Genomic DNA, 230,686 nt, shown 5'->3' with positions numbered 1-230,686 from the left:
ACCTGATATGGCGTTTTAGCAATAGCGATTACAAGTTTCTCTATTTCTTCCGGAACCCAGTCTGCATAAAACCCGAGATGCCCGGTGTGAATACCTACAAATGCTGTTTTATCTAATCGGCTGCGGTACCGATGAAAGGCATATAGCAGTGTACCATCTCCTCCGACAGTAACGACAATGTCCGGTTGATCTTCGTCATATGTGAGCCCGAAGTCCATTAAGTATGTTCTTATTTTTTGCATTAATGTATTCGAGTTCGAGTCACCTCTCGAAGTCACAGCAAATTTCATATTGTACACCCTATCTATTAAGTTTTATCCGATTCCTTACTTTCCGTTTTTCGTGAAAAAATAGCTTGTGCTTCTTGGATTTCGCCTCGTATTATGGACATTTCCTCATCAAGAAGAAAGGCAGCCTCGGCAGCACGTTGGAGGCGATTCTCGATTTCTTCAGGAAAACTACCCTTATATTTGTAGTTTAAAGAATGTTCAATCGTTGCCCAAAAATTCATTGCAAGCGTACGAACCTGAACTTCTACTAAAATTTTCTTCTCACCATTAATGGTTTGGACTGGATACTTGATCACGATATGATAAGAACGATATCCGCTCTCTTTTTTTTGAGTAATATAGTTTCGTTCTTCAATGATTTCTAAATCATTTCGCATCCTTAATAATTCGACAACCCGCTTAATATCATCTACAAATTGACACATCATCCGCAAGCCGGCAATGTCTTGCATTTCTTCCTCAATTTTATCAAGCGGAATGTTTTTCTTCTTTGCTTTATCCAAAATACTTGGGATTGGCTTAACTCTCCCTGTAACAAATTCGATTGGGGAATGGGTACCCTGCATTTCGAATTGTGCTCTCATTCCTTTAAACTTTATTTTTAGCTCATCAACCGCTTGCTTATATGGAGCCAAAAAAAGATCCCAGTCCTTACTCATAATAGACCCCCATTGTTCTTTGACTTAGGATAAAAATGTATTCTCAACTAATGCAACCATTTCATCGCCGTAGTTCGTGTTACCTTCAATGTTTTGTAAAAGGTATTCCAATTCAGGAATGATATCAGTTAGTTCTAATTCATTGTCTTTAAGCAGTAAAATAACTTGTTGTTTTTCTGAAATAACATTTTTCAGTGATGGCCAGATATCTGATGTCAAACTCACATATATAAACTCCTGATCATTTTCAAGCTTGTAAATAAATGCCAATGAGTCAGAATCAACCAACATTTGACCACTAGCCTGCAATCCAGCCGTGTCAAAATCTGTATGATCCGCTTTCAGCTCTAATCTGTTGTTAGAATTATTAATATGACTAATTTCAATCCGTTTCTGCATTAGTAATCTCCTTTTTCTCTTTTCCAAATCCACACCTATTTTATCATATCTACAACGATTCTTTAAAGAAACTGCTAACCAATTCCTAAAAAAGACACATCACATGATATAATATAACAAACTGAAATAAAGGACGTTGAAATTGATGTCACAAGAACTTGAAATTGAATTTAAAAATATTCTAGAGGAAGATGAATATCATCAATTACTTTCTGCTTTCTCAATCAACGATGACAAAAAAATCATCCAAGAGAATTTTTATTTTGATACAGCCGCGTTTTCTTTAAAAAACCAGGGTGCTGCCCTCCGTATTCGCAAGAAGAAAGGCACCTACACACTCACATTAAAACAGCCCGCAGAACGTGGTTTATTAGAAACACACCAAGTTTTAACTGTGGAAGAAGCCAAGCAAATGCTTGAGGGTGGCCCTGTCATTGATGGTGAAGTTTCTTTCATATTAAAAACCCTTTCTATCAATCCAATCGATGTTACCTTCTTTGGGTCTCTTAAAACAAAACGAGCTGAAGTCGGATATAAAAATGGATTACTTGTACTGGATAAGAGTTACTATTTAAACCACGAAGACTTCGAGGTAGAATATGAAGTAATGGATGAAGTAATCGGAAAAGTGATATTTAAAGAACTTCTCGATCACTATAAAATACCCGTTCGTAAAACAGACAATAAAATTCGCAGGTTTTATGACCGAAAAAAACAACTTCTACTAGGAGAGGAACACAGTTGAAAATAGATTTTAAAGTATTAATGGAGCTGCAGGCATTACGAAAAGTTACAACCAATGATTCACCGATGACCAGTGATGATGGCTCCGTATTTAAGGACATGCTGTTACAGCTGATGTCTAATCCATCTAGTATGCCAAGTGAAAGTATCCGTTCGAAGGTTAATCCTTCATCGTTATATACCAATAAGCATTATTTGCCTTTATCGATTTCGAATCATCAATCCTTGTCTGTGCCCTCAAGCTTTGATGACTTAATTCAAAATGCTGCACAAAAGTACAATGTCGATGCACGTTTAATTAGCTCAGTCATTAAGAATGAATCCAATTTTAATCCGAATGCGAAAAGTCATGCCGGAGCAACTGGCTTAATGCAGTTAATGCCTGCAACGGCACGAGGATTGGGCGTGACGAATATAACAGATCCAGCTCAAAATATTGAAGCTGGCACAAAATACCTGCGGAATATGCTAGACCGCTATGATGGAAATGTTTCACTTGCTTTAGCAGCTTATAATGCTGGACCAGGAAACGTTGACAAATATGGCGGCATTCCCCCCTTTAAAGAAACACAAAACTATGTTAGAAAAGTAACAGAAACCTATATTGGATAACTCATTCTCTCCTTGGCAAACTGGGAGAGTTTTTCATTTCAACCCTCACAATAATGAGATTCCATAAATTTCATTTCCTTAAAAGTGCGCTTTATTTGAGTTAAATCTCGTCCATTGATAAAATGTTAGTACAATAAGATCTTTAATAAAGGAAAAAGAGAATTTAGTAGGCGGCTAATACAAAATGCCCAAACTTATGAAATCACTCCTTACGAGTAGAAAGGGGTAAGGTCTTGAAACAAACCGAAAATATGGGATTCAATCATTCATCTAGTAATCGTCCGTTGGAAATCTATATGTTTATTGACCCATTATGTCCCGATTGTTGGGCATTGGAACCCATTTTAAAAAAGCTAACAATTGAATATGGAAAGTATTTTACGATTCGCCATATTTTAAGCGGCCGCCTTGCTTCCTTGAACATTCAAAAGAAGAAAAAGCCTGCTGACATGGCCCAAGTATGGGAACGCACTGCTAGTAGATCGGGAATGTCTTGCGATGGCAGCCTGTGGCTTGAAAATCCAATTTCCGCTCCACATTCAGTATCAATCGCGATTAAAGCTGCAGAGCTACAAGGAAAAAAAGCAGGAATCCGTTTTTTACGAAATCTTCAGGAAAATCTTTTTCTTGAAAAACGTGATATTTCAGATACAGATGTATTGCTTTCGTGTGCAGAAGAGGTTGGTCTTGATGTAAATGAATTTTTAAATGATCTTCATTCAGCAAGCGCTGCTAAAGCATTCCAGTGTGATTTAAAGATCACATCTGAAATGGAAGTAGATGAAATTCCAACACTTGTCTTTTTCAATGAGAATATTGAGGAGGAAGGGCTAAAAATTACAGGCTGCTATCCATATGAAATGTATGTTCAAATTATTTACGATATGCTTGGGGAAAAAATTGAGCCAACTACCCCTCCACCATTAGAGGATTTCTTAAAATACTTTAAATTTGTTGCCTCAAAAGAAATTTCGGTTTTGTACGATTTGCCTATACCGGAAGTCGATCGTGAAATGAAGAAGCTTTTATTAAAGCAAAAAGTGCAACAAGTTCCCGTTAAATACGGTACCTTTTGGAGATATCTAGACTAACAAAAACGACTTGGATCCTATTTGATCCAAGTCGTTTTTCTATTTCAATAAAGGGGATGGGAGAAATTTCACTTCAAACAAAGGGGTGTTGTTTGTGTGATTACTTCTTGATTAAATAATAGCAAAGGTTGATAACCATTTTCAACTATATGTACATTATTTCACAAAGTTGTCAAAATCCTATTCTTAAATCACATGCTTGGACATAGATATAAAGTATAGTGTAATAATGAATGCAAATCGATGGATACTGCCGCCTGTTATTTCGAGACATTTTGTATGGAGGTCGTAAGGATGAGGAGAATCGGGCTGATAATCGGGACTTTCATGATCATCATCACCTTTGGACTAAATATATTGGGATTAATGAAATTAATTCCTCTATACATCACAACCCCCCTTTTATTTCTTTCGTTACTTGTGACACTTGTTATTTATAATCACCGAAATCGATTCAGGGGTTTTCGTCCATAGAATTACTAAAAGGGGCATCCAACTTGGACTGCCCCCTTTTTTATTTTTTCTCTAATAACTTTTCCATTTCAGTTAATGTAGCTTCAAATACTTTGCACGCCTCTTTAATTGGTTCCGCAGAATTCATGTCTACACCTGCATTTTTTAGGACCTCAATTGGATAATTAGAGCTTCCTGCTTTTAGGAAATTGTTGATGTACCGATCAACAGCTGGCTTACCTTCATCTAAAATCTGCTTACTCAAAGCTGTTGCCGCACTAAATCCAGTTGCATATTGATATACATAGTAATTGTAATAGAAATGTGGAATTCGAGACCATTCCAAGCCAATTTCCTCATCCACAACAATATTGGTACCAAAATATTTTTTATTAAGATCATAATACATTTCAGTAAACAAATCAGGAGTTAGTGCTACACCTTCTTGAGCTTTCATATGAATCATATGTTCAAATTCTGCAAACATCGTTTGACGGAATACAGTTCCTCTAAAGCCTTCAAGCTGATGATTTAGGAGATAGAGTCTCTTTTGGTCATCATCAATTGTTTTTAATAAATAATCGCCTAAAAGTGCTTCATTACAAGTAGATGCTACTTCTGCAACAAAGATGGAATAGTTTCCATACGTGTACGGCTGGTTATTTCTTGTATAGTAACTATGAACGGAGTGACCGAATTCATGCGCTAATGTAAATAGATTGTTTACATTGTCCTGCCAGTTCATCAGGATATATGGATTTGTACCGTAGGTTCCTGATGAATAAGCTCCACTTCGTTTTCCTTTATTCTCATGAATATCCACCCAACGATTTTCAAAGCCTTCTTTTAACACATTTAAATAATCCTCGCCTAATGGAGCAAGCCCTTTAAGGATATAATCCTTTGCTTCTTCGTAAGGAACCTCCATTTTTACATTCTTCACAAGTGGTGTATAAAGATCATACATATGGAGCTCATCCACACCTAATGCTTTTTTGCGAAGATCGATATAACGATGTAAAAGTGGAAGATTATCATTGATTGTATTTACAAGATTATCATAAACGGTCTCTGGAATATTGTTGCTACTTAAGGCAGCTTCACGTGCTGACGAATAATTGCGAACACGAGCATTAAAATTATCCTTTTTAACTGTTCCACTCAACGTACTTCCAAAAGTGTTTTTAAAATCACCATATGTGTCATACACCGCTTTGAAGGCTTCTTCTCTAACTCGTCGGTCCGAGCTTTCGAGGAAGCGAATATAACGGCCATGCGTAATTTCAACCTCTTCCCCATTCTCATCTTTGATGGTTGGGAATGTTAAATCTGCGTTATTTAGCATGCCAAATGTGTTGCATGAAGAATCCATTACCTCATATGCTTGTGCAAGTAATGCTTCTTCCTTAGCAGATAAAACATGCGGACGTTCACGATTAATGTCGTGTAAAGCATGTTCGTAAACCTTCAAATCCTCTTTTTCTGCCAAGAACGATTGGATTTTATCCTCATCGACAGATAGAATTTCTGGTACGATAAAAGAAAGGGCACTGCCTACTTGTGTATATAAGTTTGTTGCCCGATCATGTAAACCTTGATAAAACGAATTTGATGTATCTTGGTCATTACGCATATGCGCATATGTATAAAGTTTTCCCATTCGTAAAGAAATTGCATCTTGATAAGCTAATGCCTCATAAAGCTTATCCGCAGATTCACCTAGTTTGCCTTGGAATGCTTCAATCCCGGGAATCAACTCCTTTACTTCATTAAATTCATTTTCCCACTCTGCGTCTGAAGCAAAAATGTCTTCTAATCTCCACGTATCTTGCTCAGCAATTTCATTCCGATTAGGGAGCTTTTTTACAGTTGATTGTTCAGCCATTTTATACAACCTCCTATTTCCTATTCTCTAAAAGTATTCGATACTCTATTGATTATCTCCTTTTTTATTAAAAAAGTTCAAGTTTTTTGAATTCAGTCAGTCCGTTCCACTATTATATTTTGCCAATCCTTCCTCTTCATGCTTCCCAACACTTGCCAACTGTTTTTCATCCATTTTACTAGCTTCCTCTAAATTAGTTGGTATTTCAAATTCCTTCGTTTTTTCATATTTGGTCTTTGATATTTTTCTAAGTATACCTGCTTTAACAAGTATTTGCAGGTATTCCTCAACGGCCAGTGAATACTGAGTATGAAACACTAACGGAAGCTGTCTTATCATAATATCTTTAGTCGCAATTCGCTTAGAAATGACCTCCATTACTTTTGAGAAAAAGAAAGTACCCCCACTCCGTAGCGGAAACAACAGATCGAGTAAAATCCACATTTGCCAGATCATAGGCGGTGTATGGAACCAGTAGGCAGATAGGACAGGCAATCCCGCTTCAGCAGGTAAATGGGCAGGTGGTATCCGATTATGATAAAGGTTTGTCAAAAATGAGGTCAAATGGCGGGTTGAATAGACGGAGTAGCTTCCTCTCCACTTCTGTTTTTTTCTTCCCCATAATTCACGTAAAGGAAATGTAGGGTTGTTCGGAGCCAAAAGTCTTGGAAAGGAAATCACTTTTTCTTTTACAAAATGAATGGAACAAAAGGCTTCCCCTGTTGTAAATGGCTGAAGATTAGAAAGTTTGATGAATGTGGTAGAATCAGGACAGTAATAAAGGATACTAGGATCAATCGGTTGATGATAGGAAGTGGCAAACAGCCATTGGAATGGTGAGAGACGAACCGAGTGGGTAGATATGCGTTTAAACCATTTAGCACCTAGAATCCAAATAGGTATGATACCTTCGTTCTTATAGGAGTCAGATCTTTTTTTAAATAAGGAGTAATCGATTTGGGAGCATTGATACTCAATTGCGAAGCGTTTGTTTTCTGTGGTTACTAAGAGGTCTGGTCGTTGCGAGATATCGGATAAAAATGGTTCGAGCTTGACATTATAGCCTTGGTCTTGGAACCATTGATAAAGCTGGCGCTTACCTTCGAGATGATACTCAGATTCAGGTTCTGTTTTTACCGTGCATTCTGCTCCTTGCAGATGTGCGAAATGTTGAGTTTTTTTCACTCCTGCCTTGAGTTGAACATTGCTTAGGCAAGCTGGACATCGAAATACTTCATGGGTGCGAAGTTTAAGCAAATCGGAACGCTCCCATTTTTCTACGAGCGATATGTATTCTCCATTTTCACGTATTGCTACAAACACTCACATCTCTCCTTCAATAAATTTGTTTACCCCTTTAAAATAGCATAGATAATGGGTTTGTACAATTTAAAAATTATGAACATTTATAATGGAAAAGTGCAAGGCGCCCGCCCATCGGTGACAAGCATAAGACGAGCGCTGACAGAAGGCGCTTTTTGCCTTCAGAAGCGATTAGCTTATGACCTCGAGCCGATGGCGCCTGGAACTAGACATTAAAAAAAAGCCGATTCCACAAAATGAAATCGACTTTTGGTTATAGTGAAAAATATTTAACCATTTCTTCTAATGCATTCTCATTCATAATCTTCTTACCGTATTCTTCAATTCTATGAATTGACATTGCTGATTCTTGCCCATACTCTAGAACAATGCTGAGCATATCTTCAAGTTCATCCTCAGTGTAAATTTCCTCGTTAAATTCAATAAATAAGTAGTACTTATTCTCAAAGGAGTACAAGGAGTTGCTTAATCCATCAAGCTGAATTCGATGTGCAAGTGAAATCACATCCTCAAAATCTTGAAATCGGATTAGAAATTGGAAGTTTTCTTCCTCAAATTCTTCAACAAAATCTTTGTCCTCATATTTTGAATGAAATTGTTGATCGAGTAAAGATTCAATCTTTTCATCCACTGGAAGTTTATCTTCACCAACGGGAAGCTCATATTTATTCCCGTCTTTTGAAAGCTGTGCTCGTGTTACAAGAACCTCTAACCCTTTTTCTAAGGCCTGGACTTGGATCCATAGTGGACCATCAATAGTGAATTCTTCTTCCTGATGAATTTCATCCATCATTTCCCAGAAGAGCTCTTCACTTCGCTCACGGTTATACCAAATTTCTTCACGTTCAAACCCGCGTTGTTCTATGTCATTATATGAAATATAAAATTTTACTGTATGTTCGTTGATACGTTCGATTTCCATTACAGAACCTCTCCCTTCTTGCTCAGATTTTGAAGGGACGTTATACCCCCGAGCCAGATGCTCTTTTATTCACTTTTCCCATAAATGTTGTAGAATAACCTAACACAAAGAAAAATGTCTATATCTTGTACTTTATTTTATGTTAAAAGTTTTGAGAATGGAAATAAAAAAGCTTAATTTTATAAAAACAGTTATAATGCCCGGTTTTCATTCGAATGAATTACGAATGAGGTTAAGTTTATTCGGGATGATTCTGTTTTATGTATCATTATAATACGAAACGGGATAGAAGACGAGTAAAATGTCCTAACAACTAAAAAAACTTCTACGTTTTTCACAGTAGAAGTTTCTTGATGTTAGTTAACTAAGCGTTGAGCTTCTTTTAGTTGGAAGGTACGAACTTTTCTAGGTAGAAATCTACGTATTTCGTCCTCATTATATCCTACCTGTAATCTCTTTTCATCGATAATAATTGGTCGACGAAGAAGACCAGGATTTTCTTGGATTAATTTGTATAAATCTTGAAGAGGCATTGTCTCAAGATTTACATTTAATTTTTGGAATACCTTAGAACGAGTTGAAATGATTTCATCTGTTCCATCTTCCGTCATACGTAAAATTTCTTTGATCTCTTCGATTGAAAGAGAATCAGAAATAATGTTTCTTTCTTGATATGGAATTTGATTCTCCTCTAACCATGACTTCGCTTTACGGCAAGAAGTACAGCTTGGAGAAGTATAAAGAGTAACCATTAACCTTATCACTCCCTTAAAAGTAGATTATTACTTAACAATCTGCACAATTGGTCATGGATGAAAATAAATCTAAATTAAAATGACTTTAATTAAGTAATTTCTTTAATTATTATACCTCAAATTTTCAAAGAAAGATAGACAATTTTAAAGAAAACTTTTGTATCATCAAGTCCTTGATACATCTATGATTCTAAATAGAATAGTAATGGAAATTCCCAGTTCCTATTGCTTCTCAGATTATACATTTTTTAAGATGTCACGATTATCATTATTATCGTTAAATGATAATACTTCATCAACATCTTGATAGGAGTTTCCATAAAACTCCTTATCCTTATAGATGTGAATCTCTTCATATGTTTTTCTCATCGCCTCATAAATCAGTTCTTCAGATTGATTTGATGGAGACCAATATAAAATTTCCATTTGGTTAGGTTCATTTGTTGCCAAAGATTTACGTTCATATCCAATTGAGGTCGCATGCTCAAATCCTTCCCGTTTATAGAACCGTAACCTTTTTTCAGTGTCTGAGTCTTCATAGTTAACAGGTTCAACCTCAAGGATAATCGGTTTGCCCCTTTTCTTCAGTTTATCGATAAGTTTATGACCTAAGCCTTGTCCACGGGATTCCGTTGAAACAAAAAGGTAGTCAATAAAGATAAAGCGGCCCAACTCTGCATACATGAGAACATGATAGGGTCCCTCATCTTTATAATAGATATCCCCTTTTTCCTTCAAAAGTGTTTCCATATGTTGCTTTGATTTCATTTCTTCAATTGGAAAATACTGATTTAATTTTTCATACCAATTCATTCATCTGCTCCTTGTATTTTTAATAGGACATCCATAGTGTATGCAAATTCGCTTAAGTTTGTTCTAATTTTATATATTCCCTCTTTTATTAAGACTAAACTTGGAATAGAATAGTATTAACGAATACGTTTTCATTAAGGGGGATATTCATGGCAAGCTACATAATAGATTTAGGTATAATTGCTGTTTTGGTCATTGGTATTACTGCTTTGATGGGTGTTATGGCAAATGGAGTTGGGGAACGAGTTTTTGGAGGGAAGTCCGGTTCTGATATTGTTAACCGTGATTTAAATGTAAAAGCCGGTTGGAAAAACGTTGGCGGACGGAAAAAATAACATAATGCAGGCTGGCCCAAACATTGGGACAGCCATTTTTAACCCTTTTGTTTTTTTGCTATGGTGTGTAATCTACACCTTTAGTGTAGGTGTTTGCAGCGTTCCAAAGTAGAAATTCACTAATTCCTTGGTCTTGCAATCCTTTTATTTGAGCTTCTATTTCCGCTTTACCGTAAACTGTGTAGTTTCCTTTTCCAAGCCAACTCGCTGTAAAATCCTGCAGCCATGGTCTTGAAATTGGTCTACTATCGATTTGGCTTAGTTTATGATTTTCAACCTTTGCATATTCAGTAACTAAGCGATAAGGTTCTAAATCAGGACGAGGTATACCAAAATAAGATGTCCAGTGACTAGGATAAATCATCGATGAAATGACATCGACATGTTCAGATATCTTTGAGAAATTTTGACCAATACCAGGGGCTTCGGGCAATGTTGCGCTATATCCAAAGATATCCACCGAAACGTTTACATTATAGGGCTCTAGTTGTTCTTTTGCATATGCCACAAAATCCGTTACGGCTGCTACACGTTTTTGAACGTTATCAAGATTTGCCTTTTCATATGCCCCAAATCCAAAGGATAATGAACGATCAAGCTTCTCAAATCCTTCAGGAAAGCGGACATAATCAAATTGAATCTCTTGGAATCCAAGCTTTGCGGCTTCAATTGCAATCCCTACATTGTAATCCCAAACTTCTTTTAAAAATGGATTGACGAAAGCATCTCCTCTTCTGTTCGTCCAAACCTTGTCACCTTTTTTAAATGATAGATCTGGTCTACTTTTTGCTAATACCGAATCCTTAAACACGACAACCCTTGCAATTGGATAAATTTGCTTTTCCTCAAGCTTTTTTAGCATGGCAGTTGGGTCTTTAATATAATCCTTACCAATCCCTTTATACCTCGAACTCTGTGGAGGCACGTAAGTTAAATATCCAAAATCGTCTTTTACATCAATAACCATTGCATTAAGATCCGTGTCATCAATTAATTGTACAAGTTGTGGGAAACGATCACCACCTGCTGAATGGGCCGATACGTAAATACCGCGAATCGCATCAGGGTATTCAAATTGATAACCGGAATCCAATTCAAACCTGGTTACCATTTCAGGGATTCCTTTTTTAGACATCACCAATTTACTTGTAGGATGGGATTCCATCGGGATCTTTTTATTTTCTGCTGATCCTGTTTGATTTGCATATAAAAAACTGACTCCAGCTATGATGAAAACCACGAGAATTGCGATCATTTTTTTCATAAACATTCCTCCTTCCTTCATTTCTTTGATATTGCATATAAATTTTCCTGGAAAATTATAGACAAACCTTCCAAGAACTCAGTATTTATTAAATTGTATGAGCAGATTTGTCTGTATAATTATAGTTTTCTTATAATCGTTTTTACTATGAGTGGTAAATGTGGTCAAAAAAAATGGCCCTTTTATATAGGCCATTAAATTAACTGTATTGTGCTTTATATTCTTTGTATTCTTTTTCCGAACAGGCAACAAGATGTCCTGGTCTGATTTCTCGCAGCTTTACCTCTTCATTTTCTGAATATCCATGTTCTTTCGGATCATACATGAGTCTTTTTCGATTTCGTTCATAATCAGGGTCTGGTAATGGAATTGCTGATAATAATGATTTTGTATATGGATGAATGGGGTTTGAATATAGGTCGTCCGCATCTGCAAGTTCAACGATTTTCCCAAAATACATGACTCCAATTCGGTCACTAATGTATTTTACCATTGACAAATCATGTGCAATAAATAAATATGTCAATCCTTTTTCTTTTTGAAGCTTTTTCAATAGATTGACGACTTGTGCCTGGATTGATACATCTAAGGCAGAAATTGGTTCATCGGCGATGATAAAGTCTGGTTTTACCGCAAGTGCACGTGCTATTCCGATCCGCTGTCGCTGCCCCCCTGAGAATTCATGCGGGTACCGATTTGCATGTTCACGATTTAACCCAACTGTCTCCAAAAGTGAGTAAACTTGTTCCATTCGTTCACTGTTGTTTTTGGCAAGACCATGAATATCAATACCCTCAGCTATAATATCAGCTACTGTCATTCTTGGATTTAAAGAAGCATATGGATCTTGGAAAATCATTTGCATTTTCCGATTAAACTGTTTCAACTTTTTTTTGGACTTTTTCCCGTGGACATCCTCCCCGTTAAAGATAACCTCGCCACCGGTTGCATTATATAAGCGTATAATTGTCCGTCCAGTTGTCGATTTTCCACAACCGGACTCACCTACAAGACCCAGTGTTTCTCCTTTGTAGATATCAAAAGTGATTCCATCCACAGCTTTGACCAGATTTGATTTTCCAACATTAAAGTATTGCTTTAAATTTTTGATTTCGACTAATTTTTGTTTTTCTGCCATTTTAAGTTCATCATCCTTTCCCATTGCTTTCGGATGAGAAATTTTTCATTCGACGTTTTACGGCTTCAGGAGGCTCCACATTTGGTGCATCAGGATGAAGTAACCATGTTGCAGCATAATGTGTATCCGAAACTTTAAACATGGGTGGATCCATTCCATAATCAATTTTCATTGCAAACCGATTTCTCGGTGCAAACGCATCGCCTTTTGGTGGATTTGTTAAGTCAGGCGGCGACCCCGGTATTGCCATAAGCTCTGTTTTATTATCATTGTCAAGACTAGGCATTGACGACAATAATCCCCATGTATACGGATGCTTAGGATTATAAAAGATTTCATCAACCGTTCCATATTCAACTATTTTACCAGCATACATGACAGCTACACGATCTGCGACATTGGCCACGACACCTAAATCATGAGTGATAAAAATAATCGATGTATCTAATTTCTTTTGGAGATCCTTCATTAAATCCAAAATTTGTGCTTGAATTGTAACATCCAACGCCGTGGTTGGTTCGTCTGCTATCAATAATTTCGGGCTTGACGCTAATGCAATGGCAATCATTGCACGCTGCCTCATCCCGCCACTAAATTCATGAGGATACTGATTAACACGTTTCTCTGGGCTAGGAATTCCAACAAGTCTTAGAAGCTCGATTGCCCGATCCTTTGCATTTCCTTTAGACATATTTTGATGTTTTATCAAAACCTCCATAATTTGCATGCCAACCTTCATTGTTGGGTTAAGGGAGGTCATCGGGTCCTGAAAGATCATACCGATATCTTTACCGCGAACCTTCTCCATTTCCTTATTGGTTTTTGGAACAAGGTCTTCTCCATCAAAAAGAATTTGTCCCTTCACAATTTTTCCTGGTGGCATAGGAATAAGCTTCATGATTGTTTGAGAGGTTACACTTTTCCCAGAACCTGATTCACCAACTATGGCAAGTGTTTCACCCTTATATAAATCAAAATTCACACCGCGGACCGCTTTTACTTCACCCGCATAGGTTTGAAAAGAGACTTCAAGGTCTTTTACTTCTAATAGCTTTTCCATTTACTCACTCCCTTACTTGCGCATCCTTGGATCTAATGCGTCCCGCATTCCATCCCCTATTACGTTAAAAGCAAAGATTGTGATACAGATTAAGGTGGCAGGGAAGAACAAACGCCATGGATAATATTCAAAGGCAGGTAATCCTTCCGAAGCCATTGTTCCCCAGCTTGCCAGTGGAACCTGTACACCTAAACCAAGATAACTAAGAAAGGATTCAGTAAAGATTGCATTTGGAATTGTTAACGTCATTGTAACTAAAATTGGGCCCATGGAATTTGGAATTAAGTGCTTAAACATAATTCGTTTGACATCGGCGCCCAGCGTTTGCGCCGCAAGTACATATTCCTGATATTTTAACTGTAAGACTTGTCCTCTAACAATCCGCGCCATATTAATCCAGCCAGTAATCGTCATCGCAAGAATCATGGTTCCTAACCCTTGCTCTAAAATAACCATAAGTAAAATAACTAACAGCAAATAAGGTACCCCATATAAAATATCAGCCAATCTCATCATAATTTCATCGACCTTACCGCCCATATAGCCGGATATACCGCCCCATAAAACCCCAATAACAAGGTCAATAACCGCAGCTGCTAGTCCAATAAACAGGGAGATTCGCGCACCTTCCCACGACCTTGTAAAAACATCTCGTCCCAATTCATCAGTCCCGAACCAATGAACACTAGACGGTGCCTCATTGGCATGAGCAAGATCAGTTGTCCGATAATCAAATTCATTCATCATTGGACCAAAAATTGCCATAATTAATAACAGTATTAATACAACAATACCTGCTACTGCAAGTTTGTTTTTCTTAAATCGAGAGATAACATCTTTCCAAAACGAGAGACTTGGTTTTGAAATTTTTTCAGCTTCATTCTCATTAATCGTTGCTGGTGTAAACAATTCCTTTGGAATATTCTGCATAAGTTACTCTCCTTTCTTCGCCCCAGATAGTTTGATGCGAGGATCAATAAATCCGTACAAAATATCAACAAGGAGAACAGAAATCAAGAGTAAAATACTATAAAAGACAGTGACTCCCATAATCACTGTGTAATCACGGTTTGTGATACTTGTAACAAATTCGTCCCCTAATCCAGGTATTCCAAAGATTTTTTCAATCACAAAGCTACCGGTTAAGATCCCAGCTGTTAATGGGCCCATATATGAGACAACAGGTAGCATTGCATTTCGGATTGTATGCTTAATGGTGATTGTCCCTTGTGCTAACCCCTTAGCACGAGCTGTTTTTATGTAATCATTACTCAATACTTCAAGCATACTTGAACGAGTTAATCGTGCGATAAAGGCCATTGGTGAGGCTGCTAAGGCAACTGCAGGTAAAATTGTATGCATAAAGGATTCCCATCTCGCAACTGGAAAAAGGTCGAGCTTAATGGCGAAAATATATTGTAAAACTGTAGCTAATATAAAACTTGGAACTGAAATGCCGAATACAGCGACTATCATGGCTGAATAATCTTGCCATTTATTATGATATAAAGCAGCAATTACCCCTAAAACAACACCAATTGCAATTGCTATCAGAATGGACTCAATCCCTAAGAAAAAAGAAATCGGAAATCCATTATTAATAATTTCATTAACAGTCATTGCTTTATATTTAAAGGATGGACCAAAATCCCATCTCGCCACATCATATAAATAGTTAAAATACTGTTTATATAAGGGTTGATCCAAACCATAATGGGCATTTAGGGCTGCTTCAATTTCAGGTGGAACTTCTTTTTCCTTTGTAAAAGGACCTCCTGGTGCCGCTTGCATTAAGAAAAATGTAGCGGTCACAATCAAAATAAGAGAAACAATCATGTAGATTAATCTCTTAATAATATATTTTGCCACTTTATACACCTCCCGTTGCCATTTCAAAAAGTAAGGTATATAGGCAACTATATACCTTACTTTTTTGTCCTTTAAGTTGACTCGTTATTTTGAATTACTCAAAATATGCCCACTTAAACTGTGCATCCCCCAGTGGAGAAATAACGACTCCCTTTAGGTTCTCATTTTGAACCCAGTTGTTTGTATAAAAATAGATGGGTGATATCGGCATTTCACTGATTACTAGTTGTTCAGCATCTTTAAGTAGTCTTAAACGCTTTTCCTTATCTGTTTCTTTTGCTGCTTGTGCAAGCAAATTATTAAATGTCTCATTTGTCCAACCTGTATCATTATTTCCGGCTGGCACAGTAAAAATTTCAAGGAAGTTTACCGGATCATTAAAATCAGCCAACCACCCCGCACGACCAATTTGGAAGTTCCCCTGATCAATATTATCAAGATAGACAGTCCATTCAGCATTATTAAGGGTTACATTTACACCAAGATTCTTTCTCCACATATCTTGGATTGCTTGTGCAATCTTTTGATGACCTTCTGATGTATTATAAGATAGTGCAATCTCTGGAAGCTCGGAAACGTCTGATAAACCTAGCTCATCTAATGCCTTTTGCAAATGTTCCTTAGCAGCATCAACATCATTATCTTTGAAATAACCTTTCTCATTTTCCTTAAGAATGGCTGAAGGAACTAACGCCATTGCTGGTATTTGCCCACCCAGTGCAACATTTTCGACAATCGCTTTTCGATTTATTGCAAGGGCAAGTGCTTTTCGAAGATTTTCATTTTGGAACGGCTCTTTATTAATATTAAACTTATACCAATACGTACCAGCAATTGTGCTTTTTTGGAGTGTTCCTTCCTTTTCTAAAGTGGGAATAACATCAGTCGGCAATGCTGACATAGGAGCACCAGCCCAATCTAACTCCCCTTTTTTAAAGCTCTGGTATTCTGTACTAGGATCATTAATCATATCCATTGTGATTTTCTCGAGCTTTACAGAATCTGCATCCCAGTAGTCCTTATTCTTTGTAAGAGTAATGGATGCTGATTTATCAGAAATTACAAATGGGCCGTTTGAAACATAGGATTCGTCCACACGGTTTGCCCAATTCGGATTGTCCTTTGCTATTTTACTGTTTACCGGGAAATACGTATAAAAGGCTGTTAATTCTAAGAAATAAGCAGTTGGGTTCGTTAATTTAACCTCAAGCGTCTTATCATCAATCGCCTTGATTCCTACATTATCCATTTTATCGATTGATATATCTGGTGTGTCGTATGCGGTTTTTGCACCTTCAACATAGTTGTAAATTTGTGATGCATAGTCGGATTGGTTTCCTGGGACCAAAACCCATTTCCATGCATATTCAAAGTCGTGGGCTGTAACTGGATCACCATTTGACCATTTGGCATCGCGAATTGTGAATGTATATGTTTTTCCATCCTCAGATACATCAATTTTTTCCGCCATTGCTTCTTCTGGTTCCCCATTTTTATTGGTTCGTGTTAAACCTTCGAATGCATGTCTCAGTACTACCCCAGAGGTTGCATCAGTTGCTAAGCCTGGGTGCAGTGTTGGAGGTTCAGAGCTAATATTTATTCTTAGTTCTTGCTTTGCCCCTTCCCCTTCTCCTCCACCTTCTTCCTTATCTTTTTTAAATGTTCCACAAGCCGAAAGAACGAGGATACTTGCTAAAAGCAGGCTAAATAGCCACAATATTTTTTTCAAATCGATTACCTCCTAAATATGTAATTTCTTTAGTTGTTCCGAAAAGATATACGCTACTTATGTTGTTTCAAATCGTACTTTCTTATGCGTGTTGACTCCCTATGTTTTCCATTAATTTTTAACTTCAATACTTGCAATTCGAAATGAAAAGATTATAATAAAAATAATATGAATAACGTGCTATGATGAAGAGTAGTACATATGAAGACCATTGGAGGTATTCCTCCAGCAGAGAGTCTGTGGTTGGTGTGAACAGATGATGGATCATATGGAATGGACTTTTGAGCATCTTTGCTGAAAAATGGAGTAGGCTTTAGACGTGTTCCTTACGTTACAAGGATACGAGAGATTTTACTCATTCATCTGGGTAAAATAACTAGGGTGGCAACGCGGTAACCATTCGTCCCTAACATTTATTTGTTAGGGACGGATGGTTTTTTATTTTGTCTTAGCAATTACAGTTTATATTTAAAGGAGAGAAACAAAATGCAAACAATTTTTTCAGGTATTCAACCAAGTGGATCCGTAACATTAGGTAACTATATTGGAGCAATGAAACAATTTGTTGAATTGCAAAACGAATATAATTGCTTCTATTGTATTGTGGACCAACACGCGATCACGGTCCCACAAGATGCAAAAAAATTACGTGAAAATATCAAAAGCTTAGCTGCTTTATATCTGGCAATTGGTCTCGATCCAGAAAAAGCAACTCTTTTCATTCAGTCAGAGGTTCCTGCACATGCTCAAGCAGGTTGGATGTTACAATGTGTATCTTATATCGGTGAACTCGAGAGAATGACTCAATTTAAAGATAAATCACAAGGAAAAGAAGCGGTTGTCGCTGGATTACTAACATATCCTCCTCTTATGGCTGGAGATATTCTCCTGTATAATGCAGACCTTGTACCTGTCGGCGAGGACCAAAAGCAACATATCGAATTAACACGCGATCTTGCAGAAAGATTCAACAAAAAATACCGTGAAATCTTCACAGTCCCAGATGCAAGAATTCCTAAAGAAGGTGCAAGAATTATGTCTTTACAGGATCCAACTAAAAAAATGAGTAAATCGGATCCAAACCCAAAAGCTTATATCGCTTTACTGGACGATCCAAAACAGATTGAGAAAAAAATCAAAAGTGCTGTAACTGATTCAGAGGGTATTGTGAAATATGATAAAGAAAATAAACCAGGTATTTCAAACCTGCTTACTATCTATTCAAATTTCAGCAACAACTCCATTGAGGAAATTGAAGCGATGTACGAAGGAAAAGGTTATGGTGATTTTAAGGCAGACCTTGCAGAGGTTGTATTGAATGAAATTCGCCCTATTCAAGAAAGATATTATGACTTCCTTAACTCATCAAAATTGGATGAAATTCTGGATACTGGTGCTGAGAAAGCAAATAGAGTAGCAAGTAGAACTATCAAAAAAATGGAAAACGCTATGGGACTCGGAAGAAAAAGGAAATAAGGTCAATAAAAAAAGGATTTGTTCAAAACAAATCCTAACTTTAATCAGTTGGGCTTAGACCCAACTGATTAAAGTTGAGCCTCCGGCGGATGCCCCAGATTTTTTGGAGGAAGTTTTTCGAGCTTGCTCGAAAAAAATCTGGGAGCAAATACGCCAAGGCGTATTTGATTAAACCTTTTTAAACCTTCGATTCATGTTCAATTTCCCAAAGCTTTTCAAAAAATGGTTGGCCTTTAATTAGGTTTTCACATAGTAGAACATGTTTGCCTGTCCAACCGCTTCTGGTCTCTTCATAGAGGTTTTCCCATACTTCCTCAAACTGCATTTCCTGAATTTCTTGGTATCGGAGCGGATTCCATTCCGTGTACCAATACCTGATTTCAGCCACATTTTTTGTGGATGCTAACTGATCTAACGCCATAAATAAAAGCTGCTTTAGCTGCCTCTCCTTACGGGTTAGGCCTGCCATTTCAACAGGTGATGGAGATAAAATATGATATTCCTTTTCGTTTGTGCTATCCTTACATTCAAAAGTATAAGGAATTGCTTCATGTCCGCTCACCATTTCATAAACGAGCTGTTCCTGTCGTGGAATTAATCGACTTTTTCGGATCGGAATGTTGTAGCCTATTGTGTCAATCGCCATAATTCCATTACCGTCAGTGACCACAAAACAGTAATCTAACTGAATCCGTTCATGATTTTTACGAACATACGCTTTTTGGTGAACATCCATTAGAAGTTGCTGTGGCAGTTCCATTAAATCATTCTCAATGTAGTTAAACAATGGAGACTCAATTTTTAGCAAAGGTACCTGGTCTAACAGTTCAACACTATCATCCTTGCGCCATTCATGGAAGTGGCAAACGTTGTAACCATTTTCTTCACCTTCAAACCAATTTACCCAAATATCATGAAGAAACAACATTTATTACCCCTCACTTCAAAGCTGTTTGTCAACAGTATAGGCAGAAGGTGGAACTTTTATTCCAAAATATTCTTGTATTGTTATAAATTCCTTACAAATGATTAATGCTTTCTATATGATACAATCTTATAAAACATGACGAAAAACAATTGAATAACATTTGCCAGAAGAAAAAGCCAAGATGGCATCTTGGCTTTTTACTCATTTATTTTTGGATCGAGGGCGTCACGAAGACCATCACCCACGAAGTTAAAGCAAAGTACAGTAATCAATATCATTAAACCTGGAGCGGTTGGAACCCACCATTGGTTAAGCATGATTGTAATACTCTGTGCCCCTTGTAGCATATTCCCCCAGCTTGGTGTCGGGGGCATAATACCTAATCCAAGATAACTAAGGGCTGACTCTGCTAAAATAACTCCTCCAACATTTAATGTTGCTGCAACAATGATTGGACCCATTGCGTTAGGTAGAATTTCCCTGAATATAATTGTAAAGCTTCTAGTTCCGATTGTCTTTGATGCCAAAACAAACTCACGACCACGTAATGATAAAAACTCACCTCTAACCAATCTGGCAGTGGTTGTCCACCCTGTAAGTGCAAATATAAGAATTAACTTATCAACACCTGGATTAAAAATTGTAACTAGTGTGATCAGCAAGAAGATTTGTGGAATTGAAAGCATAATGTCTACAAATCTCATTATTATTGCATCAACAATACCACCAAAATATCCTGCAATTGCACCGAGTGCTGATCCAATCGTAATTGCCCCAGCAACTGAAGCAAACCCAACTAATAATGAAATTCTTGCACCAAACAATAATCGAGTTAAGAGATCTCGTCCAAATGTATCTGTTCCTAATAGATGTTCCTTACTTGGGTTTACTAATCGTTTCAACAAATCCTGTTTGTCCGGATCATGTGGTGTTAAGAATGGTGCAAATATCGCTGCTAAGATAATAAGAATCAAAAGCACTGCACCGATAACTGCAAGTTTATTTTTAAAGAACTTGCGGATCATTATTTTTGTCAAAGTATCGGCATTTGAACTTAAACCTTGGAGTTCTATTTCATTTCCTGATGCTAAATTAGGCTGTGTCATCCTTATTCCCCCCTTCTAGTATTCAATTCTCGGATCAAAGATAGCGTAAAGAATATCGGCTATAAGATTTCCTACTACTACTAATACGGAGGAAATAACTGTTATTGCCATAACAATCGGGTAGTCACGTTGGAAAGCCGAATCAACAAATAATTTTCCAAGTCCTGGCCAACCGAATACAGATTCTACAATAACGGAACCACCGATGAAACTTGGTATCATAATTCCAAATATCGTTATAACCGGAATTAGACCATTTCGTAATCCATGTTTTGCGATTACCTTTCCTTCTTTAAAGCCTTTTGCTCTAGCTGTTCTCATATAGTCTTGGCTAACAACCTCAATCATACTTGAACGAGTATATCTTGTTAATCCAGCCATATCTGCTGTCGCCAAAACGAAAGCAGGTAAAATTAAATGGTGAATACGATCCCAAATACTAAATGGCGCATTCAAAGTTTGAGTACCCGCAGCTGGGAACCACCCGAGATGAACAGAAAAAATCATAATTAATACTAAACCAAACCAGAAATTGGGGACAGCAAGTCCTAAAAATGAAGATACAGTAACCGTGTAGTCTATTTTAGAATAAGGACGTACTGCAGAAATTACACCAAATGGAACTGCAATTACAATCGCTAATATCGTTGATACTCCCATCAACAAGAGAGTGTTTGGTAATCGATTCCATATCAATTCAGAAACATCTCTTCCCTTATTTATAACAGAATCTCCAAAGTCACCTTGAAGCATATTTCCTAACCACTTGAAATACTGTACATGGATCGGGTCATTAAATCCATATTTCTCCATAACCAATTCTCTATCTGCTGCACTAATATTAGGATCCATCATGAGTGCAGTTGGGTCACCAGGAGCCATATGCATAATTGCAAATGAGATGATGGTAATTCCTAATAATAGGGGAATAGCCATTAATGTTCGACGGATGATATAAGATACCATAGCTATTTCTCCTTCACAATTTAATAAATTCGTCTATGTTTGATCTAGATACATGTATCCAGTAATTTTCAGTATCCATAAAGAAAGAGGGAAGGGAAAATTCACCCTTCCCTCTGCACTACCATCATGCTTGATATTTATTATTCGGCAGGTTGTAACCACCATTTATTTGCATTAAATAATTGACTTTTTGGATGGAATTCATAACCTTGTAATTCTTCCGGCATTGCACGGTATTCAATTGGGTAATACAAGAATGTATAAGCTTGGTCTTCTACAAGAATTTGATATAGGTCTTTATGAATTTGAGTATACTTATCTCTATCAGTTGTTTGTCTAGCCTCTTCCATTAACTTATCAGCTTCAGGATTGCTGTACCAGTTCATGTTTAAGCCTTCCTTAGCTTGACTTGAATGGAAAATATCATATTGGTCAGGGAATGTTGATAATGACCAACCAAGAATCATTGCTTCGTAATCCCAGTTTGGTGCAGATACTGCGTCAATAAATGCGGACCATTCAACGATTTCTGGTTTTGCTTCAACGCCAATTTCTTTAAATTGTTGTTGTAATACTACAGCGATATCTTCACGGACTTTGTTACCTTGGTTTGTTTTGATAGAGAATGACATTTCTTTGCCATCTTTATCAACGATGCCGTTACCATTTGTATCTTCCCATCCAGCTTCTTTCAGTAATGTTTTAGCTTTTTCTAAATCATATTCAAATTTTGGTACATCATCATTATATGTCCACATTAATGGGCTGTCAGGAGCGTCAGCTGGTTGACCTGCACCATTCATAATGCTATCAACAATTGCTTGTTTGTTAACAGCATGTGTAAATGCTTGACGAACTTTCTTGTCTTTAAATCTTTCATCCTGTTGGTTAAATCCAAGGAATGTATAAGATAAAGCTAAATCTTCCTCAATCTTAGTTCCTTCGATTGCTTTTACAGTGTCAAGTTCAGTTCCAGGGAATGCATTATACATATCAATTTCGCCAGCTTGTAAAGCTGCGATTAAAGCATTTGCATCTGCAACATATCTTGTAGTGATTGTATCCAAATACGGACGACCTTCAAAGTAGTCTTCGTTAGCCTCTACTTTTACATACTCTCCGTCTTTCCATTCTACAAATTTGAATGGACCTGTACCGATTGGCTTATAATTGAACTCATTCTCATGAATTGTAGCAGGGTCAACATCTCCTAAGATATGCTCAGGTAGTGGACCATAAGAACCTAATGTAGTAGGATAGAAAGTTACATCTACTTTATTCAAAGTAAACTTTACAGTAAATTGATCGATTTTTTCAATTTTTTCTAAGCTGTCAAAGTTTGATTTACGTTCAGATACAACTTCTGGTTTTTTCATCAACTCGTAAGCGAATACTAAATCATCAGCATCCATTTGTTCACCATCGTGCCACTTAACATCTTCTCTAAGTTTTACAGTAAACTCTAATCCATCTTCTGATTGTTGAATATCTTCTGCTAAGTCATACTCATCTTCAAGATTTTTGTTTGTTTTAATTAATGCATTATAGACTAATCCTTCAATATCACTTGAAGCAGTATCCGTTGAGAAATACGGATTAAATAATGTAGGGCTACCAGCAGACCCGATTACCAAATCCCCACCAGTAACTGGCTCAGTATTTTTTGGTTCTTCTTTAGCTGGTGTTTCTTCTTTTGGTTCTTCTTTTTCAGTGTCTCCGGAAGCTTTTTCGCCTCCGCCAGAGCAAGCTGCTAAGAAAAGTGACATTGCAAGTGTTAGGACTAAAAATAGCCATAAGCTTTTTCTTAACTTCATGTTTGTTTCCCCCTATCATTTTTGTTAGAATTTTTAGTTTTTACTACTTAAATTGATCCCTCTTGGGTGCATCTCCTCCCTTCAAAGAATCTATATATTTTCTGTGCAGCCACCTTTATTGGTAAAGGTGACATGCAACAAAATGCCCTTGTTTGACTTCTTTAAATTCCGGCACCAGTTGGCGACAAATATCAGTTGCAGCCGGACATCTTGTGTGGAACACACATCCACTTGGTGGATTTGAAGGGCTCGGAAGCTCTCCTTTAAGAACAATTCGTTCTCTTTTAATCACCCCTGTTTTCTTAGGAACAGGTACCGCTGATAATAATGCTTGTGTGTATGGATGAAGTGGTTCAGCATATAAATCTTCTTTATTTGCTAATTCCATCATTCTACCTAAATACATAACTCCCACTCTATCACTTATATGTCTTACAACACTTAAGTCATGTGAGATAAAGATGTACGTTAGTCCAAATTCTTCTTGTAGATCTTCCATCAGGTTTATAACCTGTGCTTGGATCGACACGTCAAGAGCTGATACAGGTTCATCCGCGATAATCAATTCTGGATTTAAAGCGAGTGCTCTTGCAATCCCAATTCTTTGACGCTGGCCACCTGAGAATTCATGTGGATATCTGTTGATAAAGGAAGAGTTTAATCCAACAGTTTCCATTAATTCTTTAACTTTCTCTTCTCGTTCTTTAGCGGTGTGTAATTTATGAGTAATTAATGGTTCTTTGATTATAGAGCGTAAAGTCTTTCTTGGATTTAGAGTTGCGAAAGGATCCTGAAATACCATTTGAATGTCTTTTCGAACAGATTTTCTAAGTTCACTTTCAGACATATGTGTGATGTCTTTGCCCTTAAAAATGATTTTTCCATCAGTCGGTTCGTACAATCGAATAATGGTTCTTCCGGTTGTTGATTTTCCACATCCAGATTCTCCAACTAGTCCAATTGTTTCCCCTTTTTTAATTTGTAGGCTGATACCATCTACCGCTTTAACATTTCCTACATTTCGCTGTAAGAGACCAGCCTTGATTGGAAAATATTTTTTAACATCCTGAAGTTCAAGGATGACATCACTATTTTCTTGTGATGTTTTGACTTTCTTTTCTTCATTTGTTGAAATCATGCTTTTGCCCCCTCGTCATCATATAGGAAACAGCGAACTGCTCTGTCTTTCCCCATCTGTTTTAGCTGAGGTGCTTCAGCAAAACAGCGGTCAAAAGCTTTGGAACAGCGTGGAGCAAATCTGCATCCTGTTGGCATATTTTCTGGTGATGGTACGTTTCCTTCAATTGATTGAAGGCGTTCAATTTCACCTTCTATCGCAGGTATCGAGTTCATCAGACCCACCGTGTATGGGTGTAATGGTTCATCAAACAGATCATCTACTGGTGATTGCTCAACAACTTGGCCACCGTACATTACTACGATATTATCCGCTACCTCTGATACGACACCCAAATCATGTGTGATTAATAGTATTGAAGTATCAAATTTTCGACTTAGGTCTTTCATTAAGTCAAGTATTTGGGCTTGGATTGTAACGTCAAGTGCCGTTGTAGGCTCATCCGCAATTAGAAGCTTTGGATTACAGCTCATTGCAATCGCTATCATGACCCTTTGTCTCATACCGCCGGAGAGACGATGCGGGTAATCATTGATTAAGTCAGCAGCCCTAGAGAATCCAACCAATTCCAACATTTCAATTGCTTTTTTGGTTGCTTCTGCTTTGGACAATTTTTGGTGATACATCAGCACTTCAATTATTTGTTCACCAACAGTAAGAACTGGGTTAAGAGATGTCATTGGTTCCTGGAAAATCATTGATACATCATTACCACGTACCTTACACATTTCTGCTTCTGATAATTCAACAAGATTTCTGCCGTCTAGAATGATCTCACCATCAACGATTTTTCCTGGTGGACTTGGTACAAGCTTCATAATAGAAAGCGAAGTAATACTTTTACCTGATCCAGACTCACCAACTATTGCTAAGGTTTCACCTTTATTTATTTTCAAATCAACGCCATCTACGGCAGGTATTACTGTTTTCTTTTTGTAGAAGTATGTTTTTAGATTTTTTACCTCAAGTAATGTAGCCATAAATTAGGTTCACCTTCCTTATCGGAACTAAACAAGTTCACTCATTATTCAAAATATAATATATTTAGAGAAATATCAACCAAAAATTTCTAGCAATCTCTTATTTTACCAGATTAAAGCTTTAAAGTAACAAACACACTAAATTATCTGAAAAAAGAATCACCTAAATTTTATTACAGAAAGATTACAAACACAAGTCAATTTTTTAAATTGTATTAATTTACTTTTAAGAGTGAAAACTTTCTTTTCTCTTAATCTATTTAAAATTCTATTAAAACTATGTCGAAATTGCAAGATAATTTTTATTATTTTCATTATTATTTCACCAAATAATTGATATTAAAGGGTTTTTAAAAGAATTATTTGATATGTATCTTTGTAACAAATAGGTTTTTTTGTTTTATTGATATAATACTTTACTACAAAAAAGCGTTGAATCAGTAAAATATTCGACAAAAAAAAGATCCATCACTCTTTGTGATAGATCTACTAACGGTTTGATTTAGGATTTAACGCATCCTTCAACCCTTCACCGATAAAATTAATGGATAAAATCGTTAATGTAATTGCAGTTGCAGGTGGTACCCACATCCAAGTAATATTACGTAAGACATCTGCATCCCTTGCTTCAGCTAACATATTCCCCCAACTTGGAGTGTTTGTTGGAACACCAAAACCTAAAAAGCTCAGGCCAGATTCCGCAACAATCATAACCGCCAATATTAATGTCGCTTGTACAATAATCGTAGAAGATACGTTTGGTATTAGGTGTTTAACTATAATTTTTGATGGCCTTGTTCCAATCGACTTTGCAGCAAGAATATACTCATTCTCTTTTTCTGCTAATACTTTACTACGAACAATACGGGCAACACCACCCCAGCTTAATAAACTCATTACGATAATTAGAGTCCACGCACCCGACACCTTACCAACAAGAATCGAATTTAATACAATTACAAATATCATAAAAGGGAATACTAAAACGAAATCTGTAAAACGCATTAACATTTGGTCAATTTTCCCACCATTGTAACCTGCTACAGAACCTACAATTGTTCCAATTAGGGTTATAAATATCATACACGAAAAACCTATTAACAATGAAGTTCTTCCACCATGTAGCATTCTTGCAAACATGTCCCGTCCATTTGTATCTGTACCGAGCCAATTTTCCGCAGAAGGCTCTTTACTCATGTTCATATAATCAATACGAACAATATCCTGCTTATTTAGCATTGGTCCAAAAATCGCAGTCAAAATGACAAGAACGAGAAAAACTAAACTTATCATCGCTAGTTTATTTTTCATGAATTTCCTTCTAGCTATTGCCCAGGGAGAAAGGCTTTTTATTTCTTCATTCGGTGAACCTACATTTGTATTTGTAACTACTTCCATTTATTCTCCTCCTTAATCCAATCGAATCCGCGGATCTACGATACCATAAAGTAAATCTGCGATAAGATTTCCGAAAAGTGTTAAAAATGAAAGTAACATTGTGATCGTCATCATTACAGCATAATCCCTTGTGTTAACGGAATCTAAGAAAAGTTGTCCGATTCCCGGGTATGTGAATATAGTTTCAGTGATAACCGCTCCACCTATTAAGGTTGCAATATCGAATCCCAAAAATGTTACTAACGGAATAATAGAATTTCGCAAAATGTGCTTATTATAAATCGTTGATTCTTTCGTACCTTTTGCTCTTGCTGTTCTTACGAAGTCTTTTCGACTATTTTCAATAATATCATTACGTAAAAATTGAGTGTATGATGCAGTACCCATTAAACCTAAAACGAGTGCTGGTAATAAAACATGATGAAATTTACTAACATAATATGCAAACGTTCCTTCATCAAGCCCTACTTCAATTGATCCACTGAATGGAAACCAATTAAGCTGGAATGCAAAGAAATATATTGCCACTATCCCCGCAACAAACGATGGAACTGCTAATCCCACATAGTTATAACCAGCAATTAAATTATCTCCAAGTTTATACGGTTTCCGTCCAGCATACATTCCCATTAAGAATGAAAAAATGTACGTAAAAAATAGTGAAACGGTTGCTAAAAACAATGTATTTGGAATTTTTTCGGCAATAAGCTTTGAAACATCCATTTTATGTGTTGTCGATTTACCAAAATCCCCTTGAACAAAATCAGTCACCCATCTCCAATACTGTACGTAGATTGGATCATTGTATCCCAATTTTTCTCGCATTTCTTCAATGTATTTAGGATCAGTATTAGATGGGTCAATTTCTCCCGCAAATGGGTCTCCTGGCATCACTTTCGCCAAGGAAAAAACCACAATTGAGGCAAGGAGTAATAATGGAATCATGCCTAGTATTCTTCGAATTGAGTATTGGAGCATGTTATTTTCTCCTTATTCTAAAAAATTCTTTGCTAAAATAAGTTCAAAAAGTCACAGACCGCGACTTTTTGAACATTACTGACCTATAATCAGTCAGTTACATACCATTTATGAACATCTGTTTGGAATCCAACAGCATTTACATGCACACCTTGAAGGCGTTCGTTAATTCCATAAAGGTCCATATTTTCCCATAATGGTAATGCTGGTAATTCTTCGTTGAACAGTTTTTGCCACTCAGTATAAACTTGTCCGCGGTATTCTTGATCAAATGATTTTTCACTTAAGCCTTCATTAAGAAGTCTTTGGTTATCTTCATTTACCCAACGTCCATAGTTCCACTCAGCATCATTAGCCCATAGACCAGATGGATCTGGGTCAGAACCTGTTGCCCAAGAACCGAAGAATGCTTCTAATTCTTTATCATCATTATCTTTCATTTCATTGTAAAGGTTGAACTCAATTAGACTGCCAGTAGCTAATTCAGTTTTCACACCGATGTCATTCCAGCTTTGAATAATTGCTTGTGAACGACCTTCAAATGTTGCATTACCTGCATAGTGACCAAATTTGATCGAGAATGGCTTGCCTTCTGGATCTTCGACAAATCCGTCACCATCTACATCTTTATAACCAGCAGAAGCTAGTAATTCTTTTGCTTTTTCTTGACTGTATTCGTATTGGTTAAGATCAGCATCATCAGCCGCCATCCAGAATGCAGAAGGAATAACAGTGTTGAATACTTTACCTTTTCCAGCTAAGAATCCATCAATCATTGCTTGACGATCAATTGCAGTTAATAAAGCTTGACGTAATTCTTTAGAGTTAAACTTATCAAAATCCGCTACGTTCGTACGTGTAGCTTGATCACGGTGACCAAAACGTAAGCCGATATAAGAATATGCAGTACCAGTAGTTTCTTCTAGACGAACATGGTCCATCTTATCAATTTCTTTTACAGTTGCTGGAGCAACTTCCATAATGTCTACTTCTCCATTTTGAAGTGCACCGTTTGCTAATGAAGGATCAATAACTTTGATAACTACTCCATCAAGAAGTGGTTTACCTTGCCAGTAATCTTCAAAACGTTCTAATTCTACATATTCACCAGGTACAACTTTTTTCACTTTGAATGGTCCAAGACCAACTGGATTTGTACGAACTTGTTCAGATTCTCCAAGCTCTGCAACAGGTACACCTTCGTAGTGTTTCTTAGGCATTGGATCTGACCATAGATTTTCTAAGTTATTGATTTTTACTTCTTTAAAAGTAACAGCAACAGTGTATTTATCAAGTACTTCTACACCTTCGATATGGTCGGCTTTACCATCTTTTTTCTCAGTAGCACCTTTGATTCCCTCAACATAATTGAAACGAGAACCATCATAATCTGGGTCTGCAATTGTTTCTAGAGCAAACGCATAGTCTTCAGCTGTTAGTTCTTCACCATTATGCCATTTAACGCCTTCTTTAAATTTGAAAGTATACGTTAATTTGTCATCACTGATTTCCCATGTAGCTAGGTTTGGTTCATATTCTAAATCGTCATTTACCTTGTAGATGCTGTCTACAGTGAATCCTAAGATTTGAGCATCAATTGCGCTTCTATAATAAGCAGTTTCAAAAACACCTTCTGGAGCAGTAGTCACTGCTAGTGTAATTTTACCGCCTTCTTTTGGTTCAGATGTTTCTGAGCCAGTGTTTTCTTTTTCTTTTTCAGATGATTTTTCGTTACCACCGCAAGCTGCTAGAAATAATGACATTAATAGCACAAGTGCGATCGTCCACAATGCTGACTTTTTCATGCAGGTTTTCCCCCTCTAAGTTTGATGTATGTTTTGTTAAATTTGCTGCCAATTATTTGTGTAAATGACAAGCCACCTTATGTCCTGGCTTCACCTCCTTTAATTGCGGTTTGACCTTCGAACATTCTTCCATAGCCATCGGACATCTTGGATGGAATGGGCAGCCACTTGGTGGATTTGCAGGACTTGGCACATCGCCTTGAAGAACAATTCTTTCCTTCTTTTTTCTTGGGTCCGGCTCAGGAATAGCAGATATCAATGCTTGTGTATAAGGATGAAGTGGTTCAGCATACAAGTCATCCTTATCTGAAATTTCAACAATGCCACCAAGATACATAACCCCAATCCTGTCACTCATATGTTTGACAACACTTAGGTCATGGGCAATGAACAGAAATGTTAAACCGAATTCATCTTGTAATTCCTTTAATAAGTTTAATACTTGGGATTGAACAGAAACATCAAGTGCGGATACTGGTTCATCCGCGATAATCAGTTTTGGCTTAAGTGCTAAAGCACGCGCAATTCCAATTCTTTGACGTTGACCCCCAGAGAACTCATGAGCATATTTATAAAAAGCATCCTCAGGAAGTCCAACCCTTTTTAACAAGTCGATTACTTCATCTTTTAATGTTTTTAATGATTTTCCTGTGTAGTTAATGATTGGTTCAGCTACGATATCACCAACCATTTGCATTGGATTTAATGAAGCATATGGATCTTGAAAAACCATCTGGAAATCTTTTCTGATTTCTCTTAATCGCTTCCCTTTTAGCGTCGTGATGTCTTTACCATCTAAAAGGATCTGACCATCTGTTGGTTCAAGCAAGCGAAGAATCGTTCTGCCAGTAGTAGATTTCCCACAGCCGGATTCACCAACAAGCCCTAATGTTTCGCCTTCTTTAATTTCAAACGAAACACCATCAACAGCTTTAACATGACCAACTGTTTTCCTCATAAACCCACCTTTAATAGGATAGTAGGTTTTAAGATCCTTAACTTCCAATATAAAATTTTCATTTTTCTCTAAAGTTGAATTAGCCAATTTTATTTCACCTCTTCTACTGGTCGACTACTCTTATACAATAGACAGGAAACATCATGTCCATCCTCTACTTCAGCTAAAACCGGTGTTAGAGTTTTACATTCTGGCATTGCTGCTGGGCAACGGTCAGCAAAACGGCAACCCATTTTAGGCATATTTTTTAAGGATGGTACAATTCCTTCAATCGACCCCAATGTTTCAACTTCCTCATGAAGCTTTGGAATAGAGTCCATTAAAAGTTTTGTATATGGATGCTTTGGGTTGTAGAATAGTGTATCAACATCTGTTTTTTCAACAATTTTACCCGCGTACATCACAATTACTTCATCACACATCTCAGCAACAACACCAAGATCGTGTGTAATTAAAATGACTGACATATCATTCTTTTCTTGAATGGTTTTAAGAAGTTCTAATATTTGCGCTTGAACTGTTACATCTAGAGCAGTTGTAGGTTCATCAGCAATTAATAGCTTGGGCTGACACGCAATCGCCATTGCTATCATTACACGCTGTCTCATACCACCGGATAATTGGTGAGGATATTCATCTACAATACTGGCAGGTCGGGAAATCCCCACTTGAGTTAAAAGTTCAATACTAATTTCTCTTGCTCTTTGCTTTGTGATATTTTGATGGTTTAATAGAACCTCATCTAATTGAAACCCAATTGTAAATACTGGATTAAGTGCTGTCATTGGTTCTTGGAATATCATTGAAATATCTTTTCCACGAACTTTATTCATTTGCGTTTCTGATAGATGTTCAATATTATTTCCTTGGAAAATAACTTCTCCGTCCGTAATTTCTCCAATCCCTACTGGTAATAGTTTCATAACAGACATTGACATTACACTTTTTCCACAGCCGGATTCACCAACAATTCCGACAATTTGTCGCGGATTAACTGTGAAAGAAACGTCATCCACTGCATGATAGATTTCTCCATCTATACTAAAGCCTGTTTTTAATCCCTTTACCTCTAGCAAAGGGGCTCCATTATTTGGCTGTTGCATACAAACACCCCAAATTCTTCTATATTAGCCACAATTATTATGTAAATAAAATTTTATTACTATAATATTATAATTGCAAGACAATTTTTTATATTTAAATTCAGAATGATTAAAAACGTTGAAAAATAAGGAGTCTCCATAAATTTTCTATTAAATCAAATTATTTCAATATATTATAAAAGTATATTATATTAGAATTTTCATACAGTTGCATATACAACTGTATGAAATATCAATTGAAAATAGGATTGGAAGGATTTACAATATTCTTGAATAAAAGAAAGGAAGTGTTGTGTTGATTATTAAAGAACGCAGTGAACCATCGGAATTAGTCCTCCTTAAGATATTGCAAGCACGAATGAAAGTTTTAGAGAAAACGGTGAATCAAATCGTTTCACTCGAAAAAGGATTTATTGGAGAAAAAATGTTTGACCAACGCATGATCAAACTTACCCTCGATAGCCTCACCATCAATGACCTGCTTCTAGAAACAAACAATACCCATTATCAAATCGATTCACTTCTTATTACCAAACCAAAAATTCATCTTTTTGAAGTAAAGAACTTTGAAGGCGATTACCTGCTAGATGGGGATTGTATAAGATTTCTATCTGGGAAAGAGATTAAAAATCCGCTCCTCCAATTATATCGGAGTGTCTCCCTCTTTCGGCAATTACTCCAACAACTACGAATTAACTATACTGTCGAAGGCCACCTTGTCTACATAAATCCCGAATTTTACCTCTATAATGCCACTCCCGATCTACCGATTATTTTTCCATCACAACTTGACCGTTTTGTTAAACAATTAAATACTCAGTCTTCGAGATTAATTGAGAACCATCACGGACTAGCAAATAAGCTTTTGGGGTTGCATATTAAAGACTCGCCTTATTCAAGGTTGCCAGGGTATAGTTTCGAAAACTTGGAAAAAGGGGTTATTTGTGGACGGTGTGGAAAAGGGTTCATGGTAAGTGGTGACCATCATTACTTAACATGTAAAAAATGCAATTTCGTTGAGAACAAAGATGCGGCAGTTTTACGAAGTGTAATAGAATTTTCTCTATTGTTTCCGGATAAAAGAATTACAACCAATGGCATTTATGAATGGTGTAAGGTTATTAAATCAAAAGCAACAATCAGAAAGTTACTTCAAGAAAATTATAAGCATGTATATTACGGAAACTCATCATATTTTGAGTGACTTTATGTTGAAATTGTAATATTTTAGGGAATACTCGATTTTCTATTTTAGGAGCTTGAGGAAGATGTTTTGAGTGCCACTATTTTCATAGTTTTAGGAAGTATGCGGTATTCTGGATCTATCGGAGGTATACTAGTTTCCTGTTTTTAGGTGGTTGGTGGGGCTCTAGGTCAATTGGAGCTACACCTGTTTCCTGTTTTTAGGTGGTTGATAGTGCTCTAGGCCGATTGGAGCTACACCTTTTTCCTGTTTTTAGCTGGTTGGTGGTAATCCAGGTCGATTAGAGTTACACCTGTTTCCTGTTTTTAGGTGGTTGGTGGGGCTCCAGGTCGATTGGAGCTATACCAGTTTCCTGTTTCTAGCTGGTTGGTGGGGCTCCAGGTCAATTGGAGCTACACCTGTTTCCTGTTTTTAGGTGGTTGGTGGTAATCCAGGTCGATTGGAGCTACACCTGTTTCCTGTTTTTAGGTGGTTGGTGGTAATCCAGGTCAATTGGTGCTACACCAGTTTCCTGTTTTTAGGTGGTTGGTGGGGCTCTAGGTCAATTGGAGCTACACCTGTTTCCTGTTTTTAGGTGGTTGGTGGGGCTCTAGGTCAATTGGAGCTACACCTGTTTCCTGTTTTTAGGGGGTTGATGGTGGTCTAGGTCGATTGGAGCTACACCAGTTTCCTGTTTTTAGGGGGTTGATGGGGCTCTAGGTCAATTGGAGCTACACCTGTTTCCTGTTTTTAGGGGGTTGATGGGGCTCTAAGCTAGATTGTGCTTCACCGATTTTCTTTTTTCAGGGATTTTATGAGTATTCAAAACAAAATAACCACAGGATTCATCCCCCTGCGGTCAAAAATCAAAGATACTCCTTTACAAACTCGACGGAATCTACGCCTAAGATTGCTTTCGTTTGTTGTTTGTTGGATTCCAGGTAGTTTTGAACGAGATAATAGCCCGCACAGTAGCCTGCCATTTTCGGGTAGAATCCCTTTCCATATAATAGATCGGTATACTTTCGTTCAGCTCTTTTTATATTTCGGTTGGGGATGATAAATTGTTCAACTATTTTTTTGAGCTCTTCATTAGAGTAGTATTTCGTCCAGCCTGCCAAACTTGCACTCCCACAATGTTCTCGGACCGCATTTTCCGCAAGACCCTCTAATATCACTGTATCCAATAACGTAAAGGCAGCTTCCTTTTTATTATATTTTTTCAATCGACATACATGGTTGTATTCATGAGTTAAAACCGCTTTAATTTCTGCATGTGTATTATGTGGGGAGAAAAATAGAAATAATTTGTCATTAAACGCAAGGCCCGATTTTCCATTAAATTCACGTTTGATTTTTGAGTTTGTTGCATCAGCTGGAAAAATAAAAATTGGAACCTGCGGGCCACTCCATTGTTTCAGCAAGTCAGTATACTCTTTTTCTACTTTCTCCCATACGTTATTCGGAAGGTTCTTAATCGTATTTTCGGAGGTGGACCTATACATTCCGTGCATTTTTAAGTATTGGTAAATATCGCGTGCAACAGCTCCCTTTGGAAAATAACCTGTTAGTTTTTTACAAAGTTCAACTGGATCAGCGTAAAATTCTTTTAACCATTGGTCCGTTCGTATTACCCCATTACTTCACTTCCTTTCACAGCACTATATCGTATTCAACATATCGAAAAAAAGAGCCAGACCATTTGGCCTGACTCCTATACTAAAAAATATTATTGATATTTCTTAAATAGAATGGTTGCGTTGTGTCCGCCGAAACCAAGAGAGTTACTTAATGCTACATTTACTTCCTGCTCTCTTGCTTTATTAGGGACATAGTCTAAATCACATTCTGGATCTGGTGTTTCATAATTAATGGTTGGCGGGATAATTCCTTCTTGAATAGCAAGTATAGAGAAAATTGCTTCCACACCGCCTGCCGCTCCAAGTAAATGTCCCGTCATTGATTTTGTTGAACTAATTGCTACATTATAAGCATGTTCACCAAAAACTTCTTTAATTGCAGCAGTTTCAAATTTATCATTGTAGTCTGTGCTGGTTCCGTGAGCATTGATGTAATTTACATCGTTTGGAGTAAGTCCAGCATCAGCAATAGCTTGTCGCATTGCGCGTGCTCCGCCTTCTCCGCCTGGTGCTGGAGCTGTAATATGGTGAGCATCTCCAGTAGATCCATAACCTACGATTTCTGCGTAAATATGAGCACCACGTGCTAATGCATGTTCAAGTTCTTCAAGAACAAGAATTCCAGCTCCCTCACCCATTACAAATCCATCTCGGTTTTTATCAAACGGACGGCTTGCTGTATTTGGATCTGGGTTCAAAGATAATGCTCTTGCAGAAACGAATCCAGCAAATGACATGTTGGTTAATGGTGCCTCTGTCCCACCTGTGATCATGACGTCCGCATCTCCACGCTGGATGACTTTAAAAGCATCTCCAATTGAGTTTGTACCTGTCGCACATGCCGTAACCGTACATGTGTTAATGCCTTTTGCTCCAAGGGCAATGGATACTTGACCTGCTGCCATATCTGGAATCATCATTGGCACATAAAATGGACTTACACGGCGATAGCCTTTTTCTAAGAAAATTTTGTGCTGTTCTTCATGTGTTTCCATACCGCCAATACCTGAACCAATCCATACTCCAACTCGTGGCGCAATTTCTTCGGTAATCGTTAAATTAGCATCTTCTACTGCCATGAAGGATGCAGCCATAGCGTATTGTGTGAAGCGGTCCATACGACGTACTTCTTTTTTATCCATATAATTTTCCGGATTAAAATCCTTTAATTCCGCTGCTACCTTTGCAGGTAATCCCTCAATGTTCACTCTTGTTAATGGACCAATACCTGAGACTCCGTTTTTGGCGTTTTCCCATGTTGTTTTCACATCGTTTCCTAACGGTGAAACTGTGCCTAAACCAGTAACTACTACACGTTTCTTTTGCATAACCTTTCTCCTTCCAACCACATTCAAAATTTCTATCCTAAATTACAATAATTGGTGTTTTCCAAGTGAATGTAGGTCCTTAGCGCCCCCATTTAATACAGATGGCACCCCAGGTTAAACCTCCACCAAATCCTACCATTACTATTACGTCATCGTCTTTAATTTTTCCTGCTTGAATATCCTCAACAATTGAAATTGGGATTGAGGCTGCAGATGTATTTCCGAACTGATTGACTGTTTTTGACATCTTTTCAACTGGTAGTTCAAGTCTTTCCCTTGAAGCTTCCATGATTCGAATATTAGCTTGGTGAGGGATTAAATAATCTACATCTTCTCGATTTAATCCAGCTTTCTCAATCACATTTACACTGGATTCACCCATTTGCCTTACCGCAAATTTGAATACTTCACGACCATTCATGATTATGTGTTCGTCCTGGTAAAGATGTTTACCACCTGTACCATCTGCACCTAATTCAAAAGAAAGAATACCTCTGCCTTCTGAAACTTCACCAAGAACTGCTGCACCCGCTCCGTCACCGAATAATACAGCTGTATTTCGATCGCTCCAGTCTACTATTTTTGAAAGTTTTTCAACGCCTACTACTAATACGTGCTTGTAGGTACCCGTTTCAATGAATTGTTTTCCTGTGATGATTCCGTACATAAATCCTGCACATGCCGCACTAATATCCATCGCAGCTGCATTTTTAGCACCTAGACGTTCTTGAATCATACATGCTACTGACGGGAATGGATGGTCAGGCGTTACTGTCGCAACAATGATCATGTCTAATTGTTCCGCTGTAACTCCCGCATCATCCATCGCTTTACGTGCTGCCTCAAACGCCATATCTGATGTATTTGTATCATCATCGGCAATTCTACGTTCTTCTATTCCTGTTCGTGTACGAATCCATTCATCAGATGTGTCTATAATTTTTTCAAGATCCTGATTTGTTACCACTCTTTCTGGTACGAATCGATTGATTCCGATTATTCCTACACCCATATAAACATCTCCCTTTTAATGAGAAAACTTCAAATTTATAGAATAAGTTTTTTATATTCCAAGATTTTCTTATTATCAATTCTTATGACTTGGTACTAATTTTAATTCATTTTTTAATTGTTATCAACTCTTTGGCTTGATTTTTTGTAAGAATCCACGTTTGCCTAGTGTTTTACGTGATACAGGTCTATTTCATTTTTCCCAATGATACATAAGAATATAGTAAAAATGATCTGTTGAAATTTCAAACGTAAGATGGTGATAAAAAATGAGTAAGGTGCAAGAAAATAATGATGGTAAACCAGAGGAAGAAGTCGAAGCGCCCAAGTTGAATCGATTTGATCGCCTAATGTTTGGCCAAAGGGACAGGAGTGCAGGAAATAAAGAGCAGGAAATAAAAAAAGAAGATGCAGTTGATTTCAATAAATTGATGGGTCAAATAGATGAGATTATGACGTCTATTGATAAAATCAAGCCAGCATTAAAAGACCTTTCCCCCCTCCTGGATTATTTTCGAAAAAAATAAGAAGCTATCACCCATGTGATAGCTTCTTCTATTTTGAAGGAAGATCCCCTGTCTCTTTATATTCTTTAATATACCCTTTTAATTCCTTTACAAACTTTTCATCTACTTTCGGGCTAAAAGTACCCATTGAAATGACATCGTCCTGAAAATCAAAATAAAGGGTTCCTGATGCGAGTTCATCGTTATTAAATTGATTTGCTACTAATAAGTAGAGTTGGTCGATATGCTGAACAGTGCTTGTATAAACCGTTTCTTTTCCCAAGTCTGATTGGTCTGAAACATACCCAATCGCATAGAGGCCATCTTCTTTCAATCTTTCGATTACAGGGACATTGTAGCCATCCCCAGCAGGATATATGATATCTATACCGTCAGCTATCATTTTTTCCGCGATTGATATTGCCTTTTCATCGTCGTCCCAGTTTTGAACATAGCCAATGTCTACATCCACTTTATCATTTTGAAATAAAACACCTTCATAAAATCCATTGATCTCCGGTTGCCATTCAAATGCGGCAATAATTCCGACTTTGTTTGCTTCTGTCATTTTTCCAGCGACCATACCACCGAAAAAGCCCATAGCATGCCCTTCAAAGTTTAGGCTCGTAACATTCTCTTTTCTTGTATTCCCATTAAAAAAAACGAATTGGACATCAGGGTAATCATCTGCAATTTCATTAAAAATTTCAGCGTATTCACTTCCATGACCAAAAATTAAATTGACGCCTTTATCTGCAAATTCATTCACAGCTGTTCGTGTCGCCGCTTCCGAAGTAATCCCTTCTTTGTAAAAGACATCAACCTGAAATTTTGATTTTATTTGCAATAACCCCTTATATCCCTCAGTACCCCATACTTGATCATCAATTGTATTCGGTACTAGTAAGCCTACTTTTTTCAGCCCAGTATTGGCATCTGTTTGTCCACAAGATACGAGGATGCTCAATAGGAATAAAAGTGTCACCCACCTAAACAGCTTTTGCATGACTACAACTCCTTCAAAAAACAAAACAAACATCTATTTATAATAATATTTTATTGTACTTTGATAGAATTGGAAAGCAAAAGTGGTCTTTTAGGTATAAAAGTTTTGGGAAATCCACTCTTTATGATCATTCTTTTTATTGATTCCCTCCTCCAACTCTTTACTTGAAAAATCAATAAACGTAAATAAAAAGTCAATATTATTTGTTCGTACTTTTCGATGCTCAAAAAAACTGCTCTCAATATTAATTTTGGAATACCATCTATCATCAAGTTCATCGTTCACATCATCATTTGGATTTCGCTCCAATGAATGGGCCGAGACGAGAATTAACTTCGCTTTTGCATCACAACAATATTTAAGAACTAAATCAAGATTTTCTTCTTTTTCTTGATTACGTTCCGAGGTGTTCGGATTATTCCAAGGGTAAATCACCGCATTTGTATTTATGAACAGACGTTGATTCACAATTGCTTTCGATTGCTCAATAAATTCAAAAAAGGCATTACGGCCAATACGCAGCATATTATCCTCTTCTTGGCTATTTTCTTTTGGATTTGTATCTACTCCAACCACATGGATTTCTTTGTCTAACATTCTACAGCAGAGTCCATATCCTACAAACGAGAAAGCATCGAATAGGATGACCTTTTTCACTTGCAACATCCCCCATACAATTTGTTACAGTAAGGTATGCAAGAGTGCAAATAAAAAGTCCCGTTTCTATAAAAGAAAAGGGACTTTTTATAATTCTTTTTCATTTTCTTTGTAATAGCTACCGATTGAGCGACTAAACGCATACGTATTTTCACTAATATGATAGCTAAGCGTAACCAGCTCATTTTCGCCTTTATATTTTTTACTGTGGATTTCAGGAGTGTATGTCTTTTCATTTGTGCTATGCCAAATTTTAATAGGGATATTTTGAAAAAGCAAATTATCTTTTGGCGCCAATGCTTCAATTTTCGATTCAACTTCTCTTTCCTCAATCTGATAAGCTCGCGCAATTTCTTTTCTCAGCTTTTTATAATAAAATTTATTTTTTCTTTCTTTATCTATATGTGCCACCAAATCAATGCATGGATTTAGAAATGCCATTGAGCGAATTTCTTGCTTTAGCTTATTGCTTAATTGCATAGCTGTTAATGCACCCATTCCCTCCGCCAGAATGTGAATGCGCTTATTTAAGATTTCCCGTTTCATTATGATGTGATAGAGCTGTGTTGCTAATTTGACGGAAGCCGGATTACCCCAATTTGCACCGTATAAGTTTGAATAAAATACAGTATATCCTTCATCCTTTAGGTATTCGAGAATCTGAGACCTTGCGTAGTTTTGGAGCCAATAGCTCGTGTTTTCTTCTACAAAATTTGTGTTATCCCCGATGATTAAAACAGCGAATCCATTTGGACGTTTTGGCAAATGAAGAGCAGACCACTCCGTATCGAGCTTGAAAAAAAGTTTGTTCTGTACCATTGATCTCTTCCCCTACTCCTGAATTCGTCCTTCGTTATTAGTGTATGTTGTGTAATTAAAGATGAAAGGGGGAAATGCCTATAAATATCTTTTCTATCAGATGACATTTGTGGTAAACTAATTACATATATCGTTTAATGAGGTGAAGACTTTGCGTTATTTTTGGACCTTTTTCTGGACATTCCTCCTAATCCAAATGGCTTCATATGTTATTGGATCAATGCAGGCAGCTACATATTCATTTAAAACAGCTTCAATCGTAGCTGTTATCGTTACAGCCCTAATCATTATTTTAGGTTCTGTTATTCCAAATGAGCCTGCCCAGGAACCTAATCATTAATACAAAAAAAGACCCGACTGGGTCTTTTTTTTGTCTAGTTCCAGGCGCCATCGGCTCTATGGTCTAGCCAATCGCTTCGGAAGGTAAAATGCACCTTCTGTCAGCGCTTTTCTTATGCTTGTCGCCCTTGCCAGGACGGCTAGGATTCCAGCGTTAGGCACAGGACGTGCCTGCTCTTAGCTGGAATTGGGGCGCCTTGCACTTTTCGGATTTCTTAAGGTTTTCTTTTATATGTCCATTTTCTCTCGTCATTAGAGTTTTCTGGGAATGGGTCTCCGGCATTTAATTTTACACTTTTCGGATTCTTAACCGTAGCCCCAGTATCACCGATTTCAACATAAATCCCATTATTCGGTGCTTTTTGCCCTGCACGAAATTCATGACTTTGCCCCATCATAATCCTCCTTTTGAATAGTAATACATGATTACTATTCCCACTCGTCTTTCAAATCATGAAAAAAACCTCATACCATTAAGGCTGAGGCTAAAAAATTTCTATTCCATAATTGCTTTTAAAACGGCTTTCTGAGCATGCAGGCGATTCCCTGCTTGTTCAAATACAACGGAATGGGGACCATCGATCACTTCAGCTGATACTTCTTCACCACGATGTGCAGGTAGACAGTGCATGAACAAGTAATCATCATTCGCCGCACTTACAAGTTCTGAATTCACTTGGTATGGCATGAACGCTTCCAGCCTTTCTTGCTGTTCCTGTTCCTGGCCCATACTTGCCCAAACATCAGTGTATATAAAATCTGCACCTTTTAATCCTTCGACTGGATCATGACTGATCTCAATGACGGCATTAGTCTCTTTCGCGATCTCTTTTGCTTTCTCTACAATAAAAGTCTTTGGAGCATATTTTGGTGGACAAACAACAGTACAATCTAATCCTACCTTGGCAGCAGCAATCATTAAGGAATGGGCTACATTATTGCCATCGCCAACATAGACAAGCTTATTGCCTTTAAAGGATTTCTTATGTTCATATATTGTTAGCAGATCTGCCAGCGCTTGGCATGGGTGAAAATCTTCAGTCAAGCCATTGATAACTGGAATACTCGCGAAGTTTGCGAGTTCCTCAATTTTTTCATGTTCAAATGTACGAATCATGATAGCATCAACATACTCTGATAAAACCATCGCTGTATCGGCAATTGATTCTCCTCTACCAAGCTGCATATCATTGCTATTGAGATAAATTGCATTACCTCCAAGCTGAAGCATCCCAGCTTCAAAAGAAACTCTTGTACGCGTTGAATGCTTTTCAAAAATCATCGCCAATGTTTTTCCTTTTAAATAAGAAGTTTCTTCCCCATTTTTATGCTTTTGTTTTATGTCAAGTGCTGAATCTAACAAACCGATAATATCTTCCTGCGTTAAATCTATTAGAGTAAGTAAATCCTTTCCTTTTAAGGCCCCGCTTACATCATGTGTTAAAGTAGTTGTCATTTGCTAATCACTTCTTTCTCTTTATTGAAGGAACTTCTGCGTTCTTGAATCGACATAACAGTAAAGTTCGAATCCTGTAATGCTTTTAAAAATGCATATAATGTTTCGATTTCTGTAAATACATGAATTCGCTTTTGACTTGCCGCAATTTTATTCTTTTTCGAAACCTCATTATTCGTTAAACTTACGAATGCTAAAGCCTTATCACTCTTACTCCATTCAGAAATATCATTTGATGCATAAATCTTTAATCCCATTTCCTTTGCAATTTGCTTAAATTCTTCTGGAATTAGCTCCATATCGAATACAATTTCGTCTGCACCTTTTTTCGAAAGGATATAACTATGGAATACCTTTGTTAAAGCCTCGTCAATTGTTCCGGCAATACTAATCCCTTCACCAGTTGATTTCATTTCCGGCCCAACAGTTGGATCACCTAGCAGTTTATAGGTTGAGAAGACTGGGTATTTCACAGTAAAGTAAGGCAAATCAGGTAGTAAGCCAGTTTGCGATGTTACCTCCTGCAAAGTTTTTCCAAGTACAAGTTTAGAAGCGAGCTGTGCCATCGGAATTCCTGTAATTTTACTTATTACGGGGACTGTACGGCTAGCACGCGGGTTCACTTCAAGAACGTAAATTTGATTGTCATTGACAACAAATTGAATATTCATGATCCCTTTAAATTGTAATTCACGAACAATTTTTTCTGCGTAGACTGCGACTGTATTCTTGTTTTCTTCAGATAATGAAACAGCTGGCATAATCGCATGACTGTCACCTGAGTGAACGCCTGCTTTTTCAATATGTTCAACAATGGTAGGAATAAGAATCTCTTTACCATCGGACAGTAAGTCAATTTCAATTTCTAAACCAGGAACATATGCATCAATTAGAAGTGGAAATGAATCAGTTGGAATCTCTTTGACAAAGGATGCAAGCTCTTTCTCATCATTGATGACAACCATTCCTTTCCCACCAATTACATAGGACGGTCGGATTAACACCGGATAGCCGATCACTGATGCTTTATCCACTAATTCTTGCGTGTTATCTGCAATCTCACCAGGAATATGTGGAATATTCGTCTTTTCCAACAGCTTATAAAATCGATCACGATCTTCAAGCTGATCAATAATGTCGTGGGTGATTCCCACAATCGATACACCTGCTGCTTCTAATTTTTGCGCAAGATTTATGGCTGTTTGACCACCAAATTGTACGATCACTTGATCCACTTTTTCAGCTTCGATCACATTAATAACATGTTCGAATGTTAATGGCTCGAAAAACAGTTTATCTGCAATTTCATAATCAGTACTTACGGTTTCAGGATTGTTATTCAGTAAGATTGTCTCATAACCTTCCTCTTGTAACGCGAAAATCCCATGAACAGAGCTGTAATCAAACTCGATCCCTTGACCAATTCGAATCGGACCAGAGCCTAGAATTAATACCTTTTGTTTCTCAGAGCCTTGCGTTTCATTTTCCCCAAAATAGCTAGAATAATAATAAGACGACTGGGATGCAAATGCACCAGCACATGTGTCTACACTTTTAAAACTAGGAATAATTCCAAGTTCCATACGTTTTTCGCGAATCGTCTTTTCTTCCTCACCACTGAGATAAGCGATATATTGGTCGGTAAAACCTTTTTCTTTTAACTCTTGCATGAATTCTTTTGAGAACTCATTGACTTTTGTTTGAACAACCTGATCTTCGTATTCCACTAACGATTTGAAAATGTAAAGAAAGAATGAATCAATTTTTGAGATTTCATGTATTTCCTCTACTGCAGTTCCTCTTCTTAACAGTTCAAGTACCGCAAAAAAACGATTTTCGCTGCCTTTTTCAACAAGTTGATAAAGCTCTGCAGTTGATAAGTTTGCTAATTTTGGTAAGCGTAAGCTTTCATTTTCTCCTTCTAAGGAATGAACCGCCTTTTGGATAGCCCCTTCTAGATTAACATCAAGTGACATGACCTCCCCGGTTGCTTTCATTTGGGTTCCAAGGACATTTGGAACATCTGTGAACTTATCAAATGGGAAGCGTGGGAATTTAACGACCACATAATCTAATGCAGGTTCTGAACTGGCAAATGTGTTCCCTGTTATCGGGTTGATTAATTCATCTAATGTAAAGCCAACAGCTAATTTAGCTGTAATTTTTGCGATAGGATAGCCGGTCGCTTTTGATGCAAGCGCAGATGAACGACTTACGCGTGGATTCACTTCAATGAGATAATAGTTTTTGCTATAAGGATCTAATGCAAATTGGATATTACATCCACCAACAATCCCTAATGCAGAAATAATTTTTGCTGAAGAAGCTTGGAGCATTTTGTATTCATCGTCTGTTAAGGTTTGTGATGGAGCGACAACGATTGAATCTCCCGTATGAATGCCAACTGGATCGATGTTTTCCATATTACAAATTGTAATGCAGGTGCCATTTTGGTCCCGCATAACTTCATATTCAATTTCTTTAAATCCAGCAATACTTTTTTCAATCAAACATTGGGTAATTGGGCTTTCGGACAAGCCATTTTTTGTAAGATTAATTAATTGTTGCTGATCGTGAGCAATGCCTCCCCCTGTTCCCCCCAATGTGTATGCTGGACGTATAATAACCGGAAATCCTATCAGTTCCACAAATGCAATTGCTTCCTCAACAGTAGTAACAATTTCACTGTCTGGAACTGGCTCATTTAACTCATTCATTAAGCTACGAAAAGCCTCTCGGTCCTCTCCCTTTTTAATGGAGTCAATTGAGGTGCCAAGAACTTTCACATTATATTTATCTAAAATTCCATGTTCACTTAGGCTAAAAGCTAAATTTAAGCCTGTTTGACCACCCAGGGTTGCTAGCAATCCATCTGGACGTTCTTTTGCAATGATTTTCTCGATGCTTTCAACTGTAAGTGGCTCAAAATACACAACATCGGCATTGACTTCATCGGTCATAATTGTTGCAGGATTGTTGTTTACTAAAATAACTTTGTAGCCTTCTTCCCGCAGTGCCCGACAGCCTTGTGTACCAGAATAATCAAATTCTGCAGCCTGCCCGATTACGATTGGGCCCGAGCCAATTACCAATATTGATTGAATTGAATGATCTTTAGGCATAAACTTTTCTCTCCTAACCTCTTATGTTCTAAAAATTAAGTACCTTTGCTAGTGCAGGTTGTTTACTAATAATTGCTTTTTCTGTCTTATTGTCTCGAATTCGTTTCACAACTGCACGTGTATCCACATGTGAGAGCAATGGAATATTCCAGTACTTTAAATATTGATTTAGCGAGTATTTTCCATCATAGTGAGAATGAGTTTCCTTGGTTTCATATAGAATAACCCCCGCAACTTGGGGCTTCGTGTTAAACTCAAGCTCATTAATTCCGCAATTACCGATGAGGGGGTAAGTGAAAACAATAATTTGATCTTTATTGGAAGGATCTGTTATTACGTCTTGATAGCCAGTCATTCCCGTATGAAATACAATTTCAGCTTCTGCTGGTGTACCTGAGCTATTTTCGTATATATTACCTTCAAAGCTTTCACCATTCTCTAAATGTAAATAACCCTTCATGGTTGTTTCACCTCGTATTTTTATTTGTTTAAACGTATTTTTATACAAAGTTATTCAAAAAAAATTCATTGTATGACTGTTTGTTAGATTCAATCCAACTTCCAGGATATATTTATGAAATACATTCGGCAACAAGACTATGTTGTAACATCTTAACAGCTTCATCAATTTCTTCATAGGATACCGTTAATGGCGGTAAAAGTCGAATAACATTAGGCCCAGCTTGGAGTACTAACAATCCGTTCTTACGCAGCTTTGTAATCATTTCTCCAATTTCAGATTTGCAAGCAATCCCTAGCATTAATCCACTTCCACGAACCTCTGTAACTAATTCTTGATCCTCTAGCGCTTTTGTAAGCTCAGCTTTTAAATAAGTCCCCTTTTTCTCAACCTCTGCTAAAAACTCCTCTTGAAAAATGATGGATAACGCTGCTTTAGCAGCTGCCAATGAAATTGGGTTGCCGCCAAATGTAGAACCATGTGAACCCGGTCCAAATGTGTCCTTCAGCTTTTCTTTCCCAAGCATTGCACCAACTGGAAGACCGTTTCCTAAACCTTTTGCTAATGTAATAATATCTGGTGATAGATTAAAGTGTTGGTGAGCATATGCTTTTCCTGTTCGACCTATCCCTGTTTGAACTTCATCAATAATAAAAAGGGAACCATTCTTCTTACAAAGTTCTTCAATCTTTTTTAGAAACTTTTCTGTTCCAGGAACAACCCCACCTTCTCCTTGAACGACTTCAACCATTACTGCTGCTACTGAATCATCCATTGCTTCATCTAACGCTTCACAATCATTGTATGGAAGATATACAAATTCCTGTAAAAGTGGTCCAAAACCTGAATGGATTTTGTCCTGTCCTGTTGCCGCCATCGTTCCGAATGTTCTGCCATGGAAAGATTGTTTAAACGTAATGACTTTTGATTTTTGGGTATACTTTCGAGCGAGCTTTAGTGCTGCTTCATTTGCCTCAGCACCACTGTTACAAAAGAAAACGGCATCTAGTTCTGAATTTGCAATAAGCTTCCCAGCCACTTCTTGTTGAATATCTGCTTTAAATAAATTCGATACATGCCAATATTTTTTAAGCTGCTCTTCTACGGCTTCGATTACAGCAGGATGGCAATGTCCAAGATTACAAACTGCGATTCCTGAAACAAAATCCAAATATTTTTTTCCTGTATTATCTACAATGATTGCACCCTTTGCAGAGTCAACCGTCAAATCCCATCTCGCATAGGTAGGAAATAGTGCATCCATTTATACCACCTCTAGTTCTTTTACAATTTTTGTTCCCTTTAATGTTCCGTCCATTGAAAGTAGAGAATCCTTTCCATTGATAATTGTTATTTCATTTAGCCCTCCATCTCTTAGTGCTGAAAGAGCTGCATTTACCTTTGGGATCATCCCTCCATAGATCGTTCCCTCTTCAATAAGAGTGAGAACAGATTCTGTGGAAAGCGAAGGCTGTACTTCACCATCTTTTATAATTCCATCAACGTCTGTAACGAATAATAAATGCTCTGCCTTAAGGGCAATTGCAACACTTGCTGCTGCTGAATCGGCATTGATATTATACTTTGTAAAGTCCACATCAAATCCGATTGGAGAGATCACTGGAACGTAATTTTGGGATAAAAGAAATTCCAAGAATGAAACATTGACTTGTTCAATCTCGCCAACATAGCCTAATTGCTCAAGGTTTATAGGCTTTGCTTTCATTAGTTTAGCATCACAGCCGGATAATCCAATCGAGGGGATTCCAGATTTTTCAAGTTCAATCACGACTTTTTTATTGACCATTCCGGATAATACCATTTCTGCTACATCAAGGACTTCCTTTGTTGTCTTCCTTAGTCCATTCACAAATTCACTTTCTATATTCAGGGAGGCAAGTGTCTGGCCAATTTTTGGGCCACCCCCATGAACGACAACAACATTATATCCGCTATTTTTTAATTCTTTTATACTATTAAAAAATGAGTCTGACAGCTCCGCTAGGATGCTTCCTCCACATTTGATAACAATTGTCTGCATTTCAAGTCTCCTCAGGTGCGATAACTCGCATTGATTTTGACATAATCATAGGTTAGATCACAGCCCCAAGCCGTTCCTTTTCCGTTTCCAAGATGGAGGTCAACGTAAATCACAATGTCGGTTCCTTCAAGATATTCTTTAGCAAGTTCTTCTGAAAAAGCCACTGGTTGGCTTCCTGCCATCATTTGTATAGAGCCAATTGAAATATCCACAATATCCGGATTCACAGTAGCAGTACTATGGCCAATTGCTCCAATAATTCTTCCCCAGTTCGCATCTGCTCCATAGATTGCAGTTTTAACAAGGTTTGAACCTACTATCTTCTTTGCTATAATGCGGGCATCCATATCGGATAAAGCACCTTTTACATTTACCTCTACTAGTTTTGTAGCCCCTTCCCCATCCTTTGCAATTTGCTTTGCAAGATCTTCGAAAGTGGATCTGAGGGCTAGCACAAATGAGTCCCATTCAGTATGCTTAGGTGAAAGCTGATTATTTTCCGCTAAGCCACTTGCCATGACCAGTACCATGTCGTTTGTTGAGGTTTCACCATCAACTGTGATTTGGTTAAATGTCATATCCGTCGCAGTTTTCATCGCAGTTTGAAGGGATTCTGAATCAATATTTGCATCTGTTGTTACAAAGCCTAGCATCGTCGCCATGTTTGGATGGATCATCCCCGACCCCTTTGCCGCTCCCCCAATTGTAATTGTCTTTCCATCTATTGTTGTTTGATAACATGCTTTTTTCATCACTAAATCAGTCGTTAAAATCGCTGTTTGGAAGTCCTCGGCAGCTTCACTTGTATTTGTGGGTTCAAGCTGTTTAATACCGGCTTTAATTTTATCCATCTGTAAGAGCTCACCGATTACACCTGTTGAAGCAACTGCCACCAGGTGATCTTCGATGCCAAAATGAGCAGCAGATTCAGCTCTCATTTCGAATGCGTCAAGTAAACCTTGTTCACCCGTACATGCATTTGCACAAGCACTATTAATCACTACTGCTTGCAGTTTTCTATCTACGGCAATACTTTCTTTCGTAACCTTTAATGGAGGGGCTTGAAAATGACTTTGCGTATAAACCGCTGCACAGTTAGCCGGTACATCACAAACAATTGCCCCTATATCCTTTTTTGAATAACGTAAACCGGCATGAACACCCGCAGACTTAAACCCTTTTGGGGTAACAACAGAACCCTCTTCTAATTTTACAACTTGAATTTCCTTTATATCTATCATGCAAAGTCACTCCTTTTCTATGAGTCGGCTGAAAATGACGCATCGAATTTCTGCGTTGGCTTGCTTCTCCGTTCCTCACGTATTAACTGCATACGCTCCGGTACTCAAAGCTGCGCCGCCTTGAAATTCTCGGTCCTTTTCACCCTCCTTTTTGACTTTATGGGAATAATGGAACATAGTGTAATCCTGTATTTTCTTCTAGACCAAACATAATGTTAGCATTTTGGATCGCCTGACCAGCAGCACCTTTCACTAAGTTGTCGATAACCGATACGACGGTTATCCGGTTTGTTCTTTCATCGAATGCAAGGCCGATATCACAAAAATTGGTGCCATAAACCTCTTTTGTGGAAGGGAAGACGCCCTTTTCTCGAATTCTCACAAACGGAGAGTCCTGATAGCTTTCCTTATATAGTTCATAAAGTTGTTCCACTGAAAGTGAATCTACTGCACTATTTATATACATCGTTGACATGATCCCCCTTGTCATTGGGACCAGATGCGTACTAAATGTTACATAAGGAATTGAATCATCCCAGCATTGAATCACTTGTTCAATTTCCGGAATATGTTGATGTTGATTTACCTTATAGATTGAAAAATTGTCATTGCTTTCAGCAAAATGTGTTGTTCGTGATGGACTTTTTCCCGCTCCAGAAAACCCGGATTTTGCGTCTATTACAATTGATTTTTCATCAATTAGTTTGTTTTTTATGATTGGTGCCAAACCAAGAACAGTTGCAGTTGGATAGCAGCCTGGATTTGAGATAAAACTACTATTCTGAATTTCTTCTTTATACCACTCTGGTAAACCATATGTAGCGTTGTTTAAGTCTCCCTTTAATGCAGCAGGCTTTTTATACCACTGTTCATAAAGATCAGGCTTTTTTAATCGATAATCTCCTGAAAGATCAATAATTTTCACATCTTCTCTCAATAGCTCAGGTACGATGCTTGTTGAAACACCAGATGGCGTTGAAAGAAACACAACATCGACTTCATTTGCAATCTTAGGGATATCGATATCGTTTAATGAATGATTGACTAGATTCGTAACATGCGGGTAGACCTCTGAAAGCCTCATCCCGGTCTGTGACGAAGTATGAACGGAATGTACATCTATAGTTGGGTGGTTTGCCAATAGCCTCAATAATTCAATTCCCCCATAGCCAGTAACACCGATAATTGCCGCTTTCAATATATCCACCTCATTGTTTTAGATGATGTTCAAAAAGTCCGGTGAAAATGACGCATCGAATTTCTTGGTCCTTTTCATCCTCCTTTTTGAAACGAATTTTTTATTAATGTAGAATATGTATCATTATAAGTCTGTATAAAAATAAAATCAATTGTATTTTTATAAAAAATCAGATTTTTTATGCAAAAAAAAGCCACCAGGGTGGGGCTGATTAAAATCAACCTCCACTTACTGGTGGTATCAATGCAACGGTATCTCCTGCTTTAACAATATCTTCATCTACTGCATACTCTTCATTTATTGCAAACATGATTTGATCTAGATTTTTTATACCATGATCACTAGCAAGTTTCTGTTTCAGTGATAATACGGTTAACTGATCTGCATGTAATGTAATTCTTTCTGTACCCGCCATTTCCTGTAAATGGGCAAAAAATAAAACTGTAATCATTTCAAATCCTCCTTTTCAGGCCGGCCTGTTGCATATTGTTTCGTTTCCAACTGATCTCCAATCCACATTTCCCCGTCTTCCCAATGTTCTTTTTTCCAAATAGGGACGATTTGTTTGATCCGTTCGATTGCATATTCATTTGCTGCATAAGCATCCTTACGATGTGGTGTAGAAACTGCAATGACAACGGCTGCATCAGATATATCTAAGCGACCGATTCGATGGGTAATTGCCGTCTTCGCCTCAGGCCATTTCACTGAAATTTCTTCTCCTATTTGAGCAAGCTTTTTTTCTGCCATTGAAATATATGCGTCGTATTCTAAATAAAGGGTTCTTCTCCCCTTCGTAAATTCGCGAACCGTCCCGATAAAGGTTGTAACAGCGCCAGCTTCACGTCTAATCACTTTGTTCGTTACTTCTTCTACGTGAATTGCCTCTTTCGTAATCTTAAATAAATCAATATTATTCATTTATTTACCTCCTCAAATCAAATACGCCAAAGCGTATTTGCGCCCAGATTTTTTCGAGCTTGCTCGAAAACTTCCTCTGAAAAATCTGTGGCATCCGCCGGAGGTATTTAACTTTATTCAACTTAAGTTTGTTCCTCTCGACATAAATTTTATTGTTTTTTTACTACATTCATCCACTTTTAATAAAGTTAAATATCCATTGTAAATAACTATCTTCATCCTTTATTCGAAAAAGCGGAAACTCTGTTTGAATTGGAATCCAGGTTATAACCGCAACGATGTTTGATAATGAAGTAAGAAGTTCAATATCTGCTTCTTGCTTAATTAAAACAATTTTGGGATGGTTTGCAGTTTTATATCCTTCGATTACTATCATATCATTTTCAAAAAAAGCGTAAAGCTGTATTAGCTTCTCGAGTGTCCATTGGGACGTTTTTGCTTCAAGCTGCAAACTGCCACCACCTTCTAAAAGCGAAGCAGAAGCACCTGCTTTAAAATGACGGGAAGAATCTTTTTCTTGATGAAGATTTTCCAGGCTACTTTGATGTCCATGATGTTTAATGGTAGCAATTTGATACCCAAGGTCCGTTCCTTTTTTTACAATTTTTTCAACTAAAGTGGTTTTCCCACTATTTTGATACCCGACAACTTGCAGAAGCGGAAACCTTATTTCCAAGGCCATTTACTTCCTTCCTGATCTTCAAGATACAATACATCGACTTCATCACCTTTGCCAAATCCGCGCGTTCCTCCTGGTAAAACCATAAACGCATTTGCTCCCGCTAGTGAAGATACGACATTTGATTTATCAAGACCACTTGGTGACACCAAGAGTTTTCCATCAGAAAAACTGATCTTGCTTCTGACGAATCTTGTGAATGGATTTGGTTTTGGAAAATCAGCATTGAGTTCAGCTTTCATTTTTAATAGGTGCGGATATTTAGAAAATAATCTTGTTCGTACTACTGGTCTTGCCAATAATTCAAAGCCTACATAACAAGCTGAAGGATTTCCAGATAATCCAAACAATAACTTTCCATTTAACTGGGCAACAGTTGTAACACTTCCCGGCCTCATCGCAATTTTATTAAAGATCACTTCTGCACCTAATTTTTCATAAATGGCAGGAAGATAATCGTAATCCCCAACAGAAACTCCACCGGTCGTGATTAAGATATCAACTTCATTAATTGCATTTTCGATAGCATGATAGCAAAGATCAAAATCATCCGGCAGTATTCCGAAATACTTTGGCACCGCACCTGCTCTTTCGATTTGTGCACTTACCATATATGCATTGCTATTTCGAATTTTTCCTGGCACGAGTTCCTCATTGACATTTAGCAATTCTGTCCCCGTCGCATAAATACCGACGACAGGCTTCTTTGCTACTTCAACCTGATAATAGCCGAAGGTGGCTAAGAGTGCTTTTACACCGGGATTTATAAATACACCTTTTTCCACTAATATTGAACCCTTTTTTGTATCTTCACCTTGGAACGAAACATTATCCCCAGACTTAAATGGTCGCTTAATCGACATGTACTTGCTACCATCACGTTCATATTCAGATGTCAATTCAAGCATTACAACTGCATCACATTCTGCAGGCATTTGTGCACCTGTCATGATTCGAACTGCTTGAAAAGCACCTACCTTTTTGGATGCAACAGTACCGGCCCCAATTTCTTCAATTACTTCAAATTCTACTGGATTGTCCAATCCCGCTTTTGTTGTATCCTTTGCACGAACAGCAAAGCCATCATACGGTGAACGATCAAAATGTGGAACATCGTGATCAGAAATGACATCACCTGCCAAAAAGCGTCCAAAACTAGCTTCAATTGGTACAAATTCCTTTTTCCCCGAGCCTGCAAATTCCATTACACGAGTTACCGCTTCCGAAACGGGTATTGGTGTTCGTCTTTCAACCATATTATTTCACTCACTTTTTATCTGTTTTTTTCCTATTGTAGTATATTTTAGCAAAAACCACTACCTTCCTGCTGTGATTTCATTAAGCTGAATGATTCCTTCTTCAAGCTTATCATCAACGACCTTTGCATCTGTAATATGTTGGGTAATTAAATCTTTCGCATTATCAAATAGCTCTTTTGTATAGGATATTTCTTGCATCACATCCTGTGAATATACCTATTGCTCCTGAATTGTATCCAGGACAAAATGCACCTCTTTTTGGACGGACTCAATAACAGCTAATATATAGTTGATTTTTTCGGTCGTATTAATGCTCGCCTCGACACCAGAATGGACAAGATTTGTACTATTAGTTGTAGATTGTAAGGATTCATCAATTTCTTTTTGAATGGCTTTTGTGAGGGCACTAATATGCTCTGTACTTGATGCCGTACTCTCCGCAAGCTTCCTTACCTCTGCTGCAACAACTGAAAATCCTTTTCCTTGCTCTCCTGCTCTAGCCGCTTCAATTGATGCATTTAATGCCAATAAATTCGTTTGGTCTGCAATCTCTTTAATAACTTGTACAATATTTTCAATTTCCTTTGAACGATTATTGAGATGATCCATTTTTTCAGATGTATCAAATAATTGGGAACCAAGTTCTTTCATAATTGATTCCACTTCTAATACCTGTCTCTTACCTTCACCTGATTTTGCTACCATATCATCGGCTGCAAGAAGTAGAGTTTGACCATTTTCAAATAATTTAGCTGAATTATGATAAGAAGAGAGGCTAAGCTCTTCTACCCGATTGAATTTTGACTTTATGTTAGCAACCAAATCACCAAGAACATGATGCTGGCCATTTACATGCTCGTGCTGTTCAATTGTTGCCACTAGCTCCTCATAAAAATTTTTAAAAAACACAGTAGTATTTTTTTTCTGTTGATTTCTTTCCTCTATTAATTCTTTCATTTCTTTTCTTAGTTGTTCATTTTCTATTTTAAGATCTTCAATATATTGTTTACGAATAAACATCGTTATGACATCTCCCTGTGCAAGTCTATATCTGGCTTAATGGTACCAAACATACTCTATTATAACCTGTGATGTACATCACTCCCATCCGAAAATTTGACGATTTTATATATATGTGTGATACGTATCACCTCATTCTTCCTTTTTAAAAGCTATGCTTAAAGTAGCTTACTATTAGGAGGTAAATTCATGGAACAAACTTTTACAGAACAACATATCATTGGAGAAATTGTGACAGAGTTTCCGAAGGCTGGAGACCTTTTCAAGAAGCTTCGTATTGATTTTTGCTGTGGCGGTAACCGACCACTTATAGATGCAATTGAGGAAAGAAATCTTTCTAAGGATGATGTTTTATCAAAATTAAATACACTTTATCAAGATATGAAGGATTTGAACGAAAAAACAGTGGATTGGAAAGCCGCAAGCTATTCTGAATTAATTGACCATATCGTGAATAAACATCACCGTTATTTAAATGAGGAGCTTCCACAGCTTAGCCCATATGTAACAAAGGTGCTGCGCGTACATGGAGGAAACCACCCACATCTAGCAAGAGTACATTCACTGTTCAATCAATTAAAAGTGGAGCTTGAACAGCATACAATTAAAGAGGAAGCAGAGTCATTCCCTCTAATCGTGAAATTTGAACATGAACCAACTGCCGAGAATCATGAATTGGTGAAAAAACATGTAATTGAACTAGAAGACGATCATGACGAAGCTGGAAATATAATTAAAGAAATTCGCGACATCACTAATGATTTCCAACCACCAATTGGTGCATGCGGGACATACCGATTAGTCTATCAACGTCTAGAAGCACTGGAAGCAGACCTATTCCAGCATATCCATTTAGAAAATAATATCCTATTTCCACGAGCAGCAGCAGGGAATTGAATTTAAAAAATGAGCTGAAAATATTTCAGCTCATTTTTTTATATCAACCTTTCATCAAGGTCTCTCGATTTTACGTTCATTTTTAAATATGATTTCTTATCTTTTTTCCTTATTACATTAAACATTGGCTTTCCAATAAAAACCCTTCCCATGAATACTATACAAATTCCCATTCCTAATATGAACATTGCTTTTCCCAGCTCCTGCTGTTCTGTTACCAAGTAGTTATTACAAAGTCGTGCTGGTGATGCTAAATAAAGCCAACTCATGACAAAGATCATTGAAATCATATTTGCCCAAATAAAGGCTTTACTAATTGGACCAAGCAGTTGCCAGCTATAGTACAAAAATAAACCAGCGAGGAATGGTAAACTTATATATTTTGCAAATTCCATGAGAGGATCATTTAATGCAGCATCAATGGATCTTGGCAAACTCCAGTATGTCAAAATAAATAATGTTATTAATATCCCTGCTATCCCATTTCCATTGAAAAATAAGAAAAACGTTTGCCATTTCTTCGGAAACCCTTTTGCAAGAAAATAACCACTGACCACTAATAAAGGTATTTGAATTAGCATGGTGGCAACCATACTGGCTTCTAACATTAATCTGACATACGGGACTGAAACAAATAGAAGTAAAAGTATCCCAATCATGGTATAACGGAAACGGTACATATTTTCACCTCTAAAATAAGAAAGAATCTAGGTATTCCACAACAGTTTGTGGTTGTTGGTAATCAAAAATATTTGTTAATTTTCCGTCTGGGTTGACCACATAAAATGCGGAATTATGCTCATATCCCCCATATTCATTCGGTATAACAATTACATCAAGAGTATCCAGCACTGCCTGTAATTCCTCGCCGTCCTGAATCGTTGCCATTTTCCACTGATCTCCATCTGCTCCGAAATGGTCTGAATAGGACTTTAAAACTGTTGGAGAATCATTCTCAGGGTCAAAGCTTATACTTACAAGCACTACCTCTTTACCTAGCACGTTTTTGGGGATATTCTCGTAGATTTCAGCAAAATTTCGTTCTAATACCGGACATACATCCCTACAACTTGTATACATGAAGGTAATAAGTGTGTATTTCCCCTCTAATTCCTTCAAATTAAAAGTATCTGAATTAGAGTCGATTAGTGTTGCAGAAGGGAGCTTTGGCTGCTCCCTTTCTAAATCTATAATTCTTGCTTTCTCAGCTGTAAAAGCATGTAATCCATCTGTACCAATCCATAGCAAAGTAAATCCCGCTACTAGTGCAAATAGAATTCCAATACTTTTACGCCACATGGTGATCAGGTCCTATTTCTTCCTGAAACTTATAGTCAATTGATCTTGAAAAACTCCAAAATCGAATGACAAATGTTAATACAGCAAGGACGATAAAGATACCAAAGATAGCTCCCATGCGGTCATAAGGTATCCACTCAGGGAAATGCTCTGCCCATCTTCTAGGGGCTCCTACTTTTCCAGAGAAAAGGAACGATCCGCATAATCCAATAAAGAACATCGTGTACATCCAAAAACTAATCGCATCACGAGCAGATTCTTTCTCTTTTCTATTTACTTTTGCTATGTAATACATAAATCCAAATAACATAGTTGTTGCACCTAAGCCCATATACATATGGAAATGCCCTGGTACCCATTTCGTATTATGCATAACATGGTTAACAACGATTGTTGCGTCAATGATCGCAGGCACTACTCCAATTACCCACCCAAACATCGATAGAAACATGAAAGATGAGGCAATATCCCACTTAATACCTGAACGATAGACAATCATAAGAGCACCGTATGCTGTGACAATTAACACAGGTAATCCGTTTGCATATGAAAGCACTTGACCTAAAATAATCATCCATTTCGGTAATGCAAAGTCCATTAATAAATGGTGAGGATAGATAATAATTGTAAATAAGGTTGAGCAATTCCATGCGATCAAGAATGGACGATTTGCCTTCCAAGGGCGATTTGTATAGTTTGCTAAAATCTCATATACAGCAATTACACCCATGTAAATAATCGAGTTCGCAAATATGTGACCAAACGCATAAGTTAAATTTTTTGCAAGTAATGGGTCGATTGTAATGGTCGGAATATATATATTGATAAGGCTCATTGTTAGTACTGTCGCACCCGAAACCAATGCTGTAATATTTACAATTGCAACCATTGTACTTGCAACAACTGCCGCTGGTGGACCGTAGCCTTTTTCCTTCCCAAATACAATTGGCCAACCTAAGCCCCCGCCTAAGCTTCCATATTGTTTAATTACTGCTCTAGCAACATCTAAATATAGCAAGAGAAACCCAATACCGAGAATGAGCATTCCACCTAAATAAAGTGTTGCACCTGTTGCTGCCCATCCACCAGCAGAGATAGCAGGTAGCGGATATAGAAAAGTCCAAGCTCCAGCAAAGTCAAATGCAAAGATACCTACCAACACCATGACGACTCCGAGAGCGAAAGTGATGAAATTCGTAATGAGAATTGCTTTACTTAATTGAACATATTTACTAAGAAAAAACCACATGACTGCAGCTGCGGCTAATGCAGCAGCCCCAATCATCCCTGTTCCGTGGACAGTCATAATCTCATAAAAGAATCCAGGGTCTACCTTTATCATTTTTCCCTGTGCCATGAGCATTAAGACCCCAAATACCATCATTAATAAAATGATAAAGCTACCTGTTAGTAGATACATCACAATTGTTTTATTTCGGGAGTTAGTAATCCCTCCCATTGAAATATTAGTAGACATAGTTAACCCCCTCCTTAATTTGTTACGACAATTTCACCAATCATAAGATGGTGAGCAAGTCCACAGTATTCCATACATAAAATTTGGTACGTACCAGGCTCCGAGAATGTGTAGAAAACCGTGTTAGTATATTCCGGCATCGCCTGGGTTTGAGCTAATAAATTCATGTCTTTGTCATAGATTCCAAAACCATGGTTAACATCTGAACTCGTAATATCAAATTCGATTGGTTCCCCAACTTTGAATTCAGTCTGGCTCATATTCCATCCAAATTGAACAGCTTCTACATCGACAATGACTGGATTTTCACCTTGCCCATAGACTGGTCTTTCAAATGGTAGATCTTGAAGTGTAAAATAGGTTGCTGTGCCAAAAACAGCGAGTAGCACAATGAAATAAATTGTTCTAAAGCGGTACCATTTTTTCTGAATTGGTTCATAATCTGCTCGTCTATTAGTCTTTAATACGACGGTAATAAAAATAACTGTAATTAAGGTCATTAAAATAATTGAAAGATACCAAGCGGCTGTTTGGTACAAAAGGACCCCCTCCTAATTCTCTTTTCAGCAAGATTGTCACATATCGCCCGAACATAAATCTGTTAAGTTTGTCACAAAATGAGACAAAAACAAAAAAGACACATTCTTGTCAAGAATGCATCTTCTTTCGAATTTTATTAAATTAATCGCTTGACTCCAGCATTTCCTCATTTGTTATAAATTGTTCATAATTGGTATAATCCTTGTTTTTCAATGGATCTCGTAGCATTTTTACTAGAAGTGTGATTTATTATACACCACAAGAATACCTAACATTATATTATTTTCTTAAAATCAAGTATAGCATTCCTGCTTAGGAAGGTGGTACCTATGAATCAATTGACACTAGAAAAATCAACAATTTCCAATGAATTATCAGAGCTTTTAAAATCCGCTAATCACGTCGTACAAATGGAAAAAGGAACTTATTTATTTCGGGAAGGAATGAAGGCATCTGAACTATATCTTATTCTTTCAGGTCGTCTTAGAGTTAGCAAAGGAACGTCTGATGGCAGTGAATTATCACTAAGAATATGTAGCCAAGGTGAAATCGTCGGAGAGTTGACATTATTCACCGATGAGCCTAAGTATTTATTTGATTGTCTGCTATTAGAAGATAGCGAAATTGCTGTTATTCAAAAGGATGAGTTAGAACGAAAACTCTTTGAAAATACGACCCTGGCATTTGAATTTATGAAATGGATGAGTGATCATTTTCGAAAAACACAAACAAAGTTTAGGGATCTTGTTTTATTAGGGAAAAAAGGTGCACTTTATTCAACCTTAGTTCGAATGACCAATAGTTATGGTGTACAAAAAGAAAATGGTATCTTTATAGACCTACATTTAACAAACCAAGAGCTTGCAAATTTTTGTGCAACAACAAGAGAAAGTGTAAATCGGATGCTTCATGAATTACGTTCTTTAGGGATAATTTCAGTTTCAAGAGGCTATATTACAATTCATGATTTAGCCTATATTAAGAGGGAAATACAATGTGAGGAATGTCCGGCAAAGTATTGTAGTATTGAATGATAGAGCCGAAAAAAAGGCCCATGGGATTGTGTCCATGGGTCTTTCATTACTATTGTACCGTTTTTTCTTTTTTACCTAAGGCTTCAGGGATATATACACAGAAAGGTTCACTTTCCATGTAATCACCTGTCATCGCATATGCACGAGAACGTGATCCGCCACATACATGTCGGAATTCACATACTCCACATTTTCCTTTATATTTGTCAGGATTACGTAAATCTTTGAAAATTGGTGAATCACGATAAATTTCAGCTAGTGGAGTCTCACGCACATTCCCAGCAATTACAGGCAGCAATCCACTTGGATACACATCTCCAATATGAGATATAAAGACAAATCCATTACCATCGTTTACACCTTGTGGCGCCCTGCCCAATCCATCGATTTGACCCGTTTTCCCCTTCATAAGTGCATCTTCATAGCGAATCTTTTTATCAGTATCCTTTGTTTCGCGCAGTTTTGATTGGATGACAACTCGACGATAATGCTGTGCAGCTGTTGTTTTAATATCGAATTTTACCCGCTTACTTAACTCATATAACCAACGGAAAACTTTTTCATGTTCAACCGGTGAAATCATGTCTGTTTCTTTCCCGCGACCTGTTGGTACAAGGAAAAAGACACTCCATAATACGCAATCAAGGTCTTCTACCAATTTTGCCATTTCATCTAATGCATGAACATTATATCTCGAAATGACGGTGTTGATTTGAATCGGAATTTCAAGCTCGTGTAAATAGTTAATCGCTCTCATCGTTAAATCAAATGAACCTTTTGTTCCCCGAAAATGATCATGAATTTCTGCTGTTGGTCCATCTAGACTAAAAGCCCAACGTGCTAAGCCAACCTCTTTTGCCTTTTGAATAGCTTCTTTTGTAACATTTGGTGTTGCACTGGGTGTCATTGAAACACGAACGCCTTTTTTAATTGCATAAGCAGCAATATCGTAAACGTCCGGACGCATTAACGGGTCTCCGCCGGTGAACACAAGCATTGGATTATTCATCTCATATATTTGGTCGATTAGCTTTTTACCCTCTTCAAAGGAAAGCTCCCTGGGGTCTCTTGTATACTGTGCTTCTGCACGGCAATGTAGACATTTTAATTGGCAAGCTCTCGTAAGCTCCCAAATTACAATAAATGGATCTTGGTTATAGTCTCTTTCAAACATGAGGCAAACCTCCTTTGATAATGTCCACATTTTAACACGATAAAATAGTGAATTATGTGAACTATATCACAGATTTAGGAGGTGTTTGAAATTGTTCACAAATAAGGATCAATTAATGAGGTGATTAAAATAGGTTTGAAGATATTTACATATAATTGAGGGTTAACACCACTGCAACAAGTAGGTTTGGTGCCCCCAAGAGGAAAAACAAATAGGAATATCGGATTCTTTTTTTGCGGTCTTGGTTACTTTCGGTATAGTAATTCGCTCTTGCCCGATCTCCACTTATAAAGGAATCAGATACGATTCCTGCAAGCAGGAAACAAATAATCCCAAGTGTCCCGGAAATAACTGAATATGTTTCAAATTGATGAGTAGACAAACCAATGAATAATAGAAGTCCAGAGGTTAAAATACCTAAAATTAAGCCTACTCTCAAATACGATCCCTCCTTTTCAAAAACCTGGTATTATTATTTTATCACATTTTTCAGAAAATTATGAGTCTATTGAGCGGATTTCTCGCCAAAAGCCAATTTTGGCCCACAGAGATGTGGGTCATAAAGTCGCGGCTTAGGACATGGCGTTCTTAGTCTTGGTTACTTATATCAGTCATTGGCTTTTGCTGTATTTTTTCATATTCCGTTTGGTTGTTGATATTTTCGAATTCCGATTCATGTCTCCGAAGATCATGATTTTTTACAAATTTAACGTTACATCTATCTAATAAAAGGCTCATTTTTAGATTTTTTTCATTCAGCAATTGCTCTATTTTCTTTACAACTCTTGAATGATAAACTGCGATTAAAGGCTGCTGCCTGTTATTGATAATCGGAACGACAGCATCAATCCCTTCTTCTTTAGTAAAAGTGATTAGTTGCTTTACCAGTTCATCCGATACTAAAGGGGTGTCACAAGGTAAGATAACATACCAGTCTGACGATTGTTTTTGCATCGCTGTGAAAATGCCTGCAAGCGGTCCATTCCCTTTATATTCAGGAACATCCAGAAGCACTTCTACTGTGGTTTGGTTTCGAAATTGCCCTTCTAATGCAGGGTGACTCACAATAAGAAGCTCATCCACATTCCCTTCCAAGGCTTCGATTGCATATTCATAAAAGTATTTATGATGAAGCTTGGCAAATGCTTTATGACTGCCAAACCTCCTTGATTCTCCACCAGCCAAAAGAATACCTGTGATTTTTGCTTTATTCATAATGAAACTTCCTTTTACTTTTTCTTCATAGTAGCATGAATGAAACGGTCTTCCAAATAAATCTTTTATATCCATAAAAAAGGTGAAGGCACAGCTGTAAATTGGCTTTGCCTTCACCTTGAGAGATATCGGAAATCGTGATTGATTTTATTTTTAAATTTATTTTTTACCGATTGCAACGCGCCATACATCTGGACCTTGTTCAAGGTATTCCCAAGTGAATTCTTCACTGCGTTCCATTTTGAATTGATATTGGAGTGGTCGTGGATCATGGTCATTTGTTAGCTCCATGATTTCACCTGGCTGTAAACTATCAAATGTCCTAAAAATTGTTGGGTGCTTCTCCCTTGGTGCATAATCTGGAACATTTACTTTCGCTGCAAATACCATATTATATTCCTCCTTTTGTTTTATGGGTCCATTGTATCGAGTCTTATCCATTATTGTAGTGAAACTTATCACTATGTACGTATGTTTTTTATCATATGTCTAGAAATCTATGCGATAATAAGGGTAAAATTTAAATACCACTGATGCATCCTGCTATACTTCATGATTCTGTGGAGTCCTAAAGAAAGAACGGGTGTAAAGATGAAAGAATTTGTAGGTACATGTAAAGATTGTAAGAAAGAAATTTATTGTTTAGATGGATTTATTAATGGCGTTGTATTAGATGATAAAAAAGGAATACTTTGCTTTGATTGTGCGGAAGAAAAGCAAGACGACTAATTTTATTCATCCCGTGGCTGAATAAAATTAGAGCTTCCAGCGGATGCCACGATTTTTCAAAGGAAATTTTTCGAGCAACCTCGAAAAAAATCGGGCACAAATACGCCAAGGCGCATTTGATACTAGGAGATTTTCTCCTAGTTTTTTTTGTGTCTATTTTTTGAACATTGATTTAGTTTCTCATTACCTATGATGTAAATCACAGTTATAAAAATGAGGATTGCTACACTTTAGGTAGATGTCATAAGTTATTTTGAACAAGGAGTGAGCAAGATGGCACTACCATCCATTCGCGAACAATTGAAAGGAGTTCCCTTGTTTCGGGAATTAACCCCTGAAGAACTCGATCCAATTGTAGAAATTTCACAGTCACGATTGTATAAACAAAAAATGTTTATCTTTATGCAGGACGATCCACTTGATCGTGTTTTTTTCATTCAATCTGGAAAGGTAAAAATATATAAGTCTGATATGCACGGAAAGGAACAGATTGTTTCTGTACTTGAAGCAGGGGAAATGTTTCCGCATGCTGGATTCTTTCGTAAAGGGGGATACCCTGCACATGCCGAAGTTATCGAGGATTCAAATATAATATTCACCCCCATTGATAGATTCGAAGAGATATTACTAAAGAATCCTGAGCTTTGCATCAAAATATTTAAAGTTTTAGGTGAAAAAATCATGGACCTTCAAAAACGATTGGAGGAGCAAATTTTATTAAATACGCAAGAACAAATCATTATGCTTTTGCTTCGTTTATGCAGAAGCAACGGAGAAAAGATTGGCAATCGCTTTAAGCTTACTACTCAATTCACTAATCGCGAGCTTGCGAACATGATAGGTACAACACGTGAATCTGTAAGTCGAACAATTTCAGTATTAAAGAAGAAGCAAATTGTAGACATAACGCCGGACGGATTTTACTTATTAGACCATATGAAGTTGCATGATGAGATTTTTTAGTGCAACAGGAAACAGTATTTTTATTCTTTGATCTTGCTGATTTATTTTATCCTAGTGATTCATGTCACATCGTTTCCCATTGAAAATGATTATCATTAGGTTATAAACGTTAAATAAGGGGGAATTCAAAATGAGCCAATTGGATTCAAATGTTGTGGAAGTAGATGTTAGGGAAGACCTTAAAAATAAAATCGAGCCTTTTCAAAAGATTATGGAGGCAGTAAAACCTTTACAGGATGGGGATATCTTCATTCTACACGCACCTTTTAAACCGACTCCATTATTTCCAATTTTAAAAGCAAAAGGCTTTTCAAATGAAGTGGAGCAAATTGATAAAAAACATTGGAAGGTTACCTTTAAAAAAGGGGTGTCCAACTAATGAAATTAGATAATCGAGGTCTTGAGCCTCCCACTCCAATGATGAGGACATTGAAAGCTCTCGAAAAATTAAATATAGGTGACAGTTTGACCATTATCAATGACCGACGACCTATGTTCTTGTATGAACAACTAGATGAACTAGGCTACAAGCATACAACAGAACCACATCCTGATGGTGGCTTTCAAATTGAGATTACGAAATAAGGAGCTGCTTCATAATGATGCCTCAATTATCAAATGAAACCGATATTAGGCTGCCGCTCTCCTTTATTATTTTTAGTGTTGTCGCCTTAGTCACTTCCCAAGTAATCCTGTTATTCAATGGACATGTGGTGATTGATGGAAATTTCCGAACCTTCCCCCTCCTATCGTCTGCCCATTTACTGATACTTGGATGGGCCTTAATGGTTGCGATGGGAGCTATGTACCAGCTAGTGCCGGTGGCCTTTTTAACTCCGATTTGGAGCGAAAAATTTGGGTTTATACAATTTTGGGTAACAGCAATCGGTATTGGTGGTTTTGGAATCACCCTTTCCTTCTCGCCTGCTATTTCTATTTTTACGGGTTCACTTGCGGTTATTGGGATTTTGCTATTTCTTGTCCAAATGTTTATGACAATGAAGAAGCAAGCGAAAAAAAATATACTAACCGTATTTGTTGGTAGTGCTCTCCTTTGCTTACTGTTCACAATCACACTGGGAATTCTTTTAATTGTAAATATAGGGACTGGAATAGCAAATTTAGATCATCTTGCTGTTTTGAAAAGCCATATTTTGCTCGGAATTGCTGGATGGTTTACTTTCTTAATCTTTGGCTTTTCCTATAAAATGGTCCCGATGTTTTCTTTAGCACACGGTTTTTCAATGAAACTAGCAAGATGGGTTTATATTGTGTATGGAATTGGTCTAATTTTGACAATTATCAGCTTTATAACTGAGGAAAACCTCCTCTTACAAGCAGGTATGAGCACACTGTTTGCAGGCTTCGCTCTTTTTTCTTATCACATTTCTACTATCATCAAGATGAGATTAAAGAAAAGGCTTGATAAACCATTTATCTTTTCATTAATTGCAATTGGTTTTGGCTTTGTGATTCACTTTTTCGGAATGATGTTAGCATTCCTGCCAGATCATTATGAATTTTATGGGGTTCTCATTTTTCTTTACCTCTTCTTGTGGATTGTCAGCAGTATTCTTGGCTATTTATATAAAATTATTCCTTTCCTTTGGTGGACACACAGGTACAGTAAGCTAATTGGAAAAAGCGATGTACCGACATTAAAGCAAATGATTGATGAAAAAATAGCAATACCGATTTTTACAGGCTTCGTTGTGGGTTGCCTCATCGTTGTTCTATCAATTGCGATTGGACAGTTGCTAATCTTCTCAATTGGTCAAAGCCTCGTCGTCGCTGCAACTGTGTTTTTCAGTTACAGTATTTTAAAGGTACTTTTTAAATAAAGGGGAGAATGTAGATGGAATTAAAAGATAAAATCCTTGAACAGTTAAAGCAAGTGATTGACCCTGAATTAAATATTAATGTTGTCGATTTAGGACTTATATATGAAATTGATATTAAAGAAAATAATGATGTGTATATTGAAATGACATTAACAACACCAGGCTGTCCCCTTCATGATAGTATTACAAGCGGTGTAAAGCATGCAGTCGCTTATCTTGATGAGGTAAATGATGTCGAGGTATTAATGGTTTGGCATCCGGCTTGGTCTCCTGAGCGTATGTCAGAAGCCGCAATGAAACAACTGCGCGGTTGAGTCAAGTGTCCTTATTTCACTTTCATAGTTAGTTTGGTTATAATTGAGAAAAGCGCAAGCGCCTTGGTCAGCTCCGACAAGCATAAGACGAGACGGCTAGAAGGTTGCCCTTTAACCTTCTTGACGGATTGGATTATGACCTCGAGGGGCTAGGCGCTGGAGCCAGACATTAAATAATCTATATCTCGAAAGGAGAGTTTTCAAATGGATGAGGCTTTAAAAGAAAATATGTTGGGTGCACTTGAACAGGTTGTTGACCCTGAGTTGGGGGTTGATATTGTAAACTTAGGACTAGTTTATGATGTGGATATGAATGATGAAGACGTAGCTCAAGTTACAATGACCTTAACCTCAATGGGATGTCCACTTGCTGGAACAATTGCAATGGACGTAAAACGTGTTCTTACAGAATTACCTGAGGTCAAAGATGTAGATGTTAATATTGTTTGGAATCCACCTTGGAACAAAGATATGATGAGCCGTTATGCAAAAATTGCATTAGGGATTAGGTAAGATGCATATAAAAAAGAACGTGTCGATTGAAACCGACACGTTCTTTTTTATAATTATAAATGCTTTTTAAACCATTCAACTGATGCAAGTAGCCCTTCTCTTGTTACCTTATGATCAGCACGGGTATCTGCAATAAAGGATAGATTCTCCTCTTTCCCTTTATAGAGCGGCTTAATTTCTTGATAAAATTCATGGGTATATTTAAACGGTACCATCTTGTCTTTTTCACCATGCCAGAAAAACAATGGTCTTCCGTTTAAGGTTTCAGGTTGTATGCTTAAATCATATTTCCGTAATTCCGCATATTTTTCTTCCAATTCAGCTTCTGAGAAAGGAAGTTCGATGTCATGTCGTTTCAGTTCCTCAATTTGTCCACGGCAGAATTCTTCATAATATGGGCTTCCCATTAAACTGACCGCAGTCTTAATCCAAGGATATTGAGTCAATGCACCAAGTGTCACAATTCCACCCATTGAGGTACCTGCGATACCAATTCTTGTCTTATCAACTAAGCCCTCACCAATTAACTCATCTTTGATTACTTGAATTTCTTTAATTTCATTCACTACGATATCCCAGAACTTAAAATCCATTTCAAGTTCATCAAGGTCCTTTTCCCTTTCACCATGATAATCTGCTTCAGGTAAAACTACTCGAAATCCTTCCTCTGCATAAAGATATGCATAGTGCAAATTATGTTCCTTTGCACTGCCAAATCCGTGAACAAAAAGGATTAACGGAGCTATTTCATCTTTTAAGTGATTTTTTACAATATGTAATGCCGGAATGTCTGCAATCTTCCTTTTTTCAACAATAACCATTCTCAGTGTGCTCCTTTAAAATCAAATGCGCCTTGAAAAGTTAAAACTTTTAGACATCCTCTAGTGTATCATTAATTGGTCTTGACCAAAAAATTTTAGCTTTTCAATTGACGATTTTTTTAATATCTGTTTTAGTAGAATAAAGAGAGCAGAGGAGATTGAGATGACTAAACAACACTTAATTGCACTTGACTTAGACGGTACTTTATTAAAAGACGATAAAACAATTTCAAAAAGAACTAAAAACACAATCGAAAAAGCAAAAAATGCTGGTCATATGGTTATGATTGCAACCGGAAGACCTTTCCGTTCTAGCTCAATGTACTATCAAGAACTCGGTCTTACAACGCCTATCGTAAATTTTAATGGAGCTTTTGTCCATCATCCTCTTGATCAAGGCTGGGGTGTCTATCATGACACACTTGATTTAAAAACAGTTCAAGAAATTGTGGAAGTGGCTGATAGTTTTCAGGTGAAAAATATTTTAGCCGAAGTAATTGATGACGTCTATTTTCATAATCACGATGAAACAATGTTAGATATTTTCGGTATGGGGAAACCGAATATTGAAACGGGTGATTTACGAAAAATTTTAAAGCATGACCCGACTTCTTTACTGATTCATCCAGATGAAGAAATTGCAGATCAAATCCGAAAGTATCTATCTGAAATGCATGCTGAAGTGGTAGATCACCGCAAATGGGCTGCACCTTGGCATGTTATCGAAATTGTTAAATCAGGATTAAATAAAGCTGTGGGTATTCAAAAGGTGGCCGATTATTATCAGATCCCAAAAGACAGAATTATTGCCTTTGGTGACGAAGATAATGATTTAGAAATGATTGAATATGCTGGACATGGGATTGCAATGGGGAATGGAATTGACGATTTAAAAAATATTGCAAACCATGTGACAATGACAAATGAAGAAGACGGAATTGCCCTTTATTTAGAGGATGTACTAAAAATTAAATAAAAATTAGGAAGAACCGGTTGGAAAGCTGGTTCTTTTTTTCAGAAATAATTACCTGATATATCCCCTAGCAAAACGTCGAACAATATTAATAGCGCCACTAAAAGCGCTTCTTTTAAAGCTGTTAAAGGGGGAATTTACGGATGGGTAGTAATAAATCAAAACGATTTGTTCATCAAGGTGCAGATGCAGTTCAACAACATGCTCAGCGCTTTCCTTACCGTTCAACTCTAGCTGAAGCAGAAGCCAAGAAAAAGCAAAATGTCGAAAATTCATCGCTTGGAGGCATATAAAATGGGAAACCTTTTATTCCAAAAGGCTCGTGAAACAGTCGAAATTGCAAAACAAGCTAGCACGGGTCAAAGTGATCCAAGCTTTCAGGATGCGATTTCGGTCGCCAAAAATGCTCTTTCATCTGCTTATGCTAACTCTACAACAGCCGAAAAAGAACAACTCCGCGAATTACAGAATGAATTGGATCAACTTCAATAGGTTGGTACTAATTCAAACAATGGGTCAGACATAATGTCTGACCCTTCCACTTTATTATTGGAACTGTTGAAGTTTTGCATGATAAAGATTCGTAATCGAACCATCCTTTGCACTTCTTTCGTATAAGTGGAGAATTAACGCTCCATTTGTTGGAATTTTATCCTTTGGAATTGAGATCTTAATTTCAAATGGGGCCCATGCTGGTGCACCTTCAGAAGCGTTTTGAACAGTTTCAGGAATCACATAGTCATGTCCATCCTCAACAGAATAGAAGAATGTTGCTTCAAACACTCGTACTTCCCCGGTTACTGTATATTCTCCATTTTCTCCAAGTACTTGAACTTTTCGGAATGCTGTATTCCCTTCATCAGGAATTGTAAAATTTTCTTCAGCCTGTAATACATTTTCCTCTATTTCCTGTCCATTTACTTCAAAAGCCGTTGAGAATATAGTCGCTTTATATTCCCCCGGTGCAAGTCTCGTTCCATCATTTGAAGTATAATCCCATGGTTCTTCCCAGACTTTTTCTTCACCTGGTTTTAGCTCCATTTCTTCTATGGATTGGATAAACATTTTATCAATAGAATAGCGGTAAACTTCCTTACCATTTGCATCTGTCACAACAATTTCATATTTTTGACCTCCTGGTATCGTCACTTTTACGGAATTGTCGTTTGTATTTTTTAATGAAATCGTGAAGGTTGCTTCATTTTCCCCTGTTTCAATTGATAGGTTTGTTTGTAGTTTTTCAACCAAGTTTACATCACCTCCAGGTTCTACGCTTTCTTGTTCTGGCGGCGTTTCTGTTTCTACTTTTTCACCGCTCCCCGAATTCACTGGAAGAGCTTCGTCAGTTGTAGAAGTACCACATCCTGACATGATAAATAAACTCATTACAAATACTAAGGCTACTAGAAGCCATCTTCTCATGTTTGTCACCCCTTTATAGTATTTGTCGAAGGATACATAAAAAAGTTACTATTCTTTGCGAAATAATCCATATACACCAACCGTTTGCACAATATTTGTAAAAGCATGAGGATCAACTTCCTTGATAATTCGCTCCAAGTCAAATAATTCATATCTTGTTAAAACGATCATCAGCATATCCTTTGGTTCACTCGAAAAGGCTCCTTTTGCTGGAATCACCGTAATTCCTCTTACTAACTTGGAATGGATCGCACTTTTCAATTCATCTGCTTTTTTCGTTACAATCATCGCAGAAACCTTTACATGGCTTGTATGGACCGTATCAATAACCCTTGTTAAAACATATAGTGCAACGAGTGTGTACAAAGCCTTTTCCCATCCAAATAAGAAACCTGCAGTAAGAATGATAAGCCCATTTAGTGTAAAAATATAGGTTCCGATTGGCTTGTCCTTTGACCTTGATAATACGAGGGCAATAATATCCAGTCCGCCTGTTGAAGCACCCCATTTCAAGGTTAAGCCGATTCCAATTGCTTGAATAACAGCACCAAATACAGCATTAAGTAAAATATCATCGGAAATACGTTCAAGTGGAATAATCGTTAAGAATAATGAAGTCAGGGCAACAGAGACAAAGCTATACAGGGTAAATGACTTTCCTACCTTTTTCCATCCTAAAATAGCAACTGGAATGTTTAATAAAAGTAAAATAACTCCTGTTGAAACATGCAATGGTGTGTAATCACCTAAAATTCTAAACAATAGCTGTGATACACCAGTAAATCCTGATGAATAAACATCTGCTGGAATTAAAAATAAATTTAAGGCTACTGCATTTAGCAATGCACCCAACATTACGATAATTACTTTTTTTACTTCTCCAAACACCATTTACATAGTCCTCCTGGAACAACATTTTTCAATCCTGATAGTAAATAAGTTCTCATACAAAATTTTCCCACACTTGTTGTAATTTTATCCAATACTCGATACACTTACACTAGGCATGTTTTTAGTTTCATTCAGCAAAACCCATCTGAATAAAACTAAAGCCTCCGGCGGATGCCACGATTTTTCAGAGGAATCTTTTCGAGCTTGCTCGAAAAAAATCGGGCGCAAATACGCCATGGCGCATTTGATTTAATAACCTGACCATGAAAAGAGAAGGTGAGACTTTTGACCGTTAGAATTCTTACTGATAGCGGTAGTGACCTACCACTTCAATTTTTTGAAGAAAACAATGTAACCTTATTCTCCTTAGGAGTTCATCTAGATGGGCAAGATTATGAAGATATTGCTACGATTGAGCCCGCAAAAGTGTTTGAAGCGATGCGAAATGGGAGTTCTCCGAAAACATCCCAAGTTCCTCCTCACCGCTTTAAGGATGCCTTTACTGAAATTGCAAAAGAAAAGCAATCTGCTGTATACATTGCCTTTTCATCACAATTATCGGGTACCTACCAAACAGCTGTAATGATGAGCGAAGAGGTAAAAGAAGAATATCCTGACCTTGATTTAACAATTATTGACACAAAATGTGCTTCACTTGGACAAGGCCTAGTTGTGAAAGCAGCTGCTGAGCTAGCCGCCAAAGGTGCGTCAAAGGATGAAATCGTTCATCTTGCGAATTTCTATAGTACTCATATGGAGCATCTATTTACAGTTGATGATCTCGAATATTTAGCTCGCGGGGGACGTATTAGTAAAACTTCAGCCTTTGTCGGAGGATTATTAAATATTAAGCCTCTATTAAATGTAGAAGATGGAAAGCTAATACCTCTTGAAAAAATTCGCGGAAAAAAGAAAGTGTATAAACGTATTGTTGAGCTTATGGAAGAGCGCGGTGTGGATTTATCAAAACAGACAATTGGTATTAGCCACGGAGATGTCGAAAGTGAAGTACTTGAGTTGAAAAAGGTATTTGAGGAAAAACTCGGTTGTAAATCATTTTTCATTAATGCTATTGGTGCTGGGATAGGTTCACATGCAGGACCTGGAACCATTGCGATCTTCTTTTTAAACAAAATGCCAAATAGCTAATTTTACATAGTTTGAAAAACGACTGGATATCCTAATTCTGAAGTGATTGAAGGGAGTGTTCAATTATGCCGAGAACTAGTGATAATGATAAAAAGGCTCAAGATAACAACGCATTACGACATGAAAAAAATATGATGAGAGAAAAAAATCGTCAGGCTGGCAAACATCAATACTCAAAGAAAACAGATCATTTGTAAAAGCAAACGCATCGGTCTTTTTAGAACCGATGCGTTTTCCTTTACTATTCTTTTTTGAAATAGGTCCAGCCTTCTTCTTGGTATACTTTTCCTTCTTTCATTAGCTTTCCAAGTGCCCGTTTGAATGAAGCTTTACTCATCTCAAATCTGGCAGTAATGTCTTCCGGGCTGCTTTTATCCCCATATGGCATTGCTCCCCCACGGCCTTCCATATACTGATAAATTTTATCAGCATCATCTCCCATGATTTCATGACCTCTACCAAGTAAGGATACATTTACGGAACCATCTTCCTTAACATCAATAATTCTGCCTTGGACCTTTTCACCAACTCTTGGCTCCCTTGTCCGTTGACTTTCATGAATAAATCCAATGAAGCCTTCCTCTGAAATCATAAATGAACCGACCATTAATAATCGATAAATGGTCCCTGTTATATTTTTATTAAAATCTTTTCTTGTAGCTGGTTTTGAAATCGAACGAATGACGTCTTCTGTTGCTAGCTTACCAAAAAGCCGGCCATTTTTGTCTGTTCGTAGAGTTACATACAATCTGTCACCAGGCTCCGGCCAAAGGTCCCAAACTTCATGTAAATCGTCCTTTGAAACAAGAATATCTTTGTTAATCCCAATATTTACAAAAGCTCCTAGCTCATGTTTGATTTCAACTACCTCAGCCCAATCATAAGAACCGATTTGAACAGTCGGTATTGCCATGGAAGCTGAAAGTCTTCCCTGATGGTCTTGAAAAAGAAAAACAGTTACGTCCTCATCAGGGTCAAAGCCATCTATAATTTCATTTGTATGAAGCAAAACATCTTCTTCACCGTTTGTTAAAAAATAGCCAAACGGGGCATCTCTATCTACACGTAATGTGACAACCGTACCTGGTTCTAATGCATTCATTTATTAAAGCCCTCTTTCTTATGTTACTTAATGGTCATTACATAGTATAGACCGTTAAGACTCCAAATTACTAGTATAGTTTTGGAAAAAGTTGTTCAAATTGCTAAGATTGTCTATAATCAAGGCAAATATACTTTTTTGGAGGTTGGCAAATGGCAAAGGAAAGTTCATTCGATATTGTGTCAAAGGTTGATTTGCCTGAAGTAACAAATGCAATCAGTATTGCAAAAAAAGAGATCCAAACTCGCTATGATTTTAAAGGCAGTAAAAGTGACATTTCACTTGATAAGGAGGAACTGGTCTTAGTATCAGATGATGAGTACAAGCTTGAGCAATTGAAGGATGTCCTAATAAGTAAAATGATTAAGCGTGGGATAGCAACACGTAATATTGATTATGGAAAAATTGAAAATGCATCTGGAGGAACCGTTCGTCAACGTGCGAAACTGATCCAAGGAATTGACAAAGAGAACGCGAAGAAAATTAATACGATCATTAAAAATAGCGGACTTAAGGTAAAAAGCCAGGTTCAGGACGATCAAGTTCGTGTAACTGCTAAAAGCAGAGACGACCTACAACAAATTATTAATGCAATTCGCGAAGCAGATTTACCGATTGATGTTCAGTTTATTAATTATCGTTAAAAAGAATGCAGCGGAAAAAGTAAGCCCGCTGCATTTTTATTTATTCAAATATCTAACTCAACACGTCTAATGCTTGGTCAACTGTTTCAACGGTTACGTGACTTAGCCTTGTCTTTAATTTCCTCCCGCCAATTGTCATGAATTTGCCCAGCTAAATAAATTGTTAACTGCACAATACCCCTCCTCATGTCGTTTCTACTATCGTATCATAGAACGATGCTTATTTTACAAATTTATACATGATGATTTCATCTTCATAATGTGTATCACTAAATTTAACGAATTTAACTTTTCGTCCTTCCTCTATGAACCCAAATTTTTTATATAAGTGGATTGCTATTTTATTATGGGAGAAGACTTCTAGACATACTTTCTCGAGACCAGGTTCTGTTCGTGCCCACTCAAGTAAATATTCCATTAGTTTGCTTCCAATACCTTTATTGCAGTATGCCTCTTGAATACTTATCCCAAAATACCCTAAATGAGAAAGCCGCTTCCTTTTTGAGGTCTGGAAGCTTAAACTACCGACAATTTTACCGTCAATATCTGCTACAATGATTAAATTCCCTGGTTTCGAATATCCCTCTATCCATTTCTCCTCTGCCTCAACTGTGATATTAAATTCCTCAGGAGAAGTTAACATATATGTCGACTCATTCAGAACGATTTTGGTATGTTCGATTAGATGTAGTGCGTCCTCTTCATTTGCAGGCCTTATCTGTATATCCATATTAACCTCCAGCTAAATTTTTTCCTATTATCTATTTCTTTGAATTGAATGGATTTCCTTTTAATTTATCAAACTTTGTTGATATGAATTTTTTCCATGTTTCACAAAAATGATTGGGTTTTGGAAAATTGTGGGGATTATAATGACATAATCATTATTTACGGTTAGGGTTTTGGGTAATTATGGCAAACCTAATGGCATAAACATCATTTATTGTTAGACTTTTGGATAATTATGGATAACCCCATAGCATAAACATCATTTATGATTAGGCCTTTGGATGATTTTGGAAAACGATATGACATAAACATCATTTATGGTTACAAAATTGTAATAATATAGAAAATCAAATATATCAAATGCGAAATATAATACATTAAACAAACAAAAGACCCCCCCCATAGGAAAGTCTTCGGACAAAAGCTTAGTAAAACCCAACAGCCTGCAATATAATTACCCCTACAATCGATACGATACTCCCTGTTAGTAACACAATGAGAAGGTTTTTTAATTTCCTTGTATCTAGCCAGACAACCACTCCAACAACTATCGTAAACAGCAATCCAAAAAATAGTGATGCATACGGATTTGTTGGGGTGATCCAATCATTTACACTTAAGAAGTCCATTTTTCCAACTCCTTTCTATGATTGTATTGCCGGTGTACAAAAGAATACGGTTAGTCCTCCTGCAATTGCTAAAACCACTCCCACAGGGCTATATGACGACAAAAATATTCCTAAAGGGAAAACAACTGCACCAATAACAAATAAAACTTTCGCCAATTTCACTTTCTCACCTTCTATCTCAATATTGACTCCTTCACTCTATCGACCATCCAACGATTTCGTATTCTTTTCCCCCAACCTTCATTATTTTCTTTTAAGGTTTGGACTCTCCAGTACATTGGTGGATGAAGCATGAACTGAAATTCAATAAATCTCCATATTAAAGAATCCCGTTCAATCGATGACTTTGCCACATCTTTCTCTTCTTTAATAACCGTACTATATGAAAGTGATTTATTAATTGCCTCATCCTGTTTTTCCGATAAAGTGATTAAACTGCTCGACATTTGCTTACTACCACCACTAAGCAAGGATGCTCCCAGGTGATCCGCCCGGACTTCCATCCATTGTGAACTAAAAGATTGGATGATTGGGAATATAATCATTAAAAACCATATTGTTAAAAAAAGTGGGATTTTATATTCTTCAATGTTGGTTATATATTTTTGAATCAATAAAACTATACCGAACACAAGTATCAAATATACGAATCTCCAAAGCTGCCCCCAGAGCACATCCCGCTTTTTCACATGAATGGCTTCATGTGCGAGGATTCCCTCAATTGCCTCAACCGGCAACTTTAATGTAGCAGTTGTAATTGTTACCATCGATTTTCCAATATTCATACCTGTCGCAAGGCCGTTATACTCTGTACTTTCTGTTTCATACACACGGACATTTGGAATACCGGCTTTTTCAAAAACTCGCTGTGAAAGTTGAATTAATTCCAGGTTTTGGGTCTCCTCAGCATCCATTGCCACCTTTAAAACTTGGTCAGATATATAAAGGTTGAAGCCCCAAAATGCTAATGCGACAGTGACCATGATCCAAGACGGTACTTCAAAGTAATATAGAAGTAGAAGTAATCCCGTATAGGCAGATACACCTTTTACCGTTGATGCGAAATAGAGCTTTCCGATTAATCGTTTTATATTTTTCCGATGCCAAAACGGTAGGACCTCGTTTAGTTCCATCACTTTTTCCTCAACATTTATCTTTTCATCAATAATACTTTTCCATTTTTCTGCTTCACGAATGGTTATATAAACCGTCTCACCTGGCATATAAAGCCGTAAAACTGTCCGAAAGCTCGTAGTAAAATCTGCGTTTGACGAAAACATCGTTAATAATGGATGGAGCTTCAACAGGTCTACATTTGTTTCAAGTTTCACATCCTCTAAATCTTCAATTGGAATTTTTCGAGATTCAAAGTATGATACCAAATATAGTTGTTTTTCTTCTTTGTCATAAAAAACATTAACAGTTGCATAAATACCGATTCGCTTTATTACTTCTGTTCCAGTGCTTACAAGTCCAAAGACGATAATATATTTTAATAGACTATACTCTGGACCAAAAATGTAGAATAGAATTGCACCAATTACGACAAATCCGGTTATAAATATATCAGATGCAATCCGTTTAAAATCACGTCCTAAAGAGATTTTTTCTACTTTATTCTGACGTAATTCCTCTTGGAGCTCAATTCGTTTCTCATAGCCGGTAGTCAAAGAAATTGCTAGGAAATATCCGCTTGATATGAACGCAATATAGATAAAACCATCCATAAATGGAACTTGATAAAAGACAAACCCAATTGCAAGGAGGGCTAGAATGATTTCAATCGAGGATCCCAATCTTTTATTTACCTTCTCAACTATCATTCCGATTAATTGGATCCCTAAGCCTACTAAAATATATAATCCAATCTCATACCAATTTGGCAGCATCATTTCCACCTACATTTCATTATTCAGTACCATACGCTCCGTCATTTCAAGTACTTCTTCCATTTCAAGGTCCGGGTTTTGGATCAAAATTGTATAGCGCAGACCATTCTCATCCCAGCTTAAAGCATCAATAAAATCATCAAATTCTGCACCTTGACCACGAACTTGCCACTTTCCAGGTTTAATTTCCGTTCCTGCTTCCTCTGGAGTCGGGAATATTGAAACTAATAAGGAAGGGATCCCTTCATTTAAATAATAGACAGTGATCTCCGGGCGGTTGATTATACCCTGAAGAATGTCAATCTCCACATTCTCAACTGTAATGTCTTCACCTGTAAAAACCAGGAATGGCTGATCCAAAGCTGTTTGTGCCTCTTCTAATGATCCATAGTTAGGCTCAAGCTCTGAATCAATAGAGTTAATCGTTACATGTTCAGGTATATCTAAAGTAAAAGTATCCTCCTTAAAATCTGGTGAAAAATCAAGGGCTTTATATTCAACTTCAGATTTTGCATCCCCCACTTCAGATATGAGCTTCACCATAAACCATGTCTTTTGATCAATCCATAATTCAAAATCACCTAAAAAACTGGAGTCTGTATTTGGGGTGGCTTTTAAATGATAGACATTTAATTCTAACATTTTTTCTTCACCGACAATTTCATAATCATGGGTTTCTTTGATTGTGTCTAACATCATCATTAGTTGTTCTTTAGGTGATGCAGCGAATACAGGTAATCCTTCCTCCGACAAGTCAATGCTAAAAGCCGTTTCACTTTCTGGTTCATAGGAAAGAACCTGTTTCCCATCATTTAACGCATAGGATTCAAGATTGCTAGTAAGATCTGTGGTCATGATTTTCCGTTTACCATCCTCTGCCACATACTCTTTAAAACTCGCGTCTTGGGTGACCTCTCCATTTGTTGTAAGTTTCATGACACCTTCTCCATAATATGAAAGCTTGCTTTCCTTAGCAGACAAGACATTTGATATGATTTCTTCAGATGACACAGCCATATCCCCCTTACAGCCCGATAAAAAGCCCATTATTAGAATTGCAGTTAACATGAATAGATATTTTCTCACTTTACTCCCTACTTTCCTCAAGCCAGCAAGCAAGTAATGTTCCTTCTTTTTCTGCTGACCAGATTCTGATTTTTCCATTTTGTTGTTCCATTAACAATTTTGCAATACTCAATCCAAGCCCTGAACTGCCGCCATTGTTCCTTGCACCTTCTGCCTGATAAAAAGGCTGAAAAACTTTGTCCAGTTGTTCATTAGGAATTCCATTTCCTTCATTTTGAATTAGGATAACAGTACCTTCTTTTCTCCAGACCTCTACGTCTTCAAAAAAGTTTTTAAATACCCAGTCAGGTAGTTTTGTATTACTTGAAATAGCAGCTAGCCAAATCCGATTCCCTTTTTCCGTATGCCTAATCGCATTCCCCATGATGTTATCTACAATTCTCACCATATGCTTTGGATCGACCTTATAGGTTTCTTTTACTGATTGATCTACATGCAGTGAAATCCCTTTTCGATTACAAGGTTCGTCATATCCTGATATCAGCATGTCAAAATATTCTTCCCCGTCTACTTCCACCAGCTCAGTTTGTTGTGTAGAGGATTGTAATGCCGTGTGTATTGTCAAGTCATCAAGCATTCGTTTCATGTATTCAAGCTTCTCAAATAAAATGTCATTATATTCGGCCTTCTCTTGTTCTGAAAGAGTTTTATCATTCTGCAAAGCCTCGGTATATGCACGAATAACCGTTAATGGCGTTTTTAGATCATGTGATAATGAGGCGACAATGAATTCTTTTTCCTTTTGTTGAACAACAAGAGCCGCTTGTGTTTGTTCAATCTGTTCTTTCATTTTCCAAAAATGTTTGATTAACTCCCCTATTTCATCTTTTGAATCACAAATCTGATTTGGCAGTTTATCCCCATTTGCAAAAGCCGTCATTTGCGCCTGCAAGTGGCTTAATGGTCGATTTAATTTTCGATTTAATAGAATCACTACAACGATATAGAGTAGGATAACGAAGATACTGAAGTACACACCCAAATACATGTAGCGATTGTTTACCCCTTCTATCCAATCCTCTCTTGCAATCGAAATTTCAAAAATTCCAAGGACATCACCATTATTAACCACAGTCTTTTTTAGTGTGTAGGTACGGGAGTTCTTTTGAATCTCATTTAGATTTCTGTACACTTGATCAATATTTATTGTTGAAAATCCATATGAACCTTGACCTGGTAAACTAGAATAAACAACAACGCCATCAGGGCGGTATAATGTTATCTTGATTGATTCATTCTCTAATGCTTGAATATCCGCAAACTGTTCTTTCGGTTGGAGTTTATAAAATTTTGGATTCAAAAGCTTTGGTTCTATCTCCTCCATTTTATTGTTCATCTCAACAAACTCAACAAATGCTTGGCTCTCATCGAGATTACTTATACTGACATAGAGGAAATAAAGCGCGACCACAGGAAGCAACATCACGATAAAAAAGCTAACCATCAGCCATTGTTTGATTTTCATACGCTTTGTTCTCCTATAAAACGATAGCCGACACCCCAAACCGTTTGAATAAACTTTGCGGAGCGTGTATCATCCCCTAATTTCGAACGTAAACTTTTTATATGAACCGTGACCGTATTATTGCCATCCACATCCTCCTGCTGCCAAATATGCACATAAATTTCTGTTTTTGAAAAAGTTTGCAATGGATTTTTCGCTAACAAAAACAATAATTCCTTTTCTTTGGAACTTATTTGTACAACGCCGCCATTCAGATACACAAGCTCATTCGTAAAATCAATTGTTAATCCATTCATATAGTTGATTCGATTTTCATTTGATGTCTTTTTGTTATATCTTCTGAACCGTCTTAAATGAGAGCTGATTCTCGCACTCAGTTCCTCAAGACTAAATGGCTTTGTGATGTAGTCATCAGCTCCAAGATTCAATCCTCTTATTTTACTTTCATCCTCATTTCGTGCACTTAAAATGAGGAGTGGAATTTCGCTTTCCACTCGAATGGTTTTACATAATGTATACCCATCCATTTCCGGGAGCATTAAATCTATTAAAGCAAGGTCAAAATGATCACCTTTAAAATCCTCCCAGCCTTCTTTTCCCGTAGAAGCCCATGTTACGAAATAGCCTTCTTTCCGTAAATGATCACAAACAATACGGGCGATTTCCTTATCATCTTCAACAAGTAGAATTTTTTCAGGTCTTTCCATGGATAACCCCTCTTTCTATCTATTTCCATTATAAAGGAAGTTTTGTCGGGCTTATTGATTTTTTATAATTACTTAATAATTAACGAATAGGTATATTCAAACGCATTTTATTAAAAAGTAAGTAACGTACATTAATACTTTAAAGGGGTGTTATTATTGTCAAATAGTAAAGGGAAAAATATTTTGCCAGCGCAGCATCAAAATCACCAGCCTGGAACTGAGACTGAAATGGTACCAAGACCAGTCTCAGAGGATCATTCCTATCAAGGCAGCAATAAGTTAAAAAATAAGGTTGCTATTATTACTGGTGGGGATAGTGGAATTGGAAAAGCCGTCGCGATTCATTATGCGAAAGAAGGCGCAAATGTGGTCATCGTTTATTTGGAAGAGCATGAGGATGCTAAGGAAACGAAGCATCAGGTTGAAGAGGAAGGACAAAAATGCTTACTTCTTTCCGGGGATATTGGAAATGAAGAATTCTGTAAAGAGATTGTGAAGAAAACGGTTGATACGTTTGGACAATTAGATATTTTAGTTAATAATGCAGCCGAACAGCATCCCCAAAAAAGTATCTCGAACATCACAGCTGAACAGCTGGAAAAAACATTCAGAACCAATATTTTTTCTTATTTTTACTTAACAAAGGCAGCACTTCCTCACTTAAAGCAGGGAAGTTCCATCATCAATACGGCATCTGTTACAGCCTATAAAGGAAATGAGCAGCTCATTGATTATTCATCAACAAAAGGTGCAGTCGTTTCGTTTACAAGGTCACTCTCCTTGCAATTGGTTGGAAAAGGAATTCGCGTAAATGCAGTCGCTCCCGGGCCGATTTGGACACCGCTTATTCCTTCTACCTTTACAAGTGACCAAGTTGCGAAATTCGGCTCAACAACACCAATGAAACGACCAGGACAACCGGAGGAAGTGGCACCAAGCTATATTTTCCTTGCTAGTGATGACTCCTCCTATATGTCTGGGCAGATTCTTCACGTGAATGGCGGGGAAATTGTAAACGGGTAAAAGTAAAAAGCATCATCCTTTACATTGGATGATGCTTTACTGTTTATTCAGTTTCTTTATTACCATGACTTTTTTTATTAAGCAAAATGAATCCAATCATTAACACCGGTACAATAAATACCGCAATGAATAATGTATAATTAATTTTTGTCGTGTCCCGAGCCACAAACACTTCCGAGATATCACGATTGACAACAAGATGAAATTCATCATCGGTTGAACGAAAAAGATCCTCTGTAATCAATCCAAATAATTCCTTATCTTCCCCAACTTGGTCAGACGTTAAAGTAAAACTTTGTGTTTTCGTTGTATTATTAATTGCAACAAATGCTGTTTCTCCCTCATATTCCCGTTTAAAAACGAGCATTCCTGCATCATTTTTGACCAATTCGACTGTTCCTTTTGTTAAAGCAGGTACACCCGATCTGATCTTAGCGAGCAATGTAATATAGTCAACAAGCTCTTTGTCTGTTCGAAAGTCCATTAAACCGAGGTTGTCAGGTATCTCCGTGCCATTTAAAGCAATTTCTGTTCCATAGAAAATGACTGGGATTCCAGGTGTTGTATACAAATATGTCATTGCTGCCTTTAGGCGTGGTGCTGGATGCTCATTAGCTTCTGTAGCCAGATAAGTGAATCGAACCGTATTCGGATTATCGAAGAAATTAAGTAACGAATTCGGATTTTCAAAACCACGTGCTTGTTCCCAAATATTTTCGAAATCAGTAAAGGTTTGGTCTGGCGCACTAAAGCTTGTGATTCCTTCATAAGGTACCGTGTTAAACACAGAATCAAGTCCCGCTGCTTCAAACTCATGCAGGTTATCGCCACCAACAGGTTGTCCAATCACTAAAAAATTTTCTTTCTCTGATTTCAGTTCGCTTGATAATGTAGTGATAAATTGGGGTGTAACTCCATCAACAAGATCAAGCTTATATCCATCAATATCTGTCTCTTGAATCCACCATTTGGTATCTTCAACAATCTCATCATTTAAAGTCTCATTTGAAGTGATTCCGAGATCAAGAATAATTTTTATCCCTTTGTCATGCGCTTCTTTTACAAGCTCTTTTAAATCTTCAGAAGTCCCATAATGTGTATTGATTGCACGTCTGTCTTTTACCACATACGGATAAAAAGTATCCGCCTCATTTTCAAATATTGGTGATAATAAAATTGACGTAAATCCCATATCCTTCAAGTAATCAAGCCGACTTATGATCCCTGGGATGTCTCCCCCATAATAGGCATTGGGATTCGTAAGGTCCACTGCAAAATCATTTGCACTATCAGCATTATTAAAACGATCCACCATTATGTAATAAATACTTTCTTCCTCTATTGGTCGATTGTCAGCAGCCAAAGCGGGAATGCCCGACAAAAGTAACAATGGAATCAGTAAAGCCACTATACAGATCTTTTTCTTCATCACGAAACTCCTATCCTCTTAGTTCTTTCAATCTTTAAAGTAACCTTTTCCCTTCTCATAAGTCAAATATAACAAGTGTTTGTTCATATTTTGTACATATTTTTCGACCAATTTAATAATCCTTATTTCTTTAAAAGTGCCTATTCTTTCTTTCAACAATCTGTGATAAACTAATGTAGTTTTGCATTAAAGAAATAAAGGGAGTTGACAGCTTGGGAACTTCTATAAATACAAAAAAATTAACATTGTTTGCGTTAACATGGCCCATCTTCATTGAATTACTGTTACATATGTTAATGGGAAATGCCGATACCTTAATGCTCAGTTTGTATTCTGATAATTCAGTTGCAGCCGTTGGGGTCTCTAACCAAATCTTATCATTAATTATTGTTATGTTTGGGTTCGTTGCAACCGGTACGGCTGTTTTAGTGGCCCAGCATTTCGGTGCTAATAACGAAAAAAGTGCTGCTGAGGTTGCAGTGGTCTCTATCTTTGCAAACCTTGTATTCGGACTTATACTAAGTCTTGTCGTTTTTATTTGGAGCAAAAAGCTTCTGCTTCTAATGGACTTGCCTGTTGAATTATTAGACGAGGCGAATAGCTATCTTAAAATCGTAGGTGTTTTTTCCTTTCTTCAAGCACTAATCATGACAATTGGGGCAGTCATCCGAAGCTATGGTTTTACGAGAGACACGATGTACGTCACAATTGGAATGAATATCCTGAACGTCATCGGAAATTACATTTTTATCTTTGGTCCGTTTGGTTTACCGGTTCTAGGGGTTGAAGGGGTTGCAATATCAACATCATTTAGTAGATTAGTAGGCTTACTGATTATCACCTATCTTTTAATCAAACGAGTGAGTCACGGACTTCCATTTAAAAAGATATTCCGTTTACCGAAAGTCCATCTTCAAAATCTGCTTAAAATTGGTATTCCATCAGCTGGAGAACAGCTTTCCTATAACTCATCACAGATGTTTATTACTTATTTTATTACAATCATGGGAACTCAGGCTTTGACGACGAAGGTTTATGCCCAGAACCTAATGATGTTCATTTTCCTTTTTAGCATCGCGATAAGTCAAGGGACACAGATTTTAGTTGGACAGATGATTGGAGCACGTCAAATTAATGATGCTTTTAAGAGGGCATTAAAAAGCTTAAAGCTCGCGGTTATCATTTCGGCAGCAATGGCTATTGTATTTTCATTCTTTAAGGATCCTCTTTTATCAATCTTTACGGATAATCAAGAGATTATAGAAACAGGTGGTATCCTCATCCTTTTAACCATCATTCTTGAACCAGGTCGAGCTTTTAATCTTGTATTAATAAATGCATTAAGGGCAGCAGGCGATGTTAAATTACCGGTTTATATGGGAATCCTATCGATGTGGGGTATTTGTGTACCGATTGCGTATGTGCTCGGCATACACTTTGAACTCGGATTAGTTGGAGTTTGGATTTCTTTTATTGTCGATGAATGGGTCCGCGGTGTCGTTATGCTGTGGAGATGGCGTTCCCGAGCATGGGTGAAAAAATCGTTTGTTACACCAACTGAACATGCAAACATAACAGCCTGAAAAAGTTCAGGCTGTTATTTGTTGTTTCAATCCTTCCCTAAAATCCAGGTACAAACTCACCAAAATCCTTGTTATAAATTTCTGTTCTTTTGTCTAAAAAGAGGATAATACTACTTTCAAATAAACTGCACCGATGGATGGAGGATTTGCTTTGGATCTACAACAACGTCTTGGCAGCATAGCTGAACAAAAACGCTCTTTTATTACAGGTACAACAGAATCCATAAATGACCAATGGATCTTCTTTGATGCTGAAACAGATGAAGCATCCATGCTAGAAGAAATGATTGGCAAAGAAGTTGAAGTTTTCACTCTAAATAAATGGGAAAAAGGTATTTTTGTGGAAGATGGACTTATCCAAATGAGCGGATATTTTTATAAGCTCGATAATGGGGATTGCCTCCGTTTTCGTAAGAAATTAAGCCTTGCTTATAAAGAATGGCTTGAAGGCTTTTCGGAGGATCAATTTTTGCGCTTTACGTCTACTTTAAATAAGCTTTCGTTTTCCTTATATGATTGTTTACATTGTCATAATCAATTAATGTATCAAGATGAAAAGGATGAAAATGAAGGTGTTAATTTTATCACGTTTGATAATACCGAAATGCTATTATCTGTTCACCACCATTTTTCACGCGGAAAACTAAAAAAAGATCGATTTGAATTTACTTTAGCAAATGGAAAGAGGGCAATTCTATCAACCATTTGCAAATAAGAAAAGTGCAAGGCGCATGGAACTTGACATTGTAAGTTAGGGCTGTTCATATTTGAACAGCCCTTTTATTTTTACAATGCTTTTAGCTTTGCCAAACCCTCTTCGAAATCCTCACTTTTCATTGGACGATCAATGTAGAACCCTTGAGCATAATGACATTGAAGTTCCTTTAATAATGCAATTTGCTCATTGGTTTCAACACCTTCAGCGACCACTTTCACTGAAAGGCCATGTCCCATCGTAATGATCGCCTTCACAATCGCGATATCAGTGGTATTTACCTTAAGATTATTAATAAAAGTTTGGTCAATTTTTAACGTATTAATTGGTAAATCCTTGAGATAACTTAATGATGAATAGCCCGTTCCAAAATCATCTATGGACACCTTGACACCGAGCTTTTGGAGTTCTTTCATCACAATAACACTATGGGTAATATTTCTAAGCATTACTCCCTCGGTAAGCTCAAGTGTTAAATATTGCGGTGGAAGACCTGTTTCGAATAAAACCTCTTTCACCTCATCAATAAAGCTAATCTGTTGGAATTGGTTTGCTGATACATTAACGGAAATGGTTAAGTAATCATATCCCATATCATGCCATCTCTTGTTCTCCTGACAGGCCTTTTTCAAGACCCATTTGCCAATCTCATGAATAAGGCCTGTTTCCTCTGCCAAAGGGATAAACTCCCCGGGTGAGACGAGCCCTAGCTTTGGATGCTCCCAACGTATTAAAGCTTCGCTGCCGTAGACCTCACCTGAAGCTAGATCAATTAACGGTTGAAAGCATAAATGAAATTCTTTCTTTTCAAGAGCTCTTCGTAAATAGCCCTCAAGCTCAAGCTTATACAATACTTGCTGATTCATTTCTGTTGAATAGAATTTCATTTTATTGCCACCCTGCTGTTTTGCAAGGTTCATAGCCGTATCGGCATGTTTAAATAGTAACTCAGTAGTAATCCCGTCATTCGGGTAAAAACTACCCCCTATGCTTCCGGTTAAAAAAAATTCACGTGCTTCATACATAATGGGTTTCGCAATTTCATGCAATAATGTCTGACCAAGATCAACGATCTTTTCAACTTCAACATCCTCGGTTATCAAAATCGTAAATTTATCACCACTAAATCTGGCGTGATAACTCTTTTTAGGAAGCAGCAGTTGAATTCGTTTTGCAAGTTCCTTAAGTATAATATCCCCCGCATAATGCCCAACCGTATCATTTATCATTTTAAATCTGTCAAGATCAACAAATAGCACAGCTAATTTATTATGCTTCTTTTTCTTTGAATACCGTTGCACAAAATCCTCTACTTGCTTTGTAAAATGCAAACGATTCGGCAAACCGGTTTCTGCATCATAATAGGCAAGGCATGCAATCTTTTCCTCGGCCTTTTTTTCATAATAGGCTTCAATATTTTTATGTTTTTCGATCGTAAGTTGGTGTTGCTCTATTATTTCATTGATATCTTTCAACTGTTTAAATAAGAAGCTATAGGTTCTCAATACGAGATTCACCACTCTTTTTACTCATGAAGTATGTATCTATTCATAAAGATAGCATAATTTCATGTCGAAAAACACAGAAAAAAAAGAAAAAACTACCTTGAAAGGTAGCTTTTTCACATTTTTTTAGAAACGCCATAGACCAAGTGGAAGTTTCGCACCTAGCGCAATGGTTAAAACTAAGACAATGACAAACAATGCCCAGAATAATCCAGTTGATTTTCCTTTACTAGAACGTGCCAAAATCATTTCCATAAATCCAATTGTTAATATGCCAAGAATGGCTTTACCTATGTATTCACCATCAATTACTACGCCTCCAAATAAAAGTAGGAAACCTGTAGCTAAAATGAATAAATAAAATAAACGCAAAGTCATTTTAACAATTTTTTGGGATTTTTCTTTTCCGGCCTTATTCAGGATTGTTGCTGCTATAACAAATAGAATAATAGCAACTACCCAAGAAGTAATATGTGCATGAGTATTTACTGTCATGTACTACTTCCTCCTTTTTCTTTTTCATTCATGGATAATCATAGCATGTTTATGTTGAAAATAAAAAGATTCAATCAGTCCTTTTTCACTGTTGGCATAGTAATTATGGCGTTTTTGTGACGGATCGAACTTCAATGAATGGCTTCAGGCGCCTTATGCATTTCTTTTTATTCCTCGATTTTATTTCTTAATGTACCAAGCACATCAATCGTAATTTCTATAATATCCCCAGCCTTTAAATAGCGCGGCGGATTAAAGCCTTTTCCTACTCCTGCTGGTGTACCTGTTGCGATAATATCACCAGGCTCTAATGTCATTCCTTGAGAAATCACCGAAATAATTTTTTCTATCGGGAATATAAACTGACTTGTGTTCCCTGCCTGCCGAACCTCCCCATTTACTTCAGTTAATACGGATAATTGACTTGGATATGGAATTAGAGATTTATGTACAAGCGTTGGCCCCATTGGACACGTAGTATCTAAGCTTTTTCCAAGGAAAAATTGTTTATGTCTTGATTGTATATCACGTGCAGTAATATCGTTCACGATTGTATACCCAAATACATATTCCAAAGCTTCACTTTCTTTGATTCCACGACCAACTTTCCCGATTACAACTGCCAATTCCCCTTCGTAATCCAGTTGCTCCGTAATTTTTTTATGATTCATTACGATAGCATCAGGACCCACAACTGTCGTTGGTGCCTTTGTGAACATCATGACATGCTCAGGGATATCCTTAGCACTGCCCATTTCAATCACATGGTCTGCATAATTTTTGCCAACACAAAAAATATTTTTGCTTGGTTTTGGAATTGGTGCTTTTAATGTAATATCCTCAATTGGATATATGCCGTCTGATTCTGAATGTTTTAGTGTCCATTCTGTAATTTGATGTACCCTCTCTAGAAACTTTTCCCCCATGGCAATGGCTTCCATCATTGTTTCTGGTATGCTAATTATCTCGTCCATTTGCATTTCAACAGCCTTTAGATCGACAACATGATCTTGCTTTTCGTTTACCAACCCGATAAATTGTTTTCCATTCTTTTCAGCTGTTACAAACCTCATTATCATCACCTCTTATATAATCTCTTATTACATTCTACTTAAGGTTACGAATTTCCTTCTTCGACATTTTGTAGAAGATTGTATTATTTTGTAACATTTTAAGAGGTTTTATCGAACTTGTTTTAATCTTTGTAAGGGTAGGTATAATAATAGTACAAACATTGTATATACTACTTTAGTCTATGTTACGGATAGTAAGCGACTTAAAAAAAATGGAGAAATGAAAATGTTCATGTTGAAAATTGCAATTGAATTAAAGCGCCGTAAAATGACTACTTTAGCCGATAGGCATGGCTTTACTGCTTGGGAGACAGTAAAGTGTAGTCAGGAATTAGACCAATTATTAAATATTTATCAAAAAAACAAACAGAAAAAGCTAAAAATGGTGAACTAAAAAGACTATTCGAATTAACGAATAGTCTTTTTCCGTATATCCACCTTTTGGGCATAGGTGAATGTTCTCCAAACCCATTCGAATGGACCAAACCTGAATTTTTTTAACCATAGAGAGCTTAACAGAATTTGAATAATGAAAATAGCTATCGTAAGAAGGAATCCTATATAAAGTTCAACTTTTCCATATAATCCAAAACCATATCCATAAAACAATAGCGTGCAAACAATCGATTGGAATAAATAATTGCTTAATGAAAGGCGCCCAACCAACGCGAGCGGTGAGAGCAATTTCTTCCATAAAGGAAGTCTCATTATCAGGACAATTGATGTGGCATATAATATGGATGTGCCAGGTCCACCGATCGTATCCTGTAAATATTCAGTCGCAGCATTCTTCGATGTATAATATGGAAGTAATTTCATTGGAACCCCAATTACTAGAGAAATCAGCCATAAAATTTTTACTTTCTTTAGATCCTCCTCTCTTCCTTCAAACCATTTCTTCTTAGCGATGAAGGCTCCCAGAAGAAACATCGGCAACAATGTAACGGTTAATGCAAAGATCATGGAGGCATTATTTACATAATACCAATCATGGAATCTCTGAATCGTAATTTCCCAGAATCCACCTGTCGCATAAATTTCTGCGGATTTTAGAGCCAGTTGCTCATTAAACATGACAGCACCTAATTCTGGTTCGAACATTAAGGCTAGAAACATCATTCCACCAAGAAAAAGGTTTGGTACAAAGATAAGTACCAATGCCCAAATTAGTAAAGTGAGCGGTTTTGCCTTATGAAATAATAGCAAAATTGCCCCCGCAATAGCATATGTAATTAATATATCGCCATGCCACACAAAAAACGCATGTAAACACCCAAACAGCAAAAGCACGATTAATCTTCTTGTAATTAATGGATAAAATGAATATCCTTTCGCTACCGCTCTTTCCTTAAACAGGACCATACCAAATCCGAAAAGAAACGAAAACAGAGTATAAAAACTGGCTTGTGCAAAAATGTCGACAATCCAATATGTCCATTGATTTAAATCCCCGTTCCACCATGTGTTTGAATTTAAATACAGAACCGGAGAAAAAAACGAAGGCATATTTACGAAAAAAATACCGAATATCGCCAGCCCCCGAATCACATCGATGGAATGAATTCGCTCTGCTCCCATTACAGGATTTAATTGATTATTACCCATGCATACAACTCCTTAACATTTTCCTATTTCGATTATAAGAGAATTGAATTGGAAACACTAGGTAATTTTTAAAATACTAATCTCAATTTCACATGTACCCCTATGGATAAATCACATCTTCTGGGCATTATTCATAGAATAAAAAAACTGTTCTTTTACTGATTGATTGATATCTCTTTTAAAAAAATCGGTAACTTGTTTGTAAAAGGGTGTTTTTGTATGCCAGCAATCGTAGGAGCTATAAAAGTAAATAGTATTGGAAATAGCAGTGTCATGAATATTGGTGATGTCTTTCAAATTTCCCCGTCCAGCACAGCAAAGACATTTGCAGGTGCAGGCTCATTTAATACAGGGGATGGACTTTCAGTTTACAATAATCAAAGTGTCACTAACACTTACGATACAGATAAAATTGACCAAGTAATTGTTGGTAATGCATAAGGAGTGGTGCAAACATGAATTTTTATATTAACCAAAGTATTTGTATTCAAACCTTACGGGTCGGCAGTGTTAGTAATTCATCTGTTTTGCAAATTGGCAGTGCTGGCCTGATCAAACCATCTGCCCATCTTCATAATACTGGGGGCTTTACTGAACCAGCCCCTCAAATCGGAAATCAAACATCAACCCTTGATACTCATGCTGTTCCATTAGTTTCACCTTCTTAATCTAGGCATTCACCCATTTTACCGTTCATGCATAAGGTAATATACCAGCTTTACGGAAAGGGTGAATGCTTATGTACTCATATCCTTATGATATAACTGTTTATGTTCGGAGCCTTCATTATTATATTGAACAGCAAAATACACGAATTTCACATTTGGAAAAAATCCTCGAAAATATTGAAAAAGAACTTAAGGAAATCAAGAACAAACCAACAACCCATATCGATAAAATCGAATATAAATTTGATCAACTGAAGGTAGAGACATTGGAAGGTACATTAAACATTGGATTAAACCCTACGAACGGTGAACAGATTGAAGATTTTGCAGTTTCACAAAGTAAGATGAATATACCTGAGGTGAGACATTCCCACAAGGACCTCGTCCATCGTATTCAGAATGAGATCGATGCATACTTAAATAATGAATGTTCCGTTTATATTCAAAACATGTTAACAAATGAGAGATCGTCCCTACCAGTTGAACATGTCCAATTTATTGTGGAAGACATCCAGAAGCAAATCAATGAGCGAATTATCTTTTACCTAGAACAAAAGCAAGCTGAGCTTCAGGATCCTGCACGGTTACATGATATATTTGAAGCGACAGTTGATAGATTAAAATTAGATATTCAAAATTCTATCACAGCATATCTCAATAATCTCCCAGAAAACATGAAAGAAGGGAAAGATACGTGAACTTTACAGTTGTAAATAAGGAAATCCATGTTGGTCATGTGGATATTGTTGGTGTATCCACATCATCAGTATTTATTATTGGAGATGCAAAAACAATTTCGATGGCCTCTGCCTTTGATACACCAGCTGAATCACTTATTATCGGGCCATTTGTTCCATTGGCGCCTCAAGGGTGATGGAGGATGCAAAGGATTTCAGTTGTTGACTTTATTAAGATCAATTCATTATCTTTTAGTGGCATTCTAGAAGTCGGTGATTCAAAAAAAATCACCCCTGTTTCCCAGGCACTTGCCGTACAAAGAGAGGTTCCTGTGTTCTTTACGAATGAAGGAGACTTTTCCAAATATCCGATTTTCTCTAGGGAATTGCCAAAAGTGAAGGTAACAGAAACGGTTAATATGAATGTATTTAATCAAAACCCTATTATTAAAGTGGATTCCATCCGAGTGAATGGTGTATCGTCATCTGCTGTTGTACAGATAGGTTCAACTGAAACAATTCACGCCGAATCAAAGGTAAAGCATATCCGAAAGCTGCTTGATGAAAAATCGAAACACAATAAGTAACGAAATGCCTATTTTACTCATATGATTAAAAATAAAAAGAACTTTTAAAGGATGAACTAGTATGCCTTCAGTAGTTGGACCCATTAAAATAAACAGTGTCGGTGGTGGGGTTGTGAATTTTGGTGACTCCTTCTATGTTTCACCAAAGGATTCGGCTAAAACATATTCAGGATCAGGCTCATTTAATACAGGAGATTTTATCTGTACAAATAATGGCCTAAATGCTACAAATACAAATGATGAAGATTTTGCAGACCAACTCATAAAAGCGAATGCATAGTTGGAAAAGCGCAAGGCGCCTGCCTATCGGCTATCGGCGACATGCAAAAGACAAGTGCTGACAGAAGGCTCTCTTTGCCTTCCGAAGCGATTGGCTTGTGACCTCGAGCCGATGGCGCCTGGAGCTAGACAGAAAAAAAGGCCATTGTGGCCTTTTTTTCTATTTTCTTATAAAGTTTCCAATCTAAAAAATGTCCTCTTGCAAATGGTTTAGCTGGTTCAACAATTAAGCGTTTGGGCAATCTGGCCCTTAATTCCTGAACGTGGCTAATAACACCTACGTTCAAGCTCCGTACGTCTTTCTTCAAGCTCGTTGAAAACTTTAATTTTAACATAGAGGATGCCCTAGATTGATAGTGATAACTGGAAATTAACCAAAAAAAGTACTGCTCCAAATTAGGAGTAGTACTTTTTTATCTATACTTCTAACAAATACCCACCATCAAAAAAGTATAAATATCTTTCATTTAGTGGTTTTCGCCATATATATTCGATTGCTTTACTGTACAATTCAAGCTGCACTCGATAGCGATCTTCTAGTGCAGGCTTTGCATCCTCAAAGCTTTTAAACTTACCGGTAATGGTGTCGGTTTTATAATCAATTAGGACAATTCCATTTTCATCTTCAAAGATACAATCGATGACTCCTTGAATGAGAACATTTTCCTGTTGTTCATCCGACCAGTCTGCATAGGCTTCGACCGCAGGAATTGCAACACTAAAAGGTACCTCACGTCTAACATTTTCTGCTGCCAACATACGCAGTGCAATCCCCGATTCAAAAAATCCAAGAATGCTCATTACATCAATTACATCGGCTTGCTCTTGAATTAATAATTCGTTATGAACCATTTTTTGAATCTGCTCGCGAATCGAATTCTCACTGATTGGTTCATTTAAATTAATATGCTGCATGACCATATGCATCGCGGTTCCACGTTCTGCAGGTGTTAACGATTTTTGCTGCATGAACCTTGGGCGGTCTGCACTTGCTGCACGGAACTGTGGCAGAAAAGCTACATCACTTTGTTCATCCATACGTTCTCGTTGTCTTTTAATTTCAGAAACAGACTGTTTTGAGCGCTTATTTGCAGCTGACTTAAAAGGATATTGCCATGTTAATTGATGTTCAATCTGTTCAGAAGCATCACTGCTAACCGGAATTGGTTTTCCTTCCTTTAATGCCGCCTCAATTTGTTCATGCGTGCTTTCTTCCCCAACCTCAACCTTTTGCAATTCAACAGCAGGGATTGACCGAATTTCCCATTTTGCTGGATGATTTACAATGTCAGCTGGCAGTTGGTTGACTGTTTCGCCCCCCCGAAGCAGCTCAGCATCCTTATGTCTAATTAAACCAGGTCCAATCCAATCCAAATAAGACTTAGCTCCAGCCCTTGTATGGTCCGCAAGTAACCAGTCTTTATTTTGTAATGTTGCCTGCCATTTAATGAGCTGCTTATCTAAAACCTTTACAGTGCCTACTAGATAAAGTTTTTCCTTGGCTCTTGTGAGAGCAACATATAGAACACGCATTTCTTCTGAAATTAATTCAAGATGCATTTTTTTCTTAATCGCAAGCATCGGTAAAGTCGGATAGCTAATCCGAAGCGTAGGATTTACATATTTCGTACCAAAACCTAGCTCTTTATCTAATAAATACTTTTTATTTAAATCCATCATATTAAATTGCTTTGAAAGTCCGCCAACAAATACGACCGGGAATTCTAGTCCCTTACTTTTATGAATGGTCATAAGGCGAACAACATCTTCTTGTTCTCCAAGTGCTCTTGCCGTACCTAGATCATCGCCACGATCCTGCATACGCTCAATAAATCGCAAGAACCTGAATAAGCCCCTAAAGGAAGTGGCTTCATATTGCCTTGCACGATCATATAGGGCCCTGAGGTTTGCTTGCCGCTGCTTTCCGCCAGGCATGCCTCCTACAAAATCATAAAAATAAGTCTCACGGTACAATTGCCAAATCAAATCAGACAATGAACCTGTTCTTGCTCTTGTACGCCAGTTTTCTAATTTATGATAAAACTGCTCAACCTTCTCATGTGTTGCATCATCAGAAGATGTTTCCTTTAAGAATACCTTTAAAGCCTCATAGTAAGGGGTATTTTTTTCATATGTTCGAATTTTTGCCAACTCGTCTGCTTCAAGTCCAACAATCGGTGAACGTAAAACAGATGCTAACGGAATATCCTGAAACGGATTATCAATCACTTTTAATAATGACATCATAATGGCTACTTCTGTTGCATCAAAATAGCCTGTTGATAAATCAGCATAAATAGGGATTCCTTGCTGTTTGAATTCCTCCATAATTTGAGGAGCCCATGGCATCGAACGCATCAGAATGACAATATCCCGATACGTGATGCTTTTCATTCGATTTTCTTTTCGGTCGAATACTTGAAACCCGGAAGAGATCAAAATCTTAATTTGTTTTGCCATCGCACGTGCCTCGAGCTGTGCTGTTTCAAGTTCAGCTTCATCAAAAAGGACAATTTGCTCCTCATCATCGGAATCTTCATCTGGTACAAACTTCTCGGCTTCTTGGCCATTTTTATCAATTAATACTAATTCAGCAGCCATTTGATCGCTTTCGGGATAATCAGCGCCCAGCTTTAATTCAGCATCATCGTCATATTCGATCTCACCAACTGCTTCACCCATGATTTGTTTGAACAAATAATTCGTTCCATCCAAGACTTCTGCACGGCTCCGGAAGTTCTTCGACAAATCGATTCTTAACCCTGTATTTTGTCCGGACCCAGTAAACCGTTTGTATTTACTTAAAAATAACATGGGTTCTGCAAGACGGAAGCGATAAATCGACTGTTTCACATCCCCAACCATGAACATATTCCCGGTCGCTTCTCCAACTTTTGTAACAAGCTTTAAAATGGATTCCTGCACCATATTTGTGTCCTGGTATTCATCAACAAATGCTTCCTCAAACTGAACCCGGTATTCAAGGGCTGCTTCTGATGGCACAAAATCGTTTGATGCCGTTCCTTTTTTACGAAGAATTTCTAGACAAAAATGTTCCAAATCTGAAAAGTCGACAAGTCCTTTTTCTTCTTTCACCTTCTGAAATCTCTCGCCAAATTCTATTACAAGCTGAACCAGCATTTCAATGGAAGGCTGCATTTCTTTAATATTATCTAAATAGCTTTCAGGTGGTCGACTGAACAAATCTTCTTTTATTTTTTCAACCAGCTTTTTCGCGTCATCCCTTAGCTTTGTAACCTGATCTTTTAGATTTTCATCATACTCATCACCCTTAACAGGCTTTGCTCTTCCAAACACAAGAGTTTGCATTTCATGGTAGAGTGCCGTCCATGAATGGTTCTTCGCGTGTAAAAGACGGTGTATTTGCTCCAAATCAGCTTCGATATTTTCCGCTCGTGGTGCTGGCCCCCCAGGCATACGTATCAAATCCATCGCATGCTCTAAATTTGCTTTTGCCCCCTCTAGCTGAAGTGAAATATCAGCTAGCAAATATGGAATATATGGTGTTTGATCAAATGACTGATCATCGACACGGTAATCTTCTTCAATTTGCTTAAGCCATTCAACTGGCGTTGGATGGGCCAGTGAAAATTCATATAGTTTTCGAATCATATTTTGTAATTCGACATCGGTTCGGTCATTTGTAAAGCGGTCTACTAAATCAAAGAATTTCATGTTTTCTTGATCACTGTAATGTTTTTCAAACAGCTCCTCCATTACCTCGTCCCGTAAAGTTTCCGCTTCTGTCGAATCCGCTATTCGAAAACCTGGGTCAATATCGATTAAGTAATAAAACTTTCGAATGACTTCTAAGCAGAATGAGTGAATTGTAGAAATCGAAGCTCGATTTAGCAAGCTAAGCTGTCTTCTAACATGCAAGGAGGCCGGATCTTCTTTTAATGCTTTTTCCAGCGCTTCACCGATTCGATTGCGCATTTCAGCTGCTGATGCATTCGTAAAAGTCACAACCAGTAAACGGTCAACATCAACCGGATTTTCCTTCGCTAAAATCTTTCGAATGATCCGCTCAACAAGTACAGCTGTTTTACCGGACCCAGCCGCCGCAGCAACTAAAATATCTTGACCACTTGAGACGATGGCTTTCCATTGGTCATCTGTCCATTGGCTTCCTTCTGGCTTTAGTATGAGATTAGTCATGAATCTTCACACCTCCATTCCGAATTTTCCCGAGAATTACATCTTTACTCTCATTTGGCAGGACACGAAAATTATTTTCCTCTAAGCTTTGATCAAACTGACAAACAGACTTAAATGGACAGAACGTACAGGCTGTTTTATCCTTAAGCTTATATGGCGCAATATCAATTTCACCATTCGTAATCCTGTTACCAGTGTTTTTGAAGATACCACGTACATGATTACGAAGATAACCAAGCTCTTCTTCACTTGCTACCTGAGAATTAGAATAAAAGCTTCCGTCCTTCTTAATCGCAGCAGAGACTATTTGAGAATAGCCAGTCCCAAGGGATTGGTCCATTAAGCGAACCGATTCCTCATCCCCTAATAAGAGTCCCTTCATTTTAAATCTCTTAAAGATTTCCTCCTCAATTTTATCCTCAGGTAATACTTTATTAGAATGAATTAATGGATCATGGATATGAAAATATAGGACACCTGCAGGTTTTGCGGCGGTCCCAATCCAATCCTTAGAATGCGTAATAATGACATCCAAATAAGTTAACATTTGCAAAGCGAGTCCATAATATACCTCGGAAAGATTAAGTGCCTTTTGACTTGATTTATAGTCAATGACGCGCAATAAAACACCTTTCGAGCTCTCTGCTTTATCCACTCGGTCAATTCTGCCAACAAGCTCCATTGTACCGCCATTATCTAGAGTAAAACGGATTGGAGGGAGAGGTCCCTTCTTACCAAAACCTAATTCAATCCCTACTGGGGCAAAGCCACTTGCCTTAGCATGATCACTTAGTATCTTCGATGCCCGGCTGATAATTTTTTGCAGCTTATGCATGATATAGTGATAGCGATTTGAACTCAATAAAATTTCCTTCTGTAACCGTGGTGCTAATTCTTCTACTGCCTTTGCGGCAAGCATGTCACATTGCTCTTTTGTTAAGTCACGCCAGTCAATTCCATTGATTCTAAGAGAGTCAGCAATTTTCTTCAGGGCCGCATGGAATAAATCACCGATATCTGGTGATTCCAAGCGAAATACTTTACGTTCTTTTAACTGTAAACCATAACTTGCAAAGTGAGAGAACGCACATCCCTGGAAAACTTCCATTCGAGAGACACTGCCTTGAATATGGTCGCCGTATAGGGCTTCGGTTATTTCGTTTGATAACTTTTTGGGCCTATTTTTATAGAATAAACTGCTTAAAACAAGCTGACTTTTAAACTTCATTTCATCGTGGTTTGCGAAATAATTATAGACATCCCACCATAAATCCTGAATTGGATACTGCTTTTTCCATGCTTGCAATTGTGTTGCCAGAGAAGATAACGCGACATCCGGGTTGGCGATATATTCAAGCTGCTCTGCCATGGTGAGCTCTGACGGCTCATTCATATAAAACTTTTCTTCTAAATTTGGAAAGATATCCTTTAGACGCTTAATAATTGGTGATGGCAGCAATGATTTTCCTTCTTCATTTGCTAATGGATAGCTAATATATAATGCTTCCTCGGGACTTGTTAACGCACCGTAAATTAGGAAATTTTCATCTAGTAAAGTTTCTCTGCTTCCAGGGGCTAATTGTAGTCCCGCATCACCTAGGGCTTCCCGATCGGATTCTGAAAATACCCCTTCCTCATTTAGGCGAGCAGGTAAAACACCATCATTCGCACCGATAATAAAGGTACATTTGATGTTTGAAAATCGTGAACGCTCCAAACTTGCTACGAGCACTTGGTCAATCGCAGGTGGTACAAGCGCAAATCGCATGCTCTCTAAACCAGTTTCAATCATATCGCTGAACATCGTTAGCGATACTTTCTCGTCACCGATGATTTCGACATATTGGTCAAGCAATTCTAAAACCGCATTCCATACCTGGTCATTTTCTCTTGCTTCTGAAAGTCGTCCTGAAACTTCCGCGTTTAGCTTCATCTCTTCCACTTTTGCGGGGATTTCAAGATCCTCTAAATACAGGAAGAGCGCCTCACACATACTCCTGCCGTCCTTTGCCTTTTGGAGACGTTTCCCCAGAACTAATAATGGCTCTACAATCATCGTACGAAGTTCGTTAAGCCTGTCCTCATACTCTCGTTCTTTATCTGTTTGCGGTAGATCAGAATCCTCTAATCCTCTTATCCGCTTATACTTCCAACGCTTCCCGTTTGTCCATTTATAGCCTTGAATCCCATATTCAAGCACATAGTTTTCAAGCTTGTCCATATCCTCGCGAAGTGTGGAAATCTTCTCTCCAAACGGATATAAAAGATCTGTCTTGACACAGCGAAATACAGACTCATAGCGCCAGTTACTGCTAACAACTTCAAGACTTGAACGTATTAGTTCAATTAGCGGATGATTTAACATCGAACGCTTTTGGTCAATGAAAAATGGAATATGATAATCCTGAAAAATGGTTTCTATCATTTCATGATAATCGCTTGCATTCCGAATCATTATCGCGATATCACGAAAGCGGTAGTTTTTATCTCTTGCTAATTTTTGAATCTCACGGGCAATCCCTTCTATTTCTGCACGTCGATTCACAGCCTGGCCCAACGTGATTGACGCTCGATCCTGATATGGAACAGTTGGTCTTTCATCGAAATATCTTTCTAAATGAGCTAACGACGGTTCAGAGGAATACCGATACTGAGTTGTTAACAAAATCGGCTCTGAAACCTTAATTCCATTTTCATTCGCATACTGAATAATAGATTGATAGGTTTTTCCAGTCATTCGGAAAAGACTTAAATCATGTGGTGGAACATCATAAGCTTTATCAACCGTTAAAGCAATCGTTACTTTTTTAGAGACTTTCAGGAGCTGGCCAACTACTTCAAGCTCCTGTGGGGTAAAGCTATGAAAGCCATCAATTAGTATTTCCGCCTCTTTTATATAAGAAGATTGAGGTATTTTTTCAGCTAAAAGTCGTAAATAATCCTCGGAATCAACGTATTTCTCAAATAGATGTTTTTCTAATTCATCATATAAAAGCTGGAGGTCATGTAATTTATCAGAAAGTACTTTGTTTTCTGCTGCAACGGTTTGTTTTTGTTCCTCTAAGATTTCAGGAGTAACACAATACCGTTTAAACTCTGCAACCATTTCCTCCATTTGGGTGACGAATCCACTTTTAGCAGCCGCACGAGAGAAAACCTTAAGTTCCTGCTTTTTGGACTCAATGATTTTGCGCAGCAGCATATTCACTCCGACATTATTGACATGATAGCGGCTCATTCCCCCTGTTTCCTGAAGAACACGCCATGCCAAACGAGTAAAACTGAATACTTGTGCTCTCATCATCCCGCCAATTCCAGGGGAATTTATCAAATCATATTCAGATTGAAATGTCATTTGGTCCGGAACTAAATACACAATTGGAGAACCTGTTGGGTCTTGACGAAGCTTATTTCGTATCTCTTCAAGACATGTGTATGATTTCCCAGTACCAGCACGTCCTAAAATAAATTGTAAAGACATATTTTAACCTCCTAAAGAGAGTTTAAATCGAATCAAATTCTTATCTTCTAATTGTATCAAAAAATTTGTCGAACAGGTGAATTGTATGAACATCCAGATTCTAGAAATGTCAAAGAACGCTCACAATCCTTTATTTTTCGGAATGATATAATTTTTGTAAGGTACTTCCAATATAGTTCAATAAGAAGACTTTATTTTTTGAAAGAGGTGATGCAAATGTCACACTGGTATAAAAAATCAATATCGGAGGTAGAAACAGGACTTGCTACAAATATTGAAAATGGACTTACTGAGGCCGATGCCAACGAACGACTTCGCAGGTTTGGCCCTAACCGATTCGTAGATCATGAAAAAGCTTCGATTTTAGTAATGTTTTGGGATCAAATTAATAGCATGTTAATTTACATACTTATTGCAGCAGCTGTCATTTCGGCTTTAGTTGGCGAAATTGCCGATGCTTCCATTATTTTCATTGTAATCCTTCTCAATGCAATAATTGGGGTTGTTCAGGAATCAAAGGCTGAAAAAGCATTAGAAGAATTAAAAAAGATGTCCACACCAAAGGCGATTGTCAAAAGGAACGGAAGCCTAAGGGAAATTCCATCTGAAGAAATTGTCCCAGGTGATATTATCATTTTAGATGCTGGACGCTATGTCCCTGCTGATCTACGCCTTGTTGAAACAGCAAATTTACAAATCGAGGAATCTGCGTTAACGGGTGAATCTGTTCCAGTTGAAAAAGACGCATCTCTACTCTCGGGACGTGATGCTTCAATTGGTGATCAACGTAATATGGCTTTCATGACTACTCTTTCGACCTATGGAAGAGGAATTGGTGTTGCCGTAACTACAGGTATGGATACAGAAATTGGAAAGATCGCTAAAATGCTAGGTCAACAACAAAAGGAAACAACCCCACTTCAAAAGAAATTAGACGAACTCGGTAAATTTCTAGGTTTAGGAGCTATCATTGTTTCAATTGTCATCTTTTTCATAGGTTACTTTCAAGGTAGAGAACCATTAGACATGTTCCTTATTGCTGTTAGCTTGGCGGTTGCAGCCATTCCAGAAGGTCTGCTTGCAATTGTAACAATTGTCCTTGCCATGGGTGTTCAGCGGATGATTAAGCATCACGCAATCGTTCGCAAGCTTCCAGCAGTGGAAACGCTTGGTGCAGTCAGTGTGATTTGCTCGGATAAAACCGGTACGCTTACACAAAACAAAATGACAGTAACATCCTTATTTATGGATGATCGTGACAAGGAAATAGGTGACATTTCTCAAGAGCTCGCACAAAAGCATCCATTATTCCATGGGATTACATTATGTAATGATGCACAGGTTACGAAGGATCAAAGTACCGGAGATCCGACTGAGATCGCCCTTGTTCAAGCAGGCTTGAATAGCGGCTTACATAAAGAGGAGCTTGAAGATACCTTCAAGCGAATTTTCGAACTACCTTTTGACTCCGACCGAAAAATGATGACAACTGTTCATACAGATAAGGAAAGCTTTGTTTCATTTACGAAAGGGGCTTTGGAAAGCATTTTGCCAAGAGTAACAACCATTTATAAGAATGGATATATTATCTCCTTAACCGGTGAAGAAGAGGAAAAGATTCAGGAAGCAACAGGAAGAATGTCTGACAAGGCCTTGCGGGTTCTAGCTGTTGCAATGAAAAAGGTATCAAAAAATGAGAGCTTTGATTACAGTTTAGAAACGGAACTTATCTTCCTCGGATTGGTTGGGATGATCGATCCTCCTCGTGAGGAAGTCAAAGCATCAATTGCCTTTTGTAAAGATGCGGGAATTCAAACGGTTATGATTACTGGTGACCATCAAAAGACAGCACTTGCAATTGCAGCCGAGCTTGGTATAGCAAATGATGTGGCGCAGACTTTGACCGGCCAGCAACTTCATGCACTAAGTGACGTAGAGCTACAAGAAAAAGTTAAAAATGTTCGTGTTTTTGCACGGGTATCTCCTGAGCATAAGGTGCGAATCGTAAAAGCGTTAAAGGATAATGGTCATATCGCATCCATGACAGGTGACGGTGTGAATGATGCTCCGTCATTAAAACAGGCCGACGTAGGAGTAGCTATGGGTATCACAGGTACAGACGTCGCAAAAGGAGCAGCTGATATCATCCTTACTGATGATAACTTCGCCACGATTGTATCAGCTGTTGAACATGGTCGAAATATCTATCAAAATATTAAGAAATCCATTTTATTTTTACTCTCTTGTAATCTAGGAGAAATTACTGCTTTATTTATTGGTATTTTGCTTGGACTACCTGCTCCACTAACAGCCGTTCAAATTTTATGGGTAAATCTGATTACGGATGCCCTTCCCGCAATCGCATTAGGGATGGACCCAGATGACCCTGATGTGATGACGGAAAAACCGCGGGATCCAAAAGAAAGTATATTTGCTCAGGGAAATGGCAGTTTTGCGGTATTAAATGGTTTGCTCATTGGTTTTATCACATTGTTTGCATTTGTGGAGGGCCTTCGTTTCTATTCCGGAGCAAACTCTATCTTGTCAATCGATTATGGCAATATTACATCAGATGCTTTAATTCATGCTCAAACAATGGCTTTTATTACACTAAGTATTTCACAATTGTTCCACTCCCTTAACCTTAGAAGTCGTAGGAAATCAATCTTTAAGATTGGACTGTTTACAAACAAATACTTGATTGCAGCAATCTGTGTAGGCATTGCCATTCAAGTTGCACTTGTCTACATTCCGTTTTTTAACAATGTATTTGGTATTCATTTTCTTTCTGTTAATGATTGGCTACTCATTCTTGGACTATCAATCGTTCCAATTATAGGGAATGAATTTACGAAAGGGTGGAAAGGAATTTTCTCTAAGTAATTATTTACTCTTTATTTTTTCGACAATTTAGTTAACTCCCCACAAAAAATGTAAGGAAGATTTATAATTAAGGTAGAGATTGATTCTATGCATGTGGTAACTCGAACCACTTGTAAGTGGTCAATCCTACCAATTCAAAGGGGGTCTTTTTTCAATGACTAGATTTTTAGTACCTGTTGATGGCTCTACACATTCAATTAAGGCATTACAATTCGCTTTAAACCAAGCTGTTGAAAATAATTCAGAAATCATACTCCTAAATGTTCAACCAAGTTATAATACTCCTAATGTAAAACGTTTTGTTACACAAGAACAAATCCGTGCATATCAAAGTGAAGAAAGTAATGCTGCATTTGAAAAAGCATTGGCAGAAACGAAGAACTCTTCAGTTTCCGTGGAGACAAAAACAAGAGTCGGTGAACCTGGAATTGAAATCTGCACTGAAGCAAAAGAAAGCCAGGTAGCTCAAATCATAATGGGTTATAGGGGCCTGGGTGCAATTAAACGAACGGTCCTTGGAAGTGTAAGCTATAAGGTTATTCATGAAGCCCCATGCCCAGTGACTATTGTTCCTTAAACATAGAAAGTTCTAAGAAAAAATAGAACAGAGAGGATAACCAAAGTTATTTCTCTCTGTTTTATTTTTTCGATTCTTCTCAGAATCATTATGAAATCCAACGTCTTATTGACCAGACTTTGCAAGTACGCATATGTTACAAATGGGTGGTGGTCTGGTTGAAACGTTTATTTTTTGTAGCGTCATTACTTATTATTACGGGTGTGTTTGTTGCATCGAATATATACACATTTATTCCCCTTTATCAAAACATTGCAGACTCACTTCATATTTCCGTTGAGCAAGCAGTGATTGGAGGTAGTATTTTTTCCTTTTCTTATGCGTGCGGGTTATTATTCTTTGGACCTCTCTCCGAAAAAATAGGAAGAAAAACAGTCATTCTTCTAGGGTTAATCCTAGCTTTTTTTTTCACTGGATTAGTGGGATTTTCATTTGATGAAAAATCACTTTATTTGTTTAGAAGTCTTCAAGGTTTTGCCTTGGGAAGCTTTCCTCCAGTAGCATTTGCGTATATCTTTGATGCTTTTCCACTTAGACACCGCACCCTCGTGCTGGCCCTTATTAACTGTGGCTTCTTATTTGCAGGGATCCTCGGTCAACTTATTAGTTCGAGCATTACGTATTTCTATGGCTGGGAACATGTTTTTTATTGCTTTGCAATTATTTATCTTTTCCTCTTCATCTGTGGTTTGTTTTTCCTCCCAACTGTACCAGTCGCTAAACAAGCTACTACTTCGCTCTTTCAAGATCTCTTTATAATTATGAAAAATCCTTCATTAATCATATGCTACTTAATCACTTTTTCAGTTTTACTGACATTTATTTCGTTCTATGATGGAATAAGTCAATACTTATATGAAAATTATTCAATCGACCAACAGATAATATTTAAAATAAGGGCGCTCGGATTAGTTGGTGCATCTTTTTCATTATTAACAGGAAAATTGGTACGGCTGTTTGGTGATCGTCGAACATTATTAATGGGTCTATTTCTTGTAGTGTTAAGCCTGAGTAGTCTCCTTTTCATAAGAACACCTGGGATTATTGCTTTTATGTCCATACCCTTCATTGCCGCAATATCTCTTCTTTATCCCGCACTTATATCCATTATTGGTAAGCTTGGTGAACATGCAAGGGGCTCAGCAATTTCGGTATATTCATTTACACTGATGACTGGAGGAAGCCTTGGTGCATTACTTGCTTCTGCCTTAGACTTTCCGATTTTAATAGTAAGCCTTATTGGATTATTTACCTTTAGCATTGCTGTAAGTGTGCGATTAAAACTATGAAATGAAATGAAACAGGGTACAACTAGACAGTTATACCCTGCTTACTATTAACTCGCTCCATTACTATCCGGACAAATCGATCAAATCGATGTTCATCTATTCGTTGTGGCATTAGTTCAACTTTTAAAGTTGCTGCCAAGCTCGAATGCACATATAGCATATCGCGAAATTCATCTACAGCCCCACAAAATTGAGAATAGCATTGGTCTCCGGTACCAAATACGCCTGTTACAATGTCCTTTGGGGAACAGTCCTCAAACGCACGATAAAGCTTCATCATTTCATGCGGAATATCTCCGTTTCCCCAAGTATAGGTCCCGATGATAATCGCATCGTATGTATCCAATTCATAGTAAGGGAAATGTTCCACCCGATAGACATAGCAGCTACCTGTATACCTCCTCATATACTGGGTGATGATTTTCATTGCTTCCTCAGTATTCCCCGTAATCGATGTATACACAATTCCAACCTTCATAGTTATAGCTCATCAAACCCATTGGATTGGGATACTTTTGTGTAGGTCCGTGATTTTTGTTCGAAGAAATCTGATTTTGTGTCATTCATCATTTCATCACTAAACACCTGAATCCAAGGCATTGGGTTCTCCTTATCCTCATATAAATTTTGGAACCCAAGCTGGCGAAGCCTTTTGTTAGCAAGATATTCTACATATTCTTCAAATTCATTTAAATCAATTCCATCAATATCTTTCAAAATATAGTGTGCCCACTCTTTTTCAAGCTCCACCGCCTGTCCAATTGCCTTATAGACATAATCCTTGTTTTCGTCCGTATTGAGTTCCGGGTTTTCCGTTAAAAGAATTCTTACAAATTGAGCAATGAAATACGCATGCTGCATTTCATCCCTTTGAATATAGCTAATCATTGTACTAGTCTTAAGCATTTTTTGTTGTCTCGCAAGATTATAGAAAAAGGCGAAACCAGCATAAAAATAGATTCCTTCCAGATTAATAGAATTGATCGCAAGCTTAAACAGGTTTTCTGGTGTAGGAAGTTCCCTGAACCCCTCGTAAGACTCAAGAATAACCTGATTTCTTTTTCGTACAATCGGGTCATCCTTTGCCTGATTAAATCGTTCCTTTTGTTCATTTAATTGCACAAGTGAACTTAAAATATAGGAATAGGATTCATTATGTACGGCTTCTTGCTGTGAAATAACCGCGAAAATGGCTTTGAAGCTTGAGTCCGTAACATAGTCCATGACCTGATTCATCGTAGGTGTTTGCAAACTATCCAACGATGCGAGTTGAGTGTTGATTCGTAAAAAAACATCCTTTTCAGTAGGGCTTAAATGATCCCATTGCTTGATATCATCCTGCATATTAATTTCTTGTGCTTTCCAAAAATTCGAAAGCAAGGTTTGATACAAAGTATACATTTGGGGATAAGCAATATCATTCCAATTTAATAACCCCGACGTTTCCCCATTTATAATCCCTGTTGATTTGTTTGGAAACTCAGGATTAAATAATTTTATTTTCGTTATTGGCTGATTAGTTGTCATCTATTTTTTCCCCCTTAACTGTGGCAAAGTTCACATTCTTCAATTTCTGATTGTGACGTACTTCTGACATAATAAGTCGTTTTTAATCCTTGTTTCCATGCCTCTAGATGAAGCTGCAGAAGGTCCTTGGCTTTAATATCGTGTCTAACATAAAGATTAAAGCTAATCCCCTGGTCAATATGACGCTGACGTGCTGCATTTTGTTTAATACTCCAGATTTGATCCACTTCATGTCGTGCTTTTCGATAAAATTCATACGTCTTATGATTGATATCAGGAGCTGTTACCTTAAATTTAAAATTCTTTTTCTCCTCCGCATACTCAGCTGCGTAAATAGGATCAATTCCGTCAGTTGAGCCACCAATTTTAGCTGTCGATGAATTGGGGGCTACCGCCATTAGCCAGCCATTGCGCATTCCGTATTGATTCACTTTTTCTTGAAGCTTGTTCCACCGTTCAGCTGTATACTCTCTGCGAGTAAAATAAGCTCCTGTTTCCCACTCTGACCCCATAAATTTAGGATAAGCGCCTTTTTCCTTAGCAAGCTCCATTGAAGATTGAATCGCGTAATAGGCAATATCCTCATAGAGCCTATCCGCAAATTGTACAGCCTCTTCTGATTCCCAGTAAATACCGTTTAATGCTAAAAGGTGATGCCACCCAAATGTTCCTAATCCTACCGCGCGAAACTTTTTATTTGTGATATCAGCTTGCTTAACCGAAATAGTATTTAAATCAACTACATTATCGAGCATTCTAACCTGGATGCGAACTAATCGTTCAAGGACATCTTCCTGAACAGCTCTTGGCAGATTAATAGATGAAAGATTACAAACTACAAAATCACCCGCTTTACGAATGATCACAATATTTCCATCATCATCCACATACTCCTTAGTAATTGCAGTTACTGACATATTTTGAGCAATTTCAGTACATAAATTACTACAGAAAATCGCTGTTCGCCCTTTTCCTAGAAGATGTTTGTTTGGATTTTTGCGGTTTACTTCATCTCGGTAGAACATGTACGGTGTTCCTGTTTCTAACTGGGCAATCATGATTCGAGCCATAACATCCATTGCACGGTAAGTTTTACGTGGTAATAGTGGGTGATTGACAGCATCCATATATTTTTCGGTGAAGTATTTTTCATCTTCTTCATCATAAAAATCTTCAAGTCCTAATGGATTCCCTTTTTCATCCTTCCATCCCATGATTTGCTTTACTTCATGAGGACAAAAAGTGTGCCATTCTCCAATACTTCTGCCGTTTTCATCTACCTGTTGCAGTTTTTCCATAAATAGATCTGGTACGGAAACCCCTGTAAAAATATCATGAGCCTTACGACGTTCGTCCCCATTATTCGTCTTCAAATCGAGGAATCCATTCATTACATCTTTATGGAATAGATCAAGATAAATTGCAATCGCTCCTTGGCGTTGTCCCAATTGGTCAACACTGACAGCTGTATCATTAATGAGTCGAATCCATGGAACTACTCCGGAGGAATTTCCTTTGAATTTTTTTATGTCGGAGCCGAGCGCCCGAACCTTTCCATAGTAAACACCGATTCCGCCGCCGTCCTTTGATAACCTCGCAATATCCCAGTTATTTAAATAGATGCCATCTAGTGAGTCTTCTACTGTATCAATAAAACAAGAGGACAATTGACCAAAGCTTTTCCCCGCATTTGATAGAGTGGGAGTCGCAACAGTCATATATAAATGACTTAATGCCCAATAGGCTTCCTTCACAAGTTCCAAGCGAGTTTCTTTCTTCTCATGCTGCATTAATGTCATAGCGATAATCATGAAGCGTTCTTGCGGAAGCTCGAATATATTACGTTCATAGTCTCTCGCAAGATATCGATCTGCTAATAAAAATAGTCCGATGTATGTAAATAAGTGATCTTTAGCAGGGTCAATCAGTTTCCCTAGCTCTGTAATCTCATCCTTTGTATAGGAGTCTAGCAGATCTTTCGAATAAATTCCTCTTTTCGAAAGTTCCTCTAGCAATTCAAATAAATCCCCATATTTTTGAGAACTGTCGTAGTTTCTATTCGTTGCCGCTTTTTCATAAAGCTCATTTAAAAAGAGATGGGCCGCTAAATAAGTCCAATTGGGCTGATCCATGGCAATTTTGTTTAAGGAGTAAAAAAGTGCATGTTGGTTCGCCTCAGATGTTGAGAATTTCATACCTTGCAGTTTATTTCTTATTTCAGTTGTGTCAAGCTGATAGGTGCTTTCCGCATAATCAAGTGAGTGTAGAATCGAATCTAATTCCCCTTGTGTTGTGATATTCAATTTATTTCTCTCCCTTATCTATATTTCGCTAAACAGAAAAAATCCGCTCAAGTCAATTGAGCGGATGAAACGATAACATCAAGAGAGCATAAATTAAGAGCCCCACCTGTCGCCACCGTTTCATCTTCCCAATCCCCGAGGAAGGTGAAACATCTTAAGAAAAGACAGGTCTCCTGACTTATGCATCACTCTACTCTGAACCCTTCCCATATAAGTACCTACTAGAAGTTAGCTTATACAGTGGCCTGTTCATTTTGTCAGCATTTACAGTTGCGGGGGCAGTTCTGGATTTTCACCAGATTCCCTTTTAAGCCTAAACGGCATCTTTTTCACAAGGCAAAACACAATATGTAGTTTGAAATAATTAAAATCTATCAATATATGCTATTGTATTAATAATAAATGACTACTCCACTTTTAGCAAGACAAATTTTGACAATTATTTCTCGAGAAATAATACTAGTGGATAAGATATAGAAAAAATAGTAATTGCGCATTTGATATAAAGTATCTTGTGATATGGGTAATAAAATCAAGATGGTCTAACATTTCCGCCAAAATCAAATCCTTAGTCATGGATACGCAAAGGATAAGGATTGAAGCTGATACCTTCTAATGACGATAGAGTTAGACCACATTCTAATAAATTAAATAATTATCTTTTCATTCATATTAATTTGATATATGCTAAAAATAGCCCAGTCATATAGTAGCGCTTGTATCTAAGTAAGGAGGCTGTTTTTATTGAGCAAAATAGTAGATTTAGTACAGTCACAGGTTATTGCCTCTGTGAAGGAAGAGGCTGATGTTGAGAAAGCGATTAATAGTAAAGCAAACATTGTCTTTCTCTTAACAGGGAATCTAATTAATGTGAATGATTATCTAAAACGGTTACAAAAAGCAGATAAACAAGTTTTTATTCATATCGATTTTATTGATGGATTATCTAATACAAAAAGTGCAATCAAATATATCGCACACACTTGGAAGCCAACAGGAATCATTACGACAAAAAGCGCGTTAGTCAAATATGCAAAAGAGGAAAAACTAATGGCTATTCAACGGATATTTCTTATTGATGGAGCAGCGATATCAAAGGGAATTGAAATGAGCCTCTCATGTAAACCGGACGCAATTGAAGTTTTACCGGGACTAATGCCGACAATTATTGATCAATTAACTAAAAAGGTGAGATTACCAATAATCGCTGGGGGTTTAATAGCTTCAAAGGAAGATATATTGCAAGGATTAGAAGCCGGAGCACTCGCGATTTCTTCTGGAAACCCAGGACTATGGAATTTTGACCTATAAAAAATGAGGCTAACTCAAATGCAAGTTAGCCTTAGCCAATTACTTAACCATCTATTTCTGTACTATAAATGTTATCAATTCTTGAGACACCGTAATAAATATCTGGAGTAGTTTTTTTATAACTCGCTCTTACCTTTAAATCGACCAAATAGGATCCATCACGCAATTCCTTAATTCTAACATTTTCAATCTTAATATTGTCTTCCTGTATTTGTTTAATTACCACTTCTATGAACTCCCTATTTTTTAATATTAGCCTTAATGTAAGTTCTTTTGATCGTAGCTTCCAAAAACCAAGTAAGCTAATTAAAAATGGGATTACCTCTACACTAATTATGATGAGGACGACTCCCATAATTGCTGCAATATAAAAGCCGGCACCAGTAGCAATACCTATTCCTGCTGCTCCCCAAACCATTGCAGCAGTGGTTAAACCGGTAATCGTATCATCTTCTCTTCGCAAAATAACACCGGCACCTAAGAAACCAATTCCTGAAACGATTTGGGCTGCCAAACGTAAGGGATCCATCTGTATATTTATATACTCAGATCCGGGAAATAAATAGGCAGATTGGATAGACACAATCGTTAATAAGCAGCTTACAATTGAAATAACCAAACTTGTTTTTAATCCGAAAGGTTTTCGTTTCAACTCACGTTCAAGTCCAATCGTTAATCCTAATATTGCTGAAATGAGTAATTTCATTAGCATATCCATATCCATTGAATTTATCAATATATCTAACATCTTCATCATCCCTTTTTCATTCACCAACGATCTATGGATAAACCTTCTTATAAACCAAGCTATCTCTTATAAATTTACTATATCCTTAATACTATTTAGTACATATGTTGGCTTATAGACAGTCTTCTCTACCATATCGGCTGTTGAAACCCCAGTTAGCACGAGTACGGTATTCATGCCATTCTCAAACCCCATTCTTATATCGGTTTCTAAACGGTCCCCTACCATATAACATTGCTCAGGCTTTAAATTCAAAATTTCATTTACTACAAATTCAGCTGTTTGACGAGAGGGTTTTCCAATTACAGAATCAATTGGTTGCCCTGTTGCACCTTCCAAAGCACCGATAATTGCACCACAATCCGGTAACTGGCCACCCCCAAAGACCGGACATGTTCTATCAGGATTCGTAGCCAATATAGTTGCTTTATTCAACCATGATTGGTATGCAAGATTAAGCTTTTCATAATTGAACTGTCGATCCCATCCCAACACGACATAAGTAGCTTTTTTTGGGTCATTGGTAATCGAAATATTTTCTTCTCTAAGCTCCTCAAATAAAGGTTTCTCACCAATGACTAATACAGAATCCTGTTCGTTCATATGTTCTTTCAAATATTTTACGGCGATATAATTCGAATTAATAACCTCACTTAAATTTGCATGTATTCCAAGTTTATTAAGTTTCGTTACATAATCATTTCGAGTAGCAATTGATTTATTCGTTAAAAAGACCACTTTATTGCCGGCTTCTCTTAATCTATTTATTGTTTCTACTGCTCCATCAATTATTTGGTCATCCAAATAAACCGTACCATCTAAGTCAAAAATATAGCCTTTTACCATAGTGAGATCCTCCATGACGCATTGTTATAACTACTTATCTATCTTGACTTTCTATTACTCTCAAAATTTATAGTTGCCTATTTCCAAAAGTATTCCATTTCAAAAATATGTTGGCAGATGGCTTTAGCAACACCATCATTTTCGTTCGTATCTGTCGTACAAGCAGCCACTTCTTTAAGGTGGTTATTTGCATTTCCCATTACAACACCTAGTCCGGCAGATTTAATTAATTTCATATCATTATAACTATCCCCGATGGCCATTACTTGGTCCATTCCGATATCAAGCATTGTACAAACTTTCCGAATGCCATACTCCTTGGTAATCCCCTTTATAGAAATCTCCAAATTGTTCGAGCCAGATTGGGTCACCTCCAAATTCCCCCATTTGGTAATCACAGCTTTCATATCCTCAATCACAGCCATTTCTTGATTACTAAATCCAAACTTCATCCACCTTCTATCAAACATTTCCGGTGTCCATTCTTGTTTTCTTGTTAAGCTATCTGGACTATATCCCCAAAACAAGGAATTCGTTTCATTTGCCAAATGATAAAGCTTTTCAATATCTTTTTTATCGATAAAATGTCGTTCTATCAATTCTTCCGGTGATTTCCATATATCTGCACCATTCAATAAAACCATCGGTGAAGATAACCCAAGTTGGGTTCGATAATCCCCCGTATTTTGAACACCACGACCAGTAGCAAACGACACAACAACACCTTTATCCTTCGCCTTCTCTATCCAATACTTAGAAGCATTAGAAATTGTTTTATTATCTAACAATGTCGTTCCATCTAAATCCAGAGCCAGCAATCGATATTTAGACAAACCTATGAACTCCTTTCAAAATACTAAAAAACCCCAGCTATAAAAAACCTCAGATAGGTTTTAAATAGCCGGGATTTCTCTTCATCTCTTTCCCATGCATATACACTTATTTGTTGTATTCCTAATGTTTATGAAAAGTTTGAAGAAATTATACCTTATTTAAAGGTTAATGGGTAATTTGTGATAATTCCATCTACGCCCATGTTTCTATAGCTTTCTCCAACAGCCTTATCATTAATGGTATACGGAAAAACTTTAATACCTTTAGAATGTGCCTCCTCTAAAATTTCATCTGTTAGGTAAAAATGATTTGGATGTATACTATAAGGATTGATTGAGCTATTTTCAATATAATTAAACATGTCAATTAAATTCATGTGCAAAATAAACCCAATTTTGATAGTTGTATCTAAAGCCCTCAATCTCTTCAAACTTATATGATCGAAGGATGAAACTATAACCTTGTCCCCGAAATTATACTTATAAACTAATTCAAGAATTTTTTCCTCAAGGTTTACCGGAATGAATGGACCATTCTTTATTTCAATATTAAGAGTAAGATCATGATCGTATAGAAGTTCAAGGACTTCCTCCAACGTCGGAATACGTTCATGACTAAATTTAGGTGAGAACCAAGAACCAAAATCATATGTTTTTAGTTCAGCCAATGTTAGTTCGTGAATATATCCTTTTCCATTGCTTGTCCTATTTATTGTTGCATCATGAATTACAACAGGAATACCATCTTTGGTTAATCGAACATCCAATTCTATTCCTACTGATTTTTGATCTAATGCTGCTTTAAAAGCAGCCATTGTATTTTCTGGACAATAACCAGATACCCCTCTATGTGCAATGATAAGCATTATGACCTTCCTTTTTAACAAAAATATAATACTTTAAAATAATATCCTCTTACTTACCTGACGTTTTATTATAATTTTCAAGTGCCTTTGTTATTTTCCCAGCTGCTTCATCAAGTGCTTCTTTTGGTTTCATACTTCCATCTAGTACCTTCTCAATCTCATCTTCAATTGATGATCTCATTTCTGGGATAACACCAATTGCGGCACCTTGTGTTGCTGGAATTGACTTTGTATTATCTAATTGATCGACCGGAGTCTTAAATTGCGGATTCTTTTTATACGTTTCTACCAATACTTCATGATTGCGTGAATCACTACGGATTGGGAAGTAACCGGTGCTAGATGACCAAAATGCTTGGTTTTCTGCTGAAGAAAGGAATTTTATAAACTCCCATGCTGCTGCTTGTGATTCCCCAGATTGATTACCCATAATCCAATGTGAATTTCCACCTAATTGAGCACCTTGAGGCTCAACTCCATCCGCTACTGGTAGAAATGCCGTTCCTACCTCGAAAGATGAACTTTCAACCATATCAGCAATTGCTGCCGATGAATCCATTACCATCGCTACTTTGCCAGTTTTAAATGCGGTACGAGAGTCATCAAGTTTACGTCCATAGTTAGCACTAATTCCATCATTGTACATTTCTTGAATCCATGTCATTACATTGACTCCCTCTTCACTGTTAAAAACAGCTTCAGTTGGAGTATCACCCGTACGGCCATTGTCGTTATTAACCATTAACGCTCCTTGGTTTGCCATTAACTGTTCAAACAACCAAGCGTAAATAGGGAATGCAAATCCATATCTATCCGTTTGTGAACCATTTTTTAACGTAAGTTTTTCTGCTGCTTCTTTTACGTCACTAAAAGTCTTTGGTGGGTTTTCTGGGTCAAGTCCTACCTCACGGAATGCATCTTTATTATAGAACATAATTGCATTCGATGTACTAAAGGGCATTGAGTATATCTTGTCATTAAATGTATAGTACGCTAAAACATTTTCATTGATTCTACTAATATCATACTTTTCTTTTTCAATAAAATTACTAACTGGTACAATATCAGCTGTATCAATCATTTGTCTATTTCCAATACCAAATAATTGAACGACAGATGGTGCTTCTTTCGTTCCCTCTACTTGCTTTAGCTTATTTAGTGCATCATCATAAGAGCCCTGGTACAATGAATTTACCTGAACCTGGTCTTGGCTCTCATTGAATTTTACTACTAATTCATCTAAAGCTTTTCCGGACGCGCCACCCATAGCATGCCAATAGTCAATAACAATCTTTCCATCCTTTTTCACATCTTCTTTTTCCCCTGTATTACTTTTTGAATTACAACCAAACAGTGCAAATGCAACAATAATTGCAATAAATCCTATACCAAACTTTTTAAACTTCATTTTTCCAACTCCTTTTTTGATTTTTGATAAAACATAACTGATAAAGCAATTCCAAAAAGAAGATCACCCCTTTCAATTAAGCTTTATTTATTACCCTTTTAGTGAACCAGAGGTTAAGCCCTTTTGTAATTGTTTTTGGCCAATGAACAGTATGAGTAGGGTAGGTAGAATAACAAGAATTACTGCTGCCATAATCATTGGCCAGTTATTTGCTGTTTCCTCTGATTTCATCATCTTTAACCCAATCTGAATAGTACGAACATTGTTATTGTTAGTTACAAGTAACGGCCATAAATATTCATTCCATGCTGAAAGGAAAGTATAGATACCTAATGTAGCCAACATTGGTTTAGATACAGGTAGTACCATTCTTAAATAAAAACGGAAATTAGTACAACCATCCATTTGGGCAGCTTCATGTAATTCTTTTGGAATCGTTAAGAAATATTGTCTTAATAGAAATATCCCAAATGCTCCGGCAAATTTTGGTATGACTAGTCCTGTAAATGAGTTCAGCCACCCTAAATCCCTTACTGTCGCGAAATTCGGTATAATTGTTGCTTCCCAAGGAATCATCATTGTGGAAATGATAATAAAAAACACTACGTTTCTACCTTTAAATGGAACGAAGACAAAACCAAAGGCAGCTAAACTACAAGTAAAAATCATTCCAATGGTGATAAGCCCTGATTGAATGAAACTATTTAATAAAAAGCGCAACAATGGAACGGTTTGAAACGCATCAACATAATTTGTCATTGCAAAAGAGGAAGGGATAATAGCACCCGAGAACACTTCTTTCGAATCCATAAAACTAATTGAAAGTGCGTATAAAATTGGTCCAAATACTAAAAGTGTTGAGATTATAAGTAAACTATATATAAGTGTTTTTCGTAGCATTATTGATAATGCACCTTCCTCTCACCATACTTAAACTGAAGCAAGGTAAATAATAGAATGATAAAAAATAGTACCATCGCTTGAGCACTTGCTGAGCCTACATAATTATTTACAAATGCATCTTGGTAAATTGAATAAACAATTAAGTTTGTCGCACCAGCTGGGCCACCTTTTGTCATGATATCAATCTGTCCAAAGGATTGAAATGCGTTGATTACCGCTACTACTATAACAAAGAACAGTGTTGGTGATAACATTGGTATTGTGATATTACGGAATTGCTGAAGGAATCCCGCACCGTCTATTTTTGAACTTTCATATAAATCTTCCGGGATGCTTTGAAGGCCACCGAGTAAAATAATAAAATTAAATCCTAAGTGCATCCATATTGTTGTAACAGATACAGAGAATAATGCCCAACTTTTATCAGTAACCCATCCTATCCCTTGTATCCCAAATACTCCAAGCATATTATTGACAAAGCCAATACTTGGATCAAATAGGAATAACCAAATGACTGCCGCGGCTGCAGATGAAACACCTAGAGTTGAGGAAAAAGCTACTCTAAAAAATTGGGAACCCCTTAATTTTTCATTAGCAAGTACAGCTAAAAACAGGGAAATTATTATTGTCGGTATTACCGTATACAGAACAAATAATATACTGGCTTTTAAACTTAACAAAAATTCTTTTGATTGGAATATTTCCACGTAATTCTGGATTCCATTAAAGAAAACTGGATCGCCCTTTGTGTCGGTTAAAAAGAAGCTTAGATATAATGTTTTGAACATCGGATAAAAAAGAAAAACTGAAAATAGGACTAATGCTGGTAATAAATATAAAACCCCTGTAGGAAATTTTCTTTTCCTTTTACTTAATTTCTTATCACTCAAAGATAAGCACCCCTCTAAAGTTAGTTATATATATTAATTGCTATTAAATAAATAGCAAGGAAAAAAATAGAGAACCCCAAAAAGAATAATAGAATACGAACAAATACAGTTCAGTTATTCATTAATCCTTTTTTGGGGTTCTCTTATTCTCCACCCATTATTCAATTATTAAATAAACATTAATAATATTGAATACTACTTAAATTATTTCAATTTAAACTATGTGTATCCGCTTTCACGTATTATCTACTTTAAATTATATTAAATGTTCAGACATTTGTCAATCTACAAAACTTTTTTTCGAAGTTTCAGTACAAGGCTTTACTACTAGTTGTATTATATTTTACAATTTACTATTACCGCGAAGTGATCACTTGGAAAACTACCTTCGACACAATCATCAATAATCTTTATTGATTTTACCGATTGCACCCCCTTGGATAAAATCCAATCTATCCGACTATCTCCACCAGTTTTATCAATAAAATCATTCTTGGTACCAAGTGTTTTATTAACATGTTCTCGGGCTAAATCCCAAGTATCTTTAAATGACCCTAATTTTGTAAGAATATCGTAAGGCTCCGTATTAATATCTGTATTAAAGTCACCTGTTAAAAAAACAGGTAGATTGCTTTGAAATTCTTTTACCTTAGTCTGAATTAAGACTGCCGCCTTTTTCCTTGCTTCCTCACACAGATAATCAAGATGGGTATTCATATGATAAAATACATTCCCCGTTCTTCTATCTAAAAACTTTCCCCATGTTACCATTCTTGGTGTCTCGTTCCCAAATGTCATTGAACCAATAATTTCTGGGGTATCTGATAACCAAAAATGGTCATATTCCAAAAGTACAAAACGATCCTTCCTAAAATAAATTGTCATAAAATCACCATTACTCCCACCAAGTCGGCCAAGCCCTAACCATTCGTACTCTGGAAGCATTTCAATTATATCTCGAATCTGGGAATACAAACACTCTTGTGTACCAATAATATCAGGAGATTCACGCTCTATTAATTTCTTTATTAATTCCTTACGTTCTTCCCATTTATTTGCAGGGTTTTCATCAATATGAAGAACATTATAGGTCATAATCCTTATATCAATCACCAGTATAATCTCCTTTTCGAATATATTATTTTCCATAAGGTAGATGCTTTATTTTACCGCCGCTAACCAAGTATCAGCCAATAATTTATTCCCGGCATTATTCATATGCACACCATCTTTTGTAAGTATTTCACTAGACATGCCCGCTAAATGCTCGATAAACACCCGGTGAGTGGGTATTAAAATAGCATTGAATACTTTTGCTAGTTTCCTTACGATTTCTACATACGGTATAAGTTTTTGATTTCCTTCAGATTGTCTATCTTCTACAATAACAGTAGGTTCCATTAATATAATTTGAGATTGAGTCTCCTCGGATAGTTCAGTTAATAGTCGCGTATAAATTTCTTCAAATTTTTTCGGATACACCTGCTCCATTGTTGGTTGATCAATCTGCCTCCAAACATCATTGATACCAATAGAAACAGATACCCAATTAGGATTCAATTTGATTACATCTTCATTCCATCTTGAGGCTAAATCCGTTACCCTATTTCCACTAACACCTTTATTTATGACCTTAAGATTCAAATCACTCAAGTCCTTATAGAAATAGTCCCGAATTAGCCTTACATATCCTTGTCCAATCCCCTCTGGATCTACTAATCGTCCTGCGTCTGTTATGCTATCACCAATAAATAGGATTCGGTCATTCGTCTTGAAAAGCAATTTTATATTCACTCCCTTTTTATTTTCTGCACTACTTTATATGGTTAATAATACAGTACAATCGTAATTATTAAAACTATCAAAAAACCACGCCCCGTCTATTTTACCAATTAACAATGGAAAAACGAAGACGGACAAGGGAGTGGGCTCAATAACTTCCTCAAAATTCACCACGTGTAACATAAAAATTCATTCAAGATTTGGAGCCTATATACTCTTTTATACCAAACACTAAATAGCAAGGAAGCATTATAATGATGGGATGTGAGGAAAAATACAAAAATGTATGAACTTTATTTGAAATAGAAAACATAGTGGAGGGCTTTAGCAAATTTAAAAGGAAGTGTTTTAAGTATGAAAGGACAAGTAACACCGTATTTAATGTTTAATGGGAATGCACAGGAAGCTTTGGAATTTTATAAGGAAATATTTGATGGTGAAATTTTGGATGTCCAAACATATGCTAAGGCAGGTTATGAAACTCAATACCGGGCTAACGACCGACTTATTCATGGTAAATTCAAAAAGAATGATTTTCTGTTAATGGTATCAGATGACTCTCCAGACCAAAAAGTTAGTTTTGGAAACAATATCTCCCTCGTAATTGATTTCGAAAGTGAGGAAGAGATTACAAAAACCTTTAATAATTTAAAGGAAAAAGGAACAGTGTTCATGGAATTGCAGGATACCTTCTGGGGTGCAAAATATGCAAAAGTGAAGGATCAATTCGGGATTATTTGGGACTTAAATTTTGAAAAACTGTAAAATGGAATGTCCCACAGATAATCGTTTCTGGGGGACATTATTTTTATTTAATAGATTAAACGTAATCGTTTAATAAACTCCCTTGTTTCTATTTAGGGAGTAATTCTACATTTTTTATCATAATCCTTTCGAAATTAATTTTTTTCGAAAAATGAGGTTTGGCTGCCTAAATCGCCACCTTTTGTTAGATTACGAGGGATTTTATGTGTTTTTTCTAGAATGAGTGTATAGTTTCGATCTACTGCCTTTTTATACCGAATGAGTACAAGTGCAGTAACCAGGATTTGGAGGACAGATAAAGGGATGTAAAGAAAACTTTGTATGGAGTCTTTGAGTAAAACGATGACAAGCAAAATTCCAAGTTGGGTGAAGAATACTTTTTTTGATTTTAAAATAATCCCAAAAGCTAATGTAATAATCGCGATAACACCTAACATTAAATATTGTTCCATTATTTTCAACCTCCTTTGTTACTCTCATTATCATATGAAATCGTTCCATTAACTTTGACGTGAATCAAATTTTTTTGTAATTGGGATGAAAAAAGCAGTGAGGAGAAAACAATTGTTTTCTTCTCACTGCTGACTATTTTGGGACATTTTTTGTTTATATATTGCCTTTTGAAACTGTTTTTCTTCTGTTTAAATAAAGAAGACCAAAAGCAACAAGGATAAGCATAAGCCCGGTTACTAACATGTTTGCGGTATTAGTTGCTGTAATTGGAAGCTTTTTGCCTCCTTTTGAATCCTTCGCATTTGAATCCGCAGCAGGTGGATTATGGTTATTTGTATCTTTATCGTCAGTTACTGGAGTTTCCTTGCTACCTTCGACTTCTTCTAGCACACCAAATGTACTGAAATGGTCGGTAGTTGCAGTAATTTTACCATCTTTATATTCTCCGCCTACAAGTTCCCATTTCTTACTTTCCGGGTTCCAATAAAAGACCTTTACTTTATTCGGATCCTTTACTTTAGCAGGGTCAACCGAGAAGGTCATTGTGACTTTTTCGTTGAATTTGTGGAAGCCAGTGCCTTCTGATTTTATTGTAAAATCGTAAGCTACTAAAGCATCCTTTCGATTATCCTTCTGCACTTTAATTTCAACTTCACCATCTGGCAAAATAGATGCCGGGATTTGAAGTTCAACGAGGTTATTGGAAACAACTAAAGTTGCATTCGCTTTTTTAAGTTTCGCAATAGCATCTGAACTCAATGTTACAAAAATGGTATTATTCTTTTCAGGAACTTCAACTCTAACAGTCGCTCCATCTTTTAATTCACCTAAATCATCTGCATTGACTTCATATTTATTGCCGTTCACTACCTCTGGTTTGACAATTACAACCTGCTGTGGTTCTTCTTCACCAGGTGTTGAGGAGATATCCACGATTCTGCCTTCAGTTTTAGTTGGAATTCCTTCACTGCCAATGTTTATTAAATGGTCACGGAAGTTTTCCCAATCAGAAAGTCCGAGATCGGTTACACGGCCTTCCTCATAAGCTTTTGCAAATACGTCATAGCCGTCTCCACCTTTAGCGGTGAAAGCATTTGTTGCTACAGTATAGATATTATCATCTTGTACCTCTACATACTCCCCATTTTCATTTAGGTACGATATAGAGACAATACGTTCACCGGCAGGTTTAGTAGAGTCGAATTTAACTTTACCGCCTGCAACATGCAGGAATCCGCCATTTTCTCCTGGGTACTGGCTTACAGAGATTTCAAAAGCCTCTTTTAATTCAGCTCCGGTAACATCCATCGTGGCTAAGGTGTTTCCAAATGGAAGTACTGTAATTACCTCACCAGCAGTAATTGGTCCAGCATTAATTGCTGCACGGATACCACCGCCGTTTTGTAATGCCATTATGACATTTTTACCTGTGAAGGAATTTGCTTTTTCAAGCATTCCATCCGTAATCAAGTTTCCTAAGATTGTTTCATTTCTGCGTACGCTTGGTTTTGTATTATCGCCATTTGTACGTGGATTTTCTAATTCAATTGGAGTTGATACGCCAATTTCCTCTTTTGCTACTGCATCGACTTGTGTTTTAAATGGTGCTAATACTCTTTCTGCTTCAGGATCAGCTTGTTGATCGCCAATTTTAACTAACTCACCATCATGAGCTACTACAACACCATTTGGATCAAATTCAACATTTAGAACCCCTAAGTTGCTGTTTGCATTACCTGTTTGAACGATGATTGTTGGTGTTTCATCCTTTGCTACAACTACAGGTTCAGATAATGTTGTATGGCTATGTCCACCGACAATCACGTCAATGCCTTCCACTCGCTCAGCCAAGATTAAATCGTTATCTACTGCTGCATTATCATCAAATCCAATGTGAGTTAATGCAATGATTTTATTAACACCTTGTGTTTCGAAAGCTTTTACTGCCTTTTCTGCTTCACTTAGGTAGTTTTCAAACTCGATGGAACCTGGGCTCGAAATGTCTTCTGTTTCTTCTGTTGTTAAACCGAAGATACCCACTTTCTCGCCATTAACTTCTTTGATGATTCCATTGTAAATTTGACCATTATTATAGTTAGTTTCAATAGAATCATTGAAACTTCCAGAGAATTTTGCATCCTTCGAGAAATCAACATTGGCACTAACAAACGGGAAATTTGCTCCCTTGATGAAATTAACCAAAGCTTGATGACCTTCTGATGAAGAGCCTAAATCAAATTCATGATTACCAAATGTCATGGCATCAAAGCCCATTAACTTCATCATTGCCAAGTCTGCTTCACCTTGGAACTCATTGAAATACAAGGTTCCAGTAAATGCATCCCCCGCATGAAGAAGCAGCGCATCGGGTTTTGCTGCTCTTACCTCTTTCACAGCAGTTACTGTTTTCGGCATTTTATCTAGGGCTGCATGTGTATCATTTGTATGCATGATTGTTAGATCATAATCTTCTATAAGGTTAACTTGAACCAATACAGGATCATGATCACTTGCACGTCCTGCCATATCGGTAAAGTCCGCATTAATGTGTAAAATATCAATTTCAGTTCCGGGTACTAAGTTATTTGATACCACAATGTGGTCTAGCACTTGTGAATTCCCTTGGAACAAGTATGTGTAACGGTCACTCTGTTCAACATAATTAATCATGTTGGTCATTAATTGCCCCTCAAAAATTCCCATCGCTTCAGAGAATTGGAAATCATTGTAGTCCCCAACAGATACAATATTTGCATCGGGGTTATCCGTTTTTATTTCCTCTACAAAGTTATATACTATCTTTGCAATTTTTTTCCGCTGTTTTTCACTACCATATACAGGTGGTTGTGTTGAACCGAATAATGGAGTGTCTCCTGATTTAGAGTTCCAGTGGTTTGCGATAACAACAACATCTTCACCTTGGAAGGTAAATTGTGCAGCTAAAGGTTTACGACTGTTATCAAATGCAGGATTTGTTGGATCAATACGACCAGGGTTATGAGTTAATTTTCCATTTACATACCCAACTGCTGTTGTAGCATCACCAGCTTGAATGCCTTCTGGTAAGGATACACGTTTTGGATTATATAAGAATCCAACACGGATGTTTGCATTCGGTGCCCCACCGTCTTCATTATTAATAGGGTCAATATTTAAATATTCATATACAGGGCCGCCAGCAGCAGTGATTGCTTGTATCAGACGCTCATAACTTTCGTTTGCAGCTGCATCTCCTGCACTTTGCCCATTGTTATCTTGGACTTCAGTAACCCCGATAATGTCGGGACTGTTCATGTCTCTTACAAATGCTCTTGCTAGTTTTTGAGCTTTATCATTTGATGTTTCTTTTGTATTATTTGAAAAGTTTTCTAGATTGTAAGATGCAATTGTAAGCTTACTATCATCTTTAACAATCGTTGTTGTTTCAGGTTTTACATCCCCAATAACATGTGCAGATTCCATATCTTCTAAATCAACATAGATTTTATAGTTTTGGAACCCATAATTTACTACACCTGTAATCGGACCAGTAAATTTGTCTCCAGTTGCTACTTTGAAATCTCTTGCAGCATTGTTATCGTACATTTTGAATTGGATACGATCCGCATTAGCATTATCCTCAGTTAATAATAAGCCTCCGTGGATTGTATCAGTTTTTCTGTTTTCAAGTACAGTAATTAAATCCCCATGCTCCTGAGGTGCAACAGCCTTAACTATTCCTACTTCAACAAGCATCCCTTCAACGCTTTCCCAGAAATCAATTGCATCTTCTTCTGGATCAAATTCTGCAAAACTATCATTATCAATTACTTGATTTGGCAGATTTTTGCTAGTAATTTTTATTGTTTCAGGTAAATCGACTTTTTCCTCTACAACCGTTACAGCGCCGTTACGGTCATCTCTAGCATTAATTTGTGTTACAGCAAGGTCCGTTTTGTTTGCGTCACTATATCCATCGATATAATATTCATCGACCGTACCTGTTACACTTACTAGATTACCAACTTTCACATTTGCTTGGTTACCTGTATAAACGACAATACCTTCAGATGTCTTTGGATTGTCATCCTTTTGGTCATCTGGAGTTTGCATATGGAAGTAATTTCCGCCTTTTATGCTATAAGTATAGGTTACGACACCCTTAACATTATTAACAACTACGCCATCTAGCGGTGATTCATGTGACTCACCTTGAATATCGTGGATCTTAATATCTGCTGAATCATATACGTTATACGCAAATTCTTTTACAACACTAGCTGTTAAACCATCTTTAACAGCAATAGCTTTGATTGTTAGATTTTTATCAACTGTAATTGGCTCACTGTACTTTTGACCATTCTCAACTGTTGGTTCAATTGCATCAGTTGTAAAATAAATGTCAGCACCTTGAGTTGAAGTTGATAATGTCACCTTTGTACCAGCAAGGATTGTTCCTGATGGATGAGATGCACTAACTGGTTGAACTTTTGTAGCATCTTCTACAATATCTGCTTGTCCGCGAGGAATGATTTGCCAATCACTATTAAATTGTTGAACAATACCAGTGATCGAATCATAGGTTGTTCCTTGAGTTAATCCTAGGTTATTATTTTCATCACGAACAATAAATTCGTTCCCAGTTTCGTCTACTGCCTTATAGTTTGAAGGGTTTCCGGAAACTGTAACATTTTTTACAGAAACTAGTTCTGATTCATTCTCTTCATTTAAATCAGCACCAGTCACAACAGCTGGCTCTGGTACACCAACTTGAGTTGCTTCTCCTACAAGATTTGCGCTATTTAGTTGTAAAAGGCCATTATAATCACCTAATGTTCCAGTGACAGTGATTTTATCACCCAATTCAACAGCAAGGGAAGTTGGTCTTACAGCAATTGCAGCTGTGTCATCTTGAATGTGGATCGTATTTTTTAATTTTGCCGTCACTGTGCCTTTAACGGATACTGAACCAGTGGCTTGGGCACGGGCCTCAGCAATGCTGATTATGGTTGGTTGTTCTGGTTCTGGGTCTTGTTCGCCATCAAGAAATTCATAAGATGAGGCACTTTTCAATCCAGGAACAGTAAAATACGCTTCTAAACTACCCGTTATAGCTACCTTTCTTTGGAAGTTTTCAGGGTGATCTTTTAAGTTCAAATCTATACGAACATAATTATTTGGTAACTGTACTGGCAAGATCTTTGCCGGATCCTTTTCATTCGGATCATCTGCTAAAGCAAGATTTGTATTAACTTCAAATGGAGCCTCTTGATCATACTTTGGTCCATTCGCAACTGTCCCTACAATATATCCCTGTACAGTGGCATTTCCAGTGTTGTTTGCAATCACTTCTGCTACAGTTTTATAGGATGGTTGTTGTTCAGTTACACTTCCCTCCGACGCACTTACGGAAGGTGCAAAGTTTAATAGTGTAGTAGGCACTATTAAGCTAAAAACGAATAAAATCGATAGTAATTTCCTCGCTAGGCCTTTTTTCACAGTTTTCTCCCCTCACTTAATTAATAGTAGATTCTGGTTCGAATACATATTAATGGGTTATAAAATTTTATTCAATGAATTTTACGAAAATTATCTACATATTTACAAAATCTTTATCAAAATTAAAACGACTACACGATTTGTAGTCGTTTTTTACCATATTTCAAGATATTCAGACATAGTCCCATTTCCCTATAACTAAAATTGCCCTTAACCAACTAGATTTTCATACGTTTTTTGCAATTGGTTTTTATCGATCTTTCCAACATGTGTTTTAGGTATTTCATCTACAAAGATGAAGTCTTTGGGGACTTTATATTTCCCTATCTTTGTTTGACAGTACTCTTTTAATTCCCCCCTAGAAATTTGTTGGTCCGGCATTAATGAAACTACTGCGATCACCATTTCACCCCATTTTTCATGAGGGACACCGATAACAGCAACTTCGTTAATTACCGGGTGTTTGCTTATGCATTGCTCTACCTCTAACGGATAGACATTTTCTCCACCTGTAATGATCATTTCTTTCTTTCTTCCAACAATATAGTGATAGCCTTCCTCATCACATTTTGCTAAATCTCCGGTATGGAGCCAGCCATCATGATATGCTTCCTTTGTCGCACTTGGATTATTCCAATAATGATGGAATACATGCTTACCACGAATTAAAAGCTCTCCTACTTCCCCAGCCTTAGCATCTCTTCCATCAGAAGTAATGATTTTCACATCATTATAAAACATCGCCTTGCCAACAGATCCTCTCCGAAATCTTGAAATCTTGGGATCGATAAAGAAATTGTTTGGGCCAGCCTCGGTTAGACCATATCCTTCTTTAAAAGACAAACCCTTTTCTTCAAACGCCTGGTAGATTTCTAACGGACATGGAGCTCCTCCAGATAAGAATGTATGCATTGTTGGAAACTTTACATCTTTAAATGAGAGTGTTTTAATCATCATGTGATACATAGTCGGAACAAGTAATACCACTGTACAACCCTCTTGATTAATAATTTTGATTGCTCGATTGGGTTCAAAGTTTTTCGCTATGACAACCTTTCCCCCCATCATTAAAATTGGAATTGATAAAGCATTTAGCCCACCAGTATGGAACATCGGCATATAGGTCAATGTCACATCTTGGGCAGACAAATTCCAACTCACAATCGTATTTAACCCATTCCACATAATGGATTGATGGGAAAGAACCACACCCTTTGGTTTACCTGTTGTTCCACCTGTATAAATAATCGCTAATGGGTCATCTTCATGGACACATTCATCTGGATCACAAGATTTATTTAATACACTCGCAATTCGATGATACTCGTCTGAATCAATTTTTATAATTCCCATAGAGGTTTTGTCCTGCAATATGTGTTCCAATTTACTTGATAAAGCGATTAGCCTTGGTGATGAATTCGAAAGGATATAATCTATTTCCTCACTTGATAATCGCCAATTTAGCGGTACAAAGATTGCCCCTATTTTTCCACAGGCAAAAAGCAAATCGAAATAACAAATATCATTCGGAGAGAGCAGTGCAATCCGATCTCCCTTATTAATTCCGATAGTTTTAAAATAGCTGGCGATATTTTCCGCACGTTTATTTAATTCTTTAAATGTGAAACGGCTGCCCGTTTCCCCGTCTACAACAGCAATCGAATCAGGTGATAGTCGAGCCCGATTTGCGATCCAATCCAGTTCCCACCTCACAACTATCTCTCCTTACGTCTACTTAATTATTCTTACTATAAAAGACATAAGTTACATGGAAGTTACATGTGAAGGAATTTTGTAAGGGGTGTCTCCGTCTCGGATTAAGGGCAAAAAAAAATAAGGAGCCTGAAAATCAGAGCTCCTAGTGTAATCACATCATAATTCCACCATCAACATGTAAGGTTGTTCCGTTCACGTAATCAGATTCATCGGATGATAAAAATAAATAAGCATTGGCAATATCTGAAGGTTTTCCAAGTCTCTGAAGAGGAATCATTTGTTTCATTTGATTAATGACCTTTTCAGGTACTGCTGCTACCATTCCAGTTTCGATAAAACCTGGGGCAACCGCATTCACATTAATCCCTTTTCTACCTAACTCCTTTGCCCATGTTTTCGTCATTCCAACTACCGCCGCCTTTGATGCCGCATAATTGGTTTGACCAACATTTCCATACACTCCCGTTACAGACGAGGTACTGACGATTTTACCTTTTCCATTCGCAATCATATGTGGTACGACAGCTTGAGTGCAATTAAAAACACCTGTTAAATTTACGTCGATAACCTTTTGAAAATCCTCTTGAGAAAGCTTAGTCAACATCGAATCACGAGTTATCCCCGCATTATTTATTAAAATATCAATCTTTCCAAAACGCTCCATTACAGAGGAAACCATTTGATCAACGCTCTCTCTGCTCGCAACATCGACTTGAAAAAATTCAACATCTGCACCCTGTTCTTTCAATTCTTTTGCTCTTTGGGCCCCTTTTGTATCATAGTCTGTTAACGCAACCTTCGCACCCTCACGTACAAATGTGATTGCCGCTTCTAGCCCGAGCCCATTTGCCGCTCCAGTAATGATTGCTACCTTATCTTTTAATCTCATTTTGCTAGCTCCTTTTGCTTCATAAACTTGTGCATATGATTTAATAATAGTTCTAAGTTATCAATCAATGGAGAGTGTCCACAGTCTGGTAATTCAATAAATGTTCCTACTTCACCCAAGTCCTCAACGATTTCCTTTGTCATTTTATCGGTGATCACCAAGTCTCTATCCCCACGTAAAATCAAGACTGGGATTTTTATCTTTTTCACAAGACCGTTTCCGTCAACTAAACCGTTATGATATTCACTAATATTATATTTATTTAATGAATAATAGACTTCAGCCAGATTTCTTTGTGTGATCATATCATCTAAATATTCATCATAATGCTTCTCATCAGGCTGGTTATGCGTATATATTAAAGCATTCCAAATTGCTTTTAATACTTCCTTATTTCTAGTGTCATACGCATTTTGAATCGGAATAATTCTAAGTGGATCCTTTAAGAAATCCTCATACGTTTTAAGTCTCTTTGAATAATCTTCTTTCCCCTCTGAATTAACTTCATAAAGTGCAATGCCTCTCGTGGAGACAGAGTCCACCAATATCAACCTATTGCAATATCCTGGATAATCCGCCACAAATTGCATTCCTACAACCCCACCAGTTGACCATCCTGCAATTGCAAAATCTTTAATACCTAGTTGATCAACAAAAAGCTTAATATCATCTGAAAAATCCTTTATCATATGGACTGGTGTGTGATATGTCGAGATCCCAAATCCCCTCATATCAACAGCGATGATTTTGTAATCGTTATCAAATTTATCAATTAATATATCCCAGTGTTTGGATGATGTCATGTTTCCATGTATAAGTAAAAGGACTTTCTCCCCTCCTTCACGCTCCCGGTAGCCCAATGTTTCTCCATTTGCAAGATCAACTGTTTTTAGTTCAATTGCTGACATTAACAATCCCCCCATTTTATTGCAGTGGCACCCCATGCATATCCGATTCCAGCACTCACTAGAACAACAAGATCCCCTTCTTTTATTTTACCGTTTTTTTCCGCTAATTCCATAGAAAGTATTTGATCTATTTGACCAATATGACCATATTCTTTTAGATAAATGGATTGATCTTGGGTTAGACCTAATTCGTTTAACACATAATCATGGGCTGATTTTTTCATATGGAGAATACCTAGGTAATCGATGTCTGCTTCAGTATACCCGCTGTTTTTTACTGAATCTCGAATCACCTGAAGAAAATTTTGCATCGACTTTTCTTCAAGTCGCTGTTTCATTCCTTCAGGGTCAAGAACATCCAGCATATTTAATTTCTGCTCAAGCGCTTCCTTTGTCACCGGATTCTTTGTTCCCCCTGCTACTACAACGACATCCTCAGAAAATGAACCATCAGTTATAATTTTACTTGCCAGGACATGATTTTTAGCCAGCCCCTTTTGTAAAAGGATTGCGCCACCACCGGCACCTAAATTATACATAAAGCGAGTTCTAGGATTCTCATAATCAATCAAATCTACATTTCGATAGCCACCTGCTAGTAATACCGTTTTTATAGAGTCGTCAGATCTCATCAAATCCTTTGCAACCTTTAGCGCCATAATCGTCGTTCCACAACGCATTGCTACATCAAAGCCCCAGGCATTAAGTGCACCGAGCTCTTGTTGCATTTTAATTGCGGCAGTCCATAATGGATATTCCTTATGTTCTTCCCCGATATAGATAATTAAATCAATTTCCAGTGGATCAATGTTTGCCTTTTCAATTGCTTCTCTTGCCGCTTTAATTCCCATTTCACATGTATGGTCTTCAGATCCTGGAATAGGCTTTCTCGAAATTCCTAGCTTTGTTTCAACGATCCCCTTTGGAATCCCACTCTTTATTGAAATGTCCTCTGAAGTTAAATAATCTTTAGGAATGTATATTCCCGTACTTAAAATTCCGACTGATTGCAAAGTAGGTCACTCCTCTATTACACGTTTCATAAATTGAATAGCGTCTTCTAAATCTGTCACAACTACTTCATCTTCCCCCTGAACATGGCTGACCTTTATTCGCCATTGCTTTTTCATTGTCGCGTAATCTACGTCAACCAGCGCACAACGGACAACGAATGAGGTAATGGTTTGATTATCATTCATGGCCCTCACTCCTTAGCCAGCTATTTTTTCTTTTTCATAGTCCTTCGTTTTCTTCGTTCCTTTTCTTTTATAAAACCATGATTTTACAGTTCCAACGATTCCCATTGGAAAGAACATAACGGCTAAAATATATAAAATGCCAAAGAAAATCATCCATCGCTCAAAAATCCAGTGAACCTTTGCAAGTCCCGTTAGCCAGTGATGGGCAAATTCAATAAGCCCAGCTCCAATGATGGCCCCTACTAGCGTTCCGACTCCTCCAATAATCGTCATGAGAAGTGCATCGAGGGTTACATCGAGGGCAAATACTGATGTATTTACAAATCTTAGTGTTAAGACATACATGGATCCTGAAACACTCGCAATCACCCCCGCTACAATACTCGCAATGATTTTATAATGAATCACGTTGTATCCAAGTGACTCTGTCCGTGGTTCATTTTCACGAATCGCTTGGAGCACCCTGCCCAGCGGAGATTCTGTGAATCTCTTTAACACTAAAAAGATAACAATCATAAGAATTAATGTGACAAAATAAAGAGTCATTCGGTCTTTTAATATATCTGGAGTGCGGAAAGTAAATCCGTCATTACCTCGGGTTAACGACCTCCATTTTTCTGCTGCAACTAAAAACAAGCCTGAAAACGCCAATGTCAGCATGGCATAGAAATGGCTCTTTAACCGAAGTGAGAGCAAACCTACAATATAACTTAAAATAGCTGCCAGTATCATACCAACGAGTATTGACATGATAAACACCGCTAATGTTGGCTCAAATCGTTTTAATAGAACACCTGTCGAATAAGCACCAATTCCAAAAAACATTGCATGCCCAAATGAAACAATTCCCGTAAAACCTAGTAAAATATCATAGCTCATGGCAAAGACTGCAAAGATAAAAATTTGTGTAAATAAAATTAATATACTTCTAGTGTCATTAATAAATGGATAACATAGAAGGAATACCGCTGCTGCAATGTATATGATATTTACTTTTGAAGAATTAGTAAGAAGCTTCATTTCCTCACCCCTTTGCACCGAATAATCCTTGTGGTCTAAAAATTAATACAACGGCCATCAGCAGCATATTCACTGCTAGTGATAATTCAGGGACATAATAGGCCATGTAAGCCCCTGATAGCCCTACTAAAATTGCCGCAAATAGTGATCCTGTAATACTTCCCATGCCACCAATGACAACAACGATAAATGCGAGAATCGCAAATTCCATTCCCATCTCCGCATAAATTTGTCCGGAATATGGCCCAAGTAATACGCCACCAAGTGCTGCCATTGCAGCACCTACCATAAAAACAAGCATGAAAATCTTTTTAATATTGATACCTAATGATTGGACCATTTCTTTATTAATTACACCAGCTCGAACAATTAAGCCGATCTTTGTATTTTTCAAAATGTAATAAATAAGGAAGAACACTAAGAACCCTACTAGAATAATAAATAAGCGATATTTAATTAGAATAACTCCACCAAATTCCCAGCTCCCACTTAAATAAGATGGGGTTTTCGCGCTTAATTGGTGAGGTCCCCAAACAACCTTTAGCATTTCGGAAAGAACAATCATAACACCAAGCGTAATCAAAATTTGTTGAATATGATTTCCATAAACCGGGGTGACAATAAATTTTTCCATCAACAGGCCTAAGATTAAACCAGTAATCAGGGCTGTAATAATCCCAACTACAAAACTTCCGGTTTGCCCATACGTCCAAACACCAGCGTAGGCTCCCCAAGCAAATAAACCACCATGAGCAAAATTCAAGACATCCATAAGTCCAAAAATTAAAGTTAGCCCCGCTGCAAGCAGAAAGATCAACATGCCTGTCGCAAGTCCATTGATTGTTAAATTAATGATTGCATCCACAAAATATCCTCCTTTCAAAAGAAAAGCGCAAGGCGCCTAGAGCTAGACACCAAAACCTAGTAAATTTCCCGTTAGGCAATTCCTAGATATTGTTTGCGAAGTTGTTCATTTTCCTTTAATTCCTTCATTTCACCGTGATGAACGGTTCTTCCATCGTCAATTATGAAAAATTGGTCTCCGATTGTACTTGCCATAAAGAAGTTTTGTTCAACAAGCACAATCGATGTCTTTGATTTCATTTCCTGGATGGACTCCATCACTTTTTCAACCACAATTGGGGCTAGACCTTTACTTGGTTCATCAATCAGAAGTAAATCATTATTATTCACGTAAGCCCTTGCAATAGAGAGCATTTGCTTTTGCCCACCGCTGAGATTACCGCCTTTTCTTTTCCAAAACTTCTTCAGATCAGGAAATAAGTTCAAAATATAATCAAGACGTTCCTTTGTTTCATCGTTCTCTTTTTTTATGGCTACCTTCATATTTTCTTCTACTGTCAACTCTCCAAATATCCCTTGATCCTCTGGTACATAGCCAATCCCTTTAGACGCAATATGATAGGTGGCAAGACCTGCAATGTTTTCCCCATTAAATTCGATTGTTCCTTTAGCTGGCGGATTGAGTCCCATAATCGACCTAAGTGTAGTTGTTTTCCCTGCACCATTTCTGCCTAATAGAACGGTAACTTCACCTTTTTTCGCTTCAAATGAAACGCCTTGTAAAATATGAAATTGGTCAATATACGTTTCAATTCCCTCCACCTTAAGATGCAGTGTCATCGTACAAACCTCCTAAATACGCTGATTGGACTGTTTCATTGTTCATGATTTCTTCTGGTGTTCCATCTGCTAGCAATCTCCCATTAAATAAAACCATTACACTATCAGAAAGGTCGAGAATCATATCCATTTTGTGTTCAATTAAAATGATCGTTCGATTCCCTTCCGCTTTGATCTTCTTGATAACCTCAAGGATTGCAGGAACCTCCTCAAGTGACATTCCGGCAGTTGGTTCATCTAGGAGCAGAACCTCTGTCTCCAATGCCAAAAGCATGGCAATTTCCAACTTTCGTTTTTCGCCATGTGCCAGATTTTTTGCAATTGCATTTGCTTTATTATCAAGAAGAACAAGCGATAATATGTGGATTGCTTTTTCTTCGAAATGTCGATATTTACGGAAATGCTTAAACATCTGGTATCTGACTCCTGCCACAGATTGAACGGCTAATCGAACATTTTCTAATACAGTAAGATTTGGAAAAACATTTGTGATTTGAAAGGAACGCCCGATTCCTTTTCGTGTACGTGCGGTTGGAGATAGCTTTGTAATATCGTCACCTTTTAAGAAAACTTGGCCATTAGTCGGTAAGAGCTGGCCGCTTAATAGATTGAAAAATGTTGTTTTACCCGCACCATTTGGTCCGATGATTGATTTGAAGTGGTCCTGCGGAACCGTAAAATTAACCTTATCAACTGCAATATGCCCTCCAAATGTAATGGTTAAATCCTTTGTTTCAATAATGTTATTCACGTCACTTCACCTCTTTTTTCTAAAAGTAGGCTTCGGTAGAAATCCTACCGAAGCCTTTTAAAACGTTAATTACGAACTGGTGGAGCTGTTTCCTCAGGGCTTAACTCTCTCAATAAGACTGGAACTGGATAATCTACTCCATCAACCTTTTCTAAGCGAATCGCATATAAAGTTTGAAGTGCTTGATGATCCTCTTCACGGAACGTCATTTTACCCTTAGGTGTGTCAAAGCTCATGCCTTCCATTGCTTCAATAAGCTTTTCTGCATTCGTATCGCCATTTGTCTTTTTAATTGCTTCAACAATGGCTAGTGCAGCAGTCATACCACCTGGAGTAAATAGATCCGGAACCTCTCCATTGAACTTCTCTTTATGTTTTTCAACTAACCAATCATTAATATCATTTTTAGGTAGCTGATGATAGTAAACGGTGAATCCTTCCATTCCAACTAAAGCATCCATTGTAGCAAGTGCTGGAATATCTGGAGCACCTGTCGAGATTTTAATCCCATTATCTTGAACCTTCATATCTGCAATTTGATTCCAAGGTGAGTTTGCTCCCGCCCAAACAACGAATAAATAATCCGGCTTTGATTCAATGATTTTTTGAATATTAGATGTAAAGTCAGTTGCCGTAGGATCTGCATATTCCTCATGAATAATCTCAGCACCTAATTTTTCTGCTGCTTCCTTAAATGCTGCTACTCCATCACGGCCAAATGCATAATCAGGAGCAAGTGTTGCAATTTTCACACCTTCTTTTGCAATAGCCGCTGCACCTGCAACCGCATCCTGTGAAGAATTACGTGCCGTTCTAAAAATGTATTCATTCCAGTCTGCGCCTGTAATACTGTCAGCTGCAGCTGGTTCAACAATCATAATTTTTTCATATTCCTCTGCTAGCGGAAGAACGGCTAATGTATCAGCTGAACTTGAAGATCCAACTAGGAAATCAACTCCGTCTTCTTCAATTAACTTAGTTGCTTTTTGAATCGCAACCTCCGGTTTTGTTTCAGTGTCCTCTACGAAAAACTGAATTTTTTGTCCATTCACTTCCATTGTTCCGTCAGTAGCGTATTCAAGCCCTAACTCAAATCCTTGCGTTGATTGTTTTCCGTAGGATTCAAGTCCACCACTTAATGATGCAAGCACACCGATCTTGATTGGATCCTTTGCTTTTGTTTCTTCCGCTGGTTTGTCTGAATCACCAGAGCTTGGTGTCTCTTCTTCGGTAGTCGAAGATCCCGAACTACAAGCTGCTGCAACCACCATTAGCATGGCAAGCAAGCTTAAGAAAAGCATTTTACGAAATGAGAATTTCTTCATTTTTCCTTCCCCCTTTTTCATCATAAAAACTGTAAAACCTCCTGCGACAATCGTACTTGGTAATAGTTACATTCTAGTTACAGTAGATCATTTGTATATAATTCAGCTAGCCTTCCATTGTATAGCAGTGGCTGCCCATGTGTAACCTGTTCCAGCACTTACCGCTACGCAAATATCCCCATTTTTTAATTTTCCTTGTTCGTTAGCAAAATGGAGACCAATACAAGGGTCAAGAGCGGACATATGTCCATGATGATCTAAATAAACTGTGTTTTCTTCTGGTATTTGTAATGTTTGAAGTAATTCTCTAAACATGGAGCGTTTCGTATGAAGTGGGAGAAGAACTTTTATGTCTTGAGGTGAATATCCACTATTTTGTACTGCTTGCCGTATAACTCTTTCGAAATTTGGAATCGATACAGGGTCAAGCCGTTCTTTCATGCTGGACGGATCAAGAACGTCGATATAATGCTGTCTATTTTTTACTGTTTCCAAGCTTGGAAACAATTTGGAGCCTCCGGCCGGTACACGAACATCTTCATAGAATGAACCATCCGTGATGATCGAGCTTTCAAGAATTTCACTTGTGGTAGAATTTTTCGTTATTAATGCCGCCGTCCCGCCATCTCCAAAATTAAACATAAACCTAGAACGAGGATTATCATAATCTATAATTTGAGATTCCTTACAGCCTCCAACAAGGAGAATATTTTTGATTTTTTCATCAGATCGAAGCATATCCTTTGCTACTTTTAAAGCAATTGGAAAACAAGAGCTCACATTCATTAATTCAAACGCATAGGCATTTTTTGTCCCCAGCTCATATTGAAGTTTAGGTGCACATGACCAAACCAAGTAATCCTTATGAGGACTTCCAAAATAGATCACAATATCAATCGATAGAGGATCTATCTTTGATAGGATTTGTCTGGCTGCTTCGATTCCGAGGTCTGTTGCTTGCATTGAATCATCCGCCACATGCTTTTGATACAAACCGAATTTTTCAATTATAACCTGTTCAGAAATTCCAGTTTTTTTAGACAATTCCGTTGCTGTTTCAATTCCTTTTGGAAAATATACACCTGTTGCTTCAATTCCAATCTTATCTGTTCTCATGTTTTACCGTCCTTTCATAAATTCACTAGAAGGTTCTTTTGGATTTTTCCAGTCGCATTCCTAGGGAGTTGATCAATAAATTCTATTTTTTTCGGAATCTTGTATTTTGCTATAAATTGATTACAATATTGGATGATTTCTTCTTCTGTTACTAAACTCTCCTTCGTTTTTACAACAAAAGCTACCGGGACTTCTCCCCATTTCTGATCGACAACCCCAACAACAGCTACTTCTTCAACATCTGCTAGCTTCCCAATGATTTGTTCAACTTCTAATGGATATATATTTTCCCCGCCAGAAATAATCATTTCCTTTTTCCTTCCAACAATATACAAAAATCCTTCGTCATCAACCCTTGCTAAATCTCCGGTATACAACCATTCATCGCGAAGAGCCTCAGCTGTTGCTTCCGGTCTGTTCCAATATTTCTTCATCACATTTGGTCCCCGAACGATAAGCTCTCCAACATCGCCTTCTTTAACAACATTACCCTTTGAATCTATTAATTTGTACTCACAAAACAAAGCTGGCTTTCCAATTGAACCCATTTTTCGTTCGGCATCCTCTTTCAAAAGCATAAAGAGGGTAGGTGATGTTTCGGTCATCCCAAATCCTTGGCCAAATAATAACCCCTTATCAAAAAACGCTTTGATAATTTCAAGTGGACATGGGGCACCTCCATTGTAAAACCAGCGAACAGATTTCAAATTTGTTTTATCAAACGACGGACTATGTAAAATTGCCTGATGAATTGTAGGAACACCCATTACGATTGATGCCTGGTGCTGTTCAATCATCCTTAAGGCCCTCTCAGAATCAAATTTCCCCTCAGGTAGTATGATGGCCCCACCAGCATACAAAGTTGGAAATGCAAATAGGCCTATACCTCCTATATGAAAGAGCGGAAGTAATAAAAGGGAACGATCACTAGATGTGATATCAATTGCGAGCGAATTATTAATCGCATTCCAAAACATATTATTCTGTGTCAGAACCGCTCCCTTCGGTTTTCCAGTTGTTCCGGAGGTATAACAAATCAAATAGGGAGCGCTTTCATTAATTTCAACTGAAACCTTCTCATTTCCAACTTCTAGGCATCTTATTGTGTCAATGGATATGATTTCTTTCAGGCTAGTTTCCACTTCCAAAGCATTGGATGTTTGTTGATAGATGTCTTCTATAAAAAGTGTCTCTGACTCACTATCATTTATCTGATAAACAAGTTCATTTACTGTTAAACGAATATTAAGAGGGACCGCAATACATTCCAGCTTAGCGATAGCAAATAATAATACTATGTATTCATATCTATTTTGAGACAAGATTGCGATACGGTCCCCTCTTTTTATATCCAACTTAAGTTTTAAGTGTGAAGCTAAATGGTTTACATCTTGACTAAGCGTTTTATAGGTAATTTGTTCCTTTTCTGTGATAATGGCAATACGCCTCGGATGTAATTCAGCCCTTTTTTCAATCCAGTAAGCAATGCCCTGCATATTTTGTACTCTCCCTTCTATCCTTTTTTTAACCCTTCAAAAACAAGCGTCATTGCTGCCTCAAAAGCCTCTTCAGGAACGTCCTGCTGTTCCCAATACACCCATCTCATACCAAGAAACTGACCAATCGACATCAAGCAATAGGCAACCGTTTCTTGATCAATCTCTTTAAATTCTCCTACACCTATTCCAGCAGACAAACTTTTTGAGAATCCATTAGCAAGTTTATCGTAATACCAGCGATAAAGATCCTTATCCACAACTACCGCTTGTTGAACGATACTATATAGATTTCTACGGTCCTTGACCCAAGTAAAGAAGGCCTTAAATCCTTTCCGTTGTGCTTCCTCGAAGGTTTTAGCTTTACCCATTTCTTCTTTAATGGCCAAACGAAGCTCCCGGCTATATTGACGAATGAGTTCATCAAAAATATCTTTTTTGGATGGGAAATAATTATAAAAGGTCCCCTGTGCTACATTTGCTTCTTGTGAAATATTTACAATTGAAGTCTCATAGTATCCCTTTTGTCCAAATACCTCTTCTGCTGCTCGTAGTAGTTTCTCTCTTGTCTCTAAACCTTTAGGGGTCAATACTTTTTGATCTGAGTTTGTTGTTTCTGACACCTGAATCACCTCTCAATTTTTATTATATACATAATATCTGACTTTTCAATATGTTTTTAAAAATAAAAAAATAAACCATTCCAAGAGGATAATGGTTTATCAAAAAAGTAAAATTAAGTTAGGGCTGATGCTGAAGAACCATGTCGTACATTTGTTTAGTAGGTTGCATTGGGTCGACTCCTAACTCATCTTCCAATGCTGACACACATTTTTTGTACCATTTAATCGCTTGAGGTCGATTGTTTTTATGGTAGTAGCAAAACATCAATAAACGATAGGCTTCCTCCCACGTCCGGTCCTTAGCTAAAATTTGTTCGCACCAATAAATGGCTTCGTCAAACTCTTCCGATTGTACAAAGCTTTGTGCAATCCGTTCAGACCCTCGTAAAAACAATACTTGAAGGCGTTCTCTTTCACTTAAACACCAATCTTCATATCTGCGATTGGGTAAATAATCACCCTCATAATACTCCAGTGCCCGTCTTAAGCATTTTATAATCTGCTCGGAATCTTTCTCATGTAATCCTGCGTGGATCCATTCCTCAAACTCAATAATATCAAGCTGATAGCCTGCTTGTTGATTAAGTCCATAAGCTGAACCTATTCGCTGGATGAAAAAAGGTGTTGATCTTGCCACTCGGTTTGGCTCCAGTGCGTTATTTAATGCATTTAATGCCACCTTAAAGTCTCTAGCTGCCGCCGCCTCATCATGATCAGGCCATAGAGTCGCAAATATTTCTTCTCGGTCAATCATTGTATTTCGCAATGTAACAAAGAGCTCAAGCAGCTCCTTTGCCTTCCCGCGTTGCCAATCGGATTCTTCCACCTCTTGGCTGCCAAGCCACACTCGGAATCTACCTAATGTTTGAATGCGCAATGTGTAGCCAGGATGGGATGTAATATTTGAATAGCCCAAATTATTTAGGAGCTGATTGACATATGCAAGATGAATTCCTTCCTTTTGCGCATGGAGTAACAATGGAACAACATTATATAAATCCAGCGGACCGAATGTTGTGCGTTTTGTCAGGATAAAGTCATAGCCCCCAACCTGCATATTTTTTAGGAAACTAGAAATGACTTCATTAAATGTGACTTTGTCTTTTTGGTGATAATGGAGAAATGCTAACCAAAGCTGTGTTAAAACAATCCCGTATTGATCACCACAGTTTGTATACAAAGCTTCACATCTTTTCAGATATATGTTCGCGTCCTCGCATTTTTCATTATGGACAGATGAAATACCCATACATAGTAAAATAAGTGCGGATAGCCAAGCATCCTTTACCTTTTCTGTTTCCTTCAAGGCTTTATTACCAAATTCAATGGCACGATCATGCATTCCTCTATTTCCGTATAAAATACATAAACCCATTAAAGGCTCTGCTTTTCCTCTAGCCACATTTAATTCATCCATTATTTCAAGCGCTGTTTCATAGCACTGTGTTGCAAGTGAGGCATCATATTTATCCAGTAGCTGTACCGCATGTCCCATCCGCATCCAGCCACATGCTTCAACAAACGGTGCCTGAAATTGAACTCCCTGTTTAATTCCTGATTCCGCGAGTTCTTTGGCAGCTTGCCCATTACCCATAAATGCCTCAATTAACGATAACAACAAGTCTGTTTCACGGTGGGATTGCTGTAAATGTACCGTTTTTTGATTCTTTTCAACTACTTTCCGTTGAGACAGAATTTTTTTTGCCTCAACTAGCTTTCCAGTTCGCAAATATAATCTTGCTTCTAAGTTTCCATCTAAAAGTGGAATATTTAGCTCTCGTCCTTTTTCATACCATTTTTTCGCTTTATTCGCGTGTCCTGCATTAGCCAGATTTTCAGCCATTAATTGATATACTCTACTCTTATCTTCGCTTGAAGAAGCTTTATTCTCTTCAAGTGCTTCAATTGCCTGTAATAAATATCGCTCTGCTTTTCCCGGTTGGATTGTATCAAGATAAATTTTCGCTTGTCCTTCATAAGCCTTGCTTAATCCCACTAAATCTCGTGCAGATTTAGCAAAGCGAATAGTTTTTATGTAACAATCCTCGGCCTCGTTATAGGAACAACGGTATCTTAATGCTTCTCCTTTGTATAGCCACAGTAGATAATAATGATTCATCAGTGATTCGGGAATCTTTTTAATCCGATCAAGCAATCCTTCAAGCTGCCCATTTTGAATCATTTTCTCTCCATAGTGGTGGAGAATTTCTGCTATTCTTTCAAAGTCCTGGGTTGCCTCAAGATGGTAGATTGCTTGATTAAAATCTCCTATTCTTTGATAAAATCGAGCGGTTTGAATATGAAGATTATCGAAATGCCTCTGATTTGTTGAAAATAGACGCTGCTCCAGAAACTCTTTAAACAATGCATGGTAACGGTATTGACCTTCACCAATAGATAATAAAAAGAGATTATGGTCTGAAAGCTCCTTTAGCATTTCACCTGAGCTTCTAATTCCTAAAACTTCATCGCATACTTTTCCGTTTAATTCATCGAAAATACACGTATTCTCTAGAAATTGTTGAACCATTGGCGGCTGTTTCAAGAACACTTCCATTGCGAGAAAACGAAACAATTCATCAAGTGATTTCGATTTATTATTGAGAATCGCTTCTAATCCTCCACCCGAAGAGATCTGCCCCCGAATCATTCCAATCGCGATGATCCACCCTTCTGTTAATGAAAAGATTTTCTTAATATCCTGTTCAGTCAAATCCCCCTCATAAAAATCACTTAAGAGAACTTCTACTTCATCAAATGAAAACATAAGGTCGCGCTGTTTAAGCTCGAGGAGTTCCCCTTTCACCATCATTGAAGTTAGAAAGTCCCAGTTTGGTTTTATCCGACTTGAGATTACAAGATTTAAATTCATTGGAAGATGTTGTATCAACCATGTCATCCAATGGTCAATTGAGGAAGAGTGCTGAATTAAGTGATAGTCATCGATAATAAGCATGACATCCTTATTTAATACAGTTATCTCATTTATAAACAACGAACAAAGCGTTCTTATTTCTTCATCACGTACATATCGTTCAATATTTTCAGCAAAAAGAAGTAGTTCTGTTCCGAAACCTTGGTGATTCTTTCGAATTGCATAGACTACATATGTTAGAAAAGGAATAATATCATCATCATTTGTACCGACACTATACCAGCAGGACGTATTTTTCTGATCATGAATAAAGGATGCAAGTGCAGTTGTTTTTCCGTAACCTGCTCCAGAATGCAGGATGGTTAGCGGGTAGCGTGGAATCGTTTTCATTTTCTTCATTAACGACGGTCTACGTAATATGATATCCTTTAAATTTGGTGGAGTTATTTTAGTTTGTAGAACTTGTATTTTAGTCCCCATTTCAAAACCTCCCTTCCACTTTCACAATTTTGGTACTATTTTATCATATCCAAGCCAAAAAAGAACTCGAATTTCTGCTGAGCTCTTTGAAATTGTTATCGAATTTGAATTTTTTTAATATAATAATTCCATTTTGTCGAATGGCCAGTATTTAATATTTACCTTACCAACAACCTGTTCCATACTCACAAATCCGAAATGGCGGCTATCCCAGCTGTCTAAGCGATTATCTCCAATAACGAAAAGATGATTTTCTGGGACTGTTGACTCTCCTGCTACTTCCTCAAGGGTGAAGTCACCTGTTAATTGTCCTGTAATTAATCCTTCTTTAAATTTGTTTAGGAATGGTTCAGGAACACTTTTTCCATTTATATAAAGGACGTCATCCCTATATTCAATGGTGTCTCCAGGCAAACCGATGACTCGTTTTACAAAATCCTCTTCTTTATTTTTGTGAAATACAATAATATCAAAGCGGTCAAGCTCCCCAATTTTCATTCCAATTTTGTTCACCATTAAGAGGTTACCATCCTGAAGTGTTGGCATCATTGATTCGCCTTCAACTATATAGTTTGTAAAGAAAAAGGTCCGCAAAAACACAACGATGACGAGACTGACGCCTAAAGCTTTAATAAAAGAAAAGGTCTGCTTATTTTTCGCTGGGGTCTCCTCCATTCCAACTCCACCCTTCGTTTTAAAGTGTTAGTATTAGTGTTAAGCCTCATCCTCTTTAAGGAGCTTTGGCTTTACTTTTAACCATGCTTCAACTCTTTTCCCAACAATCCAAAGGACAAAAATAATAACGACAACGATAATCGTACGGACTGGCTGTTGAAAAAGAGCTCGTATATCATAGCCTATGAAGCTAATGGTGAATATCATTACTAATTTTCCACTTAAAACGGCTAAAACAAATTGAGGAATACTTACCCTCGATAGCCCTGCTACCAAATTAATCACCGCTGATGGGGTGAAAGGAAAGCATAATAAGAGAAATAATGGCCCAAACCCATGTCTTTCTACCCAGTTAACCAGATTCTTTACTTTTTGATGTCGACTGACAAATGAAAAGAATCGTTTTTGACCGTACTTACGAACCAGGAAGAAGACGAGCAAAGAACCACCAATGGCCCCTATCCAGGAATATAAAAATCCGAGCCAAAGCCCAAACGCATTTGCATTGGCCACAACAAATGCCACTAAAGGCAGAAACGGGAGAAACGCTTCTAGCATTGGAAGAAAAATTCCAGGCAAGGGACCAAATGACCGGTATTCCCCTAACAATTCTTCAATATTTTTCATTGTAATGAGTTCTTTGATTGTTTCAATATCCATACGTATCCCCTCGAAAAAATTCAATCCACTTTGCGGATTCATTTAATTTATCTTACTTCATATTGTACACCCATTTGGGCATTCCTACCAAAAAATTTCATAGAAAAAGACACTAGCTTACCACTAGTGCCTCTAAATCTTATATAAGATAATCTACAAACCAGTCTTTAATATGGTTAAGACGTGACAATCTTAATTTGGGATTACCGCTTCTTGATAATTCATGGTTACTTCCAGGGAAACGAACAAATTTAGTTGGTTTCTTTTGATGCTTTAATGCCACGTAGAACTGTTCAGCTTGTTCGATTGGACAACGGAAATCACGCTCACCATGGATAATTAATAAAGGCGTCTCCACATTACCCACATACTTTAGTGGTGAATGATTCCATAATTTTTCAGCATTCTCAAGAAGATTTCCTTTTAGCTCCCATTCAGTAAAGAAGTATCCAATATCACTTACCCCATAAAAGCTAAGCCAGTTTGAAATTGAACGTTGAGTAACTGCTGCTTTAAATCGATTTGTGTGACCAACAATCCAGTTTGTCATGAAACCGCCATAGCTGCCACCTGTGACACCAAGCTTTGTTTCATCGACAAAATCAAAATGTTCGACTGCATAATCAGTTGCTGCCATAACATCTAAATAATCCTTTCCACCATAGTCACCACGAACAGCATCAACAAATTGCTGACCATAACCATGACTGCCGCGAGGATTTGTGAAGACAACAACAAAACCTTTACCTGTTAACACCTGAAACTCATGGAAATATGTATCTGCATACATCGCATGAGGGCCGCCATGCACTTCAACAATAGTCGGATATTTTTTACCCTCTTCATAACCATATGGCTTCATAACCCAACCATTTATCTCCCAGCCATCTGGAGCGGTGAATGTAAAGCTCTCAGCCTCTGATAATTCAACGTCTTCCAAAAAGGCTTCATTTACATTTGTAAGTCGATTTAATTCACCGGTACTTAAATCCAAATGATAAAGGTCGCCTGGCTCTGTTGATTTACTTATTCCTACCACTGCCTTGTGATTATTTACCGTAAATGCGAATACATGTTGATTTTCAAATAACGATGGATACATCTCGCCTTCAATGGATCCATAATAAACTCCCGTATTTCCATGGTTAGATAATAGGAAATAGAAGCTCCTGCTATCGTCATTCCATATAACTCCTTGATTTGAACCACCTAATTGAAAGTCCGCAGCAACACAATCTCCAACATATGCATCTAGCTCACTGGTTAAGCAAGTTAACTCTGCGTTATCATTTGTATACAGCCAGATTTTCGGTAATGTTGCACCTGAAAATTCCTGTTCATGCCCAATAATCGCAATATATTTGCCATCTGGTGACCAAGATGGCAAGCCAAAGTTACCAGTACTAGCCGTAATCTTATGGTAGCTTTTATCTTCGACTGACATCACATATACATCAGAGATTAAATTATAATCTGAATCCTCACTTATATCACCCACGAATGTGATTTTCGTTCCATCTGGTGACCAATCGCCTGCGGCGTAATCAAATTCACCTGATGTAAGCTGCTCTACTTCACCAGAAACAACGTCAAGTACTGCGAGATGTTGATTCTTATTATCCAAAAAGCCTGCTGTATCTGATTTATAACGAATTCGCTCGACAACCAATGGTTCAAGCTTCTTTTCATCTTCATCCTTTTTCTTGTTTTCTTTATCTTTGATGCTTTCATCTGGAGCTAATGAGGTTGCAAATAAAATTTTTGAACCATCTGGAGACCAAATTGGATTTCTGGCACCATTCATACAATATGTAATTTGCTTCGGTTCTCCACCATTTGCATTCATAACAAAAATTTGCTGTTTTCCTGAACGATTTGATACGAACGCGACTGATTCTCCATCAGGTGACCAACGTGGCGATCCATCCCGAACATTCCCATAAGTCCACTGTGTAACCTTCCCATCAACTGTTCCAACATATAAGTGAGAATTATACTCATGTTTTTCTTTATTTATTTCTGTCTCCACAAACACGAATCTCTGCCCATCTGGAGAAAATTGCGGATCATTAACTGTTTTTAATTCATATAAATCCTCGGCAACGATTCCTCTACGCTTTTTCTCTGTCATCCTTCTCCCATCCTTTATCACAGAATTGTCAAAGTAGAATAGTACTACCTCATTATGCACTACAATTAAATATATTTCGACACTAGAAATATATTTCCCTTCATGTTTCTTGATTCTCCTAAAAAAATATTGTATTATATGTACAAACATATGTTCTTGAAAGAGGGATAATCATGACAAGAATACCCGAGGATGACCGTAATCTTTTTGAAAAAGCCATCTTTTTACCAATGGTTCTAACCATCCTTAATCGTGATCTTTCAGCAATAGAAACAGCTGGCCTTAAGTTAAAAAAGCCGTATCTCCATTTGCTTGAACATACAATGAAGAAAGTTCAAAAAGACCTCTACACAATTAAACAACAAATGAAAAAGAAAAATATGAAGGTATGGGAAAAACAGAGAGATGAGGCATTTACCTTATTTTCATTCATGTATCGAGGCTATGAAGAGGAGCATAACTACTTTAACCCACGGATTCGAAATGAAGTTCAACAACTGCTTGAATCTTATTTTATCGAAAAAAATACCAGTGAGTAATATTGGACAATTATAAAATAGGGAAAAATATTTATTGTTCTTTTTATTTTTTAGGATCAGATCTATTGAGTAGACTTTCATTGTTTTGAGGATTGATCACAAAATTAATGCGTTTATTTGGTTTATCCATTCGATTAGTAACAATCGTTCGCAGTTGTGCAGTTCTATGGAGTTGGTTTTGGAAGGACCCCTTCGAGATTTGAAGTTGAATCGCTTGCTTGTTTGTGAAGATAACGGTTGTTTTCTCATGCAGACTATACTCACACTCTGAGACATAATGATGTGAAAGCCATGCACAGTCATGTTTTGTTGGAGAAGCAGTCGGAAATAGAAAAATCTTATTAGATGCTTCCACAATAATTGGCGCCTTATGGGTAACCCCCATAATATCACGCGTTCCTTCTTGCCGTCCTTTAAGTGAGCTTCCAAAATAACGACAGCTTCGGTCAACGATTTCAGTAGGTTTCATAGCGACGACATATTCACCTTCTACCTCAATCACCCTAGAACAAGTATTATTCCCCATTTCAATTGGAAGTACCGCCATTGTGTCAGGGTTAATCTCATATTCCACTAAATAATTCGTAGTCTTCACTCCCATTCATTCATCCCCCTTCTAATTGTTTTAATTTTTAAACTAGTGGAAGCATTTTCATAATATCATTTCTAGGTATTTATAACTATACTGTTCACAAAATGTTCACAAAAAAAGTGGAATTCTTTTTAAAATGCTCTTTTCTATCCCAAGAGCGCTTTTAAAAGAAGTCCACTAAGGCATCTACTATGAATTTTCATTAATTTGACCCAGTTCTTTTTCCGCAAGATAGGCATTTGCTTGTTCTAATGTTGTATGCTCATCAATCGAATCACCAGCATAGGCAGATTCCGAAAGAAAAGGATTATTTGTATCAAGTACGTTTGACATCCCGAAAACTGGATTTAATGGTGTATTCATTGGGATATCGTTGTTTGAATGCTCATTTGGATTTTTCATTATTTCCACCTCCATTATTATCATGCATGTAAATCCAACATATCATACAAAAATTTCAATTATTCCAAATAAATTTTAAAAAAGTCTAAAAATTCAGTTGATTTTAAGTATCTCCCTAAATATACTAATAAAAAGGATTTAGGGGTGAGCTTTCATGAAAAACAGAAAAATATATTCAGAGGTCATGAAGTCACGAGAAACTAAAAACCGCAATTCACCTAGAGAAACGGTATTTGACATATATATTCAAATGATTATTGATGAGAGCCTATTCAAACGAAAAAAAGAGCTTTTGGAGACGAAGGTTAATCAAGCAATTGATACAAGAAATGAAGGATTATTTATGGAGGCATCGGCAGAATACCGGAGACTGTTTAGCAAAACATGATAAAATAAAACTTCGTAAAAAAACTGACTAACGAAAGTTAGCCAGTTTTTTCATGCCTCAATTACTTTGTAAATTGCGCTTCTTCTGTTGAACCCTTTAAAGCGGTTGTTGAAGAAGTCCCACCCGTAATGACTTGAGCAACTTCATCAAAGTAACCTGTTCCTACTTCACGTTGATGGCGAGTTGCTGTATAACCATGCTTTTCACTTGCAAATTCGGCTTGCTGAAGCTCTGAATATGCTCCCATTCCTCTTTCCTTATAGCCTCTAGCCAATTCAAACATGCTGTGGTTTAGAGCGTGGAATCCAGCTAATGTAACAAATTGGAATTTGTAACCCATCTTTCCGATTTCTTTTTGGAAGTTTTCAATCGTCTCTTCATCAAGCTTCTTTTTCCAGTTAAATGACGGAGAGCAATTATAGGCTAATAGCTTATCAGGGAACTTTGCATGAATGGCATCCGCAAAACGCTTGGCTTGCTGTAAGTCTGGCTCGGATGTTTCACACCAAATCAAATCTGCATATGGTGCATATGCTAGACCGCGTGCGATTGCTTGGTCAAGTCCCGCTTTCGTCCTGAAGAAGCCTTCAGGCGTTCTTTCACCTGTAATAAATTCCTGATCAACGGGGTCGATATCGCTTGTAATCAGGTCTGCTGCATCCGCATCTGTTCTAGCCACTAATATTGTTGGAACACCCATTACATCCGCTGCAAGTCGTGCTGAAATTAAATTTCGTACCGCTGTTTGAGTTGGCAATAACACCTTTCCACCTAAATGTCCGCATTTCTTTTCAGATGATAGCTGGTCTTCAAAATGGACACCAGCAGCGCCTGCTTCAATCATGCCCTTCATAAGCTCAAATACATTCAACTGCCCCCCGAATCCAGCCTCAGCATCTGCTACAATTGGGGCAAACCAATCTGTATCACCATCCCCTTCCAAATGATGAATTTGATCGGCACGTTGTAGAGCCTGGTTAATCCGCTTTACAACACTTGGAACGCTGTTTGCGGGGTACAAGCTTTGGTCCGGATACATATGTCCTGAAAGGTTTGCATCTGCCGCAACCTGCCAGCCACTTAAATAGATTGCCTTAAGACCTGCTTTTACTTGCTGAACTGCCTGATTTCCGGTTAATGCTCCCAGTGCATGAACATAATCCTCTGTTTGAAGAAGATTCCATAGCTTTTCAGACCCTCTACGTGCCAATGTATGCTCAATATCGATTGAACCTCGTAAGCGAATGACATCCTCAGCACTGTATGTTCTTTCTATTCCCTTCCATCTTGATTCCATTTCCCAGCTTTCTTGTAATTTTTGAATTCTTTCATTTGTCATTTTCTAATCCTCCTTTTAGTCTTGTAATCTATAAAATTTCATAACCAGGCAAAGTCAAAAATTCTATGAACTCATCATTTATCACTAATTCCTCAAATAGACTTGTGGCTTCCAAGAAACGACCAGCTTCGAATGCTTCTATCCCAATTTCTTGTTTAATTTTCTCAAGCTCTTCTGCTTTAAGTTGTTGAACAAGTTCAAGAGTCACCTTTCTTCCATCCTGTAAGATCCCTCTCGGATGGCGAATCCATTGCCATAATTGTGCTCTAGAGATTTCAGCCGTCGCCGCATCCTCCATAAGGTTATGAATCGGTGCAGCACCATGTCCGCGAAGCCATGATTCAATATATTGAATACCTACATTGATATTTGTACGTACACCTTGCTCTGTTATGCTACCATTAGGAACAGCGATAAGATCCTCGGCTGTCACTTGAACATCCTCACGTTTTTTATCAATTTGGTTAGATCCTAGCATGACAGTATTAAAAACCTGCCTCGCAATTGGCACAAGCCCCGGATGTGCAACCCATGTACCATCATGACCATTATTTGCTTCACGTTCTTTATCCGCACGCACCTTTTTATAGGCTTCATCATTTGCAAGTGGATTGTTTTTTACGGGTATCTGGGCGGCCATTCCACCAATTGCATGACATTCGCGCTTATGACACGTCTTAATGACATGCTGTGAATATGCATTCATAAATGGAGCTGTCATCGTGACTTCTGATCGATCAGGTAAAATTACATTCTCCACATTTCTAAATCTCTTTAAATAGCTAAAAATATAATCCCATCTCCCACAATTAAGCCCAGCAGAATGTTCCTTTAGTTCATATAAAATTTCATCCACTTCAAAGGCTGCAAGAATCGTTTCGATTAATACGGTAGCTTTAATCGTTCCTTGCGGGATGTCCAATTCGTTTTGTGAATAGACAAAAACATCATTCCACAGCCTTGCTTCCAGATGGCTTTCCATTTTTGGCAGATAAAAATAAGGCCCGCTTCCATTCCCAATTAAATATTTAGCATTATGATAAAAATAAAGTCCAAAATCTAGTAAACTTGCCGAAATTCTCTTTCCATCAAGTTCAATATGTTTCTCTTCTAAATGCCATCCTCGAGGACGAACAACAAGGGTTGCAATTTGATCGTTTAACTGATATTTTTTTCCCTTTGGATTTTCAAATGTAATGGTCCTTCTTACAGCATCCCGTAAATTAATTTGACCCTCGATTACGTTTTTCCAAGTTGGAGCATTAGCGTCCTCAAAATCCGCCATAAATACCTTTGCTCCAGAGTTCAGTGCATTAATAATCATTTTACGGTCAACAGGTCCAGTAATTTCAACTCGACGGTCCTGCAGGTCTTTCGGAATCGGTGCTACTGTCCAATCCCCTTTTCGAATTTGTTCTGTTTCAGTTAAAAATGTTGGCATGATCCCATTATCGATTTCTTCCTGCCTTTGCTGCCTCTTTTCCAATAGATGTTTTCTTCTTTCTCCGAAGTTCCGTTCTAGCTTCTCTATGAAGTTTAATGCTTGAGGTGTCAAGATTTTTTCAAACTGCTCATTCATTTTTCCTGTGATTTGAATTCCTGAGGTTTGAATCGACATTTTTTCGAAAACTCCTTTCACATTTTGTTATAATACAGTTTGTTGATACTAAAAGTATTATATAACAGACTTTCCAAAAATGGAACATTTTTCTGTAAATTTTTATATAACAATTATTAAATTTAACATTCTGTGCTACAACAACCTTAAAAATAAAAAAGCCTTGCGGCAGAAATCGTTCTGCAAACAAGGCTCCATGTGTTTATTTTTCACTCTTTTTAAACTCATTGGTATACGTAATTCGTTCAAGCATTGTTGGGTGACCATATCTAAAAATCTTTACTAGGAATGGAGGGTTTACTTGGCTAAGTCCTGCTCTTGATAATTCTTGGAATGACGATACTGCCGCTTTGTTATCCTCTGTCATTTCAAGCGCATATAGATCGGCTGCTTTTTCCTGATGTCTTGAAACAGCGTTTGAAACTGGATCCGAAACAAAGCTTAATACCGATATTAATAATAAAAACACTGGCAAAACTGCAATATCTTTGACACTTGAGATTTTAAACATATTGCCCCATTTCCGAATCATGAAGGTCATAAGTTTGCTAATAATAAATAGTCCCACTAAAGTTAAAATCAAATATCCAGCAATTCCAAAATAAATATGTTTCATCACGTAATGTCCCATTTCATGGGCCATAATGAATAATATTTCATTTTCATTTAGACGCTGAAGCGTCGTATCCCAAAGCACAATCCGAGAATTAGAGCCAATTCCTGTTACATATGCATTTAGCGCATTTGTCTTTTCAGACATGTTCACTTCAAATACATGGTCTGCCGGGATATCTGCACGGTCCGCCATCTCAAGAATTTTCGTTTCCAACTCTTTATCTGTTAATGGGAAAAAGTCATTATAGAGTGGGTCGATAATGACCGGCTGGACGAACATGAGAAACATTGAAAATGGAATCGACAGAAGCCATGCGTGAAACCACCATCTTTTTTCATTTCTTCGAATTAACCAGAATAAGACAGCTACAATTACAATCATTAATGCATAATTGACCCAAAAATCGATTAGAAGATCCTTCATCCAGCTTTGTGTAGATTGAATCGTTATATTGTACTTTTTTGAAAGATTATAGCTAATCCAAGAAAGTGGAAATGATAAAACTTCTACTAACAAGGATAACCAAAACAGATAAATTGCAGTTTGTAGGATTGAAAATTTCGCTGATACCTTTGACCAATCACGGAACTTTGCCGATATACCAATCGCAAGGACTAGAATATAAATTAGCCATTCAAATGGTATGGACAGGAAAAACAAAAGATTCCTAATTTGTGAATACTCTTCACTTAATAATAGCTCACGTTCATTCATGAACGTCTGTGGATCTGCCGGACTTCCTTTTAACTGGGCAGGGATGTCCGTATTTGCTCCAAAAAATAAATACCATGCTATAAATAAACCAAATACAAAATAAATTCCAAGTGACCAACCAATTACTTTTTTCACCAAGCTGTCCCCCTTCGTGTACAACCCCTATTACTAGTATTTTAGTTAAAAATAAGGCCAGTTAGAACACCTCTTTTAATATAATCCATTTTAGACAAGTTGAGCTTTGAAAAAACTTATTGATTTCTTTAGTGGAATCCGGTAATATGTATGGAATATATTTGAAATTCTATGATGAAGAGAGTAGTCCTGATGTAAGCCAATAGCGAGTTGGGGATGGTGGAAGCCCAATGGCGAAGTCAAGATGAACCGCACTTCTGAGAAGCCGCCTGAAAATATTTTTGTTGTTCAAAAAGGAGGATGAAATTCGATGTGTCATTTTCACCGGACTTTTTGGACTTCCTAAAGTAGGGTGTGCCGGGGGAACCCGTTACTTATTAAGAAGGTTCTTGATGGACAATTGGAGTGGTACCGCGGGTAAATCTCGTCTCTTTTTTAGAGACGGGATTTTTTTTATTTTATTTAGGAGGTTTTGAACATGAATGTCATAGAAATATATGCTGAAGCACTATCAAAATGCCTTCAAGATGCTTTAACTTATGATGAAGTATTACAGTTAATTGAAAAACCAAAATTTCAGGAACAAGGTGATCTCGCTTTCCCGTGCTTCACACTTGCGAAGCAATACCGAAAAGCCCCGGTGGTTATCGCTCAGGAAATAGCTCCGTCGATACAGGAACCACTTTTTGAAAAAGTTGTTGCAGAAGGGCCATATGTAAACTGTTTTCTTAACAAAGAAGAGGTGAGTAAACACATCCTTCAAAGCATTCTTACTAAAGGTTCTCAATATGGAAGCGAAGATATTGGTGAAGGTGGCGCCATTACCATTGATTTTTCCTCACCAAATATTGCAAAGCCTTTTTCAATGGGACATTTGCGCTCAACCGTCATTGGTAATGCTCTAGCTAATATTGTAGAGAAATGTGGCTATCAGCCAATTCGAATCAACCATCTTGGTGATTGGGGAACACAATTCGGAAAACTCATTGTCGCGTATAAGCTTTGGGGTAACAAGAAGGCGGTTCAAAAAAATCCAATCACCGAGTTGCTCCAGCTTTATGTGCGTTTCCACTCGGTAGCCGAGACGCAGCCTGAACTTGATGATGAAGCAAGGTTATGGTTCAAAAAACTCGAGGATGGAGACGAAGAAGCCTTATCTCTTTGGCGCTGGTTTAGAGTGGAGTCATTAAAAGAATTTTCACGGATTTACTCCTTACTTGGTGTAGTTTTCGACTCTTATAACGGTGAAGCATTTTACAATGATAAAATGGATGCGGCAATTGTATTGCTGAATGAAATTAATTTGCTGTCTGAATCAGATGGAGCCGAGGTGGTTGATTTATCGGAGGTTGGTCTTCCTCCATGCTTAATTAAGAAATCTGACGGAGCAACCCTTTATGCAACTCGGGATGTAACAGCCGCTATTTATCGTCAAGAAAATTACCATTTCAAGAAAGCAATCTATGTGGTTGGCCATGAACAAAGTCTGCATTTTAAACAAATCTTTCTAGTACTCGAAAAAATGGGATTTGGATGGGCAAAGAATATGGTTCATGTTCCGTTCGGCTTCATCCTAAAGGATGGAAAGAAAATGTCGACACGGAAAGGTAAAATTGTTCTTCTAGAACAAGTGATTGAAGAAGCCATTGACCTTGCTAAACGAAACATTAACGTCAAAAATCCTAACTTGGAAAATAAAGAAGAAATCGCGAAGAATGTCGGTGTTGGTGCCATCATTTTTCATGATTTAAAAAATGATAGACTCAATAATATCGAATTTTCCCTGGAGGAAATGCTGAAATTTGAAGGGTCGACTGGTCCTTATGTGCAATACACCCATGCGAGGGCTTGCTCGATTTTACGAAAGGCAGCGGTTTTGAATTTTCCGACAAAAGGACTATCTGATTCCCATAGCTGGTCGGTTGTGAAGCTACTCATTGAATTCCCAACTATGGTCCAAAGAAGCATGCAGTTGTATGAGCCATCTGTAATCGCAAAATATATGATTGAACTCGCTCAAGAATTTAACAAATATTATAGCCATGTAAAAGTCCTCCATAAAGACGACGAAATGAATGACCGGGTTGCATTGGTACGTTCCGTTACAATTGTTCTTAAAGAAGGACTCCGGTTACTAGGAGTAAAAGCACCGGAGGAGATGTAACAAGTGGGAGATCAAATTAGGCATCCTTTCAGATAGATAGAGGGAAAAAGTTCGCTTATTTAGCAAAAAACATAAAGGTTTGCTTAAATAGAGGGAAAAAATCCACCTATTGACCCGATAAACGTGAAAATGGGGGATTTTCCTTCGAATAAAAGGAAAAACCTCCCTTATATCCTCCAAGGCATGCCACATTCGGAATTTAGTGGAAAAATTTCCCCTTATTTTACCTTGCAATTCACTCTCATTATTATTTCAGCACGTAATTTTGAAAAGTACCCCAAAACGAACAGATTGGATTGTTCCGGGCCTTTTACTTAGGATGATACTGATATTTACTTAGTTCAACAGCACCATCAACAACCTCTACCCCTTCATCCTCAAGAAAAATTATCTGGGCATCGTGGGTTTCTTCATCACGGATAGCGATTTCCCCCTTAGAATTAATGACCCGAAACCAAGGTAGATTGTACTTTTTACTCATCGAATGAAGAACACGTACAACCTGTCTCGCACCACGAGGGCTCCCTGCAATTTTTGCAATCTGCCCATACGTCATCACCTTTCCAGGTGGTATTTGCTTAATAATTTGAATAACATTTTCGGTAAATGGCTTCATAGCGCCCCTTTAATTATTTCCCTTTAAAATTTGGTTTTCTTTTTTCATTAAAAGCAGCCAGTGCTTCGACTCTGTCCTCAGTAGGTATGATCACTTCATATGCTTTACGTTCTAATTTAAAGCCTGTATGTAAATCAGTATTCATCCCCTGTTTAATCGCAAATTTCGCTTGTTGTATAGCAAGTGGACCATTTTTCAGCATTTCATTTGCTAGCTTCATAGTAGCTTCCATTAATTCATCTCGGGCAACAACACTTGAAACAATTCCATATTCCTTCGCTTCATGTGCACTTAGGCGTTTAGCAGTTAAGATAAGCTCCAGTGCTTTTGTTTCACCAATTAGACGCGGAAGTCGTTGAGTTCCCCCAGCCCCAGGAATAATCGCCAGACTCGTTTCTGTTAGTCCCATAGATGTATCCACAGCTGATATCCGGAAATCACAGGCTAATGCAAGCTCCATACCGCCACCAAATGCATAGCCATTGATTGCGGCAATTGTCGGCTGTGGCAAATCTCCAATATTCGCAAAAACTTCACCTATTTTATATACATTTCTTCTAACCTGTTCATCATTTAATGTTTTTCGCTCCTTTAAATCAGCACCGACACTAAATGCTTTTTCACCTGAGCCAGTAATGATAACAACTCGAACTTCTGCATTTGTACGGATTTGTTCAGCAACTTCATTAAATTCTTTAAGCATCTCATAATTAAAACAGTTCAGTGCCTCTGGACGATTGAGTGTGACAGTCGCAACATGGTTTTCAACCCGGTATAAAACTGTAGTCATGGGTCCACCTCTTCAAAGTTTTTTATATCGCTTACATCCTATTTCGCTTTCAAAAGAAAAATTCCTTTAAAATTAGAAAAAAGAACAGGCCGAATTGACCTGCTCTCCCTCTTATTTTGACACTAAATCCTTTAAAGTACGACGCAAAATTTTACCGGTTGTATTTTTAGGTAATTCTTCTATGAATTCTATTTTACTGGGAAGCTTGTATTTAGCAAGATGTTCACCACAATATGCAATAAGATCTTCCTCTGTTAAACTCGCGTCTTTCTTCACCACATAACAGTGAACCGCCTCGCCCTGATTTGGATCAGGAACACCAACAACAGCAGCTTCGACTACTTCTGGATGAGCGTATAGAACTTCTTCAACCTCTCTTGGATAGACATTGTAACCACCAACAATCACCATATCCTTCTTCCGGTCGACGATATAAAAATAGCCTTCCTCGTCCATCTTCGCCAAATCGCCCGTGTATAGCCACCCATTTCGCAATGCTGCATCACTTTCTTCAGGCATTTTGTAATAGCCCTTCATTACATTTGGTCCACGAACAATCAGTTCCCCAACTTGTCCGGCCGGAACTTCGTCACCATTTTCGTCGACAACCTTATTTTCAACATTCACGATGTTTGTCCCAATTGAACCCGGCTTACGAGGACGATCTAACGGATTAAAGCATGTGACAGGTGATGCTTCAGAAAGACCGTACCCTTCGGAAACAAGAACATTAAACTTTTGTTCAAAGCTTTTTAGAAGGGCAACTGGCATTGCTGCGCCACCTGAAATACATAAGCGTAACGAACTTACATCCTCGGGATTTCCTTCTGGATACTGAAGAAGGAAATTATACATCGTCGGTACCCCTGCAAAAACAGTCGCCTTATGCTCCTTTGCAATTTTGAAAATTTCTTTTGGGCTAAACTTAGGCACAATCAACATTGTTCCACCATTCATTAATGGTGCATTTAACGCTACTGTTAAACAAAAAACATGGAACACCGGCAATGTAGTAATCACTCTATCCTGATCGGAAATCTTTAGATATTCCGCAACATCCCGAGCATTACTATACAAGTTCATATGAGTCAACATGGCCCCTTTTGGTTTACCCGTTGTACCGGATGTGTATAAGATTACAGCAACATCATCATCGTCCAAGGTTGGTCCAACAAATGAAAGTTCTCCTGAATCCACTATTTTTGTAAACGATTTCAACTTAGGGTAGACGGAAAGCTTTGAGACATCCAGCTCACTTTCTGCACCCTGTGGCGTTTCGCATACAATAAGATGTTCAACTTTTGGAAGGTGTTCATCCACTTTTTCAAAAAGTGGAACAAGTAAGTCTAACGTTATGATAGCCCTTACATCACCGTTATTAACAATGTATCCAATTTCATCAGGTGTATAAATTGGATTAATTGGTATAACTGTTGCTCCTAAACGAAGTGCACCATAAAAGCCAATCACAAAATGTGGAGTATTCCCCAAAACAAGTGCAATGTGATCACCCTCTTTGATTCCTAGCTTTTCTAAACCACTTGCAAATTTTGTTACTGCTCCATCTAATTCAGCATATGTACTTGCATTTCCTTGAAAAATATATGCTGGTTTTTCGAAGTATTTCTTTGCTGTTTCCCCTAGTCGTGATGATAAATTCAAAATTCTCCCTCCTTTAGTCAATCTAATGAATGAATAGTCATTCATTAGATTGTAAAAAATAATATTCTAAATATATTATATTGAAAGAAAGTTTTTCTATCAAGACGATATTATGCTTTTTTTAAAAAAAGTCAGGCAAGAATCTATACTAGATTACCCGCCTGCCTTATAAATTTAGTAAATTAAATTTATAAAATCTTCTTTGGTAATTTTTCCGAAATAATGCTGAATGTCGATATCTTCCAATGCTTTCTCTAATTCGGCTTTTTCATACTTTGTTCCGTTTAGTCGATTTTCGATGTCCCCGACATCACCGACTCCGAAGAAATCACCATAAATCTTACAATTTTCAATTAACCCTTTTTGAACCTCTAGGCGCACATCAATAGAACCGACTGGAAAACGGTGTGTATGCTTGTAATTAAATTTCGGCGATTTACCATAGTTCCAATCCCAATTTTGATAGCGTTCCTTCGAAATTTCGTTGATTTTCTCCCAATCTTTATCCGTTAATTTGTATTCGGGAATATCGCCTTCTGTATTAAAAATATAGCGAAGCAGCATTTCCCTAAATTCCTCAATGGAAATTTCTTCAGTTAGGAACTCACTTATATTTGCAACCCTGCTTCTGACAGATTTAATACCTTTTGATTCAATTTTGTCCTTTTTTACTTTTAGTGCTGAAACAACATGATCAATTTCAGAATCAAACATTAGAGTACCGTGGCTGAACATTTTACCTCTAGTTGAAAATTGGGCATTTCCCGAAATTTTTCTTCCTTCAACTTCGATATCGTTTCGACCGCTTAGCTGTGCATTTACACCTAGTTTTTTTAATGCTTCAATCACAGGTTCAGTGAATTTTTTATAGTTATGGAAGCTTTCTCCATCATCCTTTGTAATAAAACTAAAATTTAAGTTTCCTAAATCATGATAAACAGCTCCGCCACCCGATAAGCGACGCACGACTTTAATTCCATTATCTTCTACATATTGAGTATTAATTTCCTCGATCGTGTTTTGATTTTTCCCGATGATAATGGATGGACCATTAATATAGAACAATAGATATGTTTCATTGATATCCAAATTTTTAAGAGCGTATTCCTCTATGGCTAAGTTAATTTGTGGATCATTTATTCCTTTATTATCGATAAATAACATCGTTTTTTCACTCCCAAGTAAGTCCAGATTTTGCTAATTTAATCAGACCATTAAATTGTTCTGAAGCTTGTTTAACAAGGTCTTCATGATTGCCGTAATGAGGCAAATGTGTTATCCAAAGTTCCTTTACTTTAGATGCAGCTGCAAGCTTCCCAACCTCGGTACTATTCATATGCCCCATATTAGAACCATCCTGGTCCGCATATAGGTTACATTCACAAATAAACAGGTCTGCATCCTTCGCAAATGGAATAAACTCATTAATGTAGCTAGAATCAGCGGAAAATACAATCGTTTGTCCACCAGCAGAAATTCTCATGGCATAGCAAACAACAGGATGCTTTGTTTTCATAAATGAGATTGAAAACGGACCAATTTTGATGGCTTCATCCGGATTGTAAGCCATCGCCTTTGTATGCCCTTTGTGTTCCAATCTTGAAAAGCCTTCCTGGTCAGCTGTATGTCCATAGATTGGCAGTTCCTTTTGTTGATTATGTATGGCATTCGTCACTAGTCTTGCATATTGCATAGGACCAATATCTGCTACATGATCATGATGGTAATGAGATAAAATAATCGCATCAAGTTCATCAATTGTTATATAGTTTTGAAGCTGTGCTAGTACACCGCTACCGCAATCCACTAGGAGACGAAAACCTTCATGTTCAAATAAATAACCAGTTGTGGCTTCATTTGCTGCTGGAAAGCCACCCCAAAAACCTACTACTGTTACTTTCATAGGACCACCTTTCCCGTCATTTAAAACTTCTTTAAAAATAACAACTCTTAAATGGTTTACCCCATCCAATCTTACTATAATCGATACGAAAAAAAAATTCACTTTTTTGCTACTTTGTTACAAAACAGTTATTGACATATTTTCACCTGTTATAGTACACTATAAACAATATAAGAAACGGAGGGGTTAAAATGTTAGTTAAAAGTACAGAATTTTTCAAAAACCTACCAGCTAAAAAATGTGTGGAGTGTGGCCATGATATTGAGGAGCAGCATGAGTGCTACGGGAATAAATGTGACCACTGTAATGAAATCAAATAAAAGAGGAAGGCCGCGGCCTTCCTTTTTCTATTACACCAAAACAGGTGTTTTCATCTTTAAGTATTCAAGAACTTTTTTAACAGCTTCTTCGCCTTGGTCAATACAATCGGGCAGTCCAAGACCTTCATATGAGCTTCCCGCTAAAAAGACGCCAGGTAAATGTTCTCCAACATTGTTCTTCACATTTTCTACCCGGTCCTTATGACCAACCGTGTATTGAGGCATAGCATCTTTCCATCTTGTTACAATTGAAAACTCAGGCTGGTCTGTTATGTTCATCGTTTTATTCAAATCATCGAGTACCACTTTGGTAATTTCCTCGTCCGATTGATCAACGATGGCTTCGTCACCTGCTTTACCAACATAGCAACGGAGCAGCACTTTTCCATTAGGTGTTGTATGTGGCCACTTTTTATGAGTCCAAGTAACAGCTGTGATAATATAATCATTATTACGCGATACAACAAAGCCAGTTCCATCAATATCTTTCTTAATCGCTTCTTCCGGGAAGGCCATAGCAACAGTCGCAACAGATGTTGATGGCATCTCCTTGAAGGGATCGAAAAATGGATATTGATTAAAAATGGATTGTGTTACATGATGCGGTGTCGCAACGACTACACTATCAGCCGTAATTTCTTTTCCATTACTTAGCTTTAAAAGATACTCTTGGCTATGTTTTTCAAGACCTTCGACTTTAATTCCTTTAAATACTGTGCCAGGTTCTAGTTTTGCTTCAATCGCATCAATAAATGATTGCAATCCAGTGGTTACTGTTAAGAACTGCCCTTTTGGTGCGGACTTTGTTTCTCCACTTGGCTTTGGTTTCGGTGGTGTGGTTTGCTTCATACCTACGATTAAGCTCCGGTATTTTTGTTCAACTTGATAAAATTGTGGAAAAGTCGACATTAAGCTCAATCGGTCAATATCCCCTGCATAGATCCCTGAAAGCAATGGTTCGATAAGGTTTTCTACGACCTCATCACCAAGTCTTCTCCTAAAAAATTGGCCTAATGATTGATCACCTTTCCCAGTTGTACGTGGCAGTACAAAATCCATTGCCGCTCTAAGTTTACCAAACGGGGTAAATAATCCTGTTGTAATAAAGGGACCAATTTGAGTCGGTATTCCCATTATGGATCCACCAGGCATTGGATGAAGCTTTCCATTAGCAAGGACGTATGATTTACCAGCAGTATTGTTGACCAATTTATCCCCTAGACCTACCTCATTGACAAGCCGTGAGGCACTTTTTTTCCTGGCTAAAAAGGAATCTGGACCTCTTTCAATAACAAAACCATCGCGTTCGACTGTTTGTACTTTTCCACCTAGTCGATGGCTTGCTTCCAAAAGTGTACAATTTATATCTAAGCCCTTCTCCCTTGCCTCTTTCTGGAGATAATAAGCTACTGTTAAACCAGTAATCCCACCACCTATAACAACTACCTTTTGATTACTCACTTAACATCGCCTTCTTTGCTTTATTCATTCAATCATCCATTATTCGTTTAGTTCTTTTAAAACAACAGTTGCCAAGCAATCGATAAATTCTGGTTTTGCATTTGGCATTTCTGGACGGTAGTAGCTTACACCCAGTTCTTCCGTTACAACTTTACATTCATAGTCATTGTCATATAAAACCTCTAAGTGATCTGCAACAAAGCCCACTGGAATGTAAACAAATGCCTTGTATCCTTTTTCATGATATAGATCTCTTGTTAAATCCTGAACATCCGGACCTAACCATGGCTCAGGCGTATTTCCGGCACTCTGCCAACCAATTTCAACATTTTTTACACCAGCAGCTTCCGCAATTAAATCTGCTGTTTCTTGCAATTGACTTGGGTATGGGTCACCTGCTGCAATGATTTTTTCTGGAAGGCTATGAGCGGAAACGATTAATACTGCATTTTCCCGCTCTTCTTCAGGCATTGAAGCAAAAGTTTGTTTCACCTGGTTTGCCCAGTACTCGATAAACTTCGGCTCTTTATACCAGCTTTCTACCGAGTAAATAGTTGGTCCATCTAGTTTTTCCGCTTCTTCTTTAGCACGACCATTGTACGCTTTTACACTAAAAGTGGAAAAGTGAGGTGCCAGTACAAGGCTCACGGCATCCTCTATACCATCTTCATGCATTTGCGCAACAGCGTCCTCTATGAAAGGCTCTATATGCTTTAATCCTTGGTACATTTTAAACTCAATGTTATCTTGGATTTGATTTAAATGTTCCTCAAGTTTTTTCCCTTGGTCAGTTGTAATTTTTGCAAGGGGTGAAATTCCGCCGATTGCTTCATAACGACTGCGAAGGTCTTCAAGCATTTCTGGTGATGGCTTTCGGCCGTGACGAATATGTGTATAATACCGTTCAATATCCTCTTCTTGGTATGGAGTACCGTATGCCATTACGAGTAGTCCCATTTTCTTTTTTGTCATTTAAAACACCTCAAAAGCTAGATTAATTAGATAAATTTTGTTTTGAATATTCATGTATGAATGCAGTTAGACGCTTTAGTGTCTCGGGTTTCACATCAGGGAATACACCATGACCAAGGTTGAAGATATAGCCCGGCTGTTCCATTCCTTGGTCTAAAATTTCTTTTGCTCTTTCTTCAATGACTTCCCAAGGAGCTAATAAAATGGCCGGATCAAGATTTCCTTGAACTGTTTTTGTAATTCCAAGTTCTCTTGCCGTCATAATTGGCAAGCGCCAATCCAAACCAACTACGTCAAGTGGTAAGTCATTCCATTCTAATGCTAAATGGCTCGCCCCTACCCCGAACATTATTAGTGGCACGTTTTCCTCACGAAGTGCTGTAAATATGCGATGCATGACTGTTTTAATGAAGCGGCGGTAGTCAGCAACATTTAACGCGCCTACCCAAGAGTCAAAAATTTGTACAGCTTTTACTCCTGCAGCTATTTGTGACTTCACATATGTAATCGTCATCTCAGCTAATTTATCCATTAGAGCAAACCAAGCCTCTGGCTCTTGATACATGAAAGCCTTCGTTTTATTATAGTTTTTCGATGGTCCGCCTTCAATCATATAGCTTGCCAGAGTAAATGGTGCTCCTGCAAATCCAATCAAAGGTACTGAAAGCTGTTCTGTTGTTAAAAGCTTAATTGTATCAAGTACGTATGGAACATCTTCTTCCGGATGAATCTCTCCAAGCTTTTTAACGTCCTTAACAGAACGAATCGGATTGCTGATAACCGGGCCAACTCCGGCTTTGATTTCAACGTCTACACCAAGAGCTGGAAGTGGCGACATGATATCCTTATAAAGGATAGCAGCATCCACATCATATTGTTCAACTGGAAGTCTAGTGACATATGCACATAGTTCTGGTTGATGAGTTATTTCAAATAGACCGTATTTTTCCTTTATTTTTCGATATTCAGGTTGCGATCGTCCCGCTTGGCGCATATACCAAACGGGTACATGTTCGGTCTTCTCACCTCTTGCCGCCCTTAATAATGTATCGTTAAAACCATTTTGCATATGTATTTACCTTCCTTTCAACATCTTCACAATAGTTACCATAATAGCATAAGTATGTTTCATTCATTAAATATTTGTTTCATTTATCCTCACTAATCAACTATAATTGTTTCTACTATCCTTGTATACAAAACCGGGGCAAATGTCAAAAATTTGACGAACTTCAAGGGTGGTGAATTCACACACCACCCAATTAAGATTTTTATTTATTTGAGAAAAAGGTAGGTTTTACTGATTGTGAGTGTGTACCTTCTTCCTTTGTTTGTGAATTATACGGTACGATAAAGTAGGAAGGCATTGAAAATATATTTACATTTTCAATTTCATAGACCCCTGTACCCCTCACAGAACCCACATATTTAACAGTCTTCGAATTTTCTTCATAAATTCGATATTCCACCCGCTCATCACTAGAAGGAGTCCAATTTAGAGAGACCGTAAACAGTCCTAGCGGCTTAAACGTTAAATTAGCTTTCACATCATCAATTTCGGCTAGTCTTATCGGCGGCTCAAGCTCATCCACATCCTTTGGCGCTGAAAATGCTGTGGCTTTTTTTAGTTCTGATTGTTCGAGAATTTCCTTAAACAGTTTAGTTGGAGATGAACTGCCCCCTTTTAAATAATGGGTAGAATCAGTCGAATCATAGCCCATCCACAAAGCTCCTACTACTGAAGGAGTAAAGCCGACAAACCAAGCATCCTTAATTCCGTTTTCCACACTTGGAAGATTGGTTGTCCCAGTTTTTCCAGCAAGTGCCCCTGTATAATTTCCTACTCTTGCCGTACCATTATCGACAACACCTTCAAGCATTCTTGTCATATACCAAGCCGTCTGCTTTGAAAACGCCTCGCTCTCATGTGTAGATGCCTCTCCAATTACTTTTCCTTCCCGGTTTTCTATTTTGTTTATCACATGAGGTTCGATGACTTTTCCTTCACGTGCAAAGGCACGGTATGCCTTTGCCATTGCAATTGGCGAAATTCCTTCCTTCAGTCCGCCTAATGCAATTGATAGACCTTGATCCGGAATGGTTATTCCTGTTTTTGTTAAATATTCCTTTGCCGTATCAATTCCCAGTCTGTCGAGCATCCATACAGCAGGTGCATTTGCAGATTCGATTAAAGCATCATACATCGAGATTTTCCCTTTATAAATCCCGGATATATTGCTTGGTTCATATTCACCATATGATAGCTGTTTATCAACCAACATTGAATAGGGATCAAACTCTTCCTCCTCCAATGCTGGGCCATAGACCGCGAGCGGTTTTATTGTCGAGCCTGGCTGACGTTTAATCAAAACCCGATTAATACCTCGGCTTACATAATGCCTTCCTCCGATACCTGCTAAAACTCCACCTGTGTCATTGTCGAGTAACACGAAAGCACCTTCGACATTATCATCGATGCCTGGGAAATTCTTTTGATCTTTAAAAAGCTCGAATGCCGTTTTTTGAATTTCTAAATGAAGTGGAACTGTAATCGTATAGCCCCCTCTAAGTAATTCTTCATTTGATAATTTATAGCGTGATTTTGCCTCTTCGAACACCATATCAATATAGGTTAATAAAGCCTGGTCTCTTTCAAGCTCATGAATATCCAAAGCAAGCGTCCTGCCTTGGACCCTTACAGCCTCCTCAGCCTGTAAAAACCCTTTTTTCTCCATTAGGTTAATTACCAAATCACGTCTTTGTTTACTTTTTTCAGGATTCAAAATAGGAGAATAAATAGATGGTGCTTTTGGAATTGCTGCAAGCAGAGCTCCTTCTTCAACTGTAAGATCACTGACATTTTTATTAAAATAAAACTTTGATGCAGACTGAATGCCATAGGCACCGTGTCCAAAATAAATTTGATTCAAATACATTTCTAGAAGTTCCTGTTTGCTGTATTCCTCTTCTAAATTAATGGCGATGATTAATTCCTTTGTTTTTCGAAGAAACGTTTTTTCATTTGTAAGGAACACATTCTTTGCAAGCTGTTGTGTAATCGTACTTCCACCTTCTACCTTTCCCCCCGCAACAATATCCTTATAGATTGCCCTGCCAATCGCCTGAACGTCGATGCCATGATGTTTATAAAAACGAGTATCTTCCACAGCGATAAACGCCTGTTGGACATATTCCGGAATATCTTTAATTTGCACAATGTCGCGATTCTCATAGTATAGTTTCGTAATAAATCTTCCATCTTCATCAACTAGTTTTGTTGCAGAATTCATGACCAGCTTTTTATCATCAATGACATAGTCACCTGCATATATGATAAGCAAATACCCACACAATCCAAGGACAAACGAACCAACAATAACAAATAATGAGAGAAATAATTTCCTTTTCATACAATGACCTCCTTGGAATAATTACTCGATCTAATTGGTTATGTTATCTTTTAGTATAACTGTAAAAGATTCTCACTATGTATTACGTATAAATATAGGAGGAGTTACAATGAATTTTTACATTGCGTTTGGGACGATTGATTTTTTAGAAAAGCTTCATGAGAAGTATAAAAAAGAAAATATGACGGCATTTTACAATAACGAAACAGCCATCCTGCTTCATGAAACAACAAAGAAATCTGTTTTTGCCGCACCAAGAAAATATGAAGTCATTACCGGGGAAGGAAACCTGAACGATGCTGCATTTGCGGCATTCACATATGTTCCAGTGACCGATGAAGGCAAGCCACTTTTTGAGTACAACATCACACAAAGGAATTCACTATTTCAGAACACGTCTGGTTTTATTGCCTTTCGCGCGCTTCGGCCGATAAAAAGTGATACCTTTGTCATTGCAAGCTTTTGGTTGAAAGAATCTTATTATTTAGATTGGACTCGTTCGCAAGCCTTTGAGCAGCTTGAACAAGTAATTGAAAAAACGAAAGCAGGCTTAAGCCAAACTGTATTTACCGGGCCAGTTTATACGAAAACGTTCCACTCATCTAAAACCAATTAAAAATTTTTGCGCACTTCTCACACCTTATCCTCATCAACATATTCTGTATTACAAACATGGGTAAATGTGTAGTTAGCCTTGCTTGAATTCGGATTAGTTGAATGGGGGTTTTGCAATGCTAGTGGAATTAACCGCCCTGCATTGGATATATGTTTCATTTATCCTCTTGATCATCGGCTTTATGGTGATGAGGAGAGACACCTCGCTTATTTGTATTATCGGTATCTTTTTACTAGCCATTACTGCAACAGGTTCGATTAGTGCTTCGATAAGTGGTGTCTTCAATAGCTTTATTTATGCAATAACCGAGTTGCTCTCAACTATACTCGTTATATCGATTATTGTTTCGATGAGTAAGGCATTAACAGTTACGGGCATCAATGATGTAATGATTGCTCCTTTTACAAAATTGATACGTTCCCCAGCACTTGCTTATTGGACAATCGGAATTGTAATGATGGTGATTTCGTGGTTTTTCTGGCCTTCGCCAGCCGTTGCCTTAATCGGTGCTGTACTTTTACCAGTAGCGATGCGGGTCGGCTTGCCAGCATTAGGAGTTGCCATGGCCATGAATTTATTCGGTCATGGGATTGCATTGTCGAGTGATTTTATCATTCAAGCGGCTCCAAAGCTTACTGCCGATGCAGCAGGTCTTGAAGTATTGGAAGTTGTAAAAGCAAGTATTCCGTTAGTGTTGGTAATGGGGATTGTGACAACAGTCGCAGCCTACATTTTCCTTCGTCGGGACATGCGAAAAGGTAACCTTACTGTTGGGGGAGAATCAAATTATGCAAATCCATTAACCAATGACCTTACAGAAAAGGAAGTACAACAGCTAAGAAAATTATTATCTCCTTCCGCAAAACGCTTCTTCGCAATCTTAATCCCGATTCTTTTTGCCTTAGATGTAGCAGCCATGTCCGCATTAAATCTTTCAGGTGGGGATGCAACAGCCCTTGTCGGTGGCACATCGATTTTTATTCTTCTTCTCATTTCATTAGTTGCCCATAAAAATGCTGGCTTAGAAAAAACAACAACCTATTTAATTGAAGGCTTTCAATTTGGATTTAAAGTATTTGGTCCGGTTATTCCAATTGCTGCCTTTTTCTATCTTGGTGACTCCGGTTTTGCGAAAATTATTGGTGAGTTCTTACCTGAACATTCACAGGGAATCGTGAATGACCTTGGCGTTAGTCTTGCTTCTGTTGTACCATTAAATGCACCAACAGGAGCCATTACCTTAACAATTGTGGGTGCAATCACCGGATTAGATGGATCGGGTTTTTCGGGGATTTCGTTAGCAGGATCACTTGCTGCATTGTTCTCATCAGCAATCGGGGCAGGGGCCGCAACATTAACAGCTTTAGGTCAAATTGCAGGAATTTGGGTCGGTGGCGGAACTTTAGTCCCTTGGGCGCTAATTCCCGCAGCAGCCATTTGCGGAGTTGACCCGTTTGAACTTGCCAGGAAAAACTTACTTCCTGTCACCATCGGGTTGGTAGTCACAACGATTGTGGCAATGTTTTTGATCTAATGGAAATTTAACAAGTAGAATTGTCTTCAATCGTAAAAGCCCCTCTGAATGAGGGGCTTTTTCCGTACTTCTTCCTATAACTATTACAATTATATTACTTCTCAGTTAATACTGTTCTAGCAATTTCTGTATCTAATTTTTCGAAATCATAATAACTTATTGTTTCATAAAGGTCTTTTCGTGTTTGCATTCTATCTAGAAATTCCTTCTGGGTGCCTGTGTTTTTAATTTCAGTATAAACATCCTCAACAGCTCTCGCCGCTACTCGTAGTGAAGTAACCGGATAAATTACCATGCTATAACCAAATATTTCAAACTCATTTGCACTATAATATGGGGTTTTCCCAAACTCCGTCATATTGGCAAGTAATGGGGCTTTCACCATACTTTTTACTTTATTAAACTCTTCTTCTGAAGTTAAAGCTTCTGGAAAAATCGCATCAGCCCCGGCTTCAATATATAGATTTGCTCTCTCGATTGCACGATCAATCCCCTCAACAGCAACTGCATCTGTTCTAGCAATTATGATTAAGGATGGGGCCACTTCTTTGATAATTCTTATTTTTTGAGCCATATCCTCAGGACTTACAAGCTTTTTCCCATTTAAATGGCCGCATTTTTTCGGCAGATCCTGGTCTTCGATTTGTACCGCAGCTACCTTTGCTTCAACCATTTCTCTTGCTGTTCTCGCTGCATTAAGAACCCCGCCAAACCCAGTGTCAATATCGACTAAAAGCGGTAGGTTCGATGCACGAATTAAATCTTTTGCCCGGGAAGCAAGTTCCTCCGACGTCACGATCCCCAAATCTGGAAGCCCCCTACTAGCCGTGTATGCTGCTCCCGATAGATATAAAGCTTCAAACCCGCTCTTCTTTGCAAGAAGGGCACTTATTCCATCATGAGCGCCTGGGATTTGCATAATCTTAGTTTCTTCTATTTGTTTACGAAAATCCAAAGCTAGTTCTTCTTGACTTCGTTCTTTGTCAACAATCCAAGCCATTTCATTCACCTCATCTCGAACTTAAGTCTTTTAGATCACTAATTTCGCCATAAAATCATTCACATTCGTCTGCGAAAGTTTTTTTAGGTCTTTACATAATTCATAGATTTCATTCACTTGCTTTTGCGGAAACCGTGTTTCTAGATTTTCTACAAACTTTCTTTTTAATAATGGAATCCCTTCATCACGTCTGAAACGGTGCCCAAGAGGATATTCTCTTTCGACATTTGCAGTAGATGTTCCATCCTTGAAGAAAATTTGAATCGAATTCGCAATTGATCTCTTACTTGGGTCTAAGTAATCTTCACTATATTGTTTGTTTTCAACTACTTCCATTTTATCGCGTAAGGAATCTACTCTTGGATCCCTAGCAGTTTCATCTTCATAGTGATCCGCATTAATTGTTCCATATAATAAACCAATCGCTGTAATATATTGGAGACAATGATCTCGGTCAGCCGGATTATGCAATGGACCCGTTTTATCAATAATACGAATGGCTGATTCATGTGTTGTAATGACAATTTTATAAATGTCATCTAGTCGATTCATAATTTGCGGGTATAGTTCAACCGCACATTCTGCTGCTGTTTGGCCATGGAATTCAGCAGGATAAGAAATTTTAAATAGAATATTTTCAATTACATACGACTGTAAAGGTCTTTCCAATGTAATTTCCTCACCACCGAATAGAACATCTTGGAATCCCCAATTCGGTGCCGTAAGCGCTGTTTTATATCCCATTTCCCCATTCACTGCCATTAATGCAAGACGAACTGCACGACTTGTTGCATCTCCAGCAGCCCATGATTTACGAGAACCAGTATTAGGAAAATGACGATATGTGCGTAAGCTTGAATTATCAATCCATGCATTTGATAATGCATTCATGACTTCTTCTTTTGTTCCACCAAGCATTGCCGCAGCAACAGCAGCAGATGCAATTTTCACAAATAGAACATGATCTAAACCTTTACGATTTAAACTGTTCGTTAAAGCAAGAACACCTTGGATTTCATGAGCTTTTACAATCGCTTCTAGAACTGTTGCAATCTTAAGAGGCTCGTTTCCTTCAGCAATTTGCTTTCGGCTCATATAGTCTGCTACCGCTAGAATTGCACCTAAGTTATCTGATGGATGTCCCCATTCAGCCGCTAACCATGTGTCATTGTAATCCAACCAACGAATTGCGCAGCCGATATTAAAAGCTGCATGGACTGGATCTAATTCGAATTGAGTTCCAGGGACCCTACTTCCATTTGGAACTACTGTACCCGGTACGATTGGGCCCAAATGTTTCGTACACTCCGGATATCTAAGAGCTAAAAATCCACATCCTAGAGTATCCATCAGCACATACTTCGCAGTTTCAATTGCTAGTTCACTTTCAATCGGCTGATTTAACACATACTCAGCAATTTTTTCAATAATTTCGTCTGTCTTTATATTAGGATTTGTTTTAATATCTAGCATGATCTCTTCCTACCTTTCATTGTTTATACGTCAATTGTTGTATCTATTTTGTTTTTCTTTTTTCTGCTACGAAAGAATGGAACAATAAATGAGAGTGCAGCAATAAGTAAAAGCGCACATGAAATTGGTTTTTCAATAAAAATGAGTAAACTTCCATCAGAAATTGTTAAAGCCTGTCTGAGTGATTGTTCCATCATGCCACCTAGTATAAAAGCTAATAACATGGGTGCTGCTGGGAATTTAAAATATGCCATAAAATAACCTAGGATTCCGAAAATAACTAATAAAAATAAATCAAACGTCCTGAAGCTTATTCCATAAACACCGATTATACAAAAGATCACTACCAATGAAATAAGCATTGGACGTGGAATTTTCAATATTTTAGAGATATATGGGATTAATGGCAGATTCAGAATTAAGAGAATCACATTCCCGATATACATACTTGCAATTACACCCCAAAACACATCTGGGTGATCATTCATTAAAAGCGGGCCGGGTTGTACGCCCAATACAATTAACGCACCTAGCATGACAGCTGTTGTTCCTGACCCAGGTATCCCTAAACTTAATAGAGGTACGAAAGCACCGCTTGAGGCACCATTATTCGCAGCTTCAGGTGCTGCTAATCCAACAATGGATCCCTTACCAAATTCATGAGGTTTTTTTGAGAGCTTCTTTTCAGAAATATATCCTAAGAAGGATGCAATTGTTCCTCCCGCACCAGGTAAAACACCGATCAAAAAGCCCATTACGGACTGTCGTCCCATTGGAGCAGCCAATTCTTTATATTCTTGCTTCGACAAACGAAGACTTCCAAGTTTACTAGAATAATTCCCACTTTCTTTTCGTTCAAAAATAAGTGAACTAACCTCAGCTAAAGCAAATAACCCCAAAGCAATAACTAGAAAATCAATTCCTTCTAGTAAATTAACATTTCCAAATGTAAATCGTGTCGTACCAGTTTGGCCATCAATACCAATAGTTGCAACAATAAATCCAATAGTTGCAGAAATTAAAGCTTTTACTGTTGAGCCGTCTGCGAAGCTCGATACTGTCATCAGCCCCATAAGCATTAATGCAAAATATTCCGCAGGTCCAAATGAGATCGCTACATTTGCTAGTAAAGGAGCAAAGAGTGTTAATAGAACAACACTTATTGTTCCTCCAACAAACGAGGCAATCGCTGCGATGGCCAGCGCCTTACCTGCCTTACCTTGTTTCGCTAGAGGATACCCGTCAAAGGTTGTGGGTACGGACATTGATTCACCAGGAGCATTTAGTAGAATTGATGATGCAGCACCACCATATGCCGCCCCGTAATATACCCCAGCCATTAACAGTAACGCCATAGCTGGATCCATACCATAGGTAATTGGTATCATAACAGCAATCGCTGTGATTGGACCTAAACCTGGGATCATTCCAATTAAAGTCCCAATTACCGCACCTAAGAATACAAAGGTCAAACCTTGTAAACTTAACGCAACTTTAAAACCAGTTATAATTCCATCAAAAACGTCCATTGTGCTTCCCCCTTTTTAAAAAGGCAATATACCTTGTGGTAATGAGATTTGTAAGAATTTGCTAAATAAAAAATAGATTGCTAGAGGGATTGCTAGAGAAACGATTAAAATGCCTTTCCACTTTTTGTATCCCAAAAACCATGTGTTTCCAAAAATAAAGATTGCAGTTGTAATAATGAACCCTAAAAATTCAAGTAGAATGATAAATAGGAGTACAAAACCTAAAACCGTGAGGATTACTCTCTTTTCACCAGTTGGAATTTTTGTCTTACCTTGTGAATGATTGTCCTTTTGAAAAAAAAGTAGAATTGAAAGCAATAGTAATATAAAACCTAATGCAATAGGCACTGCATCTGAATCAACTGGAACATAAGGATATGCCGGTAAGCGGAAAGCTAATACTAAATAACCTATTGATACGAACGCCAGAATGAGTGATATTTTCTTATTTACAGTATTTAACATAAGTGCACCACCTTTTTTAAAAGGAGCCAATGAGTTTTTCCATCGGCTCCCTGAATGACAAATCTTATTTTCCTAAACCAAGTTCATCAAGAAGCGCTTTCATAGAATCTCTTTCTTCACTTAGGAACTTTTTGTATTCTTCGTGATTCATGTACATTGGAGCCCATCCATATTGTTTACGAATTTCTGCCCATGCTTGTGAATCACTCAATTCTTTAAATTTCTCTTCATAGTATTTCACTGCAGCCGGATCCATTTCTGGTGGTCCGAAGAAACCTCTCCAGTTTACAAAAGTTGCGTCAATTCCTTGCTCTAAGACAGTTGGGAAGTCTCCTAACACTTCACCTTCTAGACGTTCTTCAGAAGTAACACCTAGTACCTTAATTTTCCCTGCTTTAACCTGTTCAACAGTTTCAGCTACCCCTGTTGAGAAAACTTGTACACTTCCATTTAGAAGTTGTGTTAACGCTCCGCCATCCTGGTCAGAAACATATTTAATTTTTGTAATATCTACTCCTGCTGCCTTTGCAACCTTAATAAATTGGATATGGTCCATACTTCCTGGTGAAGAAGCTCCAACTACTGAAACGCTTGAAGGATCTTTCTTCATATCTTCAAATAATTCATTAAGATTATTCCACTTAGCATCTGCACGAACAGCAATCGCAGCATAATCAGCGATTACGTTTGCAAGTGGCGTGAAATCCTCAAAATCAAATTCGGATTGACCATTAAGTGGAACTAATAACATTGGTGGTGAAGTTACGAATAGGTTATAAGGACTATCCTTTTGTGAATGGATGTATGCCCAAGCAACTGCGCCTCCACCTCCAGGCTTATTAACTACCCCTAGCCCTTGCTCAATAATCTTTTCATCTTCAAAAACTTTTGCAGCCATACGTGCAGTTGTATCCCAACCGCCACCTGCTCCGGCTGGAGCCACAATTTCAATGGCTTTTTCAGGCGCCCAGCTTTCCGCAGCTTCATTATCTCCAGATTTTTCTGGCTCATTTCCTTTTTCACCCGAGTTATTTGATGTTGAGCTGTTGGAACAAGCTGCTACAAATAACACTAAAAGGATCGAAAGAATTGAAAGTATTTTCTTCATAAAAATCCCCCTTCTCTTTTTAATAAGTATTAAAGGTTATCCAATTCCTTTAATATAGAAATCATATCTGACATCTTCAAATTTGTAACCGTTTCCAATTTAATGAATTTAACATATTTTTTGAACATTAAGTTCATTTTGTTCACGATTACTTCATAATTGTCCATTACTCTTAAAACTGAAAAAGAACCTGAGGAGTTTCCCCTAGGTTCTTTGTGTTCATTCAACGTTTTTTATACCTTTGTACTAAATCACGAGAGAAGCCGATACTTTCTCTCTGGTCTGCCTACGATTCCATATTCTAATTCCGCCGTAGCCCCTCCAGTTGAGATGATATATTCTAAATACCGTCTAGCCGTTGTTCTAGAAGCACCCATTCTTTCACCCATCTCTTCTGCGGAAATACCTTCTACAACCGTTTTCATAATTTCGATTACTTTTTGCAGGGTTAAGGGATCGATACCTTTTGGCATACCCTCATTATGTTTAACCGTTTGTGCGGAGTGCCCGAAAACTGAATCTATTACATGTTGATTAACCTCAGATTCAACATCTAATAACTCTCTTCGCTTTTTATAATTTTCAAGTGTTGAAATAAATCGATCAAGTGTTACGGGTTTTATGATATAGTCGATAACTCCATTTCGTAAGGATCGTTCAACCAATTCTTTTTCCGTAGCTGCCGTAATCATGATGACATCTATATGCGGAAAATCTCTTCTAATAATAGGCAGTAAATCAGTTCCAAGTTGATCCTGCATATAAATGTCGAGGAGCAATAATTCTACATTTTCTTTTGCTAGTAGCTTAAGAGTTTCTTCTCCCGTCAATGTTTTACCTACTACTTGAACACCTTCGATTTTCATCAGAAATCTTTCATGAATCGATGCAACTCGGAAATCATCTTCTGCAATTGCAACTCTAATCACATTATTCACCCCTTAGCCAACATTTTTCATTTCCTTAGGAATAAAGATTGAAAAAACGGCTCCTCCACCATTCCCGTTATTTATTTCAATTGTCCCATTTAATTCAGTCACAACTTGCTTAACACTCGCTAAACCAAATCCCCGATTTTTTCCGTCTTTGGTCGAAAATCCTTTTGAAAAAATATTAGGCTGTTTTACAAAATCGATGCCATTTCCTGTATCTGCCACCTCAAAAACAATGTCATTGCCAATATCAGTTGTGAAAAAAGCTACCTCTTTTTTACCATTGTTTTTCATTACTTCTTCAAATGCGTTGTCAATAATATTTCCTAAAATCGTAATTAACTTAGATAAGTCAACATGTTTTGGAAGCGGTTTTAAAAAACTATTCGGATCGATTGTAAAGTTAATTTTATGCTCAGAAGCTTTCCCGATCTTACCGAGCAATATAGCTTGTACTTTATGATCAAGTATCTGTTCGAATAGAATTCTGCTTTGAATTTGGTGATTAGAGGATTCCAATTGAATAAACTCGATTGCCTCCTGATATTCACCTAACTGCAGTAAACCTGATAGCGCATACAACTTATTTGTAAATTCATGTGTTTGTGCACGTAAGTCCTCAGAATACTTTCGAACTTCCGATAGAGTATTGACCATTTTCGTAATTTCTGTTTTATCTCTAAAACTTGCAACTACTCCTACAATTCTATCTTTTTCAATAATCGGTGTCCTGTTTACAATGACAACTCTGTCCTTTAGAAGCATTTCCTGATCGCTTTCGAGCAATCCTGAATGTAAAACCCGATACATCTCAGTGTTTGGAACCACATCTTCAATAGGTTGATTAATAGAGTCATCTGTAATGCCGAGAAAATTTTTTGCAGTATTGTTTGTTAATGTTATTTTACCATATTCATCAACAGCGATTATCCCTTCTTTTATGGAATATAAAATGGCATTTCGCTCTCTATATAAGGAAGCAATTTGATGCGGCTCGAGCCCTAAAATATCTTTACGGATATTTTTTGCTAGGAGGACCCCTCCACCAATTCCAAGTAACAACACGAAAAAGGCAATCATGCTATATTTAATTAATCGGTTTGAGATGACTGCGCGTATATCTTCTTGCATGAATCCTACCGATACAATACCAATGATATTGCCTTCTTTATCAAAAACGGGTGCTTTTCCTCGTAAAGAAGGGCCTAAGGAGCCAATAGCCTTGGATGTATAATACTCACCATCTATTAAAGCTTCATCATTATCTCCGCCAACCATCTTTTTTCCTATTTTCCATTCTTGCGGATGGGAGTAACGAATGCTATCCTTATTTCCTACAATGATAAATTCTGCCCCTACTTCTTCGCGTATTTGTTCAACTATAGGTTGGATAATTTCTGAGGGATCTTCCAAATCAAATGCTTCTTGAATGTCTGGCATAAAAGAAACCGTAGTGGCGACCTGTAAAGCTAGCTGGCCCATATTATGCTCGGTTTGTTTTGACTCAAAATACGAAAAGATAACCGTTAAAAAAACAATAACAAATAATAGTAATGATATGATCAGTACAAGAAGTTTTGTTTGTAAAGTAACTCTCATGATGGATACATTCCCTTCTACCATCAATATAATAGGACCTTAATACCCATTTTATGCTGAATAGTCAGAATTAATCAAGAACATTGATAAACTATTTTTGAGATAAAAAATACCCTTTATGAATAAAAGGGTGTTAAACTGGTAACGGGTTCCGTTTCCTGTCGCAAAACCCGAAAATGTAGCCCATTTTGTACTGCTTCTTGTATCTGTTTTTGCAATTAAAAATAAGGTGGCTCAGTTCACCGAGCCATTTTTGATTGGAAAAGAGGTTAGGGGGGCAGCTTACGCACCGGATTTTAAAAAAATAGAGTGAGAAATTCCTCTTAATTTGTAAATAGGCTAAAAAATAGCGTAAATAAGAGGAGAAATTTCCCCTATTGACTCAAGTAACGTAAAAATTGGGGATTTTTCTTTGCATAAGCGGAAAATTTCCCCCTATAAACCCCGAAAAGAGCTCTAGTCTGTATTTAACGGAAATATCTCCGCTTATTTTAAATATCACTGGGTATTCAATTAAGGATAGGATTTCTTATGTTTCTAAGCACTTTTGTAAGATAAAATGTATGCCAAATTGGCACTCATTTTATCTTACATTTTTAATGTTTTGATAGTTAACAGGAACCCGTTATTAAACTGGGCTTCTATTTTATTTATGTAGTACCATTTAAAGGACAGCCATTCCATTAGAGCTAAATTACTGCGATGAATTCGCTCGCAGCTCTTCTGTCAAAACTGCTTTAAGCTTTTAATAAATGTGACAAATGCTTGTATAACATTTAATTCGAGTGCCTCATCATGGTAAAACATCCAAGTTTTACGAAGGAGTGGCAACCCATCTTGATCTTTCAGATTAATTTTATATATTCCTTCCATATCATTTAATATCATTCCTGGCATAATCGCATATCCTAACCCATTCGCCACCATTTCCTTACAGGTATCAACCTGATCCACCTCCATCGTAATCATCGGTGGTTTTGAGAAGTTCTCTGACCACCAATTATCAACGAGGGATTTTAGTAAATTATCAGTTTTGTAATCGATTCTTGGCAAATACGGAAGTTCTTCCACATTGACTTCGTTTTTTGAGGCAATACACAGTTGCTCCTCAAATAATAGCTGTTTTTGCCCTTGCCAATGATAATCTCCGCGTACAAATGCAATGTGCACATCCTTTTTATATAAGGCATTAAACATATCTCTGCTCCACCCGGTTGTAACCTGAAATTCAACATTGGGATACTGATTTTTAAAAAGCCTCAATAGCTTGGGAAGCTTATACTTTGTAAAATAACTAGAAACACCAAACTTAATCGTTCCTGCAACTTGATTGTCCATATTTGATATATTTTCTTTTATTTCTTGTAGTGTTCGAACCATCTCTTCTGCACACTTTGCCAGATATTCTCCTTGTGGTGTGAAATGGACTCCTCTTCTGCCTCTGTTAATAATTTTTGTACCAAATTCCTTTTCAATTTGTTGTATTCGGTTTGTAAGTGCTGGTTGAGAAAGATATAAGCTTTGAGCTGTTTTTGTAATATTTTTGTTTTCAAATAAAAACTTTAAGATTTCCCAATCCTGACTTCTCATAATATTCCCCTTAATTAGATATTGATTTTGATTATGGCTAACTATCAAAATACAGTATTTTACTTATATGTATCAGTATACTATATTTTTAATAAACGGCTTCTAAAGTATCGTTAATTTTTAAATTAACAGAGTGAGAGGGTAATCCAAATGGTTGTAAATGTTATTTTGTTAATCATTTTATTTTTTCAAACCGTAATGAATATGACTAGGGCGATTATCTCTTTGTATGCTACAGATATGGGTGCTTCAACATTCGATGTCGGGATGTTGACGGCTGTATATGCATTTTTCCCATTAATATTTGCGATTTATGCTGGAAGGGTTGCCGATAAGATTGGGGATCGATTACCAGTTATAATAGGACTGTTAGGGGTTGCAACTGGTTTGGCGATACCCTATTTCTTCCCGACCTTGTTTTCATTGTATATTTCTCAATTAATTGTAGGTGTCTCAACTATTTTCATAACGGTATCACTTCAAAATCTTTTAGGAAACATCTCTAATGAAAATAACCGGGACCGTTATTATAGTTATTTTGGAATGGCGGTTGCTTTTGGCTCTATGATTGGACCGGTAATTGCAGGCTACATGGGAGAGCATATTTCATATTCATCAGTATTCTTTGTCTCGATTTTTATCATTATCGTTCCGTTAGTAATGGCGGTTTTTATTCCAGTTATTAAGAGAAACAAAGATATTAAAAAGGTTAGCCTAAATGCATCAGTAAGCTTATTAAAAATCCCAATTTTACGTAAGGCATTAATTGCCAGTGCTCTGGTTTTATATTCCAAGGATATTTTCATTGCTTATTTTCCTCTCTTTGCAAAGCAGTATGGTATTTCTACATCCATGATTGGTTGGATTATCGCAGTTCAAGGCTTTGCAATTATATTTGTTCGATTTTTTTTACCAGCACTGACACTAAGATTTGGAAGGGACAGTGTATTAATTGCTTCCGTCTTTATGGCAGGAATTTCATTCTTATTAGTACCGTTTACCGGTAATGTGATTTTATTAGGTGCCTTAAGTGCCATCATGGGACTTGGACTCGGATGCGGCCAACCACTTTCAATGACAACTACCTATAATGCATCACCAAAATCTAGAACAGGTGAGGTTCTCGGATTACGGCTTGCTTCTAATCGATTGTCACAGTTGATTGCCCCAGTCTTTTTTGGTTTAGTAGGCTCTTGGGCTGGTATTTTTTCTGTTTTTTTTATTAGTGGTACGTTTTTAATTGGCGGTTTATTTGCTCTTAAGCCTGAAAAGAAAAGGAAACTAGTCTCATAGAATGTCAAAGCCTACAGTGTTAGCTGTAGGCTTTTTCCATTTATAGTTTAAATGATACAAATTTTAACTCAGTCATTTCCTCAGTAGAATATTTTATCCCTTCTTTGCCAACACCACTGTTTTTAACCCCACCATATGGCATATTATCTACTCTAAAGGTTGGAATATCATTAATTATAACTCCTCCCACCTCTAATCGATCGGCAGCTTCAAATGCCTTTTGAATATTTGTGGTGTAGACTCCCGCCTGTAAGCCATATTCGGAAGTATTTACAAGCTTAATAGCCTCATCCCATGATTTATAGGAATTAACAGACACAATCGGTCCGAATGCTTCATTACAGGAAACAGCTAGATTTTCAGCGGTATTCACTAATATCGTCGGCTGAAAAACAGAGCCTTCCCGCTTTCCACCGTGAACAACGATTGCTCCAGCTTCTTTAGCTTCTTTTACCCAGTCTTCAATTCGAACAGTTTCGTTTGGATGGATCAGAGCTGACATGTCTGTCTCCTCTGATTTTGGATCTCCAAGAACTAATCTGCTGGTGTAGTATTTTATTTTTTTGATAAAGTCTTCATATAATTCTTCGTTCACGTATACACGTTGAACAGAAATACAAACTTGGCCTGCAAAATTGAATGCTCCTTCTGCACAACGAGCAGCTACTGCATCCAGATCATCTGCACTATCAATAATAACAGCAGCATTGGAACCTAATTCCAATGTCACACGCTTAAGTCCCGCTTTTTCTTTAATTCGTGTTCCGACTGGTACACTTCCTGTGAAAGTAACCATTTTCACACGATGATCCTGAACAAGATGATCTCCTATGATCCTGCCCTTACCTGTTACTACATTAAGAGCTCCTTTTGGTAAGCCAGCTTCATCAAATAATTTAGCCGTCATAATGGCACTTAGGGGTGTTTGTGAAGCAGGCTTTAATACGACTGTATTACCTGCCGCAAAGGCTGGTCCAAGCTTATGCGCCACTAAATTAAAAGGAAAATTAAAGGGTGTGATAGCGGCAATAACACCGAGTGGATCTCTTTTGGTATAGCCAAATCGACCTTTCCCGCTTTTTGCGGCATCAAGTGGTACCGTTTCCCCGTGAAGTCGCTTAGCTTCCTCTGCTGCAAATTTATACGTTTCAGCAGTTCTGATGATTTCGGCTCTTGCAGCTTTTAATGGTTTTGCATTTTCTGCTGCTAGAATGAGAGCACATTCTTCTAATCTTTCGGTAAACAGGTCTGACACTTTTTCAAGGATTTGAGCGCGTTCGAATGTCGTTAAATTTCTCATGGTTTGTGTTGCTTGTTGCGCACTTTCAATTGCTTTCTCTACTTGTTCTTTCGTGGCTAATGGGATCATAGCGATTAATTCTTGATTATAGGGTGATCGTAATTCCTCGTGCTCGAACCCTTCCTCCCATTTTCCGTTAATAAATAATTTTTGTTTGTCCATCTATATAACCCTCCCGTCAACTCTATAATTTAATCATACTTTTTAAAAAGGCTTTTCACTACACATAAATTATATTATATTACTCATATCCTAAAAACTGTTATACAATATAAGTTCAGTATTCTAACGAATGGAGAAACAAGTATGAGGGGTTTATTTGAAAAAATAATGCCGTATATAAAACGAGTCTGGGATTCTATTAAACGATTTTGGCGTGAAAAGCATCTCACGAAAATTATATTGCTGACTATGTTAGTTTTTATTTTAGTATCGATGCTTTTCTTTGCTTTCATGGCAAGTCAAGCAAACGTTCAGTCACTGAAGGATGGTTTGCGGCAAGCAACTGTTATTTATGATAAAGACGATGCTGTTGCAACAAATATTGTGACCAATCGAACGGAAGGTGTATTAGTTGAAGAGCTTCCTGACCATGTAAAAAATGCAGTCGTTGCAATTGAGGATGAACGCTTTTATAGCCATAATGGCTTTGATGTAAAAGGAATCATGCGTGCCTTTTTCAATAATCTATTTGCAGGAAGAATTACAGGTGGAGGCAGTACAATTACTCAGCAGCTGACAAAAAATGCACTACTCTCACCTGAACAAACTTATAAGCGGAAAATTGAGGAGCTCTTTTTAGCATTAGAAATTGAAAAGCATTATTCCAAGGATGAAATACTGCAAATGTATTTGAATCAGGTATTCTTTGGAAATGGTTCATGGGGAATTAGCCAAGCCTCAAAAAAATATTTTAATAAAAATATTGAAAATGTAACGATAAGTGAGGCTGCAATGTTGGCTGGAGTTCTACAATCGCCTTCAGCATTAAATCCGTATAAAAATTATGACGGAGCTACTAAACGAAGAAATACTGTACTACTAAAAATGCATGAATTAAACATGATTTCTGATGAAGAATATGCCCAAGCAAAAAATGAAGAAATCAAGCTTGAGGATGGTGGCGGCAGTTATATTGAAAGGAGCTATCCTTATTATGTAGATGCCGTTCTTGATGAAGCCATTAAAAAATATGGCCTCACACAAGAGGAAATCCTGACACGCGGGTACCGAATCTATACAGAAATGGATCAACATATTCAAACCTCTCTTGAAGCAGTTTATAAAAAGGATTACCTTTTTCCAAAAGGCAGAGATGTGCTCGTGCAAAGTGGCGCTGTTTTGCTGCATCCCGAAACTGGGGGAGTGCTTGGTTTAGTTGGAGGTCGCGGTGATCATGTATTCCGCGGTTTTAATCGTGCGACCCATTTGCAAGCACAGCCTGGTTCAACGATTAAACCATTAGCCGTATATACCCCTGCACTTGAAGAAGGCTATGAGGTCACCTCAGTACTAGTTGATGAACTGAAAACATATGGAGACTACACACCAGAGAATTTTTCAAAAACATACCAAGGTGAAGTAAAAATGTATGAGGCACTCGAGCATTCCCTAAATGCACCGACAGTTTGGCTGTTAGACCAAATTGGTATCGAAAAAGGACTTAATTCTTTACAGAGATTTGGTATTCCTTATACAGAAGAAGATAAATACCTTGGAATTGGACTTGGCGGCATGCATAAAGGGATTTCACCATTACAGCTTGCCGAGGCCTATTCTACATTTGCAAATGATGGAAAACGGGCAGATGGACATTTGATTTCAAAAATTGTTGGGCCAACTGGAAATGTGATTGCAGAACATAAGCATAAAACAACACGAGTTACTTCTAAGAAAGTAGCCGATGATATGACCTCCATGCTCTTAAATGTTGTTGAAACGGGTTCAGGTAAGGGAACGAAAATCCCCGGGGTTGAATTAGCTGGAAAAACAGGTTCCACACAACTTCCTTATGCAGGTATTAATGGGACAAAGGATCAATGGTTTGTAGGATATACTCCTAATTTCGTTGGCGCTGTTTGGTTAGGATATGATAAAACAGACAAAGACCATTATTTACGCGGAAGCAGCTCGGACTATATTGTTCCATTATTTAAGGGAATTATGGATGAAATGCTCCCAACTATGGATGTAGATTCCTTTGATGTCGTCTCGGTAAATGCGAAGCTTTCCGGACAAAGGAACAGCAAAACAATCACGAAAGAAGAAATAAAAGAAAAAGCCGAAAAAGTTGAAGAAGCATTAAAAGAAGAAAGTGCAAAATGGAAGCTTGTATTAGATGAGGCGAAAAAGGACATTAGGGATGTAAGTCATAGAGTGAAAGAAAAAATTCGTGGATTACTTGGAAACTAGATTTAAAATTTACAAAGTAACAAAAAAAGCCCTACTTAGGGCTTTTTCCAATGACCTCAATAAAATGTTTAAGGATTCCGGCTGTTAAGCCCCAAATTACACGGTCTTGGTAATAATAGAAGCATTCATCCATACCCTTTACCTGCCAATTGTAATTTTCTCCGCCAATGATATCGTTGAATGGAAAGTTTTCCTCTGGCTCCACATGAAATTTCACTTTAAATATCTGTGGTGGATTTGACAGAAAAAATGACAGGGGTACAGTAAACACCTCGCCAACTTCAGCTGGATTTGGCCGGATTTCATCAGGATTGTTTATCATACCAACAAATGGATAAATAATCGTACCAAACGGTGATACAAAATAATCCAGTGGACTTACATCTGTAATCCCATTTTCTTTTACGCCTAGCTCCTCCATCGTTTCCCTTATTGCAGTATGCTTTTCATCTTTATCAGTTGGGTCCATTTTTCCCCCGGGGAAGCAAATTTCACCTGGCTGCCTTCTTAGTTGGTTTGAACGAACCTCAAAAAGAATATGAACATCATTATCTTTTTTTATCAAAGGAAGAAGAATAGAAAAGCGTTTAAATTCACCAAGGCCTAATATGGATGGAGTTCGATTTTGGACAACATTGACAATTTTATCGATTTCCAAAAGTCTCACCTCATATTTGCTTTAAACCTTTAAAAGCATTCATAAATTTAATAGGATCTTCTTTTATCTGATAGGAGAATACTCCTTGATTTGTGTGGAGATATAAAAAGCTTGTTCGGTGGGATACATCATACACATTGTCTAGTTGAAATTCATTTGCAGAAGAAAGAATTCTGTCTTCGAACAATCGCAGTTGATGCTGTGTTTCGATATATTTTTGTTCATTCCACTCAATTTTTCTCAATATCACAATATACGGATGGGATGTAATAAATTTCACAGATTCTCTCCCTTCTATTACTATATTGTACCAGAAAATTGCCATTAAAGTGTTCCCAGAACATGAAATAAAAAACCACAGTGATTACTTTTCACTGTGGTTGTCTTGCTTATTGTTGAACCAATTCTTTTTCTAAAGCTTGTAATCGCTCAGCAACTTCTTCCTGTGTTAAACCATTTTCTTCAATATAACGGTTACGCGGGTGAACACGACATTCATGTGTGCAGCCTCTTAAATATTTATGCTCATTTTCTTCAGAACATAGAATTTGTTCATTACAATCAGGGTTCGCACAGTTTACATAGCGTTCACATGGTTCACCAGTAAAATGGTCTTTCCCTACAATTACGTGTTCCTTTTGGTTTACCGGAACGGCAATTCTTTCGTCGAATACATATAATTGACCATCCCAAAGGTCACCTTGTACCTCAGGATCTTTTCCGTAAGTGGCGATACCGCCATGAAGCTGGCCAACATCCTCGAAGCCTTCTCTTACTAGCCAGCCAGAAAATTTTTCACATCGAATACCGCCAGTACAGTAAGTTAAAATCTTTTTACCTTCTAACATATCTTTGTTTTCACGTACCCATTGTGGCAGGTCACGGAAGGTTTCAACATCTGGTCTAATAGCTCCTCTGAAATGTCCTAAATCAAATTCATACGTATTTCTGGCATCCAGAATGATTGTATTCTGATCCTGCATTTTTTCATAAAACTCTTGTGGGCTTAAATATTTACCAGTTAATTCAAGTGGATTAATATCGTCCTCAAGGCTTAGGTTTACTAGCTCAGGGCGAGGTCTAACATGCATTTTCTTAAAAGCATGTCCATCTGCCTCATCAATTTTAAAAGGCATAGTTGCAAAACGAGAATCATTTCTCATTTTTTCGATATACTTGTCAGTTTGTTCAATTGTACCGGAAACCGTTCCATTAATCCCTTCAGTCGCTACTAAAATACGACCTTTTAAACCAATTTCTTTACAGACAGCAAGATGCTCTGCTGCGAATTCTGCTGGATTTTCAATTGTTACATACTGATAATAAAGTAATACTCGATAAGGTTTTGTTTCTGCCATTATTTTTCGACCACCTATCATTAATATTTGCAAGATATGAATGTGTTTAGGATCGAATTACACTTTTTCTCTTACATCAAAGTATTGTATCAAATTATTTATTACTAAATCAAACATTTATACCTTCCTTATATTGTAAACTCGATATTTTTCGACAAGAATATATCTATTCTTGACATTTGATATATAATAATACATGTCAAACTTTTTTTAGATGGGGGTTTCAAACATGAGTTTACCAAAAGCGTTAACAATTGCAGGTTCCGATAGTAGTGGTGGAGCTGGGCTTCAAGCTGACATAAAGACTTTCCAGGAGTACGGGGTTTTTGGAATGTCTGCCTTAACTGTAATTGTTGCAATGGATCCGAATAATCGTTGGAATCACCAAGTATTTCCGGTTGAAAAAGATATCATCAAAGCTCAATTGGCAACAATTCTTGATGGTATTGGTGTAGATGCGGCAAAGACTGGTATGCTTCCAACTGTTGATATTATTGAAATTGCTGCGGATGCAGCAAAAAAACATAATTTACAAAAATTCGTAGTAGACCCTGTAATGGTATGTAAAGGGGAAGATGAAGTCATGTTCCCAGACCATGCGGTTGCAATTAGAGAACTTCTTACACCTATTGCTACGGTCATTACTCCGAATCTTTTTGAAGCAGGACAGTTAAGTGGCATCGGTTCTATTACGACTGTTGATCAAATGAAAGAAGCTGCTGTAAAGATTCATGACCTTGGTGCAAAACATGTACTTATTAAAGGTGGCGGAAAGTTAAAGCATGAAAAAGCAGTTGATGTTTTATATGACGGAAATGAACTAGAGATTCTTGAAGGTGACCGTTTTGAAACAACATTTACACACGGTGCTGGCTGCACATCCTCAGCAGCAATCGCGGCTGGACTTGCAAAAGGTTTAGATGTGAAGGAAGCGATCTATGAAGCGAAAAAATTCATCACAGCTGCCATTCGTCATTCTTTCCAGCTAAATGAATATGTTGGCCCAACCAATCATGCTGCACGCCGACTATACGGAGATAACTAATAAAATATTGAAAAGCTGTAGATATGTTCTACAGCTTTTCTAATCCATAGGCAATGAAAAACCTGCCTAGACGAATTTTATATATGATGGTAATATTGTGAATATCATAGAATAATAGATTTTTAAGTCTTTTGTATTCACTTGTAAAATGCCATAGGTAAGGAGTGTGTAAAAATGCCTGGGATTAACAAAGATATCGTTAAATTTTTACGCAAAAGAAACAACATGACTCAACGTGATTTTGCTAAAGCTGTAAATTGCAGCTTTGCACTAATTGCCCTTGTCGAAGTTGGCAAACGCAGAATTACAAGCAACCTAGAAACGAAAATCAAAGAGTCTTTTAACTTAGACGATCAACAAATATCATCCATTGCATCCATCGTACAAGAAGTTGCAAAGGGCGTACATCCTTATATGTAACAAAAAAGCAATTGGACATGCAGCATTTAACTGCACCAATTGCTTTTTTTATTATAGTTCTAATAATTCAACGTGCTTGCCAATGTGCTTAACTAGTCCTTGGCGGAATTCATTTTCTCTTTCATTTAATGTTTGGAAGAATTCATCTTTAAAAATAAAGTTTCCATCTTCATCTTTCGCTGTTAATAATATACCGTATGTTACATGAATAACTTGTCTTGCCGCATCATTATTCATATATTCAGGAAGATCAGCATCTGAAACGGTATCAAGAGGAACAATCGTACTCATATCTGGAGTAATATGATAATACTTTAATGCCTCATCTAAATGTTCTAGTGCATATGCATGCATTCTTCTGTAAAGGTCAGGGTGTACCTCCGCAATTACACGAACCGCTTCCAGCCAGTTTGTTCCAGCTGTTTTCACGTGAAGAACGCCGTTTGTATATTTTGCGATAATTGGGAACGCAGTAAATTTATCACTGCCAGAGTGGATACTGAGTTTATAGCCAAAGTATTCTGCAATTAGCGCATGTTCGCGTAATTCTTTTTCAAATTGTTCGATATCTCCAATATAGTCGATTCCTTTTTGGAATTCGCCACAGAATCTTGGAGCAAGGCTTGTAACAGTTACCCCTCGGTTTTGAAGTTCATTTGCGACAAAAAAATGGGCTGCTGGTGATGTAACTGTTTCGGTTTCGTCAATTGAAATTTCAAAATCGATAGCGCGATCTGCTTTTACAATATATGTGTCATGAATATGAACCATATAGTCCAAAGCCTTTCCGTATAACAATGCGAATTTCTTCACTACTTTTTCTTCAAATACGATGTTGAGGCCGTTTACATCGAATTCTTTATTTACATATAGTCCATTATAATGATTCTTCGTTTCTTTTGGAAGGCCATCAAATTCAGAGCTGATTTCGTCTTCTGTCAAGCCTTCTACACGGTTTTGAATATGATCTGAGCAGTCTAGAGTAAGCATTGACATACCAAGTGACAAGGCCATTTTAATATCTTCTTCTTCTTTTAAGTGGTCGCCATCCGCACCAAAACCACCAGTATACCCTTCTTGGAAAACCGCAAAGCTAGCAGCATCAATAACATCATTCATTGTACGATTTGTCAATGTTAATTCACGAATACTTTGTTGAGCAAGAATCGGTTTCACGTTATGATCTCGAACGGTTTCAATATGTCCTGGAGAAGCAAGTCCTAGACGGTCACCTAGACCCATCGTTGCAATTTTTGTACCGAAAGCTCTCGGAACCGTATAGTCAAAATGACGATTTAATACAAGACGGTTTTCATGTGTTAGTGGGCATGCTTTTCCATTTTCTGCAATCACTGTACCCTCTAGTTCATCAAATAAAGCACCTTCACCTAATGCAAGGATCCATTTTTGTTGTTGGTCTCTTATCATGACAAGGCTTACATTGTCATGCTGTGTTAAAGATTTTTCATATACTTTCACATCTCCCGCATAATCGGAAACGTTGTCGTTTTTTAATGCTTCAACTAGTTGTTTTAAATGTTCCATGGATATAGCCTCCTAATATTATTGCCACTCTATTAAAATAATTCCTAATATATCAAACTTGTTAATATAAATATAATTTAATTCATAAATAAAACATTAAAAAGTTCTTTTGTTTTATCTATTTTTTTAGAATTTACTGGCACTCCCATTACCATATCTGAATCATCTATTGCCTCATTAAATAGTGGTACTGCTGAAATGTCAATTCCAGTTGTTTGATGCTTGGAATCAAAAAATAATAATTCTTCATCAATCGGAAGACTACCATCTACCAATTCATTTTGACTATAAAAATATTGGTCACGATTCATCATTTCAAACTGTTTTCGATCAATAAATAAAACATCCAAAGCTCCTGTTGAGATTTCCCCAGTAACCTTTTGTAAAGCAGCCATTACCATACTGAAATCTGCAGCGTCTGGTGCATATGGGATAACCTGAATCGAAACTTCATGTGTTTTTCTTTCCTCATCCGAAAGAATTTCTTCATTTAGCTTTTGGGCGATTTTATTTATCTCATCAGAATCTACTAAATCGCCTAAAACAAAAATTGAAAGTGCTGGCTCCTTCTTTTCCCCCATATCGTTTACTAGAAAGACAGTCACGATGACCACTAATAAAAAAGCAAATAGGTAATATCTATAATACTCCCAAATATACTTTGCTTTTTCAGCAGTACTCATTTCCAAAAATAATTCTTTTACCTTTCCTTTTTCCCTCAAAGCCTTTACGTCCCTTCAGCAAGATGTGAATTTTGGGAAAATTACCCCATACTAAGCATTTTCATACTTTTCTTGTAAAAATGCAATACTATCATCTATAAAAGGTTCTGTCGTGCTTTCTAGGAGAAATTGGATATGCGGTTTTTTGGGCTTAATTAACTCCATGACTAAGTCATAGTTTAATAGTCCCCTTTACCTGGAGATGCAAACTTCAACTTTCCTTCTTCGATCACAAAATCTTTACAATGAACAATGATGATTCGATCTCCAAAAAGTTCAATCGCTTCCCTGAAAATTTCATCCTGATGATTGTAATTTTCTGCTGTTAATAAATTGACTGGGTCAAAGATGATTTGCAGATTATTTGAATCAACTTCATCTAATAATCGTTTTAATAGGATTGGGCTATATACAGGATGATTGACTCCCGCCTCAATCCCGACAATGACACCAAATTTTTCAGCTTCCTTAACAAGCTCCTTCACGCTTTCGATGACATCCACAAATGGTTTCTCTTGAAAATTATCTACCGTAAAACCCATTTTTGCATTGATATTGCCCGTTTCTGTTCCGATGACACTACAACCAAAATCCTTTGCAAAACGGATATGCTCCTTAAAACGTTCCAATACTTTTTCGCGTTCGACTAGGTCTGGATGTATCATATTAATATAGCAGCCTAGTACGGCTATTTCGACTTGTTTTTGTTGAAAAGCCTTGCCAATATATATTCCCAAACCAGGTGAAAGACTGCCCAAACCTGTATTAAGATCTGGAAACGATTTTGCCAATGCTAATTGCACAGATGATAATCCTTTATCCGCAATTATTTGAACCAGTTCATCCAAGGAACTTGCTTTTATATCATGAGCTCGAATACCTAGATTAATCATTTAAGCACCTCATCCCGTTCGTCATCTTCATCTAAAACTAGGTTCGCTCTTTTCTTGTTTTACTTCAATTTTTCCGTTTACTTTTTCTTCAATTCTTGCAAATACTTTTAAAGAAAGCCACATGATAAGGTAGGCTAGTACACTTGCACTTAAGAATGGAATAAGTGATGGGACATAGGTGAATCCGACATAAAGTATGATAATTCCTATCACCATAGCAAACGTTACTAGTGGGTAGGATAATCCATACATCACTGCGTGTTTCAAATAGGTTTTTATATTTCCATTAAAGTGGACATAGATTGGAAAAATATAAAGTAGTATGACAATAAAAACTGAACAAATCGCGATTAATGCATATCGAACTACAATATATACTGTGCTTGTGGTCGGGAGAAACACAAGGTCAACATAAAGAATATATCCTGTTGCAAAAAGGGTCAGTCCCAAGAGGTTGGATTTTAAAAATTCCTTTTTATACACACTCCAAAAAGTTGAGAAAACACGAATATCCTCTTCTCCCTTTATCCACTTTCTAGTTACTGCAAATAAGGCCACAGTTGCAGGTACAAATCCTGCAACAACTAAACCCATTGCTGTAAAAAGCAGCCATAACAAATTCAAATAAACTAAACGTGATATAGCTCCACACCAACGATAAAATGGACTATCCAATCCTCCTAGCATAAATCTGTCCCCTTTCTAATGCTGTTTTTCTTATATTTGTCCTTGATAACTATTTAATAATTTTTCAATGGAAATTGGTTTATGTTCATTGGCGGATTTCCAAACCGCTTCTCCAAGTGCGATAGAATAAGCTCCTGCTTCAGCACCTGCTAATATTTCATAATGGCGGCGCGGATCAATTCCTTGGTAAAGATCGTGAATTAATACAGGATCCCCTCCTCCATGACCACCCGCTGTTTTAACAACATGAATGATTTCCTTTGAGCCAAATAACGGATAAAAATCGATTGTTTGTTCAGGAACTTCAAATGGAACCCTGCTTGGTGCATGGAACTCTTGTGTTTCAATTCTTCCTTTTGTTCCATTAATGGCTAAGCGATAACCTTCGAACGGAGTTGAGAAATTAATGGAATAGCTTAATAGAGCACCTTTATTATATTTTACTGTCGCCGCATACGTATCCTCAATGTTAATCTCGGAATCAAAAATACAAGCATCTGGACGGTAATTGGTGTAGTTATTTTCCTTATGTTCACCCATTAAATGATCATCTTCCACTGCCTCTGAAAATTCACGAGGATTCCATCTTTGATAATAATCACAATTGTCTCTTACATGACAGGTGCCACAGTATCGGTTATCTGTTGTAGGATCTGGGTTAAGTTCTCCGTTAGGTCCATAATAATGTAATGCACCATGTGCAAAAACCTCTTCGGGATATTGATCAATCCACCAATTTACAAGATCAAAATGATGTGTTGACTTATGGATAGATAGCCCGCCCGAGAATTCCCGCTTCCGATTCCAACGCTTGAAGTAACTTGCACCATGATAGGTGTCAATATACCAATTTAAATCAACTGAAGTTACACGGCCGATTTTTCCTTCTAATACTAGCTCTTTAATTTTCCTGTGGTATGGACTATATCGATAATTAAACGCTACAGTTACTTTGCCATTACTAGCTTTCTCTGCTTCAATCACTCTTGCTGCATCGATAGCAGTTGTAACCATTGGCTTCTCGGTAATGACATCCACATCATGTTCGAGTGCTTTTAAAATATAATCTATATGTGTATTGTCACGGCTTACAACAATCATACAATCCGGCTTCGTTTCCCTAATCATTTGATCGATTTGATCGGGCTGGTATGATGGTGTATCTGCCAAGACAGTAAATTTTTCCTTACATAATTTAACCCGATACTCATCACTATCTAATAAACCGACAATCTCACTTTGCTTTGCGAACTTTTCTACTAATGGTGGAATAAACATTTTTAATGCCCGGTTACTTAATCCACAAACCGCATATCTTTTCATTTATTACTTAACCCCCAGATGTTCAGTTTGCAATTTCTCCATTTCCATACTTGCCATGATAAAAGCACCTGCACCATGTAAGTCATTATGGCTTCGCTCACGATTAATATAATAATCATATACTCCAATTGAAGTACCGACTACAATATCATCAATAATAAGGCTGCCTTCTTCAGTTTCTTGGATTTTATATTTGAGCAACCCTTCATACGCTTTGAGAGCATGTGCAGCAAATTCCTCACCCACATATTTTTTTGAAACGGCTTTTGCAATAACATACACAAATAGACTAGAAGCTGAAGTCTCAAGCCAATTGCCTTCATGGTCTCCTTTATCAATGACTTGATACCATAAGCAGGTCTTCTCATCCTGATATTTCACAATGTCACGAACATAATCTTGAATAAATGCAATCCACTCTTCCTTATGCGGATGACCTTCTGGTAAAATATCAATCATGTCAATAACAGCTAATCCATACCAGCCAAGTGCACGTCCCCAAATTTCTGGTGCTTTTCCATCTGGACGCGCCCATGGCTGAACGCACTTTTCATCCCAACCATGATAATATAGGCCTGTTGCTTCACTCTTTGTATACTTACGCATTAATTTTTCCTGATGAATGACCATTTCAATTAATTCGGGCTCATTGAAATCTTGTGCAAAGTGAAGAGCAAACGGTCCACCCATATATAAACCATCTAGCCACATTTGATATGGATACTTGTCCTTGTGCCAAAATCCGCCTTCACTTGTAAGATTTAATGTCATAAAGATATTGCGCAAACGACTAGCTGCTAATTCATATTTTTTAAGACCGGTAGCCTTATATAATGGGAACAGTAATAATCCTGCTTGAATGGAGTCTAATTCATCTCTCGCAAATAATAAGTTCCCATTTTCGTCGATATTATGATCAACATATGCCTTTAAATAATCAAAATATTTTTCTTCCCCAGTTTTGTTATACACTAATTCCATTCCACATAAAAATACGCCTTGGTGATAGTGCCATCTTCCACCTGGAGGAAGTTCTTCAGGAATAAATTTTTTCATGAGCGTATCGCAGGTTTTTTGTGCAAAATATAATGGTGATTTTTCAACTTTTGTGTTATTCAAGAACGAACACCCTTTCTCACAGTCTAATTTAGTAAAATTTGAAAACGATAACAACTCTCCTGTTTTCATAATAGGATATTCATATGATAATAACTATAATCATTTAATTTACTCTTAGCTGGGACCATTATCCATTGAGTTTATAAGGAATTTCCTAATATTATGAATACAATGTGACATAATGATTATTCAATTTATATAAAACTACATCTATAATAGAAGAACATTCAAATATTACAGAGATATTACAAGGATGATAATCATACCATCACATTTGACTAGATTTGGAGTGATTACATGAAATTCAAATTGCCAGGAAGTTTCTTCCATAGAATGATTTTATTTGTAAGTATTTTAGCCATTATACCGGTTATCATTGTCGGAATATTTTCATTCATTCGTTCTACTTCTGCTGTCGAAAATTATGTTGCCAAGGAAAAAGAGCATAGCGTGTACCAAATCCAAACAAATGTCGAGCAGGTTATTAAGTCAGTTGATCAGTCGTTAACTCAATTAGCATCTTCGTCAAAAATAATTGAATCCTTAAGGGAGCCACTTACAACGAGACAGTTCCAACTTTATAACCAGTTAAGGGACGACCTTAGTCATCAGCAAACATTTGATACTCGATTAACAGATGTTGCACTAATAAGTGTCCAAAACAACTGGCTTGTTAATAATTATGGATTGCAGCGACTTTCTGAACCTCAGCTTCAGGAACTTTCAGATCGGTACCTTTCCCTAAAGACAAGCTCAGTTTGGCTATTAGAAAAGAACACGAAGGACCCTTTGTATAAACAAGTAGCCTCTCGTGCTTGCGGGTATAATTTAAATTTGATTAAGAAAATACCGGTTGTCTCATCTAATAAAACAGGAATGATTATTGCAAATATACCGACATGTAGTTTTCGTGATATTTTACACAAGGACGATTCATTGGAAACATTTTATATTCTGGATGAAAATGAAAACGTTGTCCTCCATAATGATACAGGGAAAATTGGACAAGCCTTCGAATATCATGATGTCCTAAACGAAAACACATCGATTAAAAACGACTCTGGTCAATTCAACATTACATCAGACAATACAGATTATCTATTTACCTATCGAAAATCGTTTTACAATGGCTGGGTCTACGTCTCCATCGTTGAGCTAAATGAGTTAACAGCTCAGTCCAGGTCAATCGGATGGTTGACACTTGCCATTACCCTGTTGATTGCTGGAATTTCCTTATTATTAGCTTTGTTTGGGAGTAAGATTATCTATCAACCTATTAAACAACTGCAAAATGTGATTTTACACTCCATCACCAATAAAGAAGAACAAAAAGACAGGAATGAATTCGTCTTTATCGAAAATCACGTTAAAGACATGTTAAAGCAAAACGATATTTTAGAAAAATCATTGCAAAACCAAATTAATCAGCTAAAACAATTTTTCACACACCGGCTGTTATCTGGTAAGGTGACCGAAGAAGAACTTGAAGGCAGAATGCAATATTTTGGATATAATTTAGATTTTAATTGGCTTAGTGTTCTTACGGTTCAAATCGATAGTTTTGAAGGTACTTCCTACAAGTCAAAGGAAGAAGACGTATTGCTATTTGTGATCAATGGACTTGTTGAAGAACTAATCCCTAGTGATGAGCGAATGATACCAATCGTAAATAAGCAAACACAGGTTACCCTATTATTAAGCAATATTGACTCGAAAATTGAGTTTAATCAGTATGTGAACGATATTGCCGAGAAAATCCAGAAAAAGGTGAAAGAAGAATACAGTGTCCCAGTAAGTATTGGGGTAAGTGAGCCATTTAGAAATGTTCTAGAGACAAGAACTGGTTATAAAGAAAGTCTTGAAGCACTTAAATATACACTTAAATTCGGTACTGAATCGATTATCTTTTTTGAAAATCTTGAAATTGGAAAAGGATTGCATACCTATTTCCCTAAACGAATTGAAAATGAACTTTTCGATTCTATCAAGGTAAATGACAAAGAGAAAGTATATGACTTACTCAATGAGTTAATTGATGAAATCTTCTCTGAGGATTTAAATCATGTTCAATATCAAATTTCATTAGTACGTTTTTTAAGTGATTTAATTGAGTTGATGCACACTTTAGCAATTAACGTTTTGGATTTAGAGGACAATCGCCCGATTTTTGAAACGATATATGAACAGAAATCTAGGGAAGATGTGAAGGAATGGTTTATTACAGTGGTGATTGACCCGCTTCTTCAACAAATTGAGGACCGAGCTGAATCACAATATAAGTCTATTTCAGAAAACATTGTTCATATTATCCATGAAGAATTTGAATCTAATATTACACTGGACATGATTGCAAATAGACTTCATTATAACCCGAACTATTTGAGCAGTATTTTTAGAAAAGAAATGAACATTTCGTTTAGTGAATATCTATCCATGTATCGTATCAATATGGCAAAAAAATGGCTTGTTGAAACAGATATCTCTGTTAAAGATATCTCAGATAAATTGAACTTTAACAACTCCCAGAATTTCATTCGCTCCTTTAAAAAAATCGAAGGAACGACGCCTGGTAAATACCGTGAATCCGTAAGAGCCCAGTAGAATTAATTTGGGAACAGAAAAGGAGATACACATATGCAAAAATTAGTCGTCTCTCAAAAGGGAGATGGGGATTTCACAACGATCCAAGCTGCAATTGATGCGGTTCGGGTCTTTCCATTAGAACCTGTAACGATCACTGTTAAAGAAGGTATATACGAGGAAATCATTACGGTACCTGAAAACAAACCTAATATCAGCATCATCGGTGCGGGAAAAAATAAAACAATTATTTCTGGAAGTAAATATGCCCGCATGAAAAATGAGAATGGCATTGAAATCGGGACATTTGAAACGGCTGTTTTCCATGCATTTGCAGATCTCTTTCAATTGGAACATCTAACGGTTCAGAATGTCGCTGGTTACGGTGATGAGATAGGTCAAGCACTTGCACTATATGCAGCTGGGGACAAATGTATGTTTAAGAATGTAAGGCTACTAGGAAACCAAGACACTCTTTACACATCTAAGGGCAGACATTATTTTTCACATTGTTATATAGAGGGACATGTCGATTTCATTTTTGGTTCAGGTGTTTCCGTATTTGAGGATTGTACGATTCATAGCCTGCGAAAGGGATATATTACCGCCGCTTCTACTTCAGAAGAAAATGAATTTGGCTTTTGTTTCATAAAATGCAAATTAACTGGAGCTCAAGAAGCTGCGGATGTTTATTTAGGGCGTCCATGGCGACCGTTTGCCCATACAGTATTTATTAACACTTGGATGGATCAGCATATTCATCCACATGGCTGGGATAATTGGCGAAATGAAGAAAATGAAAAAACTGCTCGATATTTAGAATTTGGCAGTACTGGACCTGGAAGCAACTCTAGTGAAAGGGTTACCTGGGCAAAGTCGTTAACCGAAGAACAAGCTGCCAATTACACGTTGGAAAATATATTCCATTCAAAAGATACATGGTTACCAAAATAAGCTCCCGATTGGGAGCTTATTGTTATTTATTCTAATCCAATGTATTCAAAATAATCAAAATCGGCATAGTTTGATGATAGGACGCCATTCGAGCTAGCATACATTCCCATATACGCTCCTGTAAATCCGCCAGCAACATCTGTACTTAAAATTCTGCCATCGACATTTTCCTCAAGGACTTTCCACTTTTCCGATTCTCTTGCGAAGTAAAAATGATAGGACTGACCATACGCTTCTACTTTAAAAAAGATCTGGTGATGCTGATAGGGTTGAACAGCGAGTATTTCTTCATGACCTGCTTCTCTTTTTATTAATCGGATCCCTGATTGTGTATGTTCAATTCGGTAGTGAAAATCCGAATTTTGCAGGAAGACTAATCCGGCAACCTCTCGCTCATTATTTGGTGTGAATTCCATTTTTGTTCGAGCAGCAAAATTGATATGACATTGCCTGCGTCCAATAAAAGCAGGGTTCACAGCATCTGTGATTGTTTCAGGCTTTAATCGTAAGCGTAAATGACCTGGACGTTCCTGTAATGACCAAAAATCCCCTCTTGGAGTACGGATAAAATTCCATTGCATCCATAACTCCGGATTGTCAAAATGGTCACAGGCTGGCACGGTTGGCCATCTTTTTTCTTCTAAAGTAGGTTTTACTCCTTCAGCTTCAACTATGCCTTTACCTGGATTGACAACTGGCCACCCATCTTCCCATTTGACTGGAACAAGAAAAGATTCTCTGCCTAGGTTGCGATACCCGCCATCGTATGGACGTGATCCCAAACAAACCATCCACCACTGGCCATCACTTGTTTCAACAAGATCCCCATGTCCTACATTTGCGATCGGATATTCTTTTCCCAAATGACGATGAGTCAGAATTGGATTAGTTTTGGCACCTTCATAGGGACCAATAATCGATTCACTGCGAGCAACTGTGATTGAATGAGTAAAGCCGGTGCCACCTTCCGCAATTAGTAAATAATACATTCCATCCACTTTATAAATATGTGGTGCTTCCTGGGCATGAATACACTTTAAGGCTCCGTCCCAAAGACTGTATTTCTCTCCAGTCAATTGCTTTGTTTCTAAATCTAATTCCTGAAGCCAAATTTCCATATGCTTTGGGTACAACTGACCTTCTGGTGGCCGTCGATTTGCCGTTACATATACTTTCCCGTCATCATCGAAAAATAAGGATGTATCGATGCCTGGACAGTCATCTAACCAATATGGGTCAGACCATGGACCTTCAGGGTTCTCTGCTGTTACAAAGAAATTTCTTCTGGCACCCGTTTGACTTTCCACAAAGGTGGTTATGACATAAAAGATTCCTTTATGATACCGGATGGTTGCAGCATAGATTCCCTTTGAATTCGGTGTCCCATCAAGGTTTAGTTGGCTTGATTGAGTGAGCACATGCCCGATTTGTCGCCAATTAACTAAGTCCTTGCTATGAAATATGGGGATTCCAGGAAAATATTCAAAAGTGGATGTGACTAAATAATAATCATCCTCGACCCGACAGATTGATGGGTCTGGATAAAATCCTGGTATAATTGGATTTTTAAAAGTTGTAGCCATTAAAATTCACCTCTTTTAGTTGTGAACTGAAAAATAGTCGAATTCTGCATAACCTTTGCTATTTTCATGTTCACTGTTATAACAGTAGATTCCAATTTGTGCACCTACCCATTTGCCTGGAACAGCTTCAAATATCTTATTTGCCTTCACAAAGTTGACCCCATCCTCACTATAACTAAAGCTGCAAATCGCTCCCTTTTTTACTTCGATACTTAGAGAAAGGTCATTTCCATTTAAATATCCGACAAGGACCTCGTCTTGTAGCTTCTCCTCATCCCCAGTAATATAAAAAACACCTAACCTTTTATCAACTTGTTTAATTTTAATAGAGGCGTATTGTCTTCCTAAAATGACTAATCCGGTTTGATCATATTCCGATTCAGGTGTGATTCTGAGTTTTGTTGTCACATTAAAGGTTTCAGCAGGAAATTTCTGTGTCATGATATTTGGAATATGGTACAGATTGGTTTCACCTGGATGGCCAATTGCGTGTAATCGAAGTATTTGCCCCGTTAATTCATACCAATGAGATTTACGATTTGCTTGCCATTGCCATTGAAGCCCCAATTGATTTGAGCCAAAATCATCACTCATGTCAGGAACAATAATCTCCGAAGAAATTTTCGATTTTGGCTTTTTCCATTGAAGTACTGGTTCACCTATACCTTTATCATTGTGGTTATGACCCATTAATGGCCAATCATCTTCCCAACTCATTGGCTGGAGATGGACAATTCGTCCGTAAGCCTCCTTATCCTGAAAATGAAGAAACCATGATTCTCCAGTTTCTGTCTCAACCCACTAAATCGGCTTGCCAAACATTCCGAACGGCAAGACTTTTTTCAACTTCCGTCATGTACTATTCAACTCCAAAATGTCGTTTGATTGTGAGGTTACTATTTTTTAGCATTAAAAATTGAACATAACCACTCAAAAGATTGGTCCCCACATATTTCATGTCCACCCTCAAATAGCTGCCAATTTACAAGATATTCCACATTACGCTTAGAATAGATGTTTTTAATCAGTTTAATTGCTTTTTCTGTTTCTTTCACAGGAAAAAGGTGATCCATTTTTCCTGACTCAACAAATAAAGGGCGTGGCACCATTAAGGCGAGTAATTCAGGCATCTCCGTGTATTGGAGTATCCCTGGTACATAATTGTCTAAACAATGCCTTCTGTTCATAATGCTTCCTTTGAATGTATTTGTATAGCCAGATATGACAGTCGCCTGAATTCGTTTATCAAGTACAGATGTGAAGGCGGCAATAAGTCCGCCACCTGAAATTCCCATACTCCCGATTCGTGAAGCATCAATTTCCTCAAATTCTTCCATAAAATCTAAAACCCTTTGACATTCAAAAACTCGAAGTCCTGCAAGTGTCTTACCATAAAGGAGCAATTGGCTTGCCAATGAATAACAAGAATTATCTGATGGTGCTTTGCGCAAATCGTTTGAATAGGTTCGCTCTCCAAACCCAATTAATTCCGGTGCCACCACGACAAATCCACGTTTCACAAGCTCAACAGCAAAATCTTTATATATCCCGGGGTCGCCTTTTCGGTCATTTCCATTAACGTCTAGCCCCACAATATCTTTGTTACCATATCCATGACCATGCAATGCGAGAATGGCTGGAGCTTTTTTACCATTTAGATTGTTTGGAACTAGGATATACATCTGCAATCTAAGTTGAGGTAATGTCGTAATTTCAATACTATACCTTGTAAACTGTTCATAAACCTGTTGTTCGACAATTTCAGCTTGAAGTGGTTCCACACTCTTAAAAGTACCTATTAACTCTTGAAATTTTGAAGTTAAAGATGATTGCCATTCTTCATCATAGTTTGTAGGTTTGTTTTTTACTGTATCCTCATATAATTCATCCAAAAATTGATGGATGACCCACATATAAATCCCTCCATTATATTTAGCAGTCCGAACAAAGTTATAAATCCTGTTTTAAAATATTCAAAGGCTCTTCAAATTTTAAATACTTATTGCCATCAATATTTTTATTTTGGACATTTTGTAAAATGACTGTTGGTGTAGCGTCATGTTGGTTTCTCATTGAAAAATGATCAATATTAACATACTCGCTATCCTCTATTTGCAGTCCTGCACCTTGGCGAGTCTCTACGCGTACATGATGGATATCCAAATTGGATATATATTTTCCGAAGATTCCTGCTCCAGCCATTACTAATTCTTCTTGAACCATGTCCGGTTCTCCACCCTCTTCATTCGGGTCTAGGGTCATTTCAATTTGAGAATGATGAATTGAAATATCGCGGATCGGCTGTTCAGGCAAACCGTAGATAAACCCAGCAGCTGCCAGGCAGTTTTTAGCTGTGATATTACTAATTTGGATATGTTCAATTTCTGGTGTCTTTTCTGTGATTGGCTGTTTCTTAAGACTATTTACTGCCGGGTCTTTCTCATTCACACCATGCCTATAAAACGAATTAATAGCAATTGGACATAATACATCTTCCATATAAATATTGTTCACAAGGATATTTTTCACGTATCCGCCGCGCTCACGGTTTGTTTTTATACGTACCCCACGGTCTGTTCCTATAAATGTACAATTGGATATCGTGACATTTTTTATTCCACCAGACATCTCGGATCCTAGAACGATTCCTCCATGCCCATGATGCATTGTACAGTTTGTTACAACTACATTTTCCGTTGGTTTTCCTACTCTTCTTCCGTCTTCATTAATTCCCGATTTTAAGACAAGACAGTCATCTCCAACAGCGAAGTGGCAATCAGAAACACGTACATTTGAACAAGAATCGATGTCAAATCCGTCACCATTTGGGGTGTCTGCCGGATTTTCAAAGGTTACATTATGAACGGTGACATGGTCGCAATATACGAGATGTGTATTCCAAAATGGTGAATTTTTTAAGGTGACACCTTCAATTGTGACATGCTTACAATTTAACAATTGGAATAAAGGTGGACGTAAGAATTGTGAATCCCATTCAACTAGATTGGTTTCAAGGGGTTCCATGAAATCTTGATTAAGTACGCCAATTCGTTCAGTCGTTTTTGAAGAGTAGGCTGTACTATTTTTACGGAGCTGTCTATTAATCAACCACCATGCTTTTCCTTGCCCATCAAAGGAACCCTCTCCCTTAATTGCGACATTGTGGAGATTTTCTCCAAAAAGTAATGGTGAATAACCATAGCATTCATACCCAGACCAGCGAGTTTTAACCGGTTGGTAACGATCAAATTCATCATAAAACCTAATTGTTGCACCTGCTTCTAGGTAAAGGGTGATATTGCTTTTAAGCACGATCGGTCCTGTTAGATACGTTCCAGCCGGTATAAAAACAGTTCCCCCTCCATTTTCGGCCGTCCTATTAATTGCTTGAGCAAAAATCTCTGTATGATCTGTCCTGTTATCTCCATTTGCTCCTAATTGTGTGATGTCTAAAAACGCCATTCCAATCCCTCCAACAATTATTTGCTATTTTTCTTGTAATTTACTTTCTACGAGTTCATAAAAATTCTCTGAGCCCTTAATGGGAATTGCCGTTTTTCCAGCTAATTTATGTAATTGCAATCGAATCAAGGTTGCCTGAGTACCGGCATTCATATCCCCTTCGTATAAGCCCTTACCTAAAGGAACGGCAACAGGCATATTAGGATAAAACTCATCAGATTTAACCTGTGCGACATTTGGTGCTGTCGGTGAATTCTTAATTTCCCTTGAAAAACCACCATCAGTGCGTTTTAGTTTTTCGATATTATCTACCGTAATTTGAATAATTTCTTCAAGTTCGTGATTCGGTATTTTCAGATTGATATAGGATAATAAATCAATCGGATTTCGAATGTAACACATATCTTTAGCTGTTTCTGTACGTAAACAGTGAAGAATACTTTGATACATCTTATCAACTCGCGGCATCGGTTCTCCGAACTTATGATAGAAGGTATGAAGCTTAAAGGTCCCTGAGATCCGGACATACATGCTTCCTTCACCCCAAAGACCTGTTTGTGGATCTTGAATACCTTCAAGGTACTCTACAGCCCTTTTAACCATTTTTTCCTGTTTCTCTTGATTCATCTGCCCAATATACATACATGATGATGCTAATAAATCACAGCCACGCCAACTATTTACCAAGCTAATGCTTTTCCACTTCTCTACATATTCTTCTTCAGAATTTACGAAATGGGGTGCTTGATGAAGTTCAACAGGTGATTGATATAAAGGTGAACCACCTAAACGGGATAAAGAGTTAAAAGAATAATTGAAGGCTCTGCTTACCATTACTTCATCATCTTTCATATGTGGGTTTTCATCTAGAAAAAACCCTGTTTCCGGGTCTTGTTTTCGTTGAAAAAAAGAAATAAATTTTGCCCGTAATTCTACGGGCATTTTAGTAAGTAATTCATTTCGCGATAAAATGTTTATGGCTTGAGCAGTTGATTCGATATCAGGTGTAAAGGAGCTATCAGAAACAGAGCTATTTGCATAATAGAAACCGCCTGTAATCGGATCATATTGACCTGCCAGCCATTCAAAAAATCCATTAAATAGAGAATCTAATTTCTCAAAGGAATTGGTAAAATCCATCTGCAGCTCTCCTCCCTATTTCATTTTTCCTATAATCCTATAAAACTACTCCTTCATTGAGCCAAGCATAGCCCCTTTTGTGAAGTATTTTTGCAGGAATGGATATACCATTAATACAGGAATTGTGGCAACAACGATTACTGCCATTTTGATTGTAATATCTGGCGGCGGAATATTGGTGAATTCTGAGCTATCGTAGCTAAGTCCACTCGCAAGGACAACAATTTGCCTAAGTAAAACTTGAATTGGCCATTTTGCTGCATCATTGATATATAGGATTGCATGCATATATGTGTTCCAGTATGCAACTGCATAGAATAAGGATACGGTTGCTAAGGCTGGCTTTGAAATAGGCATAACAATTCTAAATAGAACTCCAAAGTCGTTACAGCCATCAATTTTAGCTGACTCTATTAATCCTTCAGGTAATCCCATGATAAAGCTTCGTAATATGATCATATTAAATACGTTAATTGTGACTGGTACAATTAATGCTGCATAGCTATCTAGTAAACCAGTTTCTTTGACAATTAAGAAAGTAGGAATCATTCCACCACTAAATAGCATGGTGAATACGAATAAAAACAAGATTTGTCTTCTGCCAATTAGGTCCTTACGTGACAACCCATAAGCTGTTAATAATGAAATGAACATACTCCATAATGTACCGATGAGTGTAACTCCAATTGAAACGAATAATGCCTTAAATATTGTATTTGTTGAGAAAATATATTTATAGGCATCTAAACTAAATACAGTTGGAAATAAGACAAAACGTTTATCAGCTAACTCTGCACTAGTAGTAAATGAGGCTGCGATAACATGTATAAATGGAAGAACCATTGTAAGTGCTATCAAAACAAGTAATAAATTATTTCCTAAACGGAAGAAGCGGCTTCCGAACTGTTTTTCTCCAACCATACTCTCACTCCCTTTCTTATCTTAATAAATACCTTCTTCTCCAAATTTCTTAGCCATTCTATTTGCAAATACAACAAGGATTAAACCAACAAGTCCCTTAAATAAGCCGACAGCTGTACTATAGCTGTACTGCCCTTGTAATAATCCAGTTACATACACATACGTATCAAAAATTTCAGCAACCCTTCGGTTTGAAGCATTTAATAATAGATAGACATGCTCGAAACCTAGTTCCAAAACATCACCGATTTTTAAGATAAGAAGAACGATGATAACTGGTCGAATTGCAGGTAATGTAATATGCCAAATTTGACGTAATTTACTTGCTCCGTCCATTTTCGCTGCTTCATATAACCCTGGGTCAACTCCAGAGATAGCGGCTAAATAAATGATTGTTCCCCAACCTGCACTTTGCCAAACAACTTGTATGATATAAACCGGTCTAAACCAATCAGAATTCATTAAGAAGTTAATTTTATCCATTCCTAGACTCACTAATAGTTCATTGATCAATCCGCCGTCCATTGTTAATAGAACAAAGCTGATCGAAACAATAATTACCCAGCTCATAAAGTGTGGAATATAGATAAGCGATTGCACTGTCCGTTTAAAGAAAAGATTTTTAACCTCATTAAGCATCAATGCTAGAATAATCGGAATTGGAAATGCTATAAAAATATGCAAACCAAAAAGTACAAGTGTATTTTTAAAAATCATCCAGAAGTCCGAATCCGTAAAGAGGCGTGTAAAGTGTTCAAAACCTACCCAATCACTTCCTAAAATCCCCTGGTATGGTTTGTAATCCTGGAATGAGATCACTAGACCCAGCATTGGAACGTATTTGTAAATAAGTAAGTACAATAAACCTGGCAGGATCATCAAATATAATAACTTATTTTTGAATAAGCGCCTTTTTATTTCGGCTTTAAAGCTTCGCTGCAAATCATTACTAATAACTGCCTTTTGTTTTGATACATGACTGTTTTGTTCAATAATTGTTTCTGACTTCAACCTCATCATCCCCTTCATCTTTTATTTTGGTATACTTGTATTTTGTAAATCTTTTTATATATTGTAAATAATCAATGTTTCATATACTTAGTGATTTATGCAGTGTAAAAGGCTTTAAGCGATTATCTTAGATTATGATTATACCGACCACTTCTATTTTTAGTGGTTAAAGATTGTTTATTTGCAGCTAAATATGGGATGAACCATTGTACGACCGCTAATGCAAAAAGAACGAATGGAATACTCTCTGCTTCAATACCATTTACAAAAATCAAGAAAATGATTATCCCAAAGCCTCTACCTAAATTAATAATCGTTTCCCGCAATACAACTGCTTCTGTCCTGAAATTTGATTTTAATGGAAGTTCGCCAATCATGTTATAATAAAAAGCTTCATATGAATTCCCTTGTAATGGCTTAAAAATCGAGTAGATGGACATAAACAAAATAACTGTTAGTGCTGACAGATCTGTTAGTAGAAATACTGCCGAAAACGTAAAACCTGCAGCTGAAAGTTGCAAGTACTTCACGGTCCCTTCAGACTGAGCGAATCTTGAAATTAAATAGCTTGATACAATGGATAACGACAGGAAAACGATATTTAAATTGGCAACTGTTTGTTCTTTTAGAAAGATCTCATATAATAAGATTGATGGAATAAATGATAATATTCCGTGTGGAAACCCTAATATAAACCATCCAAACATGGACTTCTTAAACCTGGGTTCCCTTTTGAAAATTAAAGGGAGATATTTCATGTAATAGGAGGTATGATGATTTTCCTCTTTTTTCAGCCTCATGCTTCCAACTGCTGCAATCGCAAACATTACAAATGCTGCACCGAAGACAATCATATAGCCTTGAAATCCTGAATATAAACCGATGATAAATCCAGCAATTGCTGGTCCCGACAGATTTGTACCATTCATTACAATTGTATTTAATCCTAAAACCCGGAGTCGATTTTGATCTGTTGACACTTCATGGACAATCGTAAAATAGCCCAACCAATATAAGGCTTGAGACAAACCTTTCATAATGGCAAATCCAATATAGAACGTCACAATTTCTTCTTGGGCAATTAAAATTAAAAGATAAAAGAGGGCGGTGATAAAAATACCTAATCGATATGAGAGCAGCTTTCCTTTCCTCTTTGCGAATTTACCGATTGAGAATGTTGTGATAGCCTGTGCAAGTAGTGCTATTAAATTGAAGACGGCATTGATAAATAAACTGTTTGTTAATCTCCATAGATAAATATTGAGAAAGATTAGCGACATGGAATTTCCAAATTGGTAAATTGCATGATTAACAAGGGAAATGACGGCTTGCTGATTTAATCTTCTTGCCTTTTCAATGTGGAACATTTAGGACACATCCCTGAAATACAAATAATAGATTATTAGATTTCGTTAAATTTGTTGTTATGAACTAAATAAAAGGCTGCATTAGTACAGCCTTTTATTTTTTAGCATCAAAGATTCATGGATTATTTAGACTTTTTATTAGACTCGTTAAATTCTTTAATTACATCGTCTCCACCAGACTTCTTCCAATCATTAATGACTTTCTCAAAGCCAGCTTTATCAAGATCACCTAAGATATATTGATAAGTTGCATCAGTAATTTTTTGGTTAAGAAGCTCGCCTTTTTCTGCAAAGGTTTCAGAGTCAAGTGCAACTGTTGGGTCATGGATTAAGTAATTTTCATTATCAAGGATTAAGTTTTCGGCTTTTTCCTTGGCAGGTAATGTAAATACTCCTTCATATCTTCCGTTTGTCTTTGGTTCGCCAATTTCAAGAGCTTGATATGGTTTCACTTCACGGTTTGTTAAATCTTGGTCCTCAAAGGCTAGAGCTCTACCATCTTGAACTTCATAGTGCTCACCTTCGATACCCCAGAAAATGAGGTTAGAAACTTCAGGAGTCATTAATTTATCAAAGAAACCAAGAATTCCTTTTAACTGCGCCTCATCTTTAACAGCAGATTTAGGGAATAACACAACGTTTCCGTAACCAGGGATAGCCCATACCCCAAATTCGCCATTAGGTCCCTTAATCATGTTATGAACGTCATACTCAATGTCGGGGTTTAATTGAACTGCGTCCTTATGCAAGCTTACTACGTCCGCCATTGAACCGATATACATTCCAGCTGTACCATTTTTAAAGAATGCTTGTTGATCTTCTTTACTTGTTACCGGGAAGTCTTGGTTAATATATCCGTTATCACGTAGCTCTTTAAAGAAATCCATTGTTTGGAAAAATTCATCGAACATAAATCTTGGTTGTAACTCGCCGTCTTTCTCTCCCCATCCATTTGGAGACCCAAACCATGATGCGACAGTATCAAATGCACCATAAGCTAAATCGGCGCGGTCAGTAAGACCAAATGTATCGTCTTTTCCGTTTCCGTCAGGATCCTCTTCAGTAAACGCTTTAGCCATCGCATAGATATCTTCAGTTGTTTCAGGAGTACCTAAACCTAATTTTTCTGCCCAGTCTTTTCTATAAATTAAACCTTGGCGTGATAGAGGTCTTCCTTGATAAATTGAATAGATTTTTCCATCAACCGCTGTGTTTGCTAAAATTTGTTCATTTAATTTGCTTAGATTTGGAAACTCGTCTAAGTATGGTCCGATTTCCCAGAATTGCCCATCACGAATTGCTTCTTTAAATTGAATAAAAGTGGTTTGGTTTTTCAAAAATACTGCTTCTGGTAATGTTTCTGTTGCAAATGCTGTGTTCAGTTTTTCCTCATAGCTAGTATCTGGGGTCCACTGAATCTTTAGATCAACACCTGTTTTTTCCTCTAATAGCTTCTCAATTTTGTCAGATGGAACTTCAGGTGTATGAAGGTTAGCCATAATTGTAAAACTAACTTTCTCCTCTTTTTGCTCTTTTGGCTTTTCAGAATCCTTGTTCCCTGAAGCGCTTTCATTAGAACAAGCTGCAAGGCCGCCAATCCCTAACATTAAAGCTAGGGATAAGCCTAAAAACTTTTTACTTTTCTTCAAAGTAATTCCCCCTATTTATTTTTTGTGGTGCACCTTAAATTTATCTCCATGATATGATGATGTGAATAATCAAATTCTCACATATCCCCTTTAACAACGGCTTTGAAAGCACTTTCAATGGTGGTTGTAAGAAAATGATTATCACATTTACGAAAAGTTTCAAATCTTTCGTTAAGTGACAAACCGCTAAAAGGGTGAAGACAATTAAACGCCTCCACCCTTTTAGAAGGTGCTTTCTTATTTCGTTTTTTGATATGACTCATTAAATTCTTTAATTACGTCATTCCCACCTGATTTCTTCCAATCTTCAATCACTTTTTCAAAACCAGCTATGTCCAGGTCACCTAGTATATATTGATAGGTTGCATCATTTATTTTCTGGTTTAAGAGTTCTCCTCTTTCGGCAAATGTTGCAGAATCAAGCGGAACAGTAGGATCGTGAATTAAATAATTTTCATTGTCTAGAATTAATTTTTCAGCCTTTTCCTTAGCAGGCAATGTGAAGACACCTTCATATCTGCCATTTGTCTTAGGTTCACCGATTTCCAAAGACTGATATGGTTTTACCTCTCTAGTTGTTAATTCAGTATCTTCTGAAGTAAGTGCCCTACCCTCTTGAACCGTATAATGCTCACCTTCAATTCCCCAGAAAATCAAGTTTGCGATTTCTGGAGTTGCCAGTTTATCAAAGAATCCAAGGATTTCTTTTAATTGTTCTTCAGATTTCACAGCAGATTTAGGGAACAATACGACATTTCCGTACCCCGGGATTGCCCAAATTCCATATTCACCATTCGGCCCTGCAATTTTATTATGAACATCAAACTCGATATCTGGATTTAGTGTTACTGCATCCTTATGAAGACTTACTACATCAGCCATTGAGCCAATATACATCCCGGCAGTTCCATTTTTAAAAAATGCTTGTTGATCTTCTTTACTTGTTACAGGGAAATCCTGATTAATATAGCCATTGTCACGTAACTTTTTAATATAATCCATTGTGTCCGTATACTCTTTAAACATAAATTCTGGAAGAAGTTGTCCATCTTTTTCTCCCCAGCCGTTTGGAGTTCCAAACCATGATGCTACTGTTTTAAATGCACCATAGGATAGATCTGCACGATCTGTGATTCCGAATGTATCGTTTTTCCCGTTTCCATCAGGGTCTTCTTCGGTAAAGGCTCGAGCCATTTCATACACATCATCAATTGATTTTGGGGCTTCAAAGCCTAAATTATCCGCCCAATCTTTACGATAAATTAACCCTTGGCGAGATAATGGTCTTCCTTGATATAAGGAATAGACTTTCCCATCGACTGCGGTATTTTCAATAATTTGTTCATTTAACTTGCTTAAATTCGGAAATTCACTTAAATAGGGACCGATTTCCCAGAATTGTTCATCGCGTATTGCCTCTTTAAATTGAATAAAGGTTGTTTGGTTCTTAAGGAATACTGCCTCGGGTAAGGTTTCCGTTGCAAATGCTGTGTTTAGTTTCTCTTCATAACTCGTATCCGGTGTCCATTGAATGGTTATATCAACACCTGTCTTCTCTTCAAGCAACTTTTCCAGCTTATCAGATGGCACTTCTGGGGTATAAAGATTTGCCATAATTGTAAATCTCGATTTCCCTGCTGAATCTATTTTTTCTGAAGCATCTGAGCTTGCACAACCAGCTAATCCACCAGCTCCAAGCAATAATGCAAGAGACAAACCTAAAAGCTTCCTTTTACTATTTTTCAAAACTAAATACCTCCTATTCGTATTGCCTCCTAATCTATTTCAATTTCAAAGTTCCGTAAATAATCAAAATCTTAGATACTCCTATTATACTAGGGTTTATCAATGTTTACGAGATACGAGTGTAAGAAATTGATTACCTATTTATTGGATAAAAATATTATTCTAGTCTACATTTTACATACAAAAAAGTAGCCACAATCGAAAACGATGCGACTACTTTCTGCTCCTTATTCCATTTCTTTAAATGCTAAATCTGCTAGCTTAGCAATTGTCATATCATCCATTGGCGGATTATGAAGCCCAGCTCTCACATCCCGATAATAGCGTTGAAGCGGATTTGATTTCTGCAGACTTTTCGCACCCACTACCCGCATGGCCTTATCGACTACTGAAATGGCACTATTTGTTGCAATATATTTAGCAAGACCTAATTCCGGCCCAAGTTGACTGCGGTCTTCGGTTCGATCCCATTTATCAGCAATTGAATAAAGGACATGACGAGCTTGTAGTAGCTCAGCCTCCATTTCCCCTACGACACGCCTGACATTAGGAATCGTTTTGATCGGTCCTGCTATACTATTTGGTGAATATTCATTTGCAAATTTCACGGCCTCATTTCTCGCTGCAATCGCAATTCCCAGGTAACAGGCTGGTATATGCAGCATCCAACCACTTGGGTTTGCTTTTAATTCAGGTGTCAATATTTCAACCAAGGCATTTTCCTCAAGCTCAACATTCGTAAGAACTAGGTCATGACTTCCTGTACCTCTCATTGAAATCGTGTTCCAGGTTTCTTCGATTGCCACTCCAGCTTTGGACCGTTCGACCAAAAACTCACCTACCTGATCAGTTCCTTCGATTGAAGCGATAACACCAATATAATCAAGAACAGGCACCATTGTTGTAAAAGATTTTCTTCCTGAAAGAATCCATTTATTCCCTTCCTTTTTGGCCATTGTTTGAGGTTTTCCTCCTCTTGTAGGACTGCCTGTTTGTGGTTCAGTTGCTGCACGATTGTATAATGCACCATGTAGAACTTCTTTTGCATATAATGAGAGTTTTTCTTCGTCCCACCGCTTTTTCTCAAATAGATCCATCGTTGCACCAAGATGCCATCCGATTGATAAAGCAGTTGAGCCATCTCCTATTGCAAGTGTTTCCTGAAGTAAAACGAAGTCATATAAGGAAAGGCCTTCTTTCCCGCCATATTCCTTTGGTACAGAAAGGCTCGTATAGCCAGACTTTTTTAAATCTTCCATATTTAATGAAGGGAATTCACCTGTTTCATCATATTCCGGTGCTCTCTCATGAAATTGTCCTGCTAATTCACTTGCAAGCTTAAATAGATGTTCTTGTTTTTCTGTTTTAATAAATGATATGGGCATTTTCACCTCTCCTTTTATGAATACTCTTAAATTCATCAATATTTATATTATACTATTCCTATTTGAATTAATAAAAAAGGATGCCCGAACCTGATGATGTGACACCCTATGAGATCATGATTATTGAAAAAAAAAAAAAAAAAACTAGACAAAACAGAAATTGTTTTACCTAGCTTTTTCAATTTTAATCGTGATCCTTATGATCTTCATCATCTTTGTGTTTTTTATGATGATGCATTGGAATATATCCATGTTCTTTTATTTTTTGGTAATGATCATCTAACCAGTTAAGCTTTTTATCGGCTTTCTCTTTAGGCAGAACACCATATTCAACGTACTTGTTAATAATCGCCTTTTTCGTTTCCAAAAGGTCAAGATAAAGCTTATCAAGCTCCTGCTTTTGCTTATCAGTAAGCTCTACTTTCGGTTGATCTGTATCCTTCTCCATTTCAGCAGATGCATGGATTCCGCCTATAAGAAAGAAACTTAACAGTAAAATAAAACCAGTCGTTCTTTTCATATAAATACTTCCTTTCCTCGTTATGTACCAAATTCATTTTTAGTATCCATAATTATCCAAGAATTATGCATCATTTTTAACCTAAAAAGGCGGCCTTAGATTGGCCACCTTTCGTTTATGAAGCTTTTTGTTTTTCATCTATTGACTTTGCTTTTGTTTTCTTCATCTTTGTTCCAATTAGCACAACAGCGATAATAACTAGCGCTTCAAATGTATATCTGAACCAAGGATTTTCAAAGAAATCTTGTAGGAATGGTTCCCCTACAATCATTTTCGCTGCTGTCCAGGCAAGGACGGCTGCACCGATTGTAACAATGATTGGAAAACGATCAATTAATTTAATGAACAGCGTGCTTCCCCACACCATGATAGGAACCGAGATAATCAACCCGATGACAACTAATAAAAAGTGACCATGAGCAGCTCCCGCGACTCCTAGGACATTATCAAGTCCCATTAGCGCATCAGCTACAATAATGGTTCTGATTGCCGCTCCAAAGGAACCTTTGGCCTCAATTTCATGCTCATCTTGATCATCTGTGAGAAGCTTAAAAGCAATCCATATTAGGAGAATTCCCCCAATAAGATGTAATCCAGGAAGCTCAAGGAGCCAAACAACAGCTAATGTTGCAGCAGCACGAATAATAATTGCTCCGACAGTTCCCCAGATAATTGCTTTTTTTTGCAGTTCTTTTGGTAAATTTCTTGCGGCTAAACCGATTACGATCGCATTATCGCCCGCTAAGACGAGATCAATTACTACAATTGCAAGTAGAGCTGAAAAAAACTCTGCTGAAAACAATTCCATAAGTAATTCACCTCGAGATTAGGTTTCCCTAAATTACGTTTATCTTTTATATAATTGTTCATTAAATATTGGTATCATTAAGGGAAAAATATATTATAATCGTTACAACGATTTAACAATTTAACATATAGTACTAGTAGGTTTTTATTTTTCCTTAGGAAATGGGGAGTATTCAATGAAGAAGCTGATTCCATTTGGTTACTTTGCTTCGATTGTTTTGGTTTTATCTGGTATACTTTACTTTTTTGCTGCGAATTGGCCAACATTTTCACGGTTTGAAAAACTGGCTCTTTCAGTTGCTGCAATGCTTTTATTTTATTTGTTATCAGTCTTTTCCACAAAACTTCTTTCGCATCAAGTATTTTTAGGGAAATGGCTATTGGTCGCTGGTGCGATATCCTTCGGATTATGTGTTGGATTAGTTGGTCAAATTTACAACTCTCATGCAGACAGCTATGTACTTTTTCTAATTTGGCTAGTACCTGTGTTACTGCTTGCAATAACCACACGATATGCTCCTTTGTCTATTTTGAGCTTTGTTCTCTTTCATCTTGCCTATTGGTTCTATATGAATCCCTCTTCCTACTTCATCGTTCGAACAGACTTTCAGGAGTGGCTCATATTTCTCGTTATTGCTGTTATAAATTTAATCCTTTTTTTCCTTACATTTACCCCTCTTATGGCTAATAAATCGATTCGCTATATGTCATATACAATGACACATATCATGTTAATTGGAATGAGTATTTTCGAATTGTATGAGCCCTTTAGTGGGTGGACAAATGTATTATATATTGCGTTTGCTGTCATTTCTTATTTCTATTTAGTTACGAAGAAAATTGATAAGTATATTTCAATAATTTTATTTACAATGGTCAGTATTTACGTGTGTACGAAAATTGTTGAAATCCCTTTTTTATTCGGTGAGACAATTGGATATCTTGGATTACAAATACTAGGATCAATTGCATCGATTGCCCTTATTATTGGCGGCGTTCTGCTGGCAAGGCATTTATCGTCTAAGCATACCGAAACCCCCATCGGCCAGACAATGAAAGGCATCTTAATTGTGATTGTCACACTTATTGGTTCATTCATGTTTTCAATTAGCTTTGGAGGGGTTCTATTCCTGCTATTTTCTAGTTTTTATGCCACTGTTGTGTTAAGTATCTTGTTTATAAGCATTGGATTATTCGTAAAAAAACTGGGACCATACGTTCGAAATACATTGCTATTTATCGGTTTCTTTTCCGGTCTGCTCGAAGCATTTTTCCTATCGACTTCAATCACTATTTTCTTTTTATTGCTATCGATCGTTGTGACAATAATCATGAAGGATGGATTGATTCGATTTTTAAGTTATACAACAATCATAGGTTGTTCTTTGAACCTTATCTTAGATGAATTGGGGCTATGGGTACACTCAGAGCTTGTATTAATAGGATTTGCTCTATTAAATGCAATCATCTATTATTTTGTTCAATCCGAAACAACATTAAAAAGAATTAGCTCGTTCTATTCCCTACTCTTTTTCTATGCACTAACTTTTTTAGATCATTTGTTATGGCAGGAAATTCTATATAGTCTGCTGTTCTTTATCATTACGACGTCATTAGTTTTTCTTTTCTCACGCAATGACGATGTTTTTATGTTACGTATGACTTTCGTATTTTGGATAGCGTTATTTATTTCAACGTATTATGATCTGATTTGGTCTCTTGTCCATAAATCTCTATCATTGCTGATTATCGGGCTTGTCTTCTTTGGAATCACCCAGTTCTTTGATCGTAGGTCTGGAATAAAAGTAATAGCAAATAATAAGTTCTTTACTATGAAGCAATGGAGTCTAATTGGACTCATCCTCCTTCTCCAGGTGGCCTTTGTTGGATACCAAATTGGAAGCAATGAATCACTTTTAAAAAATGGAACAGAAATTACACTTGAATTGGCCCCCGTTGACCCTCGTTCAATGATACAAGGGGATTATGTCATATTGCGATATGAGATTGCAAAGGTGAATGAACTTAAGGATGTTCAATCTGGAAATCGGGTCTACATCCTTGCAAAAAAAGGGAAAGATGGGGTCTATCAACGTGAAAAGATACTTACCTCAATAGATCCTAACTCATATCAACTTACTGAAGATGAGGTTCTTATTGCTGGCAAATACAATGGATATAACGGGATTATTCTTGGAATCGAGAGTTATTTTGTGAAGGAAGGAACTGGTTTAGACATTCAGCGTAACGCCAAACATGCCAAAGTACGAATATCGAAAAACGGTAATGCATTATTGGAAACCATTTATTAAGGGGCAGAATTGCCTCCTTTTTTTTATGAAAAGCAATAAAAATCTAAATAGTCATGATATAATTTACTCGTATTATAAAGAAGGGAGATTGAAGAAATGTTACATAACCTATATGATGCGCTAGATAAAAAGTACGTTGAAATGGTCGATATCCGCCGTTATTTACATCAACATCCAGAAGTATCTTTTAAAGAATATAAAACAGCAGAATACATTGCAAATTACTATAAAAACATTGGGGTAGAGGTTCGCACAAATGTTGGAGGAAATGGAATTGTTGCAAAAATTCAAGGAAGCAAGCCTGGCGCTACGGTTGCATTAAGAGCTGACTTCGATGCACTGCCAATTCAAGATGAAAAGGATGTTCCATATAAATCTACAGTTCCTGGTGTCATGCACGCTTGCGGCCATGACGGGCATACCGCTACATTGCTTGTACTAGCAAAAACACTTCATGAAATGAAGGATCAGCTTGCAGGTACTGTTGTCCTTATCCACCAACATGCAGAGGAATTTGCTCCTGGCGGTGCAATTGCTATGATAGAGGATGGCTGTCTTGATGGGGTAGACGTTATTTTTGGCACCCATTTATGGGCAACTACGCCAACTGGAACGATTGAATACCGTGTTGGTCCAATTATGGCCGCAGCCGACCGTTTTGAAATAAAGGTTCAAGGATCTGGAGGACATGGTGCACATCCGCATACAACAAAGGATGCAATTGTAATCGGATCCCAGCTTGTAATGAATTTGCAGCAAATTGTGAGCAGACGAGTTGATCCAATTGAATCAGCTGTCGTAACACTTGGCTCTTTCGTTGCAGAAAATCCATTTAATGTGATAGCTGACTCAGCCAAACTTGAGGGGACTGTAAGAACATTTAGTGAAGATGTACGCACTCAAATTGAGGGGGAAATCGAGCGCATTGTCAAAGGAACTTGTATCGCATCTGATTCCTCATACACATATGCCTTTCACCGCGGCTACCCTGCTGTCGTCAATCATAAGGAAGAAACTGATTTTCTTGTGGAGGCAGCAGAGAACATACCAGGAATTGTGGAGGTAAAAGAAACTGAACCACAAATGGGTGGCGAGGATTTTGCTTATTATTTACAGCATGTGCCGGGAACCTTTTTCTTTACAGGAGCAATGCCAGTTGATGAATTAACTGCTTATCCACACCACCATCCTAAATTTGATATCGATGAAGAAGCCATGCTTATTGCCGCCAAAACATTAGGGACTGCAACGTTAAAATACTTATCAGTAGAAAAGTCCGAAACGGCTACTGTTTAAAAAAGAACGCAAGAATGTTGTTTTTTGGCATTCTTGCGCTTTTATTAGGTTAAGATTCGTAATCGATAACAATTTTTCGCAGTTTCACCTAGATGATCAAGAAGATTATAGTTGGCATATGCACCTACTACGGCGCCAATACCAGGCAACAGTTGAAGCATTTTTACAAAATCAATATAATCTCGATACTCTTGCTGGAATACTCGCCAATCCAATTCTACTAGTCGATGTCTTTCTTCCTCCCAATTTTCTATTAGGTGCAATGTTCTCTTTTTATGCTCATCGCTTGAGAAAGCTAGTTGGAACACTTGCAACAAGAAAAGGCGTTCTTCATAGTCCTTTGTATCAAACCCATGAATGGCAGCCACTTCAAATAAAAACTTCATTTTGATTGATAGAAGCAATGGGAAATCTGCCAGGGATAATAGAAACCCTCCTGCCCCAGTTCCCGCTCCCTCTGCCGCAGCAGTACGTCTATAAACAGTTAGCTTATCTTCAATCAGTTTTTCTTTTACCTGTAATGTCATCCCTTGAGGATAGTTTGCCTTAGTCGTATATTCCGAACCGGCTAAAGTGGCTTGAACCATTTTTTTAATACTTTCCGTGATGACCGTATGCGCTTTTTCAGGTATTAGTCCATTCACTTTCGTTTGTGCTTTTTTCGAAACACGCTGAAGCATATTAGACTTTTTAATCAGCTTTTTACGCCATTGAAATAATTCCTCTTCTACATTAAACATATAGGAATCGCTCATGCACCTCTACCCTTCTTTTTGTTTAGTCGTTCTACGTGCGAACAAAAGAAAAGGTTTCATTTATCCATACATTCGGTCAAGCTTCTGTACCTTCCCTTTCGTGTATACAAACACAAATAGATAGACAAACACTAAAGCCGCAACTAAAAAAATGATAGCTGTTGTGATTTTTGCAGTTAATAGCATGGTTATCGTAAATAAAATCGACTGGACAACAAGCAGCTGGAATAAAAACTGTAAAAAAGAAGCTAGCTTTGCAAATTCACTTACTGGGTATAAACGAACCCAAATTTTTAAACTATGATGTCTCCATAAAGTAATTAGCTGGTAGCCCGTCAAGTAAAGGAATAAAATCGTGACAAAGGCTTTTCCGTAATCAAATGGGACGAAATAAATGAGTAGATCTCCAATTATCGTTAGCCTGACATACATCCCTAAATAATCACTTGTCCTAAGGAAGGTCCTTGTAAACAAATAACGAAACGTATTTTTCTTTGAATATGAAATAAACCCTGTAACCCAGTTAAGACATGCTCTCTTTTTCACTCGCTCCTTCAGTTTCGGAACATCGGTGAACAAATTCGCAATTCTGTAAAATGTCAGCATTTTTTTCGACTCTAACTCGATTAATGTATTCCACTTGAGCCCTTTATTTTCGACTGCCTTATGAAAATAAAGGAGCAAACCGATCATTATGACAGCTACACAACCGATATAAAGGATCGATGCGCCGGAAAATAGCAAATAAATCAATACGATATTTAATATAAGGCGAATCACAATGTCAATATAATACGTAGAGCTTTCAGTGTAATGTTGGGTAAACCATGTCATTAGAAGATTCCATGCTTTACATAGTAAAACAATCACAAAGATGCCCGCTAGAGACGAAAAGGTTTTATCTGTAACTGCGAGATACAATGGTGCTGCAACCGCAAAAACAATCAATAATAAATAAATTTGAGAGAACAAACTATACCAAAATGCCTTTTGAAAATAAGGAGTTAGCTTTTTTTCGATAGGCAATAAGAAAACGAGGTCCGGTTCCTTCACCAAGGTTTGTATACGGCTGCTTGTTAAAATAAGCCCTAAGACGATTGCAATAATAATTGCATAAGGAAAATCCTTTGGAATATCCTGTAACCAATGATTATAAAAAACCGCCCCTCCTCCTCCTAAAAATAGGAGAGCAATCAATAAATGATCATTTAACATATACCGTAAATATCGGCTGATTTCCTTAAAATGTTGGGCTTGACGCTTACTCCATAATTCTTTGATATCAATCATGTTCTTCTTCCTTTGTCAGGCTGATATATATATCATCAAGTGTGGCGTTCTCCATATTAAATTGCTGTCTAAGATCGTCTAAGGTTCCCGAAGCTCTTACCTTACCATTATGTAAAATAATAAATGAATCACAATATCTTTCAGCTGTCGCTAAAATATGAGTTGACATTAAAATGCCTGCGCCATTATTTTTCATTTTATTCATTAATTCCAATAGGGATTGAATACCAAGCGGATCTAATCCAACAAAAGGTTCGTCAATGATATAAAGGTCAGGTTCCACTAGAAAGGCACACATTATCATTACCTTTTGCTTCATTCCCTTTGAAAAATGGGAAGGGAAAAACTTCACCTTTTTTTCCATTCGAAATTCTTTTAATAAAGGTTGTATTCTTTCTTCAAATGCTTTTTTGTCTAAACCATAGGCCATTGCCGTTAGCTCAAGATGTTCATAAAGAGTCAATTCATCATAAAGAATTGGTGTTTCGGGAATAAAGCTAAACATAGAGCGATAAGCTTCCATATCCTCTTGAATCGTTTTTCCATTGATATGGACGGACCCTTTTTTCGGTTCCATGAGACCTATGACATGTTTAATTGTCGTACTTTTCCCCGCACCGTTTAACCCGATTAATCCTACAATTTCATTTTGTTTGACTTGGAAGGAAACATCTTTTAAAACTGGATTTTGTGTATATCCACCTGTTAGATTTTTTATCTCTAATAGTGCCATGTAAAGCTCCCTTCTAACTCTCATTACGTTTTTTCGTTGTCTAGCTTCAGGCGCCATCGGCTCGAGGTCTTAAGCCAATCGCTTCCGAAGGTATAAGGCACCTTCTGTCAGCGCTCGTCTTAAGCATGTCGCCGATTAGCAGGCGCCTTACGCTTTTCTTTTTATCATATCAAAAATTGCCAATTTAACATAGTTAAAAAAGTTGGTATATATCCATTTGAAAAGGCCATACTAATTTTTGAAGAGGGCAAGAAAAAAGCCTTGATGTTAATCATCTACCTGGAATGAGGTGTTTGTTAAAGACAATATCCTTGTTTTAGACGACAGCTTTTTATACCTGTTATAAGGGGATGGTTGCTTTGGGAAATGTGAGGGAAAACCAGTTCGAAACAAATAACCACTAACACAAAATATCATTATTTTGTAAATGAGGTGTTTGTTAAAGGCTACCTAGTCGAAATATAAGTCGTAAAAAAACTTATATCAAAAAGACAAGGGGATGGTTCGTTTGGGCCACGGATTTGACTCACTCCATTAGATAAAGACATTCATTCCTAAAAAAATGAGGTGTTTATCGCAGATACCATAAACCTTTTAACTTAGCCTTCTTCAAGAACAGGATGCATCCTTTGCGATCGCATCCTGTTTCTTCATTTTAACAGGATGAAAATTTTTACATCTTTGGAACCTGTGATAAAATATGATTTATTACGTGAATTTTGAAAGGAATGGACATACATGAGTGATTGTATTTTTTGTAAAATAATCAATGGAGAAATTCCAAGCGCAAAAGTATTCGAAAATGAACACGTCTACGCGTTCTTAGACATCAGTCAAGTCTCAAAAGGACACACACTTATCATCCCAAAAGTACATAAAGAAAACGTCTATGAACTGACACCCGAACTTGCACAACATATCTTTGAAGTGGCTCCATCCATTGCAAATGCAATCAAAAAAGAATTCAATCCAATCGGGATGAACCTTTTACAAAATAATGGTGAACAAGCAGGACAATCTGTCTTCCACTTCCACCTCCACCTCATTCCACGTTATGGAAAAGGCGATGGATTTGGCATCGTATGGAAGTCTCATGAAAATCAATATTCAGGCGAGGATTTACAAAATATTGCTTCAAGCATCTCAAAAGCAATCCAAAATTAAACATTACAGGCAGGACTTCAGGTCCTGTTCTTTTTTTTCATATTGTCAGCGTTTTCTTCACACTTTTCAAAAAAATTCACTTTTTTTTTCATGAAAACGTGATAAGATAGCTTTATTCAACTAAAGCAATTAGAAAAGTGCAAGGCGCCCGTTTATCGGCGACTAGCATAAGACGAGCGCTGGCAGAAGGTGCATTTTACCTTCCGAAGCGATTGGCTTAGACCAAAGAGCCGATGGCGCCTGGAACTAGACATGAAAATAGGAGGAATCAACCATGCAACGAGCATACAATTTTAATGCCGGTCCTTCCGCTTTGCCGCTTGAAGTATTAAACCGTGCCCAAGCTGAGCTGCTCAATTTCAAAGGAACTGGTATGTCTGTAATGGAATTAAGCCATCGCAGCAAAGAATATGATCAAGTTCACCAACAAGCAATAGCTGATTTACGTGCGCTATTACGTATTCCAGACGATTACCAGGTGTTGTTTTTGCAAGGTGGCGCTAGCCTGCAATTTACAATGATTCCAATGAATTTTTTAACACCAGAAAAAACAGCTGACTACATATTAACAGGTTCTTGGTCTCAAAAGGCACTTGATGAAGCAAATAAGCTAGGAAAGACAAATATAATTGCATCAAGCAAAGAGGAAAAATATAACTATATCCCTGAAGTAAATGCGGACAACCATTCGGCTAATTCTGCATATGTTCACATTACCTCTAATAACACGATTTACGGAACACAATGGGAGAATTACCCAACCTTTAAGGATGTTCCACTTATTGCAGATATGTCTAGCGATATTTTATGCAGAGAAATCAATGTGGATCAGTTTGGGATGATCTATGCAGGTGCGCAAAAAAATCTTGGTCCTTCAGGAGTAACTGTTGCAATCATTAAGGATTCCCTATTAAAACAAAGTAACAGCAATCTGCCAACCATGTTGGATTACAATACACATGCTAAATCAGATTCTCTTTATAATACTCCACCAACTTTTTCAATTTACATGCTATCACTTGTCCTAGAATGGGTGAAGGAACAAGGTGGAGTGCCTGCAATTGAAGCAAAAAACAATGAAAAGGCAGCTCTTTTGTACAATACGATTGACGGGTCAGACGGCTTCTATAAAGCACATGCTAAAGAAGGCAGTCGTTCTATTATGAACGTGTCTTACACACTTCCAAGTGATGAGCTTACGAAAAAGTTCTTGGCACAAGCAAAGGAAAAAGGTTTTGTTGGATTAAATGGACATCGCTCAATTGGCGGCTGCCGTGCTTCCATCTACAATGCAGTTCCATATGAGTCTGTTGAGGCACTTACCTCATTTATGAAGGCTTTTAAATCAGAAAATTAACTTCAAAATAGGGTAATAGTCTGATATACTTATAGATAAGATTTTCGCAATGGGCAATGAGTGCACTATTGGAGAATCCCAAAAATATAGCTTAGAAAAGCTGAGGAGAGATGAGAAATGAATACAAAGGTTTTAGTATTTTTATCATTATTAGTTGGAATGGGTGCTGTTCTGCACACAGTTATACCTCCGATTTATCTAGGTATGAAGCCAGACTTAATGTTGATTATGATGTTTTTAGGAATCATGTTATTTCCTGAAAAGAAATACGTTTTGCTTGTTGCAATTGTCGCTGGTGTCATTTCAGCATTAACTACGAATTTCCCAGGTGGTCAAATTGCGAACCCAGTCGATAAGCTAGTATCAGCATTCGTATTTTATGGCATATTTTTGGCTGCAAGAAAGCACACTCAATCACTTGTAATGGTATGTACTGTTACCGCAGTAGGAATTTTAGTTTCTGGAACTGTTTTCTTAACCACTGCACTGTTTATTGCTGGTCTGCCTGGAACATTCATTGGATTGTTCATTGGTGTAGTCATTCCAGCAACTGTAATGGGTACAATTGCAATGGCTATTATTCATCCAGTTGCACATCAAATTATTAAACGTACAAACTTTACAGTTAGTGCATAATTAGATTTTGAAGGGGTGTCCGACACATGTGTTGTCGGGCACCCTTTTTCTAATTTCTAGTGATATCTAGTTCATTTTCGTCATATAGTAGTAAAAAGTGGGACAAGGAGTGATTTGCGATGTTATCAGTACCATGGTTTGTATATGTAGCGTTATTTGGAGTACTTTTTAGTGCATATATGGTGATCCGAACATCAAGAGAGGAAAAGATGATTGATGACACCTATATTGAGCAGGAAGGCAATGTATACATCGAACGAATGAATGATGAAAAAGAAAGACGATCAAAACGAATGAATAAACCGGAAGCAATGTAAAATAGACAATTAGAAAAGGACCGCTTCCCATAAGAGCGGTCCTTTTCCTATATTTACGTACTGCTTATTCAGCAGCCGCTTCAGTTTTAAATAAATCCTTAAACTCTTTATCCTTCACTTTAACATCTGCATCCTTAACTGCTTTATCTAAAGCTTTTTGAAGGGTAGTTCCAGTTTGGTCTGCTTGAAGTAAAGCTTTGCGGACTTCATCTTTCTTCTCTTGGTCCATCTTATCGAAATCTTCAACTGTGCCTGTTACCTTAATGATATGGTAACCATATTGTGATTCGATAATTTCACTTGTTTGGTCTTCTTTAAGTCCAAATGCAGCTTCTTCGAATTCAGGAACCATACGTCCTTTTCCGAACCAGCCTAAGTCCCCGCCATTTTGGGCAGAGCTGTCATCAGAGAATTCCTTAGCTACATCTTCAAACTTTTCACCGCTATCAAGCTTAGCCTTTGCTTCGTCAATTTTCTTCTTAGCTGCTGCTTTTTGTTCTTCTGTTACTTCGGCAGTTGGGTTATCAGAAAACTTTGCTAAGATGTGGCTTGCCTTTACCACTTCTCCTGCTTTCACTTCAACTTCATCCAATGCTGCTTTTTCTTTTAGCATGTCAGATTTTAATAGTTCGCGGACAAAATCTTCGCCGTTTTGTTCAACGATTGCATCAAATTGAGCACCTAACGCAGCTTGCATTTCCTTATATTTTGCATCTAATTCTTTATCTGTAATTTCATATTTCTCAGATAACACTTTTGTATAAACTAAATCTTTAAGGATAACAGCTCCTGCTTGATCCTTCATTGCATCGTATAATTCTTCTTTTGTTACATTTCCAGCTTTTGATTCGACAAGCACTGCTGAATCGTCGGCATTGTTACATGCACTTAAGCCAAAAATACCTACTGCCGCCGTTAAAGCAATTATTGATTTCTTCATTACACACACTCCTACTATGTACATTTTTTGATATATGATTTGTCCAAGGGTACAAAAATTACTATAACATACTTTCAAAAGATAAAGAAAACATTTTCTTTAAAGTTTTATATAAATATGGGACATTCGCACAATCAGTTAGGCTTTTTGGGAATAGGATATAGTGAACTGAATAATAAAGGCTTTAGCCTTCAAAGGTTCAAAACCTCAGATTATTTAAAAAAGAATTCCTAAAGGCGTGACAACAGCCTATTCGTTCACAAATGATTTCGCATAAAATACCGTATTAAGAAAAATGGAGGTGTTACCATGAGCGGAGGATACGCAGGTGGATTTGCGCTAATCGTAGTGTTATTCATCCTATTAATCATCGTCGGTGCTGCTTGGTTCTAAGAAATACTCTCGGATAAAAAGAAAAAGGATGACCCAACTTCGGTCATCCTTTTTCCATTCTTATGTAAACAAAACCTCTACATAAGACGAAATCAGTAAAATGGTAATTAAAATATTAATAGTTCGATATACTTTTGGCTGGCGGTCATCAGGAATTTCTTTTTGCTCACATAGCCGGAAAGTCATTTGATTAATGTAAAACAAAATAAAAGCAGCAAATGGAATATAAAATAAGATCACTCCCAATCCCCCCATCTTCAAGTGCGTCTTGGCATATAAAACCTTAATCTGCTCCGGTCTTTAGGTTTATTTTAACACCCATGGTAATCAAATACGCACTTGCGTATTTGCGCCCGATTTTTTTAGGCCCACACGAGGTGGGTCACAAAGACGTTGCCACAGGAAGTGGCGTTCTTAGTCTTTGATCTTATGCTCGAAAAATTTCCTTTGAAAAATCGTGGCATCCGCCGGAGGCATTTACTTTATTCAGTCGGGATGGTTCCCTCCACAAAATTTGTTCTCTTTATAAAATTATCCCCACTTTTAGAAGTAGGGTCGTGCTGAATAAAGTAAAAGCTTAATTGTGGATTAAAATATCATAGCCGTCTTCTATTTCTTCAACCGTACAAGATTTTGGCGCTTTTATAAACTGCCCCAAATGAATAAAGTCAGGAACACATAAACCAAAATTGATTGCTGAAATAATAGAAAAATAATGAATATAGCCTGGAAATACAAGACACGCCCCAAGCATAATTGCTGTAATAAGTAAAAATGGTGTTCCCATTACAATAAGGATAAACGGTTTAGAAAGTGAATGTTTTGATCGTTTTGAAACAATTGGAATGATTCCGTACATCCTTTTAATTGATACTGTAAGCTTCTTACCAGTAATCCAGAAAGGTAATACATGCAACATGGCGTGTATCGGATAAATCAATAATAAGGCTAATAAAAAATAAGTTGATCCATCTGCACTAAGTCGAATCGAAGAGTACATGAGATTCATTGGTAAATAAAAGATAATAAATGCTATGAACATTGATATCAAGGATATCAAGTTAATTCGATGGAATCCATAATCCTTTGAAAGATTAATGGTTTTCCAACAAGTCATACTAAATCACCATCCGCATTCATAAGAAGTTAAAATAAGTAGACATCATATCCAAAGTTTTTTGTTTAAATTAGATACTCTAAACTTACTAAATTACTTTACTTTGTTTCTCACAAAAATGCAATAGGTATCCAAAAGAACGATAAAATACGTGGTTTTTCGACTTTTTTCGCGATTATCCGTAAAAATCGTGAAGAATTGAGCATATTTTCAAAAAATAAAAAGCGGAGGGATTTGTTAGTTTCACGCCGCTTTTACATAATCGATTACATTTCTAATTTTTCTTCAACTCGTTTGTAAAGCTTTCCATCTACCTCAATAAAATCATCTTCAAAATTTTTGAAGGATTTTTCGAAGATTTCCATATAATCATCCCCGTAAATATTGCGGACAATGCTCATTACTTCAACGATTTCCGGAAACTTCCCGTAAAGTTTCTTAAGTGGAATTGCACCTTCCAATACCCCATTTTTAGTAGGATTATAGGCTTCAACAATTTTCAAAAAGATTGCTTCTCCATCTGGAGTCAATTCGATATATGTGTTACGCTTATCGTTTTCTTTTTTTGAAAATTGTAGCAGTCCACGTTCCTCTAACTTTTTAGAAAAGTTAAATGCTGTCGAAACATGCATAACTCCAAATTTAGCAATCTCTGAAATAGAAGCACCTTTCAAATGATACGCTATCCAAATAATGTGATGCTCATTAATATTTAAGTCATAAGGCTTGATCCATTGCTGCCAGTCCTTTTCAATAGACTTCCATAATGCCTTACTTAGTTGTGCGATTCTTTGACTAAAAAGGAGCGCTTCTTTGATGGAGGCCATTTTTTCTTCATGTTTCATAGATTCACCCACTTTTCTATTTTCTCTTATTACTATTATGCCAATAAAATAAAAATTAATAAAGATGTAAATTTACGAAATTTTTCAATTAGGCTAAAAAATTTTATATTTACTTGGTTGTCAGCGTTTTTTCGAGGTTTTCTAAAGCGCTCTCTATTTCTGAAAGCTCTTTTTGAATATTTTTTTGATTATCCTCAATTTCTTTTTTCCAATGATTAAATGAATGCTTTAACTCCCCAGAAACTTCGGTTATTGTAGTGACCGCTTGTTTAGTTGACTTTGAAACTTGATCGGTAAGAGATTTCCCTTCATAAATTACTTGAGATAGGGAATCTTTTATATGTTTTTGATTATTCTTTAAATTATTTCTAAATTCTTTTCCAGAAGATGGCGTACTTAAAAGGACTGAAACACCACCGATAATACTCCCGATTAACACTCCATAAAGCAAAGGTTTAGTTGACGTCATTTTAATCACTCCTATACGAAAACATTATTTACAGAATTCAACAAAAAACAGAAAAACCCTTTTATAATTTCATACTTGCCCAAAAATTAGAGTTGTTTGTGTAATTCATTTTGTTGGATATACCAACGGTCAACAATACTGTTACGAACTAAGACGAAAACGATTTGTATTCGTTCCTTCCCTTGATCCCGAAAAATTTCGACCTCAACAGGGATTTCCATACTTAAAAGTCCCTTTAAATCACTTAATGGCAAATAGGAGATATTTGTGATTGAAAATATCGTAATTTGATTTAAGTTTTTGAAAAGCTTCTTGTTTTTTGCATTCGGGAGAAATGTTTGTTTAATAATCTTCTGATCTGTTTGATTAACTCCGGTTGCAAATATTTCAATAAGTTGATAAGGGTCAGCATTACTTATATATTCATCAAGCTTTCCACCCGCTTTTAATAACATTAGCTTATGAGCCAAATCTGGCTCTTTTGATCGATGGGTCGTACTTCCTAAGAAATGAACACAAAAATGACCAGGAAAGCCATTTTTTAATGCACCACCCCCATGTGGCATTCCATGCATTGATGCTGCAATCATTTGGTCACCGTACTTCACGATAATTGCTCTACGTTTCCAGCTCCATTTCCCACCGTAGATTTTTTTCATTATTTTTGTATCATCTATTGTAAGTGGTTGAACATCCGCATGTCTGCTGCCCGCCCTTCTTTGCACACGAAATTGAAGGCCGGTTTCAACATCAATAATTGTAAAAAAGGATTTTCTAGGAAGAATTTCATTAACCATTTCCCAAGGAACCAATTCAACTTTAAAGCTTAATGGGCTGTCTTTTTCATCAAATTCAGTTGTGGCCTCAACATTCAAATACTCTATTGAAAAGAAAAAAAGAAAAAACAGAAGTAAAACTTTTACCATTTTTCAATACCTCTTTTTTTACATAGCTTTCCATAAAATAAAAAATTCTATTAAAAAAACTCGACTCAGTAAAAATGATGAGTCGAGTTTATCGCTTATTGGCTTATTTATGAAAAGTTGGCTTATAAAAGCTTCTATTATCTAAAGCAAAGACCCGATCTGAAAATTCACCTGGTTTCACTCGTTCTAAGGCACGATCCAACATGTTCATTTTAGCATCCAGATTATCAATATAATGAAGAATCTCTGCCTCCTTAATCATAGGTGGCTTAGGGCTGCCCCATTCAGCCTTTCCATGGTGGCTTAGAATGATATGCTGAAGGATTGTCACTTCTTCTCCTTCAATACCAAGTTCTTTTGCTGCCTGTCCGATTTCATTAACCATTATAGAAATATGCCCTAATAGATTTCCTTCTACTGTATACGTCGTTGAAATTGGTCCAGATAGCTCGGTTACCTTTCCTAAATCATGAAGGATGATTCCAGCGTATAATAAATCCGTATCAAGTGACGGATAAAGGTGGGCAATTGATTTTGCCAAGTCAAGCATTGATACAACATGGTAGGCAAGACCAGACACAAATTCATGGTGGTTCTTCGTTGCTGCAGGATATTCAAAAAAGGCAGCTTGATGTTTTTTTAGTAGATGTCTCGTAATTCTTTGGATATTGGAATTCTTCATCTCAAAAATATACTGTGTAACTTTTGAAGACATTTCATCTTGTGGTATCGGTGCAACCGCTAGGAAATCAGAAATCGTAACCCCGTCTAGATCTGTGGCTGGGCGGATGTTTCGGATTTTCAGCTGATTTCGACCACGGTAACTATTAATTTCCCCTGCGAGTCTTACTATATTTTGGGCTGCATAATGATTTTCATCTTCAGATGTTGCATCCCAAAGCTTTGCTTCAATTTCTCCACTTTTATCCTGGAATATGAGCGTCAGAAATGGTTTTCCGTTACTTGCTATCCCTTTAGTTGAAGATTTAATAAATAAAAATACATCCACTTGCTGACCAACATCATAATGCATAATGCCTTTAACCATATATTCTCCCCCTGTTTCTTATCAAATATCTTCTAAGATCTGTCTCTCTTTATCTATCAAAAATTATAGCACACTTTTATGGTTTTCCTTGATTACTTTAGTACCTAATTCAATCGGTTTTACATCTCCAAATCCTTCCATAACATGTTGATGACATGTAAATAATAGAATCTGATTGTCTTTTGATAGCTCTTTCATTAAGTGAATAGCGCTTGATAATCGGTATGAATCAAAATTGACAAAGCTATCATCAATTACAAATGGATAGGATTGATTCGGATGCATCGTATTAGCAAGTGAAAAACGAATAGCTATATATAATTGCTCGGAGGTAGCTTGGCTAAGTTCATTTGGTTTATAACGAAGGCCACTCTCATCCTCAACGATAAAACCATCTGCATCATTATCCAAATAGATTTTTTTGTATTTTTTATCAGTTAAGATTGAAAAATAATGTTCTGCTTTTTCAATAACCTTTGGAAGCCGGAGTTTTCGATACTGCTCAACTGACATAGAAAGAATATCCTTAGCTACGGCAAGTGTTGCCCATTGTTTTGCATGATCCTTAACCAATGATTTATTTGCCTTGTATGAATGAAGCAAATCGGCATAGGTTCCACCTTCTTCAAGCTCTTGCACCCGATGATGAGTAGCCGACAACCGGCGTTGCTCCTCTTTTTCAACTGTTTGAAGTTGAGTGATTTCGGCTGATATTTCTTCAATTCGTTTCTCATAATCCGTTTCAACATTGCAATTGGGCACTAACTCTCCAAATCGTTTGAGATGGGCGTGAAGGAGGCTCATTCGTTCCTTAATTTCCTTGCCTTGAGCATTTGCCTGCCCCTTTGCCCGAAAGCTTTCTTCATTTGATACTTCAGCCAGCTCCCACAAAACGGAACATTCCTTTTGAAGGTAAGCAATTTCTAATTCAAGTTTTGCGATCTGATCAGTTGCATCCTTTATTTTTGCTTCATTCTGTAGCATCAGCTCATTGTTCTTTTTTTCTTCCTGCAATCGGATTGCAAGTTGATCGATTTTGATTTGATCTTGTTCCCGTATATTTAACTGATTTGCTACCGAATTCAATTTATACTGGAAAGCAGAAATCTCTGCTTGGAGTTCATTCTTTTGCTCCAAAAGATTTTGTTTTCTCAAGGCGTTATCCCGGATTGCCTCAAGGATTTGAAAGGTATCCATTAACCGTTCATTCGATACTTGCTGTGGGAGCCCATATGTTTTCTTAATGTTTGCAACCTTTTCCTCAATCAGAAAACCCGCTTTCTCCCATTCTTCAAAGCCCGAAAGCACTTTATCGTACCCACTTTCATTTCGCCGAAGGGCTGCATGTTCCATTGCGATTTGCTGCCTAACATGCTGATCATGAATGAGCTTTGATGTTATTTCCTCTTCATCTAAAGGATTGTGGTTTTTAAGTTTTTCTTTAATTGAACCCTGCTTTTTCAAAAGGCGTTCTTTATCAACCTTAAGTTCATGGATGATTGAGGATGACATCTGTGTGGTGACCATTTTCCCAATTGACAGTATGAGCAGGGCTATAACGGATAAAATTCCTCCTGTTATCCATTCCTGTGAGAAATAAAAATAAACCGATACGAGAATTAGTGCTAAACCAATTCCATAAAACACACGAGTTAGCTTCGTCTTATTTTCGGTTTCTTTTGCTGATACCCTTGTGATTTGTTGATTAATTCTCTCGATTTCCACATCAATTAAAACTTTTTCCTTTTCCAAGCTTTCTTTAGCTGTATATTGACCTTTCTTTTTCTCAAGAACTTCTCTTTCCTCATTAGATAGCATTTGCTGCTTAAGTTCCTTGAGTTTGTGCTCACTTGTTTCTAATACATCCTTTGCCCGAGTAAAGCTATCATCCAGAAAATGCTTTTGCTGTTTATGCCGAGCTGTCTCAGACACAAGTTCTGAAAATAGATCTTTCGCCGCAATACTAAGATCTAATTCTTGAACTTTTTCTATTGGAAATGATAAATTGAGTCTTCCTTTTAAATGTTGCATTTCTGTCTCAACCTGCTGAAGCTCTCTCGAAATAATGTTGAATCTATTTTCTTTTTCAGCAAATAAGCTCTTATTTTCAACCAATTCCATAATTTGCTGCTCGTTTTCAAGATATTCTAGTGATACTTGGATAGAGCTTTTTTCCCTGTGCAATTCCGCTAGTTTTGCTAAAAACGTTTTTAGCTGAGCTTCATATGGTTTAATCAGTGCCTGCAATTGTTCGAAACGCTTCAACCCATCCTCCGGGTATGGCTCAAATGCATGTAATCCTGTCAATTGATAGTCTAAGGTTTGATACTCCTCTAATATTGGCTGGATCGATTGGAGTTTTTCCGACTCTTGAATTTTTTCCTTTAGATATTGGATTCTAATGTCTAGGTTTTTTAGTTCATTTTCAATTCGATGCTGTTCTTCTAAAAGTTCCTCATATTCATTGTTTTTTTCCTGCCAGTTTGAAATTTTTGCATACTGCTCCTTAAGCTGATTCAATTCCTTATTTAAAGGTGGATTCTTCCCTTTTGGCTTATATAAACTATCCATATCCTTCGTTAATTTATTCTGTAATTCTAGCAAGGCGTCTGTTCCAACAGTTCCAGCAGAAAATAGAAATCTCCCCACATCCTCACTCTTTAAGTTATGTACACCTTGCAGCCCATGGATGTTAAAGGAATATATATTTTGGTATAGGTTCTTATCCATTCCCTTAAAAATCTCAGAAATATAATCTTCTCCTCTAACGGTTCCATCTGGTAAGTAGACCTTTACATCCCCGGTTGCTTTTCCAGGCAATCTCTCAATCATAACTGTTCCAAATTCATTTGTTTGGAGAATAAGCTTTCCGCCATATTTTGTTCCGGTTTTTGGAATATAGCGCTGTTCATTTTGTTGTTTCGTTGGAAACCCAAATAAAATGCTATGAATAAATGACATAAGTGTCGATTTCCCCGCTTCATTTTGTCCATAAAAAACTTGAAGATTAGGGGATAAATTACCAAATTCAACATTTTCCAGCTTTCCATATCCATAAATCTGAATCCCAATGATTCGCATATCATCACCTCAATCTGAATGGTAGAGTTTCCGGAGGATGATCTTTTCAGCATCCTGAAGTATTTCCTGAAGTTCTTCATTTGTAAAAGTGTCGACATACCTGCGGTAGCCTTGGTGGCTTCGTAAAGGAAGCATTGCCTGGTTAAAATCTTGATATGTCTCCATGTTTTCTATCAAATCTCCAATAAAATTCGATTCCTGCTTTACCTTTTCGCGATCAATTAGCAATTGTGCCGTTTGTTTCAGTTCCACTACGTACACAAAGTTCCTTCCTGTTATATCATCATTTAAAATGGACAACAGATCTTCTTGCATTCCTTTTTCCTGCAACTGATCATATAGTGGACCCGTTCCTATATATTCGATTGATAAAAACAAACCCTGATTTTCCATTTTACGAAGATCATCGATATGAGAAAGTGTCAGATCGACGAGTTGGTCAAAGCTAGCAGTCTCGGAAATATCAATCGATGTATTTTCCCAGATTAGGTCGGATGTCGGGAAAAAAGTAAAATTGACTCCAGTCTTTGAAAGCTTTACAAGGTACCCGCCTTTTTCACCTGTTTCTTTTTTATGCCTTCCTTGAATATTTCCAGGATAAATAATAGGTGGATCCTCTGACAGAATCTCTCTTGTGTGAATATGCCCCAGAGCCCAGTAATCAAATCCTTTTTGCTGAAGATCAGATAGCAAGAATGGGGCATAGCGACTATGAGCACTCTCTCCCTCTTTACTTCCATGTAATATGCCTATATGGTAGGGTGCGTTTTCTTTTTTCTGATAGGCTGAGGTTTTGTTTTCAAGCACGGCTCTCTTGGCATAGCTAAACCCGTATATATTCGCAATAATTTCTCCATTTTTTATAAAGGGAATTACTTCGACATTTTCATTTTGAAACACATGGACATTGTTTGGCCAATTAAATTGTGGCCAATTCCCACCAAGATGGTCATGATTCCCGTGGACGACAAAAGCCTCAATGTCATTTTCCTTTAGTCGTTCCATTTCATTTCGAAACCGGGACTGTGCACGCAGACTGCGGTCTTCGCCATCAAATAAATCACCAGCAATTACCACGAAATCTACCCTTTTCTCGATTGCAATCGAGATTAATCTGGTCAGGGATATAAATGTACTTTCTTGTACATGCTTAAATAATTCTGTCGGCAGGTTCGCTAACCCTGAAAAAGGGCTGTCCAAATGCAAATCGGCGATATGTAAAAATGTAATTGAATTCAACTAAGGCGCCCCCTTTGATCTGTTACCTTTATTCTACCACCACAACAATACGAATGCACGTTCTTGTTTTGTAGAATTTAAAAAACCGAGGGGGCATCCCCTCGGTTGAATTTGAACCAGCAGATCTGTCCCACTGGTACCTTATTTATCCTTCTTTGTTAGTTGTAGAGCTTTCTTAATGTCCTTGAAAGAGGATGACTTACCATACATTAGTACTCCTCCACGGTAAACTCGTGCTCCGAAAATGGCTAATAGTGTAATGGATAGCACTAGAATTCCGATTGATAATGCGATCTCCCATACTGGAAGTGTTAACATTCCAACACGAAGGAACATGATCATTGGTGCAAAGAATGGAATATATGAAGTAATCGTAATCACGGATGATTCCGGTTTTGTTAGACCAAACATTGCAATCATAAAAGCGGCTACTATTAATAAAGTCATCGGGGTAATCATTTGTTGAACATCTTCAATTCGACTTACCAATGATCCTAAAAAGGCAGCAAGTGTTGCAAATAGGAAATACCCTAAAATGAAGAATACTCCAGCATATACAAACGTTGAAACCGGCAGATCGCCAAAGCCAAACACTTCAAAAAATCCGCCTTCCATTCCACTCATGCTCTGCTTTAAAGAGCCATAACCAACTGCTAAAATGACAGCGAATTGGGTTAAACTTAGTAACGCTATACCCAAAATCTTACCGAACATTTGCTTAATCGGCGAAACACTTGAAATGAGAATTTCCATCACTCGAGAAGATTTTTCAGTTGCAACCTCCATCGCAATCATATTCGCATACATAATGACTGCAAAATAGATAACAAATAATAGAACATAAACTAAACCACGTGCTTGATTTAGTTCCTCCTCAGATTTTGCATTTTCCTGAAGAGCTTGTTTGTCAAAGTGAACAGGTGCATACAGTTCATTAATCTGCTCAGCAGATAATCCAGCTTTTGTAGTTGCGATTGTTACCTTCAATTGCTGAAGGGCTTGTTCAAGTTGCCCAGTAATTTCCGAATCAGTAATCGATGGGGCTTTGTACATCGCTTCCGGAAGTCCTTCAGGTGTTTCTGTCAAAATGAGATATCCTGAAATCTCTTCAGCTGTAACACGCTCTTTTGCTTCCGCTTCAGTTCCGTCCATCTTTTCTAGAATTATGTCTTTAGTCATCGGTGTTAATACCTGTTCATATGCTTGATAAAGTTCTTCAGACTCAGTTAAAACAGCAACATGACTTGTTTCATCTTTATCAAATTTTTCAATGATGGTTTGGATATTTGCGAGACCAAAAATAATAAGTGCTGTGATTAGCGTGGTGATAATAAAGGATTTCGTCTTTAATTTACTCACATATGTGTGAAATAAAATAATCCAAAATTTACTCATAGGAAGCACCTACCTTTTCGATAAAAATATCATTTAAGGAAGGTTCCTCTAATACAAACTTTCGGACAAATCCTTTTCCTGCAATTGCATCAAGGATTTTTTGTGAAATAGCTTCACTTTCAACTTGCAAATGAAGTCCCTCCGCTGTTTCCTTAGCCTTTGTAACTCCTGCTAATGTTTTTAAATGACTAATATCAAAATCAGCATGGACAATAACGTTTTTCTTTCCAAACGAGCGCTTTATTTCCTTGAGCGATCCGTGCACAACTGGTTTCCCATGATGCATGATACATAAATGCTCACATAATTCCTCAACATGCTCCATGCGGTGACTTGAAAACACAATTGAAGTTCCTGCATTTTTCAAATCCACGACCGCGCCTTTTAAAATCTCCACATTCACAGGGTCTAATCCACTGAATGGTTCATCAAGAATAAGAAGCTTTGGCTGATGAATTACGGAAGCAATAAACTGTATTTTTTGCTGATTTCCTTTTGACAGCTCCTCGACCTTTTTTGTTGCATATTCAGGAACCTTAAATCGCTCTAGCCAATAATCAATTTGTTTTAAAATATCCTGTTTCTGCATACCTCTTAGTCTTGCAAGATACACAAGCTGATCACGCACCTTCATTTTCGGATATAAGCCTCTTTCCTCTGGCAAATATCCAATTATGTGGCTCGTATCATAATTAATTTTCTTTCCATCCCAACTAATTTTTCCATCACTGACATCCAATAATCCTAAGATCATTCGAAATGTTGTCGTCTTCCCCGCGCCATTCGCACCAAGAAACCCGAACATTTCTCGTTCAGGGATTTCTATTGATAAATTGTCAACAGCCGTGAAGCTACCGAATCTTTTTGTAACATTTTCTAGCTGTAATGCCATATCGACTCCTCCTTCTCCAGTTGTTTCTACGATTATGATAGGGAA

At 37.3% G+C, this 230,686-nt stretch carries 219 protein-coding genes, 2 pseudogenes, 1 riboswitch and 2 other annotated features (1 of these 224 running past the window's edge); of the genes and pseudogenes, 58 read left to right on the top strand and 163 right to left on the bottom strand.

Annotated features, from left to right (window positions below):
• The 3 genes in view from LKW28_RS01640 to LKW28_RS01630 are tightly spaced (at most 24 nt apart) and all read right to left on the bottom strand, a layout consistent with a single transcriptional unit that may run on beyond the window.
• Positions 1 to 290, bottom strand: the 5' portion of a protein-coding gene (locus tag LKW28_RS01640; RefSeq protein WP_229138594.1) for an NAD kinase. 505 nt of this gene lie to the left of the window's left edge; the window shows 290 of its 795 coding nt (coding positions 1–290); the start codon lies at positions 288 to 290; the stop codon falls past the left edge of the window.
• 17 nt (positions 291 to 307) lie between these two features.
• Positions 308 to 949 (bottom strand): GTP pyrophosphokinase, encoded by a 642-nt coding sequence (locus LKW28_RS01635; RefSeq protein ID WP_267497825.1) that lies wholly within the window; start codon positions 947 to 949, stop codon positions 308 to 310.
• A 24-nt stretch (positions 950 to 973) separates the two neighbouring features.
• Entirely contained in the window at positions 974 to 1,348 is a 375-nt protein-coding gene (locus tag LKW28_RS01630; protein WP_229138593.1) for a hypothetical protein, read from the bottom strand.
• A 145-nt stretch (positions 1,349 to 1,493) separates the two neighbouring features.
• Between LKW28_RS01630 and LKW28_RS01625 the strand changes: the two genes are divergently transcribed.
• The 3 genes from LKW28_RS01625 (at position 1,494) to LKW28_RS01615 (ending at position 3,795) form a co-directional block, all read left to right on the top strand.
• Complete coding sequence (locus tag LKW28_RS01625; protein WP_229138592.1) at positions 1,494 to 2,093, top strand: CYTH domain-containing protein; 600 nt, start codon at positions 1,494 to 1,496, stop codon at positions 2,091 to 2,093.
• On the top strand, positions 2,090 to 2,704 hold the full coding sequence (locus LKW28_RS01620) for a lytic transglycosylase domain-containing protein (RefSeq protein WP_324254994.1): 615 nt from the start codon (positions 2,090 to 2,092) through the stop codon (positions 2,702 to 2,704). Before LKW28_RS01625 ends, LKW28_RS01620 begins: the two co-directional genes overlap by 4 nt.
• Before the next feature lie 251 nt (positions 2,705 to 2,955).
• The gene (locus tag LKW28_RS01615) at positions 2,956 to 3,795 is read left to right on the top strand and encodes a ClpXP adapter SpxH family protein (RefSeq protein WP_229138651.1); all 840 of its coding nucleotides are present in this window, start codon (positions 2,956 to 2,958) and stop codon (positions 3,793 to 3,795) included.
• A 260-nt stretch (positions 3,796 to 4,055) separates the two neighbouring features.
• Here the strand turns inward: LKW28_RS01615 and LKW28_RS22880 are convergent, their stop codons facing one another.
• Positions 4,056 to 4,184: a hypothetical protein gene (locus LKW28_RS22880; RefSeq protein ID WP_267497824.1), complete on the bottom strand. Its 129-nt coding sequence runs from the start codon at positions 4,182 to 4,184 to the stop codon at positions 4,056 to 4,058.
• Here LKW28_RS22880 and LKW28_RS23205 point away from each other — a divergent pair.
• A complete protein-coding gene (locus tag LKW28_RS23205) occupies positions 4,123 to 4,269 on the top strand; it encodes a hypothetical protein (protein WP_420708788.1) in 147 nt (48 codons plus the stop codon). The genes LKW28_RS22880 and LKW28_RS23205 overlap by 62 nt on opposite strands.
• A gap of 40 nt (positions 4,270 to 4,309) precedes the next feature.
• On the opposite strand, the gene pepF is transcribed toward LKW28_RS23205, so the two are convergent.
• The 5 genes from pepF to LKW28_RS01590 all read right to left on the bottom strand — a co-directional run bounded on the left by pepF (position 4,310) and on the right by LKW28_RS01590 (position 9,946).
• Entirely contained in the window at positions 4,310 to 6,133 is a 1,824-nt protein-coding gene (gene pepF, locus LKW28_RS01610) for an oligoendopeptidase F (RefSeq protein ID WP_229138591.1), read from the bottom strand.
• Positions 6,134 to 6,229: 96 nt separating this feature from the next.
• Positions 6,230 to 7,456 carry a competence protein CoiA gene (locus tag LKW28_RS01605; protein ID WP_229138590.1) on the bottom strand — a complete coding sequence of 409 codons (1,227 nt, stop codon included), beginning with the start codon at positions 7,454 to 7,456 and terminating at the stop codon, positions 6,230 to 6,232.
• A gap of 253 nt (positions 7,457 to 7,709) precedes the next feature.
• On the bottom strand, positions 7,710 to 8,378 hold the full coding sequence (gene mecA, locus LKW28_RS01600; protein ID WP_229138589.1) for an adaptor protein MecA: 669 nt from the start codon (positions 8,376 to 8,378) through the stop codon (positions 7,710 to 7,712).
• Positions 8,379 to 8,734: 356 nt separating this feature from the next.
• Positions 8,735 to 9,130 carry a transcriptional regulator SpxA gene (spxA, locus tag LKW28_RS01595; RefSeq protein ID WP_099354197.1) on the bottom strand — a complete coding sequence of 132 codons (396 nt, stop codon included), beginning with the start codon at positions 9,128 to 9,130 and terminating at the stop codon, positions 8,735 to 8,737.
• A 240-nt stretch (positions 9,131 to 9,370) separates the two neighbouring features.
• Entirely contained in the window at positions 9,371 to 9,946 is a 576-nt protein-coding gene (locus tag LKW28_RS01590) for a GNAT family N-acetyltransferase (protein ID WP_229138588.1), read from the bottom strand.
• 149 nt (positions 9,947 to 10,095) lie between these two features.
• Here LKW28_RS01590 and LKW28_RS01585 point away from each other — a divergent pair, with 149 nt between their 5' ends.
• Entirely contained in the window at positions 10,096 to 10,281 is a 186-nt protein-coding gene (locus LKW28_RS01585; RefSeq protein WP_229138587.1) for a hypothetical protein, read from the top strand.
• Between the two features lie 58 nt (positions 10,282 to 10,339).
• Here the strand turns inward: LKW28_RS01585 and LKW28_RS01580 are convergent, their stop codons facing one another.
• From LKW28_RS01580 to LKW28_RS01555, 6 genes are all read right to left on the bottom strand, one after another.
• Positions 10,340 to 11,545 (bottom strand): putative glycoside hydrolase, encoded by a 1,206-nt coding sequence (locus LKW28_RS01580; protein ID WP_229138586.1) that lies wholly within the window; start codon positions 11,543 to 11,545, stop codon positions 10,340 to 10,342.
• Positions 11,546 to 11,744: 199 nt separating this feature from the next.
• A complete protein-coding gene (locus tag LKW28_RS01575; RefSeq protein WP_229138585.1) occupies positions 11,745 to 12,683 on the bottom strand; it encodes an ABC transporter ATP-binding protein in 939 nt (312 codons plus the stop codon).
• Positions 12,684 to 12,693: 10 nt separating this feature from the next.
• The gene (locus tag LKW28_RS01570) at positions 12,694 to 13,743 is read right to left on the bottom strand and encodes an ABC transporter ATP-binding protein (protein ID WP_229138584.1); all 1,050 of its coding nucleotides are present in this window, start codon (positions 13,741 to 13,743) and stop codon (positions 12,694 to 12,696) included.
• A gap of 12 nt (positions 13,744 to 13,755) precedes the next feature.
• Positions 13,756 to 14,673, bottom strand: a complete 918-nt coding sequence (locus LKW28_RS01565; RefSeq protein WP_229138583.1) for an ABC transporter permease — start codon at positions 14,671 to 14,673, stop codon at positions 13,756 to 13,758.
• Between the two features lie 3 nt (positions 14,674 to 14,676).
• Positions 14,677 to 15,612 carry an ABC transporter permease gene (locus tag LKW28_RS01560; protein WP_229138582.1) on the bottom strand — a complete coding sequence of 312 codons (936 nt, stop codon included), beginning with the start codon at positions 15,610 to 15,612 and terminating at the stop codon, positions 14,677 to 14,679.
• A 94-nt stretch (positions 15,613 to 15,706) separates the two neighbouring features.
• Positions 15,707 to 17,341: a peptide ABC transporter substrate-binding protein gene (locus LKW28_RS01555; RefSeq protein WP_229138581.1), complete on the bottom strand. Its 1,635-nt coding sequence runs from the start codon at positions 17,339 to 17,341 to the stop codon at positions 15,707 to 15,709.
• A 173-nt stretch (positions 17,342 to 17,514) separates the two neighbouring features.
• Positions 17,515 to 17,752, top strand: a binding site (T-box leader).
• A gap of 75 nt (positions 17,753 to 17,827) precedes the next feature.
• Between LKW28_RS01555 and trpS the strand changes: the two genes are divergently transcribed.
• Positions 17,828 to 18,817, top strand: a complete 990-nt coding sequence (trpS, locus tag LKW28_RS01550) for a tryptophan--tRNA ligase (RefSeq protein ID WP_229138580.1) — start codon at positions 17,828 to 17,830, stop codon at positions 18,815 to 18,817.
• Positions 18,818 to 18,995: 178 nt separating this feature from the next.
• On the opposite strand, the gene LKW28_RS01545 is transcribed toward trpS, so the two are convergent.
• The 11 genes from LKW28_RS01545 to LKW28_RS01495 all read right to left on the bottom strand — a co-directional run bounded on the left by LKW28_RS01545 (position 18,996) and on the right by LKW28_RS01495 (position 31,991).
• Complete coding sequence (locus tag LKW28_RS01545; RefSeq protein ID WP_229138579.1) at positions 18,996 to 19,745, bottom strand: YjbA family protein; 750 nt, start codon at positions 19,743 to 19,745, stop codon at positions 18,996 to 18,998.
• Between the two features lie 197 nt (positions 19,746 to 19,942).
• Positions 19,943 to 20,851, bottom strand: a complete 909-nt coding sequence (gene opp4C / locus LKW28_RS01540) for an oligopeptide ABC transporter permease (RefSeq protein ID WP_229138578.1) — start codon at positions 20,849 to 20,851, stop codon at positions 19,943 to 19,945.
• Between the two features lie 15 nt (positions 20,852 to 20,866).
• Entirely contained in the window at positions 20,867 to 21,817 is a 951-nt protein-coding gene (locus LKW28_RS01535; protein WP_229138577.1) for an ABC transporter permease, read from the bottom strand.
• Positions 21,818 to 21,957: 140 nt separating this feature from the next.
• A complete protein-coding gene (locus LKW28_RS01530; protein WP_229138576.1) occupies positions 21,958 to 23,631 on the bottom strand; it encodes a peptide-binding protein in 1,674 nt (557 codons plus the stop codon).
• A 115-nt stretch (positions 23,632 to 23,746) separates the two neighbouring features.
• A complete protein-coding gene (locus LKW28_RS01525) occupies positions 23,747 to 24,769 on the bottom strand; it encodes an ABC transporter ATP-binding protein (RefSeq protein ID WP_229138575.1) in 1,023 nt (340 codons plus the stop codon).
• Positions 24,766 to 25,749, bottom strand: coding sequence for an ABC transporter ATP-binding protein (locus LKW28_RS01520; RefSeq protein WP_229138574.1), 984 nt, complete (start codon positions 25,747 to 25,749; stop codon positions 24,766 to 24,768). Before LKW28_RS01520 ends, LKW28_RS01525 begins: the two co-directional genes overlap by 4 nt.
• Before the next feature lie 489 nt (positions 25,750 to 26,238).
• Complete coding sequence (gene opp4C, locus LKW28_RS01515) at positions 26,239 to 27,147, bottom strand: oligopeptide ABC transporter permease (protein ID WP_229138573.1); 909 nt, start codon at positions 27,145 to 27,147, stop codon at positions 26,239 to 26,241.
• Between the two features lie 12 nt (positions 27,148 to 27,159).
• Positions 27,160 to 28,125 carry an oligopeptide ABC transporter permease gene (opp4B, locus tag LKW28_RS01510; protein ID WP_229138572.1) on the bottom strand — a complete coding sequence of 322 codons (966 nt, stop codon included), beginning with the start codon at positions 28,123 to 28,125 and terminating at the stop codon, positions 27,160 to 27,162.
• Positions 28,126 to 28,214: 89 nt separating this feature from the next.
• Entirely contained in the window at positions 28,215 to 29,930 is a 1,716-nt protein-coding gene (opp4A, locus tag LKW28_RS01505) for an oligopeptide ABC transporter substrate-binding protein (protein WP_229138571.1), read from the bottom strand.
• A gap of 52 nt (positions 29,931 to 29,982) precedes the next feature.
• Positions 29,983 to 30,975 carry an ABC transporter ATP-binding protein gene (locus LKW28_RS01500; RefSeq protein ID WP_267497822.1) on the bottom strand — a complete coding sequence of 331 codons (993 nt, stop codon included), beginning with the start codon at positions 30,973 to 30,975 and terminating at the stop codon, positions 29,983 to 29,985.
• 2 nt (positions 30,976 to 30,977) lie between these two features.
• Entirely contained in the window at positions 30,978 to 31,991 is a 1,014-nt protein-coding gene (locus tag LKW28_RS01495; RefSeq protein ID WP_229138570.1) for an ABC transporter ATP-binding protein, read from the bottom strand.
• Positions 31,992 to 32,286: 295 nt separating this feature from the next.
• Between LKW28_RS01495 and LKW28_RS01490 the strand changes: the two genes are divergently transcribed.
• Positions 32,287 to 33,195 carry a nuclease-related domain-containing protein gene (locus LKW28_RS01490; protein WP_229138569.1) on the top strand — a complete coding sequence of 303 codons (909 nt, stop codon included), beginning with the start codon at positions 32,287 to 32,289 and terminating at the stop codon, positions 33,193 to 33,195.
• Positions 33,196 to 34,040: 845 nt separating this feature from the next.
• On the opposite strand, the gene LKW28_RS01485 is transcribed toward LKW28_RS01490, so the two are convergent.
• The 3 genes from LKW28_RS01485 to LKW28_RS01475 form a co-directional block, all read right to left on the bottom strand.
• A complete protein-coding gene (locus LKW28_RS01485; RefSeq protein ID WP_267497821.1) occupies positions 34,041 to 34,679 on the bottom strand; it encodes a DUF2268 domain-containing protein in 639 nt (212 codons plus the stop codon).
• 224 nt (positions 34,680 to 34,903) lie between these two features.
• Positions 34,904 to 36,142, bottom strand: a complete 1,239-nt coding sequence (gene fabF / locus LKW28_RS01480) for a beta-ketoacyl-ACP synthase II (protein WP_229138567.1) — start codon at positions 36,140 to 36,142, stop codon at positions 34,904 to 34,906.
• A 79-nt stretch (positions 36,143 to 36,221) separates the two neighbouring features.
• Entirely contained in the window at positions 36,222 to 37,154 is a 933-nt protein-coding gene (locus LKW28_RS01475; protein ID WP_229138566.1) for a beta-ketoacyl-ACP synthase III, read from the bottom strand.
• A 268-nt stretch (positions 37,155 to 37,422) separates the two neighbouring features.
• Here LKW28_RS01475 and LKW28_RS01470 point away from each other — a divergent pair, with 268 nt between their 5' ends.
• Complete coding sequence (locus LKW28_RS01470; RefSeq protein WP_229138565.1) at positions 37,423 to 37,680, top strand: hypothetical protein; 258 nt, start codon at positions 37,423 to 37,425, stop codon at positions 37,678 to 37,680.
• Between the two features lie 28 nt (positions 37,681 to 37,708).
• Here LKW28_RS01470 and LKW28_RS01465 read toward each other — a convergent pair whose 3' ends face one another.
• The 3 genes from LKW28_RS01465 to LKW28_RS01455 form a co-directional block, all read right to left on the bottom strand.
• On the bottom strand, positions 37,709 to 38,665 hold the full coding sequence (locus tag LKW28_RS01465) for a BMP family ABC transporter substrate-binding protein (protein ID WP_229138564.1): 957 nt from the start codon (positions 38,663 to 38,665) through the stop codon (positions 37,709 to 37,711).
• A gap of 90 nt (positions 38,666 to 38,755) precedes the next feature.
• A complete protein-coding gene (locus LKW28_RS01460) occupies positions 38,756 to 39,322 on the bottom strand; it encodes a hypothetical protein (protein WP_229138563.1) in 567 nt (188 codons plus the stop codon).
• An 87-nt stretch (positions 39,323 to 39,409) separates the two neighbouring features.
• Entirely contained in the window at positions 39,410 to 40,141 is a 732-nt protein-coding gene (locus LKW28_RS01455) for an alpha/beta hydrolase (protein ID WP_229138562.1), read from the bottom strand.
• A gap of 151 nt (positions 40,142 to 40,292) precedes the next feature.
• On the opposite strand from LKW28_RS01455, the gene LKW28_RS01450 reads away from it, so the two are divergent.
• Positions 40,293 to 40,481, top strand: coding sequence for a YjzD family protein (locus tag LKW28_RS01450; RefSeq protein WP_229138561.1), 189 nt, complete (start codon positions 40,293 to 40,295; stop codon positions 40,479 to 40,481).
• A 214-nt stretch (positions 40,482 to 40,695) separates the two neighbouring features.
• Here LKW28_RS01450 and LKW28_RS01445 read toward each other — a convergent pair whose 3' ends face one another.
• From LKW28_RS01445 to LKW28_RS23200, 14 genes and pseudogenes are all read right to left on the bottom strand, one after another.
• Entirely contained in the window at positions 40,696 to 40,875 is a 180-nt protein-coding gene (locus LKW28_RS01445) for a YjzC family protein (RefSeq protein ID WP_229138560.1), read from the bottom strand.
• 101 nt (positions 40,876 to 40,976) lie between these two features.
• Positions 40,977 to 41,936: an ornithine carbamoyltransferase gene (argF, locus tag LKW28_RS01440; protein WP_229138559.1), complete on the bottom strand. Its 960-nt coding sequence runs from the start codon at positions 41,934 to 41,936 to the stop codon at positions 40,977 to 40,979.
• Positions 41,933 to 45,058, bottom strand: a complete 3,126-nt coding sequence (locus LKW28_RS01435) for a carbamoyl phosphate synthase large subunit (RefSeq protein ID WP_229138558.1) — start codon at positions 45,056 to 45,058, stop codon at positions 41,933 to 41,935. The genes argF and LKW28_RS01435 overlap by 4 nt, the downstream gene beginning before the upstream one ends.
• Positions 45,059 to 45,122: 64 nt before the next feature.
• A pseudogene (locus LKW28_RS01430) lies at positions 45,123 to 45,518 on the bottom strand (carbamoyl-phosphate synthase domain-containing protein); the annotation flags it as partial.
• 112 nt (positions 45,519 to 45,630) lie between these two features.
• Positions 45,631 to 46,782: an acetylornithine transaminase gene (locus LKW28_RS01425; RefSeq protein WP_229138557.1), complete on the bottom strand. Its 1,152-nt coding sequence runs from the start codon at positions 46,780 to 46,782 to the stop codon at positions 45,631 to 45,633.
• The gene (argB, locus tag LKW28_RS01420; protein ID WP_229138556.1) at positions 46,783 to 47,559 is read right to left on the bottom strand and encodes an acetylglutamate kinase; all 777 of its coding nucleotides are present in this window, start codon (positions 47,557 to 47,559) and stop codon (positions 46,783 to 46,785) included.
• Between the two features lie 11 nt (positions 47,560 to 47,570).
• Positions 47,571 to 48,800, bottom strand: coding sequence for a bifunctional ornithine acetyltransferase/N-acetylglutamate synthase (gene argJ / locus LKW28_RS01415; protein ID WP_229138555.1), 1,230 nt, complete (start codon positions 48,798 to 48,800; stop codon positions 47,571 to 47,573).
• Positions 48,801 to 48,957: 157 nt separating this feature from the next.
• Positions 48,958 to 49,998: an N-acetyl-gamma-glutamyl-phosphate reductase gene (gene argC, locus LKW28_RS01410; RefSeq protein WP_229138554.1), complete on the bottom strand. Its 1,041-nt coding sequence runs from the start codon at positions 49,996 to 49,998 to the stop codon at positions 48,958 to 48,960.
• 217 nt (positions 49,999 to 50,215) lie between these two features.
• Complete coding sequence (moaD, locus tag LKW28_RS01405; protein ID WP_229138553.1) at positions 50,216 to 50,449, bottom strand: molybdopterin converting factor subunit 1; 234 nt, start codon at positions 50,447 to 50,449, stop codon at positions 50,216 to 50,218.
• Positions 50,446 to 50,919: a molybdenum cofactor biosynthesis protein MoaE gene (locus LKW28_RS01400; protein WP_229138552.1), complete on the bottom strand. Its 474-nt coding sequence runs from the start codon at positions 50,917 to 50,919 to the stop codon at positions 50,446 to 50,448. Before LKW28_RS01400 ends, moaD begins: the two co-directional genes overlap by 4 nt.
• A gap of 169 nt (positions 50,920 to 51,088) precedes the next feature.
• Positions 51,089 to 51,601, bottom strand: coding sequence for a molybdopterin-guanine dinucleotide biosynthesis protein B (mobB, locus tag LKW28_RS01395; protein WP_229138551.1), 513 nt, complete (start codon positions 51,599 to 51,601; stop codon positions 51,089 to 51,091).
• Positions 51,586 to 52,854, bottom strand: a complete 1,269-nt coding sequence (gene glp / locus LKW28_RS01390; protein WP_229138550.1) for a gephyrin-like molybdotransferase Glp — start codon at positions 52,852 to 52,854, stop codon at positions 51,586 to 51,588. The genes mobB and glp overlap by 16 nt, the downstream gene beginning before the upstream one ends.
• A gap of 60 nt (positions 52,855 to 52,914) precedes the next feature.
• Positions 52,915 to 53,055, bottom strand: coding sequence for a hypothetical protein (locus tag LKW28_RS01385; protein ID WP_229138549.1), 141 nt, complete (start codon positions 53,053 to 53,055; stop codon positions 52,915 to 52,917).
• A gap of 18 nt (positions 53,056 to 53,073) precedes the next feature.
• A complete protein-coding gene (locus tag LKW28_RS23200; protein ID WP_420708787.1) occupies positions 53,074 to 53,466 on the bottom strand; it encodes a methyl-accepting chemotaxis protein in 393 nt (130 codons plus the stop codon).
• Between the two features lie 600 nt (positions 53,467 to 54,066).
• On the opposite strand from LKW28_RS23200, the gene ric reads away from it, so the two are divergent.
• Positions 54,067 to 54,774, top strand: coding sequence for an iron-sulfur cluster repair di-iron protein (ric, locus tag LKW28_RS01375; protein ID WP_229138548.1), 708 nt, complete (start codon positions 54,067 to 54,069; stop codon positions 54,772 to 54,774).
• A gap of 38 nt (positions 54,775 to 54,812) precedes the next feature.
• Here the strand turns inward: ric and LKW28_RS01370 are convergent, their stop codons facing one another.
• The 4 genes from LKW28_RS01370 to LKW28_RS01355 are packed head-to-tail and all read right to left on the bottom strand — an operon-like array spanning position 54,813 to position 58,089.
• A complete protein-coding gene (locus LKW28_RS01370; RefSeq protein ID WP_229138547.1) occupies positions 54,813 to 55,454 on the bottom strand; it encodes a hypothetical protein in 642 nt (213 codons plus the stop codon).
• Between the two features lie 10 nt (positions 55,455 to 55,464).
• On the bottom strand, positions 55,465 to 56,073 hold the full coding sequence (locus tag LKW28_RS01365) for an SCO family protein (RefSeq protein ID WP_229138546.1): 609 nt from the start codon (positions 56,071 to 56,073) through the stop codon (positions 55,465 to 55,467).
• Entirely contained in the window at positions 56,063 to 57,550 is a 1,488-nt protein-coding gene (locus LKW28_RS01360; RefSeq protein ID WP_229138545.1) for a cbb3-type cytochrome c oxidase subunit I, read from the bottom strand. Before LKW28_RS01360 ends, LKW28_RS01365 begins: the two co-directional genes overlap by 11 nt.
• Positions 57,551 to 57,564: 14 nt before the next feature.
• Positions 57,565 to 58,089 carry a cytochrome C oxidase subunit II gene (locus LKW28_RS01355; RefSeq protein WP_229138544.1) on the bottom strand — a complete coding sequence of 175 codons (525 nt, stop codon included), beginning with the start codon at positions 58,087 to 58,089 and terminating at the stop codon, positions 57,565 to 57,567.
• Positions 58,090 to 58,419: 330 nt separating this feature from the next.
• Between LKW28_RS01355 and LKW28_RS01350 the strand changes: the two genes are divergently transcribed.
• Positions 58,420 to 59,124 carry a Crp/Fnr family transcriptional regulator gene (locus LKW28_RS01350; protein ID WP_229138543.1) on the top strand — a complete coding sequence of 235 codons (705 nt, stop codon included), beginning with the start codon at positions 58,420 to 58,422 and terminating at the stop codon, positions 59,122 to 59,124.
• A gap of 49 nt (positions 59,125 to 59,173) precedes the next feature.
• On the opposite strand, the gene LKW28_RS01345 is transcribed toward LKW28_RS01350, so the two are convergent.
• The 4 genes from LKW28_RS01345 to LKW28_RS01330 all read right to left on the bottom strand — a co-directional run bounded on the left by LKW28_RS01345 (position 59,174) and on the right by LKW28_RS01330 (position 61,903).
• Positions 59,174 to 60,298, bottom strand: coding sequence for a TIGR04053 family radical SAM/SPASM domain-containing protein (locus LKW28_RS01345; protein WP_229138542.1), 1,125 nt, complete (start codon positions 60,296 to 60,298; stop codon positions 59,174 to 59,176).
• A gap of 145 nt (positions 60,299 to 60,443) precedes the next feature.
• Positions 60,444 to 60,737, bottom strand: coding sequence for a DUF5316 domain-containing protein (locus tag LKW28_RS01340; protein ID WP_229138541.1), 294 nt, complete (start codon positions 60,735 to 60,737; stop codon positions 60,444 to 60,446).
• A gap of 149 nt (positions 60,738 to 60,886) precedes the next feature.
• The gene (locus tag LKW28_RS01335; protein ID WP_229138540.1) at positions 60,887 to 61,513 is read right to left on the bottom strand and encodes a molybdenum cofactor guanylyltransferase; all 627 of its coding nucleotides are present in this window, start codon (positions 61,511 to 61,513) and stop codon (positions 60,887 to 60,889) included.
• Between the two features lie 159 nt (positions 61,514 to 61,672).
• Positions 61,673 to 61,903, bottom strand: a complete 231-nt coding sequence (locus LKW28_RS01330) for a DUF2249 domain-containing protein (protein WP_229138539.1) — start codon at positions 61,901 to 61,903, stop codon at positions 61,673 to 61,675.
• A 201-nt stretch (positions 61,904 to 62,104) separates the two neighbouring features.
• On the opposite strand from LKW28_RS01330, the gene LKW28_RS01325 reads away from it, so the two are divergent.
• From LKW28_RS01325 to LKW28_RS01295, 7 genes are all read left to right on the top strand, one after another.
• Entirely contained in the window at positions 62,105 to 62,242 is a 138-nt protein-coding gene (locus LKW28_RS01325) for a hypothetical protein (RefSeq protein ID WP_229138538.1), read from the top strand.
• 273 nt (positions 62,243 to 62,515) lie between these two features.
• On the top strand, positions 62,516 to 63,205 hold the full coding sequence (locus LKW28_RS01320) for a Crp/Fnr family transcriptional regulator (RefSeq protein ID WP_229138537.1): 690 nt from the start codon (positions 62,516 to 62,518) through the stop codon (positions 63,203 to 63,205).
• Positions 63,206 to 63,335: 130 nt separating this feature from the next.
• Complete coding sequence (locus tag LKW28_RS01315; protein ID WP_229138536.1) at positions 63,336 to 63,584, top strand: DUF2249 domain-containing protein; 249 nt, start codon at positions 63,336 to 63,338, stop codon at positions 63,582 to 63,584.
• A complete protein-coding gene (locus LKW28_RS01310) occupies positions 63,584 to 63,790 on the top strand; it encodes a DUF2249 domain-containing protein (RefSeq protein WP_229138535.1) in 207 nt (68 codons plus the stop codon). Before LKW28_RS01315 ends, LKW28_RS01310 begins: the two co-directional genes overlap by 1 nt.
• A 14-nt stretch (positions 63,791 to 63,804) precedes the next feature.
• Complete coding sequence (locus LKW28_RS01305; protein WP_229138534.1) at positions 63,805 to 65,046, top strand: hypothetical protein; 1,242 nt, start codon at positions 63,805 to 63,807, stop codon at positions 65,044 to 65,046.
• Positions 65,047 to 65,060: 14 nt separating this feature from the next.
• Positions 65,061 to 65,360, top strand: a complete 300-nt coding sequence (locus LKW28_RS01300; protein ID WP_229138533.1) for a metal-sulfur cluster assembly factor — start codon at positions 65,061 to 65,063, stop codon at positions 65,358 to 65,360.
• 204 nt (positions 65,361 to 65,564) lie between these two features.
• Positions 65,565 to 65,873: a metal-sulfur cluster assembly factor gene (locus LKW28_RS01295; RefSeq protein WP_229138532.1), complete on the top strand. Its 309-nt coding sequence runs from the start codon at positions 65,565 to 65,567 to the stop codon at positions 65,871 to 65,873.
• Positions 65,874 to 65,926: 53 nt separating this feature from the next.
• Here the strand turns inward: LKW28_RS01295 and LKW28_RS01290 are convergent, their stop codons facing one another.
• Positions 65,927 to 66,694, bottom strand: a complete 768-nt coding sequence (locus LKW28_RS01290) for a prolyl oligopeptidase family serine peptidase (protein WP_229138531.1) — start codon at positions 66,692 to 66,694, stop codon at positions 65,927 to 65,929.
• Positions 66,695 to 66,857: 163 nt separating this feature from the next.
• Here LKW28_RS01290 and LKW28_RS01285 point away from each other — a divergent pair, with 163 nt between their 5' ends.
• The 3 genes from LKW28_RS01285 (at position 66,858) to LKW28_RS01275 (ending at position 68,159) form a co-directional block, all read left to right on the top strand.
• Complete coding sequence (locus LKW28_RS01285) at positions 66,858 to 67,670, top strand: Cof-type HAD-IIB family hydrolase (RefSeq protein WP_229138530.1); 813 nt, start codon at positions 66,858 to 66,860, stop codon at positions 67,668 to 67,670.
• Positions 67,671 to 67,810: 140 nt separating this feature from the next.
• Positions 67,811 to 67,960: a competence protein gene (locus tag LKW28_RS01280; RefSeq protein WP_116351173.1), complete on the top strand. Its 150-nt coding sequence runs from the start codon at positions 67,811 to 67,813 to the stop codon at positions 67,958 to 67,960.
• A 1-nt stretch (position 67,961) separates the two neighbouring features.
• Positions 67,962 to 68,159 carry a DUF3813 domain-containing protein gene (locus LKW28_RS01275; protein WP_229138529.1) on the top strand — a complete coding sequence of 66 codons (198 nt, stop codon included), beginning with the start codon at positions 67,962 to 67,964 and terminating at the stop codon, positions 68,157 to 68,159.
• Between the two features lie 54 nt (positions 68,160 to 68,213).
• On the opposite strand, the gene LKW28_RS01270 is transcribed toward LKW28_RS01275, so the two are convergent.
• Positions 68,214 to 69,089, bottom strand: a complete 876-nt coding sequence (locus LKW28_RS01270; protein WP_229138528.1) for a BsuPI-related putative proteinase inhibitor — start codon at positions 69,087 to 69,089, stop codon at positions 68,214 to 68,216.
• Positions 69,090 to 69,137: 48 nt separating this feature from the next.
• A complete protein-coding gene (locus LKW28_RS01265; protein WP_229138527.1) occupies positions 69,138 to 69,980 on the bottom strand; it encodes a YitT family protein in 843 nt (280 codons plus the stop codon).
• Positions 69,981 to 70,265: 285 nt separating this feature from the next.
• On the opposite strand from LKW28_RS01265, the gene LKW28_RS01260 reads away from it, so the two are divergent.
• Together LKW28_RS01260 and LKW28_RS01255 are read left to right on the top strand one after the other, a co-directional pair.
• Entirely contained in the window at positions 70,266 to 71,129 is an 864-nt protein-coding gene (locus tag LKW28_RS01260) for a DegV family protein (protein ID WP_229138526.1), read from the top strand.
• Between the two features lie 65 nt (positions 71,130 to 71,194).
• Positions 71,195 to 71,326, top strand: a complete 132-nt coding sequence (locus LKW28_RS01255; RefSeq protein WP_229138525.1) for a DUF3941 domain-containing protein — start codon at positions 71,195 to 71,197, stop codon at positions 71,324 to 71,326.
• 44 nt (positions 71,327 to 71,370) lie between these two features.
• Here the strand turns inward: LKW28_RS01255 and LKW28_RS01250 are convergent, their stop codons facing one another.
• Positions 71,371 to 72,231, bottom strand: a complete 861-nt coding sequence (locus LKW28_RS01250; RefSeq protein ID WP_229138524.1) for a S1 RNA-binding domain-containing protein — start codon at positions 72,229 to 72,231, stop codon at positions 71,371 to 71,373.
• Between the two features lie 152 nt (positions 72,232 to 72,383).
• Here LKW28_RS01250 and LKW28_RS01245 point away from each other — a divergent pair, with 152 nt between their 5' ends.
• Entirely contained in the window at positions 72,384 to 72,875 is a 492-nt protein-coding gene (locus LKW28_RS01245; protein WP_229138523.1) for a YajQ family cyclic di-GMP-binding protein, read from the top strand.
• An 86-nt stretch (positions 72,876 to 72,961) separates the two neighbouring features.
• Here the strand turns inward: LKW28_RS01245 and LKW28_RS01240 are convergent, their stop codons facing one another.
• The 7 genes from LKW28_RS01240 to LKW28_RS01210 form a co-directional block, all read right to left on the bottom strand.
• Positions 72,962 to 73,063 (bottom strand): YtoQ family protein, encoded by a 102-nt coding sequence (locus tag LKW28_RS01240; RefSeq protein ID WP_229138522.1) that lies wholly within the window; start codon positions 73,061 to 73,063, stop codon positions 72,962 to 72,964.
• Positions 73,064 to 73,095: 32 nt separating this feature from the next.
• Positions 73,096 to 73,605, bottom strand: coding sequence for a GNAT family N-acetyltransferase (locus LKW28_RS01235; protein WP_229138521.1), 510 nt, complete (start codon positions 73,603 to 73,605; stop codon positions 73,096 to 73,098).
• A 424-nt stretch (positions 73,606 to 74,029) separates the two neighbouring features.
• Positions 74,030 to 74,233 (bottom strand): hypothetical protein, encoded by a 204-nt coding sequence (locus LKW28_RS01230; RefSeq protein ID WP_229138520.1) that lies wholly within the window; start codon positions 74,231 to 74,233, stop codon positions 74,030 to 74,032.
• Between the two features lie 173 nt (positions 74,234 to 74,406).
• Positions 74,407 to 76,122: a M56 family metallopeptidase gene (locus LKW28_RS01225; protein WP_229138519.1), complete on the bottom strand. Its 1,716-nt coding sequence runs from the start codon at positions 76,120 to 76,122 to the stop codon at positions 74,407 to 74,409.
• 9 nt (positions 76,123 to 76,131) lie between these two features.
• A complete protein-coding gene (locus LKW28_RS01220) occupies positions 76,132 to 77,208 on the bottom strand; it encodes a LolA family protein (RefSeq protein ID WP_229138518.1) in 1,077 nt (358 codons plus the stop codon).
• Between the two features lies 1 nt (position 77,209).
• On the bottom strand, positions 77,210 to 78,673 hold the full coding sequence (locus LKW28_RS01215; RefSeq protein ID WP_229138517.1) for a HAMP domain-containing sensor histidine kinase: 1,464 nt from the start codon (positions 78,671 to 78,673) through the stop codon (positions 77,210 to 77,212).
• The gene (locus LKW28_RS01210) at positions 78,670 to 79,380 is read right to left on the bottom strand and encodes a response regulator transcription factor (protein ID WP_229138516.1); all 711 of its coding nucleotides are present in this window, start codon (positions 79,378 to 79,380) and stop codon (positions 78,670 to 78,672) included. The genes LKW28_RS01215 and LKW28_RS01210 overlap by 4 nt, the downstream gene beginning before the upstream one ends.
• Positions 79,381 to 79,536: 156 nt before the next feature.
• Here LKW28_RS01210 and LKW28_RS01205 point away from each other — a divergent pair, with 156 nt between their 5' ends.
• The gene (locus tag LKW28_RS01205) at positions 79,537 to 80,403 is read left to right on the top strand and encodes an SDR family oxidoreductase (protein WP_229138515.1); all 867 of its coding nucleotides are present in this window, start codon (positions 79,537 to 79,539) and stop codon (positions 80,401 to 80,403) included.
• Positions 80,404 to 80,446: 43 nt separating this feature from the next.
• Here LKW28_RS01205 and LKW28_RS01200 read toward each other — a convergent pair whose 3' ends face one another.
• Complete coding sequence (locus tag LKW28_RS01200) at positions 80,447 to 81,832, bottom strand: alpha-amylase family glycosyl hydrolase (protein WP_229138514.1); 1,386 nt, start codon at positions 81,830 to 81,832, stop codon at positions 80,447 to 80,449.
• A gap of 212 nt (positions 81,833 to 82,044) precedes the next feature.
• Between LKW28_RS01200 and LKW28_RS01195 the strand changes: the two genes are divergently transcribed.
• Together LKW28_RS01195 and LKW28_RS01190 are read left to right on the top strand one after the other, a co-directional pair.
• On the top strand, positions 82,045 to 83,415 hold the full coding sequence (locus LKW28_RS01195; protein WP_229138513.1) for an MATE family efflux transporter: 1,371 nt from the start codon (positions 82,045 to 82,047) through the stop codon (positions 83,413 to 83,415).
• 151 nt (positions 83,416 to 83,566) lie between these two features.
• Complete coding sequence (locus tag LKW28_RS01190) at positions 83,567 to 84,130, top strand: DUF2777 domain-containing protein (protein WP_229138512.1); 564 nt, start codon at positions 83,567 to 83,569, stop codon at positions 84,128 to 84,130.
• Positions 84,131 to 84,201: 71 nt separating this feature from the next.
• Here LKW28_RS01190 and LKW28_RS01185 read toward each other — a convergent pair whose 3' ends face one another.
• The 3 genes from LKW28_RS01185 to LKW28_RS01175 form a co-directional block, all read right to left on the bottom strand.
• Positions 84,202 to 85,650 (bottom strand): putative bifunctional diguanylate cyclase/phosphodiesterase, encoded by a 1,449-nt coding sequence (locus tag LKW28_RS01185; RefSeq protein ID WP_229138511.1) that lies wholly within the window; start codon positions 85,648 to 85,650, stop codon positions 84,202 to 84,204.
• 111 nt (positions 85,651 to 85,761) lie between these two features.
• Positions 85,762 to 86,130, bottom strand: coding sequence for a YisL family protein (locus LKW28_RS01180; RefSeq protein WP_229138510.1), 369 nt, complete (start codon positions 86,128 to 86,130; stop codon positions 85,762 to 85,764).
• 167 nt (positions 86,131 to 86,297) lie between these two features.
• The gene (locus LKW28_RS01175) at positions 86,298 to 87,203 is read right to left on the bottom strand and encodes a fumarylacetoacetate hydrolase family protein (RefSeq protein ID WP_229138509.1); all 906 of its coding nucleotides are present in this window, start codon (positions 87,201 to 87,203) and stop codon (positions 86,298 to 86,300) included.
• Between the two features lie 226 nt (positions 87,204 to 87,429).
• On the opposite strand from LKW28_RS01175, the gene LKW28_RS01170 reads away from it, so the two are divergent.
• Entirely contained in the window at positions 87,430 to 87,597 is a 168-nt protein-coding gene (locus tag LKW28_RS01170) for an aspartyl-phosphate phosphatase Spo0E family protein (RefSeq protein ID WP_229138508.1), read from the top strand.
• A 14-nt stretch (positions 87,598 to 87,611) separates the two neighbouring features.
• On the opposite strand, the gene LKW28_RS01165 is transcribed toward LKW28_RS01170, so the two are convergent.
• The gene (locus LKW28_RS01165) at positions 87,612 to 88,808 is read right to left on the bottom strand and encodes a DUF418 domain-containing protein (RefSeq protein WP_229138507.1); all 1,197 of its coding nucleotides are present in this window, start codon (positions 88,806 to 88,808) and stop codon (positions 87,612 to 87,614) included.
• A gap of 219 nt (positions 88,809 to 89,027) precedes the next feature.
• Between LKW28_RS01165 and LKW28_RS01160 the strand changes: the two genes are divergently transcribed.
• From LKW28_RS01160 to LKW28_RS01135, 6 genes are all read left to right on the top strand, one after another.
• The gene (locus tag LKW28_RS01160; protein WP_229138506.1) at positions 89,028 to 89,249 is read left to right on the top strand and encodes a spore germination protein; all 222 of its coding nucleotides are present in this window, start codon (positions 89,028 to 89,030) and stop codon (positions 89,247 to 89,249) included.
• A 14-nt stretch (positions 89,250 to 89,263) separates the two neighbouring features.
• On the top strand, positions 89,264 to 89,476 hold the full coding sequence (locus LKW28_RS01155) for a spore germination protein GerPB (protein ID WP_229138505.1): 213 nt from the start codon (positions 89,264 to 89,266) through the stop codon (positions 89,474 to 89,476).
• Between the two features lie 71 nt (positions 89,477 to 89,547).
• Positions 89,548 to 90,174, top strand: coding sequence for a spore germination protein GerPC (gene gerPC, locus LKW28_RS01150; RefSeq protein WP_229138504.1), 627 nt, complete (start codon positions 89,548 to 89,550; stop codon positions 90,172 to 90,174).
• Positions 90,171 to 90,350 carry a spore gernimation protein GerPD gene (locus LKW28_RS01145; RefSeq protein WP_229138503.1) on the top strand — a complete coding sequence of 60 codons (180 nt, stop codon included), beginning with the start codon at positions 90,171 to 90,173 and terminating at the stop codon, positions 90,348 to 90,350. The genes gerPC and LKW28_RS01145 overlap by 4 nt, the downstream gene beginning before the upstream one ends.
• Positions 90,351 to 90,356: 6 nt before the next feature.
• Positions 90,357 to 90,740 (top strand): spore germination protein GerPE, encoded by a 384-nt coding sequence (locus tag LKW28_RS01140; protein WP_229138502.1) that lies wholly within the window; start codon positions 90,357 to 90,359, stop codon positions 90,738 to 90,740.
• Positions 90,741 to 90,801: 61 nt separating this feature from the next.
• On the top strand, positions 90,802 to 91,020 hold the full coding sequence (locus LKW28_RS01135; protein WP_229138501.1) for a spore germination protein: 219 nt from the start codon (positions 90,802 to 90,804) through the stop codon (positions 91,018 to 91,020).
• A 124-nt stretch (positions 91,021 to 91,144) separates the two neighbouring features.
• Here LKW28_RS01135 and LKW28_RS01130 read toward each other — a convergent pair.
• From LKW28_RS01130 to addB, 3 genes and pseudogenes are all read right to left on the bottom strand, one after another.
• Positions 91,145 to 91,309, bottom strand: a pseudogene (locus tag LKW28_RS01130) (hypothetical protein); the annotation flags it as partial.
• 127 nt (positions 91,310 to 91,436) lie between these two features.
• A complete protein-coding gene (gene addA, locus LKW28_RS01125; protein ID WP_229138499.1) occupies positions 91,437 to 95,198 on the bottom strand; it encodes a helicase-exonuclease AddAB subunit AddA in 3,762 nt (1,253 codons plus the stop codon).
• On the bottom strand, positions 95,191 to 98,679 hold the full coding sequence (gene addB, locus LKW28_RS01120) for a helicase-exonuclease AddAB subunit AddB (RefSeq protein WP_229138498.1): 3,489 nt from the start codon (positions 98,677 to 98,679) through the stop codon (positions 95,191 to 95,193). Before addB ends, addA begins: the two co-directional genes overlap by 8 nt.
• A 216-nt stretch (positions 98,680 to 98,895) precedes the next feature.
• Here addB and LKW28_RS01115 point away from each other — a divergent pair, with 216 nt between their 5' ends.
• The 3 genes from LKW28_RS01115 (at position 98,896) to LKW28_RS01105 (ending at position 103,428) form a co-directional block, all read left to right on the top strand.
• A complete protein-coding gene (locus tag LKW28_RS01115; protein WP_229138497.1) occupies positions 98,896 to 101,562 on the top strand; it encodes a cation-translocating P-type ATPase in 2,667 nt (888 codons plus the stop codon).
• Positions 101,563 to 101,716: 154 nt separating this feature from the next.
• The gene (locus tag LKW28_RS01110; RefSeq protein WP_229138496.1) at positions 101,717 to 102,139 is read left to right on the top strand and encodes a universal stress protein; all 423 of its coding nucleotides are present in this window, start codon (positions 101,717 to 101,719) and stop codon (positions 102,137 to 102,139) included.
• A 158-nt stretch (positions 102,140 to 102,297) separates the two neighbouring features.
• The gene (locus tag LKW28_RS01105) at positions 102,298 to 103,428 is read left to right on the top strand and encodes an MFS transporter (RefSeq protein ID WP_229138495.1); all 1,131 of its coding nucleotides are present in this window, start codon (positions 102,298 to 102,300) and stop codon (positions 103,426 to 103,428) included.
• 22 nt (positions 103,429 to 103,450) lie between these two features.
• On the opposite strand, the gene LKW28_RS01100 is transcribed toward LKW28_RS01105, so the two are convergent.
• From LKW28_RS01100 to LKW28_RS01090, 3 genes are read right to left on the bottom strand one after another with little or no spacing between them, the layout of a single operon-like run.
• Positions 103,451 to 103,906 carry a flavodoxin domain-containing protein gene (locus LKW28_RS01100; RefSeq protein ID WP_229138494.1) on the bottom strand — a complete coding sequence of 152 codons (456 nt, stop codon included), beginning with the start codon at positions 103,904 to 103,906 and terminating at the stop codon, positions 103,451 to 103,453.
• Positions 103,907 to 103,908: 2 nt separating this feature from the next.
• Positions 103,909 to 104,955 carry a ribonucleotide-diphosphate reductase subunit beta gene (locus tag LKW28_RS01095; RefSeq protein ID WP_229138493.1) on the bottom strand — a complete coding sequence of 349 codons (1,047 nt, stop codon included), beginning with the start codon at positions 104,953 to 104,955 and terminating at the stop codon, positions 103,909 to 103,911.
• A gap of 14 nt (positions 104,956 to 104,969) precedes the next feature.
• The gene (locus tag LKW28_RS01090) at positions 104,970 to 107,252 is read right to left on the bottom strand and encodes a ribonucleoside-diphosphate reductase subunit alpha (protein WP_420708786.1); all 2,283 of its coding nucleotides are present in this window, start codon (positions 107,250 to 107,252) and stop codon (positions 104,970 to 104,972) included.
• 151 nt (positions 107,253 to 107,403) lie between these two features.
• A riboswitch (cobalamin riboswitch) is annotated at positions 107,404 to 107,601 on the bottom strand.
• Positions 107,602 to 108,002: 401 nt separating this feature from the next.
• On the opposite strand from LKW28_RS01090, the gene LKW28_RS01085 reads away from it, so the two are divergent.
• Positions 108,003 to 108,569 carry a glycerol-3-phosphate responsive antiterminator gene (locus tag LKW28_RS01085; protein ID WP_229138491.1) on the top strand — a complete coding sequence of 189 codons (567 nt, stop codon included), beginning with the start codon at positions 108,003 to 108,005 and terminating at the stop codon, positions 108,567 to 108,569.
• Positions 108,570 to 108,612: 43 nt separating this feature from the next.
• On the opposite strand, the gene LKW28_RS01080 is transcribed toward LKW28_RS01085, so the two are convergent.
• From LKW28_RS01080 to LKW28_RS01040, 9 genes are all read right to left on the bottom strand, one after another.
• Positions 108,613 to 109,317, bottom strand: coding sequence for an MgtC/SapB family protein (locus LKW28_RS01080; RefSeq protein WP_267497820.1), 705 nt, complete (start codon positions 109,315 to 109,317; stop codon positions 108,613 to 108,615).
• 66 nt (positions 109,318 to 109,383) lie between these two features.
• Positions 109,384 to 110,163, bottom strand: a complete 780-nt coding sequence (locus LKW28_RS01075) for an HAD-IIA family hydrolase (RefSeq protein WP_229138490.1) — start codon at positions 110,161 to 110,163, stop codon at positions 109,384 to 109,386.
• Between the two features lie 77 nt (positions 110,164 to 110,240).
• Positions 110,241 to 110,996, bottom strand: coding sequence for a Cof-type HAD-IIB family hydrolase (locus tag LKW28_RS01070; protein ID WP_229138489.1), 756 nt, complete (start codon positions 110,994 to 110,996; stop codon positions 110,241 to 110,243).
• Positions 110,997 to 111,151: 155 nt separating this feature from the next.
• Complete coding sequence (locus LKW28_RS01065) at positions 111,152 to 111,862, bottom strand: glycerophosphodiester phosphodiesterase (RefSeq protein WP_229138488.1); 711 nt, start codon at positions 111,860 to 111,862, stop codon at positions 111,152 to 111,154.
• Positions 111,863 to 111,911: 49 nt separating this feature from the next.
• Positions 111,912 to 113,270, bottom strand: coding sequence for an ABC transporter substrate-binding protein (locus tag LKW28_RS01060; RefSeq protein WP_229138487.1), 1,359 nt, complete (start codon positions 113,268 to 113,270; stop codon positions 111,912 to 111,914).
• Between the two features lie 90 nt (positions 113,271 to 113,360).
• A complete protein-coding gene (locus LKW28_RS01055) occupies positions 113,361 to 114,170 on the bottom strand; it encodes a carbohydrate ABC transporter permease (protein ID WP_229138486.1) in 810 nt (269 codons plus the stop codon).
• Positions 114,170 to 115,063, bottom strand: coding sequence for a carbohydrate ABC transporter permease (locus LKW28_RS01050; RefSeq protein WP_229138485.1), 894 nt, complete (start codon positions 115,061 to 115,063; stop codon positions 114,170 to 114,172). Before LKW28_RS01050 ends, LKW28_RS01055 begins: the two co-directional genes overlap by 1 nt.
• A gap of 336 nt (positions 115,064 to 115,399) precedes the next feature.
• Entirely contained in the window at positions 115,400 to 116,176 is a 777-nt protein-coding gene (locus LKW28_RS01045) for an endonuclease/exonuclease/phosphatase family protein (RefSeq protein WP_229138484.1), read from the bottom strand.
• 48 nt (positions 116,177 to 116,224) lie between these two features.
• Positions 116,225 to 116,845 (bottom strand): SGNH/GDSL hydrolase family protein, encoded by a 621-nt coding sequence (locus LKW28_RS01040; RefSeq protein ID WP_229138483.1) that lies wholly within the window; start codon positions 116,843 to 116,845, stop codon positions 116,225 to 116,227.
• 354 nt (positions 116,846 to 117,199) lie between these two features.
• On the opposite strand from LKW28_RS01040, the gene LKW28_RS01035 reads away from it, so the two are divergent.
• Positions 117,200 to 117,610 carry a VOC family protein gene (locus LKW28_RS01035; protein WP_229138482.1) on the top strand — a complete coding sequence of 137 codons (411 nt, stop codon included), beginning with the start codon at positions 117,200 to 117,202 and terminating at the stop codon, positions 117,608 to 117,610.
• Positions 117,611 to 117,744: 134 nt separating this feature from the next.
• On the opposite strand, the gene LKW28_RS01030 is transcribed toward LKW28_RS01035, so the two are convergent.
• The 19 genes from LKW28_RS01030 to LKW28_RS00940 form a co-directional block, all read right to left on the bottom strand.
• Positions 117,745 to 118,062 carry a hypothetical protein gene (locus LKW28_RS01030; protein WP_229138481.1) on the bottom strand — a complete coding sequence of 106 codons (318 nt, stop codon included), beginning with the start codon at positions 118,060 to 118,062 and terminating at the stop codon, positions 117,745 to 117,747.
• A 154-nt stretch (positions 118,063 to 118,216) separates the two neighbouring features.
• Positions 118,217 to 123,541, bottom strand: a complete 5,325-nt coding sequence (locus LKW28_RS01025) for a 5'-nucleotidase C-terminal domain-containing protein (RefSeq protein ID WP_229138480.1) — start codon at positions 123,539 to 123,541, stop codon at positions 118,217 to 118,219.
• Between the two features lie 210 nt (positions 123,542 to 123,751).
• Complete coding sequence (locus LKW28_RS01020) at positions 123,752 to 125,254, bottom strand: acyl-CoA synthetase (protein WP_229138479.1); 1,503 nt, start codon at positions 125,252 to 125,254, stop codon at positions 123,752 to 123,754.
• 154 nt (positions 125,255 to 125,408) lie between these two features.
• Positions 125,409 to 126,146, bottom strand: a complete 738-nt coding sequence (gene fabG / locus LKW28_RS01015; RefSeq protein ID WP_229138478.1) for a 3-oxoacyl-ACP reductase FabG — start codon at positions 126,144 to 126,146, stop codon at positions 125,409 to 125,411.
• Positions 126,143 to 127,054 (bottom strand): alpha/beta fold hydrolase, encoded by a 912-nt coding sequence (locus LKW28_RS01010; protein WP_229138477.1) that lies wholly within the window; start codon positions 127,052 to 127,054, stop codon positions 126,143 to 126,145. Before LKW28_RS01010 ends, fabG begins: the two co-directional genes overlap by 4 nt.
• Positions 127,054 to 128,067, bottom strand: coding sequence for a 3-oxoacyl-ACP synthase (locus LKW28_RS01005; protein WP_229138476.1), 1,014 nt, complete (start codon positions 128,065 to 128,067; stop codon positions 127,054 to 127,056). The genes LKW28_RS01010 and LKW28_RS01005 overlap by 1 nt, the downstream gene beginning before the upstream one ends.
• A 6-nt stretch (positions 128,068 to 128,073) precedes the next feature.
• Positions 128,074 to 128,253 (bottom strand): hypothetical protein, encoded by a 180-nt coding sequence (locus tag LKW28_RS01000; RefSeq protein ID WP_229138475.1) that lies wholly within the window; start codon positions 128,251 to 128,253, stop codon positions 128,074 to 128,076.
• A gap of 12 nt (positions 128,254 to 128,265) precedes the next feature.
• Entirely contained in the window at positions 128,266 to 129,273 is a 1,008-nt protein-coding gene (locus LKW28_RS00995; RefSeq protein ID WP_229138474.1) for a branched-chain amino acid ABC transporter permease, read from the bottom strand.
• 4 nt (positions 129,274 to 129,277) lie between these two features.
• Entirely contained in the window at positions 129,278 to 130,138 is an 861-nt protein-coding gene (locus LKW28_RS00990; RefSeq protein WP_229138473.1) for a branched-chain amino acid ABC transporter permease, read from the bottom strand.
• 71 nt (positions 130,139 to 130,209) lie between these two features.
• Positions 130,210 to 130,917 (bottom strand): ABC transporter ATP-binding protein, encoded by a 708-nt coding sequence (locus LKW28_RS00985; protein WP_229138472.1) that lies wholly within the window; start codon positions 130,915 to 130,917, stop codon positions 130,210 to 130,212.
• Complete coding sequence (locus LKW28_RS00980; protein ID WP_229138471.1) at positions 130,901 to 131,668, bottom strand: ABC transporter ATP-binding protein; 768 nt, start codon at positions 131,666 to 131,668, stop codon at positions 130,901 to 130,903. Before LKW28_RS00980 ends, LKW28_RS00985 begins: the two co-directional genes overlap by 17 nt.
• Positions 131,669 to 131,733: 65 nt before the next feature.
• Complete coding sequence (locus tag LKW28_RS00975; RefSeq protein ID WP_229138470.1) at positions 131,734 to 132,993, bottom strand: substrate-binding domain-containing protein; 1,260 nt, start codon at positions 132,991 to 132,993, stop codon at positions 131,734 to 131,736.
• A gap of 102 nt (positions 132,994 to 133,095) precedes the next feature.
• Complete coding sequence (locus LKW28_RS00970) at positions 133,096 to 134,109, bottom strand: 3-oxoacyl-ACP synthase (RefSeq protein ID WP_229138469.1); 1,014 nt, start codon at positions 134,107 to 134,109, stop codon at positions 133,096 to 133,098.
• A gap of 14 nt (positions 134,110 to 134,123) precedes the next feature.
• Complete coding sequence (locus LKW28_RS00965) at positions 134,124 to 135,605, bottom strand: o-succinylbenzoate--CoA ligase (protein WP_229138468.1); 1,482 nt, start codon at positions 135,603 to 135,605, stop codon at positions 134,124 to 134,126.
• 17 nt (positions 135,606 to 135,622) lie between these two features.
• Positions 135,623 to 136,228 (bottom strand): TetR/AcrR family transcriptional regulator, encoded by a 606-nt coding sequence (locus LKW28_RS00960; RefSeq protein WP_229138467.1) that lies wholly within the window; start codon positions 136,226 to 136,228, stop codon positions 135,623 to 135,625.
• A 118-nt stretch (positions 136,229 to 136,346) separates the two neighbouring features.
• Positions 136,347 to 139,583 (bottom strand): BTAD domain-containing putative transcriptional regulator, encoded by a 3,237-nt coding sequence (locus LKW28_RS00955; RefSeq protein WP_229138466.1) that lies wholly within the window; start codon positions 139,581 to 139,583, stop codon positions 136,347 to 136,349.
• 114 nt (positions 139,584 to 139,697) lie between these two features.
• Complete coding sequence (gene lepB / locus LKW28_RS00950; protein ID WP_229138465.1) at positions 139,698 to 140,258, bottom strand: signal peptidase I; 561 nt, start codon at positions 140,256 to 140,258, stop codon at positions 139,698 to 139,700.
• 39 nt (positions 140,259 to 140,297) lie between these two features.
• The gene (locus tag LKW28_RS00945; protein ID WP_229138464.1) at positions 140,298 to 140,918 is read right to left on the bottom strand and encodes a TVP38/TMEM64 family protein; all 621 of its coding nucleotides are present in this window, start codon (positions 140,916 to 140,918) and stop codon (positions 140,298 to 140,300) included.
• 139 nt (positions 140,919 to 141,057) lie between these two features.
• On the bottom strand, positions 141,058 to 143,049 hold the full coding sequence (locus LKW28_RS00940) for a S9 family peptidase (protein WP_229138463.1): 1,992 nt from the start codon (positions 143,047 to 143,049) through the stop codon (positions 141,058 to 141,060).
• A gap of 173 nt (positions 143,050 to 143,222) precedes the next feature.
• Between LKW28_RS00940 and LKW28_RS00935 the strand changes: the two genes are divergently transcribed.
• On the top strand, positions 143,223 to 143,588 hold the full coding sequence (locus LKW28_RS00935; protein WP_229138462.1) for a hypothetical protein: 366 nt from the start codon (positions 143,223 to 143,225) through the stop codon (positions 143,586 to 143,588).
• 43 nt (positions 143,589 to 143,631) lie between these two features.
• Here LKW28_RS00935 and LKW28_RS00930 read toward each other — a convergent pair whose 3' ends face one another.
• Together LKW28_RS00930 and LKW28_RS00925 are read right to left on the bottom strand one after the other, a co-directional pair.
• A complete protein-coding gene (locus tag LKW28_RS00930) occupies positions 143,632 to 144,189 on the bottom strand; it encodes a competence protein ComK (protein WP_229138461.1) in 558 nt (185 codons plus the stop codon).
• Between the two features lie 180 nt (positions 144,190 to 144,369).
• The gene (locus tag LKW28_RS00925; RefSeq protein WP_229138657.1) at positions 144,370 to 144,582 is read right to left on the bottom strand and encodes a hypothetical protein; all 213 of its coding nucleotides are present in this window, start codon (positions 144,580 to 144,582) and stop codon (positions 144,370 to 144,372) included.
• Between the two features lie 154 nt (positions 144,583 to 144,736).
• Between LKW28_RS00925 and LKW28_RS00920 the strand changes: the two genes are divergently transcribed.
• Positions 144,737 to 144,970, top strand: coding sequence for an IDEAL domain-containing protein (locus LKW28_RS00920; RefSeq protein WP_229138460.1), 234 nt, complete (start codon positions 144,737 to 144,739; stop codon positions 144,968 to 144,970).
• Positions 144,971 to 145,031: 61 nt separating this feature from the next.
• On the opposite strand, the gene aceA is transcribed toward LKW28_RS00920, so the two are convergent.
• The 3 genes from aceA to LKW28_RS00905 all read right to left on the bottom strand — a co-directional run bounded on the left by aceA (position 145,032) and on the right by LKW28_RS00905 (position 149,392).
• Positions 145,032 to 146,309, bottom strand: a complete 1,278-nt coding sequence (aceA, locus tag LKW28_RS00915) for an isocitrate lyase (protein WP_229138459.1) — start codon at positions 146,307 to 146,309, stop codon at positions 145,032 to 145,034.
• 28 nt (positions 146,310 to 146,337) lie between these two features.
• A complete protein-coding gene (gene aceB, locus LKW28_RS00910) occupies positions 146,338 to 147,927 on the bottom strand; it encodes a malate synthase A (protein ID WP_229138458.1) in 1,590 nt (529 codons plus the stop codon).
• Positions 147,928 to 148,129: 202 nt separating this feature from the next.
• Positions 148,130 to 149,392: a M48 family metallopeptidase gene (locus LKW28_RS00905; protein ID WP_229138457.1), complete on the bottom strand. Its 1,263-nt coding sequence runs from the start codon at positions 149,390 to 149,392 to the stop codon at positions 148,130 to 148,132.
• A gap of 162 nt (positions 149,393 to 149,554) precedes the next feature.
• Positions 149,555 to 149,827, top strand: a binding site (T-box leader).
• A gap of 43 nt (positions 149,828 to 149,870) precedes the next feature.
• Between LKW28_RS00905 and argS the strand changes: the two genes are divergently transcribed.
• Complete coding sequence (argS, locus tag LKW28_RS00900) at positions 149,871 to 151,556, top strand: arginine--tRNA ligase (RefSeq protein ID WP_229138456.1); 1,686 nt, start codon at positions 149,871 to 149,873, stop codon at positions 151,554 to 151,556.
• A 310-nt stretch (positions 151,557 to 151,866) separates the two neighbouring features.
• Here the strand turns inward: argS and LKW28_RS00895 are convergent, their stop codons facing one another.
• The 5 genes from LKW28_RS00895 to LKW28_RS00875 form a co-directional block, all read right to left on the bottom strand.
• A complete protein-coding gene (locus LKW28_RS00895) occupies positions 151,867 to 152,172 on the bottom strand; it encodes an MGMT family protein (protein WP_229138455.1) in 306 nt (101 codons plus the stop codon).
• A gap of 13 nt (positions 152,173 to 152,185) precedes the next feature.
• On the bottom strand, positions 152,186 to 152,962 hold the full coding sequence (locus LKW28_RS00890) for an enoyl-CoA hydratase (RefSeq protein WP_229138454.1): 777 nt from the start codon (positions 152,960 to 152,962) through the stop codon (positions 152,186 to 152,188).
• 111 nt (positions 152,963 to 153,073) lie between these two features.
• Positions 153,074 to 154,624, bottom strand: coding sequence for a fatty acid--CoA ligase family protein (locus LKW28_RS00885; RefSeq protein WP_229138453.1), 1,551 nt, complete (start codon positions 154,622 to 154,624; stop codon positions 153,074 to 153,076).
• Between the two features lie 174 nt (positions 154,625 to 154,798).
• The gene (locus tag LKW28_RS00880) at positions 154,799 to 155,788 is read right to left on the bottom strand and encodes a lipoate--protein ligase (protein ID WP_229138452.1); all 990 of its coding nucleotides are present in this window, start codon (positions 155,786 to 155,788) and stop codon (positions 154,799 to 154,801) included.
• Positions 155,789 to 155,795: 7 nt separating this feature from the next.
• Positions 155,796 to 156,527 (bottom strand): MBL fold metallo-hydrolase, encoded by a 732-nt coding sequence (locus tag LKW28_RS00875; protein ID WP_229138451.1) that lies wholly within the window; start codon positions 156,525 to 156,527, stop codon positions 155,796 to 155,798.
• Positions 156,528 to 156,718: 191 nt separating this feature from the next.
• On the opposite strand from LKW28_RS00875, the gene yhfH reads away from it, so the two are divergent.
• Complete coding sequence (gene yhfH, locus LKW28_RS00870) at positions 156,719 to 156,847, top strand: protein YhfH (RefSeq protein ID WP_229138450.1); 129 nt, start codon at positions 156,719 to 156,721, stop codon at positions 156,845 to 156,847.
• A gap of 30 nt (positions 156,848 to 156,877) precedes the next feature.
• Here the strand turns inward: yhfH and hemY are convergent, their stop codons facing one another.
• The 4 genes from hemY to LKW28_RS00850 form a co-directional block, all read right to left on the bottom strand.
• On the bottom strand, positions 156,878 to 158,308 hold the full coding sequence (gene hemY / locus LKW28_RS00865) for a protoporphyrinogen oxidase (RefSeq protein ID WP_229138449.1): 1,431 nt from the start codon (positions 158,306 to 158,308) through the stop codon (positions 156,878 to 156,880).
• Between the two features lie 39 nt (positions 158,309 to 158,347).
• On the bottom strand, positions 158,348 to 159,280 hold the full coding sequence (gene hemH, locus LKW28_RS00860; RefSeq protein ID WP_229138448.1) for a ferrochelatase: 933 nt from the start codon (positions 159,278 to 159,280) through the stop codon (positions 158,348 to 158,350).
• 22 nt (positions 159,281 to 159,302) lie between these two features.
• Positions 159,303 to 160,349, bottom strand: a complete 1,047-nt coding sequence (hemE, locus tag LKW28_RS00855) for a uroporphyrinogen decarboxylase (RefSeq protein ID WP_229138447.1) — start codon at positions 160,347 to 160,349, stop codon at positions 159,303 to 159,305.
• Between the two features lie 202 nt (positions 160,350 to 160,551).
• Positions 160,552 to 162,690: a transglycosylase domain-containing protein gene (locus LKW28_RS00850; RefSeq protein ID WP_229138446.1), complete on the bottom strand. Its 2,139-nt coding sequence runs from the start codon at positions 162,688 to 162,690 to the stop codon at positions 160,552 to 160,554.
• 109 nt (positions 162,691 to 162,799) lie between these two features.
• Between LKW28_RS00850 and LKW28_RS00845 the strand changes: the two genes are divergently transcribed.
• Together LKW28_RS00845 and LKW28_RS00840 are read left to right on the top strand one after the other, a co-directional pair.
• Positions 162,800 to 163,306 carry an antibiotic biosynthesis monooxygenase family protein gene (locus LKW28_RS00845; protein ID WP_229138445.1) on the top strand — a complete coding sequence of 169 codons (507 nt, stop codon included), beginning with the start codon at positions 162,800 to 162,802 and terminating at the stop codon, positions 163,304 to 163,306.
• 115 nt (positions 163,307 to 163,421) lie between these two features.
• A complete protein-coding gene (locus tag LKW28_RS00840) occupies positions 163,422 to 164,840 on the top strand; it encodes a hypothetical protein (RefSeq protein WP_229138444.1) in 1,419 nt (472 codons plus the stop codon).
• A gap of 94 nt (positions 164,841 to 164,934) precedes the next feature.
• Here the strand turns inward: LKW28_RS00840 and prpB are convergent, their stop codons facing one another.
• The 8 genes from prpB to LKW28_RS00800 all read right to left on the bottom strand — a co-directional run bounded on the left by prpB (position 164,935) and on the right by LKW28_RS00800 (position 174,536).
• Positions 164,935 to 165,840, bottom strand: coding sequence for a methylisocitrate lyase (gene prpB, locus LKW28_RS00835; protein WP_229138443.1), 906 nt, complete (start codon positions 165,838 to 165,840; stop codon positions 164,935 to 164,937).
• Between the two features lie 30 nt (positions 165,841 to 165,870).
• A complete protein-coding gene (locus LKW28_RS00830) occupies positions 165,871 to 167,313 on the bottom strand; it encodes a bifunctional 2-methylcitrate dehydratase/aconitate hydratase (protein WP_229138442.1) in 1,443 nt (480 codons plus the stop codon).
• Positions 167,314 to 167,336: 23 nt separating this feature from the next.
• Positions 167,337 to 168,842: a tripartite tricarboxylate transporter permease gene (locus tag LKW28_RS00825; RefSeq protein ID WP_229138441.1), complete on the bottom strand. Its 1,506-nt coding sequence runs from the start codon at positions 168,840 to 168,842 to the stop codon at positions 167,337 to 167,339.
• A gap of 15 nt (positions 168,843 to 168,857) precedes the next feature.
• The gene (locus tag LKW28_RS00820) at positions 168,858 to 169,307 is read right to left on the bottom strand and encodes a tripartite tricarboxylate transporter TctB family protein (protein WP_229138440.1); all 450 of its coding nucleotides are present in this window, start codon (positions 169,305 to 169,307) and stop codon (positions 168,858 to 168,860) included.
• Positions 169,308 to 169,371: 64 nt separating this feature from the next.
• Entirely contained in the window at positions 169,372 to 170,415 is a 1,044-nt protein-coding gene (locus tag LKW28_RS00815) for a tripartite tricarboxylate transporter substrate binding protein (RefSeq protein WP_229138439.1), read from the bottom strand.
• A 251-nt stretch (positions 170,416 to 170,666) separates the two neighbouring features.
• Positions 170,667 to 171,344, bottom strand: a complete 678-nt coding sequence (locus tag LKW28_RS00810; protein WP_229138438.1) for a response regulator — start codon at positions 171,342 to 171,344, stop codon at positions 170,667 to 170,669.
• 12 nt (positions 171,345 to 171,356) lie between these two features.
• Positions 171,357 to 172,946, bottom strand: coding sequence for an ATP-binding protein (locus LKW28_RS00805; protein ID WP_229138437.1), 1,590 nt, complete (start codon positions 172,944 to 172,946; stop codon positions 171,357 to 171,359).
• A 726-nt stretch (positions 172,947 to 173,672) separates the two neighbouring features.
• Entirely contained in the window at positions 173,673 to 174,536 is an 864-nt protein-coding gene (locus LKW28_RS00800; RefSeq protein WP_229138436.1) for a LysR family transcriptional regulator, read from the bottom strand.
• Positions 174,537 to 174,686: 150 nt separating this feature from the next.
• Between LKW28_RS00800 and LKW28_RS00795 the strand changes: the two genes are divergently transcribed.
• On the top strand, positions 174,687 to 175,829 hold the full coding sequence (locus tag LKW28_RS00795) for an MFS transporter (RefSeq protein WP_229138435.1): 1,143 nt from the start codon (positions 174,687 to 174,689) through the stop codon (positions 175,827 to 175,829).
• Between the two features lie 40 nt (positions 175,830 to 175,869).
• Here the strand turns inward: LKW28_RS00795 and LKW28_RS00790 are convergent, their stop codons facing one another.
• Positions 175,870 to 177,291 (bottom strand): aldehyde dehydrogenase family protein, encoded by a 1,422-nt coding sequence (locus tag LKW28_RS00790; RefSeq protein ID WP_229138434.1) that lies wholly within the window; start codon positions 177,289 to 177,291, stop codon positions 175,870 to 175,872.
• Positions 177,292 to 177,435: 144 nt separating this feature from the next.
• On the opposite strand from LKW28_RS00790, the gene LKW28_RS00785 reads away from it, so the two are divergent.
• Entirely contained in the window at positions 177,436 to 179,541 is a 2,106-nt protein-coding gene (locus tag LKW28_RS00785; protein WP_420708782.1) for a transglycosylase domain-containing protein, read from the top strand.
• 31 nt (positions 179,542 to 179,572) lie between these two features.
• Here the strand turns inward: LKW28_RS00785 and LKW28_RS00780 are convergent, their stop codons facing one another.
• The 3 genes from LKW28_RS00780 to LKW28_RS00770 form a co-directional block, all read right to left on the bottom strand.
• A complete protein-coding gene (locus LKW28_RS00780) occupies positions 179,573 to 180,199 on the bottom strand; it encodes an NUDIX hydrolase (RefSeq protein ID WP_229138433.1) in 627 nt (208 codons plus the stop codon).
• A 10-nt stretch (positions 180,200 to 180,209) separates the two neighbouring features.
• The gene (locus LKW28_RS00775) at positions 180,210 to 180,479 is read right to left on the bottom strand and encodes a hypothetical protein (RefSeq protein WP_229138432.1); all 270 of its coding nucleotides are present in this window, start codon (positions 180,477 to 180,479) and stop codon (positions 180,210 to 180,212) included.
• Positions 180,480 to 180,588: 109 nt separating this feature from the next.
• Entirely contained in the window at positions 180,589 to 181,557 is a 969-nt protein-coding gene (locus tag LKW28_RS00770) for a rhodanese-related sulfurtransferase (RefSeq protein ID WP_229138431.1), read from the bottom strand.
• A gap of 229 nt (positions 181,558 to 181,786) precedes the next feature.
• Here LKW28_RS00770 and LKW28_RS00765 point away from each other — a divergent pair, with 229 nt between their 5' ends.
• Both LKW28_RS00765 and LKW28_RS00760 read left to right on the top strand, forming a co-directional pair.
• Positions 181,787 to 182,602, top strand: a complete 816-nt coding sequence (locus LKW28_RS00765) for a bifunctional hydroxymethylpyrimidine kinase/phosphomethylpyrimidine kinase (protein WP_229138430.1) — start codon at positions 181,787 to 181,789, stop codon at positions 182,600 to 182,602.
• Between the two features lie 174 nt (positions 182,603 to 182,776).
• Positions 182,777 to 183,022 carry a helix-turn-helix domain-containing protein gene (locus LKW28_RS00760; protein WP_229138429.1) on the top strand — a complete coding sequence of 82 codons (246 nt, stop codon included), beginning with the start codon at positions 182,777 to 182,779 and terminating at the stop codon, positions 183,020 to 183,022.
• Positions 183,023 to 183,073: 51 nt separating this feature from the next.
• On the opposite strand, the gene LKW28_RS00755 is transcribed toward LKW28_RS00760, so the two are convergent.
• The 6 genes from LKW28_RS00755 to LKW28_RS00730 all read right to left on the bottom strand — a co-directional run bounded on the left by LKW28_RS00755 (position 183,074) and on the right by LKW28_RS00730 (position 189,311).
• A complete protein-coding gene (locus tag LKW28_RS00755) occupies positions 183,074 to 184,567 on the bottom strand; it encodes a tagaturonate epimerase family protein (RefSeq protein ID WP_229138428.1) in 1,494 nt (497 codons plus the stop codon).
• Between the two features lie 77 nt (positions 184,568 to 184,644).
• On the bottom strand, positions 184,645 to 185,289 hold the full coding sequence (locus tag LKW28_RS00750; protein ID WP_229138427.1) for a hypothetical protein: 645 nt from the start codon (positions 185,287 to 185,289) through the stop codon (positions 184,645 to 184,647).
• Positions 185,290 to 185,468: 179 nt separating this feature from the next.
• Positions 185,469 to 186,182, bottom strand: a complete 714-nt coding sequence (locus LKW28_RS00745; RefSeq protein ID WP_324254992.1) for a sugar phosphate isomerase/epimerase — start codon at positions 186,180 to 186,182, stop codon at positions 185,469 to 185,471.
• A gap of 27 nt (positions 186,183 to 186,209) precedes the next feature.
• Complete coding sequence (locus LKW28_RS00740) at positions 186,210 to 186,869, bottom strand: YesL family protein (protein WP_229138426.1); 660 nt, start codon at positions 186,867 to 186,869, stop codon at positions 186,210 to 186,212.
• A 30-nt stretch (positions 186,870 to 186,899) separates the two neighbouring features.
• Positions 186,900 to 188,192, bottom strand: coding sequence for a Gfo/Idh/MocA family protein (locus LKW28_RS00735; RefSeq protein WP_229138425.1), 1,293 nt, complete (start codon positions 188,190 to 188,192; stop codon positions 186,900 to 186,902).
• 3 nt (positions 188,193 to 188,195) lie between these two features.
• A complete protein-coding gene (locus tag LKW28_RS00730; RefSeq protein WP_267497817.1) occupies positions 188,196 to 189,311 on the bottom strand; it encodes a glycoside hydrolase family 88/105 protein in 1,116 nt (371 codons plus the stop codon).
• Between the two features lie 297 nt (positions 189,312 to 189,608).
• Between LKW28_RS00730 and LKW28_RS00725 the strand changes: the two genes are divergently transcribed.
• Together LKW28_RS00725 and LKW28_RS00720 are read left to right on the top strand one after the other, a co-directional pair.
• On the top strand, positions 189,609 to 191,912 hold the full coding sequence (locus tag LKW28_RS00725; RefSeq protein WP_229138424.1) for a helix-turn-helix domain-containing protein: 2,304 nt from the start codon (positions 189,609 to 189,611) through the stop codon (positions 191,910 to 191,912).
• 33 nt (positions 191,913 to 191,945) lie between these two features.
• A complete protein-coding gene (locus LKW28_RS00720; RefSeq protein ID WP_229138423.1) occupies positions 191,946 to 192,845 on the top strand; it encodes a pectinesterase family protein in 900 nt (299 codons plus the stop codon).
• A gap of 26 nt (positions 192,846 to 192,871) precedes the next feature.
• Here the strand turns inward: LKW28_RS00720 and LKW28_RS00715 are convergent, their stop codons facing one another.
• The 13 genes from LKW28_RS00715 to LKW28_RS00655 all read right to left on the bottom strand — a co-directional run bounded on the left by LKW28_RS00715 (position 192,872) and on the right by LKW28_RS00655 (position 208,437).
• Positions 192,872 to 194,428, bottom strand: a complete 1,557-nt coding sequence (locus LKW28_RS00715) for a glycoside hydrolase family 43 protein (protein WP_229138422.1) — start codon at positions 194,426 to 194,428, stop codon at positions 192,872 to 192,874.
• Positions 194,429 to 194,443: 15 nt separating this feature from the next.
• Positions 194,444 to 195,118 carry a hypothetical protein gene (locus LKW28_RS00710; RefSeq protein ID WP_229138421.1) on the bottom strand — a complete coding sequence of 225 codons (675 nt, stop codon included), beginning with the start codon at positions 195,116 to 195,118 and terminating at the stop codon, positions 194,444 to 194,446.
• A 206-nt stretch (positions 195,119 to 195,324) separates the two neighbouring features.
• The gene (locus tag LKW28_RS00705; RefSeq protein WP_229138420.1) at positions 195,325 to 196,341 is read right to left on the bottom strand and encodes an alpha/beta hydrolase family protein; all 1,017 of its coding nucleotides are present in this window, start codon (positions 196,339 to 196,341) and stop codon (positions 195,325 to 195,327) included.
• A 37-nt stretch (positions 196,342 to 196,378) separates the two neighbouring features.
• Complete coding sequence (locus LKW28_RS00700) at positions 196,379 to 197,890, bottom strand: glycoside hydrolase family 28 protein (RefSeq protein ID WP_229138419.1); 1,512 nt, start codon at positions 197,888 to 197,890, stop codon at positions 196,379 to 196,381.
• Between the two features lie 24 nt (positions 197,891 to 197,914).
• Positions 197,915 to 199,030: a hypothetical protein gene (locus LKW28_RS00695; RefSeq protein WP_229138418.1), complete on the bottom strand. Its 1,116-nt coding sequence runs from the start codon at positions 199,028 to 199,030 to the stop codon at positions 197,915 to 197,917.
• A 45-nt stretch (positions 199,031 to 199,075) separates the two neighbouring features.
• Entirely contained in the window at positions 199,076 to 199,951 is an 876-nt protein-coding gene (locus tag LKW28_RS00690; protein WP_229138417.1) for a carbohydrate ABC transporter permease, read from the bottom strand.
• A gap of 21 nt (positions 199,952 to 199,972) precedes the next feature.
• Positions 199,973 to 200,968 carry an ABC transporter permease gene (locus LKW28_RS00685; RefSeq protein ID WP_420708781.1) on the bottom strand — a complete coding sequence of 332 codons (996 nt, stop codon included), beginning with the start codon at positions 200,966 to 200,968 and terminating at the stop codon, positions 199,973 to 199,975.
• Positions 200,969 to 201,084: 116 nt separating this feature from the next.
• A complete protein-coding gene (locus tag LKW28_RS00680; protein ID WP_229138416.1) occupies positions 201,085 to 202,329 on the bottom strand; it encodes an MFS transporter in 1,245 nt (414 codons plus the stop codon).
• A 122-nt stretch (positions 202,330 to 202,451) separates the two neighbouring features.
• Positions 202,452 to 203,936, bottom strand: a complete 1,485-nt coding sequence (locus LKW28_RS00675; RefSeq protein WP_229138645.1) for an extracellular solute-binding protein — start codon at positions 203,934 to 203,936, stop codon at positions 202,452 to 202,454.
• Positions 203,937 to 204,215: 279 nt separating this feature from the next.
• Positions 204,216 to 205,724 carry an extracellular solute-binding protein gene (locus LKW28_RS00670; protein WP_229138415.1) on the bottom strand — a complete coding sequence of 503 codons (1,509 nt, stop codon included), beginning with the start codon at positions 205,722 to 205,724 and terminating at the stop codon, positions 204,216 to 204,218.
• 227 nt (positions 205,725 to 205,951) lie between these two features.
• The gene (locus LKW28_RS00665; RefSeq protein ID WP_229138414.1) at positions 205,952 to 207,109 is read right to left on the bottom strand and encodes an acyl-CoA dehydrogenase family protein; all 1,158 of its coding nucleotides are present in this window, start codon (positions 207,107 to 207,109) and stop codon (positions 205,952 to 205,954) included.
• A 184-nt stretch (positions 207,110 to 207,293) separates the two neighbouring features.
• Entirely contained in the window at positions 207,294 to 207,629 is a 336-nt protein-coding gene (locus tag LKW28_RS00660) for a YckD family protein (protein ID WP_229138413.1), read from the bottom strand.
• Between the two features lie 115 nt (positions 207,630 to 207,744).
• Positions 207,745 to 208,437: a TerC family protein gene (locus tag LKW28_RS00655; RefSeq protein ID WP_229138412.1), complete on the bottom strand. Its 693-nt coding sequence runs from the start codon at positions 208,435 to 208,437 to the stop codon at positions 207,745 to 207,747.
• A gap of 175 nt (positions 208,438 to 208,612) precedes the next feature.
• On the opposite strand from LKW28_RS00655, the gene LKW28_RS00650 reads away from it, so the two are divergent.
• Together LKW28_RS00650 and LKW28_RS00645 are read left to right on the top strand one after the other, a co-directional pair.
• Positions 208,613 to 210,748: a GDYXXLXY domain-containing protein gene (locus LKW28_RS00650; protein ID WP_229138411.1), complete on the top strand. Its 2,136-nt coding sequence runs from the start codon at positions 208,613 to 208,615 to the stop codon at positions 210,746 to 210,748.
• 96 nt (positions 210,749 to 210,844) lie between these two features.
• Positions 210,845 to 212,044: a M20 family metallopeptidase gene (locus LKW28_RS00645; protein ID WP_229138410.1), complete on the top strand. Its 1,200-nt coding sequence runs from the start codon at positions 210,845 to 210,847 to the stop codon at positions 212,042 to 212,044.
• A 44-nt stretch (positions 212,045 to 212,088) separates the two neighbouring features.
• Here LKW28_RS00645 and LKW28_RS00640 read toward each other — a convergent pair whose 3' ends face one another.
• The 3 genes from LKW28_RS00640 to LKW28_RS00630 are packed head-to-tail and all read right to left on the bottom strand — an operon-like array spanning position 212,089 to position 214,822.
• Positions 212,089 to 212,799 carry an EcsC family protein gene (locus LKW28_RS00640; RefSeq protein WP_229138409.1) on the bottom strand — a complete coding sequence of 237 codons (711 nt, stop codon included), beginning with the start codon at positions 212,797 to 212,799 and terminating at the stop codon, positions 212,089 to 212,091.
• Positions 212,800 to 212,859: 60 nt separating this feature from the next.
• Positions 212,860 to 214,089, bottom strand: coding sequence for an ABC transporter permease (locus LKW28_RS00635; protein ID WP_229138408.1), 1,230 nt, complete (start codon positions 214,087 to 214,089; stop codon positions 212,860 to 212,862).
• On the bottom strand, positions 214,082 to 214,822 hold the full coding sequence (locus tag LKW28_RS00630) for an ABC transporter ATP-binding protein (RefSeq protein ID WP_229138407.1): 741 nt from the start codon (positions 214,820 to 214,822) through the stop codon (positions 214,082 to 214,084). Before LKW28_RS00630 ends, LKW28_RS00635 begins: the two co-directional genes overlap by 8 nt.
• A gap of 738 nt (positions 214,823 to 215,560) precedes the next feature.
• Here LKW28_RS00630 and LKW28_RS00625 point away from each other — a divergent pair.
• The 4 genes from LKW28_RS00625 (at position 215,561) to LKW28_RS00610 (ending at position 218,296) form a co-directional block, all read left to right on the top strand.
• Positions 215,561 to 215,986, top strand: a complete 426-nt coding sequence (locus tag LKW28_RS00625) for an HIT family protein (protein WP_229138406.1) — start codon at positions 215,561 to 215,563, stop codon at positions 215,984 to 215,986.
• 274 nt (positions 215,987 to 216,260) lie between these two features.
• Positions 216,261 to 217,343 (top strand): 3-phosphoserine/phosphohydroxythreonine transaminase, encoded by a 1,083-nt coding sequence (gene serC / locus LKW28_RS00620; protein WP_229138405.1) that lies wholly within the window; start codon positions 216,261 to 216,263, stop codon positions 217,341 to 217,343.
• Between the two features lie 117 nt (positions 217,344 to 217,460).
• On the top strand, positions 217,461 to 217,979 hold the full coding sequence (locus tag LKW28_RS00615; protein WP_229138404.1) for a tryptophan transporter: 519 nt from the start codon (positions 217,461 to 217,463) through the stop codon (positions 217,977 to 217,979).
• Between the two features lie 119 nt (positions 217,980 to 218,098).
• A complete protein-coding gene (locus tag LKW28_RS00610) occupies positions 218,099 to 218,296 on the top strand; it encodes a sporulation YhaL family protein (RefSeq protein ID WP_229138403.1) in 198 nt (65 codons plus the stop codon).
• A gap of 64 nt (positions 218,297 to 218,360) precedes the next feature.
• Here the strand turns inward: LKW28_RS00610 and LKW28_RS00605 are convergent, their stop codons facing one another.
• Positions 218,361 to 219,236 (bottom strand): peptidylprolyl isomerase, encoded by an 876-nt coding sequence (locus tag LKW28_RS00605; RefSeq protein ID WP_229138402.1) that lies wholly within the window; start codon positions 219,234 to 219,236, stop codon positions 218,361 to 218,363.
• Positions 219,237 to 219,545: 309 nt separating this feature from the next.
• Here LKW28_RS00605 and LKW28_RS00600 point away from each other — a divergent pair, with 309 nt between their 5' ends.
• Positions 219,546 to 219,629, top strand: a complete 84-nt coding sequence (locus tag LKW28_RS00600; RefSeq protein ID WP_229138644.1) for a YjcZ family sporulation protein — start codon at positions 219,546 to 219,548, stop codon at positions 219,627 to 219,629.
• A gap of 60 nt (positions 219,630 to 219,689) precedes the next feature.
• Here the strand turns inward: LKW28_RS00600 and LKW28_RS00595 are convergent, their stop codons facing one another.
• The 10 genes from LKW28_RS00595 to LKW28_RS00550 all read right to left on the bottom strand — a co-directional run bounded on the left by LKW28_RS00595 (position 219,690) and on the right by LKW28_RS00550 (position 230,641).
• Positions 219,690 to 219,884 carry a hypothetical protein gene (locus tag LKW28_RS00595; protein WP_267497816.1) on the bottom strand — a complete coding sequence of 65 codons (195 nt, stop codon included), beginning with the start codon at positions 219,882 to 219,884 and terminating at the stop codon, positions 219,690 to 219,692.
• Between the two features lie 322 nt (positions 219,885 to 220,206).
• Positions 220,207 to 220,746, bottom strand: a complete 540-nt coding sequence (locus LKW28_RS00590) for a DUF3267 domain-containing protein (protein WP_229138400.1) — start codon at positions 220,744 to 220,746, stop codon at positions 220,207 to 220,209.
• Between the two features lie 266 nt (positions 220,747 to 221,012).
• Complete coding sequence (locus tag LKW28_RS00585) at positions 221,013 to 221,591, bottom strand: HTH-type transcriptional regulator Hpr (protein ID WP_229138399.1); 579 nt, start codon at positions 221,589 to 221,591, stop codon at positions 221,013 to 221,015.
• 109 nt (positions 221,592 to 221,700) lie between these two features.
• On the bottom strand, positions 221,701 to 222,060 hold the full coding sequence (locus tag LKW28_RS00580; protein ID WP_229138398.1) for a YtxH domain-containing protein: 360 nt from the start codon (positions 222,058 to 222,060) through the stop codon (positions 221,701 to 221,703).
• A gap of 86 nt (positions 222,061 to 222,146) precedes the next feature.
• Positions 222,147 to 222,986, bottom strand: a complete 840-nt coding sequence (locus LKW28_RS00575) for a hypothetical protein (RefSeq protein WP_229138397.1) — start codon at positions 222,984 to 222,986, stop codon at positions 222,147 to 222,149.
• A gap of 103 nt (positions 222,987 to 223,089) precedes the next feature.
• A complete protein-coding gene (gene yhaM / locus LKW28_RS00570) occupies positions 223,090 to 224,034 on the bottom strand; it encodes a 3'-5' exoribonuclease YhaM (RefSeq protein ID WP_229138396.1) in 945 nt (314 codons plus the stop codon).
• 63 nt (positions 224,035 to 224,097) lie between these two features.
• On the bottom strand, positions 224,098 to 227,115 hold the full coding sequence (locus tag LKW28_RS00565; protein ID WP_229138395.1) for an ATP-binding protein: 3,018 nt from the start codon (positions 227,113 to 227,115) through the stop codon (positions 224,098 to 224,100).
• A gap of 9 nt (positions 227,116 to 227,124) precedes the next feature.
• Complete coding sequence (locus LKW28_RS00560; RefSeq protein ID WP_229138394.1) at positions 227,125 to 228,354, bottom strand: metallophosphoesterase family protein; 1,230 nt, start codon at positions 228,352 to 228,354, stop codon at positions 227,125 to 227,127.
• Positions 228,355 to 228,495: 141 nt separating this feature from the next.
• Positions 228,496 to 229,749, bottom strand: a complete 1,254-nt coding sequence (locus tag LKW28_RS00555; RefSeq protein WP_229138393.1) for an ABC transporter permease — start codon at positions 229,747 to 229,749, stop codon at positions 228,496 to 228,498.
• The gene (locus LKW28_RS00550; protein WP_229138392.1) at positions 229,742 to 230,641 is read right to left on the bottom strand and encodes an ABC transporter ATP-binding protein; all 900 of its coding nucleotides are present in this window, start codon (positions 230,639 to 230,641) and stop codon (positions 229,742 to 229,744) included. Before LKW28_RS00550 ends, LKW28_RS00555 begins: the two co-directional genes overlap by 8 nt.
• Between the last annotated feature and the right edge of the window lie 45 nt (positions 230,642 to 230,686).

Origin of the sequence: Bacillus sp. REN16, assembly GCF_020731355.1 — a bacterium.
In the GTDB taxonomy this organism is placed as follows: domain Bacteria; phylum Bacillota; class Bacilli; order Bacillales; family Bacillaceae_L; genus Ferdinandcohnia.
This window is presented reverse-complemented; position numbering and strand designations above follow the sequence as displayed.

Coding starts and splice junctions, on each gene's coding strand:
- LKW28_RS01635 (WP_267497825.1), bottom strand. CDS start 949: ATGAGTAAGGACTGGGATCTTTTTTTGGCTCCATATAAGCAAGCGGTT.
- LKW28_RS01630 (WP_229138593.1), bottom strand. CDS start 1,348: ATGCAGAAACGGATTGAAATTAGTCATATTAATAATTCTAACAACAGA.
- LKW28_RS01625 (WP_229138592.1), top strand. CDS start 1,494: ATGTCACAAGAACTTGAAATTGAATTTAAAAATATTCTAGAGGAAGAT.
- LKW28_RS01615 (WP_229138651.1), top strand. CDS start 2,956: ATGGGATTCAATCATTCATCTAGTAATCGTCCGTTGGAAATCTATATG.
- LKW28_RS23205 (WP_420708788.1), top strand. CDS start 4,123: ATGATCATCATCACCTTTGGACTAAATATATTGGGATTAATGAAATTA.
- LKW28_RS22880 (WP_267497824.1), bottom strand. CDS start 4,184: ATGTATAGAGGAATTAATTTCATTAATCCCAATATATTTAGTCCAAAG.
- pepF (WP_229138591.1), bottom strand. CDS start 6,133: ATGGCTGAACAATCAACTGTAAAAAAGCTCCCTAATCGGAATGAAATT.
- mecA (WP_229138589.1), bottom strand. CDS start 8,378: ATGGAAATCGAACGTATCAACGAACATACAGTAAAATTTTATATTTCA.
- spxA (WP_099354197.1), bottom strand. CDS start 9,130: ATGGTTACTCTTTATACTTCTCCAAGCTGTACTTCTTGCCGTAAAGCG.
- LKW28_RS01590 (WP_229138588.1), bottom strand. CDS start 9,946: ATGAATTGGTATGAAAAATTAAATCAGTATTTTCCAATTGAAGAAATG.
- LKW28_RS01585 (WP_229138587.1), top strand. CDS start 10,096: ATGGCAAGCTACATAATAGATTTAGGTATAATTGCTGTTTTGGTCATT.
- LKW28_RS01580 (WP_229138586.1), bottom strand. CDS start 11,545: ATGAAAAAAATGATCGCAATTCTCGTGGTTTTCATCATAGCTGGAGTC.
- LKW28_RS01575 (WP_229138585.1), bottom strand. CDS start 12,683: ATGGCAGAAAAACAAAAATTAGTCGAAATCAAAAATTTAAAGCAATAC.
- LKW28_RS01570 (WP_229138584.1), bottom strand. CDS start 13,743: ATGGAAAAGCTATTAGAAGTAAAAGACCTTGAAGTCTCTTTTCAAACC.
- LKW28_RS01565 (WP_229138583.1), bottom strand. CDS start 14,673: ATGCAGAATATTCCAAAGGAATTGTTTACACCAGCAACGATTAATGAG.
- trpS (WP_229138580.1), top strand. CDS start 17,828: ATGCAAACAATTTTTTCAGGTATTCAACCAAGTGGATCCGTAACATTA.
- LKW28_RS01545 (WP_229138579.1), bottom strand. CDS start 19,745: ATGTTGTTTCTTCATGATATTTGGGTAAATTGGTTTGAAGGTGAAGAA.
- opp4C (WP_229138578.1), bottom strand. CDS start 20,851: ATGACACAGCCTAATTTAGCATCAGGAAATGAAATAGAACTCCAAGGT.
- LKW28_RS01535 (WP_229138577.1), bottom strand. CDS start 21,817: ATGGTATCTTATATCATCCGTCGAACATTAATGGCTATTCCCCTATTA.
- LKW28_RS01530 (WP_229138576.1), bottom strand. CDS start 23,631: ATGAAGTTAAGAAAAAGCTTATGGCTATTTTTAGTCCTAACACTTGCA.
- LKW28_RS01525 (WP_229138575.1), bottom strand. CDS start 24,769: ATGATTTCAACAAATGAAGAAAAGAAAGTCAAAACATCACAAGAAAAT.
- LKW28_RS01520 (WP_229138574.1), bottom strand. CDS start 25,749: ATGGCTACATTACTTGAGGTAAAAAATCTAAAAACATACTTCTACAAA.
- opp4C (WP_229138573.1), bottom strand. CDS start 27,147: ATGGAAGTAGTTACAAATACAAATGTAGGTTCACCGAATGAAGAAATA.
- opp4B (WP_229138572.1), bottom strand. CDS start 28,125: ATGCTCCAATACTCAATTCGAAGAATACTAGGCATGATTCCATTATTA.
- opp4A (WP_229138571.1), bottom strand. CDS start 29,930: ATGAAAAAGTCAGCATTGTGGACGATCGCACTTGTGCTATTAATGTCA.
- LKW28_RS01495 (WP_229138570.1), bottom strand. CDS start 31,991: ATGCAACAGCCAAATAATGGAGCCCCTTTGCTAGAGGTAAAGGGATTA.
- LKW28_RS01485 (WP_267497821.1), bottom strand. CDS start 34,679: ATGTATAGGTCCACCTCCGAAAATACGATTAAGAACCTTCCGAATAAC.
- fabF (WP_229138567.1), bottom strand. CDS start 36,142: ATGCAAAAGAAACGTGTAGTAGTTACTGGTTTAGGCACAGTTTCACCG.
- LKW28_RS01475 (WP_229138566.1), bottom strand. CDS start 37,154: ATGGGTGTAGGAATAATCGGAATCAATCGATTCGTACCAGAAAGAGTG.
- LKW28_RS01470 (WP_229138565.1), top strand. CDS start 37,423: ATGAGTAAGGTGCAAGAAAATAATGATGGTAAACCAGAGGAAGAAGTC.
- LKW28_RS01465 (WP_229138564.1), bottom strand. CDS start 38,665: ATGCAAAAGCTGTTTAGGTGGGTGACACTTTTATTCCTATTGAGCATC.
- LKW28_RS01455 (WP_229138562.1), bottom strand. CDS start 40,141: ATGGTACAGAACAAACTTTTTTTCAAGCTCGATACGGAGTGGTCTGCT.
- LKW28_RS01445 (WP_229138560.1), bottom strand. CDS start 40,875: ATGGGGCAAAGTCATGAATTTCGTGCAGGGCAAAAAGCACCGAATAAT.
- argF (WP_229138559.1), bottom strand. CDS start 41,936: ATGACAACTACTTTAACACATGATGTAAGCGGGGCCTTAAAAGGAAAG.
- LKW28_RS01435 (WP_229138558.1), bottom strand. CDS start 45,058: ATGCCTAAAGATCATTCAATTCAATCAATATTGGTAATTGGCTCGGGC.
- LKW28_RS01425 (WP_229138557.1), bottom strand. CDS start 46,782: ATGGATGCACTATTTCCTACCTATGCGAGATGGGATTTGACGGTTGAC.
- argB (WP_229138556.1), bottom strand. CDS start 47,559: ATGCAGACAATTGTTATCAAATGTGGAGGAAGCATCCTAGCGGAGCTG.
- argJ (WP_229138555.1), bottom strand. CDS start 48,800: ATGATAGATATAAAGGAAATTCAAGTTGTAAAATTAGAAGAGGGTTCT.
- moaD (WP_229138553.1), bottom strand. CDS start 50,449: ATGATTACAGTTTTATTTTTTGCCCATTTACAGGAAATGGCGGGTACA.
- LKW28_RS01400 (WP_229138552.1), bottom strand. CDS start 50,919: ATGAATAATATTGATTTATTTAAGATTACGAAAGAGGCAATTCACGTA.
- mobB (WP_229138551.1), bottom strand. CDS start 51,601: ATGGCCTTGGAAATAAGGTTTCCGCTTCTGCAAGTTGTCGGGTATCAA.
- glp (WP_229138550.1), bottom strand. CDS start 52,854: ATGGTTGAAAGACGAACACCAATACCCGTTTCGGAAGCGGTAACTCGT.
- LKW28_RS01385 (WP_229138549.1), bottom strand. CDS start 53,055: ATGCAAGAAATATCCTATACAAAAGAGCTATTTGATAATGCGAAAGAT.
- LKW28_RS23200 (WP_420708787.1), bottom strand. CDS start 53,466: ATGGATCATCTCAATAATCGTTCAAAGGAAATTGAAAATATTGTACAA.
- ric (WP_229138548.1), top strand. CDS start 54,067: ATGGAACAAACTTTTACAGAACAACATATCATTGGAGAAATTGTGACA.
- LKW28_RS01370 (WP_229138547.1), bottom strand. CDS start 55,454: ATGTACCGTTTCCGTTATACCATGATTGGGATACTTTTACTTCTATTT.
- LKW28_RS01365 (WP_229138546.1), bottom strand. CDS start 56,073: ATGTGGCGTAAAAGTATTGGAATTCTATTTGCACTAGTAGCGGGATTT.
- LKW28_RS01360 (WP_229138545.1), bottom strand. CDS start 57,550: ATGTCTACTAATATTTCAATGGGAGGGATTACTAACTCCCGAAATAAA.
- LKW28_RS01350 (WP_229138543.1), top strand. CDS start 58,420: ATGAATCAATTGACACTAGAAAAATCAACAATTTCCAATGAATTATCA.
- LKW28_RS01345 (WP_229138542.1), bottom strand. CDS start 60,298: ATGTTTGAAAGAGACTATAACCAAGATCCATTTATTGTAATTTGGGAG.
- LKW28_RS01335 (WP_229138540.1), bottom strand. CDS start 61,513: ATGAATAAAGCAAAAATCACAGGTATTCTTTTGGCTGGTGGAGAATCA.
- LKW28_RS01330 (WP_229138539.1), bottom strand. CDS start 61,903: ATGGTATTTGCAGCGAAAGTAAATGTTCCAGATTATGCACCAAGGGAG.
- LKW28_RS01325 (WP_229138538.1), top strand. CDS start 62,105: ATGAAAGAATTTGTAGGTACATGTAAAGATTGTAAGAAAGAAATTTAT.
- LKW28_RS01320 (WP_229138537.1), top strand. CDS start 62,516: ATGGCACTACCATCCATTCGCGAACAATTGAAAGGAGTTCCCTTGTTT.
- LKW28_RS01315 (WP_229138536.1), top strand. CDS start 63,336: ATGAGCCAATTGGATTCAAATGTTGTGGAAGTAGATGTTAGGGAAGAC.
- LKW28_RS01310 (WP_229138535.1), top strand. CDS start 63,584: ATGAAATTAGATAATCGAGGTCTTGAGCCTCCCACTCCAATGATGAGG.
- LKW28_RS01305 (WP_229138534.1), top strand. CDS start 63,805: ATGATGCCTCAATTATCAAATGAAACCGATATTAGGCTGCCGCTCTCC.
- LKW28_RS01300 (WP_229138533.1), top strand. CDS start 65,061: ATGGAATTAAAAGATAAAATCCTTGAACAGTTAAAGCAAGTGATTGAC.
- LKW28_RS01295 (WP_229138532.1), top strand. CDS start 65,565: ATGGATGAGGCTTTAAAAGAAAATATGTTGGGTGCACTTGAACAGGTT.
- LKW28_RS01290 (WP_229138531.1), bottom strand. CDS start 66,694: ATGGTTATTGTTGAAAAAAGGAAGATTGCAGACATTCCGGCATTACAT.
- LKW28_RS01285 (WP_229138530.1), top strand. CDS start 66,858: ATGACTAAACAACACTTAATTGCACTTGACTTAGACGGTACTTTATTA.
- LKW28_RS01280 (WP_116351173.1), top strand. CDS start 67,811: ATGGGTAGTAATAAATCAAAACGATTTGTTCATCAAGGTGCAGATGCA.
- LKW28_RS01275 (WP_229138529.1), top strand. CDS start 67,962: ATGGGAAACCTTTTATTCCAAAAGGCTCGTGAAACAGTCGAAATTGCA.
- LKW28_RS01270 (WP_229138528.1), bottom strand. CDS start 69,089: ATGAGAAGATGGCTTCTAGTAGCCTTAGTATTTGTAATGAGTTTATTT.
- LKW28_RS01265 (WP_229138527.1), bottom strand. CDS start 69,980: ATGGTGTTTGGAGAAGTAAAAAAAGTAATTATCGTAATGTTGGGTGCA.
- LKW28_RS01255 (WP_229138525.1), top strand. CDS start 71,195: ATGCCGAGAACTAGTGATAATGATAAAAAGGCTCAAGATAACAACGCA.
- LKW28_RS01250 (WP_229138524.1), bottom strand. CDS start 72,231: ATGAATGCATTAGAACCAGGTACGGTTGTCACATTACGTGTAGATAGA.
- LKW28_RS01245 (WP_229138523.1), top strand. CDS start 72,384: ATGGCAAAGGAAAGTTCATTCGATATTGTGTCAAAGGTTGATTTGCCT.
- LKW28_RS01240 (WP_229138522.1), bottom strand. CDS start 73,063: ATGAGGAGGGGTATTGTGCAGTTAACAATTTATTTAGCTGGGCAAATT.
- LKW28_RS01235 (WP_229138521.1), bottom strand. CDS start 73,605: ATGGATATACAGATAAGGCCTGCAAATGAAGAGGACGCACTACATCTA.
- LKW28_RS01230 (WP_229138520.1), bottom strand. CDS start 74,233: ATGGACTTCTTAAGTGTAAATGATTGGATCACCCCAACAAATCCGTAT.
- LKW28_RS01225 (WP_229138519.1), bottom strand. CDS start 76,122: ATGCTGCCAAATTGGTATGAGATTGGATTATATATTTTAGTAGGCTTA.
- LKW28_RS01215 (WP_229138517.1), bottom strand. CDS start 78,673: ATGAAAATCAAACAATGGCTGATGGTTAGCTTTTTTATCGTGATGTTG.
- LKW28_RS01210 (WP_229138516.1), bottom strand. CDS start 79,380: ATGGAAAGACCTGAAAAAATTCTACTTGTTGAAGATGATAAGGAAATC.
- LKW28_RS01200 (WP_229138514.1), bottom strand. CDS start 81,832: ATGAAGAAAAAGATCTGTATAGTGGCTTTACTGATTCCATTGTTACTT.
- LKW28_RS01180 (WP_229138510.1), bottom strand. CDS start 86,130: ATGACAGTAAATACTCATGCACATATTACTTCTTGGGTAGTTGCTATT.
- LKW28_RS01175 (WP_229138509.1), bottom strand. CDS start 87,203: ATGAGGTTTGTAACAGCTGAAAAGAATGGAAAACAATTTATCGGGTTG.
- LKW28_RS01170 (WP_229138508.1), top strand. CDS start 87,430: ATGTTCATGTTGAAAATTGCAATTGAATTAAAGCGCCGTAAAATGACT.
- LKW28_RS01165 (WP_229138507.1), bottom strand. CDS start 88,808: ATGGGTAATAATCAATTAAATCCTGTAATGGGAGCAGAGCGAATTCAT.
- LKW28_RS01160 (WP_229138506.1), top strand. CDS start 89,028: ATGCCAGCAATCGTAGGAGCTATAAAAGTAAATAGTATTGGAAATAGC.
- LKW28_RS01155 (WP_229138505.1), top strand. CDS start 89,264: ATGAATTTTTATATTAACCAAAGTATTTGTATTCAAACCTTACGGGTC.
- gerPC (WP_229138504.1), top strand. CDS start 89,548: ATGTACTCATATCCTTATGATATAACTGTTTATGTTCGGAGCCTTCAT.
- LKW28_RS01140 (WP_229138502.1), top strand. CDS start 90,357: ATGCAAAGGATTTCAGTTGTTGACTTTATTAAGATCAATTCATTATCT.
- LKW28_RS01135 (WP_229138501.1), top strand. CDS start 90,802: ATGCCTTCAGTAGTTGGACCCATTAAAATAAACAGTGTCGGTGGTGGG.
- addA (WP_229138499.1), bottom strand. CDS start 95,198: ATGACTAATCTCATACTAAAGCCAGAAGGAAGCCAATGGACAGATGAC.
- addB (WP_229138498.1), bottom strand. CDS start 98,679: ATGTCTTTACAATTTATTTTAGGACGTGCTGGTACTGGGAAATCATAC.
- LKW28_RS01115 (WP_229138497.1), top strand. CDS start 98,896: ATGTCACACTGGTATAAAAAATCAATATCGGAGGTAGAAACAGGACTT.
- LKW28_RS01110 (WP_229138496.1), top strand. CDS start 101,717: ATGACTAGATTTTTAGTACCTGTTGATGGCTCTACACATTCAATTAAG.
- LKW28_RS01100 (WP_229138494.1), bottom strand. CDS start 103,906: ATGAAGGTTGGAATTGTGTATACATCGATTACGGGGAATACTGAGGAA.
- LKW28_RS01095 (WP_229138493.1), bottom strand. CDS start 104,955: ATGACAACTAATCAGCCAATAACGAAAATAAAATTATTTAATCCTGAG.
- LKW28_RS01080 (WP_267497820.1), bottom strand. CDS start 109,317: ATGTTAGATATATTGATAAATTCAATGGATATGGATATGCTAATGAAA.
- LKW28_RS01075 (WP_229138490.1), bottom strand. CDS start 110,163: ATGGTAAAAGGCTATATTTTTGACTTAGATGGTACGGTTTATTTGGAT.
- LKW28_RS01065 (WP_229138488.1), bottom strand. CDS start 111,862: ATGCTTATCATTGCACATAGAGGGGTATCTGGTTATTGTCCAGAAAAT.
- LKW28_RS01060 (WP_229138487.1), bottom strand. CDS start 113,270: ATGAAGTTTAAAAAGTTTGGTATAGGATTTATTGCAATTATTGTTGCA.
- LKW28_RS01055 (WP_229138486.1), bottom strand. CDS start 114,170: ATGCTACGAAAAACACTTATATATAGTTTACTTATAATCTCAACACTT.
- LKW28_RS01035 (WP_229138482.1), top strand. CDS start 117,200: ATGAAAGGACAAGTAACACCGTATTTAATGTTTAATGGGAATGCACAG.
- LKW28_RS01030 (WP_229138481.1), bottom strand. CDS start 118,062: ATGGAACAATATTTAATGTTAGGTGTTATCGCGATTATTACATTAGCT.
- fabG (WP_229138478.1), bottom strand. CDS start 126,146: ATGAGATTAAAAGATAAGGTAGCAATCATTACTGGAGCGGCAAATGGG.
- LKW28_RS01010 (WP_229138477.1), bottom strand. CDS start 127,054: ATGTCAGCAATTGAACTAAAAACAGTTGATCTTGCAAATGGAGAAACA.
- LKW28_RS01000 (WP_229138475.1), bottom strand. CDS start 128,253: ATGAATGATAATCAAACCATTACCTCATTCGTTGTCCGTTGTGCGCTG.
- LKW28_RS00995 (WP_229138474.1), bottom strand. CDS start 129,273: ATGAAGCTTCTTACTAATTCTTCAAAAGTAAATATCATATACATTGCA.
- LKW28_RS00985 (WP_229138472.1), bottom strand. CDS start 130,917: ATGACACTGCATCTTAAGGTGGAGGGAATTGAAACGTATATTGACCAA.
- LKW28_RS00975 (WP_229138470.1), bottom strand. CDS start 132,993: ATGAAGAAATTCTCATTTCGTAAAATGCTTTTCTTAAGCTTGCTTGCC.
- LKW28_RS00970 (WP_229138469.1), bottom strand. CDS start 134,109: ATGAGAACAGATAAGATTGGAATTGAAGCAACAGGTGTATATTTTCCA.
- LKW28_RS00965 (WP_229138468.1), bottom strand. CDS start 135,605: ATGCAGGGCATTGCTTACTGGATTGAAAAAAGGGCTGAATTACATCCG.
- LKW28_RS00955 (WP_229138466.1), bottom strand. CDS start 139,583: ATGGGGACTAAAATACAAGTTCTACAAACTAAAATAACTCCACCAAAT.
- lepB (WP_229138465.1), bottom strand. CDS start 140,258: ATGGAGGAGACCCCAGCGAAAAATAAGCAGACCTTTTCTTTTATTAAA.
- LKW28_RS00945 (WP_229138464.1), bottom strand. CDS start 140,918: ATGGATATTGAAACAATCAAAGAACTCATTACAATGAAAAATATTGAA.
- LKW28_RS00940 (WP_229138463.1), bottom strand. CDS start 143,049: ATGACAGAGAAAAAGCGTAGAGGAATCGTTGCCGAGGATTTATATGAA.
- LKW28_RS00935 (WP_229138462.1), top strand. CDS start 143,223: ATGACAAGAATACCCGAGGATGACCGTAATCTTTTTGAAAAAGCCATC.
- LKW28_RS00930 (WP_229138461.1), bottom strand. CDS start 144,189: ATGGGAGTGAAGACTACGAATTATTTAGTGGAATATGAGATTAACCCT.
- LKW28_RS00925 (WP_229138657.1), bottom strand. CDS start 144,582: ATGAAAAATCCAAATGAGCATTCAAACAACGATATCCCAATGAATACA.
- LKW28_RS00920 (WP_229138460.1), top strand. CDS start 144,737: ATGAAAAACAGAAAAATATATTCAGAGGTCATGAAGTCACGAGAAACT.
- aceA (WP_229138459.1), bottom strand. CDS start 146,309: ATGACAAATGAAAGAATTCAAAAATTACAAGAAAGCTGGGAAATGGAA.
- aceB (WP_229138458.1), bottom strand. CDS start 147,927: ATGTCGATTCAAACCTCAGGAATTCAAATCACAGGAAAAATGAATGAG.
- argS (WP_229138456.1), top strand. CDS start 149,871: ATGAATGTCATAGAAATATATGCTGAAGCACTATCAAAATGCCTTCAA.
- LKW28_RS00895 (WP_229138455.1), bottom strand. CDS start 152,172: ATGAAGCCATTTACCGAAAATGTTATTCAAATTATTAAGCAAATACCA.
- LKW28_RS00890 (WP_229138454.1), bottom strand. CDS start 152,962: ATGACTACAGTTTTATACCGGGTTGAAAACCATGTTGCGACTGTCACA.
- LKW28_RS00880 (WP_229138452.1), bottom strand. CDS start 155,788: ATGTTATTTATCGATAATAAAGGAATAAATGATCCACAAATTAACTTA.
- LKW28_RS00875 (WP_229138451.1), bottom strand. CDS start 156,527: ATGAAAGTAACAGTAGTAGGTTTTTGGGGTGGCTTTCCAGCAGCAAAT.
- yhfH (WP_229138450.1), top strand. CDS start 156,719: ATGTTAGTTAAAAGTACAGAATTTTTCAAAAACCTACCAGCTAAAAAA.
- hemH (WP_229138448.1), bottom strand. CDS start 159,280: ATGACAAAAAAGAAAATGGGACTACTCGTAATGGCATACGGTACTCCA.
- hemE (WP_229138447.1), bottom strand. CDS start 160,349: ATGCAAAATGGTTTTAACGATACATTATTAAGGGCGGCAAGAGGTGAG.
- LKW28_RS00850 (WP_229138446.1), bottom strand. CDS start 162,690: ATGAAAAGGAAATTATTTCTCTCATTATTTGTTATTGTTGGTTCGTTT.
- LKW28_RS00845 (WP_229138445.1), top strand. CDS start 162,800: ATGAATTTTTACATTGCGTTTGGGACGATTGATTTTTTAGAAAAGCTT.
- LKW28_RS00840 (WP_229138444.1), top strand. CDS start 163,422: ATGCTAGTGGAATTAACCGCCCTGCATTGGATATATGTTTCATTTATC.
- prpB (WP_229138443.1), bottom strand. CDS start 165,840: ATGGCTTGGATTGTTGACAAAGAACGAAGTCAAGAAGAACTAGCTTTG.
- LKW28_RS00830 (WP_229138442.1), bottom strand. CDS start 167,313: ATGCTAGATATTAAAACAAATCCTAATATAAAGACAGACGAAATTATT.
- LKW28_RS00825 (WP_229138441.1), bottom strand. CDS start 168,842: ATGGACGTTTTTGATGGAATTATAACTGGTTTTAAAGTTGCGTTAAGT.
- LKW28_RS00820 (WP_229138440.1), bottom strand. CDS start 169,307: ATGTTAAATACTGTAAATAAGAAAATATCACTCATTCTGGCGTTCGTA.
- LKW28_RS00815 (WP_229138439.1), bottom strand. CDS start 170,415: ATGAAGAAAATACTTTCAATTCTTTCGATCCTTTTAGTGTTATTTGTA.
- LKW28_RS00805 (WP_229138437.1), bottom strand. CDS start 172,946: ATGAGAGTTACTTTACAAACAAAACTTCTTGTACTGATCATATCATTA.
- LKW28_RS00800 (WP_229138436.1), bottom strand. CDS start 174,536: ATGAGAAGTCAGGATTGGGAAATCTTAAAGTTTTTATTTGAAAACAAA.
- LKW28_RS00795 (WP_229138435.1), top strand. CDS start 174,687: ATGGTTGTAAATGTTATTTTGTTAATCATTTTATTTTTTCAAACCGTA.
- LKW28_RS00790 (WP_229138434.1), bottom strand. CDS start 177,291: ATGGACAAACAAAAATTATTTATTAACGGAAAATGGGAGGAAGGGTTC.
- LKW28_RS00785 (WP_420708782.1), top strand. CDS start 177,436: ATGAGGGGTTTATTTGAAAAAATAATGCCGTATATAAAACGAGTCTGG.
- LKW28_RS00770 (WP_229138431.1), bottom strand. CDS start 181,557: ATGGCAGAAACAAAACCTTATCGAGTATTACTTTATTATCAGTATGTA.
- LKW28_RS00765 (WP_229138430.1), top strand. CDS start 181,787: ATGAGTTTACCAAAAGCGTTAACAATTGCAGGTTCCGATAGTAGTGGT.
- LKW28_RS00760 (WP_229138429.1), top strand. CDS start 182,777: ATGCCTGGGATTAACAAAGATATCGTTAAATTTTTACGCAAAAGAAAC.
- LKW28_RS00755 (WP_229138428.1), bottom strand. CDS start 184,567: ATGGAACATTTAAAACAACTAGTTGAAGCATTAAAAAACGACAACGTT.
- LKW28_RS00745 (WP_324254992.1), bottom strand. CDS start 186,182: ATGATTAATCTAGGTATTCGAGCTCATGATATAAAAGCAAGTTCCTTG.
- LKW28_RS00740 (WP_229138426.1), bottom strand. CDS start 186,869: ATGCTAGGAGGATTGGATAGTCCATTTTATCGTTGGTGTGGAGCTATA.
- LKW28_RS00735 (WP_229138425.1), bottom strand. CDS start 188,192: ATGAAAAGATATGCGGTTTGTGGATTAAGTAACCGGGCATTAAAAATG.
- LKW28_RS00725 (WP_229138424.1), top strand. CDS start 189,609: ATGAAATTCAAATTGCCAGGAAGTTTCTTCCATAGAATGATTTTATTT.
- LKW28_RS00720 (WP_229138423.1), top strand. CDS start 191,946: ATGCAAAAATTAGTCGTCTCTCAAAAGGGAGATGGGGATTTCACAACG.
- LKW28_RS00715 (WP_229138422.1), bottom strand. CDS start 194,428: ATGGCTACAACTTTTAAAAATCCAATTATACCAGGATTTTATCCAGAC.
- LKW28_RS00710 (WP_229138421.1), bottom strand. CDS start 195,118: ATGGGTCATAACCACAATGATAAAGGTATAGGTGAACCAGTACTTCAA.
- LKW28_RS00705 (WP_229138420.1), bottom strand. CDS start 196,341: ATGTGGGTCATCCATCAATTTTTGGATGAATTATATGAGGATACAGTA.
- LKW28_RS00700 (WP_229138419.1), bottom strand. CDS start 197,890: ATGGCGTTTTTAGACATCACACAATTAGGAGCAAATGGAGATAACAGG.
- LKW28_RS00695 (WP_229138418.1), bottom strand. CDS start 199,030: ATGGATTTTACCAATTCCTTTGAGAAATTAGATTCTCTATTTAATGGA.
- LKW28_RS00690 (WP_229138417.1), bottom strand. CDS start 199,951: ATGGTTGGAGAAAAACAGTTCGGAAGCCGCTTCTTCCGTTTAGGAAAT.
- LKW28_RS00685 (WP_420708781.1), bottom strand. CDS start 200,968: ATGAGGTTGAAGTCAGAAACAATTATTGAACAAAACAGTCATGTATCA.
- LKW28_RS00680 (WP_229138416.1), bottom strand. CDS start 202,329: ATGTTCCACATTGAAAAGGCAAGAAGATTAAATCAGCAAGCCGTCATT.
- LKW28_RS00675 (WP_229138645.1), bottom strand. CDS start 203,936: ATGTTAGGGATTGGCGGCCTTGCAGCTTGTTCTAATGAAAGCGCTTCA.
- LKW28_RS00665 (WP_229138414.1), bottom strand. CDS start 207,109: ATGCCCATATCATTTATTAAAACAGAAAAACAAGAACATCTATTTAAG.
- LKW28_RS00660 (WP_229138413.1), bottom strand. CDS start 207,629: ATGAAAAGAACGACTGGTTTTATTTTACTGTTAAGTTTCTTTCTTATA.
- LKW28_RS00655 (WP_229138412.1), bottom strand. CDS start 208,437: ATGGAATTGTTTTCAGCAGAGTTTTTTTCAGCTCTACTTGCAATTGTA.
- LKW28_RS00650 (WP_229138411.1), top strand. CDS start 208,613: ATGAAGAAGCTGATTCCATTTGGTTACTTTGCTTCGATTGTTTTGGTT.
- LKW28_RS00645 (WP_229138410.1), top strand. CDS start 210,845: ATGTTACATAACCTATATGATGCGCTAGATAAAAAGTACGTTGAAATG.
- LKW28_RS00640 (WP_229138409.1), bottom strand. CDS start 212,799: ATGAGCGATTCCTATATGTTTAATGTAGAAGAGGAATTATTTCAATGG.
- LKW28_RS00635 (WP_229138408.1), bottom strand. CDS start 214,089: ATGATTGATATCAAAGAATTATGGAGTAAGCGTCAAGCCCAACATTTT.
- LKW28_RS00630 (WP_229138407.1), bottom strand. CDS start 214,822: ATGGCACTATTAGAGATAAAAAATCTAACAGGTGGATATACACAAAAT.
- LKW28_RS00625 (WP_229138406.1), top strand. CDS start 215,561: ATGAGTGATTGTATTTTTTGTAAAATAATCAATGGAGAAATTCCAAGC.
- serC (WP_229138405.1), top strand. CDS start 216,261: ATGCAACGAGCATACAATTTTAATGCCGGTCCTTCCGCTTTGCCGCTT.
- LKW28_RS00615 (WP_229138404.1), top strand. CDS start 217,461: ATGAATACAAAGGTTTTAGTATTTTTATCATTATTAGTTGGAATGGGT.
- LKW28_RS00610 (WP_229138403.1), top strand. CDS start 218,099: ATGTTATCAGTACCATGGTTTGTATATGTAGCGTTATTTGGAGTACTT.
- LKW28_RS00605 (WP_229138402.1), bottom strand. CDS start 219,236: ATGAAGAAATCAATAATTGCTTTAACGGCGGCAGTAGGTATTTTTGGC.
- LKW28_RS00600 (WP_229138644.1), top strand. CDS start 219,546: ATGAGCGGAGGATACGCAGGTGGATTTGCGCTAATCGTAGTGTTATTC.
- LKW28_RS00595 (WP_267497816.1), bottom strand. CDS start 219,884: ATGGGGGGATTGGGAGTGATCTTATTTTATATTCCATTTGCTGCTTTT.
- LKW28_RS00590 (WP_229138400.1), bottom strand. CDS start 220,746: ATGACTTGTTGGAAAACCATTAATCTTTCAAAGGATTATGGATTCCAT.
- LKW28_RS00585 (WP_229138399.1), bottom strand. CDS start 221,591: ATGAAACATGAAGAAAAAATGGCCTCCATCAAAGAAGCGCTCCTTTTT.
- LKW28_RS00580 (WP_229138398.1), bottom strand. CDS start 222,060: ATGACGTCAACTAAACCTTTGCTTTATGGAGTGTTAATCGGGAGTATT.
- LKW28_RS00575 (WP_229138397.1), bottom strand. CDS start 222,986: ATGGTAAAAGTTTTACTTCTGTTTTTTCTTTTTTTCTTTTCAATAGAG.
- yhaM (WP_229138396.1), bottom strand. CDS start 224,034: ATGGTTAAAGGCATTATGCATTATGATGTTGGTCAGCAAGTGGATGTA.
- LKW28_RS00565 (WP_229138395.1), bottom strand. CDS start 227,115: ATGCGAATCATTGGGATTCAGATTTATGGATATGGAAAGCTGGAAAAT.
- LKW28_RS00555 (WP_229138393.1), bottom strand. CDS start 229,749: ATGAGTAAATTTTGGATTATTTTATTTCACACATATGTGAGTAAATTA.
- LKW28_RS00550 (WP_229138392.1), bottom strand. CDS start 230,641: ATGGCATTACAGCTAGAAAATGTTACAAAAAGATTCGGTAGCTTCACG.